This window comes from Amycolatopsis sp. NBC_00438, assembly GCF_036026695.1.
Lineage (GTDB): Bacteria > Actinomycetota > Actinomycetes > Mycobacteriales > Pseudonocardiaceae > Amycolatopsis.
On the sequence record NZ_CP107923.1, the window covers coordinates 171,745 to 395,006 of the forward strand.

Here is a 223,262-nt window from a genome sequence, read left to right on the forward strand (position 1 = left end):
GACTACGGCCCGGACGCCGGTGTCACCGACGCCAACCGCGGGCCGCAGGGCCAGGTCGAGTTCGACCGGATCACCAGCGCGGGCAACTTCGGCTGGCCGTACTGCACCGGCTCGAACACGACGACCGAGACGTACAACCACTTCACGTTCCCGAGCGGCCCGTCCGGGGCGAAGTACGACTGCGCCGGCGGCCCGACGAACTCGTCGTTCCGCAACACCGGGCTCGCCAAGCTGCCGGTGCCGAAGGCCGCGTGGATCAAGTACGCGGGTGACGAAGGCTCGCCACCGGAGTTCGGCAGCGGCTCGGAGTCGCCGATGGGCGGGCCGGTCTACCGCTACGACGCGGCGTCGACGTCCACGGTGAAATTCCCGCAGTCCCTCGACGGCAAGTTCTTCGCCGGCGAGTACGGGCGCAAGTGGATCAAGGCGGTCACCGTCAACGCCGACGGCAGCCGCGGCACGATCGACAACTTCCCGTGGACCGGCACGCAGGTCATGGACATGGCCTTCGGCCCGGACGGCGCGCTGTACGTCCTCGACTACGGCACCGGCAGCGACAACCAGGCGCTGTACCGGATCGAGTACCTCGCGGGCACCAACCGCAACCCGGTCGCGAAGGCCGCGGCCGACAAGACGTCCGGGTCGAACCCGCTGACCGTGAACTTCTCGTCCGCGGGCAGCAGCGATCCCGAAGGCGGGGCCCTGACCTATCGCTGGAACTTCGGCGACGGCCAGACGTCGACGGCGGCGAACCCGGCGCACACCTACACGACCAACGGGACGTACTCACCGAGCCTCACGGTGACCGACCCGGCCGGCCTCACCGGCACCGCGAGCCTGGTCGTCACGGTCGGGAACACCGCGCCGACGGTGAACCTGACCACGCCGGCCGACGGGCAGCTGTTCTCCTTCGGCGACACCGTGCCGTTCCAGGTGACCGGCAGCGACCCGGAGGACGGGCCGCTGGACTGCTCGAAGGTCAAGGTCACGTACTTGCTGGGCCACGACAGCCACCAGCACCAGATCACCCAGGCGACCGGGTGCAGCGGTTCGATCGCCGTCCCGGTGGACGGTGAGCACGACGCCGCGGCGAACATCTTCGGCGTCTTCGACGCGCAGTACACTGACAACGGCGGCCTGGTTTCGCACAGCGTCAGCAAGCTGCAGCCGCGGCACCGTCAGGGTGAGCACTTCTCGGCGCAGTCCGGGATCCAGCTCGCCGACCACGGTTCGGCGGAGGGCGGCCGCACGGTCGGGTACACCGACGACGGCGACTGGATCTCGTTCACGCCGTACGCGCTGGGCAACGCGACGTCGATCAGCGCGCGGGTGTCCTCGGGCGGTCCGGGGGGCACGCTGGAGGTGCGCGCCGGCTCACCGACCGGCACCCTGCTCGGGTCCGCCGCGGTCGCCAACACCGGTGACTGGGACACGTTCCAGAGCGTGACGGCGAACCTCGCAAACCGGCCTTCGGGGTCGACGACGCTGTACCTGGTGTTCAAGGGCGTCACCGGGCAGGGCAACCTGTTCGACCTGGACTCGTTCACCTTCGCCACCGCGGCCCAGTCCGGAGCGGTCGAAGGCGAGTCGTTCACGTCCGGGTCCGGCGTCCAGATCGCCCCGCACGCGGCGGCCAGCGGCGGGAACACCCTGGGCTACATCGAGAACGGCGACTGGGCCGGCTACGCGTCGGTCAGCACGTCGGGCGCGCGGACGTTCACCGCGAGGGTGTCGTCGGCCGGTGCCGGCGGCACGATCGAGATCCGGTCCGGCTCGGCGACGGGGACGCTGCTGGGCACGGTTTCGGTACCGTCGACCGGCGACTGGGAGTTCTTCCAGAACGTCACGACGTCGGTGACCGGCGGCTCCGGGCCGTTGTTCCTGGTTTTCCACGGTGGTTCCGGTTCCCTGTTCGACGTGGACTCGTTTAGCCTGAGCAGCATGCCGACCCAGGTGGATCCCGCGTACAACGTGCTGGTGTTCTCCAAGACCGCCGGGTTCCGGCACGATTCGATCCAGGCGGGGATCCAGGCGATCAAGGAACTGGGCACGGCCAACGGCTTCGGCGTCACGGCGACCGAAGACGCGTCGGTGTTCACCGCTTCCTCGCTCGCCGCATACAAGGCGGTCGTGTTCCTGTCGACCACCGGTGACGTCCTGGACGCGACGCAGCAGGCGGCGTTCGAGTCCTATGTGAACGGTGGCGGCGGCTACCTCGGCATCCACGCCGCGGCCGACACCGAGTACGACTGGCCGTGGTACGGGCAGCTCGTCGGCGCGTGGTTCAAGAGCCACCCGGCGATCCAGGCGGCGAACTTCGTCACCGAGGACCGCACGCACCCGGCGACCGCGCACCTGCCGGCCGTCTGGAACCGCACGGACGAGCTGTACAACTACCGCACGAACCCGCGCGGCCAGGTGCACGTCCTGCAGACACTCGACGAGTCGAGCTACACCGGCGGCGAGATGGGCGCCGACCACCCGATCACGTGGTGCCACCCGCAGGGCAGTGGCCGGGCGTTCTACACCGGCCTCGGCCACACGATCGAGTCCTATTCGGACAGTGCGTTCCGTGCCGAACTGGTCGGCGGGATCCGGTACGCCGCCGGGGTCGTCGCCGCGGACTGCGGTAGCGCTCCCTCGGGGTCCACAGTGGAGGGTGAGTCGTTCACGTCGGGCTCGGGCGTGCAGATCGCGTCCCACGCCCCGGCGAGCGGCGGCCAGACGCTGGGCTATATCGAGAACGGGGACTGGGCCGGGTTCGCTTCGGTGAGCACGGCCGGGATCACGCGGTTCAGCGCGGTCGTCTCGTCCGCGGGAGCAGGCGGCACGATCGAGATCCGCGCGGGCTCGGCGACCGGCACCCTGCTGGGCACGGTCGCGGTCCCGAACACGGGCAGCTGGGAGACGTTCCAGACCGTCTCGACGACGGTGTCCTCCGGCACCGGCCCGCTCCATCTGGTCTTCCGGGGCGGCGCGGGTTCCCTGTTCGACATCGACACCCTGACCGTGTCGTAGCAAGTCCGTGAAGGCCCCCTTGAGGGACTCTATGTCCCGCAAGGGGGCCTTCACGGCTTTTCACGGGAGCCAGCCGCCGGTGAAGCCGAAGAACTGGCCGGTCACCGGGGTGGACTTGCCGGAGGCGAGGAAGGCGATCAGGGCGCCCATCTCCTCCTGCTGGCCCAGACGTTGGAGCGGGACCTCCTTGGCGACGGTCGCGCGCAGGTCGGCGTCGGACTCCCAGAGGCCGGGCGGGAAGTAGGTCGGGTTCTCGAACCAGTTGGGGCCGATCGCGTTGAACTGGATGCCGAACTCGCCCAGCGCCTTGGCGGCCCCGGTCATCAGCGTGGTGGCCGCGGCGCGCGCCGCGCTGTAGAGGACCGCGGCGGCGAGCGGCCGGACGGCGGCCGCCGACGTCACCAGGATGATCCGGCCCGTGCGGGCCTCTTTCATCGCCGGGGTGGCGGCCTGGATCAGCTCGAACGGCCGGTACACCAGCTCCCGCATCAGGAACTCGAGGTCACCGAGCGGCGCGCCGTCGAAGGGCTTCTGGACGGCGGCCGGCGGCACGTAGTCGTTGCTCAGCACGACGTCGACCCGGCCGTGCTCCCGCGCGGCGGCGAGCATCGCCTCGGGCTCCTGCTCGGCGATCGGCGCCAGGTCCGGGTTCTCGGCGGCGAACTTCTCCCGCACCACGGAGTCGGTGAACGTCCGGTCGTGGCAGACGACGGCGAACCCGTCGGCGGCGAGCGCCGTCGTACCGGCGGGACCCGCGTACTGCGTCACATTGGTGACCAAGGCAACTGTCATGCGGAAACCCTAGTTAGCCACCCGGCCCCTCGGGTCCGCCGAACGGAGGTCCGTGAAGGACTCCTTGAGGGACTCAGAGTCCCTCAAGGAGTCCTTCACGGACTTTCAGCGGACGCCGAGGAGGTGCTCCAAGGCCAGCTGGTTGAGGTGGGTGAAGTGGTACCCGCGGACCGCGGCCGCGTCCAGGTCGAAGTCGTCCTTCTGCAGGTCGTCCAGGGACTCGCCCGGGGCCAGCGTCGGCGTCGACAGCTCCGGGACCCGGGACGCCGCGAGGGCCTCCACGACCTCCGGGTCGGCGCGGAACTTGCGGGACTTCTCCTTCAGGATCAGGTAGGTCCGCATGTTCGCGGCCGCGGAGACCCAGACGTCCGCGGGGTCCTCGGTGCGCAGCGGCTTGTAGTCGAAGTGGCGCGGGCCCTCGTAGCCGCCGTTCTCCAGCAGGTCGACCAGGAAGAACGCGCTCTTCACGTCGCCGTGGCCGAAGATCAGGTCCTGGTCGAACTTGGGGCCGTGCTGGCCGTTCAGGTCGATGTGGAACAGCTTGCCCTGCCACAGCGCCTGCGAGATGCCGTGCACGAAGTTCAGCCCGGCCATCTGCTCGTGCCCGACCTCCGGGTTGAGCCCGAACATCTCGGACCGCTCCAGCTGCGAGATGAAGCCGAGCGCGTGCCCGATCGTCGGCAGCAGGATGTCGCCGCGCGGCTCGTTGGGCTTCGGCTCCAGCGCGAACCGCAGCGAGTAGCCCTTCTCGACGACGTACTCGGCGAGCGCGTCGAGGCCCTCCTTGTACCGGTCCAGGGCCGCGCGGACGTCCTTCGCACCGTCGGACTCGGCGCCCTCGCGGCCGCCCCAGACGACGTAGGTCTCCGCGCCCAGCTCGGCCGCCAGGTCGATGTTGCGCCGCACCTTGCGCAGCGCGTAGCGGCGGACGTCACGGTCGTTGCTGGTCAGGCCGCCGTCCTTGAACACCGGGTGGGTGAACAGGTTCGTCGTCGCCATCGGCACCTTGAGGCCGGTCTCGGCGAGCGCCTTGCGGAACCGCTCGATCGCCTTGTCGCGGTCGGGCTCGGTGGCCAGCAGGTCGTCGTCGTGGAACGTCACCCCGTAGGCGCCCAGCTCCGCCAGCCGGTGCACGCTCTCCACCGGGTCCAGCGCCGGCCGCGTGGCGACCCCGAACGGGTCGTTCGCCGGCCAGCCCACGGTCCAGAGGCCGAAGGTGAACTTGTCGGCCGCCTGGGGGGCGTAGTCGTCCATGACTGTCCCTTCATTTAGTTCACGTTGTAGACTAAATAGTGCGCCGCGGGGTCCCGGGCGTCAAGAGCCCGGATAGAGTGCTCGGCAGGAGGGACACGATGACCCAGGCCGTGCGGCACGAGGAGATGCGCGCTCGCAACCTCGAGGTCGTGCTGGGCGAGGTCAGCCGCAACGGCCCGCTGACCAGGGCCGCCCTCGCCGAGCTCACCGGGCTCACCAAGTCCACGGTCTCCAAGCTCGTCGGCGATCTCGTGGACGCCGGCCTGCTGGCCGAGACCGGGCCCGCCCGTGTGGGCGAGCGCGGCCGGCCGGGGGTGGACGTCGTGCTCAGCGGCGCCCGGATCGCGTCCCTGGGCCTGGAGATCAACGTCGACTACCTCGCCGTCCGTGTGCTGGATCTCACCGGCGCGGTCCGGTTCGCCGCCCGTCGCGACCGCGACAACCGCGGCTCACGGCCGAAGAAGGTCCTGGCCGAACTGCAGGCCCTTGCCGATGAAGCCATCACCGACGCGCGCCGGCTCGGGCTCGACCTCGCGGGCGCCGTGCTCGCGGTGTCCGGCCCGGTCGGCGACGGTGTCCTGTTCAGTGCCCCCAACCTCGGCTGGCAGGACGTCCGCGCGGCCGACCTGCTGCGCCTGCCCGTCCCGGTCGAGCTGGACAACGAAGCGAACCTCGCCGCGCTCGGCGAGCTCTGGTACGGCGACGGCGAGCGCGACTTCCTCTACGTCTCCGGCGAGGTCGGCATCGGTGCCGGCCTGGTCGTCGACGGCGAGCTGTTCGCCGGGTCCCGGGGGCTGGCCGGCGAGCTGGGCCACGTCGTCGTGACGCCGGACGGCCCGGCGTGCCGCTGCGGCGGGAGCGGCTGCCTGGAGACCTACGCCGGCCAGGAAGCGTTGCTGGCGGCCGGAAAGACCCCGACGGTGGCCGCGCTCCTGGCCGCTCTCGTCGAGGGAGACCGGGAAGCGCTGGACGCCTGTGCCGCGGCCGGACGCGCTCTCGGTGTCGCGCTGGCGTCGGCGGTGAACCTGCTCGACCTCGACCGCATCGTGCTCGGCGGCGTCTTCACCCCGCTGTACCCGTGGCTGGCCGAGCCGGTCGCCGACGTCCTGGCCGCCCGGCTCGGCGGTCTCCGGGGCGCGCCGCCGGTGCTCACGGCGTCCCGGCTGGGTGGTGACGCCGCCACGCTCGGCGCGGCGGGCCGGGTCGTGCACCGCGTGCTCGCCGACCCGGCGCCGTTCCTGGTGCGGGCTCAGGAGGCGTAAGCCTCCACTTCGGACAGTTGCCCGGCGGGCCAGCCGGTGTTGCCGGTGAAGGTGAGCTTCAGGTACCGCTGCGCCGGGATCGTGAGCGTCACGCTGTTGCCGGTCGCCGGGTCGAACACGTACCCCGCCGGCGCGCCGTCGTTCACGGCGATCGTCTGCGTGCGACGACCCCACGCGGGCGGCAGCTTCAGCACCAGCCGCCCGGCCGTGGCCGCCGGGCCGAGGTCCACCGTCAGGGTCTGCGGGAACGCGTTGTTCGTGCTCTCCCAGTAGCTCGACGCGTTTCCGTCGACGGTGTTGCCTGGCGGGAACCCGCCCTGCGAGCCGCTCGCGGAGACGGCCTTGCCCTGAGCGAGGTTGACCGAAGCAGGTGGGGGACCGCCGAGCTGCGCGGCCCAGTAGCGCGTCCGGTCCAGGTAAGCGGTTTCCGACGCGGCACCCGACGTCCCGTAGGCACCGGAGAAAGTCTCATACGCCGAAGACGGCGGTGACGAGCGGGCCGGCTCGATGATCGAGCCCTCGTGCCACTCGTTGAACGACGTCACCGAAACCCAGTCGGCGTTCGAGGAAAGCGCGTTCTGCCATTCACGGTCGTAGGTGGCGCCGTTGTCGCGGCCCAGGGTCGGGGTCGTGTTGCCCGGCACCGCGCGGTCGTCGTTGTACCCCGGGCCGACCGACGGCGCCCACACCAGGCCGTTCGCGTCGCAGTAGGCGCTCGCCTCGCGCCACCCCGGTGCCGTCGCCCCGGCGATCGCGTCGTAGGTGTACATCCCGCCGAAGTGCGCGACCTTGCTCGTGTCCGTCGTCTGCGCCAGCACGATCGCCGACGACCGCACCTGGTCCAGCGCCGTCCAGTCGGTGATGCGCAGGCTCTCGAAGACGTAGAACGCGCCGCGGCCGCCCTCGCGGTAGAACGCCGGGCTCGCCCCGTACCGGCTGGTCAGGTACCCGATATCGGCCACGGTGGACGAAGCCGTCCGCCCGCTGTAGGGCTCCAGGTGCCAGGCGACCCCGATCCCGTGCCGGGCCGCGGCTTCGAGCACGCCGGCGGCCAGACCGTCCTCATAGGACCCCTGACCCCACCAGCTGTAGACGATCACCCCGGCGCCGGACTGCTCGATCCACCGCATGTGCTGCTCGACCGCGCCCGCGAAGTCGCCGGAATCGTACGGGCCGAGTGCCGGGTAGAAGTTCGCGCCGATGTCGGCGGGCGGCGTGTGGCCGCCTTGATCCCAGTGGCGGTAGGCGCCGCCGCTGTTGCCGTACCAGGGGTAGTAGAACAGGTGGGTCCGGGTGGAGAGCGCCGCGGCGTGCGCGACGCCCGGCAAGGTGGCCGCCAGCAGGAGAAGTGCGGCGAACAACGTCGAAATCCGTCGCATGGGGAACCTCTCGGGAGATTCGGGGTGTTCCAGACCATACGGACGCCACGCGAAATCCCGCAACACTTCCACGCACATACGCAAACGCGGGCAGCGGCTCGCCGGCCGAAACGGCGTACCGCACCGACGCGAACGAGTCGTCCGGGACGTCGCTGGCGAGCAATGCCGCGTAGAACGTCGGCACGGCGAAGAACAACGTCGGCTTTTCTTCTCGCAGGCGTCGGGCTTGCGTCGGAAAGCCACTAGGAGAGCCGCCCGGAACGCGAAAACCGCCCCGGGCGAACCCGGGGCGGTTTCCGTTCAGCGGGACGGAACTAGCTCACGGCGTTGATCTGCACCAGCGAGCTGCCGACCGTGACACCGGTGTCGGTCTGCACGGTCAGCTGACCGCGCAGGACGCGCCCGGCCGCCGGGGCGGCGGTGGCGGTGACCGTCGCCGGCACCGTCCACGTGCTGCCCGAGGCGTGCGCCGCGACCGGGTCGGTCAGGGCGACCGAGCCGAACGCCGGGTTGGTGAACACGTCGACGTAGTCGTACTGCGTGGTGCCGGCCGGCACCGCGTAGCCGTCGACCAGCGCGACCCAGGTGCCCGCCGCCGGGTTGGCGATGGTCACCGACTCCTCGGAGTCACCGTCCGCACTCTGGCCCGCCACCACGCAGGAGCCCGTGGTGCAGTTGTACAGCACCAGGTCCAGGTCGGCGCCGACGTCGGACGTCTTGCCGATCGTGGCCGTCAGCGACGTCGAGCCCGGCGTCACCGCGATCTGGTACTGCTGCTGCGCGCCTTCGGCGATCGTCGGCCGCGACACCTTCGCGCTGCCCAGCGTGGCGCCGAGCAGGTGCCCGGTGAACGCGCCGAGCGTGTTCGTCACGGTGTAGGACCGCGCGATCGGCGTGTTCAGCGTGGCGGAGGCGATCGTGTCGGGGTTCGGCGTGATCGTCGTACCGAGCACCGAAGCGCTCAGCTTGTACGCCGCACTGTCCACATCGGACGTCCGGCGCGCTTCGACGACGATCTCCCAGACACCCGGCTGCGGGTTGGCGAACGTCCGGCTGGCCGGCGTGCCGCCGGGGCAGCCCGCGCCCGCGTCGGGCAGGTAGCAGTACGTCGTGGACGTGCTCGCCTCGGCCGGCACGCCGGTCGGGTCGTAGCGCAGGAACCGGACCTGGCCCTTGCCCTTGGCACCGCCGCCGGCGTCCAGGTCCACCTTCAGCGCGCTGGCGCCCTGCGGCACCTTCACGAAGTAGCTGGTCGCCTGGTTGCGGGCGATCTTGCCGGACACGTCGACCTGGTAACCCTTGGCGGCGGTGAACTCCTGCGGCGCGAAGACCGTGTTGAGGGTCTGCACGTCGACGCCGATGGTCAGCGGGTTGTCCAGGTACAGCAGCGCCGAGTGCGCGCCGGCGTTCTTCGGGTTCACCTTGACCTGGAAGGTCACCGGCTTGTTCAGCGGCACCGCGACGGTACCCGCCGAGGAGAACGTGCCGTCGTTACCGACCCACCGCGCGAAGTAGAGCACCGGGTTCGCCGAGCCCGACGTCCGCGTGATCGTGTACGTGCGGGTGTAGGCCTGGCCGGTGGTCACGCCCTCGCGGTCGTGGATGCCGACGCCGGTGTTCGGCGTCGCCAGCAGGTTCGACTGCACCGTGTGGACCTCGACCGACGTCGAGACGGCGTCCGGCTTCGGGTTGAGCGACAGCGCGACGAACGCGGCGGGCACGTTGAACAGGCCCGCGCCCTGGGCGTAGGCGTCGATGCCCGGCACGAACCGCGCGGTCGACTTGATCGCCGAGCGCAGCTGCGCGACCGGCGGCCGCTGGCCGTTGTGCGTCGCCTTGTACGCGCTCACCAGCAGGGCGGCCGCACCGGTCGCCTGGGGCGAGGCCATCGACGTGCCCTGCAGCATCGCGTAACCGGCCGGCAGGCTGTAGGTGCCGGCCACCGGGCCCGGCGCTTCCCAGCGCGGGGTGGTCGAGATCGCCGCGCCGGGCGCGATGATGTCGGGCTTGAAGCCACCGTCTTCACGCGGGCCGCGCGAGGAGAACGGGTGCAGCGACTCGGCGTTCTGGGTCTTCGAACCGTAGTCCGCGAGCCAGGTCTGTTTGGTGATGTACGAACCGACCGAGATCGCGTCCGTGGCCACCGACGGGTCGCCGACGGTGTTCGCCCCGGCGCCGCTGTTGCCGGCCGAGATGAAGATCTGGACGTTGTACTCGGCGATCGTGCGGTTGTAGAGCTCCGCGCGGGCGTTGTTGCCGTCGTTGAGCGACGGCAGGCCGCCGATCGAGATGTTGATGACGTCCGCGCCGTGGCTGGCCGCGTAGACGACGCCGTCGATCAGGCCGCTGGAGGTGCAGGCCGCGCCGGTGAGGCAGACCTTGACCGCCAGGACCTTCGCGCCCGGGGCCGCGCCGTCCATCTTGCCGCCGAACAGGTCGTTGCCGGTGGCGATGCCCGCGACGTGCGAGCCGTGCTCGGCGCCGGCGATGCCGATGCCGACGAAGCCCGGCTTGTCGGTCTGGACGACGAAGGCCATCCGCTCGGCGATGTCGGTCGCCGGGTTGTCGGTGCCGAAGAAGCCGACGTCGTAGTTGGTCTTGTAGTCGGTCATCGGCTTCTCGTCGGTGAAGTCACCGTTGCCGTTGAGGTCGACGCGGACCTGCTTGGTCGCCGGGTCGAGCAGCACGCCCCAGGAGTCGGCGCGGTCGCCGTCGCGGTTGATGTCACCGCCGGTCTCGCTGTCCGCGGCACCGAGGTCGCCCGCGGTCTCGCTGAACGCGCCGAACGTGTACGGGCCGCCGGTGGCCGGCGCCGTCCAGGTCTTGCCGTTCGCGGTGAAGGTGCCGGTGTAGGTCTGGGTCGACTGCTTGACCCAGGTGCCGTCCCCGGAGTTGGTGGCGTTGGCGTTGTACCAGTCGACGATCTTGCGCTCGCCGTGGCTGGTCTTCGCCAGCGCGGGGGTGTCGAGGTCGACACCGGAGTCCAGGACCGCGACCGTGGTGTCCTTGCCGTCCCAGTTGGGCAGGACCTGGCCGAACTGCGCGGCGTAGGTGTCACCGGTCGGCAGGTAGGGGTTCACGCGCGGGGTGTTCTTGCCCGGCGCGGGCTGCGGGGCCGGGTCCTGCGCGCCGTCGGGCTTCGGGTCGTCACGCACGATGAGACCGTCGACGTCGACGGCGCTGACCGACTTGAGCTTCGCGGCCTTGCCGGCGTTCCCGGTCGGGACGCTCACCTTGACGTAGTCGAGCTTGGTGTCGGTCGACTGGACGACTCCGCCGAGCGCCTTGAGCTCGTTCACGGCGGCGCCGGTCTGGCCCTTCTCGGCCGCGACCAGCAGGGTCACGTCGGGCTTGCCGGCCTTCTCGGCTTCGGCGACGAGCGTGCGGTCGTGCTCGTCGAGGGCCTTGCTGCCGTCGGCGGCGCCGGCGACCGGCGGGGCCTGCTGGGCGGACGCCACCGGAACGGCGATGCCGAGGACGGAGGCGCCGAGAGCGGTGGCGAGGACGGTGATCCCGGCCCGCCGTCTCCAGCTGGATCTGAGCTGTGTCACTGCGTGAGCCCTTCGTGAAGAGATGCTTGCGAGCAGTACACATCGCGGGATGATCCGCAGCAATAAGACACTTAGCCCATTACCCGCAATTGGTTGCGGGCCGAATGGCCTAACGGGATCGCCGGTTGGGAGGCAACCGGATGCGACGCCGGAGCGTGATGTGCCCACCTTGCTATACGTGCGTATAGGGGGCTACATTCACGAGTAGCAAGCTGCGTCGACAGATAGGCCCGTTCCATGACCGAGAGTGGTCCCGCCTTCGAGGACCTCACCGCGCGCGCCCGCATCCGCGACGCCGCCATCAGGCTGTTCACCGAAAACGGGGTGGAGAAGACGTCGATCCTCGACATCGCCCAGGCCGCCGGCGTTTCCGGCGGCCTGATCCGGCACCACTTCGGGTCGAAGGACGGGTTGCGCAAAGCGTGCGACACCCACGTCTTCGCCGAGCTGATGCGGTTCAAGGAGGAGGCGCTGGAGAAGGGGCACGCGAACCCGGGGTTCATCCCGGCGTTCGACGCCCGTCAGCTGCTCTACCGCCGCTACATGGGCCGCGGCATGATCGACGGCTCCGACGCCGCGGCCGAGCAGTTCCACGAGATCGTCGACGGGACCGAGCGGTACTTCGCCGACTCCGGGCTCGACGTGCCCGATCCGCGGGCCGCCGCCGCCGCGCTCACCGCGATGACCGGCGGGCTGATGATCCTGCAGGACCACATCGCGCGGGCGCTCGGCGAGGAGCCCGGCACCCCCGAAGCGATGCTCCGCATGATGACCGCCGCCGGGTACCTCTTCACCCACCCGCTGGTCACCCCCGAACTGCTCGAAAAGGCCCGCGAAGCGCTGGCCAAGAACTCCCGGAAGGAATGACCATGGCCGAAGCGATCACCGCCGCCGGCCTCACCAAGGCGTTTGGCGCGGCGAAGGCCCTCGACGGGCTCGACCTGACCGTCCACACCGGCGAGGTGCACGGGTTCCTCGGACCCAACGGCGCCGGCAAGACCACCACGATCCGCGTCCTGCTGGGGCTGATGCGGGCCGACAGCGGCCGCGCCACCCTGCTCGGCGGCAACCCCTGGACCGACGCCACCGAGCTGCACCGGCGGCTCGCGTACGTGCCCGGCGACGTCACCCTCTGGCCCAACCTCACCGGCGGCGAGGTCATCGACCTGCTGGGCCGGCTGCGCGGCGGGCTCGACAAGACGCGGCGCGCGGAACTCGTCGAGCGCTTCGACCTCGACCCGCGCAAGAAGGGCCGGACGTACTCGAAGGGCAACCGGCAGAAGGTCGCGCTGGTCGCCGCGCTGGCCGCCGACGTGGAGCTGCTGGTGCTCGACGAGCCGACGTCCGGGCTCGACCCGCTCATGGAAGAGGTCTTCCGCCAGGTCGTCGAGGAAGAGCGCGACCGCGGCGACCGGACGGTGCTGCTGTCCTCGCACATCCTCTCGGAGGTCGAGGCGCTGTGCGACCGCGTCACGATCATCCGCGCCGGCCGGACCGTCGAGTCCGGCTCGCTCGACGAGCTGCGGCACCTGGGCCGGATCACCATCGACGCCTCGCTCGAGCACGTCCCCGCGGACCTGGCTTCGCTGCCCGGGATCCACGACCTCAGCACGTCCGGCTCGCAGGTCCGCCTCTCGGTCGACCAGTCCGCATTGGACGGTGTGATGCGGCACCTGGCCGCCGCCGGGCTGCGCACCCTCGTGAGCCGCCCGCCGACGCTGGAAGAGCTGTTCCTCCGCCACTACCGGCACGACGAGCCGGTCGGAGCGGCGCGATGACCGGCACCTGGTCGCTGCTGCGGCTGGTGCTGCGCCGCGACCGGTTCCTCATGCCGCTGTGGATCGTCGCCCTGACGGTCGCGCCGCTGGGGTACCTGTCGTCGATCAACGCCGCCTACCCGGACGCCGCGGCGCGGCAGCACTTCTACGACCTGAACGTCACCAGCGCGACGTTCGCCGTCCGCAACGGGCCGCTGTACGGCCCTTCCGCCGGGGAGTTGCTGGCCTGGCAGTGCGGGTTCGTCCCGGTCGTGGCCGGGCTGATCGCGCTGCTCACCGTCGTCCGGCACACCCGGACCGAGGAGGAAGCCGGCCGCCGCGAGCTGACCGGCGCGACCGTCGTCGGCCGGCACGCGGGGCTCGTCGCCGCCGTGCTCGCCGCCTGCGGTGCGTGCCTGGTGTACGGCCTGCTGGTCGCGCTCGGCGTGTCGGCGCAGGGGGTTCCGGCGGCCGGGGCGTTGGCCCTGGGGCTCGGCTTCACCATGACGGGCTGGGTGTTCGCCGCCGTCGGCGCGGTCACCGCGCAGCTCACGTGGGGGGCGAGCGGCGCCCGGGGCATCGGGATCGGCGTGCTGGTGCTGGCGTTCCTGCTGCGCGCCGCCGGGGACAGCAGCGAGACGACCGGCGGGTCGGCGGGCTGGCTCGCGTGGCTGTCGCCGATCGGCTGGGCGCACCGGCTGCGCCCGTTCGCGGGGGAGCGGTGGTGGGTGCTGCTGCTGGGCGTGGCCTTCACGGCCCTGTCGGTCGTGGCCGCAGTGGTGCTTTCGGCCCGGCGTGACCTCGGCGCGGCGCTGCTGCCCGCGCGGCTCGGCCGTCCCGCGGCGAAGGCGTCCCTGCGCTCGCCGCTGGCGCTGGCCTGGCGGCTGCAACGCGGGACGCTGCTGGTCTGGACCGTCTGCCTGGCGCTGGTCGGGCTGCTGCTGGGCGGGGTCGCGCAGAACGTCTCGGACCTGGTGCGGGACAACAAAGCCGTCGCCGACGTCTTCGAGCGGCTCGGCGGCGGGGGCGCGGTGACGGACGCGTACCTGGCCGGGACGATGACTTTGTTCGGCCTCGCGGCGGCGGGCTACGCGGTGCAGGCGACGCTGAAGCTGCGCGCCGAAGAGGCCGCCGGCCGGGCGGAACCCGTGCTGGCCACGGCCGTCGGCCGGGTCGGCTGGGCGGTCGCGCACCTGGTGTTCGCGCTGCTGGGCTCGGCGTTCGTGCTCGCGGTGACGGGGCTGGCGACCGGGCTGGCCTACGGCGACGGCGCGCGGCTCGTCCCCGCGGCCCTGGCGCAGCTGCCGGCGGTGTGGGTCCTGGCCGGGCTCGCGGCGGCGTTGATCGGCTTCCTGCCGCGTTTCGCCGCGGCGGCGTGGGGGCTGCTGGGCGCGTTCCTGCTGCTGTCGCTGGTCGGCTCGGCGTTGCAGTGGAACGACGTCGTGCTCGGCATCTCGCCGTTCGCACACCTGCCGCGCCTGCCGGGCGGCACGTTCTCGGTGACCCCGCTGCTCTGGCTGGTACTGATCGCCGCGGTGGCGGGCGTCGCCGGCCTGGCGGCTTTGCGCCGCCGCGACATACCGGTGGGCTGAAAGCCGTGAATGGCCCATCGAGGGACTCAGAGTCCCTCGATGGGCCATTCACGGACTTCGGCGGCAACCGAGGGAGTCGAACCCTGCGCGGCTTGTGAAGGCGGCGCCCATGGACCGGCCCTGACCCTTCGGCGGGCGACGGCTGCCAGTGCTTTCAACGGTAGGTGATACCCCGGCAATTCCCATCTCACGCTGTGCTTCACCCAGACGTGACCTGCCTGGCAAAGTGGGGCCATGGACGATCTTCTGCTGCGCCGCGTGCGGCCGGGACTCGGCGGCGAGCTCGCGGACGTGCGTGTCACCGACGGCCGCGTCACGTCGATCACCGAGCCCGGGTCGGCCGGTTTCGCGGCGCGGATCGTCGACGGGCACGGCGGCACGCTGCTGCCGGGCCTGGTCGACGCGCACGTCCACGTCGTGCAGTGGGCGACGTTCCGCCGCCGCATCCCGCTGGAAGCCGCGCGGTCGGCGGGGGAGGCGGTCGAGCTGCTGCTGGCGCACCTGCTGGCGACGCCGTCGCGGCCGTCGGAACTGGTCGTGGGCGCGGGCTTCCGCGACGCGCTCTGGCCGGACAAGCCGCACAAGGAGCTGCTGCAGCGCGCGCTGCCCGGGCGCGCGGTCGCGTTGTTCAGCGCGGACCTGCACACGCTGTGGCTGAGCCCGGCGGCGCTGAAGCTGATCGGGCGGGACCACCCGACCGGTGTGCTGCTGGAGAACGACTGCATGAGCGCGACGGCCCAGCTGCCCACGGCCGCCGTCGACGTCCAGGACCGGTGGGTCGCCGAAGCTGTGCGCGCGGCGGCGGCGCGCGGGGTGACCCGGATCGTCGACTACGAGTACGCCGACACCGTCACCGACTGGCTGCGCCGGCTGGAGCGCGGCACCCCGGCGACGCGGGTCTCCTGCGTCATCGCGCGGTACCTGCTGGACCAGGCCATCGAGCGCGGCCACCGCACCGACGACGTGCTGCCGGACTCCGGCGGGCTCCTCACGGTCGGCCCGTTCAAGCTCTTCGTCGACGGCTCGCTGAACACCCGCACGGCCTACTGCCACGACCCGTACCCGGGCGGCGATTCGCTGGGGCTGCTGGAACTCCCGCCTTCCGCGTTGGTGCCCCTGATGCGCCGCGCGTCCGACCACGGCCTGCTCCCGGCCGTCCACGCGATCGGCGACCGGGCCAACACGATCGCCCTGGACGCGTTCGAGGAGGTCGGCTGCCCGGGCCGGATCGAGCACGCCCAGCTGCTCTCGCCCGCGGACGTCCCGCGGTTCGCGGCCCTCGGCGTCGTGGCGGCGGTGCAGCCGGCCCACCAGCCGGACGACCGCGACGTCGCGGACCGCCACTGGCCCGGCCGGACGGCGCGCGCGTTCCCGTACCGGTCCCTGCTGGAGACGGGCGCCCGGCTGGAGCTGGGCTCGGACGCCCCGGTCGCGCCGCTGGACCCGTGGGACGGCATCGCGTCGGCGATCTCCCGCACCGACGACGACCGCCCGCCGTGGCACCCGGAGCAGTCGATCCCGTTCGCGGACGCCCTGGCGGCGGCCTCGGGCGGCCGTCGCGGCGTCGCGGTGGGCGACGTCGCGGACCTGATGGTGACGGCGGCCGACCCGGCTTCCCTGGCACCATCGGACCTCCGCCGCCTCCCGGTCACGGCGACCATCCTGGGCGGGCACGTCACGCACCAGATCTGACGTGCAACCCATGGGTTGCGTAGCGAGTGGTTGATGTGCAACTATCTGGTTGCACATCAACCACTTCGAAAGGTGCCTGACCATGGACACGACCGCGCTGCGCGCCGCCTACGAGAAGCTGTTCGACGCGGCGGCGACGCCGGGCCTCGGTGCCGCCGCCGACGGCGGCTGGAACGCCGACCAGGTGCTCGCCCACGTCCTCAGCGTCGATGCCGCCGTCGCCGCGGTCGCGCTGGGCGTGGTCTCGGGAGCGCGTCCCGCGTTCGACAACCGCGTCGCCCTCGACCCGGCGAACCTCGCCCGGATCATCGCCGGGCACGCCGGCCGGGCCGACCTCGCCCGGCACGTCCGGAGCCAGGCCGCCATCCTCTGCGACATCGCCGGCTCCCTCGACGAGCAGGCGGCTTCGGTCCAGGTGCCGGCGTTGCTCATGTCCGGCGACGCGCTGGTGCTGGACCAGCCGATCCCGCTGGCGGCCCTCATCGACGGGCTCGCCGCGGACCACGTCCCGGTCCACACCCGGCAGATCCTCGCCCTGAGGGGGTGAGCCGCCACCTCCTCGTCCGTGGGTCTTGACCTGTCCGGTGGACAACGTCAAAGATTCACCCACAGTCTGACAACGTTGTCACAGGAGGAACCGGATGAGAGCGCGCACGCGCGTCCTGGCCGTCACACTCGCCGGGGTGACCGCCGTCGCCCTCGCGACCCCCGCGCAGGCGGCGCACCAGCCCAGCTTCGCCGACGACCCGACCACGCTCGTCGACACCTCGATCGGCAACAACGGGGACGGCACCACCTTCCCGGGCGCCACCACGCCGTTCGGCATGGTCCAGCTCAGCCCGGACACCCAGCTCAAGAAGTACGCGTCCTACGACTACGCGCAGGACACCACCCTCGGCTTCAGCCACACCCACCTCTCCGGCGTCGGCTGCCAGACCATGGGCAACTTCCGCTTCATGCCGACCACCGGCGCCGTCACCAGCAGCGATCCCGCGCAGTACGGCGCGAATTTCGGCCACGCCGACGAAATCCGGCAGCCGGGTTACTACGGCGTCAAGCTCGGCAACGGCATCAACGCCGAGCTGTCCGCGACGCAGCGCACCGGTCAGCACCGCTACACCTACCCGGCCGGCGCGACGAGCGAGAACGTCCTCATCGAGGTCGGCGAGAGCAACGGCTACACCTACGCCGGGGACGTCCACGTCGTCGGCGACGACACCGTCGAGGGCTGGCTGCAGGGCGGCAACTTCTGCTGGGAGACGCAAAAGGAGCGCTACAAGGTCTTCTTCAGCGCCAAGTTCGACCGCAAGTTCACGAGCTTCGGCACCTGGACCGACAACAAGCTCACGCCGAACCAGCGTGACGCGAGCCTGGGCAGCCAGCGTGCCGGCGCGTGGCTGAGCTTCGGCACCGACCAGAACCAGGTCGGCGCGTCCGTCGGCCTCTCCTACACCTCGGTCGACGGCGCCCGGCTCAACCGCAGGACCGAGCAGCCCCGCTCGTTCGACAAGGCGCGCAAGACCGCGCACGACACCTGGGAAGACGAGCTGAACCGGCTGCGCGTCGCCGGCGGGACCACCGCCGACCAGCGCACGTACTACAGCGCGCTCTACCGCTCGCTGCTGCACCCGTCCGTCGGGTCCGATGTGGACGGTTCCTACCGCGGTTTCGACGACGCCGTGCACCGCAGCCGCGACACGTACTACCAGATGTTCTCGCTGTGGGACACCTACCGCTCGCAGAACCAGCTCGTCGCGCTGCTGCACCCGGACAAGGCCGCGGACATGACCAAGTCCGTCCTCAAGATCTACCAGGACGGCGGCTGGGTGCCGCGGTGGGCGCTCGCCGGCGGCGAGACGAACGTGATGAGCGGCGACCCGGTGACGCCGTGGGTGGTCGACAACTACCGCCGCGGCCTCCTCGACGACCGCACCGCCCGGCAGCTGTTCGACGCGTTGTGGCGCAACGCCACCGAGGTCCCCGCGGACCAGTCGATCTTCCGCGGCCGCGACGGCAACCCGAACTACGTCAAGAACGGCTGGATCGGCTACCAGGACGTTCCCGGCTACACCTTCGGCGACACCCGCCAGGCCGGGTCCGCGACGCTCGAGTACGCCCTCGCCGACTGCGCACTGTCCACAATGGCGTCCGGGCTGGGCTACCGCGACAAGGCCGAGACGCTGTCCGCGCGCTGCGGCAACTTCTCGAAACTCTGGGACACCGGCGTCGAGTCCCACGGTTTCACCGGCTTCCCGCGCACCCGCGCGGCGGACGGCACCGGCGTCGGCGATCCCGACCCGGCCCAGTCCACCGGCTTCCACGAGGGCACGCCGTGGCAGTACCAGTGGCTCGCCCAGCAGGACCCCGCGAAGCTGTTCGGCCTGATGGGCGGCGCGGGGCAGGCCGAGAAGCGGCTCGACACGTTCTTCGACACGCCGCTGCTGCTCACCGACCCGGCGAAGGCCGCCAAGGACTCCTGGGTCCACGGCGCGTACGACTACCACAACAACTTCGCCTTCAACCCCAACAACGAACCGGACCTGCACGCGCCCTGGATGTACAGCTGGACGGGCGCGCCGTGGAAGACGTCGGCCGTCCTGCGCGCGGCGCGGACGCTCTTCACCGACACGCCGTACGGCATGCCGGGCAACGACGACCTCGGCACCATCTCGTCGTGGCTCGTCTTCGGCATGGCGGGCATCTTCGAAGCCCAGCCCGGCTCCGGGACGTACCTGCTCAGCACGCCGATGTTCGAGAAGGTCGAGATCCACCCGGAGCACGGCCGCAAGATCGGGATCGAGGCGCCCGGCGCGAGCGCGTCGAAACTTCAGTACACCAAGGACGTCCGGATCGGACGCAGTGGCTATGACCGCAGCTGGATCTCGCACGAGGACCTGCTCCGCGCGGGCACGATCCGCTTCACCCTGAGCGACACCCCGACGGCGTGGGGCACGAAGTCGGTGCCTCCCGCGCTGTAACGCAAGTCCGTGAATGGCACATCGAGGGACTCAGAGTCCCTCGATGTGCCATTCACGGCTTTCGGGTCGTACGATGCCGCGCATGCCGACGCCGGACGCCCGGGAGCGCATCCTCGAGACCGCCACCCGGCTGTTCGACCGGCACGGCGTGCACGCCGTCGGGATGCAGGAGATCATCGACGAGTGCGGCTGCGGCAAGAACCTGCTCTACAGCCGGTTCGCCAGCAAGGATGACCTGGTCGTGGCCTACCTGCGCCGTCGCGTCGAGGACTGGGAGAAACTGGTCGCGGACGCGCTCGAGGCGGCCGGGACCCCGGCGGCGCAGCTCGTCGAGCTGGTGCGTGAGAACGGGGTGCGGGCGACCGCGCCGGGAGCGCGTGGCTGTCCGCTGCGGAACACGGTCGTCGAGTTCCCGGGGCGCGAGCACCCCGCGCACCGCGTGTCGGCGGACCACTTCGCGCGGGTCCGCACACAACTGCGCGAACTGGCCAGGGCGACGTCGGCCGCGGAGCCGGATCGGCTGGCGGACCGGATCCTGCTCATCATCGACGGGCTGTACGCGCACGGCCCGATCTTCGGCGAAGACGCGGCGAAGGCCGCGGTCGAGTTCGCGGAGGACGTCGTGCGGGCGGCGACGACGGGCTGACCCGGATCCCCCGGGACGGACCCGACCCGGGCGGACAGCCGGCACGAACGCCGCGAAAGGTGCCTGCACGTGCGCGGATCCGCCGTTCGTGCTGAGGTGGGGACATGGCGGAAACCAAGCCGACGGCGACCGAGCGGTTCTTCCGGATCGCGATCGCGATCAAGGGGCTCGACGGCGCCCTCCAGGTCGTCGGGGCGCTGATCCTCGCGTTCATCCCGGCGTCCACCGTCAGCGGGTTCACCCACGCGGTGATCACCCGCGACCTGCTCGGCGACCCGTCGGGCACGCTCGCGCGGCACCTCGAATCGGCGACCGAGAACTTCCTGCACGGCGACACCAAGACGTTCGCCGTCGCCTACCTGCTGGCCCACGGCCTGATCAAGCTCGGCTTGGTGTGGGCGCTGGCGCGCAAGATCGTCCCCGCGTACCCGATCGCCGCGGTCGTCCTCGCCGCGTTCGTCGTCTACGAGATCTGGCGGGCGATCCACACCCACTCGATCGCGCTGCCGTTCTTCGCCGCCCTGGACGTGCTCATCATCGTGCTCGTCCTGCGCGAATACCGGCAGCTGAAACGCGAACGCGGCTAGCCGGGCTCACGCTGCGACGGGAAATCGCACCGTCGTGCTGTCGGCCTCCACTGCCTCAACGTACAGGGCGGTCGCGTTGTCCGAACCGCCGCGGGCGATCGCGGCCTCGACGAGCTCGGCGGCCCCGTGCGCCGGGTCGGCCAGGATCGCGCGGATCGCGGTCCCGGCGAGGGGCTTGTGGACGCCGTCACTGGTCAGCAGCAGGCCGCCGCCGGTGACCTCGGCCGTCCCGATCTCGTGCGGCTTCGTCGTGCGGACGCTGGTGGTGACCACGTGCTCCATCCGCGGTGTCACCGGCTGGTGGCGGGCGCGGAAGTACTCGGCGAGCGTGTGGTCGGTGGTCAGCCGGCGCAGCGCGGTGCCGTCCCAGGCGTACGCGCGGGCGTCGCCGACCCAGGCGATGCGGTACCCGCCGGCGACCGGCACGGCGACGACGAGCACGGCGTCGCCGCGACCGCGTTCCCGGACGGCCCGCTGCGCGGCGAGCACGGCCTCGACCGGTCCTTTGTGGACCGGCGTGCGCGCGGCGGCCGCGGCGGCGACACGCGCGGCCTGGGCCGCGGCCGGGTCGTCACCGACGCCGTCGGCGAGGGCGAACACGACGCCGGGCGCGCCGGCCGCGGCGTAGGCGCCGACGGCGTCGGCGTTGTGCGAACGGGGGCCCTGCGCACTCGCGGTGTGCCAGCGCGGGTAGCCCGGACGGGTGGTGATCATCGCGGCCTCCTCATCCCTCTGACCTCCATGATCCGCGCCGTTCCTGTGGGCGGTCTGAGACTTTCCTGTGCCGGCGGTGTCAGTCCCGGTACCTTGGGAACGGGGTGGGGGAATGGAGTTCCGGATTCTGGGCCCGGTGGCGGTGTGCCGCGCCGACGGCCGCCCGGCCGTGCTCGGCGGGCGCAAGCCGCGGACGCTGCTGGCGGCGTTGCTGCTGGCCCGCGGCCGGGTGGTGCCCGACGCGCGGCTGATTTCCCTGCTGTGGGAGGGCGTCCGGCCCTCGACCGTGGACGCTCAGCTGTGCACGTACGCGTCCCGGCTGAGACGCGCGTTACCGGCCCGGCTCGTCCGTACGGGTGGTGGTTACCTCCTGGAGCCGGCCGGCACGGTCGACGCCGAGGAGTTCGAACGGCTCGCGGCGGCCGGTGACGCGGCGCTCCGGGTGGGCTCGGCGTCCCGTGCGGCGGGGTTGTTCCGCGCCGCGCTGGACCTGTGGCGCGGTCCGGTGCTCGCCGACGTCGCCGAACCGCTCCGCGCGGGCCCCGCGGCGCGGTTCGAGGAACTCCGGCTGGCCGCGCTGGAGGGCCGTATCGAAGCCGACCTCGCCCTGGGCGACCACCTGCGGGCGGTCCCGGACGCGGCGGACCTCGTCCTCGAACACCCGCTGCGCGAGCGCGCCCTGGCGTTGCTGATGGCCGCGCTGTGCGCGAGCGGGCGTTCGGCGGACGCGGTCGCGGTGTACCACCGGGGCCGGCGCGTCCTCGACGAAAAACTGGGGATCACGCCGGGCCCGGCGCTGCGGGCGGCCTACGAACGGGTCCTTCAGCCCAGTCCGGAAGGGTAAGGCGAGGACTGGAAGTCGTGGTCGAGCTGCGCGGGCTCGCGCGGCAGCCAGTACCGGGCGAAGGCGCGGATCTGCCCCGCGGGCAGCCCGGGGTTGACGTGCCGGTGATCGGGTTTCGCGACGGACTGCAGGGCCCAGGCGAAACCGAGCATCGGATCGATCCGCGACCACCGCGGGCGATCGATCCCGAGCAGCATCTGCGCGCGCTGGATCGCGTGCCAGAAGTGGTAGCTGGAGGGCGGGTTCCCGTCCATGGTGTGCACCTCGGACTCGACGGGTTCGCGTCGAGGATCGAAGAGCACCCCCTGCCCGAAGTCGGCGAACGCCTTGACCAGGCCGGCTTCGTCCCCGCGGTAGAAGCGGTCGAAGTTCCCGAGCTGGAGCTTCGAAAGCGTCCGCAGTGGCGCCTCGACGGGCTTGACGAACTCGAGGTAGTTCCGCGGATAGGCGGTCTCTTTGCTGAAGGCGAGCCACCTGCTGGCGATGCTCTCCTGCCCGAGGTACCCGAACAACGCGGTGTAGGCGGCGCTGGTCTCCGCGGACGGGTGGTAGAGCGCGATTTCGTCGAGCTGGTACCAGAGTTCGTTGGCCCGCCGGTCCCCGAGCATCCCCGGCACGGGCGACAGGCTGGTCGTTTCCGCATCGGCTGTTCCGCCGAGCAGTACGGACCCGGCCGCGGCGACGGCGGTCCCGGCGGTGATTTTGAGCAGGTTCCGGCGATCCATGGTTCCCCCCTGTGGGCGACCCCCGTCGCCCTCACCGCCACGGTACGGAGGGTTTCTATACTTTTTCTGTACGATCGCTGCGGTGGATGACACCCGGGAGATCGAAAACCTGATCCACAGGTACGCGTCCCTGGTGGACGCGGGAGACTTCACGGCGGTCGGCGAGCTGTTCGCCTCGGGCGCGTTCGCGGGCAGCGGCGGCGTGGCACGCGGCGCGGCCGCCGTGGAACAGATGCTGCGCTCGACGGTGATCCTGTACCCCGACGCGACCCCGCGCACAAAACACGTGACGACAAACGTGTCGATCTCGGTCACCGGAGACACAGCGGCGTCGCAGGCGTACTTCACGGTGCTGCAGGCGGTCGAGGGCTTCCCCCTGCAAACGATCGCGGCGGGCACCTACCGCGACACCTTCAGCCGGTCCGCGGGCGAGTGGCAGTTCACCGAACGCCAGGCCGCGGTCGACCTCGTCGGCGACTTCAGTCACCACCTGCGCGCAAAGGGGTCGTGAGTGGTAATCGGGGTTCTCACCCGCATTACCACTCACGACCCCTAGGTCGCGCTCACTTCTGCAGGTCGTAGACCGTGGACCCGTCCACCGTCGTGGCCGTGAAGGTGGCCGTCACCCACGCGCTGATCTCGCTCGACTCGCCGCCCGGGCCGCCGCCGCGGCCGCCGTCGATGAAGTACTTCACCTCACCCGCCGCGACGTACGCCTTGAACTCGTCCAGCGTCGGTGCCGGGTCCGAGCCGCTCCAGCCGCCGATGCCGATCACCGCCTTGCCGCTGGCCAGTTCCAGCGACGCCGCGGTCTGCGAACCGGTCGTCGCCGCCGCCCACTTCGTGGTGGTCGAAGCGAGAAGCTTGCCGACCGCGCCGGATGCGGACTCGTCGCCGCCGAAGCCGCCCATCGCGCTCGACGTCGGACCGGACGTCGGGATCGAGCCGCTGTGGGCCACCGAAGCCGTCTCCACGCCGTAGGCCGCCGAAGAGACGCCCAGCGTCAGCACCACCGCCGCGGCCACGACGGCGACCGCGCGGCGGACCGGCGGCACGCCCATCACCAGCACCGTGCCGACCAGCACACCGAGCACCGCGACGATCCAGCGCAGCGCCGGGAACCAGTCCGGCGCGCGGTCCAGCAGGATGAACGACCACACCGCCGTCACCACGATCATCGCGGCCAGCACCGCCCGCGGCGCCGGGTTCGCCCGGCCCTGCCACAGCGCGCGGCCCGAAATCGCGACCACCGCGGCGATCGCCGGCGCCAGCGCGACCGAGTAGTACGGGTGCACGATACCGCTCATGTAGCTGAACACCAGCGCCGTCACGACCAGCCAACCGCCCCACAGCACCAGCGCCAGGCGCGTCCGGTCCGTGCGCGGCGCGCGGCGGGTGAACCACAGCCCCGCGACCAGGCCGATCAACGCGGCCGGCAGCAGCCACGAGATCTCGACGCCGAAACTGGAGCCGAACATCCGGAACAGCCCGGCCGTGCCACCGAAGCCGGTGTTGCCACCCATACCGCCGCCACCGCCCGGGCCGCCACCCTCGCCGCCGCCGAAGATCCGCGACAAACCGTTGTAGCCCAAGGCGAGTTCGAGCAGACTGTCCCCTTCGGACCCGCCGATGTACGGCCGGGACGCCGTCGGCCACAGGTCGACCAGCGCGATGAACCAGCCCGCCGAGACGACCAGCGCGACGACCGCGCCGCCCAGGTGCAGCAAGCGCTTGCCCAGCGACGCCGGCGCCGCGATCAGGTACACCAGGCCGAACGCCGGCAGCACCAGGAACGCCTGCATCATCTTCGTCAGGAAGCCGAACCCGATCGCCGCGCCGGCCAGCGCGAGCCAGCCGGGGGACGCCTTTTCCGTGGCACGCACGACGAAGTAGGCGCCCGCGACCATCAGCAGCACGAGCAGCGCGTCCGGGTTGTTGAACTTGAACATCAGCGCCGCCACCGGCGTCACCGCGAGCAGCGCGCCCGCCAGGAGCCCGGCGACCGGGCCGGACGTCCGCTTCACCGCCAGGTAGAGGACGCCGACCGACGCGACACCCATCAGTGCTTGGGGCGCCAGCACGGTGAAGCTGGAGAAACCGAAGATCCGCGCGAACGCCGTCCCGACCCAGAGCGCGGCGGGCGGCTTGTCGACGGTCAGGACGTTGCCGGAGTCGAGCGAGCCGAACAGCCACGCTTTCCAGCTCTGCGTCCCGGACTGCACGGCGGCGGCGTAGAACGAGTTGCCGAAGCCGGACGCGGTCAGGTTCCAGAAGTACAGCACCGCGGTCGCGGCCAGCAGCCCGAACACCGACGGGCGCACCCAGCGCGGGGGCGCGTGCGCCGCGGAATCCTTGCGGTGACGCGGTTCCTGCGTCACGGGGTCGGACAGGACGGCGGTCATCAGTACTCCTTCTGAGTGGCGGCCTGGCGGCGCGGGTTGAACACCCAGCCGCGCAGGAGCAGGAACCGGAGGACCGTGGCGGCGAGGTTCGCCAGCACGAGCACGGTGATCTCCAGGACCAGCCCGGGGGTGGTGGATCCGTTGAGCAGGGCGAGCGCGCCGCTGGTCAGCGCCAGGCCGAGGCCGAACACGATCAGCCCTTCGAACTGGTGACGCCCGGCGCCGCCGTGGCCCCGGATGCCGAACGTGAGCCGCCGGTTGAGCGCGGTGTTCGCGATGGCCGTGACGAGCAGCGCGGTGAAGTTCGCGGGTTGCGCGCCGACGGCCGAGCGCAGCAGCAGGAACAGCACGAGGTAAGCGAGAGTGCTGCTGACGCCGATCGCGGCGAACCGCACGAGCTGCGTCACCAGCCGCGGCGGCACCCCGGGCGCCTCGACGCCGATCGGCTGCCGGCCGAGCTGCTCGCGCAGCCGGCTGATCGGGATCTCCCCGGTGAACGTCGCCCGGGTGACGCGGGCGATGCCCTTGAGGTCCGCGGTGGCCGTCTTGACGATGTTGACCGACGAGTGGGGGTCGTCGACCCAGTCGACGGGCACCTCGTGGATCCGCAGCCCGGCGCGTTGCGCGAGCACGAGCAGCTCGGTGTCGAAGAACCAGCCGGTGTCCTCGACGTGCGGCAGCAGTTCCCGCGCGACGTCGGCGCGGATGGCCTTGAACCCGCACTGCGCGTCGCTGAACTTCGCGGCGAGCGTCGAGCGGAGGATCAGGTTGTAACAGCGGGAAATGAACTCGCGCTTCGGCCCCCGCACCACTCGCGCTCCCCGGGCGAGCCTGCTGCCGATGGCGAGATCGGAGTGCCCGGACAGCAGCGGCGCGACGAGCGGCGCCAGCGCGGCCAGGTCGGTCGAGAGGTCGACGTCCATGTAGGCGAGGACAGCGGCGTCCGAGGCCCGCCAGACGGCGTTGAGCGCGCGGCCGCGACCCTTCTCGTCCAGGTGGTGGACCTCGACCTCGGGGAACTCCCGGGCCAGCCGTTCCGCGACCGGCAGCGTCGCATCGGTGCTCGCGTTGTCGGCGACGGTGATCCGGTAGGGGTAGGAGACGTGTTCGGCCAGGTGCGCGTGCAGCCGGCGGATGCACGGTTCGAGGTCGGCCTCTTCGTTGTAGACCGGGATGACGACGTCGAGAACCGGCTGCGGGCCGGCCAGGTCGACCGGGACGGTCCCGGGCCGTGAAGCGGAGGCGGTGGCTGTCATGACGACCACGGTCGCCGGTCCCGCTTTGGTGACCGTGTGATCGCCCTGTGCGGTTGCTGTGCGCCGCCCCCGGGCGGGTGGGCCCGGGGGCGGCGCGGCTCAGCTGTGCACCCGCAGCGGGACGATCTCCTGCGGGTTGCCGCGTTGGGCGGGCACCCACCGCGGCGGCTTCGTGCAGACGGCCACCGTCACCAGGCTCGCGAACCGCGGATGGCGGTCGACGTAGACCTCCGTCGCGAAGCACGCCGAAGCGATCAGCGCGCGAGCCTCGCGGATCCGCCGGAACTCCAGGCCGGCCGGGCAGAACACGGTGACCAGGATTTCGCCGTCCCGTTCCCGCGTCCACAGGATCGCCGGCCGGCGGCCGTCCAGGGTGCAGACGCGGGCCCGGGCGAACGTCGCCCGGAGGCGGTGCTGCACGACGATCGCGCGCAGCCGGCCGCGCAGGTAGCGACGGCCGGCGCGCCAGTAGAAGACCCAGTGGAACGCGCCGGCCAGGGCCACCGCGAACCAGAGCGGGCCGAGCCACTGGAAGAGCACCACGAGCGAGCAGGGCAGCAAGGTGACCGCCGCGAACTCGTAGCGCCAGTGGTAGGCCCACAGGAACGGGTTGGGCCGCTTCACCGGGGTGAGCTGCCGGGCCAGCTCGGTGACGTGCTCGGGAGTGTGCTTGCGGGTCATGACCGTGCTCCTCTCCAGCCGTCGGCGACCGGGACCGCGGTCTCGGGGGCCGAGCGAATGACTCCGGTACCGGCGCAGGCCGGGCAGGCGGCGCCGTCGGTGGGGCTGAGCCCGTGGCCGCCGCAGGATCGGCAGGCGCTGACGGTGTCCCAGCGGGGGTCGCGGTAGGTGCGGGTCCGGCCGTTCGCGGCGCGACGCACCTGCCAGCCGCGGGCCTCGGCCCGGGCGTCCTCGTCGGCGGCGAAGAGCCACTCCGCGAGGACAGCGAGTACTCGATCGAACCGGCCACGTCCGTGGGACGTAGGTAGGTTGTGGTCTTTCATCGGGACACCCCCAAACTGCGCGCGAACTCGGTAGGGCGAGCCCGGCCGGAACGGCGTGGGGCTGCCCGCGGGCGGCTCGGGGAGGCCGCCGGACACTTTCCGCGGTGCCTCGGGTGCGCGGGGTCGCGACCGATCCGCGGTCAGGAGGGGCGCGAGCTGCGGAATCACCCGGTCCGGCGGTTGTCGAGCGTGCCTTGACCCGGGGTGGCGGGCCCGGTGTTACGCTCCGCTGTGTGTCCATGTATTGTCACCCCCTACGGTCCGCCTACCTAAGTAGGTAAGGTCAGTGTCTAGTGCTTACCTACATGTTACGTCGGCGGCTCCTCCGCCGATAGGTACTGATGTGATAACGGTGACGGTCGAAGAAGTGGGCGCCGAGCTGCGTCGACTGCGCAAAGCGGCCCGGCAGACCCAGGCGGACGTGGCCGAGATCGTCCAGGTGAGCCGGCCGAACCTCGCGCAGTGGGAGGCCGGGCGCCACCTCCCGTCCCCGGAGAACGCCCGCCTGCTCGACGAGCACTTCCACGCGGCGAACGCCCTGGTCGAGATGGTGGAAGCGGCTCGATCGCCGAGCCCGGCGGAGTCCGTCGTGGCCACCACGGGCTCCCTGCTCGACGTCTTCCGGCGGGTCGGGCACGCGCTCGCCGGGCACCTGATCCGCGACGACGAAGGCCGCGCCGTCGGCTGGCGGCACAACCTCCAGCAGCGCAACGACCAGACCACCCTCGCCACCGCGTACGGGATCAGCGCGATGGTCGTGGTAGGCGAGCCCTACATCGACCTACACAACGTCGTGGCGGACCTCTACGAGAAGCGTTCCGCCGACTACGGCTGGCAAGGGCGATCGAGCGGCCGCCGGCCCGAGGTCACCGCCGCGGTCGTGGACGCCCTGTTCCACGCCAGCACCGTCCTGTCGGCCGACGCCGGGCTGGGCTACCTCGAACGCTCCCTCGATCCCTACAGCCGGACCCGGCCGTTCCTGCTCGCCACGGCGTTGCGCACCGCGGTCCGGCTCCGCCCCGACGCCCCGCTGACCCGCAGGCTCGCCGACGACCTGCTCGCCGCCCGGCTCGACGACTCCCCGCTGTGGGGCGAGAAGAAGGAACCGCGGCTGGTGGCCCCCGAGCCGTCGGCGGCACACACCGCGCGCGCGGTGGTCGCCCTGCGGGAACTGCTGCGCAACGGCGAGGACCGCGCCGACGTCCGGGAGGCCGTCGACGCCGGCACCCAGTGGCTGATCGACCGGACGCACGCCGACGACGGCGTCTCCGAAGAACTGGCCCTTCCCCAGCCCGCGGGCCAGCAGGCTGTGCGGGTGAACATCAAGCACTTCACGTCCGCTTGGGTCGTCCAGGCCCTGGCCGAGGCACCACAAGTGCCGATGGCCCGGCTGAGCCGCGCGCTCGGCGCTCTCTGGGACCGCTACGAAGCAAACCTCGGCCTCTGGGCCTGGGGCAGTGGCGACCTCCCGATCTGGATGACCCTCGACGCCGTCACGGCCCTGCGAACAGCAGCTCTGGCCTTCGCGGCAGCTCCGCTTCTCCCACCGAACGCCGCAGAATAGAGAACCCCTCGCACGATGAGCACCACGTCACAGAATTCCGCCGGGGATCACCGGTTTCCGCGCGGGCTCGCGGAAATCCTCGGTGGCGACGGCGCGCGGACCGGGTTGTCCCACCTCGAAAAAGCGGCGTGGGAGATCCGCGTCGAGCCGCGGCCGTTCGTCACCTGGCTGACCGCGCTCCTGGAGGACGACGCGAAGGTCGCCGAGATCGCCGGACGTTCGTACTGGCACCCCAACGGCTTCGCGAAGCTGGTCCTCCACACGGCGGCCGAGCCGGAGTTCCGGATCAGGCTGCACGTCTGGCCCGAGTCCGACGTCGTTTCGCCGGGGGAGTCGAACCCGCACAGCCACCGGTGGGAGTTCGCCTCCCACATCCTCGTGGGGACCGGGATGCACATGGTCGAGTTCACGGAGGTCACCGAAGGCGGCAAGCCGTTCCGGCGGTACCGCTACGGCGCCGATCCCGCGAACCCGGCCGCACTCGTCGCCGCCGGTGAGGTGCGGCTGAGGCGCACCCGGTCGCCGCACGTCGTGCGCGGCGAGGTCTACTCGTGCGACACCGACGTGGTGCACACGGTGCGCCCGATCGACGCGAGGTTGACCGCCACGGTGGTGATCCAGGGACCACGCCGCACGCCCACCACGGTGGTCTACTGCGAACCCGGCGAGAGTGACGACCAGCCGAACGGCGTGCTGTCCGAAGCCGACTTCCGCGAGCTCGTCACCGCCGTCCTAGCGGCTTCCGAGCCGGAGGCCGCATCATGATGCCGGTGCAGCTGGGATTCCGCGGGAAAAAGGGCCGGTCGCCCGTCCGGCGGGCGCGTCGCGGGGTCCTGACCGACAAGGCCATCAGGCGCGCCGTTGCGGCCGGCGAACTGACCGTGTCGCCGTTCGAGCCGAAGATGCTCCGGCCCGCCGCGCTCAGCCTGCGGCTCGGCCACGAGGCGTTCGGCCTCGTCACGACCGGCCCGGTCGACATCGCCGACCGGTCGACGTATCCGGAGCTGGTCCCCAAGAAACTCGACGCGAAGGGCCGGCTGGCCGTCGAACCCGGCGAAGTCGTGCTCGCGCCGACGCTGGAGAAGATCGGCCTCTCGGAAAACCTGGTCGGTCTCGTCGACGGCACCAGCGATTACGCGCGGCTCGGCATCGGCGTCGTGCTGTGCGGTCAGGTCAGTCCCGGCTTCGGCCGCGGCAAGCTCGCCGTGATCACCCTGGAGATCGTCAACCACCTGCGGCACCCCGTCTTGTTGTACCCGGAGACCCGGATCTGCAACTTGATGCTGTTCGCGTCGACCGGCAGCGAACAGCCCTACGACGTCATGCCCCACAACTACTCGAGCGACCACGTCGTCGCCGCGTCCCGATTGGCCGACCATGTCCGCACCAACTGATCGCAGCCTGGGTGAGCTCGGCGAGCGGGGCATCCAGGACCACGTCCTGCGGCCGCGATACGCCGGTACGGAAGGCTTCGGCGACGACAGCGCCCTGCTCGCGACGGTGACCTCGCCGAGCGAACTCGTCGCGACCACCGACAGCTGCCCGACGCCCGTGGTCAACCTCCTCGGCGAGCCCGATCTCTACCACTCGGGCTGGCTGCTGGCCACGATCAACCTGTCGGACCTGGCCGCCGCCGGCGCCGAGCCGCTCGGACTCGTCGTCAACTACACGCTGCCCAAAGCCACGACGGTGCGGGAGTTCGAGCGCCTGCTCGACGGCGTCGACGACTGCTGCGCCGCCCACGGCACCAAAGTCGCCGGCGGCGACATCCGGGACGGCGAGGTCGTCCAGCTGACGGCGACGGCCGTCGGCCGGTGCGCTCCGGGCAGCAGGCTCCGGCGCTCCGGTGCCCGTGCGGGGGACCGCCTGCTGCTGGTCGGCGCGCCCGGGTTCCTGTGGGCCGCCGCGCTGCTGAAGACGGGACAGGCGACGCTCCCGGCGTCCGACGCCGAGACGATCTGGCAGCGCGCCTGCCGTCCCGTGGCCCAGCTGAAGGCCGGCCAGGTGCTGGCCACGACGGGTCTCGCGCGGGCGGCGATGGACGTTTCCGACGGGCTGTTCGCGACGGTCCGCACACTCTGCGAGGCGAACGGCCTCGGCGCGGCGGTCAGCCCGGAATTCGAGCTGGACGCGCTGGTGGCGGCGGTGGCGGGGCAGACGGACCTGCGTCCCTTCGACCTCGCGCAGACCTGGGGCGACTGGGGACTCGTCGTCGTGGTCCGCGAAGAGGACGTCAGGCTGGCCCTCAAGACCTTGCGGGAAGAGGGTGTCGCGGCCCAGGAGATCGGGACGCTGACCGCGGGCAAGGAACTGACGCTGGGGCCCGAGACCGCTCCCTGGCGCGGGATCGCGCAGGAGCGGTTCTCGGCCAGCTCGTGGCACGGTGGCGAACCGTCCACTTTGATCACCGACATGTTCAGGACACGCTGAGCTCAGCTGTGCGCCCGCAGCGGAACCACGTTGCCGGGCAGCACGGCGCGTCCCGGCTCGCGGTGGACCTCGGTCGGGCTGATCGTCAGCGTCACCAGGCTCGCGAACCTCGGGTGCCGGTCGACGTACACCTCGGGGACGGCACAGGCCGCCGCGAGGACCGCGCGGTGCCGGTGGAGGTGCTCGAACGCCTCCCGGCCGTAGAGCGAGACCTCGATGTCGCCACCACGGGGGCGCGTCCACAGGATCGCCGGCCGGCGGCCGCCGGGCAGGCGCAGCGACGGGAACGCCGCGCGCAGCCGGTGCTGCACCACCACCGCGCGGATCCGGGTCCGCACGTGCCGGCGTCGCAGCAGGGCCAGCACCAGCACGGCGCCGAGCGTCCCCGACGCCCACGCCGGGCCCGCCCACAGCCCGAACATCACCAGGCCGTAGGGGAGGAGGGTGACGGCGAGCAGCTCCCACCGCCAGTGGTACACCCGCATTGGCAACGGGGAGGGTGCGCTCCGAGTGGTCATTTCCGTGCTCCTTCCGGTCGATCGGCGACGGAGGAGGCCGCCGAGGTGGCGCAAGAGACGTCCGGCGGCGACGACCAGCACGAGGGCCGAGACGATCACCGGCCCGGGGGTCATGTCGGAACCCGCGCTTTCGAGGCGGGCGGCAGGTCCCGGTCGCGGCCGAGCTGCCAGGTCCACCGCCAGCCGGCCCAGATCGCGGCGACGGAACCCAGCAGGATCAGCCAGAAAGCCTGTCCCACCAAGCCGTCGAGCGGTGCCAGCCGCAGCAGCACGAGAAGTGCCCAGATCTGCGAAGCGGTGAAGGGGATGACGAGACCGGCTGCTAGGACACCCCGGCGCCAGCGGCTGCGCGGGGCGGTGGTGTAGGGGTCCATGAAAGCCCTCCTCTGCTCGTGGATCCAGGAAACCTCCGGCTCGTCCCGGTCCGTGTGCCAGCTGACACACAAGGCGGGATTCGTTCGCGGAACAGCGAAGTTCGCCCGGACGGCGGAGTACTCACCGCTCTCGGACCAGGTCTTTCATTTAAGTTCAGTAAATTTGACTGTATGGGCTGGAATCAGCTGTAGCAACGGCGGAGAATGGGGTGTTATCGGTTCGTCGCACAGCAAAGTCTTGGCAGCTCCCTGCTCGATCGGGGCTGCGGCGGGTCGGCGGTAGGCGCTGGGCCATTCGTGGGTACAATTGTGCCCTTGCTCACGCCACTGAAATTTACTGAAGGGCGGCGGAGTCGTGTCCCCAGCCGAGTCGCGCCGGCCCGAGCTCGCTCGGCGGCTGCGCGCGCTGCGGGAAGAGCAGTGGCCCGAGCTGGGCATCACCCAGGCGCAGATCGCCCACGCGATCGGCGGGAGCCGGCCGCTCAGCATCTCGCTGATCTCCTCGTGGGAGAACGCCGAAAAGCCGATCGCCCCACCGGTCCGGCGGCTGGACGCCTACGCGACGTTGTTCGCGACGCCGCGGTCCGTGGACGGCGAGACCGTCCGAGTGCTCCCCCTCGACCAGCTGACGGACGAGGAGCGCGGGCTGCACGACGAGCTGCTCGAGGAACTGCTGTCGCTGCGCGACGGGCGTGACCGCGCCGCCGAACCGGCGCCCGACATCTGGCGTTTCCCGGAGAACGAGGACATCACCATCGTCTCCGCCCAGCTCCCGCCGGAGCTGCGGCAGCACCTGACCTACGCGGATCCCGAGAGCGCGGATTTCGTCTCGTTGTTCACCTACGCCGACCCCGACGCCCTGATCGAGCTGTTCGGGCACATCCGGTCGGTCAACCCGCAGCACCAGGTCAGCTTCCACACCACGGAGGAGCTGACCCCCGACGACTACACGACCCACCTGGTCCTGCTGGGCGGCGTCGACTGGAACACCGTGACCCGCGACGTCATCGAACGCGTCGACCTCCCGGTGGAACAGGTAGTCCGCGACGACGAGGCACCGACCAGAGAACCTGGCGGCTTCCGAGTGCAACGAGATGGCGGGTCGGAGCTCTTCCCGCCCCAGTTGGACAGCGAAGGTCACCTGTTGGAAGACGTGGCACATTTCTACCGGGGGGTGAGTCCGTTCAACCGGAAGCGCACCGTAACCGTGTGCAATGGTATGTACGGTCGTGGCACCCTGGGCGCGGTTCGCGCCCTCACCGACGTCAAGTTCCGTGATCGGAACAGCGGCTACCTGCGCGAACGGTTCGGTGGCGCCGAGTCGTTCAGCATCATCAGCCGGGTGCAGGTCATCGCCGGCAAGGGCCTGACCCCGGACTGGACGGTGGCGGACAACCGGCTGCACGAGTGGCCGGAAGCCGCGTGACCGCGCGGCAACACCAGTCGCACCAGAACCTGCTGGCTCACATCGACGCAGGAGTGGCTCCGCGAGCGGCGCTCGACGCGATCATCGTGCCCAACGGCCGGACGGCTCCCTATCTGCGGCAGGCCATCGCGGCGGCCAAAGAGCGCGATGTCTTCCTGCTCGTGTTGTGCAGCCTGCTGGGTGACGCCTCAAAAGCGGTCAAGGAAGCGAAACGCGCCGGCGTGCGGGCAGCGGCCATCAACATTCGCGAGGTGCCCCACCACCTCGTGCCCACGTTCCACGCCGACAATCTCCTTTACCACCGCGGGTTCGACCGGAAGGTCGACACCAGCCTCAAGCGAAACCTCGGTCTTCTCATCGCGGTCCTCGCGGGGTGGGAACGGATCCTCTTCCTCGACGACGACATCACCCTGCCCGATCCCGGGGACCTCTCCGTGGCGGCAAGGCTGCTGAGCGAGTACGCGGCCGTCGGTCTGGGGAACGCGGGCATGCCGGACAACTCCGTTGTGTGCCACGCGCTCCGCGACACCGGCGTCGCGCAGGCCACATTCATCGGCGGAGGTGCACTCGCGGTCGGTGAAGCGGCGTTCGGCTCATTCTTCCCCAACGTCTACAACGAAGACTGGTTCTTCTTGCTGGACGGCATGCGGCTACGCCCGTCAGCCGTGACCGGAACGGCGATCCAGCACCCCTACGACCCGTATCGGGACGCTCGGCGAGCACGCGGCGAGGAACTGGGCGATACCCTCGCCGAGGGCGTGTACGGCCTGCTGGACAACGGTCATGGTCCAGCGGATGCCGACGAGCGGTACTGGCGCGAGTTCCTGCTGAACCGGCAGGAGATCATCCGCACCACCATCGCCAATGCGCAGGCGTTGCCGATCGAACCGGCGCTGAAGGCCAGGATGGTCGCGTCGCTGAAGGCGGCGATCGGGCGCAGCTACCTGATCACACCCGAATTGTGTGTTCGTTACCTGCGCGCGTGGCGGCGAGATTGCGAGCGCTGGGGCAATCACGTCCAGGACCTTCGCAGTGATCATGAGAGCTGCGGCGTCGACGGCGCACTCGCCATGCTGGGGATCGGTCAGTTCGCCCAGCGAAGCCTTGGCAGCGCTGTCAATGCCGGCGTGAAGCGCCGATCGTCCGCATCTCCGTCCTCGGCGCGGGCGTGACCGGCGCGAGGTCTTTGACCAGTACGTAACACTGTTCCGGCTCATGCAGGACACGGCCGTCCGGCTGGGTCGTCCGCGCGTAGCAGACGACCTCGCCGTGGCCCCAATCCTCGTAGCCGAGGCGCCGGTACAACCGCGTCGCCGCCGGGTTGTCGGTGCGGACGGCCAAGGCCACCCGCTCGTGGCCGTTCTCCCTGAGGTGCCGCTCCGCCGCTCCCGCCAACGTCCGGCCCACGCCGCGGTTGCGCAGCTCGTCGTGCACCTGCAGGTGGGTGAGCAGCGCGACGCCCGGCAGGTGCTCGCGGATCGGGTGCTCTTCCGCCTCCTCCAGCCACAGGTAGACCTCGCCCGCCGGGCGGCAGCGGAGCCAGGCCACGAACAGCACTCCGAGGCCTTTTCGCTGCCGGTTCAGGCGGTCGATGAGGAATTCGCGGTCGCCGAGGGCCGCGGCGAAAGGTTCCAGGTCCGCGGAGCGAGCCGACCGCACGTAAAGCTCGGTCATCAGCACGGACTCCTCGTCGACGGGGCACCACCAGTGTGCCGGAGGCACCGGCGCCTTGACCAGGTTGCCCGACGCGGGCGCTCCGTCACACCCTGCTTTGGTCGGGTCACTCAGAGGGTCGTGGTCAGGTCGTACACCGTTACACCGTCCACAGTGGACGCCTGGTGGTGCGACGCCACCCAGTCGGCGATCTGCTGGGCCGCGTCCGAGCCGCTGCTGCCCTGCATCGTCATGCCCTCGCCCAGGAAGTAGTGGATGCGGCCGCTCGCGACGTACTGCCGGAACTGTTCCAGCGTCGGGTACGGGTCGGTTCCGTTGAAGCCGCCCACCGCCATCACGGGGGCGTCGCTCGCCAGCTGGTAGCCCGCGGCCGCGTTCGACAACACGGTGGCCGCCGTCCAGGTGTACTTCGAGGCGTCCTGCTTCAGCAACGCCGTGAGCTGGGCTCCCGGCAACGTCGTCGACAGCAGCGAGCCCGGGCCGCCGCCGCGACCGCCGCCACCGAAACCGCCCGGGCCGCCACCGAAGCCGCGACCGCCGAAGCCTGAGGAAGGGCCGGCCGACGGGATCGCGCCGCTGTGCGTGGTCGCCGCCGTCGCCAGGGTGTACGCGCCCGTGCCGGCCAGCAGGACCACCAGGGCCGACGCCGCGATCGAGGACGCCGCCCAGCGGGTCAGGTGGGCCGCGAAGAACAGCCCCACCGCCGCCAGGAGGCCGCCGATCAGGACCGCCGGGGCCAGCCACGGCTGCCACGTCGAGTCCGCGAGCAGGAGGTACGTCGTCACCGCCGTCAGCGCCACGCCGCCGCTGAGCAGGCCTGACGCCGAGGGGCCGGACCGCAGGCGCCACAGCTGGACCGCCGCCGTGCCGACCAGCGCGGCGATCGCCGGGGCCAGGGCGACCGTGTAGTACGGGTGGATGATGCCGCCCATGTAGCTGAACACCAGGGCCGTCACCAGGAACCAGCCGCCCCAGACGATCAGGGCCGCCCGGGAGCGGTCCGTGCGCGGGGCGCGGCGGGTGAACCACAGGCCCGCGCCCAGGGCCAGCAGCGCCGCGGGGATCAGCCAGGCGATGCCGCCCGCCATCTCGCTGCCGAAAAGGCGAGTCAGGCCCGTCGAGCCCCAGCCGCCACCGCCGCCCCCACCGACGCTGCCCACCTCGTCACCCGTGATGCGGCCGAAGCCGTTGTAGCCGAAGACCAGCTCCCACAGCGAGTTCGTCTGCGAGCCGCCGATGAACGGCCGGTCGGCCGCCGGCCACAGGGCGACGACCACCAGGTACCAGCCCGCCGCGACCACCGTCGCGCCCAGTGCGCCCAGCAGGTGCAGCAGCCGCTTGCCGAGCGACACCGGCGCGGCCACCAGGTACGCCACCGCGAACGCGGGCAGCACCAGGAACGCCTGCAGCATCTTCGCCAGGAAGCCGAAACCGACCGCGACGCCGGCCAGGGCCAGCCAGCCCGGGCCCGCCTTCTCGATCGCGCGGACGACGCAGTACGCGGCCGCGATGAGCAGCAGCACCAGCAGCGCGTCCGGGTTGTTGAACCGGAACATCAGCGCCGCCGCCGGGGTCAGCGCCAGCACCAGCCCGGCGACCAGGCCCGCGGCCGGGCCGGACGTCCGCTTCACGGTGGCGTACAGCAGCCAGACCGAGCCGACGCCCATCAGCGCCTGCGGCACCAGGACGCTCCACGCGCTCACGCCGAACACCCGCGTCGAGAGCCCCAGCACCCACAGCGCCGCCGGGGTCTTGTCGACGGTGATCGCGTTCGCCGCGTCGCTCGACCCGAAGAACAACGCTTTCCAGCTCTGTGATCCCGCCTGCGCAGCCGCCGAGTAGAAGGCGTTGGCCCAGCCGGACGCGCCGAGTCCCCATAGGTAGAGCACGGCCGTCGCCAGAAGCAGGACGGCCAGCGCGGGCCGGTGCCAGGTCCGGCGAGCGGGCGGCGAAGGGGTCACGGCGGCGGTTTCGCGCGACGCGACACCGGCTTCTTCTCGGGGGCTACGGGTGGCGGAGCCCCCGGACGTCACAGCGGTCATGGGATCAGCTTCCGGTGCCCAGCTGGGGCCGGGTTGTGCCGATGCTGTGCACGCGCTGTGCGGGGACGGCCACGGGCAGGCGCACCGCGAACTCCGTCCGGCCGGGGCGGCTGTGCACCTCGATCGAGCCGTGGTGGGCGAGCACGACGGCGGACGCGATCGCCAGCCCGAGCCCGGTGCTGCCGGCGTGGCGCGAGCGCGACGAGTCGCCGCGGGCGAACCGCTCGAAGACGTCCGGGAGCAGGTCCGGGTCGATGCCGGGGCCGTCGTCGGTCACCGTCACGACGGCGCTGTGGGTGTCCTTGGAGCGGGCGAGCGCGGTCGTCACCGTGGTGCCGGGCGGGGTGTGGGTGCGGGCGTTGGCCAGCAGGTTCGCCAGCACCTGGTGCAGGCGCTGGACGTCGCCGTGCACGAGCACCGGGTCGGGCGGCAGCGCGAGCTGCCACCGGTGGTCGCGCCCGGCGACCCGCGCGTCGCCGACGGCGTCCGCGACGAGCCGGGTGAGGTCGACCTCGCGCACGTCCAGCGGGCGGCCGGCGTCGAGGCGGGCGAGCAGCAGCAGGTCTTCGACGAGGGTCGTCATCCGGACGGCTTCGGACTGGATCCGGGTCATCGAGTGGGCGACGTCGGGCGGCACCAGCGAGCTGCCGCGGGCGGCCAGCTCGGCGTAGCCGCGGATCGCCGCCAGCGGGGTGCGCAGCTCGTGACTGGCGTCGGCGACGAACTGCCGGACGCGCAGCTCGCTGTCGTGCCGCGCTTCGAGCGCCTGCGCGACGTGCCCGAGCATCAGGTTCAGCGCCGAACCGACCTGGCCGACCTCGGTCCGCGGGTCGGTTTCGGACTCCGGGACGCGGATGGACAGCGCCACCTGGCCGCGGTCGAGCGGCAGCTCGCTGACGCGCCCGGCGGTGGCCGCGACGCGCTCGAGCGGCCGCAGCGTGCGGCGGACCGCGAACGCGCCGAGGAACGCCGCGCCCAGCACGCCCGCGGCGGCGACGCCGAAGAGGATGAGCCCGACGGTGAGCAGCGTGTCGGTGACCGGCTTCATCGGCAGGCCGGTGACGACGACCTCGGCCGACCCGGTGACCGGCAGGGCCATCAGCCGGTATTCGCCGAGGTCGTCGAAGGACACCGTGTGCGGCTTGCCGTCCGCGGGCACGGACAGCAGCACGGCCTGCTGGGCCGCGGACAGGTGCAACCGGTCCCCGTGCTCGGAAATGCTGTCGTCGTGCACCAGCGACGTCCCGGCGAAGGTGCCGCTGACCGTGCCGACGTTCTGCCCGAGCGGGTGCTCGCCGGTGCCCTGGTCCTGGGGCGGCGGCAGGCCGTTCTGCCTCCCGGCGTTGCTCGCGAAGACCTGCGAGCGGGTGGCCGCGGCCGTCAGCTGCTGGTCCACCTGGCGGGTGAGGAACACGTCGAGCGCGAACTCGCTGACGACCCCGACGATCAGGCACACGACGGTGAGCAGCACGACCATCGAGCCGGTCAGTTTCGCGCGCAGCGAAAGGCGCCCCGGCCGGCCGGACCGGTGGGGGCGGGGCGTGAGGGTACGCGCGGCCATGGCTTCAGCGTCCGCCGCGGCCGTGTGCGCGGGTTGTGTGCTGCCTGTGAGGCGGCTGTGCGGTGATCGCCCCGGGCCGGGATGTCCGGTTCCTCCGGTCACAGGAACGGCTGACGGTCAGCACAGTGCGCACACAGCGAGAGGCCGGACCGTGGGTCGCAGCAACGCATTCCGTGAAGGAGTAACACCATGACCGCACCGCAGGCCCCGCAGCAGACACCGTCCACATCGGACCCGGCGTGGGGTGCCGCGCCCACCCCGCCCGCCGGGCCGGACGCCGGCTGGGGCGGCGCGCCCGGCCCCGCGCGTCCCGCCTGGTCGACGGGCAAGAAGGTCGCCGCGGGCGCCGTCGCGCTGGTGATCGTGGCCGGCGGGGGAGCGGCGATCTGGGCCGCCTCGTCGTCCGCCGCGACCGGCGACACCGCCGGACCGGGCGGGATGCAGGGCGGCCCGGGTGGGACGCAGGGCGGCCCGGGTGGCGCCGGCGCGCTGGGTTCGGCGCTGCACGGCGAGTACGTCTCCTCCGACGGGAACGGTGGCTACGTCACGAAGATCATGCAGACCGGCAAGGTGACGGCCCTGAGCGCGACGTCGCTGACCGCCCGGAGCGACGACGGCTTCTCGAAGACGTACACGATCACCTCGGCCCAGGCGACGGGCGTGGCGTCCGGCGACACGGTCACGGTGGTGGCCACGGAGTCGGGCACCACGGCGACGGCGACGGCGGTGACCGAAGGCACGACCGGCACGGGACAAGGGCAGCAGGGCCAGGGACAACAGGGGCAGGGTCAACAGGGGCAACCGCCCACGGGCTGACGCGCGTCCCGGGGTCAGCGGTCGTAGTCGACCGCGACCTCCGGGGTCGTCGCGCGGGCGCGGCACGTCAGGATCCGGCCCGCCGCGACGTCGTCCTCGGTGAGGGCGTAGCGGACGTCCATCTCGACCTGGCCGTGCAGGAGCGTGGCCCGGCAGGTGCCGCACGCGCCGCCGGTGCACGAGTACGGCACCTCGAACCCGGCCCGCAGTGCCGCGTCGAGCACCGTTTCCCCGGCCCGCGCGGCGATCCGGGTCGTCGTGGCGCCCAGCTTCACCGCCACCTCGGCCGGGAAGCCGGCCGGGTCGCGCAGGGGTGCGGCGCCGCGGAAGAGTTCGAAGTGGACGTTCTCCTCCGGGACGTCCGCGTCGGCGAGCGTCCGCCGCGCGAGGTCGGTCAGCCCCCGTGGGCCGCACAGGAACCACTCGTCGACCTTCGCCGGGTGCAGCCGGTTCTGCAGCAGCGCGCGCAGCCGCGTGCCGTCGAGGCGCCCGCGCTGGTACCGCTCGTGGGAGATGGCCAGCGCCTCGCCGAGGGTGTCGAACGTCCGGGCCGGGCGGTGCGTGTGCAGGTCCGGGTCGCGCTCGTCGGTGCGGTAGTGGACGACGTGCAGCCGCCCGCCGAACCCGTCCGCGAGCGCCGTCAGCTCGTCGGCGAACAGCGTCGTCGCGCCGGAAGTGTTGACGTACAACAACGTCGCCCGGCTGTGCGGCTCCATCCGCAACGCGCTCACCAGGATGGACAGCACCGGCGTGATGCCGCTGCCCGCCGCCAGCGCGACGTAGTGCGCGGTGCGCGCCGGGTCCGGGACGAGCGTGAAACCGCCCGAAGGCGGGAGTACGTCGAGGAACTGACCGGCCGCCAGGGCCGTGGTCGCGAAGCCGGAGAACGCGCCGCCCGCGCGCTTCTTCACCACGATCCGCAGCTCGCCCGAATCGGCCGGCGCGCAGATCGAGTACGTCCGCCGCACCGGCTGCCCGTCGAGCACCGCACGCACGGCGACGTGCTGCCCGGGCGTGAAGCGGTACTCCGCGGCCAGGTCCGGCGGGACGTCGAAGCGCACCGCGACGGCGTCGGCGGTCAGCGGGCGCACGTCGGCGACGCGCAGCCGGTGGAACCGGCTCGGTCCCAGCGGCGGCGGGGCCGGCGCGGGCACGGCGTCGTCCGGCCCGCCGGTGAGGCCCTCCGCCGCCCGGTACTCCGCCGTCGTCAGGTCGCGGCCCCACGCCGTGCTGATCGGGACGTCGCGGGCCAGGTACGCCTCGCGGTTGTCGAGCCAGACCCGGCGGTAGCGGTGGAACGGGACGGCCGGGTGCAGGTGGTGCACCAGGTGCAGGTTCTGGGCCAGCAGCACCGGGGTCAGCAGCCGGTCGAGGCCGACGCGCACGCGGGTGGTGCCGAAGCGGCCGAGCGGCCCCGCGGCGGGCAGCCCGTGGTGCGGCAGCCAGCCGAACGCCCAGGCGAGCAGGCCCAGCCCGAGCCGTTGCGGCAGCAGGTACACCAGCAGCAGGTCCAGGCCGTGGCCGGAGGCGACCAGCGCGACCCCGGCGAACACCGCCACGGACAGCACCACCAGCGTCTCGGCCAGCTCGTGCGACGGCCGGGTCCGCAGCCGCGAGACGTAGCAGCGCGCGTACGAGACGTCGAGGGTCAGCCAGCGCAGCGGCAGCAGCCACGCCGGACCCCGCGACGTCCAGGCGTCGGGATCCGCGCGGAACGACGCGTTCGTGTGGCGGTGGTGTTCACCGTGGACGTACCGCAGCGACGGGAACGACGCGTACGCCGCGACGAACAGGACGGCCAGCCGGCCGAGCGTTTCGTTGACCCAGGTGAGTTTCCCGGCCGAGTGGTGCGCCGACTCGTGCACCACCGTGTACACCGCGAAGGTGACGGCGGTGTTCAGCACCACGGTCACGACCGCCGGGACCAGCCCGGCCAGCAACAGCCAGGTCGACGCCGCCCAGACCGCGAGGGTGCCGGCGAACAGCAGCACCGCGGGCACCGAGACGGCGGGCAGCGGGAGCCGGGGAACGGGGACCGCGCGGAGGGAGGGCTGTCCGGGTGCGGGCTCCAGAGAGCCCCGCGTCGGGGTGTCGACGACGGACATCGCGCGGTCTCCTCGGTCGAGAAGCTCCTGGTTAGGCGGGTGTCACCGTAGACAACCCGCCGGAGTTTGTAAACGTCGCCGCACGCTTCGAAAAAAGGCGTCGGCCAGGGAACCGGAACCGGTCGCTAAGATCGCCTTGTGAACGCCGTCACCCACACCGACCCGGCCAGTACCCGGGACCGGCTGCTGGCCGCGGCGGCCGGGCTCACCACCGCGGGCGGCTGGGCCGGGGTCACCATGGGCAAGCTGGCCGCGCACGCCGGCGTCAGCAGGCAGACCGTCTACAACGAACTCGGGTCCAAGGCCGAGCTCGCCGAGGCCCTGGTGCTGCGCGAGACCGACCGGTTCGCCGGCCACGTCACCGAGATCGTCGCCGCGTACCCCGGCCGGGCGGTCGACGGCGTCACCGCCGCGTTCCGCGAGACCCTCGAAGCCGCCCGCGGCAACCCGCTGCTGGAAATCGCGCTCGGCGGCCGGCAGGGCGGCCGCGACGACTTCCTCCCGCTGCTCACCTCGCGGCCCGAGGCGGTCCTCGGCCGGGCCGTCGACACCGTCGCGGAGCTGTTCTCGCGCTGTTACCCCGAGGCTCCGCTGACGGCGTCGGAGTGGACGGTCGCGGTCGAGGCGTTCGTGCGGTTGCTGCTTTCCCACCTGGTGCAGCCCAGCGGCTCGGCCGAGCACGCGAGCGGCCAGATGCGCTGGGTGATCGGCCGGATGCTGGGCGCGTGACGCCGCAGGTGGCCCCCGCCCCGGTGGCGTGGGCCACTGGCCTAGACTCGGACGTCCCGGTCTGACAGGTGACCGGGACCATTTCCGCTGGATTGTCCACACAATCGTTACCGCTCGAGGAGAAGACCTTGAAGAGCACCGTCGAGCAGCTCAGCCCGACGCGAGTCAAGATCAATGTCGAGGTGCCGTTCGACGAGCTCAAGCCGAACTTCGACCGCGCCTACCGCAAGATCGCCCAGCAGGTGCGCATCCCGGGCTTCCGGCCCGGCAAGGCGCCCGCTCGCGTCCTGGAAAGCCGGATCGGGCGTGGCCCGGTGCTCGACGAGGTCGTCAACGAGGCCATCCCGGCCAAGTACATCGAGGCGGTCCGCGAGAACGAAGTCCGCACGCTCGGGAACCCGGAGTTCGACGTCACGAAGCTCGAGGACCGCGACGTCCTCGAGTTCACCGCCGAGGTGGACGTGCGCCCGGAGATCGAGCTGCCGGACCTCGAAGGCTTCGTGGTCACGGTCGACGACGTCGAGCTGACCGACGCGGAGGTCGACGAGCAGCTCGACGAGCTGCGCGCCCGCTTCGGCACGCTGACCGGCGTCGAACGCCCGGCCGAGACCGGCGACTTCGTCTCGATCGATCTGGCCGCGACCGTCGACGGCGAGGCCGTCGAGGAGGCCGCCACCAGCGGCCTGTCCTACGAGATCGGCTCCGGCCAGCTCGTGGACGGCATCGACGAGGCGATCGTGGGCGCGAACGCCGGCGAGACCAAGTCGTTCACCACCGAGCTCGTCGCCGGCGACCACGCCGGCAAGGCGGCCGAGGTGACCGTGACGGTCCAGTCGGTCAAGCAGCGCGAGCTGCCGGAGGCCGACGACGAGTTCGCCCAGATGGCCAGCGAGTTCGACACGATCGACGAGCTGAAGAGCGACCTTCGCGAGCGGCTCGCCCGCGTCAAGAAGATGCAGCAGGGCGTCCAGGCGCGTGACAAGGTGCTCGAAGAGCTCCTCGAGCGCACCGAGGTGCCGATCCCGGAGAAGGTCCTCGACGCCGAGATCGAGAACCGCAAGCACGACGCGATCCACCCGTTCGACCACGACGAGGCCCAGTTCGCCCAGGCTCTCGAGGCCGAAGGCCGCACGCTCGAAGAGTTCGACACGGAGACCCGCACCGAGTCGGAGAAGGCCGTCCGCACGCAGCTGCTGCTGGACACCATCGCCGACAAGGAAGAGGTCTCGGTCAACGACGGCGAGCTGACCGAGCGGATCATCTACCAGGCCCAGCGCTTCGGGATCAGCCCGGACGAGTACGTCCAGCGGGCCCAGCAGTCCGGCCAGCTGACCGCGATCTACGCCGACGTCCGCCGCGGCAAGGCGCTCGCCTCCGTGGTCCGGAAGGCCGCGGTGACCGACGGCTCGGGTGCCGAGGTCGACCTTTCCGAGCTGTTCGGCGCCGAGGACGCGGCCGCCGATGCCGCAACCGAGGAGACGCCGGCCACCGACGAGGCGGCGAAGACTCCCGCGGAGTGAAGCTGTGAGCGAACTTGGGCGGTGTCAGGCATTCTGCACCGCCCAAGTTCGTTAGGGTCGGTTGCAAGATCTCAAGCATCTGAAACGACAGCGGCGGTCGTCAGCACGAGACCGCCGTCGGCGAAAAGGCAGGCAGACGTGACGCAGCACACGCCCGAGGCGCGGACCGGAACCGCAGGGCTCACCCTCACCGACTCGGTGTTCGAGCGGTTGCTCCAGGAGCGCATCGTCGTCCTCGGTTCCGAGGTGAACGACGAGATCGCCAACCGGATCACCGCGCAGCTGTTGCTGCTCGACGCGGACGACGCCGAGTCCGACATCCGCTTCTACATCAACTCGCCGGGTGGCTCGGTGACGGCCGGGTTCGCGATCTACGACACCATGCAGCTCATCCGCCCCGACGTCGCCACCTACGCGATGGGCATGGCGGCCTCGATGGGGCAGTTCCTGCTCTCCTCGGGCACGCCGGGCAAGCGGTACTCGCTGCCGCACGCGCGGATCCTGATGCACCAGCCGTCGGCCGGCGTCGGCGGCACGGCGTCGGACATCGCGATCCAGGCCGACCTGTTCAACAAGTGGAAGCAGGAGCTGGCCCGGATCACGGCGGACCAGACCGGCCAGACGGTCGAGCAGATCATCGCGGACGGCGACCGCGACCGCTGGTTCACCGCGCAGGAGGCGAAGGACTACGGGTTCGTGGACCACGTCCTCACCGCCGACATCGCCCGTCCGGGCTCGAACTGAGCCGAAGCACCAAGGAGACTTCACCATGAGCAACTTCAGGCTCCCGGGTGACTTCCGGGCACCTTCCGTCCCCCAGTCGCGGTACATCCTCCCGTCGTACGTCGAGCGCACCAGCTACGGCGTCAAGGAGTCGAACCCGTACAACAAGCTGTACGAAGAGCGCGTCATCTTCCTCGGCGTGCAGGTGGACGACGCGTCGGCCAACGACGTGATGGCCCAGCTGCTGCACCTCGAGCACGAGGACCCGGACCGCGACATCCTGATCTACATCAACTCGCCGGGTGGCTCCTTCACCTCGCTGATGGCGATCTACGACACCATGCAGTTCGTCCGCCCGGACATCCAGACCTACTGCCTCGGCCAGGCCGCCTCCGCGGCCGCCGTGCTGCTGGCGGCCGGCACCCCGGGCAAGCGCTACGCGCTGCCGAACTCGCGGGTGCTGATCCACCAGCCCGCCACCGAGGGCACGTACGGCCAGGTCTCCGACCTGGAGATCCAGGCGAACGAGATCCAGCGGGTGCGCCGCCAGATGGAGGTCATCCTGGGCAAGCACACCGGCAAGGACCCGGATCAGATCCGCACGGACATCGAGCGGGACAAGATCCTGACCGCCGACGAGGCCAAGTCGTACGGCATCATCGACGAGGTCCTGCCCTACCGCAAGGCGTCGGCTCTGTAGATCCGCCAGGCCGGTGTGTGTCGAGAAGACGACACACACCGGCACTCTGGTTTAGGGTCGTCCTTCTGACGTGCTCCCGGTGCTCGTGGGTGTTCCCGCCCACGGCATCGGACGGGTACCGTCAGTGGCAATGCGTGAGGCTCCGCTCGGTCGTTCTCGACCGGGGTCGCACCGTCGCAACACACGTCAGGCGCGGACAACCGCGCCGGAGGGGACGAGGTCAACGGCCATGGCACGGATCGGTGACGGCGGAGACCTGCTGAAGTGTTCTTTCTGCGGGAAGAGCCAAAAGCAGGTGAAGAAGCTCATTGCCGGCCCCGGGGTCTATATCTGCGATGAGTGCATCGACCTCTGCAATGAGATCATCGAGGAGGAGCTGGCCGAGGCCGGCGACGTCAAACTCGACGAGCTGCCCAAGCCCGCCGACATCCACGAGTTCCTCGAGCAGTACATCATCGGCCAGAACGATGCCAAGCGGACCCTCGCGGTAGCGGTCTACAACCACTACAAGCGGATCCAGGCGGACGACAAGGCCGGGCCCAAGGACTCCAAGGAGGAGTCCGTCGAGCTGGCCAAGTCGAACATCCTGATGCTCGGCCCCACCGGGTGCGGCAAGACCTACCTCGCCCAGACGCTGGCGAAGATGCTGAACGTCCCGTTCGCGATCGCGGACGCCACGGCGCTCACCGAAGCCGGCTACGTCGGCGAGGACGTCGAGAACATCCTGCTCAAGCTCATCCAGGCGGCGGACTACGACGTCAAGCGGGCCGAGACCGGGATCATCTACATCGACGAGGTCGACAAGATCGCCCGCAAGTCGGAGAACCCCTCGATCACGCGGGACGTCTCCGGCGAAGGGGTGCAGCAGGCGCTGCTGAAGATCCTCGAGGGCACCACCGCCTCGGTGCCGCCGCAGGGCGGCCGGAAGCACCCGCACCAGGAGTTCATCCAGATCGACACGACGAACGTGCTGTTCATCGTGGCCGGCGCGTTCGCCGGGCTGGAGAAGATCATCAACGAGCGGGTCGGCAAGCGTGGCCTCGGCTTCGGCGCGGAGATCCGCACCAAGTCCGAGATCGAGGAGAGCGACGTCTTCTCGGACACCATGCCCGAGGACCTGATCAAGTTCGGGCTGATCCCGGAGTTCATCGGCCGGCTCCCGGTCGTGGCGACGGTCAACCACCTGGACAAGGAATCGCTGGTCAGCATCCTCACCCAGCCGCGCAACGCCCTGGTGAAGCAGTACAAGAAGCTCTTCGAGATGGACAACGTCGAGCTCGAGTTCACCAAGACCGCGCTCGAAGCGATCGCCGACCAGGCGGTCCTGCGCGGGACCGGTGCCCGCGGGCTGCGCGCCATCATGGAAGAAGTGCTCCAGCCGGTGATGTACGACATCCCGAGCCGCGACGACGTGGCGAAGGTCGTCATCACCGAGCAGACCGTCCGGGAGAACGTGAACCCGACGATCGTCGCCCGGCAGCCGACGCGGCGTGCGCGCAGCGAGCGCGGCGAGAAGTCGGCCTGACCCGGGCGTCTCCGGGCACCCGGCCCGGAGACCCGACAGGAAAGCTGAATGACTGCTGACTCATTCCCGGGTACCGGGGCCACGGCCACCGGTGGGGGCGTGCAGGCACCGCCCCCACCGGAGCCGTCCCCGGCACCCGCCGGGGACGTCCCGGCCGGGACGCTGCTCGGGTTCCGCGAACTGAGCGAACGCGTGATCGCGTCCGCTTTCGAGCGCTACCGGTGGCTGAACCGCGTCCTGATGGGCGTGCTGGCCGTGTGCACCGGCACCTGCGTGGTCGCCGTCGTCGCGCGGCTCTCGCCGTTGCCGCTGATCCCGGTGCCGCTGTTCCTCGTCGCGGGCTACGGCCTCTGGCAGGCCCGCGGCGCCCGGGAACGACGTCAGCTGTTCAGCTGGGTCCTCCTGTTCGGCCTCGCGACGATCGTGGGGTTCTGGCTGATCGCCGTCGTCGGCCGCTGGGTGGAGTGACCGGGTTCCTCCGGCCGGTCCGTTTGAAGTTCACCGAACCGGGGTAGCACCCACCCGTGGTAGATGCCCTCAGTCCGTTCCGGCATCCGGCATTGCTCTACCACGGTGACGGGGAGTACTTGGACGGTGTCGTTCCGTTCCTCCTCGAAGGCCTCGACCGGGGCCACCCGGTCGCCGTCGCCGTTCCCGGCCGCAATCTCCTGCTCGTCGAAAAGGCCCTGGGCTCTCGCGTGGGCGAAGTCCGGCTGATCGACCTGCACCAGGCGGGCCGCAACCCCGGCGCGATCCTGCCGACGGTCCTGCTCTCCTTCGCGGGCGAGCACGTGGGCCCGGTGCGGATCGTGGTCGAGCCGGTCTGGCCCGGCCGGACCGCCGCCGAGTACTCGGCCTGCGTGCTGCACGAGGCCCTCATCAACACCGCCTTCGCCGGTCGCGCGGTCTCGGTCCTCTGCCCGTACGACACCGCGGCGCTGGCCCCGGACGTGCTGGCCGACGCCGGCCGCACGCACCCGGAGCTGTGGAACGCGGCGGGCCGGACAGCCAGCCCGCACTACGACCCCGACCGCGTCCGCGCCGACCTGACGCGGCCCCTCGAATCCCCGGCGGCCGCCGTCGAGCGCGAGTTCGACGTCGGGCAGCTGGCGACGCTGCGCGGCTTCACGGAGATCTGGGCGGCCCGCCACGGCCTGCGCCGGCCCCGCCGGGACGACTTCGCGCTGGCGATCGCCGAGCTGACCACGAACAGCGTGCTCTACGGCGGCGGCACCGGCGTCCTGCGGCTGTGGGCGGAGGACGCGCAGGTCGTCGGCGAGGTCACCGACGACGGCACGATCACCGAGCCGCTGGCCGGCCGTGTCCCGCCGGCGGCCGCGACGCTGGGCGGCCGCGGGCTGTTGCTGGTCAACCGCCTGGCCGACCTGGTGCGCACGTACTGGGTCCCGGGCCGCACGACGACCCGGGTCCACTTCCGCTGTTGACGCCCCCAGGCGGGCCGGTGGATCAGGCGCCGGTGCGCGGGACGTGCTTGCCGAGGAAGCTGATCAGGCTCGGCACCACGGTCTTGTTGAACGTGTCCCCGTGCTTGCCGTGGGCCGTGTGGGCGACCGCCGGGTGGGCCACGTCGATGTAGCGGCGGACGCCCGTGATGAACGAGTCCTCCGTGCCGCACCAGATGGCGTTCGGCACGCCCTCGGTCTCGTCGATGTGGCGCAGCGGGTCGAGGGACACCCAGTCCTCCATGCCCGTGAAGATGTGGCGCTTCGCCATCTCCGGCCAGTTCGTGATCAGGGCCGGCGCCAGCGTGGCGACCGCCGCGGGCGGCTGCCGGCGCTCGACCCGGCGGCGCGTGTACAGCAGCGCGCCGAAGCCGCCCATCGAGACGCCCGTGCAGGCGAACGGCTGGCCGGTGTCACCCGCGAAGCCGCGCGCGCGGAGCCACTGGGGGACCTCCTCCAGCAGCATCGCCATCGGGTCGTCGCCGGGGTGCACCTGGTGCCAGTAGTTGTCGCCGCCGTCGACGGCCACGAAGCCGTAGGCCGGGACGGCCTTGCGGGCGACGTCGCTGGAGAGCTGCTTGAGCGTGCCGGTGGGGACCGCGCTGCGGGCGTTGCCGTGCAGGCCGTGCAGCATGAGCGACATCGGCAGCCCGCGCGGCGGGGTCTTCGACGGCAGCAGGAACACCAGGTCGACCATCCGGCCGCGGGCCGCGGAGTAGACACGCTCGACGCGCGTGCTGCCCAGCTGGGTCGTCGGGTTCGAGGACGCCACGCCCAGCACTCGCTGCAGGGCCTGGCTGAAGGGCAGCTTGCCGGTGGCGGTGCCCACGGCGAGCCCGGCCACGGCCACCCCGGACGCGCCCGCGATCAGCACGGACCGCCGGCTCAGCCACCGCCGGGCGTCGCGGACCGCGGCGCTGCCCAGGGTCGGCGGCGCCTCGGGACCCTCCTCGGCCCCGGTGGCTCGTGCCGGCCCAGAAGACGTGCGGTCGCCGTCGTCGAGAGGCGCTTCGGAGCCCGCCCCGGCCACCCCTGCCGATGCGGCGGCCGCGTGGTCGCGGTGGCTGTCGCTGAGCGGAGCGGCAGAGCCTGCCCCGGCGCCAGCGGTGGCTGCCGGCCCAGCAGGCGTGCGGTCGCCGTTGTCGAGCGGAGCGGCAGAGCCTGCCCCGGCGCCAGCGGTGGCTGCCGGCCCAGCGGGCGTGCGGTCGCCGTTGTCGAGCGGCGCGGCAGAGCCCGCCCCGGCCACCCCTGCCGATGCGGCGGCCGCACTGTCGCCCTCGCCGTGCGGTGCCTCAGAGCCCTCCCCGGCTCCGGAAACCGCGCCGGATCGCGCCTCGGCCGCGGCCTGAGGCTCAGCCTCGGTCCGCTCCGCGTCGCCCCGATCCCCGTCTTCCTCGTTCACCTGTCTCCGTCCCCCGCTTGCCACTTCCTGGGACGCCGCGCACCCGCTCCGCGTTCCCCCGCGTCCAGTCCTCCGCCGGGTTGATCGTTCCCACCTTGCCCGGCGTTTCCGATCCGCGCGCGCCAAGCCGCTTTCGCGGCCTCGGACGAGCGTCCGGCCTGGTCCACAGTGTCTCCGAGCCCCACGGCGAGGGTGACGCCGAGGGGTACCAAGATGTGGTCTATACCCTGTTCGCCGGGCCCGAAGTGCCCGGACGCCTCCAACGTGACGAAACCGTGCAGTGCGCTCCACAATTGCGCTGCGGCCTGGTACTTGTCCGCCGGCCGGAAGCGGCCGGCCTCGATGGCCCGTTCGGTCGCCCGGACGATGTGCTCGAAGGCCTCCAAACCCTCCTGAGCGGCTTCGCGGCCTTCCTCGGTGGTGAGGTCGGACAGCGTTGCGCGCTTGCCGCCGGGCGCGCTCTGCCCGAACGTCACGGCGAACAGCTGCGGCTGCTCGGCGACCGCCTGCCGGTAGGTGCGGGCCAGGGAAAAGATGTCCGCCACCGGGTCGTCGGTCGCCGGGACCCCGCCCAGCCACGCGGACAGCCGCAGGAACCCCGCGCGCGCCACCTCGTCGACCAGGGCCGCCATGCCCCCGAAGTGCGTGTAGACGGCCATCGTCGAGACGCCGACCTCCGCGGCCAGTTTGCGGGCCTGCAGCGTCTCGGGGCCGCCGTCGTCGAGCAGCCGGATGGCGGCGTCGACGAGCCGTTCCTTGACGTCGGTCGCTCGAGGTTTCGGGCTCATGCTTGCCAGTATCCCATAACCCTGTTATAAAAGTATCTATAACCGAGTTATGGCACGTTCTGAGGGGTCAGCCATGGGCACCAAGTTCCTCGAAGGCAACTTCGCCCCGGTCAGCCGGGAGCACACGATCACCGAGCTGGCCGTCACGGGGGCGATCCCGGACTTCCTCGACGGCCGCTACCTGCGCAACGGCCCGAACCCGCTGTCCGAAGTGGACCCGGCGGCCTACCACTGGTTCATGGGTGACGGCATGGTCCACGGCGTCCGCCTGCGCGACGGCAAGGCGGAGTGGTACCGCAACCGCTGGGTGCGCAACCCGGCCGTGTCGGCGATGCTGGCCGGCGAGGACGCGAGCCGCTACTGCGGGCTGGACGCGCTCGGCGCCAACACCAACGTCATCGGCCACGCCGGCAAGACCCTCGCCCTGGTCGAGGCGGGCGCGCCGATCTACGAGCTGACCGACGAGCTCGACACCGCCGGCCGCTGCGACTTCGACGGCACGCTCCCCGGCGGCTACACCGCCCACCCGAAGCGCGATCCGCGCACCGGCGAGCTGCACGCCGTCTCGTACTTCTTCGGCATGGGCAACAAGGTCCAGTACTCGGTGATCGACGCCGCCGGCCGCGCCCGCCGCACGGTCGACGTCGAGGTCACCGGCTCGCCGATGATGCACGACTTCTCGCTGACCGAGCGGTACGTCGTGTTCTACGACCTGCCCGTGACGTTCAACGCCGAGATGGCCGTCGCCGCCAACGTGCCCAGCGCGTTGCGCACCCCCGCGAAACTGGTGCTCTCGGCGATGGTCGGCAAGGTGCGCGTGCCGGACCCGGTCACCGCGATGATGGCCCGCAAGATCGGCGCGAACGGCGGCCTGCCCTACCGCTGGGACCCGAAGTACCCGGCGCGGATCGGCGTGATGCCGCGTGAAGGCGGCAACGGCGACGTCCGCTGGTTCGACGTCGAGCCGTGTTACGTCTTCCACCCGCTCAACGCCTACGACGACGGTGACTCCATCGTCCTCGACGTCGTGCGCCACGCGCGGATGTTCGACCGCGAGCTGCACGGCCCGGACGAGGGCGGCCCGACGCTGGACCGCTGGACCGTCGACCTCAACGCCGGGAAGGTCCTCGAGGAGCGCCTCGACGACCGCGGCCAGGAGTTCCCGCGCGTCGACGAGCGGCTCGTCGGCCGCCGCCACCGCTACGGCTACGCGATGTCCGCCGACGGCGGCGCGACCCCTGCCGGTTCCCTGTTCAAGCACGACTTCCAGACAGGTTCGCGGCAGGAGCGCGCGTTCGGCGGGGGACGCCAGCCCGGCGAGTTCGTGTTCGTGCCGTGCCACGAAGACGCGGCCGAGGACGACGGTGTGCTGATCGGCTTCGTCTTCGACCCGGCGACGCAGCGCAGCGACCTGACCCTGCTCGACGCGGGAACGCTGGAGACCGTGGCCGCGATCCACCTGCCGGACCGCGTGCCCCACGGGTTCCACGGCAACTGGGTGCCGACTACGCCTTGAGGATGACGCCGCGGGCGAAATGCCTCCCGCGGCCGACGCGGCCCGCCGTCGCGCACTCCTAACGTCGGTGCCTCACCAGCACCGAGCAAGGGGGACGACATGCGATTCACGGCGGTTCTGGCCGTGCTGACGGGACTTCTGGCCCTGCCCGCACCGGCGTCGGCGAGTGAGACGCCGTACCTGCCGCGGCCGACCGGGGACCACCCGGTCGGCCTGACCACCCTCGACCTGACCGACACCTCGCGCCCCGACCCGTGGGTCCCGAGCGTCAGCGCGCGGGAGCTGATGGTGTCCGTCTGGTACCCGGCGGCCGCGCCGGGCCGGCACCGCGCCGAGTACATGACACCCGAGGAGTCCCGGCTCCTGCTCGCCGACGGCGGGATCACCACGGTTCCGGCGGACATCCTGAGCACGGTCCGCACCAACGCCTCCACCGACGTCCGGCCGGCCGGCCGCGAGCACAGCCTGCCGCTCGTCGTGCTTTCGCCCGGGTTCAAGCACGGGCGCGGCACGCTGACCGGCCTGGCCGAGGACCTGGCCAGCCACGGGTACGTGGTGGCCGCGGTCGACCACACCTACGAGAGCGTCGGCACGAGCTTCCCCGGCGGCCGGGTCACCACCTGTGCCGCCTGCGAGGTCCCGGAGCGCGACGAGGCCTACTGGCGGAAGGTCGACGACGTCCGGGCGCGGGACGTCTCCTTCGTGCTCGACGAGCTGACCGGGCCCCGGCCGAAGTGGTCGGGCGCGAGCCTGATCGACCGGTCGCGGATCGCCATGGCCGGGCACTCGGCGGGCGGCACGGCGGCCATCACCGCGCTGCTCACCGATTCCCGGATCAAGGCCGGGATCGACATCGACGGCTCCCCGAACCCGGTGCCGCGCGACGTGTCCCGGCCGTTCCTGCTGCTGGGTCGCGTCGAGCAGTACACCCCCGGGTCCGGCCCGGCCGCGTCGACCTGGGAAGCCGCTTGGCCGCGGCTGACCGGGTGGAAGCGCTGGATCCTGGTCGACGGCGCGGTGCACCAGTCGTTCTCCGACATCGTCCTGCTGACCGACGAGGTCGGCATCCCCAACGGGGCCACGTTGCCCGGCACGCGGGGCCTGGCACTCACGCGGGAGTACACCAGAGCGTTCCTCGACCTGCACCTGCGGCACCGGCCGCAACCGGTGCTGGACGGGCCGACGGCGACGAATCCCGAGGTCTCGTTCTGCGACCCGGGTGGCTGTTCCTAGGTGAGCACCCGGTGGTCGCCGGTGTAGAGGTTCATCGACTCGCCGCGCAGGAAACCGATGAGCGTCATGCCGTTCTCCTCGGCCAGTTCGACGGCCAGCGACGACGGCGCGGACACCGCGGCCAGCAAGCCGATCCCGGCCATCGCGGCCTTCTGCACCAGCTCGAACGACGCGCGCCCGGACACCAGCAGACCGTGTCCGGGCGCCGGGATCCGGTTTTCCATGACGGCCCAGCCGAGCACCTTGTCGACCGCGTTGTGCCGGCCGACGTCCTCGCGCACGACGTCGAGCCCGCCGTCCGGGGTGAACAGTGCCGCCGCGTGCAGGCCGCCGGTGCTGGCGAACACCTTCTGCTGCGCGCGCAACGCGTCCGGCAGCGTGGCGAGCGTCTCGCTCTTCACCGCGAAGGGCGCGTCGGCGGGGGAGAAGCGGGTCTTGAGCTTGACCGCGTCGAGCGCGGCCTTGCCGCAGACCCCGCACGAGGACGTCGTGTAGAAGTTGCGCTCGACACCGACGTCCGGCGGCGGCACGCCGTCCGCGAGCGCGATGTCGAGCACGTTGTAGGTGTTGCGGCCCTGGTCGTCGACGCCGTCGCAGTAGCGGGCGACCGCGATGTCCTCGCGGCCGCCGACGACGCCTTCGGACAGCAGGAAGCCGTGGGCCAGCTCGACGTCGTTCCCCGGCGTACGCATGGTGACGGCCAGCGCCTTGCCGCCGACGCGCAGTTCCAGGGGTTCTTCGGCGGCCAGCGCGTCAGGGCGGCGCCGGTCCCCGGTCGCGGAGATCCGCCGCACCGGCCTGCGCACGGTCACCCTGCCCATCGCCCACACCCTTCTCCGCCGGAAAGTTTGACACTCGCATGGTGCAACGCCGGGTATTTAGTAATACATTCCCTCCATCATCCCCACTCTACGGAGGGATCCGATGGCTCTCGGCTTCCTGGACCGTTCCCGGATCGTCGCACCCCCAGGCTGGACGCGCTGGCTGGTGCCCCCGGCGGCCCTCTCGGTGCACCTGTCGATCGGGCAGGCCTACGCGTGGAGCGTCTTCAAGACCCCGCTCGAAAAGACCATGCACCTCACCGGCACGCAGAGTTCGCTGCCGTTCCAGCTCGGCATCGTCATGCTCGGGCTGTCCGCGGCCTTCGGCGGCACGCTCGTCGAGAAGAACGGCCCTCGCTGGGCCATGTTCGTCTCGATGTGCTGCTTCGTCACCGGATTCCTGGTCTCGGCGCTCGGTGTCTCGACCGGGCAGTTCTGGCTCGTCGTCGTGGGATACGGCGCGATCGGCGGCGTCGGCCTCGGAATCGGCTACATTTCCCCGGTTTCGACGCTGATCAAGTGGTTCCCGGACCGGCCGGGTATGGCCACCGGCATCGCGATCATGGGCTTCGGCGGCGGCGCGCTGATCGCGTCGCCGTGGTCGTCGTCGATGATCGGCACCACACCGACCACGGGCAGCATCGCGACCGCGTTCCTCGTGCACGGCGTCGTCTACGCGGTGTTCATGTCGCTGGGCTGGCTGATCGTGCGGGTCCCGGCCGACGGCTGGAAGCCGGCGGGCTGGGAGCCGAAGACCGACCACGGCACGGCGATGATCTCCACCGCGAACGTCTCGGCGGCCAACGCCATCAAGACGCCGCAGTTCTGGCTGCTGTGGGTGGTCCTGTGCTTCAACGTGACCGCGGGCATCGGGATCCTGGAGAAGGCGTCCCCGATGATCGTGGACTTCTTCAAGGGCACCTCGACGCCGGTCGGCGCGGCCGCGGCGGCCGGGTTCGTCGCGCTGCTGTCGCTGTGCAACATGCTCGGCCGGTTCGTCTGGTCGTCCACATCGGACGCGATCGGGCGCAAGAACATCTACCGCACCTACCTCGGTGTCGGCGCCGTGCTGTACCTGGTGATCGCGCTGACGTCGAATTCGTCGAAGCTCGTGTTCATCCTGTGCGCCATGGTGATCCTGTCGTTCTACGGCGGCGGGTTCGCGACGATCCCGGCGTACCTGAAGGACCTCTTCGGCACCTACCAGGTCGGTGCGATCCACGGCCGGCTGCTCACCGCGTGGTCGGTGGCCGGTGTGCTCGGCCCGCTGATCGTCAACGCCATCGCCGACAGCGAGAAGTCGGCCGGCAAGTCCGGCCCGGACCTCTACGCGACGTCGTTCTACATCATGATCGGCCTGCTCGTGGTCGGCTTCGTGGCCAACGAGCTGGTGCGGCCGGTCAAGGCGAAGTACCACGAGCCCGCCGCGGCGGGCGAGACCGCGAAGAGCGAGGCGTGATGAGCGAGCAGAAAGCCGGGCCCAACCGCGTCCCGCTGATCGTGCTGGCCTGGGCGTGGGTCGTGCTGCCCTTCGCCTACGGCGTCTACCAGCTGTTCCTGAAACTGGTGCAGCTCTTCGGCTGACCGGCGTGCCCGGGACCGCTTCGCGTGGTCCCGGGCACTCTTTTGATGTCTCAATGTTGACATTAAGACATCAGGCCTTCAGGCTGGAACCAGCCGACCCTGTTGGAGGACCCCTGTGACCCGTCCCGCCTTCCACCTCGCCATCCCCGTCGACGACCTGGGCCGCGCCCGCGCCTTCTACGGCGAAGTGCTCGGCCTGAGCGAAGGCCGCTCCGCCGACAAGTGGGTCGACTGGGACTTCCACGGCCACCAGGTCGTCACCCACGTCGTCGCCGGTGCGCGGGCCGAGGCCGGGCGCAACCCCGTCGACGGCCACGACGTCCCGGTGCCGCACTTCGGCCTGGTGCTGACCGTCGAGGACTTCCACGTCCTGGCCGGGCGGCTGCGCGACGCGGGCACCGAGTTCGTCATCGAGCCCTACCGGCGCTTCGCCGGCGAGCCGGGGGAGCAGTGGACGATGTTCCTGCACGACCCGGCCGGGAACGCGCTGGAGTTCAAGGCGTTCCGCGACGAGTCGCAGTTGTTCGCGCTGTGAACGGCTCCGGGAGCGGGGTTCTCGTCACCGGTGCCTCTCGCGGCATCGGGCGCGCCGTGGCAAGCGCTTTCGCGGCGAACGGCCACCGCGTCGCCGTCCACTACGGCAGCCGGCGGGCGGACGCCGAGGCGACGCTCGCGGCCCTGCCCGGCGACGGGCACGTGCTCGTCACCGGCGACCTCGCCGACCCGGCCGCCGCCCAGCGGATCGCCGACACGGCCGAGGCGGGCCTCGGCGGCGTCGACATCCTGGTGAACAACGCGGGCGTCGCACCGACGCCGGAGACCGCCCACCCCGTCACCGGGGTGTCCTACGCGGACTGGCAGCGGATCTGGCGGCACACGGTCGACGTCAACCTGCTGGGCGCGGCCAACCTCAGCTACTGCGTCGCCCGGCACCTGATCACCCGCGGGGTGCCCGGCCGGATCGTCAACGTCGGCTCGCGCGGCGCGTTCCGCGGCGAACCCGACAACCCGGCCTACGGCGCGAGCAAGGCCGCGCTGCACGCGTTCGGCCAGTCCCTCGCGGTTTCGCTGGCGCCGCACGGGATCGCGGTGACGTCCGTGGCGCCCGGCTTCACCGCCACCGAGCGCCAGCTGGACCGCATCGACGACGCGTTGCGCGCGCAGAGCCCGTTCGGCCGGGTCGGGACGCCCGAGGAGGTCGCGGCGGCCGTGCTGTACCTGGCTTCCGCCGAGGCGACCTGGGCGTCCGGCGCGATCCTCGACCTCAACGGAGCGTCCCACCTGCGGATGTGACGTGACTCACCCGTGCAGCAGATCGGGCGGCGGCGGCGTCAGGAGGGCGTGCATGCACTGGGGAAGGTCGTCGTCGCCGGGGTCGCCCTGGTCGTGTTCTGCGGCACGGCCTACGGCTACGCGAACCTGCGCTCGCTCGACGAGGTCACCCGCGACGACGTGATCGGCGCCGCGGCGAAACCGGGCGAACAGCCGGCCGACGGCTCGCTCGACATCCTGCTGGTCGGCCGCGACTCGCGGGACGACCAGCAGGGCAACCCGATGCCGGCGGACCTGCTGCGCGAGCTGCGCGTGGGCCCGAACGGCGACGACCTCACCGACACCCTCATCGTGCTGCGGATCCCGAACGGCACCCAGGAGGTCAAGGCGTTCTCGATCCCCCGGGACAGCTACGTCTCGATGCCGGGCGGCAAGGGGAAGATCAACGCCGCGTTCGGCCGCGCCAAGGCCGGGGAGGCGCGCAACCGCCGGGAGGCGGGGGAGACGGACAAGAAGAAGATCGACCAGGAGGCGCTGACCGCGGGCCGCCGCGCGACGCGGCAGGCGGTCGAAGACCTCACCGGCGTCACGATCGACCACTTCGCCGAGGTCAACCTGCTGAGCTTCTACGAGATCAGCAAGGCGGTCGGCGGCGTCGACGTCTGCCTGAAGGCGGACACGAAGGACAAGAACTCGGGGGCCGACTTCAAGGCGGGCCCCCAGCGGATCGCGGGCGCGGACGCGCTGGCCTTCGTGCGCCAGCGCGACTACGTCAAGGGCGGCGACCTGGGCCGCGCCCGGCGGCAGCAGGTCTTCCTGGCGGGGCTGGCGAAGCAGGTGCTGTCGTCGGGCACGTTGAGCGATCCGGGCAAGCTGTCGGACCTCATCGACGCGGTGAAGCGCTCGGTGGTGCTCGACGGGTCCTGGAACCTGCTCGACTTCGTGGGCCAGCTGCGCGGGATTTCCGGCGGTGGCATCCGGTTCGCGACGATCCCGACGGTCAACGTGGACTACCGGTACGACCCGGCCAACCCGAAGGCCACCGCGGTGCAGGTGGATCCGGCTCAGGTCAAGGCGTTCGCGGCGGGCCTGATCGGCACCGCGGCCCCCGCGGCACCGGCGCCCGTGGTCGACGTGTCCAACGCGAGCGGCCGCTCGGGCCTGGCCGCACGAGTCGGTGATCTCCTGCGGGACAAGGGATTCGCGCCGGGCACGGCGGGCAACACGACCTCGCGCCGGACGTCGTTGGTCCGCTTCGGCCCGGACCTCGCGGACCGCGGCGCGGAGGTGGCGAAGCTCCTGGGCGGCTTGACGACCCAGCAGTCGCCGTCCGTCCCGGCGGGACACATCGAGATCCTCCTGGGAACGGTCTATTCGGGCCCGGGAGTAGTAGCCGCCGGCGGCGGCGCTCCCGGCGGCGCCCCCGGTGGGGACGAACCGATCACGTCGGGCGGCGTCGTCTGCGTGGACTGAGCCGCGCGGTGAAACGCGGACAGTCGCGATCGCGACTCCGGGGCCATGGGCGAAGAGAACAGGGACACCTTGGTCCTTCAGGCGCGATCGGCTCTGATCATGGCGGCGTTGCGCCGGTCGATCGTCACCTACAAGGAGCTCGGGTTCGCGATCGGGCTGAAAGAGATCCAGCTGCGCAACGAGATGCCGCGCGTGCTGGAGGCGTTGGCGAAGGCCTGTTACGACGCCACTGAGCCTCCCTTGACCGCACTGGTGGTGAACACCCAGACCGGCAAGCCCGGGTCGGGCCGGCACGGCGATGGTGAACCGTGGCACGCCGACGTACAACGGGTCTTCCGGTACCGGGCCGCACGTGGTTGACCAAACGCCGACCCGCGCGGGTCATTTTCCGGAAATGTGCGGAAGTCGTTTTCTCCTGTCGGTGACCGGACCACAGTGGACCACCGGGCACGGTGGTCCTTGACCTTGCTGCCCTGGTGAGGCAGTGTTCATCGGACCGTGAAACCCCGGGTGCCGAAACGGTTTCGGCGCCGCTCCACCGCACCTGATCACCGGATCGGCGATCATCAGGAAAACCGATTTCCACCATTTTCGTCCCAGGAAAAACGAATGCGCAGAAGCTCCGTCCGCCAATGGAGGTGGACAGTTCCGATGATCGCTTCAGCGGTTCTGCTCGCCGGGTGCCAGTCGATGTCCTCCTCGGTGCACTACCCCGACGCCGTGGACGCCTGCAAGCTGCCCGGGCCCAACGCCCCCGGCCAGCTCGCGCCCGGGACCGTCGAGATCCCGGCCGGCTCGATCAAGACCGCCGACGCCAAGGTCGTGCCCGAGGACCGCTCCAGCACCGACAACGAACTCACCAGCTGCAAGCGGCTGTTCGCCCGCGACCTCGGTCACGGGAAGCCGAACCTGCAGGACTACCGGCTCGTGACGATCGCGGTCGTGCGGTTCACCGGGCCGGACGACGACCAGGCGGCCGCCAAGGCCACTCAGCTGATGACCGACGCCCTCGGCGACCACTCGGGCGTCCGGCTCGCCACCGGCGTCGGCGACGAGGCCGGGTTCTCCGAGTCGTGGGCGGCGGTGCGCACCGGCAACGTCGTGCTCGGCATGAGCATCGCCGACGGCGGGACCGAGGCCGCGCTGATCCCGCCGGCCACGCTCGACAACGTCCAGGCCATGGTCACCGACATGACCGGCACGCTGCGACGCGACTACCAAGGCTGACGATCGGGCTGACGGTCAGGGCTGTGGCTCGAGCCGCACCACGATGGCCTTCGACACGGGCGTGTTCGACTTGTCGGCCACCGAACCGAGCGGCACGAGCGCGTTCGCCTCGGGGAAGTACGCCGCCGCGCACCCGCGCGCCGTCGGGTAGGAAACCACGCGGAACGCGGGGGCGCGGCGGTCGCCGTCGCGCCACTCCGAGACCAGGTCGACCATCGCGCCGTCGGCCAGGCCGAGGTCGCTCAGGTCGTCCGGGTTGACGAGCACGACGCGGCGGGCGTTCTCGATCCCGCGGTAGCGGTCGGACAGGCCGTAGATCGTGGTGTTGTACTGGTCGTGGCTGCGCATCGTCTGCAGCAGCAGGCGCCCTTCGGGCACCTTCGGGTACTCCAGTTCGGACACCGTGAAGTTGCCCTTGCCGTTGGCCGTGCCGGTGAACTCGCGGGAGTCGCGGGGCGCGTTCGGCAGCACGAAGCCGTCGGGCTCGCGGACGCGGCGGTTGTAGTCGTCGCAGCCGGTCACGACCCGCGCGATCCGGTCGCGGATCAGGTCGTAGTCGCCTTCGAACGTCCGCCACGGCACGGCGTGCCCCTCGCCGAACAGCTTCTCGGCGAGCCGGCAGACGATCGCGACCTCGGACAGCAGGTGCTCGCTCGCCGGCTTCAGCCGCCCGTGGGAGGCGTGCACCTGCGACATCGAGTCCTCGACCGTGACGAACTGCGCACCCGCGGCCTGGACGTCGCGTTCGGTGCGGCCGAGGGTCGGCAGGACCAGCGCGGTGCGGCCGTGGACGACGTGCGAGCGGTTCAGCTTCGTCGAGACGTGCACGGTCAGCGAGCACGACCGGAGCGCCTTCTCGGTCGTCTCCGTGTCCGGCGTCGCCGAGGCGAAGTTGCCGCCGACGGCGAAGAAGACCTTGCCGCGGCCGTCGCGCATCGCGCGGATCGAGTCGACGGTGTCGAGGCCGTGCTCACGCGGGACTTCGATGCCGAACTCGCCGGCCAGGGCGTCCATGAAGGACTGCGGCATCTTCTCCCAGATGCCCATCGTCCGGTCGCCCTGGACGTTCGAGTGCCCGCGCACCGGGCACAGGCCCGCGCCGGGCTTGCCGATCATCCCGCGCATCAGCGCCAGGTTCGCGATCTCCGAGATCGTCGGGACGGCGTGCTTGTGCTGCGTCAGGCCCATCGCCCAGCAGTAGATCGTGCGTTCCGACGACGCGATCATCCGCGCGACGCGCTCGATCTGCTCCCGCTCCAGGCCCGTCGCCCGCTCGACCTCGGCCCAGTCGATCTCGCGCAGGTGCCGGGCGTAGTCGTCGAAGTACTCGGTCGAGCGCCCGACGAACTCGCGGTCGACGATCGCGCCCGGCGCTTCTTCGTCCCAGGTCAGCAGCAGGTGCCCGACGGCCTGGAACAGCGCCAGGTCGCCACCGAGGCGGATCTGGGCGAACTCGTCGGCCAGCGGCGTGCCCTTGCCGACGACGCCGCGGACGTTCTGCGGGTTCTTGAACCGCATCAGCCCGGCCTCGGGCAGCGGGTTGACCGCGATGATCTGCGCGCCGTTGCCCTTGGCCTCCTCCAGCGCCGAGAGCATCCGCGGGTGGTTGGTGCCCGGGTTCTGCCCGACGACGACGATCAGGTCGGCCTTGTGGATGTCGGCCAGGCTCACCGAGCCCTTGCCGATGCCGGTGGTGGCCTGCAGTGCCGCGCCCGAGGACTCGTGGCACATGTTCGAGCAGTCCGGCAGGTTGTTGGTGCCGAAGGAGCGCACCATCAGCTGGTAGAGGAACGCGGCTTCGTTGCTGGTCCGGCCCGAGGTGTAGAAGAACGCCTCGTTCGGGTCGGTCAGCGCCTTGAGCTCGCCGGCGACCAGCGCGAAGGCGTCGTCCCAGGAGATCGGCTCGTAGTGCGACGCGCCTTCGCGCAGCACGAACGGTTCGGTGATCCGGCCCTGCTGGCCCAGCCAGTAGTCGGTCTTCCCGCGCAGCTCGGCGATCGGGTGCGCGGCGAAGAACTCCCGCCCGACCCGCCGTTTCGTCGCCTCCTCGGCGACGGCCTTCGCGCCGTTCTCGCAGAACTCGGCGAGCTTGCGGTGTTCGCCGTCGACCTCGCGGGGTTCGGGCCACGCGCAGCCCGGGCAGTCGAAGCCGTGGCGCTGGTTCAGCAGCCGCAGCGCCTTGACCGTCCGGCCGGTGCCCATCTGCTCGACGCTGCGCAGGAGCGACACGGCCACGCCGGGTATGCCGGCCGCCCAGCCCTTCGGCTTGCCCACCTCGAGCTGGGCTTCGTCCACGTCCTGCGACGGCGCTTCACGGGTCATGTGTTCATGGTGCGCCCCGATGACCGATGACGCGACCAGGGGGTCCGTCACACGACCGACACGTCACTTTCCCTAGGAAAGATGCGTCGCCACCCCCTGAGACGTCACTTTCCCTAGGAAAGATGCGTCGCCACCCCCTGAGACGTCACTTTCCCTAGGAAAGATGCGTTGCCTCACGCGGATTTAACGTCGGCGGCGGCGGCGGGGGTGGCGGTGGTGGTGGCGCGCAGTCCGCGGTCGACGACGGTGACCACGAGCAGGGCGGCGCTGATGACGATCAGCGCGATCGCCAGCCGGTGCAGCCCGGCCGAATCCGCGTGCGGGCCGTAACAAAGCGCGATGAGCGTCGAGGCGACGATCGCGCCGAGGTACTGGGCCGTGCGGAACAGGCCGCTCGCCGTGCCCATCTGCCCGGCCGGGGCCTCCTGGTACAGCGTCGTCTGGTTCGCGACGCTGGTCAGGCCCTGCGCCAGGCCGAACAGCGCGGCCAGCGCCAGCAACGCGCCGACCCAGGTGCCGTCGTGGACGAACAGCAGCAGGACCGAGCCGCCGGCCAGCGCGACGGCGACCGTGATCAGCCGGGCCTTGATCCCGGTGCCGCGGCCGGAGAAGGCGGCGGCGCACACCGCCGTGCCCGACATCGGCAGCAGCATCAGCCCGGCGGCCTCCGCGCTGAGGTGCCGCGCGGTTTCGAGCCACTGGACGTAGCCGAACATGATCGCGTAGATCGCCATGAAGCTCAGCGCCTGCCGCAGATAGGTGCGCAGGATCGCGCCGTTGGCCGCCAGCATCCGCAGGTCGAGGAACGGGGTGCCGCGGTGCAGCTCGACCAGCGCGAACGCGATGGCGAAGGCGGCGACGACGGCGAGCAGCCAGAGGTCGGCGCCGGGGTTCATCAGGAAGAACAGCAACGCCAGCAGCGTCGCGGAGAACAACACGATGCCCAGGACGTCGATCGGGGTCGCGGTGCGCGCGCCGCGGTCGTCCTTCGGCACCCACAGCAGCGCCAGCACCAGCGACAGCCCGGCGAGCGGGATGTTGACGGCGAAGATCGCCGGCCAGCCGAACAGGCCGATGAGCAGGCCGCCCAGCGTCGGGCCGATCACCATCACCGTCTGCGCGGACATCGACAGCAGCGACAGCACCCGCGCGGGCACACCCTGGCCGGACGCTTCGGCGTGGTGGCGCAGGACGGCCATCGCGGCCGGGAACCCGGCGCAGGTGCCCAGCCCCAGGACCACCCGGACGCCGGTCAGCCAGCCGACCGAGAGCGGGATCATGCCGGCGATCCCGGCGACGATCACCAGCACCGCCCCGCCGAGCAGGACCCGGCGGGCGCCGTAGCGGTCCACCAGCAGCCCGACCACCGGCTGCCCGACCGCGGTGGCCAGGTAGAGCGCCGAGATCAGCCAGGCCGTCCGGCCGGGGCCGGCGCCGAAGCTCTGCCCGATCGGCACGAGCGCGACGGCGATGAGGGTGGAGTTGATCGGGTTGAGCACCGCCCCGGCCACCAGCGGGGTGACCAGGCGGGCGCCGAACTTGGCGGGAGCGGTGAGGGTGGTCGTGAGGACTCCTTCGGTTCAGTGCTGGGCGACGCGCTGCAGCAGCGGCAACGCGCGGACGACGGTCTCGAGCTCGGCGGGGGACAGCTCGTCCACCAGCGCCTGGGCGAGCCACTCCTCGCGGTGCTGGAAGACGCCGCGCACGGTGTCGGTGCCGGCGTCGGACAGGCTGATCACCACGCGGCGCCGGTCGGCCGGGTCGGGGGTGCGGGCGAGGTAGCCCAGCTCGTCGAGGACGCCGAGGGTGGCGGCCATGGACTGCTGCCGCACGTGTTCGGCGGCGGCCAGTTCGCCCTGCGTGGCGGGGCCTTCGCGGTGCAGCCGGTTGAGCACGGCGGACTGCGACGGCGTCAGGATTCCGGCGTTGTCGACCTGGCGCAGCCGCCGGTGCAGCTGCCCGACGACCCCGCGGATCCAGCCGGCGTGCTCGGCGACGTGCGGTGGTACTTCACCCATACCCACAGTCTAGACTGCACAGCCCAGACTGTGCATCTGGCTGTGACGCACTCCTCGGCGGGAGTACGGGAGGGTCAGTCCTTGCAGCCGTGGACGTCGGGCATGGGGAGGCTCGGGTCGTAGGCGCCCGGCACGTCCTGGTCGTCGCCGGGCAGCCCGGGCTGGTCCGGGTTGGCGTAAGCGGGCGCGAGATAACCCTGCTTGAGCGCCTCGCAGCCGATCGAGTCGTAGAAGCTCCCCCCGCCGTCGCCGGGCCACAGCCCGCGGCTGCCCGCCGCGAAGTTCTTGCCCTGGCGGACGACGTAGCTCTCGTCCGACCGCACGAAACTCACGATCTCCCACGGGCCCTGCAGCCCGTCGGGGTGGACGTTGTCGAAGGCGTACGCGGTGACGTACTTGACGTCGACCACCAGCTCGCCCGGTTTCGCGCCGGCCTTCGCGGTCATCGAGCCGAACGTGCGCGGGCCCTGGTCGAGCAGGTGATAGCCGTCGGCCAGCTCGGTGACGTAGGCCGAGAAGTCGGGCTTGGTCCCCAGTTCCTTCGCGATGGCGCCCTGGGAGTCCTTCGCGAACAGCGCCAGGTAGGCCGCGGTGTCGTGCCGGTCGAGCACGGCGGGGTCGAGCCGGGACGCCGTGATCGCCTGCTTGACCTTCGCGTAGGCGTCACCGACCTGCGGGGCGGTGAACGACCCCACCGCGGCCGGCGCGGGGGCGGTGATCCCGTCGATGCCCTTCTTCCAGACGTCCGCCGGGGTCCGCGCGTACGCGTGCTTCAGGTCCACCGGCGCGTACTGGGCGACCGAGGTCGGGTTGACCGTCGTCGGCACGGGCGTGGCCGGCGTGTCCGCTTCGCTCGCGGGCGTGCGCCGGCCGAGAGCGACGATCACCGCCGTCGTCACCGCCAGGATCAGCACGAACGCGATCAGGCCCCACCGCCGGCCCCGGCCGGGCGACGGCGCGTTCCGCCGGGCGCGCTTCTGCTGCTTGCGGAACTTCTTCCGGTCGCTCTTCGCCCCCAGCCAGGCGTCGGTCTGGGCGTGCTTGCGCCACTCCGGGTCCATCAGATCCGGGTGCGTTTCGAGCAGGTTGTCCTCGTCCACGTGCTTCCCCCACAGTCGATGACTGATCATCGACGGAAGCGCGGGTTCGTTACGCGGAAGTGTGCAGTGAGGCGCCGAAGAACAGGAACGGGTCCTCGTTGACGCCGACGCCCTGGACCTGGTGCACGATGACGGCCGCCGCGACCAGCGCGACGACCAGCAGCAGGGCGAGCAGCCCGGGCCACCGGCTGCTGCCGGGCCGCTGGGTGCCGCCGGTCCGGCGGTCGCGCTTGCGGCGTTTCCTCAGGTCCTTCTTGGCGCCCAGCCAGGCGTCCCGCTCGGCGTAGCGCTGCCAGTCGGGGTTCATCAGGTCCGGGTGCGTCTCGAGGCGCCGGTCGTCCGGATCCTGCGGCTGGTGAGGCTGTGCCATCCCGAGTGCCTTCCCCCTGGGTGACCCGCCGTGACGGGTTCGTAGACTTGTCCATTGTGACCGAGAACGCTCCGCAGCAGACCACCGACCTTCCGGGTGCCTGGGACCCGGCCGCCGAGGAAGCACCGATGTACGACCGCTGGGTAGCGGCCGGGTACTTCACGGCCGACGCCTCGTCGGAGAAGCCGCCGTTCTCGATCGTACTGCCGCCGCCGAACGTGACCGGTTCCCTGCACATGGGCCACGCGCTCAACCACACCCTGATGGACGCGATGAGCCGCCGCCGTCGCATGCAGGGCTACGAGGTGCTGTGGCTGCCGGGCATGGACCACGCCGGCATCGCGACGCAGAACGTCGTCGAGCGCCAGCTCGCCGGGGAAGGGCTTTCGCGCCACGACCTGGGCCGCGAGAAGTTCGTCGAGCGCGTCTGGGAGTGGAAGGCCGAGTACGGCGGCCGGATCCTCGGCCAGATGAAGCGCCTCGGCGACGGCGTCGACTGGTCGCGTGAGCGCTTCACCATGGACGAGAACCTGTCGAAGGCCGTCCAGACCGTGTTCAAGAACTTCTTCGACGAGGGCCTGATCTACCGCGCCGAGCGGATCATCAACTGGTGCCCGCGCTGCCAGACCGCGCTGTCGGACATCGAGGTCGACCACAACGACGACGACGGCGAGCTCGTCTCGATCCGCTACGGCGACGGCGAAGACGCGATCGTGGTGGCCACCACCCGCGCCGAGACGATGCTGGGCGACACCGCGGTCGCCGTCCACCCGGACGACGAGCGCTACGCGCACCTGGTCGGCACCACGGTGGAGCTGCCGCTCACCGGCCGCCGCATCCCGATCGTGGCCGACAAGCACGTCGACCCCGAGTTCGGCACCGGCGCGGTCAAGGTGACCCCGGCGCACGACCCGAACGACTTCGAGATCGGCCGCCGGCACGACCTGCCGATGCTCACGGTGATGAACGAGCGCGCCGAGATCACGGTGAAGGGCCCGTTCGAGGGGCTCGACCGGTTCGAGGCGCGGCCCGCGGTCGTCGCGGCGCTGCGCGAGCTCGGCCGGATCGTCGCCGAGAAGCGGCCGTACGTGCACGCCGTCGGGCACTGCTCGCGCTGTGACACGGTCGTCGAGCCGCGGCTTTCGCTGCAGTGGTGGGTCAAGGTCGAGGAGCTGGCCAAGCTGGCCGGCGACGCGGTCCGCGACGGCCGCACCAAGATCCACCCGCCGGAGCTGGGCAAGCGGTACTTCGACTGGGTCGACAACATGCACGACTGGACGATCTCGCGCCAGCTGTGGTGGGGCCACCGGATCCCGGTCTTCTACGGCCCGGACGGCGAAGTCGTCTGCGTCGGCCCGGACGAGCAGCCGCCGTCGGGCGAGGGCTGGACGCAGGACCCGGACGTCCTGGACACCTGGTTCTCCTCGGGCCTGTGGCCGATGTCGACGCTGGGCTGGCCCTCCGAGTCCGAGGACCTGGCCAAGTTCTATCCGACCAGCGTGCTGTCGACCGGCTACGACATCCTGTTCTTCTGGGTCGTCCGGATGATGATGTTCGGCGTGCAGCAGATGGACGGCCAGCAGCCGTTCGACCACGTCTACCTGCACGGGCTCATCCGTGACGCGCAGGGCAAGAAGATGTCCAAGTCGCGCGGCAACGTGATCGACCCGCTGGAGTGGATGGACGCCTACGGCGCCGACGCCACCCGGTTCACCCTGGCCCGCGGCGCCAACCCGGGCGCGGACATGGCGCTGGCCGACGAGTGGGCCGCGGGTTCCCGCAACTTCTGCACGAAGCTGTGGAACGCCACGAAGTTCGCGATGATGAACGGCGCCTCGGTCGCCGCGCCGCTGCCGCCCGCTGCTGAGCTGACGGAGTCGGACCGCTGGATCCTCGGCCGTCTCGGCGCGCTGGTGTCCGAAGTGGACGGCCTGTTCGAGGACTTCCAGTTCGCCAAGGTGGCCGGCGCGCTCTACCAGTTCACCTGGAACGAGCTGTGCGACTGGTACCTGGAGCTGGCGAAGGTCCAGCTTTACCAAGGCGATGACGCGCGCGTTTCCGCTACTCGCGCGGTGCTGGGCCACGTGCTGGACACGGTGCTGCGCTTGCTGCACCCGTTCATCCCGTTCATCACCGAGAAGCTGTGGACGGCGTTGACCGGCGGCGAGTCCCTGGTGATCGCGGCGTGGCCCGCTCCCGCGGCCGGTTACGCGGACGCGGTCGCCGACGCGCACATCGCGGACGTCCAGAAGCTGACCACGGAGATCCGCCGCTTCCGCGCCGACCAGGGCCTCAAGCCGGGCCAGAAGGTCGCGGCCCGCTTGGGCGGCTACACGGGCGGTCACGAAGAGGCGATCCGGTCGCTGGTGCGCCTGACCGCGCCGTCGGACGAGTTCGCGGCGAGCGCGTCGCTGGAAGTGGCCCTGGCGGACGGCGTGGTCACGGTGGAGCTGGACCTCTCGGGCACGGTGGACGTCGAGGCGGAGCGCAAGCGCCTGCAGAAGGACCTGACGGCGGCCCAGAAGGAGCTGTCCCAGACGGAGGCCAAGCTCGGCAACGAGGCGTTCATCGCGAAGGCTCCCGCGCCGGTGATCGACAAGATCAAGGTCCGCAAGGAAACGGCGGTCGCGGACATCGACCGCATCACCGCCCGCCTGGCGTCCCTGCCGGCTTCCTGACGCCAACGGTGGAAAGGCGGCACTTTCGTAGGAAAAGTGCCGCCTCGCGAAACCCCCGGACGCCACTTTCCTAGAGAAAGATGCGCTTCCCGACGGGGGATTGTCGTACCCCTTCGGTAGCGTGGAAAACGGGGGCTGCTCAGCGCGATTCGGTCTCGCGCGCGGCTTCGATCAGCGCCACCAGTTCCGGCGTCACCCGCCGGTCCGCCGGGGTTGCCAGGTACGTCGGCATTCGCGGTGCCGGGTCGCGCAGGGGGCGGAACGTCACCCCGGGCACCGGGAGCAGGTTCGCGTGCGCGCGGTAGAAGACCGTCCAGTGTGGACGGCCGAAGCCGAGCGTACCCAGGGTGTCCTGTGCGGTGGTGAAGTCCTTGCCCAGTACCGGTTCGAAGCCCGCCTCGCGGCAGCAGGACAGCGCCAGGTCGTACAGCGGCTGGTTCCGTGAAGGCGGGCTCAGGCGCGCCGGCAGGGAAGCCAGTGAAGCGAAGGCCACCACCTCGCACGAAGCCAGCGGGTGCGACGCGGGCAGGGCGACCATCACCTCGTCCGTCCACAGGGGAGTGAAGTCCAGCCCGGAACCCGGCCAGGACCCGCGGACGATCGTCGCGTCCAGCGAACCGTCGCGGACGCGTTGCAGCCGTTGGGTTGTCGGTGCGTGGACCAGCTCCAACGCAGCCGAAGGCGCGAGACGGGCGAACGCGTTCAGCAAGAGATCCAGCCGGTCGCCGAGGCCTTCGCTCGTGCCCAGGCGGACCAGCGTGGCCGAGACGCGGAACTCCGCCACCGAATCGGCCGCGCGATCGGCCGCCGCCAGCACCGCCCGCGCGTGCGGCAGGAACCGCTGGCCCGCCTCGGTCAGCGACACGCTCCGCGTCGTCCGGCCGAACAGCGAAACGCCCAGCTCCCGTTCCAAGCGCCGCACCTGCTGGCTCACCGCGGGCTGGACGATGTGGAGCCGCTCCGCCGCCCGCCCGAAGTGCAGCTCCTCGGCGACCGCGAGGAAGTACCGCACCTGCCGCAGCTCCACCGTGCCCCCATTCATCAGCGTTCGTGATCAGTGTAGGAGCGGAGTGCCCATCGGAAAACCCGCGCCCGGGCGGTTGGCTGGAAGCCGGAAGAAAGGAACCGGACATGCCCTACCTGCACGTTCGCGGCACCCGTCTGCACTACGAAGACGCCGGAACCGGCCCCGCCCTGCTGCTCCTGCACGGCTGGGGGACCAGCGGCCGCGCCTGGCAGTCCTGCCTGCCCGACCTGGTGCGCGACCACCGCGTCGTCACCCTCGACTGGCGCGGGTGCGGCAAGTCCGATCACCCGCTCGAAGGCAACACGATCGACGGCCTGGCCGCCGACGTCGCCGCGGTGATCGAAGAGCTGGGGATCGAAGGCGCCGTGATCGTCGGCTCCTCGTTCGGCGCGGTCTTCGCCACCGAGGTCGCCCTGGCCCGCCCCGAGCTGGTCGGCGGTGTCGTCGCGGTCGACGGGCCGGCCTACTGGCCCGCGGCCGCGATGCTGGAAAAGGTCCTCGACCTGCGCGAACGGATGGCCGACGACCGGATCGGCACCCTTGCGGAGTGGGTGCCGAGCTGGTTCGCCCCGGGTGTCTCGCCGGGCGTGGTCGACTGGACCGTGCGGCAGCTGGCGGACTCGAGCGTCTACAGCGACGACCTGTTCACCGAGGTGACGACGTACGACCCGCGGCCGCGGCTGCCGCAGCTGACCGTCCCGATCGCCTACCTGCACGGTGAGCTCGACACCGAGATCCCCCTGGAGGTCCCGCGCAGCTGCGCGGCCGCCACGCCGGGGGCGCGGGTGCACGTCATCGCCGGCTGCGGGCACATCCCGCACCAGGAGAACCCCCGCGCGTTCACCGCGGCCCTGCGCGCCGCCCTCCCCGTCGCCGTCTGAGGAAGGAAAGCCATGCCCACCGTCCCCGTGACCCTCGCCGGCGGGGAAGCCGCCGTGCACTACGACGTCGACGGCCGCGGTCCCGCGCTGCTCCTGCTCCACGGCACGGCCGCGTCCCGCGAGCAGTGGGGGCCGCTGACGGCGCTCGCCCGCGACCGCTTCACCGTGCTCGCCCCGGACTTCTCCGGCTCCGGGCTGACCACCGATCACGGCGGGCCGGTCGACGTCGCCGATCTGGCCGCCGAGGTGCTGGCCGTGCTGGACGACGCCGGGGTCGCGGCCGCGCACGTCGTCGGGCACTCGCTCGGCGCCGTCGTGGCCGCGCACCTGGCCGGCACCCACCCGGACCGCGTGCGTTCCGCCGTGCTGCACGCGGCCTGGCCGGTCACCGACGTCCGCCAGGACGCCGAGTTCCGCTACTGGCTGGAGCTGCTGGCCGACGGCCCGGCGGCGTTCGCCCGGATGCTGCCGCTGATGGCGTTCGGCCCGCGCTACTGGTCGACGGCGACCGTGGCGGGCAACGAAGCGCTGGTCGCGGACCTCACGAAGATGATCCAGCCGGGCACCGATCGCCAGACCGAAGCCGACCGTCACGTCGACCTCCGGCCGGTGCTCGGCGCCATCACCGCGCCGACGCTGGTGCTCGGCAGCGCGCACGACCGGATCGTCACGGCCCACCAGCAGCGCGACCTGCTGGCGGCGATCCCCGGCGCCCGCGCCGCCACGATCGACGCCGGCCACGGCGCCCCGGCCGAGCTGCCCGACGAGTTCGCGCGGCTGGTCCTGGACTTCGTGTCCGCGACGGTCTCGGTCTGACCCAAAGCCGTGAGGGGCACCCTCAGGGACGCGGAGTCCCTCAGGGTGCCCCTCACGCGCGAATCAGCGGGCCTGCTTGAGCACCACCGCGGCCACGCCGGCCATGCCCGCCTTCAGCGGGTGGTAGGCCGCCGCGGCGAAGACGTTCTGGTTCTTGCCGTTGATCCACGCCGAGCCGCCGCGGGCGCAGGCGTCGTGCCCGCGGGACGGGCCGAACGTGTCCACGTAGGTGGCCTTGCCGTCCGCGTCGACGGCGTCCGACAGGGCCTGGTTCAGCTCCTGCTCGACCTCGTTCAGCCAGCCGTAGTCGCCGTCGGCGAACGGCAGGACGTCCGGGCAGTAGCCGCTCGGCGGCGCGATCCGCGGGTAGCCGACGACCAGCACCCGCGCGCCCGGCGAGCGCTGGTGGATGGCGGCGAGCACGGCCTCGACGCGCGGCTCGATGTTCCCGATGGCCGTCTTCACCGTGTTGACGCCGTTGGGCGTGAAGTGCTCTTCGCACGGGCTGCCGGTCGGGTCGCCGGCCCGCAGGCCCGGGCACGTCCCGACGATGCCGCCGAAGACGCCGAAGTCGTTGCCGCCGATGCCGAGGGTGACCAGGTCGGTGTCGATCCGCAGGGCGCCCAGCTGGGGCGGGTTGGTGCCGTTGAACGGCACCGACTGCGGCCGGGTCATGTTCGTGGTGTCGGCGCCGGCGCAGCTGACGTCGTCGAAGTCGCCGACGCGGAGCGCGTCCGCCAGCACCGACGGGTAGTTCGCCGTCGACCTCCCGCAGCCGAGCGGGTCGGTCCGCTGGACCGGGATGAACGGCCCCGAGGTGTAGGAGTCGCCGAGCGCGACGTAGTGGTGGATGCGAGAAACCGAGAGCGCCGCCGACGCCGCGGTGGCGGACGCGGGAAGCAGGATGGCTGCCGAGACGACGGCGACGAGCAGCCGGGTGATGCGCATGAAGACCCCGTTCTGTTCTGAGAAAAACTCCCTCCACATCTAGCGAGCACGGGGTGGTGCGGGGGCGGACTTCACCCGCCCGTGGTGTCACAACGGGTGATCGATTTCTGGCTCACGGTAAGTGATCAGCGTGCGCCAGAACAGCAAGGGCCGGACCGTGCTGCCGGGCAGCAGCCGGGCCGCGTCGCGCCGCACCTCGGCGACCGAGGGGAACCGGGCCTGCGTGGGGGCCCGTGGCCCGTCGTCCCCGCCGCCGTTGAGCCGCTCGCCGGCGTAGACGACCAGCCGGGCCAGCGCGTTCGCGGGCACCGCCGCCAGCTCCCGCAGCCAGTCCCGCGGGCCGCTCGGCCGGGCCGGGGTCAGCACCACGAGCACCCCGCCCGGCACCAGGGCGCGGCGCAGCTTGGTGACCGTGCCGAACGGCACGTGGTGCAGGGACGCGAGGCACGAGATGTAGTCGTAGTGCTGCTCCGGCAGGTCGTCGGTGGTGACGTCCGCCTGCCGGTAGACGATCTTGCCCGGGCCCGGCGACCCGAGGCCCGACGCCGCTTCCACCATGGCCGCCGACACGTCGAGGGCCTCCACCGCCATCCCGGTCGCGGCCAGCCGCCGCGCGAACCGGCCGGTGCCGCAGCCGACGTCCAGCGCGATCCCCGGCCCCGGCGGCAGCTGGTCCAGCAGCAGCGGGTGGTAGTGGTCGTTGTGGTTGAACGGCATGCGTCGAGAGTGCCACCAATCGCGCACGTAGACTCGACGGGCAAGTGCGAAAACCCCAGGCCGGAGGAGATTCAGTGCCGCAGGATGAGACAGGTCGCAGGCCGGACCTGTCGGATCTGGACAGCTTCGCGGGCGTCGACGAGCTGGGCGCCCAGGGGTACGAGGACGACGACGACACCGACCCCGAGCTGAACGCGCGGGACACCGCGTTCGACGCGGGCGGCGGCGCGCGCGGCGGGATCGGCGGGATCGGCCAGCTGGGCGACAACCTCGCCACCGGCCCGGTGCCCGACATGATCACCGCCGAGGACGCCGAACTGCACGAACTCGACGACCAGGGCGTACCCGAGGCGTACGGCCACCCGGACGGCCCCGAGGCCCGCCGTGAGCTGATGGCCGTCGAGGCCGAGCTGAACCAGCGCTGGCCGGAGACGAAGATCGAGCCGTCGCTGGCCCGCATCTCCGCGCTGGTCCAGCTGCTGGGCGAGCCGAACCGCGGCTACCCGGTGCTGCACGTGGCCGGCACGAACGGCAAGGGCTCCACCGCCCGGATGATCGACGCGCTGCTGACCCGGATGGGCCTGCGTGTCGGCCGCTACACCAGCCCGCACCTGCAGCTGGTCACCGAGCGGATCGCGCTCGACGGCCACCCGATCTCCGCCGCGCGCTACGCCGAGCTGTGGCACGACCTCGCGCCGTACGTGGCCATGGTGGACGGTGCCGCCGCGGACGGCGTGGCGATGAGCAAGTTCGAGATCCTCACCGGGATGGCCTTCGCCGCCTTCGCCGACGCGCCCGTCGAGGCCGCGGTGGTCGAAGCCGGCCTGGGCGGCGCCTGGGACGCGACGAACGTCGCGGACGCCGAGATCGCCGTCATCACGCCGATCGGCCTCGACCACATCGAGTACCTCGGCCCCGACATCCTCGGCGCGGCCAAGGAGAAGGCCGGGATCATCAAGCCCGGGTCCGTCGCGGTGATCGCCGAGCAGGACCCCGAGGTCCTGAAGGTGCTGCTGGACCGCGCCGTCGAGGTCGACGCCGCGGTGGCGCGCGCCGGCAGCGAGTTCGGCGTGCTCGAGCGCGAGATCGCCGTCGGCGGGCAGATGCTGAAGCTGCAGGGCCTCGGCGGCGTCTACGACGAGATCTTCCTGCCCCTGCACGGCGCCCACCAGGCCCAGAACGCCGCGCTCGCGCTGGCCGCGGTCGAGGCGTTCTTCGGTGCGGGCAAAGACAAGCAACTGGTCATGGAGGCCGTGCGCGAGGCGTTCGCGGAGGTCGAGAACCCGGGCCGGGTCGAGCGGGTCCGCGCGGCGCCGACCGTGCTGCTCGACGCCGCGCACAACCCGCACGGCGCTCGCGCGCTGGCCGCGACCGTGGCCGAGGAGTTCGCCTTCCGCCGCCTGGTCGGCGTCGTCGGCGTGATGGCCGAGAAGGACGCGCGCGGCATCCTCGACGCGCTGGAGCCGGTGCTGTCCGACGTCGTCGTCACACGCAACTCGTCCCCGCGGTCGATGCCGCTGGAAGAGCTCAACGACCTGGCGATCTCGATCTTCGGGGAAGACCGGGTCGTCGCCGAGACCGATCTGCAGACCGCCGTGGAGACGGCGATCGCGCTGGTGGAGAGCAGTGACGACCCCGAAGAGGCCCTCGCGGGCGGCGGCGTGCTGGTCACCGGCTCGGTCGTCACCGCGGGCGAGGCGCGCACGCTGTTCGGGAAGGAGCCGGCGTGAGTGAGACCCCGGAAACCACGGAAACCGCACCGAAGCCGAAGGACCCGATGAAGGGGTTCCGCGGCGTGATGTCGGGGATGCTGATCCTGGAGGGCATCACCGTCGCCCTCGCGCTGCCGGTGGTGAACAAGCTGGGCGGCGGGATCGGCACCGGTACCGGCTGGACCGTGCTGGGCGTCGCGCTCCTGCACGTCGTCCTCTGCGGGTTCGTCAAGCGGCCGTGGACGGTCCCGGTGCTCCTCGCGCTGCAGGTCGTGCTGATCGCGCTGGTGTTCTGGCTGCCCGCGATCGCCGTGCTGGGCGTGATCTTCCTGGCGGTCTGGCTGTGGCTGCTGTGGCTGCGCAAGGACGTCGCCCGCCGGCTGGCGGCCGGCACCCTCGCGAGCCAGCAGCAGCCCCAGCCCTGACTCACCGCAGGACGACGACCCGCAGCGCGGGGGAGCGCAGGATGTCGGCTTCGCAGAAGCGGTCCTTCACCCACTGACCCCGGCTGTAGAGCTTCGTCTGGTCACTGAAGTACGGCGACTTCGGGTTCGCCGACTGCGAGTAGGTCAGCACCGTCGAGGAGTCGGGGCACGCGTGCCCGCTGAACCCGACCACCTGGATGTAGCTGGACCCGTGCTGGATGTCGACGACCCCGCGCGACGGGTCCCACAGCGGCGTCATCACGTTGAGGATGCCGAGCTGCCCCGGTCCGCCGTGGATCGGGATCCGCTCACCATTGCGGGTGACGGCCTGGCCGTCCCGCAGCGGCGCGTCCGGCGCGAGCCCGGCCTTGCCGAGGTCGGCCAGCGCGTCCCCGAACGCCTTCTGCACGCCGGGATCCGCCGTGTTCAGCGTGTTCGGTGTGGTCACCGGGGCCTTCGGGTCGAACGGCACGGTGAACCGCGCCGCGCCGCCGAGCCGGACGGTGAACCGGTGGAACAGCAGCGAACCGCGGCTGTCGAGCGAGTACGTGTGATCCCACTTCGCCAGGGCCGCGCACGCGGGCCCGACCGGCTGCGGGCCGGTCGACGACGGGGCCTGCCCGCCGGGGAACGACGCGCACAGCTTCGCCAGGTCCGCCGCCGTCAGGTCGGCGAGCAGGCTGTGGTCGGCGAAGAGCAGCTGCTTCATCGAGTCCGTCGTGAACCCGCCCTTTTCGGCGCTCAGCAGCGCTTCCCGGGTCCGCGGTGAGCGTTCGGTGCCGATGTCGCCGGCGATCCGCGGGTAGCCGGTGATCGGGGTGGCCGCGTTCGCGAGCCACGCGCTGTCGTTCGTGTTCAGCTCGTAGTCCCGGCTTTGCTGCTGCGGCAGCCGCGACGGCGCGAAGATGCCCGGCTCCACCGCGCCGGGGTCGGAACCCCAGCCGCACGACGACTTCGAACCGTCCAAGATGGACAGTCCTTCGGCCGGGAACGTCTGCTGCCCCAGCGGAGTGCTGCACGTCTTCGCCTGCTCGTCCGTGACGTGCGGGACGACCTGGACGTCGGAGTACAGCGCGTGGCCCGCCCGGTCGGTGGCGATGGTGTTGACCCACGGCACCCCCTGGGTGCTGCTCAGCGCGCGGGTGATGTCCGCCGTGCTGCGCGCCTGGTCGAGCTCGAACCAGGTGTTGAGGCCGCGCAGGTTCGTCGCGTTGGCATCGCGCACCGCGTACGCCGACTTCGCCGTCCACGGCACCGGGATCCCGGCGACGTCGCCGATCACCGGCCCGTACCGCGTCGACCAGAACGTCTGCCGGACCGGCTTCAGCGAGCCGTCGGCCTGGCGCACCTGGACCGAGACGTCGCGCGAAGTCATCTTCTCGGCCTTGCCGTCGACCAGGTAGGTCGTCGGGTCGCCGGGCTTCAGCGGCACTTCGAACAGGCCGAAGGTGATCGGCGTGGACACCGTGTGCGTCCAGGCCGCGTCGGCGGTGTGCCCGATCTGGATGAACGGCATGCCGAGCAGGCTCGCGCCGGCCACGTCGAACCGGCCCGGGATGGTCAGCTGGCTCTGCCAGAACCGGCGCCCGGCGTGCCACGGGTAGTGCGGGTTGCCGAGCAGCACACTGCCCTTGCCGGCCGCGGTGCTGTCGGCGCCGATCGCGATCCCGTTGCTGCCGAGCCCGCCGCCGCCGAGCGTCTCCCGGACGCGCGTCGCGAGCTGATCCGCCGTGCCGGGGGCCGGTGTCGCGCTCGTGGTGGGTGGCGCGGTGAACAGGCCGTCGGTGATCGCGCCCTGTCCGCCGGTGATCGCGATGGCGTAGTAGTGCCGGTAGAAGTCCTGCTCGGTGATCGGCCGGACCCAGTCCGCGCCGCGGCAGGCCGGGTCGGAGATCCCGGCCCGGCCGGTGCGGGCGAGGTAGGCGTTGAACCCCCGGACGTAGCCGGAGACGATGTCGCGGACCTCGCGCCGCGGCCCGAGCGGCGCGGGCTGCGCGACCAGCCGGTCGACGACGTGGGAGTCGTTGATCCGCTGGAAGAACAGGTCGCTGTGCAGGTTGCTGCCCGCTTCGGACAGGGACGGGTACCCCTCGCCCTCCGGGCCGAAGTACTTCGAACGCTGCGCGGTCACCGTCAGGTAGATGTTCGCGAGCTCGCAGACGTTGTCGGTCGCCGCCGCGAAGCCGTACCCGTAACCGAGCCCGGCGAAGTCCTTCGCGACGATGTGCGGGACGCCGTGTTCGGTGTAGCGGAGGACGGCCTTGCCGCCGTCCTGGCCCGCGTCCGCGATCCCGGTGCCCAGCGTGGTGGCGGCGAGTGCCGCAGTCAGCACCGCCAGGGTTTTCCCGAATGGTCTCATCTGACCCCCTTGTCGTGCTCGCCACGCTACCGACGGCGAGCCCGCGCGACATGGGGGAAATCCCCCGGGATCCGGGCGGCGCGTCCAGAGCGGATCGCCCGCTCACCGGCGTCGGGGCGGCCTTTTGGGGGCTTTCCTTCGCAAGGCTAAGCGTTAGTCTGTGGGCATGATCAAGCGTACGGTGCTGGACGCCACCCGTGAACTCCTCCGCGACCTCGGCCTCACCACGGTGTTCGGCAATCCCGGCACGACCGAAGTCCCGTTCCTGACCGACTGGCCGGACGACTTCGACTACATCCTCGGCCTGCAGGAGTCCGCCGTCGTGGCGATGGCCGAGGCCTACTCCCAGGCCGCGCGCAAGGCCGTGCTCGTCAACCTGCACTCCGCGGGCGGGGTGGGGCACGGGCTCGGCAGCCTCTACACCGCGTACAAGAACCGGACGCCGTTGATCGTCGTCGCCGGCCAGCAGAGCCGCTCTCTGCTGCCGCACGATCCGTTCCTCGGCGCCATGGACGCACCCGAATTCCCGAAGCCGTACGTGAAGTGGTCGATCGAGCCCGCGACCGCCGAAGACGTCCCGGCCGCGCTCGCCCGCGCTTACCACATCGCGACGCAGGCGCCGTCCGGTCCGGTCTTCGTGTCCGTCCCGGCCGACGACTGGACCGCCACCACCGAACGCCCGATGATCAACCGGGCGCGGATCCGGGGCTTCGCACCGGATCCCGAGGCCGTCGCCGAACTCGCCGCCGCGCTGGAGGCCGCCGAACGGCCCGCCATCGTCGTCGGCGGGGCCGTCGACCAGGACGGCGCCGTCGAAGAGACGATCGCCCTCGCCGAGCGCGTCAACGCCGGCGTGTGGGTCGCGCCGATGTCGTCCCGGTGCTCGTTCCCCGAGAACCACCCGCTGTTCCAAGGCTTCCTCGACCCCGAGCGCGGCGCCGTCTCCGACCGGCTCGCGCAGCACGACCTCGTCGTCGTGCTCGGCGCGCCCGCCTTCACCTACCACGTCGACCGCGGCCGCGGGGAAGCTCCGCTGCCGCCGCTGTTCATCCTCAGCGACGACGAGCAGATCCTCGCGCGCGCGTTCGAAGGCACCGGGATCCGCGCCACGCTGAAGCTCGGCATCCGCGCGGTCGTCGACGCCGTGGGTGAGACGAGCCGGCCCGCGCCCGCGCCGCTGGAGCGTCCCGCGAAGCCGAGCGGCGAGACGCTGACCGGCGAGTTCGTCTACTCGACGCTCGCGGACCTGTTGCCGGACAACGCGATCGTCGTCGAGGAGGCGCCGAGCCACCGCGGTGTCCTGCACGACCACCTGCCGATCGCCTCGACCGACACGGGTTTCCTCACGGTCGCCAGCGGCACGCTCGGGTACGGCGTCCCGGGTGTGGTCGGCGCGGCGCTCGCCCGGCCGGACCGCAAGGTGATCGGCGTGGTCGGCGACGGCTCCAGCATGTACGGCATCCAGGCCCTCTGGACCGCCGCGCGCCAGGAACTCCCGGTGACGATCCTGATCCTGGACAACACGGAGTACGCCGCGGTCCGCATCTTCGGCGACTCGATCGGCGGCGGGAAGCTGCCGGGCACCGTGCTGGGCGGCATCGACTTCGCCGCGCTGGCCTCGAGCATGGGCTGCCAGGGCGTGACGATCACGGAGCCCTCCGGCCTGGTCCCCGGCCTGACGGCGGCGTTGGCCGACTCGCGTCCGACGCTGGTGCACATCCGCGTCACCTCGGCGGAGAAGTCGCCGTACTGACGCGGTAGTTCCCTCGGGTCCACCGAAAAAGGCCGGCCAGGCCGACGACCTCCCGAGCGGGAGGAAGTCGGCCGGGCCGGCCTTTTTCGCCGAGCGGTTCCGCTAGCTCAGCTGCCCGCTTGGGGGGCGATCATCGACGAGGCGTCCACCGCGGTCGTGATCGCGCCCATCTGGAGCATCAGGTCGGGCACGCGCTGGAGGCGCCGGGGGTCCAGCTTGGCGGTGAAGGCGGGCAGGTTGAGCAGCTTCGCGGTGCCTTCGTCGATCTTGGCGTACTTGACCAGGATCGGCTCGATCTTGGACCGGTCCGCGGCGGTGTCGCTGGTGGCCTTGGCCAGTGCGCGCTGGAAGGCGGCGAGCGTCTTCGGGTTGGCCTGCACCCACTTCTTGGTCGAGGCGTAGCCCGACAGCGGGAAGTCCTGCGTCGCGCCGGTGTTGACGTCGACGACCGGGATCGCGCCGGCGGTCTTGGCGGCCTGCGACAGGAACGGTTCGGGCAGCAGGGCCGCGTCGACCTGACCCGCCGCCAGGGCCGCCGCGACGTTCGGGAACGGGATCTGGGTCCAGTTCACCTTGTCGATGGGGACGCCGTGGTCCTTCATCAGGGACTTGGCCAGCAGGTCGCTCGCGGTGTTCTTGGCGGTCATCGCGATCCGCTTGCCGGCGAGGTCGTTGATCGTCTTCACCGGCGAGTTCGGCACGGTGACGATCGCGAAGGACTTCGGGCTGATCGACGTCGCGTCCGAGACGAACTGCAGGTCGGCCGCGCCGGTGCTCTTCGCGACGAAGAACGGCATGTAGCTCGAGATCGCGATGTCGGCCTCGCCGGAGATCGCCTTGGTCATGGACGCCTGGCCACTCGCGGCCGTGACGGCTTCCACTTCGAGGCCCTCGGCCTTGAAGTAGCCGCCGTCCTGGGCGAGCCACAGCGGGGCGGTGTCGATGGTGGGCAGGATCGCGACCTTGATCTTGGTCTTCTCCAGGCCGCCGCCCCCGGACGACGAGGTGTCCGAGCTGTCCGAGCCGAGCGCGCTGCAGCCGGTGAGGGCCGTGGCGGCCGCGACGACGAGGGCGAGCCCGAGCGTGGTGCGGCGAGTGCGAACCCGGCCTCTGCTCATGGCGTTTCCAAGCAAGGCCTGCTCCTTGAAGAATGTGGCGGTTGGTGTACCGAATCCGATGGGAGTGTGTGACTCATTCTCGGGAGCCACGCGGGCCACTGTAGAGAAGGCGACAGCTCGCTCACAACGGGTGTGATCAATACTTGACTAGGTGACACACGTCACTCTTTCGCCTTATGGCCTAGATCCGTTGGGCTACTTGCCGTAGCGGTCTTACCCACAGTAGGGCCAATGTCGTGAACAGGACACAGCGGAGCCTCGCGACTTCCGGTGGGCCGGCTCTCGGCGAGGGCCGCCTTTGCGACACCGGCGCGCTGTCTTCCGCGTCCCCGCCGAGGGCCGATGTTGCGCACGGTGAGTGGCCGGTGACCGGTTCGTTCTGGTGAAATCTGCTCTTCAGGGCGGCGAGCGGGCTCGCTTCGGGCGACGAACCGGGCCGTCCACTCCGGACGCGACGTCGTCCGCATCCGCCTCGCCCCACCGTGAACGAGCATCGGCCCGCCCGGCTCCGGTGCCGGGCAACGGGACTTTCCCTTGGCGCTGCGCGAATCGAAGCGACACAACGACTCCTCGGCGCTCGACAGCAGGAAACGCCTTCACGGCTTTTTCACACCGCCGTCCCGGCTGCCCGGTTTGTGACCACGACTACGGAGGCGGCCGAGGGGGTCGGCTAGGCTCCGCGCACCGACACGCAACCGCAACAAGGAGAAATTCCGTCGTGACTGAACGCACGCTGGTCCTGGTCAAGCCCGATGGCGTCGCGCGCGGCCTCGTCGGCGAGGTCATCTCGCGGATCGAGCGCAAGGGCCTCAAGCTCGTCGCCCTCGAGCTGCGCACCGTGCCCCAGGCCCTGGCCGAAGAGCACTACGCCGAGCACAAGGAGCGTTCGTTCTTCGGCGAGCTGCTGGAGTTCATCACGTCGGGCCCGCTGGTCGCGCTCGCCGTCGAGGGCCCGCGCGCCATCCCCGCGTTCCGCCAGCTGGCCGGCGGCACCGACCCGGTCGAGAAGGCCACCCCGGGCACCATCCGCGGCGACTTCGCCCTGGAGACCCAGTACAACCTGGTCCACGGCTCGGACTCGGCGGATTCGGCCGAGCGCGAGCTGAAGCTCTGGTTCCCCGACCTGTGATCGGCACCGGGGCCACCCCCGGGTGGCCCCGGCCCGCCCGGAGACCCGATGACGACGATGCCGTTCCCGGCCCGTGACTACCTGCCCGTGCTGCGGGAGCTGACCGGCGGGTTCGCCGAGGTACTGCGCGCCGCCGACCCGGCCGCGCCGGTGCCGGACTGCGCGGGCTGGACCGTCGCCGACCTCGCCACGCACCTGGGCAACGTGCACCGCTGGGCCGCTGCCGTCGTCACCACCGGTGAATCGCAACGGCAGAGCTTCGCCGACGACCCGGGTGCCGACCTCGTGTCCTGGTACGCCGCAAGCGCCCGGCAGCTGGTGGACGCGCTCGAAGCCGCCACCCCCGAGGACCCCTGCTGGCACTTCGCGGGCACCGGGAAGGTCAAGGCCTTCTGGTTCCGCCGTCAGGTCCACGAAACCGCCGTCCACCTGGCCGACGCGCACGCCGCGGCCGGCACCGCCGTCGCGCTCGACCCGGCGGTCGCCGCGGACGGCGTCGACGAGGTCCTCACCGCCTGGCTCCCGCGCGTCACCCGCTGGCACGCCCCGCCGCCGCTGGCCGCGCCCCTCGCGCTGCGCACCACCGACACCGGCGACGCCTGGACGCTGCACCCGGGTGAACCACCCGCGCTCGGTCCGGCCACCGGATCCGTCGCGACCGCCGAGGCCACGGCGCAGGACCTCCTGCTGCACCTGTGGAAGCGCACCGCCCCCTCGCCGCGTCTCACCGGCGACACCGCGACCGCCGAACAGTTCCTCCGGGCGCCGTTCACGGCCTGACGGGGTAGCTGTTCTAGACCATTCAGGCGGCGTTCACCGCGAAGCCTTCCCGTGGCCGCGTCGCTGCGCTGTGCTGGTCCGGCTCACTCTCACTCGATACTGGGGTACCCGGTGAAGAAGTCACGCATGGTGCTGTCCGGCGCGCTGATCTCGCTGTTCGCGTCGGTGCTCGTCGTCCCCGCCCACGCCGATCCGCTCGCGGCACCGCTGGGCACGCCGCCGATCGAGGCCGCGCCCGCCGCGTCGTCGGCCCACGAAGGCCCGGCGACCTTCGCCGCCGCGGACCCCGACGACGGCCTCGTCATCGGCAGCGCGACCACCGAGGTCGCGCCCGGCCTGGACCTCACCCAGTTCGACCGGTACGACCCGGCGGGCTGGATCCGCGGCGACACCCTCGCCGTCGACCTGAGCAGCAAGGTGCTCCGGCCGACGTACCTCAGCCCGGGCACGGTTTCCGCGCGCACGCCGCTCTCGCAGCAGGTCGCGCGCGCCGGCGCGGTCGCGGGGGTGAACGGCGACTTCTTCGACATCAACGCCACCGGCGCGCCGATCGGCGTCGGCGTCGACCACGGGCAGCTGCAGACCGCGCCCGCGTCGGGGCACAACCTCACGGCCTCGATCACCGACGAGGGCAAGGCCCGGCTGGCTTCGGTGTTCCTCGAAGCGACCGTGACGCTGCCCGGTGGTGCGGTCGAGGCGACGAACTTCAACAGTCCCGTCCTGGACCGCGACGCGATCGGCGTCTACACGCCGTTGTGGGGCGCGTCCGGCCGCGCGACGTCCGTGGCCGGAGCCACGCGGGTCCTCGAGGTGGAGCTGCGCGACGGCGTCGTCACGCAGGTGCGCACCGCGCCGGCGGACGGCCCGATCGCGGCGGGCACGACGGTGCTTTTGGCGCGCGAAGCCGGGGCGGACGCGCTCGCTGCGCTGAAGCCGGGCGACGCGGTCGGCGTCACGTACGCGCCGCGCACGGACGCGGGGAAGATCGCGGTCGCGGTGGGCGGCAACGAAGTCCTGCTGCGCGACGGTGTCGTGCAGCCCGTCGACAACGTCGCGATGCACCCGCGGACCGCGGTCGGGTTCTCCGCCGACGGCACGAAACTGTGGCTGGCCACTGTGGACGGACGGCAGGCCGACAGCCGCGGCATGACCGAGCTGGAACTGGCGCGGCACATGAAGGGCCTCGGCGCCGACGACGCGATCAACCTCGACGGCGGCGGCTCGTCGACCCTACTGGCCCGCAACGAAGGCGAGGCGGCGCCGAGCATCCGCAACTCGCCGTCCGATGGCGGGGAACGCCTGGTGCCCAACGGGATCGGCTTCGGCACGGCCCCCGGCAGCGGGCGGCTGACGGCGTTCGCGCCCGCGCCCGCCGTCGCGACGGCCGACGCGACCCGCGTCCTGACCGGCCTGACCCGGCACCTGGTCGCCGACGGCCACGACGAGACCGGCGCCGCTGTCGCCGCCGAACCGCGCTGGACGACGTCCGATCCCCGGCGCGCCACCGTGACGCACGGGGTCGTCACGGGCCACGGCCCCGGCGGGATCGACGTCGTCGCGAAGTCCGGCCGGGCGTCCGGGAAGACGGCGCTTTCGGTGCTGGGCAAGCCGGTCCGGCTCGGCACGAGCACCGAGCAGGTGGCGCTGTCGGCGGCCGGCGCGACCAGCACGTTCAAGGTGTACGGCTACGACGCCGACGGCTACGGCACCTGGCTGGAGGCCGACGACGTCAAGCTCGACTACGACCACTCGGTCGTTCGCGTGGCCCCGGCGGGCGACGGCTACTCCGTGACGGCGCTGACCGCGTCCGGCGCCTCCGCGATCACCGCGACGGCCGCGGGCCTGAGCACCCACCTCGCCGCGTCCGTGGGCACGGTCGCCCAGGTCGCGGCGCCACTGGACGGCCCGGCGGGCTGGACCGCGACGGTGTTCCCGGCGGTCGTCGGCGCGGCGCTGTCCGCGGCGCCCGGGCGGGACGGCGGCGCCGGTCTCGCGCTGGACTACCGGCTCACCGGCACGACCGCGACGCGAGCCGCCTACGTGACGCCGTCCGCGGCGCTGCCGGTGCCGAAGGGCACGCAGAAGATCGGCGTGTGGGTGAACGGAGACGGCCAGGGCGCCTGGCTGCGGGCGGAACTGCGCGACGGCGCGAACGTCGCGTCCATTGTGGACCTTGCGCTGAGCGTGGACTGGACGGGCTGGCGGTACGTCGCCGCCGCGGTGCCGGCCGGACTGCCCGACGGCCAGCGGCTGGCGCGGTTCTACGCCGTCGAAAACATGCCGGACCAGCAGTACGAGGGCCGGCTGGTGTTCGACGACCTGACGTTCGAGGTGGCGCCGTCGGCGACGGTGCCCGCGGACCCGGCGCCGCGCGACCCGGCCCTGGTCACCGACGGCGTCCTGACCGGCGGCCTGCGCGTCGCGGTCGTCAGCGACGCGCAGTTCACCGCCGACGACCCGGCGGGCCCGCTGGTCGCCCAAGTGCGGCGGGCGCTGCGCGAGGCCGTCGCCGCGAAGCCGGACCTGGTGCTGCTCAACGGCGACTTCGTCGACCGCGGCACCCCGCCCGACTTCACGCTCGCGCGGCGGGTGATTTCCGAGGAGCTGGACGGCAAGGCGCCCTGGTACTACGTGCCGGGCAACCACGAGGCGGAGGGCGGCAACGGGCTGGCCAACTTCCAGGCGGTCTTCGGCGACACCCACCGCGTCGTCGACCTGCGCGGGATCCGGCTGGTGCTGCTCGACTCCTCGCGCGGTTCGCTGCGGGCCGGCGGGTTCGACCAGGTCCGGCTGCTGCGCTCGGCGCTCGATTCGGCGGCGGCCGACCGGAACGTGCGCGGGGTCGTCGTCGCGATGCACCACCCGGTGAAGGATCCGAGCCCGACCGGGAACTCCCAGCTCGCCGACCCGAAGGAGGCCGCGCTGCTGACCGGCTGGCTGACCGGCTTCGAGCAGACGTCCGGAAAGCCCGCGGCGTCGATCGCCTCGCACGCGGGCGTGTTCTCACTGTCGCGTGTGGACGGTGTGCCCTACCTGGTCAACGGCAACTCGGGCAAGGCACCCGCGGCCGCGCCGGGCGACGGCGGGTTCGTCGGCTGGACGCTGCTGCGCGTCGACCCGGCCGACCGCGCGCAGCCGGTGCGGTTCGAGACCCGGCCGAACGTCGACTCGCTGGCTCTGGCGGGTCCGGCCGAGCTTTCCCGGGGTGCGCACGCCGACGTCCGCGCGACGCTGCGCCAAGGCACCCGCGACGTCCCGGTGTCGTACCCGGTCAGCGCGGACTGGACGGGGGCGTGGGGCACGCACATCGTGTCCGGGACCTGGCCGCCCGCGCCGTGGGACGTCGCGTCGTTCGACCCGTCGACCGGGGTGCTGACGGCGTTGCGCCCGGGCGTCGCCAAGCTGTCGGTGACGGTCAACGGGGTGACGAAAACGCTGGTTTCGACCGTTCGCGGCTAAACCGTTCGGTTTTTGTCGGTGGCGGGTCCTATCGTCGGGGTGTGGATCAGACGGAGGAGCGGGAACCGGCGCTGGTGCAGGCCAAGGCACTGGTGAAGCGGTTCGGCGGGTTCGAGGCCGTGCGCGGGATCGACGTCGAGGTCCGGCGCGGCGAGGCGTTCGGCTTCCTCGGCCCGAACGGCGCCGGGAAGTCGTCGACCATGCGGATGATCGCGTGCGTGTCCCCGAGGAGCGACGGCGACCTGCGGGTGCTGGGGCAGGATCCGGACGTCGCCGGTCCGCGGATCCGCGCGCGCCTGGGTGTGGTGCCGCAGCTGGACAACCTGGATGTGGAGCTGACGGTCCGGGAGAACCTGATCGTCTACGCCCGGTACTTCGGGCTGTCGCGGGCGGTGGCCAAGCGGAAAGCCGCCGAGCTGATGGAGTTCGCCCAGCTGACCGACCGGGCCGACGACAAGGTGGATCCCCTGTCGGGCGGCATGAAACGGCGCCTGACGATCGCGCGTTCGCTGGTCAACGACCCGGAGCTGCTGCTGCTCGACGAGCCGACGACGGGTCTCGACCCGCAGGCCCGCCACCTGTTGTGGGACCGCCTGTTCCGGCTCAAGGCCCAGGGCACGACGCTGATCGTCACGACGCACTACATGGACGAGGCGGAGCAGCTGTGCGACAGGCTGGTGGTGATGGACCACGGCCGCATCGCGGCGGAGGGCTCCCCGGCCGAACTGATCAGCCGCTACTCGACCCGCGAAGTCGTCGAGCTGCGGTTCGCGTCGGGGGAGCAGGAGTCGGCGGCATCGCGGGTGGAGGGCCTCGCGGAGCGGGTGGAGGTGCTGCCGGACCGCGTCCTGCTCTACAGCAACAACGGCGAGGCGGCCTTGGAAGGCACCCACGCCCGGGGCCTGCGGCCGCTGTCGAGCCTGGTGCGCCGGAGTTCCCTGGAGGACGTCTTCCTCAGGCTGACCGGCCGAACGCTGGTGGACTGATGAACTCGGCTTCTCTTGGCGCACACCACCGCCCCGCGCCTCTCCGTCCCCCCGGCGAGCCAGCCGCCCCAGTCGGCGAGTCGCCCGCCCCGGTCGGCGAGTTGGCCGCCCCGGTCGGCGAGTTGGCCGCCCCGGTCGGCGAGTTGGCCGCCCCGGTCGGCGAGTTGGCCGCCCCGGTCGGCGAGTTGGCCGCCCCGGTCGGCGAGTTGGCCGCCCCGGTCGGCGAGTTGGCCGCCCCGGTCGGCGAGTTGGCCGCCCCGGTCGGCGAGTCGCCCGCCCCGGTCGGCGAGTTGGCCGCCCCGGTCGGCGAGTCGGCTGCGGGCGTTGTGTTGGCCGTGCCGGGTGGCGAGTCGGCTGTACCGGTCGCGACGGTGGCCCTGGCCCGGCGGCCACGGCCACGGCTCCGCCGGGCTCCTGCCGATGCCCCTCGCCGGAGGGATCCGCGGGGGCGTAGCTCCCGCGCCCCACGCGCGCACCCCCGCCGGGTGACTCGGCGGTCGTGTGTCCGTCAGGAGATGCCGCGCGCGCACCCGTGCCGGGAGATTCGGCGGTCGTGTGTCCGTCAGGAGACCCCGCACGTGTGCCCGTGCCGGGAGATTCGGCGGTCGTGTGTCCGTCAGGAGACCCCGCACGTGTGCCCGTGCCGGGAGATGCGGCAGTCGTGTCTCCGGCAGGGGACCTCACGCGCGCACCCGTGCCGGGTGACTCGGCGGTCGTGTCTCCCCCAGGAGACCCCACGCGCGCACCCCCGCCGGGAGAGCCGGCGGTCGTGCCTCCGCGGGAAGGACCGGTCATGACCACCGTCGCATCCAGCGGCCGGGTCGTCGGCCGGTGGCACGGCGCCTGGCTGCGCGTCGAAGGCCACTGGACCTGGTACCGCCGGCACTGGCTGTCCACTTTGTACTCCACCGGCCTGCAGCCGGTGCTGTTCCTCGCCGCGATGGGTCTCGGCTTCGGGTCGCAGGTCCGGCCCGGCACCGTCACCGGCGGCCTCTCCTACCTGCAGTACATCGCACCCGCGCTGCTCGCCGCCGGTGCCGCGCAGCAGGCGGTCGGCGAGTCGAGCTACCCCGTCCTCTCCGGGTTCAAGTGGCAGAAGGACTACCTGGCCGTCACCGCCACGCCGGTCTCGCCCGGCCAGGTGCTCGGCGGTCACCTGATCTGGTCGGCGCTGCGGCTGACCCTGGCCGGCGCGATCTACGCGTTCGTCGCGGTGTTCTTCGGCGCCTGGACCGGGCCCGGCGTGCTGCTGGTGATCGTCGCCGGCACGGTCACCGGCCTCGCCTGCACGACACCGATGGCGGCGCTGGCGGCGAGCACCCACGACGAGGGCCAGCGCTTCGGGATGATCTTCCGCTTCGTCGTGATGCCGATGACGTTGTTCAGCGGCACGTTCTTCCCGATCTCGCAGCTGCCCGCCGCGATCCGCTGGCTGGCCTGGCTTTCCCCGCTGTGGCACGGCTCGCAGCTGGCCCGTGGCGTGAGCGTCGGCGGGGTCGGCGGCTGGGCGATGCTCGGCCACTTCGCCGTGCTCGCGGCGTTGTTCGCGGCCGGGTGGGCGCTGGCGCACCGGGCCTTCTACAAGAGGCTGGTGGTCTGATGGTGCGCGTCCAGGCCCCGCCGCGCCGCGTCGGTCTGCTGCTGCGGATCCTCCCGCCGGGGCTGTACGCCGGGCGGGCGAGCGCGCTGATCGAGCGCGCGACGATGGTCTACCGGAACAACTGGCTGATCTTCCTGTCCGGCGCGGCCGAGCCGTTCCTCTACCTGCTGGCGTTCCAGCTGGGGTTCGGCAGGCTCGTCAGCGAGGTGACGGGCCCCGACGGCCGCCCGATGAGCTACGTCGCGTTCGTCGCCCCGGCGCTGCTGGCGACGTCGGCGATGAACGGCGCCGTCTTCGAGTCGACGTTCAACCTGTTCTTCAAGCTGCGCTACGCGAAGCTGTACGACGCGATGCTGGCAACCCCGATCGGCCCGCTGGACGTCGCGCTGGGCGAGATCGGCTGGGCCGTCCTGCGCGGCGGCGTCTACGCGGTGGCGTTCCTCGGCATCGCGGCGGCGATGGGCCTGCTGGTGTCGTGGTGGGCGTTGCTGATGGTCCCGGCGGCCCTGCTCGTCGGCCTCGCCTTCTCCGCGATCGGCATGGCCCTGGTGACGTTCGTGAAGTCGACCGCCCAGTTCGACTACATCCAGCTGGTGCTGACCCCGATGTTCCTGTTCTCGACGACGTTCTTCCCGCTCTCGGTCTACCCGGAGCCCCTTCACTGGGTGGTCCGGTGCTTCCCGCTCTACCACGCGATCGAGCTCATGCGCGGCCTCGCGACGGGCATCCTGTCCGCCGGCATGCTGGGCAACCTCGCCTACCTGCTGGTCCTCGGCGGAGTGGGCCTGTGGGCCTCGACCCGCCGCATCGCGAAACTCCTGCTCACGTGACGCCGTGTCGTCCACCCGGGTACGCGTGTCGTCCACTGAGGCACGCGTGTCGTCCGCCGGATCACCCGAGTCGCGTCCCCGCTCACGCGAGAACCGGGCGGTGACGTCAGCGGGCCGGGTCCGGCCGTCCGGTCCGCGGCGCCACCGCCGCCATCGCGTCCACCATGCCGTGCCCGTAGAAGCCGTTGAACCCCTCGTACCCCGCGCAGTACGCGTCCTGGGTCCCGTCCCCGGTCAGGTCGTAGTCGGCCGGGCAGGCCATCGGCGTCGCCTGCCCGTCCAGGAGCCGCCGCAGCTGCCGCGGGCCCGCGCCGGGATGCGACGACGCCAGCAGCGCGAGCACGCCGGCGACGTGCGGGGCCGCCATCGACGTCCCGCACAGCGGCGCGTAGCCGCCCGGGACCGTCGAGAGCACGCACTCGCCGGTCTCGCCGCCGGGGGCGGTGACGTCGATCACGCCCAGGCCGTACGAGCTGTACCCCGCCTTCACCCGGTCCGCTCCCACGGCCGACACCGCCACGACGTCCCGCAGCCCGGCCGGCAGGGCCTCGCACCCCGTGCCCGCGCCGGGTGTGCCCGAACGCGCGGACGGCGTCAGGTCGACGGCCTCGTTGGTCGCCGCCGCGACGTTCAGCGTGCCCGCCGACGTGCTGTATTCCACAGCTCTGGCCAGGACCTCGTGCACGACGCCGCGGTCGTCGCCGCGGATGCACGACAGCGACCACGGGTTGACGAAGAAGCTGCTGTTCGTCAGCTGCATGTGCCGTGACGCCGCCCACATCAGCCCGCACACCGCGGCTTCGGGATCGGCGTACCCGCGGTCGTCGATCACCTTCACCGAGGCGACGCGCACGCCGGGCGCCACGCCGGTGACGCCGTGGCCGTCGTCGGCCGCCGCGATGATGCCCGCGACGTGTGTGCCGTGGACCGACGTCGTCGGCGCCCACGCGCTCTTGTCCTGGTCGGGGGCGCCGGTGAGGCAGCCGGCGGAGTCGTCGCGGTCCAGGGCCGTGGTGAGGTCCGGGTGGGCCGGGTCGATCCCCGAGTCGAGCACGCCGACCACGACGTCGCGGCGGCCTTCGGACACCTTGTGCGCCCAGCCCGCGTTGATCGCCTGCATGTCCCACTGCCGCTCGCTCAGGTCCGCCGTGGGCACCGCCGCGGGGTCGGTCGCCGGCAGCGTCGCCCGCGCGGGCTGCGGTTTCACCGGGTCGGTCGCGTGCTGTGCGGCCAGCCGCTCACCCTGGGCGCTGAACGTCCGGTCGAGGCCGATCCGCGCGCCGAACCCCGCGTCGCCGGACGTGGCCACGGCGACGGCGATCTGCGGGTAATACACGGTCGTGGCACCACAGGCGCCGGCGATCCGGGCGCGCGCGGTGGACTCGGCGGTGCCGCGGTCGAAGGTGACGACGTAGCGCAGGGGCCGGCCGTGGCCGCAGGAGAACTCGCCGGCCGTCGCCGGAGCGGCGGTGACGCATCCCGAAAACACCAGCATGATGCCCACGACCGCCCGCAGCGGCCGCGCCAGCAGGGACACTCGACCTCCCACCGGATGCCGGAACCGCGGGTGCCGGCGCGCGTGCGCCCGGCCACCCCGAGCCGCACGCTAGCCACCCCGCGCCCGGCGGACAAGCTCTTCGGCCAAGTTCGCCCGGCCGGTACCCCCGCGGCGCGCCCGGACGGCCTGCGGGAGGTACCGAGTACGACGGAGCGGTCACCGGGTGTGGGATACTCGGGGTGGCCGCTGGGCCGCGGGGCACACGTGAGAGGTGCTGCCTGCGGCGTTGCGGCCCGGTGAAGTGCATGAACCAGCACCACGCGCGTCGCCGCCCGCAGACCGGGCGGCTGGACGACGTGGCGGGCGGCCCGGGGGCCGTGAGGCCTGGGCAGGTACCCGCCGAGCAGACCTTTGACCGGGTTGCGCGCCATCGGGAGTCGATGGTGCGGCGCCCGGTCGTCGGGCAAGGATTCCCGCCGCTGGTGACCACCACGGCGGAACGAACAGAAAGGGGCCCCTGCGCGGCCGCGTCCCTGCCGGGTTGAACCGGCAGACGCGCCCGGGGGCGGAGGAGACACATGTCGAACGCGGAAACACCCGCCGAGCACACCGGCGGGAATCCCGCCACACCCACGACCGGCCCGCTGGCCGACCTGCCCGCCCGGATCCGGGTGCACGCGCTGGCCAAGCTGCTCGAGTCGCACAGCCGGGACGTCCTCGCGAAGCTGACCGAACTGGGCGAAAGCGTCCGCAGCGCGCAGTCGAGCGTGACCCGGGAAGTGGCCCTCAAGGTCGCCGAGGCGTTCTCGGGCGGTGACGTCGAGGCCGCGCCGGCCTCCGGCGGTGACGTCGAGGTCGCTCCGGTCTCGGGCGGCGATGTCGAGGTGGCCCCGGCTTCCGGCGGTGACGTCGAGGTCGCGCCCACCGGGCGGACCCGGCGCGAGCCGGAACCCGAACAGCCCGCCGCCGAGGCCGAGAAGCCGCGGCCGCGGCAGAAGAGCCGCGCGCACCTGCCGGTGTTCGCCGCGCCGTCGCCGGTCTTCCTGCCGCCGGAGCCCGCCGCGACCAAGCCGGCGCGCAAGCCGGCCGACCCGTTCGCGGAGCCGCCGGCCCCGGCGCCCGCGAAGCAGAAGCACCAGCGGCCCGAGCCCGAGCCCGAGATCGCCGAGGAAGAGGAGGCCGAAGACACTTCGCCGGCCACCGACTCCGACGACGACGGTGACGACGCCAACAGCCGCCGTCGCCGCCGCCGTGGCCGCCGCGGCCGTGGCCGGGGCAAGGGCGCCGACGGCAGCGACGAGAACGAGGGCGACGACGCCCAGGCCGAAGAGGAGCCGCAGCAGCAGCCCGCGCGCCGCCGCTCCCGCAACGGCAACGCGGACGAAAAGCCCGCGAAGGACGAGTCGGACGCCACCGAAGAGCCGGAAGGCGACGACGCCGACAACGACGACAACGACGGCGAAGGCGGCAGCAAGCGCCGTCGCCGTCGTCGCCGCCGCAAGGGCTCGGACGGTGACGACGCCGGGGACACCGGCACCGACGACCCGCCCAACACGGTCACCCACGTCCGCCAGGCCAAGGCCGAGCAGGCCGAACGCGCCGAGCGCGAGCGCCCGGCGCGCGACGAGGTGCGCAGCGTCCGCGGCTCGACCCGGCTCGAGGCCAAGCGTCAGCGCCGCCGTGACGGCCGCGAGGCCGGCCGCCGCCGTGCCCCGATCCTGTCCGAGGCCGAGTTCCTCGCCCGCCGCGAGGCGGTCGAGCGCACGATGGTCGTCCTCGAGAAGGGCGACGCGACACAGATCGCCGTGCTCGAGGACGGCGTGCTGGTCGAGCACTTCGTGACGCAGTCGGGCTCCGGTTCGATCGTCGGCAACGTCTACCTCGGCCGCGTCCAGAACGTGCTGCCGAGCATGGAGGCCGCGTTCATCGACATCGGCCGCGGCCGCAACGCCGTGCTCTACGCCGGTGAGGTCGACTGGGACGCCGCCGGCCTGGAGGGCAAGGCCCGCAAGATCGAGCAGGCGCTGTCCACCGGCGACTCCGTGCTGGTCCAGGTCACCAAGGACCCGGTCGGGCACAAGGGTGCCCGGCTGACCACGCAGATCTCGCTGCCCGGCCGCTTCCTGGTCTACGTCCCCGCGGGCGGCGCCACCGGCATCTCCCGCAAGCTGCCGGAGAACGAGCGCCGCCGGCTCAAGGACATCCTCAAGCGGATCGTCCCGGAGGACGCGGGTGTGATCATCCGCACCGCTTCCGAGGGGATCGGCGAGGAGGAGCTCGGCCGCGACGTCGACCGCCTGAAGGCCCAGTGGGACGTCATCAAGGAGAAGGCCGACGCCGGCTCCGGCCGCAAGGGCGGCGCGCCGACCATGCTCTACGAAGAGCCGGACCTGCTGGTCAAGGTCGTGCGTGACCTCTTCACCGAGGACTTCGCCAAGCTGGAGATCCAGGGCAACCGGTCGTGGGAGACCATCAACGACTACGTCAGCGGCGTCGCGCCGGAGCTGGCCGAGCGCCTCAGGCGCTACACCGGCACCGGTGACGCGTTCGCCGACCACCGGATCGACGAGCAGATCACCAAGGCCCTCGACCGCAAGGTCTGGCTGCCCTCGGGCGGCTACCTGGTGATCGACCGCACCGAGGCGATGACGGTCATCGACGTCAACACCGGCAAGTTCACCGGCTCGGGCGGCAACCTCGAGGAGACGGTGACCCGCAACAACCTGGAGTCGGCGGAGGAGATCGTCCGCCAGCTCCGGCTGCGGGACATCGGCGGCATCATCGTGATCGACTTCATCGACATGGTGCTCGAGTCCAACCGCGAGCTGGTGCTGCGCCGGCTCACCGAGTGCCTCGGCCGCGACCGCACCCGCCACCAGGTCGCCGAGGTCACCTCGCTCGGCCTGGTGCAGATGACCCGCAAGAAGATCGGCACCGGGCTGCTCGAGGCGTTCTCGACGCCGTGCGAGCACTGCAAGGGCCGCGGCGTCGTCGTCTCGACCGAGCCGCAGCGCACGGCCGGCGGCACCGCCCACTCCCACAGCGGGAACGGCGGCAACGGTGGCGGTGGCAACAGCGGCAACGGCGGCAACGGCGGTGGCGGCAACACCGGCGGCGGGGAGAAGAGCTCCCGCCGGTCGCGCGGCCGCGGTGGCAAGGGCGAGGAAGCCGCCAAGGAGCAGGCCGAAGCGGCCAAGGCCGAGGTGCACGCCGTTCCGCCGCCGGAGAAGCGCGAGTCGATCGCGTCCGCGGTGGCGGCGATGGCGAACGCGTCCAAGGTCGCCAAGGAACACCCGCACGAGCACGGTGCCCTCAACGGCAACGGGCCCGTCCCGGAGGTGACCGACACGGCGGAGGCCGGGCAGGCCACCGAGGTGCCGGACGAGGCCGTCGTGGCTCTCGGGCCCGCAGTGCCGGCCACCGAGGTCGCGGACGTCCCGGTGACCACCGAGGCGGACGAGACGCCGGTGCCGCACGAGGAGCCGGCCGTCGAGCGTTCGTCGGCTCCCGAGCCGGCGGAAGAGCCCGTCACACAGTCTTCGGAGGCCGCTGAGCCGGTCGCCGAACCCGAGGTCAGCGTGCCCGAACCGGCCGGACGCTCCACCCGGCGCCGTCCGCGCCGGGCCGCGTCACGCCCGGCCGGTCCGCCGGTCAAGGCCTCGGAGCAGAGCGCAAACTGAACGACTTGGGGACCCCGGTGGTAACGCACCGGGGCACCCCACGTAACCTGTAGTACGGCCTACCACCAGAGTAGGCCGCCTGCGTGAGAGCAGGACCGCCTTCCCGGAGGCGGGCCGATCGCGCGGGGCCCCCACCCATTGTCGAGTAATGCAGGAGACTTCCGTGTCGGCGTACGCGATCGTCAAGACCGGCGGCAAGCAGTACAAGGTTGCCGTCGGCGACGTGGTCGAGGTCGAGAAGCTCGAGGGCGAGCCGGGCACCGAGCACATTCTCCCCGCCGTTTTGTACGTCGACGGTGGCGATGTCACCACGGACGCTGACGCGCTGGCGAAGGTCTCGGTCACCGGCAAGGTCGTCGAGCAGACCAAGGGTCCGAAGATCCGGATCCACAAGTTCAAGAACAAGACGGGCTACCACAAGCGTCAGGGTCACCGGCAGAAGCTGACCCGCGTCGAGGTCACCGCCATCTCCCTGTAAGAACTTCTCCGGATCTGCTTTTCAGACCGAGTTTTTTAAAGAAGGGCTGAGCTATGGCTCACAAGAAGGGTGCGTCCAGCTCCCGCAACGGTCGTGACTCGAACGCGCAGCGCCTCGGCGTCAAGCGCTTCGGCGGCCAGGAAGTCAACGCCGGCGAGATCCTGATCCGCCAGCGTGGCACCAAGTTCCACCCGGGCGTGAACGTCGGCCGTGGCGGCGATGACACGCTGTTCGCGCTGGCCGCCGGCGCGGTCCAGTTCGGCGAGAAGCGTGGTCGCAAGACGATCAACATCGTCGTGCCCGTGGAAGCCTGAGTTTCGGCTTCGACGCTAGACCTCAAACGAGGGGTGGGGCCGGAATATCCGGTGCCGCCCCTCGTTTGTTTTGTGTAATCCCTGCTCGCGAGTGAAAGAGGCAAGTCATGGCGTCCCGTTTCGTGGACCGCGCGGTGATCCACCTGACCGCCGGTGACGGGGGCAACGGCTGCGCCTCGGTGCACCGCGAGAAGTTCAAGCCCCTCGGCGGCCCGGACGGCGGCAACGGCGGCAACGGCGGTGACGTCCTGCTGGTCGTCGACCCCAACGTGCACACCCTGCTCGACTTCCACTTCCGTCCGCACGCCAAGGCGGGCAACGGCAAGCTGGGCCAGGGCGGTGACCGCGCGGGTGCGGCGGGGGAGACCCTGGTGATGAAGGTGCCGTCCGGCACCGTCGTGTTCACCGAAGACGGCGAGATGGTCGCCGACCTGATCGGCCCGGGCACCACGTTCGTCGCGGCACAGGGCGGCCGCGGCGGCCTCGGCAACCGTGCGCTGTCGTCGAAGGCGCGCAAGGCGCCCGGCTTCGCGCTGCTGGGCGAGCCGGGGGAAGCCCGCAACCTCGTGCTGGAGCTGCGTTCGGTCGCCGACGTCGGCCTGCTCGGCTTCCCGTCCGCCGGCAAGTCGTCGCTGATCTCGGTGCTGTCCGCGGCCAAGCCGAAGATCGCCGACTACCCGTTCACCACACTCGTGCCGAACCTCGGCGTGATCACCGGCGGCGACACCGTCTTCACGATGGCCGACGTCCCCGGGCTGATCCCCGGCGCGTCCGAAGGCAAGGGCCTCGGGCTCGACTTCCTGCGCCACATCGAGCGCTGCGCGGTGCTGGTGCACGTCGTCGACTGCGCGACGCTGGAGCCCGGCCGCGACCCGGTGTCCGATGTGGACGCGCTGGAGCTGGAACTCTCGAAGTACACCCCGGGCCTCGGCGGGAAACTCGAAGAGCGCCCGCGCGTGGTCGTGCTCAACAAGATCGACGTCCCGGAAGCGGCCGAGCTCGCCGAGTTCGTCCGGCCGGAGTTCGAGGCCCGCGGTCTGCAGGTGTTCGAGATCTCCACGGCGTCGCGCAAGGGCCTGCGCGAGCTGACCTTCGCGCTCGCCAAGGTGGTCGAGGAGTACCGCGAGATGCAGCCGGTGCTGGAGCCGGAGACGATCGTGCTGCGGCCCCTCGCCGTCGACGACCAGGGGTTCACCGTCGAAGTCGACCCCGAGGAAGAGGGCGCCTACATCGTGCGCGGCACGCGCCCGGAGCGGTGGATCCGCCAGACGAGCTTCGGCAACGACGAAGCCGTCGGCTACCTCGCCGACCGCCTCAACCGCCTCGGCGTCGAGGACAAGCTGGCGAAACTCGGCGCGCGGCCGGGCAGCCCGGTCACGATCGGCGACGTCCAGTTCGAGTGGGAGCCGTCGACGCCGAGCGTCGCGATGCACCTGTCCGGCCGCGGCACCGACGTCCGGCTCGAGAACCACGACCGGATCGGCGCGGCCGAGCGCAAGGAAGCCCGCCGGATCCGCCGTGACGGCCCGGACGAGCCGGAAGGCGCCGACGGGGACCTGGACGCGTGAGCGGCACGCGGGAGGCCATCGCCGCCGCCCGGCGGCTGGTGGTCAAGGTCGGTTCTTCGGCGCTGACCACCGCGGGCAGCGGCCTCGACCCGGTCCGGCTGAACGCGCTGGTCGACGCAATCGCTTCGCGAGTCGCGGCCGGTACGCAGATCGTGCTCGTCTCCTCGGGTGCGATCGGCGCCGGCCTCGCTCCGCTGTCGCTGGGTAAGCGCCCGAAGGACCTGGCCACCCAGCAGGCGGCGGCGAGCGTCGGGCAGCTCGCGCTGGCGCACGCCTACGCCGAGTCGTTCGGGCGGTACTCGCTGACGGTCGGGCAGGTGCTGCTCACCTCCGACGACGTCGTGCGCCGTTCGCACTACCGCAACGCGCAGCGGACGTTCTCGCGGCTGCTGGCGCTCGGCGCGGTCCCGGTCGTCAACGAGAACGACACGGTGGCCACCGAGGAAATCCGCTTCGGCGACAACGACCGGCTCGCGGCTTTGGTGGCGCACCTGATCGGCGCCGATGCCCTGATCCTGCTGTCCGATGTGGACGGTCTGTACGACGGCGACCCCCGCGAAGGTGCCACCCGCAAGCTCACCGAGGTGCTCTCGGAGTCCGATGTGGACGGAATCTCGGTCGGGATGTCCAGCTCCGGGCTGGGTACCGGCGGCATGGTGTCCAAACTGGCGGCCGCCCGTACCGCGGCCGGCGCGGGCATCCCGGTGCTGCTCGCGGCGGCGTCGGAAGCGTCATCGGCCCTGACGACGGCCTCCCCGGGCACGGCGTTCGCCCCGGCTGACACCCGCCTGTCGGCCCGCCGCTTCTGGCTGGGCTACGCGGCCGACACGACGGGCAGGCTCCGCATCGATGACGGCGCGGTGACGGCGGTGGTCCGCCGCCGCCGCTCGCTGCTGGCGGCCGGAATCATCGGCGTCGAGGGCGACTTCCAAGCCGGCGACGTCGTCGACCTGATCGACACGAACGACCGCGCGGTGGCGCGCGGCGTGGTGGCGTTCGACGCGACGGAGCTGCCGGACCTGATCGGCCGCTCGACCCCGGAGCTGCCGCCGGAGCAGCGTCGCGAGGTTGTGCACGCGGACGACCTGGTCCCGCTGCGCCGCTGACCGAAGGCAGAGCGCAGCTTCTTCGCGGCAGGCCGTGGCGACGGAACTGCCGGACCTGATCGGCCTCGACCCCCGAGCTGCCCCGGAGCGGCGTCGCGAAGTAGCCCACGCCGACGAGCGGGTCCCGCTGAAGCCGTGTTCGGGGACCTGTCCCGAAGGCACTGTCCTAGGCTCCGCGCATGACCGGCCCCGCCGACATCCTCCGCACCGCCGCGCGGCGCCACCCCGGCCGGACCGCGCTCGTCACCGCGACGCGCACACTGACCTACGCCGAGCTCGACGCGGCCGCGGCGGCCGTCGCCGGCGGCCTGCGTGACCGGGGCATCGCGCCGGGCGACGTCGTGACGCTCTACGCGCCCAACCGCTGGGAATGGCTGGCCGCCTACCACGGTGTCCTGCGGGCCGGCGCGATCGTCACCCCGGTCAACGCCCTGCTCACCGCCGAAGAACTGAACTACGTCACCGGTGACTGCCGGGCCGCGGCCGTCATCACGACCGGCGCGCTCCGGGAGCGGGTCGACAACGTCGAGCTCGTCGTGGACCTCGACAACGGCGACGACGCCGTCCCGTTCGCGGACCTGCTCGGCGCCGCACCCCGGGACCCGATCGACGTGGCCGGCCCGTGCACCATCGCCTACACCTCCGGCACCACGGGTCACCCGAAAGGCGCCGTGCAGAGCCAGTACGGCGTCCTGGTCAACTGCGCGCTCACCGCCACCATGCACGCCCGCCGCGAAGACGACGTCGTCGTCACCGCGCTGCCGCTCCCGCACGTCTACGGGAACGTCGCCGTGCACAGCACGTTCTGCGCCGGCGGGACCGTCGTACTGCGGGAACGGTTCGCACCCGAAGACGTCTTCGCCGCGATCGAAACGCACCGCGCGACCATCTTCGAAGGCGTGCCCGCGATGTACGCGATGCTGCTCGCCGACCCGGCCCTCGCGACCGCGGACCTCTCGTCGCTGACGCGCAGCACCGTCGGCGGCCAGACGATCGCCGTCTCGACCATGCGGGCCTGGCAGGACCGCAGCGGGGCGCCGCTGCTGCAGGTCTGGGGGATGACCGAGCTGTCCGGGCACGCCACCACGCACAGCCCGCACGCGCCCGAGGTCCTCGGCTCCATCGGCGTCGCCTACCCCGGCGTGCAGATCCGCGTCGCCGACCTCGACGACCCGAGCCGTGACGCCCCGGACGGCGTCCGCGGCGAGCTGATGGTGCGCGGCCCGGTCGTGATGCTCGGCTACCACGACCGGCCCGGGGCCACGGCCGAGACGATCGACGCGGACGGCTGGCTGCGCACCGGCGACCTCGGCTACCGCGACCCCACCGGTCACCTGTTCGTCGTCGACCGCAAGAAGGACCTGATCATCACCGGCGGCTACAACGTCTACCCGGCCGAGATCGAGCGGGTGCTCGCCGGGCACCCGGCCGTCGCCATGGTCGCCGCCGGGCCGGTGCCGGACGCGGTCAAGGGCGAGCTCGCCTGCGCGTACGTCGTCCTGCGCCCCGGCGAGACCACCACGGCCGACGAGCTGATCGCGTTCACCACCCCGCACCTCGCCCCGTACAAACGGCCGCGGCTGGTCCGGTTCGTCGACCGGCTGCCCGCGACGCCGTCGGGGAAGATCAAGCGGCGCGAGCTGGCCGGGCTGTGAGACCGCGCTCAGCTCCGGCCGGCCAGCCGCGCGCCGAGCTGGCTGAAGAACACCCGCGTCCCGGCCTCCAGCGCCGCGAAGTGCTCGTCGGTCACCACGCCGGTCTGCCGGAACTCCTGCCGGGTGCCGCCGTCGACCTCCGTCAGCGTCACGGTCATCTCGGTGCGCATCGGCTCGTCCGGCGACGGCTCGTCGCTGAGCCCCAGCACCAGCCGCTCACCCGGGACGACGTCGACGTAGAACCCGGCGAAGGGCATGGTGAAGTCGCCCGCCTCGGACGACTGCTTCGCGGCGAACCGGCCGCGCGGCTCGACCTCCATGACCAGGTCGTGGGTGCGGAAGCCGGGGCCGACCCACCAGGTCGCGAACCGCGCGGGGTCGGTCCACGCCGCCCACACCTCGTCGCGGGACACCGGGAAGGTGTCGGTGAGCACCAGCTCGTGCGGCGTTTCCACAGTTTCCATTGTTTCCATTTCGGACATCCGGACCACTCCTCGGGTTCTTCGGTTACTGGAGCCACCTTCGCCGGACGCCCCATCCGGCCGCTATCGATCCGCTATGGACGACACTGGTGGTGATGACCGAGCACCCCGCCCCGCCGCGGCTCCGCCTGCTCGGGCCCGCCGAGCTCGGGTCCCCGGCCACGCCGGTGGGCAGCCCGCGCGAGTCGGTCGTGCTCGCCGTGCTCGCGCTCGACGCCAACCGCGAGGTCGCGGCCGAGAGGCTGGTCGACGCGCTCTGGGGTGAGCGGCCGCCGGCCACGGCCCGGTCGCAGGTCCAGATCTGCGTGTCCGCGCTGCGCCGCCGGCTGCGTGACGCCGGCGGGTTCGCGACGATCACCACCCGCGCCCCGGGCTACCGGCTCGACGTCGCCGCCGAAGACCTCGATCTGACGCGGTTCGCCGAACTGGCCGTGCGGGCCCGGACCGACGACGACGCCTGCGAAGCGGCGCTCGCGTTGTGGCGCGGGCCCGCGTTCGCCGGTCTGGACAGCGATGCCCTGACCCGCGCCGCCACCCGGCTCGCGGAACGCCGGCTGGACCTGGTCGAGCAGCGCGTCCGCGCCCGGCTCGAGAGCGGCGCCGACGTCCTGCCCGAGCTCACCGCCCTGGTCGACGAGCACCCGCTGCGGGAGAACCTGCACCTGCTGCTGATGCGGGCACTGCACCGCGGCGGCCGCCGGGCCGAGGCACTGACCGCGTTCCGGCGGGCCCGCGACGTCCTGGTCGACGAGCTCGGCGTCGAACCGGGTCCCGAGCTGCGTGAGCTGCAGGCCGCGATCCTGGCCGGGGAGCAGCCCGCCGCCCGGGCCGTTCAGGACGTCGTCGCGACGCCGGTGCCGCGTCAGCTGCCGGCGCCCGCCACGAACTTCACCGGTCGCGACGCCGCGTTGCGCGCCATCAGCGCGCGGCTGTGCGGGCCCGCCGACCCGCAGACGCCGTTCGCGGTCCGGGTCGTCGGGATCTCCGGCGCCGGCGGTGTGGGCAAGTCGGCGCTGGCGGTGCGGGCCGCGCACGAGCTCGCCGCGCGCTTCCCGGACGGCCAGCTCTACGCCGACCTGCACGACGACTCGGCCGAGGACAGCACGACCTGGTCCGCGCGGGTGCTCGGCGGTTTCCTGCGCGCCCTGGGCATGGCCGAGGAGCTGCTGCCCCGGGACCCGCGCGAACGCGCCGAGCTGTACCGCACGCGGCTGGCCGACCGGCGGGTCCTGGTCGTGCTCGACGGCGTCCGGCGGGAGGCGGACGTCCTGCCGCTGCTGCCCGGTTCGGCCGGCTGCGCGGTCCTGACGACGTCGCGGGCACGGCTCACCGGCCTGCCCGGCGCGGCCGGCGTCCAGCTCGACGTGCTCGAGGACGACGTCGCGCTGCGGCTGCTCGCGACGTTCGTCGGCGACGATCGGCTGACCGCCGAACCGGAGGCGGCCGAGGCCCTGGTCGCCGCGTGCGACCGGCTGCCGCTCGCGCTGAGCATCGCCGGGGCGAAGCTCGCGTCCCGCGACCACTGGGCCCTCGGCGATCTGCTGGACCGGCTGACCGACGAGAAGCGGCGGCTGGACGAGCTGTCCTTCCGCGGGGTCCAGCTGCGGTCGACGATCGCGTTGTCCTACCACGGCTTGAGCGGGCCGGCCCGGTCGCTGTTCCGCCGGATGGCCACGCCGCAGCACCCCGACCTGCCGCACTGGGCCCCGGGTGCGCTGCTCGACGTCCCGCACGTCACGGCCGAGGACGCGCTCGCGGAGCTGCTCGAAGCCAACCTGATCGCCGACGGCGCGCCGCCTTCGGCGTTGTCCCGGCGCTGGCGGTTCCACGACCTCGTGCGCGTCTTCGCGACCGAGTGCGCCGCCGCCGAGGACAGCGTCGCCGAGCACGCGGCGGCCCTGCGCCGGCTCGGCTCCGGCTGGCTCGGCCTCGCCGGACAGGCCCAGCGTCCCGAGTTCGGCGGCCGGCTCGACCTGCGGGGGACCGCGCCCCGCCGGGAGCCGCCGGCCTCGGCGACGGCCGCCGTCCGCCGGGCGCCGTTGCAGTGGGTCGACGAAGAACGCTTCGCGCTCGTCACGGCGGTGCGGGAGGCGGCGGCCGCGGAGTGGGACGACCTGTGCTGGGAGCTGGCCGTCACGGCCGCGGCGTTGTTCGAAATCCGCGGCTACTTCGACGACTGGCGGGAGATCGCCCAGCTCGCGGTCACGTCGGCGGACCGGGCAGGTGACGCGGTCGGCGCCGCCGCGGCCCGCCACTCCCTGGGCGCGTTGCTCGTCCACCAGGGCCGTCCGGACGACGCGGCCCGGTACCTCGAACCCGCGCTGGCCGGGTTCCGCGCCGCCGGGATCGGTCACGGCGTCGGCGCGACGCTGCGGCAGCTCGCCACGGTCCGGCGGCTGAACGGCGACCTCGCCGCGGCCCGCGCGTGCGCCACCGAGGCGTTGCCGCTCCTGCACGCGGCCGGCGACCGAAGCGGCGAAGCACACGCGCGGTCCGAACTCGCCCGGCTCGACCTCGACGCTCGCGCGCTCGGCGACGCCGCCGGCCAAGTGGCCGAAGCGCTGCGGCTCGCGCGGGACGCGGGCGCGTCGCGCACCGAAGCGCAGATCCTCTACCGCAGCGCCGACGTCGAGCTGGCCGCCGGGCACGTCGGCGCCGCCGGGGTGGCGGTGGACCGGGTCCTGGAGATCGCCTCCGGTCTGGGGGACCGGATCGGCGTCGGCTACGCGTTGTTCGGCCAGGGCCGCGTCGCCGTCGCGGCGGGAGACGCCGGCACGGCCACCGCCCGGTTCACCGAGGCGGTCACGGTGGCCGGGGTGACCGGCGACCGGCACCTGCAGGCCCGCGCCCACCGGCGGCTCGGCGAGCTGGCCGAAGACGCCGTGACGGCCGCGGAGCACGCCCACCGGGCCGAGCGGCTCCTCGCCGACGTCGCCCAGCACGCGAGCGGGAACCGATAGCGCGTCGATAGCCCACCGGAAGGGCCGCGGCCGAATCTCGGGGCACCACGAACGAACCCGGGAGCATCCGATGCGCAAGATCGTCAACTCGACCTACGTGACCCTCGACGGCGTCGTCTCCGACCCGCACCTGTGGTCGCTGGACTACTTCGACGAGGCCGCCGGCGCCTTCGCCCTCGACCAGCTGCGCGCGAGCGACGCCCTGCTGATGGGCCGCGGCACCTACGACGGTTTCGCCGAAGCCTGGCCGGCCCGCAGCGGCGACGAGTTCAGCGACACCATGAACAAGATGGCGAAGTACGTCGCTTCGACCACTCTGACCTCGCCGGCGTGGAACAACACGACCGTGCTGTCCGGCGACCTGCCCGGCGCCGTGCGGGAGCTGAAGCAGGCGCCGGGCGCGGACATCCTGATGTACGGCTACGGTCCGGTCGCCCGCACGCTCGTCGCGCACGGGCTGCTCGACGAGCTGCGGCTGTGGATCCACCCGGTGCTGCGCGGCGCCGGCGAGCAGCTCTTCGGCGAGGGCGTCACCGGGGTGTTCGGCAAGGTCGAGACCCGGACGTTCGCGAGCGGCACGGTGGTCCTCGTCCTGTCCGAGCCCCGGCGCTGACGGCCCTCGGCCCACCGACACCAGGTGGGCCCGGCCGCCGGCTTCCGGGACGCTGACGACCTGGTGGCGCCTACGTCCCGCTGATGCGGTCCGGCTTGATGGTCAGCAGCAGCCGCGTCTGGTCGCGCCCGCCCCACCACGGGTACGGGCCGCCCAGATACCGCTGCGCCAGCTTCTCGATGTGCTCGACGGCGCCGTCTTCGGTCATCCCGACGACCTGGCCGCGGATCGCGTAGTAGCGCGACGGCCGCTCGCGGTCGGCCACGTTGAGCGCCACCCGCGGGTCACGTTCGATGTTGCGCTGTTTCTGGTGGCCCAGCACGGTGTTCACCAGGACGTGCGTGCCGTCGGTGTCCACCCAGGTCTGGGTGAGCTGCGGCGAGCCGTCCGGCATCGACGTCGCCAGGAAGCAGAGGCTGGGCTCGCGCAGCAGGGCGAGCAGGTCGCCGGGCAGTTCCACAATGGTCTCCCGCTAGAGCTGGTCGGGCGCGTCGATGCCGAGCAGGGAAAGCCCGAGCGCGAGCGTGTGCGCCGTCAGCGTAGTCAAGCGCAGCCGGGACGCGCGCAGCTCGGGGGTCGGCGCCTTGAGCACCGGACAATCGTCGTAGAACCGGGAAAACGCGACGGCGGTCTCGTAGAGGTACGTACAGAGCTTGTGTGGCGCGTGGGCGCTTGTCGCCGCCTGAAGGGCTTCGCCGAACCGCAGCAGCTTGAGCGCGAGCGCCCGTTCCGCCGGTTCGTCCAGCAGGATCCGCGTCCCGTCGGGCTCGCCGCCCGCCCTGCGCAGGATCGACCGCGTCCGCGCGTGCGCGTACTGGAGGTACACCGAGGTGTTGCCCTCCTTGGCGAGCATGCGTTCCCAGGCGAAGACGTAGTCGCGCTCGCGGTCGCCGGAGAGATCGGCGTACTTGACCGCGCCGATGCCCACGGCCCGGGCGACTTCGGCCTGCCCGGCCGCGTCGAGCTCACTGCGTTCGGCGACGACCGCGGCGGCCTGCGTCACGGCTTCGGTGAGCAGGTCGACCAGCTTGATCGTCTCGCCGGCCCGCGTCCGCATCGTCTTGCCGTCCGCGCCCAGCACGGTGCCGAAGCCGACGTGCTCGGCGTGCCCGGTCAGCCAGCCCGCCGTGCGGCAGGCCGAGAACACCATCGCGAAGTGCTGCGCCTGTGGCGTTCCGACGACGTAGAGCAGGTCGGTCGCGCCGCGTTCGGTCGTCCAGTACCGGACGGTGGCCAGGTCCGTGGCCGCGTAGCCGTACCCGCCGTCGCGCTTGCGGACGATCAGCGGCAGCCGGTCGCCCTCCCGGTTGCGGAACCCTTCGGGGAAGACGCAGACGGCACCGTCGCTGAGTTCGGTCAGCCCGGCCGCTTCCAGGTCGTCGACGACCGCGGCGAGGTACGGGTTGTAGTAGCTCTCGCCGTAGATGTCCTTGTCCGTCAAGGAGATCCCGAGCAGGGCGTAGACCTCGTTGAAGTGCCGGGTCGACTCGTCGACGAGGGTCTGCCACACGGCGAGGGTCTCGTCGTCGCCGCTCTGCAGCAGCACGACGCGGGTGCGCGCCCGCGTCGCGAACGCTTCGTCGCTGTCGAACTTCCGGCGTGCTTCGCGGTAGAAGGCGTCGAGGTCGGCGATCGCGCGCTGCTCGGACGGGACGTCGAGCAGGTGCTCGATGAGCATGCCGAACGGCGTGCCCCAGTCGCCGAGGTGGTTGTGCGGCAACACTTCATGGCCCGCGAAGCGCAGCAGGCGCGCGAGGGCGTCGCCGATCACGGACGAGCGCAGGTGCCCGACGTGCATTTCCTTGGCGACGTTCGGGCTGCTGTAGTCGAGCGCGATCGTGCGTGGACCGGCCGTCTTCGGCACGCCGAGCCGCGGATCGCCGAGCACCGATTCGACGCGCGTTTCCAGCCAGTCCTTGCGCAGCGCGAAGTTGAGGAAGCCCGGCCCGGCGATTTCGGGCGGCTCGGCGATGCCGTCCAGCTCCAGGGCTTCGGCGATCAGCGTGGCGACCTCGCGCGGCGGCCGGCCGAGCTTCTTGCCGAGGCTCATCGCGAGGTTGGCCTGGTAGTCGACGCCGTCACGCGGCGACGCCTGGATCAGCGCCTGCTCCGAGGTCAATTCCACGTCCAGGGCCCGGCCGGCGGCGGCCACCACGCGGCGCGCCAGCTCCTCGGTAACGTCGGCGGTGTGCACGGTGTCCCTCCTTCGGCTCGGTCAACGGAGGCCTCAACCGCTTGAGGGGTCAGGGTGGCGAGGCCCCCGGCGCGGGGCGGAGCCCCGGATGTCACAGCCTAGCGAGCGTGACCGGCCGGCGACGAAGGGATTACCCCAGCTCGCTGCCCTTCGTCTCCGGCAGCGTCAGGATCACGGCGAACGCGATCGCGGCACCGGCGGCGACGTACCAGAAGTAGAGCGTCGGCGAGATCGCGCCGAACACCGTGATGAGCAGGGGAGCGGTCCCGCCGAAGATCGCGACGGTCAGGTTGTACCAGGCGCCGATCCCCAGCCCGCGCAGCTCGGTGGGGAACAGCTCGCTCATGATCGCCGGCGCGATCGACGTCATCGCCGTGTACAGCCCGAGCCCGACGCAGAACACGACGAGCAGGCCGCCGACGTCCGGGCCGATCAACGTGGACAGCGGCACGATGACGACGGCGGTCGCCCCGGACCACACGAGCAGCTGCGGTTTCCGACCGACCCGGTCGGCGAGCGCGCCCATCGGGTACTGCAGCGCGATGAACAGCACGGTGCCGACGGAGAGCGCGAGGAACACGGCGCCGGCGTCGGCGTGCCGGTTCTTCACCGCGAACGACGTCAGCGCGCTGAAGAACGTGTAGTAGCAGAGCGTCGAGAGCATGGAGAAGCCGACGAGCCGGCCGACGGCCTTCGGGTGGTGCGTCAGCGTGGTCAGCAGCGGCCGCTCGAGCTTGCGGGCCTTGGTCTTCGTCTGCTCGAACAGCTCGGTCTCGGCGAGGCTGCGGCGCAGCCACAGCCCGACCACGCCGAAGACGCCGCCCAGCAGGAACGGCAGCCGCCAGCCCCACGACGCGAGCTGCGCCTTGTCGAGGGTCCGCGACAGCACGAACCCGAGCACGGTCGCGACGAGCACCGCGGAGCCGGTCGAGATGTAGAAGAACGCCGAGTACCGCCCTCGCCGCTCCGCCGGCGCGATCTCGCCCAGGTAGGCCGACGCGTTCGACACCTCGCCGCCGAGCGAGAGCCCCTGCGCGATCCGGGCGAGCAGCAGCAGGAGCGGCGCGAGCCAGCCGACCTGCGCGAACGTCGGCAGCACACCGATCGCGACCGAGCCGCCCGCCATGAGCACGATCGTCAGGATCATGGCGGGCTTGCGGCCGCGGGTGTCGGCGAAGCGCCCGAGCAGAACTCCGCCGAGCGGACGGAAGAAGAACGCGAGCGCGTAGGTGGCGAACGTGTTGATCAGGGCGAGGGTGTCGTTGCCGGAAGGGAAGAACGCGCCGGCGAAGTAGATGCTGAACGTCGCGTAGATCGTCCAGTCGAACCACTCCAGCGCGTTGCCCGCGCTCGCCGCGAACAGCTTGCGCACCGGCAGCCGGTGCTGAACCTGCACGGTCATGGCAGCCTCCACGTCCCCCGAAGGTGGACGCGACTTTGCCACATTAGCCCGCAGTACGAAAGATCCCGACCATCCGGTCCGGCGGCCGGAACCCACCCCGCCCACGACTCCCAGCTCAACACCGTGTCGTCCACCCAGGTACGTGTGTCGTCCCTCCAATCACGCGAGTCGGCTGCCCAATCACGCGAGACCCGGGCTCGATCACTCGAGATCCGTCTCCGAACATGCGAGTCCCGCCGTCGTCCACGCGAGATCGGCTTTCAACCACGCGCGCCGGCCCGCCCGGCAGGAAGGACTTACCGAGCGGCTCCCGGATCAGGCCGTGCTGGCCAACGCGAACGGCAGCACCGCGGGCGCCCCGGCCCGCCGGAGCAGCCGCGTCGCCAGTGTCATCGTCCAGCCGGTGTCGATGACGTCGTCGACCAGCAGGATCGGCCCCGCGGGCAACGTCGCGGCCAGGTCGGCCGGCATGCTCAGCCGCCGCCACAGGTCGGCCAGCCGTTGCGCGCTGTTCGCCTGGCGCGGCGGCGGGCCGTCCGCGTCGAGCGCGCCGAGGAAGTCCAGCTTGCCGATGTCGGCCAGCCGCGTCGCCAGGCTGTAGACCAGCCGCGGCCGCGTCGACGACGGCACCGCGACCACCGCCACCGGCCGCTCCGACCACTGCCACCCGGCCAAGACCTGCACGCACGCCTTGAACACCGAGTCCGGCACGTCCGAGTCCTGGGCGGCCGGGCCGACGAGCTCCCGCAGCCGGTTGCCCCAGCCGACGTCCGTCAGCCGCCCGAGGACCTGCCCCGGCTCGGCCTGGTCGTCGGCGCCGATCCGGCCGGAGACCGGAACGTCCAAAGAGGACATCCCCGTCGGCCACTGCTTCCGCGGCGCGACCTCGACTCCCGGGCGCTGCAGGCGTTCCCGCGTCGCGTTGACGACCTCGTCGGTCACCGACGTGTCCCAGTGCTGCCCGGTGCAGTTGTCGCACCGCCCGCACGGCGCCGCGTCCGGGTCGTCGAGCTGACGGCGCAGGTACTCCATCCGGCAGTCGCCGGTCGCCAGGTAACCGAGCATCGCCTCCTGCTCCCGATCACGCGCTTCCGCGACGCGCTGGTAGCGGCTGCGGTCGTACTGCCAGTCCTCGCCCGTGCTCTCCCAGCCGCCCTTCACGCGCCGGACCGCGCCGTCGACGTCCAGCACCTTGAGCACCATCTCCAAGCGGGAGCGGGAAAGCTCCACCGACGGCTCGAGCGCGGCCGTCGAAAGGGGACGGTCGGCGTAGGCGAGCGAGTTCAGCACCTGGGTCACCCGCAGCTCGTCGGGGAACGCCAGCGACCCGAAGTACGCCCAGATCGCCCGGTCCTCTTCGCCGGGCAGCAGCACGACCTCCGCGCGCTCCACACCACGCCCGGCGCGACCGACCTGCTGGTAGTACGCGATCGGCGACGACGGCGCCCCGAGGTGGACGACGAACCCGAGGTCCGGCTTGTCGAACCCCATGCCCAGCGCGGACGTCGCGACCAGTGCCTTGACGCGGTTGCCGAGCAGGTCGTCCTCAGCTGCCTGCCGGTCGGCCGGGTCGGTCTTCCCGGTGTAGGCCGCCACCGGGTACCCGCGGTCCTTCAGCAGGGACGCGACGTCGTGCGCCGCCGCGACCGTCAGCGTGTAGATGATCCCCGACCCCGGCAGCTCGGCCAGGTGCTCCGCGAGCCACGCGAGCCGCGCCTGCGACGTCGGCAGCCGGCACACCGACAGCCGCAGGCTTTCCCGGTCGAGGCTGCCGCGCAGCACGAGCGTGTCGCCGCCGCTGCCCATGCCCAGCTGCTCGGCGACGTCGGTGACGACGCGGTCGTTCGCCGTCGCGGTGGTCGCCAGCACCGGCACGCCGTCGGGCAGGTCGCCCAGCAGTGTGCGCAGCCGCCGGTAGTCCGGCCGGAAGTCGTGGCCCCAGTCGGAGATGCAGTGCGCTTCGTCGACCACCAGCAGGCCGGTGCTCGCGGTCAGCTTCGGCAGCACGTTGTCGCGGAAGTCCGGGTTGTTCAGCCGTTCGGGGCTGACGAGCAGGACGTCGATCTCGCCGGCCGCCACCGACGCCTGGACGTGCTCCCACTCCTGCGGGTTCGCGGAGTTCATCGTCGCCGCGTGGATCCCGGCCTTCGCCGCCGCCGAGATCTGGTTGCGCATCAGGGCCAGCAGCGGCGAGACGATCACCGTCGGCCCGCTCCCTTGTTCCCGCAGCAGCGCCGTGGCGAGGAAGTAGACGGCCGACTTGCCCCACCCGGTGCGTTGCACGACGAGCGCGCGCCGCCGCTGCGCGACCAAGGCCTCGATGGCCGTCCACTGGTCTTCGCGCAGCTTCGCCGAGTCGCCGGCCAGCGCCCGGAGAAGGGTTTCGGCGCGGTCGCGGAGTGCTGGGGTGGTGCTGGTGGTGTCCACGTCCCCACGTCTACCCCATGGCACCGACGAACCGGGAATCGGCGGCGGCGCGAACGGACCGTTCGTGTCGAATACGGGTCGCAATGTGACCTGAATCACAAATCCTGCACGGTCGGGCGAGGTGTGCTGCTGGACCGGACGGCCCCCGGGTCCGGTGTATAGGCTCGGGACCCATGTCACCACGGCGGATCGGGGTCATGGGCGGCACTTTCGACCCCGTGCACCACGGCCACCTCGTCGCCGCGAGCGAGGTCCAGTCCCGGTTCGGGCTCGACGAAGTGATCTTCGTGCCCACCGGGCAGCCCTGGCAGAAGACCGACCGCAAGGTCACCAAGGCCGAGGACCGCTACCTGATGACGGTCATCGCGACCGCGTCCAACCCGGTCTTCTCGGTCAGCCGCGTGGACATCGACCGAGCGGGCCAGACCTACACCGTCGACACCCTGCGCGACCTCCACGCCGAGTACCCCGGAGATCAGCTCTACTTCATCACCGGCGCCGACGCGCTCGAGCAGATCCTCACCTGGCACAAGGCCGACGAGCTGTTCGACTTCGCGCACTTCATCGGTGTCACGCGGCCCGGCTACCGGCTCAATTCGCACCACCTGCCCAGCGGCAAGGTGAGTCTCGTCGAGGTCACCGCGATGGCGATTTCGTCCACCGGCTGCCGCGACCGCGTCGAGCGCGGGGAGCCGGTCTGGTACCTCGTTCCCGACGGCGTCGTCCGCTACATCACCAAGAAGGATCTCTACCGGAAGAGCGACTGAAGCGCCGCTGGTCGCGGCGGGTACCCTTCTCGGGCGAACCCGATCCGGAAAAGGAGCACCGTGACAGCCACGTCCGAGGCACGAGAGCTGGCCGTAGCGGCCGCACACGCGGCGGCGGACAAGAAGGCCAGCGACGTCGTCGTGCTGGACGTGTCCGAGCAGCTCGTCATCACCGACGCCTTCGTCATCGCCTCCGCGCCCAACGAGCGCCTGGTCGGCGCCATCGTCGACAACGTCGAGGAGCAGCTGCGGGTGGCCGGGCACAAGCCGGTCCGCCGCGAAGGCGCCCGCGAGGGCCGCTGGGTCCTGCTCGACTACGTCGACGTCGTCGTGCACGTCCAGCACGTCGAAGAACGCAGCTTCTACGGCCTCGAACGGCTGTGGAAGGACTGCCCGCGGATCGAGGTGGCCGGCCTCGAGGAGCCGCCCGCCGATGAGGACGCGGACGCCCGGTGAGCCCGCGGCGGCTGGTGCTCTGGCGCCACGGCGAGACGGACTACAACGCCGCCGGGCGGATGCAGGGTCACCTGGACTCGGCGCTGACCCCGGTCGGCTGGAACCAGGCTCGCTTCGCCGTCCCCGCGCTGGCCCGGTTTTCGCCGGACCTCGTGATCGCGTCCGACCTGCGCCGCGCGACCGACACGGCGACCGTGCTCACCGACGCCATCGGCGTCCCGCTGCGCATCGACAAGCGCCTGCGCGAGACGCACCTGGGCGAGTGGCAGGGGAAGACCGGAGCCGAAGTCGACGCCGAGTACCCCGGTGAACGCGCCCGCTGGCGCACCGACGCGACCTGGGCGCCGCCGGGCGGCGAGAACCGGCTCGACGTGGCCGAGCGCGCCGGCGAGGTCGTGTCCGACCTGCAGCAGGCCAACTCCGACGTGGGCGACACGGTGCTGCTCGCCGCGCACGGCGGGCTGATCATCGCGCTCACGGCGGGCCTGCTGAAGCTGCCGGTCGAGATCTGGCCCTCCCTCGGCGGGATCGCCAACTGCCACTGGGTCGAGCTCGGCCTGCGCGACGGCAAGTGGCGGCTGCACGCCTACAACGCGGGGATGACCGGCTAGCCGATGGGGCCACGCCTGGTGGTGTTCGGCGATTCGCTGAGCTTTCACGGCCCCGAGGGGCCCTGCGCCGCGGACGAGCCGCGACTCTGGCCGAACATCGCGGCGGCCGCCCTCGGCGGCACCGCCGACCTGGTCGCCGGGATCGGCTGGACCGCCCGCGACGTCTGGTGGTCGCTGACCGGCGATCCGCGGGTCTGGGCCGATCTGCACCACGTCGACGCCGTCGTGCTGGCGATCGGGAGCATGGACACGCTGCCTTCGCCGTTGCCGACCTACTTGCGCGGCGGGCTGAAGTACCTGCGGCCCGATCCGGTGCGGCGGGTGGTGCGCAAGGCTTATCTCGCCGCGCAGCCGCGGTTGTCGGTCGCGTTCCGCGGCCGGCCGCGGGTGCTGCCGGTGAAGCTGACCGTGCAGTACCTCGACACCGCCGTGGAAGCCTTGCGCGTCCTGCGTCCCGAGCTGCCGATCTTCGGGATGCTGCCGTCGGTGCACCGGGCCGCGGCCTACGGCGGCGTGCACACCGCGCGGCCGGCTGCCGAGGCCGCGATGAGGGCCTGGGGCGAGCGCGCCGGCGTACCGTTGCTGGACCTGAAAGAGGTCGTCGGCGAGCACGTGCTCAGCGGCGCGGGCAACCCGGACGGCATGCACTGGGGCTGGGCGGGACACGCCGCCGTGGGCGAGGCGATGTCCGTGTTGCTGGCACCGGTGGCGGCCCCCGGCCACGTAGGCTGACGGCGTGTCGGTCGCCGTAGTCACGGATTCCACTGCCCACCTGCCGGAGGGGTTCGCCGAACGGCACGAGGTCCGGGTGGTGCCGCTGCACGTCCTGGTCGACGGCGTGGTTTCCCTCGACGGCGTGGAAACCGGCCCGGCGGCGGTGGCCGAGGCGATGAGCCAGCGCAAGATCGTCACGACGTCCCGACCGACCCCGGCCGAGTTCGCGAAGGAGTTCCGCGCGGCGCTCGCCGACGGCGCGGACGCGGTCGTCTCCATCCACCTTTCCCGCGAACTGTCGGGCACCTGGGAAGCGGCGGTGCTGGCGGCGCAGGAGGTCGGGCCGGACCGGGTGCGCGTCGTCGATTCGCGCACGACCGCGATGGGCCTCGGGTTCGCCGCGCTGCACGCCGCGGACGCCGCCGCGGCCGGAGCGGATCCGAAGGCGGTCGAGGCGGCGGCGATGACCGCGGCCAAGTGCTCGTCGACGTTGTTCGTCGTGGAAACCCTGGAGTACCTGCGCCGCGGCGGCCGGATCGGCCCGGCGGCGGCGCTGCTCGGGACGGCGCTGGCGGTGAAGCCCGTGCTGCACATGTCCGACGGCCGGATCCTGCCGCTGGAGAAGGTCCGCACGATGAACCGGGCGATCGCGCGGCTGGTCGAGCTGGCGGCCCGGGCCGCGGACGACGACGACGTCGAGCTGGCCGTCCACCACCTCGCGTCGCCCGAGCGGGCGGTCGAGCTGGCGAACCGGCTGGAGGAGGCCGTGCCGCGGTCGGCGGGCTGCGTGGTCTCCGAGCTGGGTGCGGTGATCGGCGCGCACACCGGCCCCGGCGTGCTGGGCGTGGTCGTGCAGCGCACCGTGCCGGCCCGGCCGGACGCCTGACCCTCCAGCATCTCATCCGGGTACGACGAAAACGGCCGTTCCCGGACCGGTCCGGCGTGATCCGTCCACAACACCCCGGTTGTCCACAGGTCGCGACGGCACCCCTGTCGGACGCCTCCCCGCGGGCCCTAACGTCGATCGTGTGTTCGAGCAGCCCGCCCGGGATCCGGGCCTCCCCGTCAACGACCGGCTCGCCTGGCTGGCCGACCAGCTCTCGCCCGACGCGAGCACGGTCGGACCCGGCGGCCGGCTGGTCCGGCGCTGGCTCCCGGGCGGAGCGACCGGCGCGGGCCGGCGCCGCTGGGCGTTCGCCGGTGTCTTCCTAGCGGTCGTGGTGCTCGTCCTCGGCTCGGTCGCGCTGCTGGGCGGCCGTCCGGCGCCCGAGCCGCCACCACCGCTGCCCAGCGCGAAACCCGTGGGTGAGGCGCCGGCCGCGCCCAAGGCCGGTCTCGTCGTCAGCGTGGTCGGCCGCGTCCGGTCGCCCGGCCTGGTCACCGTGCCCCAGGGATCCCGGGTCGCCGACGTGCTGCGCGCCGCCGGGGGAGCCGACCCCGGCGCGGACCTCACGGCCGTGAACCTCGCCCGCAAGGTGACCGACGGCGAACAGCTCGCGGTCGGGATCCCGGCGCCCGTCGCGCCGCCCGGCGCCCCCGAAGGCGGCGGCGGGAAGGTCGATCTCAACGCGGCGTCCACGGACCAGCTGGACACCCTGCCCGGCGTCGGCGAGGTGATGGCCAAGCGGATCGTCCAGTGGCGCACCGAACACGGTGGCTTCACGAAAGTCGAGCAACTGCGCGACGTCGACGGCATCGGCGAAAGCAAGTTCGAAAAGCTGCGCGAGCAGGTGACGGTCGGATGAGCGCCCTTCCCGCGACCGACACCCGGCAGGACCTGCGCCTGGTCCCGGCGGCGCTCGCGTGCTGGCTCGCCGCCCTGGCCGGGCTGCTCTTCGGCTGGTGGACGGCGGTCGCCGTCGGTCTCACCGCGGCCGTGCTGGCCGGGGTACTGCTCTGGCGGGCCCGCAGCCGGTCGCGCGGGCTGGGCGCGGCGGCGGCGTTGCTGGTGCTCGGCCTGGTCGCCGCGGGTCCGATCGCCTGGCGGATCCACGACGCGGAGCGTGACGGCCTGCGCGCGGCCGCGGCCCAGGGCCTGCCCGCGAAGCTCGAGGTCGTCGTCGCGGAGCGGCCGAGGCCGGTGCGGAGCGCGGGGTACGCCGATCGGCAGGCGGGCGCCCGGTCCGTGGTGCTGACGGCCGACGTGCGCACGGCGTCCGTCGACGGGCAGCCGGTCGTCTCGTCCGGGCGGGTCCTGCTGCTCGCGCCGGTCACGGAGTGGGCGGGAATGGTACCGGGCCAGGAAGTTCTGGTGGCGGGCCTGCTGATGCCACCGCGTGGCTCGGATCTGACCGTGGCGGTGCTGTCCGTGTGTGGCCCGCCGGGCGAGGCGGGTCCGGCGCCGTGGTGGCAGGAGGCCGCGGCCGGGCTGCGGTCCGGCCTGCACGACCTGAGCCGGACCTTGCCGGAGGAACCCGCGGGGTTGCTCCCGGGGCTGGTACTGGGCGACACGAGCGCGTTGTCACCTCGGGTCGAGCAGGAGTTCGTCACGGCGGGCCTGGCTCACCTGACCGCGGTCAGCGGGGGAAACCTTGCCGTCGCCTGCGGTGCGGTCCTGCTCCTGCTGCGGGTGCTCCGGCTGGGCCCGCGGTTGTCGGCCGTGGCGGCGGGCCTGTGCCTGGCCGGGTTCCTGGTCCTGGTGGGCCCGGAACCGAGCGTGCTGCGCGCCGGGGTCATGGCGGCGGTCGCGTTGCTGGCCTTGGCGCTGGGACGGCGAGGTTCGGCGCTGCCCGCGCTGGCCTTCGCGGTGTGCCTGCTGGTCGTGGCGGATCCGGCGATGGCCACGGACTTCGGGTTCGCCTTGTCGGTCTTCGCCACCGCGGGGCTGGTTCTGCTGGCTCCGCGCTGGGCCGGCGTGCTGGTCCGCCGCGGCGTCCCGCCGGGCTTCGCCGAAGGGCTGGCGATCCCGCTCGCCGCCTTCGTGGTGACGGCGCCGGTGCTCGCCGGGATGGCGGGCACGGTGAGCCTGGTGTCGGTGCTGACCAACGTGCTCGCCGCGCCCGTCGTCGCCCCGGCGACGGTGCTCGGGGTACTGGCGACGGTCGCCGCGCCGTGGTGGCCGGGTGCCGGGACGTTCCTGGTGCGCCTGGCCGGCCCGGAGGCCGAGTGGCTGATCTTCGTGGCGCGGCACGGCGCGCGGGCCCCGGGCGCGGTCGTGGCCTGGCCGGCCGGCTGGGCGGGCGCGCTGCTCGCGGCGGCCGTGCTCGCGGTGCTCGTGTTCGCGGTGCGGTACCGGCGGGTCCGGCTGCTGCTGGCGGTGGTGATCGTCGGCGCGCTGCTGGTGTTCGTACCGGTGCGGGTGCTCGCGCCGGCGTGGCCTCCGCGGAACTGGGCGATGGTCGAATGCGACGTCGGCCAGGGCGACGCGGTCGTGCTGGCGACGGCCGAGCCGGGGCGGGCCGTGGTGGTGGACACCGGGCCCGAGCCGGGGCCGGTCGACGAGTGCCTGCACCGGCTCTCGGTCGACCGGATCCCGTTGCTGGTGCTGAGCCACCTGCACGCCGACCACATCGGCGGGCTCGCGTCGGTCTTCGACGGCCGGTCGGTCGGTGGCATCGCCGTCGGGCCGGGGCGGACGCCGGAGTGGGCGTGGCGGCAGGTCGCCGAGGAAGCGTTGAGCCGCCACGTGCCGCTGGTGGAACTGAGCCCGGGTGAGCGGGTCGACCTGCCCGGGCTGGCGCTCGACGTGCTCGGGCCGACCTACGTGCCGGAACGCCCGGCCGGTCGGCAGGACGGCACGACGATCAACAACAGCTCGGTCGTCCTGCGGGCCGAGACGGCGGCCGGGCGTGTGCTGCTGACCGGTGACGTCGAACTGGCGGCCCAGGCGGACCTCCTGGCCGACGTCGGAGATCTGAAAGCGGAGGTGCTCAAGGTGCCCCACCACGGTTCGCGGTACTCGCTGCCGGCGTTCCTCGCCGCGGTGGCCCCGCGGGCGGCGCTCATCAGCGTCGGCGCGGGCAACACCTACGGTCATCCCAGCAAGTCCACAGTGGACACGCTGTCGGCGCTCGGCGCCCTGGTGACCCGGACCGACACGGACGGCGACACGGCCGTCGTCCCGGACCCGTCAGGGCCCGCGATAGCCCGGCGGGGTGAGCCACGAGGGCCGCCTCGCCGCTGACTTGATTCCGTTGCCCGGCAACGCGTTCCCGCCGGGGGCAAGCCTGGGCTCGCCCCCGGCGGGGGAGACGTCAGTAGCCGAGGGCCTGGTTCACGGCCGCGGCCGACGCCGGCACGGTGGCCTTGGGGCCCACGTGGTTCTCGATGGCGTCGAGGGTCTTGAGGCCGTCGCCGGTGATGAGGAGCACCGTCTCGGCGTCCGGGTCCAGCTTGCCCGTCTCGACCAGCTTCTTCGCCGTGGCGACGGTGACCCCGCCGGCCGTCTCGGTGAAGATGCCCTCGGTGCGGGCCAGCAGCCGGATGCCTTCGACGACCTCTTCGTCGGTGACGTCCTCGATCGAGCCGCCGGTGCGGTTGACGATGTCGAGCACGTACGGGCCGTCGGCCGGGTTGCCGATCGCCAGCGAGCGGGCGATGGTGTCCGGCTTCACCGGCTGGACGACGTCGTGGCCGGCGCGGAACGCGGCCGAGACCGGCGAGCAGCCGGTGGCCTGGGCGCCGAACACCTTGTATGGGCTGGCGTCCACCAGGCCGAGCTGGCCCAGCTCGCGGAAACCCTTGTCCACCTTGGTGAGCTGCGAACCGGAGGCGATCGGCACGACGATCTGCGGCGGGATCCGCCAGCCGAGCTGCTCGGCGACCTCGAAGGCGAGTGTCTTCGAACCCTCGGAGTAGTACGGGCGGACGTTGACGTTCACGAAGGCCCAGCTCGGGTGCTCGCCGGCCAGTTCGGTGGCGAGGCGGTTGACGTCGTCGTAGTTGCCGTCGACGGCGATCAGGTCGCCGTCGTAGACCGCGGTGGTGAGGATCTTGGCGCGTTCGAGGGACTGGGGGATCAGGACGACCGACTTCCAGCCCGCGCGGGCCGCCGCGGCGGCGACGGCGTTGGCCAGGTTGCCGGTCGAGGGACAGGCGAGCACGTCGAAGCCGAACTCGCGGGCCGCGGCCAGCGCGACGGCGACGACGCGGTCCTTGAACGAGTGCGTCGGGTTGCCGGTGTCGTCCTTGACCCACACGCGCTTGAGGCCGAGTTCCTTGGCCAGGCGGTCGGCGCGGATCAGCCGCGTCGCGCCGGGCTCGGTGTTCGGGATCTCTTCGACGTTGGACGGAACCGGGAGGAGCTTCTTGTAGCGCCAGATGTTCTTGGGGCCGGCCTCGATGTCTTCGCGACGGACGCGGCCGAAGTCGTAGGCGACCTCGAGCGGCGAGAAGTCTTCGGCGGAGACGAACTCGGGGGCGAGCGGCTGCCGGTGGCCCTCTTCCTTCGACACCAGTTCGACGGCCGGTCCGAGATCCGGGGTCTTGGTGGTGGAGGTCGTGCCGAGGGTTGCGGTCATCGCGAGGTTCCTTCCTCATCTGCCCCGCCGAAGCGGGCCGGAATTGGCACCGTGGTCGTCAGCTATCCCGCGATCGCGGGATGACAGGCTGTACGCCGGTTGCCGGGGCTTCGTCGGGCCGTTCCCTCTGCCCCTCTGGATGAGCGGTATTCAGTTGTCGGTGCGCGCCAAAGAGCGCGCCGCCTCCAGGACACCGTACGACATGGTGCTCGAGGCGTGCCATGGTGCCCGCTCGACATCACCGGAGCGGGCGCACCGGGAAGCAAGTGAGAGGATTCCCGGGTGACCGCGCAAGCCACCGCCCCGGCCCCGCTCCACCTGGTCCTGGGTGAGGAAGAACTGCTGATCGAGCGGGCCGTCCGCGAGACGCTGGCCGCGTCCCGCGCGATCGACGCGACGGCGGAGCTGACGCGGGCCCGGGTGTCCGATCTCACAGCGCCCGAGCTGGCCGAACTCGTCAGCCCGTCGCTGTTCAGCGAGGGCCGGGTGATCGTCCTCGAGTCGGCGCAGGACATCTCGCAGGAGCTGGCCGACGCCGTGGCTTCGTACCTGAAAGACCCGGCGGACGGCATCGTGCTCGTCGTCGTGCACACCGGCGGTGGACGCAGCAAGGCGGGCAAGACGCTCCCGGCGGTGCTGAAGAAGGCCGGCGCCGAGGTGACGGAGTGCCCGAAGCTGACCAAGCCCGCCGAGCGGGAGCAGTTCGTCCGCCACGAGGTGCGCCGGGCGGGTGGCAAGATCGACCCGGCCGGGGTCGCGGCCCTCATCGACGCCGTGGGCTCCGACCTGCGGGAACTCTCCTCGGCGGCGATGCAGCTCGTGGCGGACGCCGGCGGGGTCGTCGACGCCGACGCGGTCCACCGCTACCACCGCGGCCGTGCCGACGTCACCGGGTTCGCGGTGGCGGAGAAGGCCGTGAGCGGCGACCGCGCGGCGGCCCTGGAGTCGCTGCGCTGGGCGATGCAGCTCGGCGTCCCGCACGTCCTGGTCGCCGACGCGCTGGCGGACGCGGTCCGCACGATCGCCCGCGTCTCCGGCGCGGGCCGCGGCAACCCGAACCAGCTGGCCGGGGAGCTGGGCATGCCGCCGTGGAAGGTCCGCAAGGCCCAAGGCCAGTCCCGCGGCTGGAACCAGGACGGCCTGGCCACCGCGATGCGGGTGGTCGCGCGGCTGAACGCCGAGGTCAAGGGCGTCGCGGCGGACCCGAACTACGCGCTGGAACGCGCGGTCCTGCAGGTGGCGGCGGCCAAGGGCGACCGCTGATCATGAAGAAAGCCCCGGCCGGGGCCGGGGCTTCTCCAGAGATCAGGCAGCTCAGAGCGAGTTGACGCGCTTCGCGAGCGCCGACTTCTTGTTGGCGGCCTGGTTGGCGTGGATGACGCCCTTCGAGACGGCCTTGTCCAGCTTCTGGGCGGCGTCGCGCTGCATCTCGACGGCCTTGGCCTTGTCACCGGAGTCAGCGGCTTCGCGGACCTTGCGGATCGCGGTCTTCACCGAGGACCGGATCGCCTGGTTGCGCTGACGCGCCTTCTCGTTCGTGGTGATGCGCTTGATCTGCGACTTGATGTTGGCCATGAGGCGCTCCTGCTTTCACTCGGTGAGCTTCGCCGCCGCGCTCGTGTGGCCCCGCGAAAGCGGGTTTCCTCCATGACGGAATGCCGCACGGCAACGAGCCACGACTTTAACAGCCCAGCTCCGGCCGCCCGCGACCGCGTCCTGCGAGGCCCGGATCACCGGGAGTACGGTGGACGGCGGTAGTGCCTAGGGTTCCGTCACCGGTCCGCCCGCAGTTCGAGTCACACCAGCGAGACAACCAGGAACCGGTGGGTCTGGTCCGAGCGGCACCATCGGCGGGTCCGGAAGGCCCGCCGTTCATCTGACGGGGCAAAAGCCTGGAGGACCCGGTTTTCGCGCGCGCGAAAACCCCTAAGGGGTCCTGTGAACACCACCGCTCTGTCCCTCGTCCTCGTCGCGGCCGTCGTGCACGCCGCGTGGAACCTGGCCGCCAAGCGGATCGAATCCGGCGGCACCCAGTTCGTCTGGCTCTACTACACGGTTTCCGCCGTCGCCCTGCTGCCGGTGACGGTCGTGCTGCTCGTCGTCGAGCCGCAACGTCCACAGTGGAGCTGGCTGCTGGCCGCGGCGGGCACGTCGGTGCTGCACGTCGGGTACGGCATCGTGCTGCAGCGCGGCTACCGCGTCGGCGACCTGTCCGTCGTCTACCCCGTCGCGCGGGGCACCGGGCCGCTGCTGTCGGTGCTGGCCGCCGTCCTGGTGCTCGGCGAACGGCCCGGCTGGCTCGGCCTGCTCGGCGCGTTCCTGGTGATCACCGGGGTGCTGGTGATCAGCACCGGCCGCCGCGGTGGCGCCGCGCACGACCCGGCCGCCGCGAAGGCACGCCGCGCCGGGATCTTCTACGGCGTGCTGACCGGCCTGACGATCGCCGGTTACACCCTGTGGGACGCGCACTCGGTGACCGGCATCGGCATGCCGCCGGTCGTGTACCTCGGCCTCGGCACGCTCATCCAGAGCGCCTTGCTCCTGCCCAGCGCGCGGGCCGGCCGCGCCGAGGTGACGCGGCTCTGGCGTGACCAGCGCCGCGAGGTGCTGATCGTCGGGCTGCTGTCGCCGATCGCCTACATCCTCGTGCTGTTCGCCCTGACGATGGCGCCGGTCAGCCTGGTGGCGCCCGCCCGGGAGCTGAGCATCGTGCTGGGCGGCCTCGCCGCGTGGCTGGTGCTGGGCGAGCGGGACGCCGTGCGGCGGCTGGCCGGGTCGGTGATCGTGCTGTCCGGCATCGCCGCGATTGCGGCGGCCTGAGGACCTCCGGTAGGGATGGTCGGATGGAAGTCCTGAAGAGCCGGCTGCTGATCCGCCCGCGGGACGTCGAGGCGACGACCGCGTTCTACCGCGACACGCTCGGCCTGGCCGTGGAGCGTGAGTTCCCCGGCGGCACGGTGTTCTTCCTGGGCCACGGCTCAGTGGAGGTGTCCGGCTCGGGCGAGACGGGCGCGTCGCCCGATCTGGTGCTCTGGCTGCAGGTGCGCGACCTGGCCGGCGAGCTGGCCGGGCTCAGGGCGAAGGGCCTGACGCCGGTGCGGGACGCCCAGCGTGAGCCCTGGGGCCTGGACGAGGCCTGGATCGCCGATCCCGACGGCACGCGCATCGTCCTGGTCGAGGTGCCGGAGGGGCACCCGATCCGCACGGACACCCGCTAGGCGGGTTTGACGGCCCGCAGCTGCGCGGCGAGCGCGGTGAAGCCGGGTGGTTCCCAGGTCCACGTCTGCAGGTCGGCGAAGCCCGCTTCGGCGGCTTCGTCGGCCAGCACGTGCCTGCTCACGGGCAGCCACTTCTCGTGCGCGGACAGCAGCAGCCGGCCACCCGGGCGCAGGACCCGGAACAGCTCGGCGAAGCCGGCCGCGCGGTCGTCCCAGAGCATGACGTTGTTCACGGTCAGGACGACGTCCACGGACTCGCCGGGCTCGCCGGTGTGCGCCGCCGACCCCTCCCGGAGTTCGGCCTGGTCACCGCAGCGTTCGTGGCACAGGGCCAGCATCTCGGGGGAGGGGTCGACGCCGATCGTGCGCCCGGCCAGCCGGGCGGCGGCGTGCAGGCCGACGCCGGGGCCGGGCCCGACGACCAGGACGGTCTCGTCCGGTTCGAGCTTCGCCAGGTCGACGACGCGGTGTTCGGTGGCGGAGTTGCCCCGGGCCATGAGCCGGCCGCCGAGGCGGCCGAGCACGCCCGAAGGGTGACCGAAGGCACGGTCGAGGACACGGCCGAAACCGTCCGGATCCGGCTGGGGAGGTGGTGCCGGCTGGTGCGAAGTGCTCATACTTCGAGGGCACCACGGTTCACGTGGGCTCGCATCGGGGATGACCCCCACCCGCACCCGGAGCGCCATGGGAGCATGGACGTGGCCATCCCCGACTTTCCGAGGACTCATTCGAGTGACAGCGCGCAACAAGTTCGCCGACACCACCTTCACGCCTCCGGAGCTCATCCGGAACTTCTGCATCATCGCGCACATCGACCACGGCAAGTCCACCCTGGCCGATCGCATGCTGCAGCTCACCGGCGTCGTGGAAGAGCGGGCCATGCGCGCGCAGTACCTCGACCGGATGGACATCGAGCGCGAGCGCGGGATCACCATCAAGGCCCAGAACGTCCGGCTGCCCTGGCAGGTCGACGGTCAGGACCACGTCCTGCACATGATCGACACCCCGGGCCACGTCGACTTCACCTACGAGGTCTCCCGGGCCCTGGAGGCCTGTGAAGGCGCGGTCCTGCTGGTCGACGCCGCGCAGGGGATCGAGGCCCAGACCCTGGCCAACCTGTACCTCGCGCTGGAGAACAACCTCCAGATCATCCCGGTGCTCAACAAGATCGACCTGCCCTCGGCCGACCCGGACAAGTACGCGGGTGAGCTGGCCCACATCATCGGCTGCGAGCCCGACGACGTGCTGCGGGTCTCGGCCAAGACCGGCATGGGTGTCGGCGCGCTGCTCGACGAGGTCGTGAAGATGGTCCCGGCGCCGCAGGGCGACGCGGACGCGCCGGCCCGCGCGATGATCTTCGACTCGGTGTACGACACCTACCGCGGCGTCGTCACCTACATCCGGGTGGTCGACGGCAAGATCACCCCGCGTGAGCGCATCAAGATGATGTCCACCGGCGCCACCCACGAGCTGCTGGAAGTCGGCATCATCTCGCCGGAGCCGAAGGCCAGCAAGGGGCTCGGCGTCGGCGAGGTCGGCTACCTGATCACCGGCGTGAAGGACGTCCGCCAGTCCAAGGTCGGCGACACCGTGACGTCCGAACGGCACGGCGCCAAGGACGCGCTCGCCGGGTACCGCGAGCCGAAGCCGATGGTCTACTCCGGGCTCTACCCGGTGGACGGCTCCGACTACCCCGAGCTGCGCGAGGCCCTCGACAAGCTCCAGCTGAACGACGCCGCGCTCGACTACGAGCCGGAGACGTCGGTGGCGCTGGGGTTCGGCTTCCGCTGCGGCTTCCTCGGCCTGCTGCACCTGGAGATCACGCGGGACCGGCTCGAGCGCGAGTTCGGCCTCGACCTGATCTCCACGGCGCCGAACGTCGTCTACGACGTGGTGCTGGACGACGGCAAGGAAATCCACGTCACCAACCCGTCGGACTGGCCGACCGGCAGCAAGATCGACAAGGTGCTCGAGCCGCTCAGCAAGGTCAGCATCCTGGCGCCGTCGGAGTTCATCGGCACGATCATGGAGCTGTGCCAGAACAAGCGCGGCCAGCTGCTCGGCATGGACTACCTGTCCGAGGACCGGGTCGAGCTGCGGTACAACCTGCCGCTGGGCGAGATCATCTTCGACTTCTTCGACACGCTGAAGTCGCGTACGCGCGGTTACGCGTCGCTGGACTACGAAGAGGCCGGCACGCAGGCGGCGGACCTGGTCAAGGTGGACATCCTGCTGCAGGGCGAAGGTGTGGACGCGTTCTCCGCGATCGTGCACAAGGACGACGCCTACGCCTACGGCAACCGGATGGTGAACCGGCTGCGCGAGCTGATTCCGCGGCAGAACTTCGAGGTGCCCATCCAGGCGGCCATCGGTGCCCGGATCATCGCGCGCGAAACGATCCGCGCGATCCGCAAGGACGTTCTGGCGAAGTGCTACGGCGGTGACATCTCGCGTAAGCGCAAGCTGCTGGAAAAGCAGAAGGAAGGCAAGAAGCGGATGAAGACCGTCGGCCGGGTCGAGGTCCCGCAAGAGGCTTTCGTCGCCGCACTGTCCACTGAGGACTCCGGCAAGAACAAGAAGTAACTGTTCCGCTGATGTGACGCCGGCGCCTGTATTCACGCTTCCGTGTGAATGCAGGCGCCGAACCCGTGTTCGACGCCGTTTCTGTCGGTGCCCTCTGGTGTGCTCTGGTGCGAAGAGCGAAAGGAGAGCACCATGACGGTCATGGCAGACATCGAGCATCCCGCCGATTCGGGCCCCCTGACGGTGCAGGACCTCGAGGGGATGCCGGACAATGGACGACGTTGCGAACTCATCGACGGGGTGCTTGTCGTGACGCCCGCACCGGGGAGACGGCACCAGGCGATCGTCGTGAGACTGTGGAGGGTCCTCGAAGTCGAATGCCCGCCTCAGTTCGACGTACTCGTCGCGCCGTTCGCGGTTCACTCGGGCGACAAGATCGAGCTGCAGCCTGACGTACTGGTCGGCCGGGACGAAGACTTCACCGAGAAGGATCTCCCGGCGCCGCCGGTGCTGGCGGTCGAGGTGTTGTCGCCGAGTACTGCGATCCACGATCTCAACACCAAGAAAGCGATCTACGAGCGGCTTGGCACGCACAGCTACTGGGTGATCGACCCGGCCGAGCCCGCCTTGACGGTGTTCGAGCTGGACGTGGACGGGAACTACCAGCAGGTGGCCAAGGCCGCGGGTGACGAGGTCTTCGAAGCCGAGCGGCCGTTCCCGGTGCGGATCGTGCCGCGGGAGCTACTGGGCCGGCTCGGCTGAGCCCGGCTGCTCCTGGGCCTGGCGCACCGCGTCGCGCAGCTCTTCGACCACGCCGGTGAACTCGGTGGGCCCGAGCTTGAGCCAGCGCCGGGTGCTCATCCGCTCGCCCTGCGGAGGGTGGTCGTAGCGCACCACCTGGGTCTGGATCCGCTCGTCGGCGGCGGTGACGATCCAGAGCGCGGTGTAGGAGGTGTCGGCGCCGAGGTGCTGCGCGGGCGCGGTCGTGACGTCGGCGACTTCGGACCACGGCAGCTCACGGACGGCGAAGAACTGCCGGAGGCGGAGTCCGTTCGGACCGGCCTGGATCCCCGAGAGAGCACTCAACGCCATCACCACGCCGGCGACGGCGATGAAGACGAGGAGAAAAATGGCCTGAGGTACGTGTCCGAGGGAGAGCGACACCCCGATCAGGGCGAGTCCGATGGCGCCGAGCACGACGGCGTTGCGCTTCGCGAGATGCCGGTGCGCCTCGGGAGGTGAGATGCGCTGCCATTCGCTCATGGCGGAAGTATGCCCGAGCGTCAACGGCGCCGGGGGCGGGGTTCGCCGCGGGTGTCGGCGTGCAGCCGGCGGTGGCCCAGTTCGCGGCGCAGGCGCTCGATCACGGCGTCGAACAGGGCCGGATCGAGGATCGCGGTCTGGTCGAACTGCCGTCTTCGGGCCGGCGCGGGTTCGAGACGTTTGCGCGGCGCGAAGCACTGCACCGAGCTCTCGACGCCTTCGCCGGTGACCAGGTCGAGCCAGATGGCGTCGCGCAGGTAGCCGTCGCCGAAGCGGGCCGAGCGGCGGGCGGTGACGTCGGCGATCTCGGCCCACAGCACGAGCCGGGTGCTCATCGTGCCCGCGGGCAGGCGGATGCCCTCGTCGCCGAGGGTGAGGTCGCGCAGGCCGTCGAACCCGCGCTTGAGCACGCGGGCGCGCGAGGCCCGGTAGACCAGCACGGCGACGAGTACGGACGCCGCGTAGGCGCCGGCGATCAGCCAGACGGAGAGGCCGCGCACCAGCCCCAGGGCGAGGGCCGCGCCGAAGCCCGCGTCGATGACGGCGAGCAGGCCGATGAGGACCTTCGCCGGGGTGGTGACGCGGGGCGGGGACTCGGACAACGGGACGACTCCTGGGGCCGGACGGGCTCAGCGGTTGCCGATTATCCGGTCCGCCGTCACGAACACGGCAACCCGCCGCTCTTCGGCCATCACGCGGTCGTACTCGGCCCAGTCGTCGTGGGTCCCGGTGGCGGCGATGAAGACGTCGCGAAGCAGCTTCGGCAACCCGGCGGCGTCGAAGGCCGGGTCGGGGTCGTCCGGCCCGATCAGGTGGGTGGCGCCGGTGACGGAGTGCCAGTTCCAGCCGCGCCGGAACGTCACGGTGGCGTGCCCGGCCAGCCGCAGCAGCGCGAGCTTGTGCGCCCGGCCGAGGGCGACGAAGGCGACACCCGGCGCCCCGGTCACCGGGTCCTCGAACACCCCGGCGTTGACGACGGAGGAGTGGACGGTGCCGTCGGCGCGCGTCGTGGAGATGGTGGCGAGGCCGTTTTCCTGCAGCGACAGGGTGCGAACCTGCTCGAGATCAGCGCTCATGCCTCAAGCTAACCCTGTCGCCGCGCCGGGTGTTCCGGTTTCACGGGGTGGAGTGCGGCCTTGACTGTCCGCAGCGGCGGGGGAAACCTCGTCCCATGCGGCTCGGCATCGCGCACCACTTCGGGTGGGCCGTGGCAGTGACGGCGTCGGCCGACCACCGGGTCGTGGACCGCCGGCGGATCGAGCTGGTCGAGCCCGGCGTGGCGGCGGCCCCGATCCACCACGACGGCAAGCACCTCGACGACACCGCCGCGGCCGACCTGGTGGCGAAGGTGCGCGCATCGGCGGCCCGGGCGGCATCGGCCGAGCTGGACCGGCTCGCCGCCGCACTGCCCGAACCGATCGTGTCGATGTCGCTCAGGGCGTGGCCGCCCGATTTCCCCGAGGACATCGAGGTCCGGCGCCGCGTGCCGTACGAGGCCCGCGCCGACTCGGTCATGTACCGCCAGGTCCTGGCCGAACTCGCCCACGCCCGCGGCTGGGAAGTGCACCTCTACGAGGCCAAGGACGTCGAGCGTCAGGCGGGCGCGGTCCTGGGGTCGCGAGCCGGCGAAGTGCTCAACGGCCCGCGGGCGGCACTCGGCCCGCCGTGGACCAAGGACCACCGAATGGCCTTGGCCGCGACGATCATGGCCGGCTGAAGCAGGCCCTCAGCCGGCCGCACAACCCGGCCGGGTCCCGGGCGGCGCGCCCGGCCGGTCGACGTCCGGCCGGCCGTTCCCGGCCGGCGTGCCGCGGTGCCGGCCGAAGACGTGCTGGTGGACGTGCGCCCGCGACGAAGGTGTGCACGGACTCCGGATCGAACTGGCGCGCAGTGCCCGCGCCGCCACCCAGACCGCCCGCGCGATCGCCTCGTCTTCGGCGAGCTCGTCGAGGCCCGCGACGTGCCGCCGAGGCTCGACGAAGAGACAGCCGAGCAGATCGGGCTCGGCCCGATGGGTGACGGCAACCTGGTCGTCGGACCGGACCTCCGGACTCGCGAGCGGCCCGCCACCCCGGTGCTTGGCACAGATCGGGCAGGGCCCGGCCGGCACCGCAGACCGGCGGCCGCGGCCGGGTCAGCAGGGGCCGTTGTCCGTCCACACTCCCCACTGGCCCGTGGTTCCCGGCTCTTCGCCCTGCGTCCACCACTTCGCCGTCCACTTGTGGCCGTTGTGGGACACCACGGTGCTGCCTGTGTACACCTGCGACGCGCTCCACGCCGGGTCCGTGCAGGTGCCCGGGGTCGTCGTACCGCCCGTGTCCCACGTGACCTGCGATGAGCGGTAGAAATTGATCGACTGGGCCACCCAGCGGGGCGCCTGGGCGCCCAGGCGGGTGCGGAACGCCGTCCAGTCGTGGGTCGCCCACGGGGACCAGCCCAGCTCCGCGTGGGCCGCCAAGCGGGGGAAGGCGAGGTAGTCGATGTCCGCCGAGGTGACCACCGTTTCCGCCCACAGCGGGGATTCCACGCCGCGGACCGCGGACTCGCCCACGCCCGACAGGTAGGCGCCCGGGTTCCAGTTGTAGGCGTCCTGGACCTCGATGTAGCCCGCCCACGACAGGCCGATCGGGGTTGCGCTGTTGTACTTCATGTCCAGGTAAGCCTTGTTCGCCGGCGACAGGATCACCTTGCTGCCACGGGAAACCGCCGCCGATACCCCCGCGTCCGACGTGGACGTCCCCCAGAACTGCGGGGAAGCCGACGCGGGCAGCGTCGCCTTCGCGATGTCGTGCCAGCCGATCGCGGACTTGCCCGTGGCCGCCACCAGGGGGAGGACCTTGTTCACGAACGTCAGGTAGTCCGCCGCCGACGTCGACGAGGCCTCGTCGCCGCCGATGTGCAGGTACGGGCCCGGGGTCAGGGCCGCCAGCTCGCGCAGGACGTCCGCGATGAACGTGTACGTGATGTCCTTCGAGATGCACAGCGAGCTGTAGCCGACCGCCGTGTCCGTCCGCAGCGCCGGCGCGACGCCGTTGCAGTTCAGCTCCGCGTACGACGCCTGCGCCGCGTTCACGTGCCCCGGCATGTCGATCTCCGGGATGACCGTGATGTGCCGCGAAAGCGCGTAGTTCACGATGTCCGTGTACTGCGCCTTCGTGTAGTAGCCGCCCGCGCCGCCGCCGACCTGGGTGCTGCCGCCGTACGTCGTCAGGCGCGGCCAGCTGTCGATCTGGATGCGCCAGCCCTGGTCGTCGGCCAGGTGCAGGTGCAGATTGTTGATCTTGTACTGGGCCAGCTGGTCGAGGTAGCGCTTGACCGTCGCCACCGGGTGGAAGTGCCGGGCGACGTCCAGCATCGCGCCGCGGTAGCCGAACCGCGGGTAGTCCACGATCGTCGCGCCCGGGACGCTCCACGGCCCTGGCTGCGCCGACGGGCTCTCGATGCTCCCGGGCAGCATCTGCCGCAACGTCTGGACGCCCGCGAAGAGACCATCCGCCGTCTGCGCCCGCACGGTGACCGACGACGCCGTCGACACGAGCTGGTAGCCCTGGGCCCCGACGCTGGACGGCGCGCCGCTGAGCAGCAGCGCGATGCTGTCGGCGGGCACGGACGCCGGGGCGTCGGACACCGGCAGCGCGTAGCCGGTCGAACGGCGCAGCACGCCGCCCAGGTAGTCGCCGACGTCCTTGGCCTGCGCCGATCCGGCTTCCGTGACGATCTTCGTCGTCGAAACCAGCGGGAAGGTGACCCCGGTCGCCGGGGTCACCGACACCGGCACCGGGACGATCGACTGCAACGCGGGCGTGGCCGCGGTGGCGACGGGAGTGAGCTGGGCGGCCGTCGTGGTGGCCCCGACCAGGGCCACTACGGCGAGAGCGCGGCCGAGACGCCGCGCGCGGGATGTCTTCACCGGGTCCTCCTGGCGGGAAGGGCGCGACATCACCGTCGTGCCTGCCCGGATCGTCGCATTTCTGCTGTCGATGGTCTAGACCAGAGCGGGTGGTTAAGCTCGCGCGGTGCCGCGGGACTTCGAGCCGGGATCGCCGTTCGCGCTGCTTTCCGGCGGCGAGACGGCCGTCTGGTACGCCTACATGAAGGTGCACCTCCGCCTCGAGTACGAGCTGAACCGGCAGCTGCGCGCCGACAGCGGCATCTCGCTCGCCGACTACCACGTGCTGGTCGCCCTGACGAGCGAGCCCGGCGGCCGGATGCGGATCACCGACCTCGCGATCCGCATCGGCTGGGAGCGCAGCCGGCTTTCGCACCACCTGAAGCGGATGCGCGAGCGCGATCTGGTGGAAACCGGTGTCAACCCCGAGGACCGCCGGGCCGTCGACGTGGTGCTCTCCGAGGCCGGCTGGGAGACGCTGCGCCAGGCCGCGCCGGGCCACGTCGAGTTCGTGCGCGAGGCTTTCCTGGATGCCCTCGAGCCCGGTGAGATGGCGCGGCTGGCGACCTCGCTCGAGCGGGTCTACGACGCTCTCGTCGAGCACGGCAGCCTGCCGCGGCCGAACGACCACCCCTGATCCAGATGCGTGATGTTTCACGTAATGTGGTGCTCGATCCGCTCGAGAAAAGGGTGTGCGATGACGACGGTGGCCGAGCTGATGGAAGCCAACCTGCTCCAGGTCTTCAACGAACGGGATGACGAGCGACGTGCGAAGGTGATCGCCGCGACTTACGCGACCGACGTCGCGTTCGCCGATCCCGAAGGGGTGGCGACCGGGCACGGCGAACTGGACGCCAAGGCCAAGGGCCTGCTGGACCGGTCGCCGGGGTTCGTGTTCTCCGCGGCCGGGCCGGTGCTGGTCAACGCCGACCTGGGCCACCTGGCCTGGGCTTTCGGCCCGGAAGGCGCGCAGCCGGTCGCGCGGGGGATCGACGTCGCCCTCGTCGAGGACGGGCGCATCAAGAAGCTCTACACCATGCTCCTGCCGGACTGAGCCGGATTAGGCTCGGAGACATGTTCGACGAGCTGACGTTCCCGGTGATCGCCGCGCCGATGGCCGGCGGCCCGACCACCCCGGAGCTGGTCGCGGCGGTGTCCGAGGCCGGGGCCTTCGGGTTCCTGGCCGCCGGCATGCTCACGCCCGCGGCCCTGGCGGCGCAGATCGACCGGACCGCCGAGCTGACCGCCCGGCCGTTCGGCGTCAACCTCTTCGTGCCGCAGCCGGACACCGGCGCCGACCTCACGGCCTACCGCGAGCGGCTGCTCGCCGTCGCCCGCGAATACGACGTCGAGCTGGGCGAAGCGAAGTGGGACGACGACGCGTATCCAGCGAAGCTGGACGTCGTGCTCGAGAAGCGCGTCCCGGTGGTGACGTTCACCTTCGGGTCGCCTTCGCCCTCGGACGTCGTCCGGCTGCACGAGGCCGGCAGCAAGGTGCTCGTCACCGTCACCACGCCGGAGGCCGCCGCGCGCGCGGCGGATCTCGGCGCCGACGCGCTGGTCCTGCAGGGGTTCGAGGCGGGCGGGCACCGCTCGCTGTTCACCGACGACGCCGACCTGCCCGGCGGCGGCGCCGAGTACGGCGCCCTCGCGCTGCTGCGGCTCGCCGCCGCCCGCGTGGACGTGCCGCTCGTCGCGGCCGGGGGCCTGGTGCACGGCGGTGACGTCGCGGCCGTGCTCGCCGCCGGCGCCGAAGCCGCCCAGCTGGGCACGGTCTTCCTGCGCGCGGACGAGGCAGGCACCTCCGAGGCGCACCGCAAGGCCCTGGTCGTCGCCGACCGCGAGACGGCGTTTACCCGCGCCTTCAGCGGCCGCCCCGCGCGCGGGCTGGTCAACCGGTTCATGGACGAGCTGTCCGCGGGCGCACCCGCCGCGTACCCGCAGATCAACCGCATGGCCGGGCCGGTGCGCAAGGCGTCGGCGAAAGCCGGTGACCCGGAGGCGATCTCGCTGTGGGCCGGCCAGACCTACCCGCTCGCCTACGACGCTTCGGCCGCCGTGATCGTCGAACGGCTGAAGGTCGAGGCGCGCGAAGCCGCCGCACGCCTCGACCGGATCCGCTAGTCCGTCTTCTCCACCTCGGCATCGGAGCGGTTCAGCACCGAGTGCCGCTTGCTGTAGAGGAAGTAGATGACCATGCCGATCAGGAACCAGACGGCGAACCGCAGCCAGGTCGCCGGCTGCAGGAACGTGATCAGCCAGATCGAGAACACGATGCCGACCGCGGGCACCACCGGCATGCCCGGCGTCCTGAACGTGCGCTTGAGGTCCGGCCGCTTGTAGTGCAGCACGATCACCGCGACGCAGACGACGACGAACGCGAGCAGGATGCCGATGTTCGTCAGCTCGGCGGCCTCGCCGATCGGCAGCACCCCGGCGATGACCGCGGCCGCGCCGCCGAGGATCCAGGTCATCCGGCTGGGCACCTGGCGCACCGCGTGCGTCTTGCCGAACCACGGCGGCAGCAGCCCGTCGCGGCTCATCGAGTAGCCGACGCGGGTGGCGCCCATCAGGAACGTGAACAGCACGGTGAGGATGCCGACGATGGCGCCGATCGCGATGACCGTGGCCAGCCCGTTCAGGCCGACCGACTTGAACGCCGTCGAGAAGCCGCTCTTCGGGTCGATCTCGGTGTACTTCTGCATGCCGGTCAGCACCAGGCAGGCCAGCACGTAGAGCACCATCGAGATGCCCAGCGAGTAGAGGATCGCCTTCGGCATGTGCCGCTGCGCGTCCTTCGACTCCTCGGCCGCGGTGGACATGGCGTCGTAACCGAAGACGGCGAAGAACACCGTCGCGGCGCCGGTGACCGCGCCGCCGAAGCCGGCCGGGGCGAAGGGCGTGTAGTTGCCGGTCTTGATGTAGAAGAAACCGACCAGCACCACGACGATCACGATCAGGACCTTGATCCCGACCATCACCGTCTCGAACCGGGCGGCGCTGCGGATGCCGCGGTTGAGCAGGTACGCGATCAGCAGGCACAGCAGCGCGGCGAACAGGTCGACCTTGTGCCCGGGGCCGGTGCCGGGCGCGCCCAGCATCCACGCGGGGAGATCGAGCCCGAGCTGGCCGAGCAGGAAGCTGAAGTAACCGGAGATGCCGATGGCCACCACCGCCACGATCGCGGTGTACTCCAGCAGCAGGTCCCAGCCGATGAACCAGCCGACGACCTCCCCGAGCACCGCGTAGCCGTAGGTGTAGGCCGAGCCGGCCTTCGGGATCAGGCCGGCGAACTCGGCGTAGGAGAACGCGGCCGCGGCGCTCGCGACGCCGGCGATGAGGAACGAGATCAGCACGGCCGGCCCGACGCCGGGGATGCCCGCCGCGTCGTCGCCGTGCGCGACACTGCCGGCGAGGGCGAAGATCCCGGCGCCGATGATGCCGCCGATGCCGATGGCCGTCAGCTGCCACAGGCCCAGGGTGCGTTTCAGGCCACCGGCTTCCGAAGTGTCGGGGATCTGGTCGATCGGCTTGCGCCGGAAGATGCCGGAGCTGCTGCCCAGGCCTCCTGGAGCGGACATCATCGTCTCCCGAACGTCGGTGAACGGCCCGGATCACGGACCCAGCGGGAACCTACCGGCAACCCCGCCGGGCTACCGCGCGAGCGTTCAGCCCGCCACGGTGTCCTCGCTCACGCCGTCGGCGGCCCTCGCCGCGGCGCGCTTCGCCTGGGTGGTCCGGACCGCGCTCGCGGCGAAGTAGGTGAGCAGCTCGGCGATCTCCGCCGGGTCGTCCAGCTGCGGGCAGTGGCCCCAGTCCTCGCGGACCAGCAGCCTGCTGTGCGGCACCAGCGTGTGCAGCTGACGTCCGGACGCGGCGGTGACGAGCTTGTCCTTGCCGCACGCGACGACCAGCAGCGGCACCGTGACGGAGTCGAGCCGGTAGGCGTCGGCCAGCTCGGCGACGAGCTGCCGGGCCTGCTCCAGGCGGCTCTTGGTCGCGCGGTAGTCGGGGAAGAGCGCGGTGAAGCGCTGCACCTGGGCGATGTCGGCCGCGTGCGCGTCGGCGTAGAGGAACCGCGGGACGAGCTGCTCGGCCACCTTGCGGACCAGGAAACCCGGCACCGGGACCGGCAGCGACGAGTACAGCCGCAGCGGCAGCGGGTAGCGCGCCATCGTGCGGATCAGCCACGAGTCCACAAAGCCCGGTGCGGCGATCGAGACGACGCCCGAGAGCGGGAGCCGGCTGTTCTGGGCGGCACGCAGGCTCATGGTGCCGCCGAGGGAGTTCCCGGCCAGCACGACCGAGCCGAGCACGGCCTGCTCGCGGACGACGGCGGTGGTGAACGCGTCGAGCTGCGGCAGCATCGGCCCGGGCCGCAACGGCTGGGCGTCCCCGAACCCGGGGAGGTCGACGGCGATGGCCGGGACGCCGGCGGCGGCGAGCTGCTCCAGGGCGGGGCGCCAGGTGTCGGCGCTGTCGCAGTAACCGTGCAGGAGCACCAGCCTCGGCGCGGTCGGCCGGACGTGCGGCACCGCGGATCGTCGGCGCGAGCGGCGCGGGGCGGACTGTTCCGGGTCCTGGACGGGGTCACCGACCTCGAGGACGCGGGTGCGGACTCCGGCGTAGCGCCGGAAGGAGACCCGGACGGGATCCGGGTCGCTGCTGGGCCGGCCGCCCGGTACAGCCGGAGCGGGCCGCTTCGTCGCGGTCATGACTACAGATTAGCTGGCCACAGTGGAGTTCCGGTGGAACTTCGGTGCTAACGACCAGATCTCGATAAGAGTCCGTTGACAATTCACGAACTAGCCGGTACAAGCGGTGACCTGAGCGGGTTCCGGGCGCATCCGCCCAGGTCACGGCGGTCAGCGAGTGAAGACGATCTTCCCGGCGGTGTCTCCGTCGAGCATCGCCTGGAACCCCTTGGCCGCGTCCGCGAACGGAAGTTCCGCGCCGATCTGCGGTCGCACGCCGGTCAGGTCGAGGTACGCGAGCAGATCGGCGAGCTCGTCACGGGTGCCCATGGTCGAGCCGGAGACGCGCAGCTGCAGGAAGAAGACGCGCTGCAGCTCCGCGTTCGCGTCGGGGCCGCTGGTCGAACCGGAGACCACGATGATCCCGCCCGGCTTGAGCGACTTCACCGAGTGCGACCAGGTCGCCTTGCCGACCGTCTCGAACACCGCGTCGACGCGCTCGGGCAGCCGCGCGCCGGACTCGAACGCCTGGTGCGCGCCGAGACTCGTGGCCAGCGCGCGCTTCTCCTCGGTGCGGCCGGTGACCCAGACCCGGAACCCGGCCGCGCGGCCGAGCTGCACCAGAGCCGTCGAGACGCCGCCGGACGCGCCCTGCACCAGCATCGTCTGCCCGGGCCGCAGCCCGGACTTCACGAACAGCATCCGGTAGGCGGTCAGCCAGGCCGTGCCCATGGTGGCGGCTTCGGCGAAGTTCAGGCCGGCCGGCTTCGGGACGACGTTGCGCGCCGGCACGACGACCTGGTCGGCGAAGGTGCCCTGGTGCTTCTCGGTGATGAGCGTGCGCTTCGGGTCGAGGGTGTCGTCACCCTGCCAGCCCGGCGCGTTGATCACCGAGTGGACGACGACCTCGGAGCCGTCGTCGAGGGTGCCGGCGCCGTCGCAGCCGAGGATCATCGGGAACTGGTCCGGCTTGATCCCGACGCCGCGCAGCGTCCAGAGGTCGTGCATGTTGAGGCTGGCCGCCTTGACGTGCACGCGGACCCAGCCGTCGGGCACTTCGGGTTCGGGGCGCTCGCCGACGACGAGCGAGTCCAAGGGGCTTTCGGCGTTGGGTTCCTGCGCGTAGACGGCGAACATGCTTCGGAACCTACCGCCCCTGAAGCGCGACGGCACGAGAGCGCGCGTAGGCTCACACCGTGTTCAACGGGCTTGCCGACTGGTGGGACGGGGTCGAGCTGTGGCTCGCCCAGGCGTGGTTCCCGGTCCAGTTCGTGCTGGTGATGGTGGTGGTCGTGCCGCTGTGCCTGGCCGCCGCCTGGGTCCTCGACAAGGTCGTCGGCCTCTTCGCCAGACGACTCACCCCGGGGCGTGACGACGACCGCTCCGACCGCTCGGCATAGGCTCGCGCACCATGTTCAACCGAAGGCGGATCACCGCCGCGCTGATCGGGCTCCTCGTGCTGGTGCTGGGGGGCTGGCTGGTCAAGGACAACCTCGGCGGCTCGTCGAACCCCTCGACGGCACCGACCACGAGCAGCACCGGTTCCGCCGCGCCCGCCCAGGGTGGCTCGGCGGTGCCGGGCGCCGACTCGGGCCTGCCGGTCAAGGCGTTGTCCACGCTGCCGGCGCAGGCCGCCGACACCTGGAAGCTGATCCGGGCGGGCGGCCCGTACCCCTATCCCCGCAACGACGACGTCGTGTTCGAGAACCGGGAGAAGCGCCTGCCCAGCAAGCAATCCGGCTACTACCGCGAATACACCGTGAAGACGCCGGGCAGCGCCGACCGCGGCGCGCGGCGGCTGATCTCCGGCCGGGCGCACGAGCTGTTCTACACCGGCGACCACTACTCGTCGTTCGTCGTCGTGGACCCGGCCCGATGAGCGCCGGGGAGCAGGCGAAGGCCGCCGCGGAAGACGCCTTCGGGCGCGGCGCGTACCCGCACCTGGTGAACTCGCAGCCGACCGTGGACAAGGCCAGCACGCTGAGCGCGTTCGCCGAAGCACTGTCCTTTCCGGATTACTTCGGTCACAACCTCGACGCGCTCTACGACTGCCTGACCGACCTGTCGTGGCTGCCGCCGGGCGAGCACGTGCTCATCTGGCCGGGCTCGGAAGGCTTGCGCAAGGCCGAACCCAAGACCTACCTGGCCATCCGCAGCGTGCTCTCGGACGCGCAGCGCGCGCTCGGGCCGAGCGGCCCGAGCGCCGGCTCGTGGCGGCTCACGGTCGTGCTGCCGGACGCCTGACAGCGCCCGACCGTGCCTGTCAGCGCGGTGACAGCGTCGTACCAGGGCCGGCTGCGAATACTTGCGCGTGACCGAATATCGCTCGATCGACTCGCTCGACGGCACCGCGATCAGCTACGCCCATCGCGGTGCCGGGCCGGGGCTCGTGATCGTCCCCGGCAACAACCGGATGGCGCACAACTACGACCGGCTGGCCGGCGAACTCGCCGATCGGTTCGCCGTCTCGGTGATCGACCGCCGGGGGCGCGGGGCCAGCGGTCCGCAGGGCCCGGACTACGCCCTCGAGCGTGAGATCGAGGATCTTCGTGCTGTCCAGCAGGCCGAAGACGCGCACCTCGTCTTCGGCCACAGCTACGGCGGCCTGGTGGCCCTGCAGTCGGCGCGCGCGGACCGGTCCCTCGACCGGCTGGTGGTGTACGAGCCGGCGGTGTCGTTGAACGGCTCGTTCGACCTGTCGTTCCTGCCCGGCTTCGAGCGGCTGCTCGCGGCCGGCCGGCGAACCAGGGCCATGGCCCTGTTCCTGCACCGGACGCGCCTGACTCCGCTGCCCGGCTCGACCCCGAGAGTCGTGTTCCTCGCGCTCGCCGCTCTCCTGGTGGGTGGCAGGAGCGGCGTCGAGATGCGGGATCTCATGCCCACGACGCCACCGGAGCTGACCGAGGTCGCGCGGTACGACTCCGATGGCGCGACGTACGCCGAGGTCATGGCGAGGACACTGCTGCTCGGCGGCACCAGGACCCCGGCCTATCTCCTCGGGGTGCTCGAGCCGCTGAGCCGCGTGATCCCGCGAGCGCGGGTCGAGCTGCTCGACGGGGCGGATCACAACGCTCCCGACGAGAGCGCTCCGCGGGCGGTGGCGGAGCACCTCGGCGCGTTCCTCGCCGGGTGACGGCTCGCGCGGCCGGCGTTCGGTGCGGTGGCCGCACCGAACGCCGCACCGGCTAGTCCTGCGGGACCCAGTTCGGCTTGCGCTTCTGGGCGAAGGCCAGGATGCCCTCCTGGCCTTCCTCGCTCGCGAAGAACTTCGCCGACAGGCCGAGCATGTCCTCGAAACCGTCCGACGGCGTCGCCGGGCGGGGCCGGCTCAGCAGGGCCTTTGTCGCGGCCAGCGCGTTCGGGCCGCCCTGGGCCAGCGCCTTGACGAACCGGGCGACCTCGCCGTCCAGCTCGCCGGCCGGGACGGCGGAGTTGAGCAGGCCGATCTCGACCGCGCGGCGCGCGTCGAACGTGTCCCCGGTGAGGAACAGCTCGTGCGCGGCGCGCGCGTTGAGGCGGGGGAGCACGGTCAGCGAGATGACCGCCGGGACGACGCCGATGCGCACCTCGGAAAAGGCGAACGTCGCCTCCGGCACCGCCACCGCGATGTCGCACGCGGCGACCATGCCGATGCCGCCGGCCCGGGCGGGCCCGGCCAGCCGCGCGACGACCGGCTTCGGGCTGCCCCACAGCTGCTCGAGGATCTTCGGGAACTCGTTGACGCCCTGGTCGCCCGCGCCGGCGCCGCGGGCCTCCTTCAGGTCCATCCCCGCGCAGAACACCGGCCCGGTGTGGGTCAGCACGATCACGCGCACGGCGTCGTCCTCGGCGGCTTTCGCGAGGGAATCCGACAGCTCGCGGCGCAGCTGCGCCGACAGCGCGTTGCGGTTGTGCGGGGAGTCCAAGGTGATCGTGGCGGTGCCGCCCACCACGTCGTAGTGCACCAGTTCGTCAGCCATGACCGACACCTTTACACACCCCGGGCCACGCGGCCGCTGTGACGCCGGGCACTTGCACGAAAATACGTGCACGAAAACTCGTGTAAGGCTACGGTGGCGGTATGCCCGAACCGCGGACCGCCGATCTCAAGGCGTTGAAGGCCCTCGCGAACCCGCTGCGCCAGCGGATCCTCGAACTGCTCACGGCCGGCGGCCCGGCGACGTCGACGACACTCGCCCAGCAGCTCGGCGTCACCAGCGGCGGCACGAGCTACAACCTGCGCGTGCTGGCGGAAAACGGCTTCGTGGCCGAGATCCCGGAGCGGGCGCGCGGCCGGGAACGCTGGTGGCGCGCGGTCGAGCACGACGTCCGCCTGCCGCCGCCCGGCGACCAGGACGACCCGGCGAAGGCCGCGATCGGCGAGCTGCACCGGCTCTGGCTCGCCGGGGACACCGACCTGTACGAACGCTTCGAGCGGGAACGGCCCCGGCTGGGCGAATGGGCCGACGCCGTGCCGTACTCCCGCGGCGCCATCCGCGTCAACCTCGAGGAGCTCGCCGACTTCTTCGAGGCCTACCTCGCGCTCCTGCGGCGCTACCAGCGCCCGGACGGCGAAACCCCGCCCGACGCGCGCCGGGTCGAGACGCGGCTGCTCGCGTTCCCCGCGCCGGCCGAGAAGGAGGCCGGCCTGGACTGAGGAGGAAAGGCCCTGGGTGCCGAGCGGCCACTCGGCACCCAGGAAACGGAAAACCACTCACGATCTCCCGAAGCAAGGAGAACACTTCATGCTGCCCTGGGGCAAATCGCGGCTCGCCGCCGCGATCCTCGTGCTGGGCGCGGTCACGCCGGGAACGGCGTCCGCCCAGCCACCGAACGACCTCACCTTCACCGGCGCCGGCGGGATCCCGTTGCACGCCACGGTGTTCCGCCCGGCCGGCCCGCCGAAGTCCGCGATCGTCCTGCAGGGCGGCTCGGACTGGCAGGTGCGCGACGACCTGCGCGTGCAGGCCGAGATGTTCACCCGCCTCGGCGTCACCACCCTGGTCTACGACCGCCGCACGGTCGGGTACTCGAAGACCAGCCGCGACTACGGCGTGCTGGCCGACGACCTCATCGCGGCCGTCGGCGCGCTGCGCACCCAGCCGGGGGTCGACCCGGCGGACGTCGGCGTCTGGGGCGTCAGCGAAGGCGGCTGGGTCGCGCCGCTGGCCGCCACGCGTTCGCCGGCCGTCTCGTACGTGATCACCGAGGGCTCGGCCGGGATGGGCGGCGGCCGCCAGACGTCGTGGTACTGGGGCAACGTGCTGCGGCACCAAGGGATCTCGGGTTCGCTGCTGTGGACGCTGCCGGTGCAGGGCACCCGCTTCGCCGTCGGCGCCGGGCTGTTCCCCGAGGCGTACTACGACCCGGTGCCGGTGCTCGAACGGCTGAAGCAGCCGATGCTGGCGTTGTGGGGCGACTTCGACGTCAGTCACGCGCCGGTGGAGAGTTCGCGGATCTTCGCCGACGCCCTGCGCGCGAACCCGGACCACACCATCCGGTTCGTCGCCGACGGCGGTCCCGACCTCTACGCGACCACCGACGCCGGGTTCGACCGGCTGCCGCGCGTCGTGCCCGGCTACCCTGCGGCCGTCGCGGCGTGGCTGGCCGATCGGCGCGGCGTGCACGTCGAGACGCCGTCGTTCACCCAGCGGCCGACCGAGCCGCTCGTTCCCCTGGCGTGGTGGGAATCGGTGTGGGCGCAGGGAATCGTGCTGCTCGTGCTGCTCGTCGGGTTCGTGGTCGCGCTGGTCCGCCGGGCTCGCTGGCTGGGCGGTCTCGGCCTGGTGACCGTCGCCGGGTTCCTCGCCCTGCTCGGCTGGGCGCAGGCGTCGGGGATGAAGGACTTCGGGCCGGTGCTGCTCGGCCGCCCGCTGCCGTGGCTGGCCCTGCAGGCCTTGGCCGTCGCGACGGTGGTGGCGTTCGGCTTCACGGTGGCGAAACCGGCCGGCCGCCGGGTGCTCCCGGTGGCCGCCGGTGTCGCTTTCCTGCCGTGGGCCCTCTACTGGGGGCTGCTGCTGCCCTGACTCAGGCCGGGCAGAGCCAGTCCGGGTCGCCTTCGCGGACCTCGACGACGGCCGCGTCCGGAGCGGGGAAGTGCTGCTTCATCGTGAACGCCTCGGGCGTCGGCCCGTGGACGCGCAGGTGCTTGATCTTCTCTTCGGCGTCGGCGGGTGTCGGCCGGTAGCCGGCCGGCACCCACCACAGCGCGGTCATCACGTCCTTGACGTGGTGAAACCACTCGCGGCGGCGCTTGAGGATCGCCAGGTGGCCGGGGGAATACGTGAAGGCGGCCAAGGTCTCCACCGACGTCCAGGAGGACATGTTGATCAGGAGACCGGACGTGCCGCGCACGTCCCATTCGAAGGCGCGGATCGAGATCGCGTTGTCGTCCTCGGTCTGCAGCCGCCAGACGAATCCCGGTGCGGCGTCGGCGAGGGCGTTGACGGGCTCGAGCGCGTCGACGAAATCCTTGTCAAGCAAGCACTGCGGCGCGAAGCGCCTCCGTTGAGGGCGGTGGTGGGGGCAAGGGAGGAGGGTCGTCGATCGGTGCTTTCATGCGGGCGATGTTGACTTCTGCGAGTTCGTACCCCATGAGGCCACCCTACGGACGGTTCGCCGTCCGCAGGGTGGCCTTTCACGCGGTGTCAGCCGATGGTCGTCGTCGTGAAGACCGGGCTGGGGTTGGGGAAGCAGGCGGTGGGCGCGGTGATGTCGCCGATGAAGGTGCCAGCCACCGCCTTGAAGGTCAGGCCGGGGTCGCTGTAGCTGGTGCCGGACAGCTTCGTCTCGATGGTGCCGGACGTGCCCGCGGTCAGGTGCGCGGTGATGGTCGGCAGTTCGAAGGTGGCGCCGCCGGCGATCGGGCCGGGGAAGCTCAGGGTCGCGACGCCGCCGGAGACGGCGATCGCCGGTGCGGTGGAACCGAGGCCGGAGCCGCCGGCGAGGTCGGCGCCGACGTAGGTGGAGTTGGCCGGGATCGGGAACTTCAGCGCGAAGGTGTTGATGTTCTTCACGGTGTTCCCGGCGACCTCGCCGGGCACCTCGTTCGGTGCCGGGTCGATGACGACGTCGAAGGCGGCGCCGGGCGCGACGGTGGCGGGCGCGGTGACGTCGGCGTCCTGGTTCAGCGAGACCTGCTGCGGCCCGATGATCGGGGCGTCGGCCTGGCAGTCGAAGGCGATGGTGGTGGCGGCTTGGGCCGGGGCGGCGAGGGCCAGCGGGAGAGCCGCGGCCGCGGTCAGAGCAGCCAGCCGGGAAAAGTGAAGCGCTTTCATCTGTATCCACCTACCTGCGGTTTTGGAGGGAGGAACGAGAGCTGCGCAGCGCTTAGATAGTTACCGGCAAGTTAACTAGGGCGTCAAGGATTTACCGTTCCCAGGCACGGTGGGTAACAAAAATGTGAATAAGACTCGCCTTTTGGCGGTGGTGATCTTCGCGGATGATCGTTCCGGCGCACTCAGCGTGGTCTAGACGCGCGCTCCGGCGCGCAGCAGCTCGGTGACGGCGGTGGCGTACCGGCCGATCACGACGTCCGCGACGCGCGGGTCGTCCGCCAGCGGTGCGGCGAGGAACGCGCCCGGGTCCGCCTCCCGGGCCAAACGGGCGATCCGGTCCGGCAGCAGGCCCGGCGCCAGGAACCACGACGCCACGATCAAGTGCTTCACGCCCCGGTCCCGCAGTCGGGCGGCGGCCGCCGGGATGTCCGGCTGGGTCGCGCTCGCGAACGCCTCGCTCACCGGGAGCCCGAGTCGAGACTCCCAGCGCGCGGCCAAACCGGTCACGACCGCGTTCGCCGAGGCGTTGGACGAGCCGACCGCGCTCAGCAGCACACCCGTCCCACGCCGTCGCGGAGCCGCCGAAAGCCGATCGAGGGCGACCGCCTCCAATGCCGGATCCGCGCCGAGGACGTCCGACACCTGGACGCGGAAGCCGGGGCACTCGGCGGTCACCGACGACACCAGTGCCGGCAGGTCGACGCGGGCGTGGAACGCGCTGCCCAGCAGCAACGGCACCACGACCGCCGTCCGGTGCCCGGCCGCGTACAGCTCCCGCAGGACATCGGTGACCCGTGGCTCCGACAGGTCCAAAAAGGACTCGTGCACCGGCAGCTCCGGCGCCCGCGCGCGCACGACGTCGACCAGGGCCCGCACGGTCGACGCCGAGCGGGAGTCGCGGCTGCCGTGCGCGACGGCGACCAGGGGCGGGGTCACGAGAACCGCTCACCCACCAGACCGGCGGCCAGGGTGTCGCCGTCCTTCGGGTCGATCACCAGGAACGCGCCGGTGCGCGGGCTGACGCCGTAGTCGTCGACGCTCAGCTCCTCGGCCAGCGTCAACGTGACCAGGCCGATGTCGTTCAGCTCCAGCGAAGCCGGCCCGGCCACGCTGGCCAGCTTCTGCTCGTCGAACCGCGCGTGCAGCTCGCCGACCAGCGCCTGGACCGTGCGCGCGCCGTGCTTGACCAGCACCCGCGCGCCCGGCTTGAGCGGCTTCGACGACAGCCAGCACAGCGTGCCGGTGATCTCGTCGGTCACCTCCGGCGGCGAGTCCGCGGCCGCGATCAGGTCGCCGCGGGAGATGTCGATGTCGTCGGCCAGCAGCAGCGTCACCGACGTCCCGGAGCCGGCCTCGTCGAGCGGGCCGTCGGCGGTGTCGATCCGCTCGACACGGCTGCGAATGCCTTGCGGCAGCACGACGATCTCGTCACCCGGACGCACCGTGCCCGCGGCGATCTGGCCGGCGTACCCGCGGTAGTCCGGGTACTCGGGCGTGCGCGGGCGGATGACGTACTGCACCGGGAACCGCAGCGCCGAGTCGTGCGGGTCGGGCGCGACCGGCACCTCTTCCAGGTGCTCCAGCAGGCTCGGGCCGGAGTACCACGGCGTCCGGTCCGACCGCGACGCGACGTTGTCGCCCTCCAGCGCCGACACCGGGACCGCGAGCACCGAACCCCGGGTGTAGCCCAGGGATTCGGCGTGCGTGGCGAACTCCTCGGCGATCACCGTGAACGTCGCTTCGTCGTAGCCGACGAGGTCGATCTTGTTCACCGCGAGCACCAGCTGCGGCACGCCGAGCAGCGCGAGCACGGCCGCGTGCCGCCGGGTCTGCTCGATGACGCCCTTGCGCGCGTCGACCAGCAGCACGGCCAGCTGCGCGGTCGACGCGCCGGTCACCGTGTTGCGCGTGTACTGCACGTGCCCCGGGGTGTCGGCCAGCACGAACGACCGCTTCGGTGTCGCGAAGTAGCGGTAGGCGACGTCGATGGTGATGCCCTGCTCGCGTTCCGAGCGCAGGCCGTCGACGAGCAGGGACAGGTCCGGTGTGGACAGTCCCTTGTCGACGGACGCGCGGGTGACGGCGTCCAGCTGGTCGGCCAGCACGGACTTCGTGTCGTAGAGCAGGCGCCCGACGAGCGTGGACTTGCCGTCGTCGACGCTGCCCGCCGTCGCGAGCCGCAATAGGCTGGACATCAGAAGTACCCCTCACGCTTGCGGTCTTCCATGGCCGCCTCGGACATCCGGTCGTCGGCGCGGGTGGCGCCGCGCTCGGTGAGCCGCGAGGCGGACACCTCGGCGATGACCTCGTCGACGGTGCTCGCGGTGGACTCGATCGCGCCGGTGCACGAGCCGTCGCCGACGGTCCGGTAGCGCACGGTCCGCTCGGTGACCTCTTCGCCCGGCCGCGGGCCGCCCCACGGGCCTTCGGCGAGCCACATGCCGTCGCGCAGGTACACCTCGCGCTGGTGCGCGTAGTAGATCGACGGCAGCTCGACCTTCTCGCGGGCGATGTAGTTCCAGACGTCCGCCTCGGTCCAGTTGGACAGCGGGAAGACGCGGACCTGCTCACCCGGGCGGTGCCGGCCGTTGTACAGGTTCCACAGCTCGGGCCGCTGGCGGCGCGGCTCCCACTGGCCGAAGGCGTTGCGGAGACTGAAGATCCGCTCCTTGGCCCGGGCGCGCTCCTCGTCCCGGCGGCCGCCGCCGAACACGGCGTCGAACTTGTTCTCCGAGATCGTGTCGAGCAACGGCGTGGTCTGCAACGGGTTCCGCATGCCGTCGGCGCGCTCTTCCAGGCGCCCGTCGTCGATCCAGTCCTGGACCTTCGCGACGACCAGGCGCAGCCCGTGCTGCTCGACGACGCGGTCGCGGAACTCGATGACCTCGTCGAAGTTGTGGCCGGTGTCGACGTGCAGCAGCGGGAACGGCACCGGCGCCGGCCAGAACGCCTTGATCGCCAGGTGCAGCAGCAGCGTCGAGTCCTTGCCGCCGGAGAACAGGATCACCGGGCGGTCGAACTCGCCGGCCACCTCCCGGAAGATGTGGATCGCTTCGGATTCCAGGGCGGCCAGGTTGTCCTGTGCTGCGTCGGCCGCGGGTTCCAGTGTCGTCATGCGTCCCTCGGTGGTTGACATCAGCCGTGCAGTCCGCACTCGGTCTTGCTCTGCCCCGCCCAGCGACCGCTGCGGGCGTCCTGGCCCGGCTCGACCCTGGCCGTGCAGGGCGCGCAGCCGATCGAGAGGTAGCCGATCGACACCAGCGGGTTCTCGAGGATCCCGTGCTCGGCGATGTAGCCGTTGAACTCCTCGTCGGTCCACGCCGCGATCGGGTTGATCTTCACCAGGCCGTTGCGGTCGTCCCAGGTGACGATCGGGGTGTTCGCGCGGGTCGGCGCGTCGACCCGCCGGACGCCGGTGATCCACGCCGAGTACCGGCCCAGGGTCTTGCGCAGCGGCACGACCTTGCGCAGGTTGCAGCACAGCGTCGGGTCCCGGTCGTGCAGCTTCTCGCCGTATTCGGCGTCCTGCTCGGCGACGCTCTGCTCGGCCTGCGCGTTGACGATGCGCACGTTCGGGTAGACGGCCTGCACCGCGTCGCGCGTGCCGATCGTCTCGGCGAAGTGGTACCCGGTCTCCAGGAACAGAACGTCCACATCGGACTTCGCCTTGGTGGCGAGGTCGATCAGCACGGCGTCCTGCATGTTGGACGCGACGATGAAGTCGTCGCCGAACGTCTCGACGGTCCAGCGGATCGCCTCGTCCGCGGTCGCGTCCGCGAGCTCCTTCGAAGCGCGTTCGGCGAGGGTCTTGTAGTCGGCTGTGGCGGTCATCGGGACACCTCCGGAAGGGACAGTCCGAGGAACTTCACCGAGAAAACCCGGCGACAGGCGGAACACAGCCAGCTGCCGTTCTCTTCCGGGCGCAGGTCCTCGTCGCCGCAGTACGGGCAGTAGTACGGCGCCGCTCGTTCAGTGCTCGTCACTGCAGGACGCTCTCTTCGGCACGCGCGGCCCACTGCGGGAACCGCTCGCCGGGCTCACGTCCGGCGATGTAGGCGCGCACGACGCGTTCGACGTACGCGGTCAGCTCCGACGCGGTCACCTTGTGGCCACGCAGCTTCCGCCCGAACCCGGCGTCGAGGCCGAGGCCGCCGCCGAGGTGCACCTGGAAGCCCTCGACCTGGTTGCCGTCGGCGTCGGTGACGATCTGGCCCTTGAGGCCGATGTCCGCGGTCTGGATCCGCGCGCAGGAGTTGGGGCAGCCGTTGAGGTGCACGCTGACCGGGGTGTCCAGCTGGGCCTGGATGTCGGCGAGCGACTTCTCCAGGTCGGCGACCAGCTGCTGCGCCCGTGCCTTCGTCTCGACGATGGCGAGCTTGCAGAACTCGAGCCCGGTGCAGGCCATCACCCCGCGCCGCCACGGCGACGGGTTGCTGTCGAGGCCCAGCTCGGCCAGCTCCGCCTGCAGCGCGGGCACCTGCGCCTCGGGGACGTCGAGCACGACGAGCTTCTGCTGCGGGGTGAGGCGCACCCGGTGCGACCCGGCCCGCTCGGCCGCCTCGGCGACGGCGACGAGCGTGCCGCCGGAGACGCGTCCGGCGATCGGCGCCGCGCCGACGTAGAACTTGCCGTCGACCTGCGGGTGCACGCCGACGTGGTCGATCGGGGCGGCGGGGGTCTCCGGCGCCGGGCCGTCGATCAGCTCGCGCTTGAGGTACTCCTCCTGCAGCACCTGGCGGAACTTCTCGGCGCCCCAGTCCTTGACCAGGAACTTGATCCGGGCGCGGGCCCGCAGCCGCCGGTAGCCGTAGTCGCGGAAGATCGAGATGACGCCTTCCCAGACGTCCGGGACCTCGTCGCGCGGGATCCAGGCACCCAGGCGCCGGCCGATCATCGGGTTGGTGGACAGGCCGCCGCCGACCCAGAGGTCGAAGCCGGGGCCGTGCTCGGGGTGGTTGACGCCGACGAACGCGATGTCGTGGATCTCGTGCGCGACGTCGGACTGGCCGGAGATGGCGGTCTTGAACTTGCGCGGCAGGTTCGAGTACGCCGGGTCGCCGATGTAGCGGCGCTTGATCTCGTCGATCGCCGGCGTGCCGTCGATCACCTCGTCGGCGGCGATGCCCGCGACCGGCGAGCCGAGGATGACGCGCGGGCTGTCGCCGCAGGCCTCCATCGTGGTCATGCCGGACTTCTCGAGCTTGTCCCAGATCGTCGGGACGTCCTCGATCCGGATCCAGTGGTACTGGATGTTCTGCCGGTCGGTGATGTCGGCGGTGTCGCGCGCGTGGGTCTGGGAGATCTCGCCGAGCACGGTGAGCTGCTCGGTGGTCAGCGCGCCGCCGTCGAGCCGGACGCGCAGCATGAAGTAGCGGTCGTCCAGCTCTTCCGGCTCCAGCGTCGCGGTGCGGCCGCCGTCGATGCCGGGCTTGCGCTGGGTGTAGAGGCCGAACCAGCGGAACCGGCCGCGCAGGTCGCCGTGGTCGATGGCGTCGAACCCGCGGTGCGCGTAGATGTTCTCGATCCGCGCCCGCACGTTCAGCGGGTTGTCGTCCTTCTTGGACCGCTCGTTCGGGTTCAGCGGCTCCCGGTAACCGAGTGCCCACTGCCCTTCGCCGCGCTTCTGCTTGGCGCGCGCGGGGCGGGCGGGGGTATCACGCGTGGGCGAGGCCATGGGGGCGTCCTCCGAGAGGCTTTTCGTGGCACCGGAGGACGCGAAGACACATTCCCTCCGACGCCGCTGTCCAGGTTCGTGGCAGGTGGTGGTGATCGGGCGTCAGCGAACGGGCACGCAGAGGGCACTGGCGACCCGCAGGAGGTCGACGTGGCGGCGCGCCACGAGGAGAACACCGGCAGAAGTCACCCGCTCAGCGTGCCACGCGTCCACAATGTGGTCCAGGCCCGTCCGGATCGTGGGAGAAGGGTCACTAACCAGGGAGAATGCGCCGCCCGGCGGCCCTGCGACCTGCGCATCGGCCGCCGCGGCCGGTGTCAACCGCCCGACGGCCGGGCCGGGTGGGGGCCGGACAGCGCAGCCGCTCTCGTCTCGCCCCCGGCCCGGCGGCCCGGTGAACGGCGTTGACCCGAACGGGCCCTCGGCGGGGGTCCGGCCGTGGCGGGGTGGAGAATCGGAGGGTGCCCGACCTGCGTCCCGACCCCGCCACACCGATCGACCCGGCCTTGCCGGAAAGCGCGCTGAAGGGTCTCGGCAGCAGAGCGTTCGGCGTCTACGTGCACGTCCCCTTCTGCGCGACCCGCTGCGGCTACTGCGACTTCAACACCTACACCGCGGGCGAACTGGACTCCGGCTCGTCGCCGCAGTCGTGGCTGGAAGGGCTGCGCCGGGAGCTGGAGCTGGCCGCGAAGGTGCTGGTCGTGCCGCCCGCCGCGGAGACGGTCTTCGTCGGGGGCGGAACGCCGTCCCTGCTCGGCGCCGACGGGCTCCGGTCGGTGCTCGACGCCGTACGCGACGTCTTCGGCCTCGCGCCCGGCGCCGAGGTCACCACCGAGTCGAACCCGGAGTCGACGTCGCCGGAGTTCTTCGCGGGCATCCGGGAGGCGGGCTACACGCGGGTGTCGCTGGGCATGCAGTCCGCGGCGCAGCACGTGCTCAAGATCCTCGACCGCGTGCACACGCCCGGCCGGCCGGGGAAGGCCGCCGCCGAAGCGCGCGCGGCCGGGTTCGAGCACGTGAACCTGGACGTGATCTACGGCACGCCCGGCGAGCGTCGCGAAGACCTGCAGGCGACCTTGGAGGCCGTGCTGGCCGCCGGGGTCGACCACGTTTCGGCGTACGCGCTGATCGTCGAGGAGGGCACCGCGCTGGCCCGCCGGGTGCGCCGCGGCGAGCTGCCAGCGCCGGACGACGACGTGCTGGCCGCGGACTACGAGATGATCGACGCGACCCTGTCGGCGGCCGGCCTGCGCTGGTACGAGGTGTCGAACTGGGCGGCGACCGACGCCGCCCGCTGCCGCCACAACCTCGCCTACTGGCGCGGCGACGACTGGTGGGGCGCCGGCCCGGGCGCGCACAGCCACGTCGGCGGGGTGCGCTGGTGGAACGTCAAGCACCCGGCGCGCTACGCCGCCCTGCTCGCCGACGGCGACTCGCCCGCGGGCGGCCGCGAGGTGCTCACCGACGACGACCAGCACCTCGAGCGGATCATGCTCGAACTGCGCGTCGCCGAAGGACTGCCGCTGGACGTCCTGGACGAGCCGGGCCTGGCGGAAGCCCGCGCGGCGGCGGCCGAGGGCCTGCTCGATCCGTCCGCATTGGACTCCCGCGGCCGCGCGGTCCTGACCGATCGCGGCCGCCTGCTGGCCGACGGCGTGGTCCGCCGGCTCGCGGGCTGAGCCGGTGGCGTTGCTCGGCCGGTGGCGGATCGTGGAAATGAGCGCCTGGGACCGCGACGCGGTCGACCTGGCCGGTCCGGGTTTCATCGAATTCGCCGAGGACGGGACCGGACAGCTCGGGTTCGTCGCCGTCGAGGGCAACCTGGACTGCCGTCCGGCCGACCGGGATGGCCGGCCGGGTCTCGAATTCACCTGGGAAGGCGTCGACGAGGGTGACCAGGTCAGTGGACGCGGGTGGGCGGTCCTGGCCGACGACGAGACGATCGAGGGGTGGCTGTTCATCCACCTGGGCGACGAGTCGGATTTCCGGGCGCGGCCGTTCACCGTCACGGAGGAAACGGACAGGTAGTGAGCGATTACCAGTACTACGAGTTCCTGGCGATCGACCGCCCCCTGAGCCGCGCGGAACAGGCTGAGGTCCGGTCGCTGTCCACGCGGGCGACGATCACCGCCACCAGCTTCGCCAACGAGTACCACTGGGGAGATTTCAAGGGCGATCCGCGCCTCTTGGTCGAGCGCTACTACGACGCGCACCTGTACCTGGCCGACTGGTGTACCCGCCGCGTGATGCTCCGCCTGCCGGGCGACCTGCTCGATCCCGGCGTCGTCGAGGATCACCACGTGGATGGCTATCTCGACATCGCGTGTGCGGGCGAGTTCGTCGTGGCCGACTTCATCAGCGAGGACGACACCTATGACATCGACTACGACCCCGAGACCTTGCTGCCGGAGATCGCCGGAGTCCGCGCCGAGCTCGCCGGCGGAGATCTCCGCCCGCTCTACCTCGCCTGGCTGGCCGCCTACGGCAACTGGGAACGCGACGAGGACGCCTTCGGCCGGGACGCCGACGGCGATCTCGAACCCCCGGTTCCGCGCGGGCTCGGCTCGCTGACCGCGGCGCAGCGGGCTTTGGCCGACTTCCTCCGCCTCGACGACGACCTGCTCGCGATCGCCGCTCCGGCCTCGGCCGACAGCGCCCCGGCCCGCCGGACCGTGGGCGAACTGCTCGACGGCGCGGCCCGCCTGCGAACCGGCCGCTGATCTTCCCGGGCATAAATCTCCGGCCCACGTCGTTACTTGCATCAAGCAACAACGTTGGAGGAGGGCCCATGGCGCGCGCGATCAGGTTCGGCGAGTACGGCGATGTGGACGTCCTGCGGGTGGAAGACGTTCCGCGCCCGGCGCCCGGACCGGGCCAGGTGCTCGTCGAGGTCCGCGCGGCCGGGATCAACCCCGGAGAGATCTCGATCAGACGCGGCCTGCTGCACGACCGCTGGCCGGCGACCTTCCCGTCGGGCCAGGGCAGCGACTTCGCCGGCGTGGTCGCCGAACTCGGTGAGGGCGTCGAGGAGATCGAGCTCGGCGACGAGGTCATCGGTTTCGTCCACGACCGGTCCAGCCAGGCGGAGTTCGTCGTGGCGCCGGCGGAGAACCTGACGCCGCGCCCCGACGGCGTTTCGTGGGAGGCGGCCGGTTCGCTGTACGTCGCCGGCGCCACCGCGTACGCCGCGGTGCGCGCGGTCTACCCGCGCGAAGGCGAGACGGTTGTCGTCTCGGGGGCCGCGGGCGGCGTCGGCTCGCTGGCCGTCCAGCTGGCGAAGCTGTCCGGTGCCACCGTGATCGGCCTCGCGAGCGAAGCCAACCACGCGTGGCTGCGCGAGCTCGACGTCGTGCCGGTCGAGTACGGCGAGGGCGTCGAGGAGCGGATCGAGAAGGCCGCGCCGGACGGCGTTCACGCGTTCATCGACACCTACGGCGACGGTTACGTCGACCTGGCCCTGCGGCTCGGCGTGTACGCGGGCCGGATCAACACGATCATCGACTTCGCCGCGGCGGAGAAGTACAACGTCAAGGCCGAGGGCAGCATGGCCGCGTCGACGTCGGACGTCCTGCGCGAGCTGGCGACGCTGATCGCCAAGGGCCTGCTGGAGGTGCCCATCGCGAGCGTCTACCCGCTCGCCGAGGTGCAGGACGCCTACCTCGAGCTGGAGCAGCGCCACACGCGCGGCAAGATCGTCCTGGTCCCCTGACGCTCACGTGTTCCTGGCCGCGACCACCTTCAGGCCGGCCAGGAACACGTCGAGCGCGAAGTCCAGCCGCTCGGCGGCGGTCTCGGCGCTGAAGAACTCGCCCATCCGCAGCATGTTCGGGAACGCGTCGGCCGGCAGCGATTGCATGTAGGCCAGCATCTGCTTCCCGCGCTCGGAGACGTCGTCGGCGTCGATCTCCCCCCACGTCCAGCCGCTCGCCTCGTACGCATATGCCTTGGCGTAGAGCGAAAGCGCGTCCCCGGCGAACGTCGCCTGCTTGAGATCGAGACCGCCCGCGCGCAGCAGCGCGAGCATCGCCTCGCCCTGGTGCAGTGCGCTGGGGTTGACCGGCACGGCGATGTTCCAGGCCACCCGCGCGATGCCCGGGTGCGCGACCATCGCGTGGATCTGCGCCCGCACGAGGTCTTTCACCTGCTCGTCCCAGCGCGCCGGATCGGGTGCCGGCAGCGGCAGGTCGCCCAGGACGGCGTCGAGCATCAGCTCCGCCAGCTCGTCCTTGTTCGACACGTGCGCGTAGAGCGACGCGGGTCCCGTCTCCAGCTCCTGCGCGACCCGGCGCATCGTCACCGCGTCGAAGCCCTCCTCCGCCAGGATCTCGAGCGCCGTCTTGACGACGAGCTCCTGCGAGAGCGCGGGTTTCGCGGCGCGGCGGCGCGGGGCGCGGCGCCACGGCGGCGGGGGAACGGTCAACGAGCACCTCCGGGGTTCTGTTCACGAACACTGTACTTGACGCGAACGGCGTTCGTATGTAGAACGGTGTTCGTAAGACGAACAGCGTTCGCAAAGGGGATCTCATGACCACGACCACCGCCGAAGCCGACGTCCGCGCCGTGCTCGACCGGCTCACGCAGGCCTGGAACGACGGCGACGCCGCCGCGTACGGCCGGCTCTTCACCGAAGACGCGGACTACATCACGTTCTTCGGGCTGAACATGCCTGGTCGCGCCGCGATCGAGAGCGGGCATCGCGCGCTCTTCGAAGGGCCGTTGAAGGGCTCGAAGCTGACCGGGAACCTCGGCGCCGAGACCAAGGTGCGGTTCGTCCGCCCGGACGTCGCCATCGCCGTGGTCGGCGGTGGCTCCTCGCTCGGTGGTGGCGACACCACCGACGCGGGCCGTGCGTCCACCGTCGGTTTCGCGCTGGTCCAGGAGGACGGCGAGTGGTTGGTCACGGCGTTCCAGAACACCCGCGTCTCGGATCCGCGCGGGTGAAAACGCTTGCGGAGGCTTCGGGGGTCGTCGCGCGACCCCCGGCGGAGGTGTTCGAGCAGGTGCTGCGCCGGGTGACCGGCGGCGGCTACCCGATGCGGACGGAGGTCGATCGCGACCGGGGGTTCCTCGCGGTCCAGGGTGGCTGGTGGTACCGCGGCGAGTACCGCGTCACGGCCGATCCGGCCGGCGCCCGCGTCGAGCACCGGGTGGTCGACGCGGCGACCCGGGGACGCTGGGGCGTGCCGCTCGCCAACCGGTTCTTCCTCGGGTTCCGGGCGCGCACGGCGGTCGCGTTCGCCCGGATGCTGGAAGAACTCGACCCGCCGGATGGCCCGGAGGCGCGTCTGGCGAGTAGGGTGAGTTAGGTAAGCCTTAGTACCTGAACGAGGAGATGGCCGATGGCCGAAGCACCCCGGCGGTCCGGACGGCCCGCGGTGAAGCTGCGCGTGCTGCGCACCGAGCGCCTCACCCCGCACATGATCCGGATCGTCGCGGGCGGTGAGGGCATCGCGGACTTCACGCCCAACGCCTGCACCGACGCCTACGTCAAGGTGCTCTTCAAGGTCCCCGGCGTCGAGTACCCGGAGCCGTTCGACGTCCAGGAGATCCGGGCCACCCTCCCGCGCGAGCAGTGGCCGCGGATGCGGTCCTACACGGTGCGGGCGTTCGACCCGCAGGCCGGCGAGCTGGTCTTGGACTTCGTCCACCACGGGGACGAAGGCATCGCCGGCCCGTGGGCGGCCGCGGCGAAGCCGGGTGACGAGCTGCTGCTGTCCGGCCCGGGTGGCGGGTACGCGCCGGGCGCCGACGCCGGCTGGCACCTGCTGGCCGGCGACGAGAGCGCGTTGCCGGCCATCGCGGCGTCGCTCGAGGCGCTCCCGGCCGGCGTCTCGGCGCACGCCGTGATCCTGGTCGAGGACGAGAGCGAAGAGCAGGCGCTGGTCACGAAGGCGGACGCGCAGATCACCTGGCTGCACCGCGCGTCGGGCGGCGACGTCGCCGCGGCGGTGCGGGCCCTGCCGTGGCGCGAGGGCGTCGTGCAGGCGTTCGTGCACGGCGAGGCGGGCTTCGTCCGCGAGCTGCGCCGCTACCTGCTCGACGAGCGGGGCGTGCGGCGCGAGCTGCTGTCGATCTCCGGTTACTGGCGCGTCGGCAAGAACGACGAAGCCTGGCGCGAAGAGAAAGCGGCCGAGCGCGCGCGGGAGAAGTAACCTCGCTGCATGGGTGAGCTGAAGGTAGACGTCGACCCGGCCGAGGCCGGGTTCGACGCGGCGCGGCTGAAGCGGATCGACGACCACTTCGCCCGGTATGTCGACAATGGACGGTTGCCCGGCTGGCTCGCGGTGGTGAGCAGGCACGGCAAGATCGTGCACGTCGGCAGCGGCGGCCATCGCGACGTCGAGGCCGGGCTGCCGGTCGAGCCGGACACGCTGTGGCGGATCTTCTCGATGACCAAGCCGATCACGTCGGTCGCCGCGATGATCCTCGCCGAAGAGGGCCTGCTGGAGCTGGACGACCCGATCTCGCAGTGGCTGCCGGAGTTCGCGTCGCCGCGGGTGTACGTCAAGGGGTCGGCGCTCAAGCCGCTGACCGAACCCGCGACCGGCCCGATCCGGGTGTGGCACCTGCTGACGCACACGGCGGGCCTGACGTACGGCTTCCACCACGGCCACCCGGTGGACGCGATCTACCGGTCGGCGGGCTTCGAGTGGGGCACCCCGCCGGGCCTGGATCTGGCCGCGTGTTCCGAGCAGTGGGCGAAGCTGCCGCTGCTGTTCCAGCCGGGCGCGGAGTGGAACTACTCGATCGCGACGGACGTCCTCGGCCGCGTCGTCGAGGTGGTGTCGGGGCAGTCGCTGGACGAGTTCTTCCAGTCGCGCATCTTCGGCCCGCTGGGCATGACGGACACGGGCTTCTTCACGTCCGCGACCGAACGCCTGGCGGCGATGTACCTGCCGGACCCCTCCGGCGGCATCGCCCGCAACGACGCGTTCGGGGCGCTGGGCACGACCCGCCCGTCATGCCTCTCGGGCGGCGGCGGTTTGGTGTCGTCGGCTTCGGACTACCGGCGTTTCTCGGAGATGTTGCTGCGCGGGGGAGTTCTCGACGACGTCCGGCTGCTGTCGCCGCGCACGGTGTCGCTGATGGCGAGCAACCACTTGCCGGGCCACGTGGACCTGGAGGCGTACGGGCGCCCGTTGTTCGCGGAGATGCCCTTCGACGGGCACGGTTTCGGCCTCGGGTTCTCGGTGCTGGAGGACCCGGTGAAGGCCCGGACGATCTCGTCGGCCGGCGAGTTCGCCTGGGGCGGCGCGGCTTCCACCGCCTTCTGGGTGGACCCGGCCGCGGACATCACGGTGGGCTTCTACACACAGCTGCTGCCGTCGAGCACCTACCGGCTGCGGCCCCAGCTGCGGCAGCTGGTCTATCAAGCACTCGTGGACTGAGGTTCCTCGACGACGTCGGCGGCGATCGGGGGTGCGGCCATGTATCGCGCCACCGTGCGCCGCAGGTGGTCGGCGTGGGTGTAGATCTCCTCCACGCTCGTGATGGGGATGCGGGTCTCGGCCTTGTTCTCGTCGAAGACGCCGAGGTACTTCTTCGAGCGGTTGAACCACAGCCGCGCGATGGGCTTGCGGTTGTTGTCGTCCAGCAGCACGCCGAAGTAGGTTTTGGTATCGCGGGCGGCGATCCTCGCGGCCGGTACCTCGCCGCAGACGATGGCGCGGACCACCCGGTAGCCCTCCAGCTCTTCCTCGGTGGTGACGAGTTCGTCTTCGCGCTCGGGGCTCTCGGCGACCGGCGGCTCGGCCTGCGGCGCGGTGTCGGTGCCGGCTCCGGTGGAGACGCTGACGTAGGCGTCAGGCCCGCCGAGGGCGTTCTTCAGCCGGTCGTTGACCTGCTCGTTCAGGAACTGGCGGGTCGCCTTGCCTACCAGCGGGCCGAACTGCTCGCGCACGCGCTGGGTGAACGCGCCTTCGTAGACCCGCGTGGTCAGGAACTTCACCCACTCGTCCTCCGGCTCCTTGAACTGCGCCGCGAGGATGCGCTTGAGCTGCCCGATGTACTTCAGCTCGCCGGCCGCGCTGATGACTGAGTCGAGGTCGAAGTCCTCCTTCGTGAGCTTCGCCAGTTCGGGCAGCAAGGTCTCGTCGATGTCCGCGAAGTCCATTACCAGGAACGGCTTGGCGTCCATCCGGTTCGGCGCGTCGAGGTCGGTGTAGAACTGGTAGACCTGCCCGTTCGTCAGGACGGCGATCCGCGCGTTGGTGACGGCGAAGTAGCGGAAGAGCTGCGAGGCGTGCTCGATCCGGAGCGGGTCGTTGATCTTCTTCGCCTCGACGAGGACCTGCACCTGCCCGTTGTGCACGATGGCGTAGTCGATCTTCTCGCCCCGCTTGGTGCCCACGTCGGCGGTGAACTCGGGGATCACCTCGGCCGGGTTGAACACGTCGTAACCGAGCACGGTGCTGATGAACGGCATCACGAAGGCGTTCTTGGTCGCCTCTTCGGTCTCGATGCCGTCCTTGTGCTTGCGGATCTTCAGGGCGAGTGCTTGCGCGCGCTCCGCGATGTCCATGCCGGTGCCGATCTCTGCGGGAACTGATCAATCGCCGGAGTCGCCGCGGCCGCCCGGTCTGTTACGGACCGGACGGCCAGGCGTTCCGGATCAGCCGAACGGGCCCTTGTCCGGGGCGCAGATCGTGCCCCGGGCCGGGACCGCGCCCGTCAGGAAGTACGTGTCCAGCGACTTGTCGACACACGCGCTCTTGCCGCGGGAACCGTGGCCGTACGTGTCGAGACTCAAGAGCCGCGCGTTCGCCAGCAGTTTCTCCGTCCGCTGGGCCCCGTCGTACGGCGTTTCCAGGTCGCCCTGGCGGTTCGCCAGCAGGAGGATCGGGGCCGTCGGGCGGTTCCACGGGCCGGTGTAGCGGCCCGGGTCGCTGACGTCCCAGCTCGCGCACGGCAACGTCTTGTAGACGTCGTAGGGGCCGAAGCCGCGGCCGATGCGGTCCGCCGCGCGGGCGTAGCCCGCCCAGACCGCCGGGTCACGCGGGTTCGCCGCGTCCGAACACAGGGTTGCGCCGCCGCCCAGCATCGAGTCGATGTCCGGGGGACCGCCGGCAGCAGCAGGAGCGAGCTTCGAAGGATCCGCCAGGGCCTGGAGGTACGCCGCCAGTTGCGGGGCCGCCTGGGCGTCCGTCAGGTAGTTGTGGATCTGGGCGATCGCGCTCTGGTACGTGACGGCGATCTGGCGACCGTTGGTGTCGGTTACCGTGATCGGGCCGGTCGCCAAGCGGTCGAGGATGGCGGAATAGTCGAAGGTGCAGCGCGCGGCACAGGCGTCCAAAAAGGACTGGAGCGCCCGCGGGCCGTCGACGTAGCCCGCCAGCCGGTAGCTCATCGGGCCCGTGCCGGTCGCCCAGCGCGACGGGTCGTCGACGGCGTCCAAGGCCAGCGTGCCGACGCGACCGGGGAACAGGTTCGCGTACGTCTCGCCGATGTACGTGCCGTACGACTTCCCGTAGTAGCGCAGCTTCGGCTCGCCGAACGCGGCGCGCAGGCGGTCCAGGTCGCGGGCGATCGTGCCGGTGGACAGGTGGTTCGCCAGCGGCCCGGCGTTCTGCTCGCACAGGTCGGTCACGGTCCGGGTGTCCGCGATCTGCTGCTGCTCGGCTTCCGGGGTCAGCGGGAACGTCCCGAGCGCCCGCTGCAGCACTTCCAGCTGCGACGGATCGGTGAAGCAGTGGATCTTCGAGCTCGCCCCGACGCCGCGCGGGTCGATCCCGACGATGTCGTAGCGAGTGTGCAGGAAAGGCGTCAACGCCGGCGCGAAGCGGCCGGACGAGCCCGGGCCGCCCGGGTTGTAGAAGATCGTGCCCAGCTTGTGGGCCTGGTCGGTGGCGGGCAGGCGGCCGATCGCCACCGAGACCGTCCCGGCCGAAGGGTCCTGATAGGACAGGGGGACGTCGAGCCGGCCGCAGTCGTACCCGGCCGGCGAGCCGGTGGGGCAGGGTTCCCAGACGATTCCGGCGGGGCTCGCCACTGCCGCGGGCGCGAGTGCGCCCACCGCGAGCGTGGCGGCCCCCAGAGCCAGCACAGCGCGGAGTTTCGGAGATCTCATGGGCCCGATCGTCCCGCCGCCGGGACCGGGGGCGCGCTGGTGCGCGCCCCCGGAACCGAGGTAGGGCGAGCCCTACGCACACCGAAAGCCGTGAAGGCCTCCTTCCCGGCCGTAAGAGCCGGTAAGGAGGCCTTCACGGCTTTCAGGCGGTGAGCTTCGGGATGATCTGCGAGCCGTACGAGGAGAGGGTCGCCTCGCGGTCGTCGTGCATCAGGTACAGCGAGAACTGGTCCACGCCCAGCTCCGCCAGCTCCTGCAGCCGGGAGACGTGCGCCGAAGGCGGGCCCAGCAGGCAGAAGCGGTCGACGATCTCGTCCGGGACGAACTCCGTCGACGGGTTGCCCGCCTTGCCGTGGTGGCTGTAGTCGTACCCCTCCCGCTCGCGGATGTAGTCGGTCAGTTCCTTCGGCACCGCTCCGGAAGATCCGTAGCGCGCGACCAGGTCCGCGACGTGGTTGCCGACCATCCCGCCGAACCAGCGCAGCTGCTCGCGCTGGTGCGCCAGGTCGTCGCCGACGTACGCCGGGGCCGCGACGCAGATCGTGATGCCGCCCGGATCGCGCCCGGCCGCCCGCGCCGCGTCCCGCACCGCGCCGATCGTCCAGCGCGCGATCGCCGGGTCCGCGCACTGCAGGATGAAGCCGTCGGCGTGTTCGCCGACCGTCTTCAGCGCCTTCGGCCCGTACCCGGCCATCCACATTTCCAGCCGGCCGTTGCGGATCCACGGGATCTGCACGGTCGTCTCGTTCATCTCGACCGCCCGCCCTTCGGCGAGCTCCTTGACCACGTGCATGCAGTCGCGCACGGTGGCCAAAGTGGACGGTGGCTTCCCGACGACCCGGTGCGCGGAGTCGCCGCGGCCGATGCCGCAGACCGTCCGGTTGCCGTACATGTCGTTGAGCGTGGCGAACGTCGACGCCATCACCGACCAGTCGCGGGTGCCCGGGCTGGTCACCATCGGCCCGACCACCAGCGACGACGTCGCGGCCAGGATCGCCGAGTAGATGACGAACGGCTCCTGCCACAGCACACAGGAGTCGAACGTCCAGCCGTAGCGGAACCCGGCGTCCTCGGCGTCCTTCATCAGCCGCACGACGTCCCGCGCGGGCGGGTCCGTCTGCAGCACGATCCCGAAGTCCATGCCCACCTCAGTTCAGGTACTGGTTCAGCGAGCGGGACAGGAACTTCCCGTGCGACGTGCTTCCCGAGAAACCGGAAGGCGACACCACAACCCGCCCACGGGACAAGACCGTGTGCACGCGACCGGTCAGCTCGAACCCTTCGTACGCCGAGTAGTCCACGTTCATGTGGTGCGTCTCGGCCGACAGGGTCTGGGTCGCCGCCGGGTCGTAGACGACGATGTCGGCGTCCGAACCCGCGGCGATCACACCCTTGCGCGGGTACAGCCCGAACATCCGCGCCGGCGTCGCCGAGCACGTCTCGACCCAGCGCCCGAGCGTCAGCTCACCCGCGACGACGCCCTGGTGCAGCAGGTCCATCCGGTGCTCGACCCCCGGGATCCCGTTCGGGATCGCCCGGAAGTCGCCGCGGCCCAGCTCCTTCTGGTCCTTGAAGCAGAACGGGCAGTGGTCGGTCGACACCACGGACAGGTCGTTCGTCCGCAGCCCGCGCCACAGGTCGGCCTGGTGCGACTTCTCCCGCAGTGGCGGCGACGCGACGTACTTCGCGCCCTCGAAGTCCGGCTTGGCCAGGTCCTCGATGGACAGGTAGAGGTACTGCGGGCACGTCTCGGCGAAGACGTTCTGGCCGTCGTTGCGCGCCTCGGCGACCGCCGCAAGCGCTTGCGACGCCGAGAGGTGCACGATGTAGAGCGGCGAGCCGGTGACCTTCGCGAGCTGGATCGCCCGTGAGGTCGCCTCGCCCTCCAGCTCCGGCGGCCGGGTCAGGCCGTGCTGCACCGGGTCGGTGTTGCCGGCGGCCACCGCCTGCGCGGCCAGCTGGTCGATCGCGATGCCGTTCTCCGCGTGCATCATGATCGTGGCGCCGATCTCGCGCGCCTTCTGCATGGCCAGCAGGATTTCGCCGTCGGTCGAGTAGAACACGCCCGGGTAGGCCATGAACATCTTGAAGCTGCCGACCCCGGCGTCGACGCAGGCCTCCATCTCCTTCAGCGACTGGTCGTTGACGTCGGAGACGATCATGTGGAAGCCGTAGTCGATCGCGCAGTTGCCGTCCGCTTTGGAGTGCCACTTGTCCATCGTGGACAGCAGCGACGTGCCCTTGGCCTGCACGGCGAAGTCGATGATCGTCGTCGTGCCGCCCCAGGCCGCGGCCGTGGTGCCGGTCGAGAACGTGTCGACCGAATGCGTGCCGCCGAACGGCATCTCCATGTGCGTGTGCGCGTCGATCCCGCCGGGCAGCACGTACTTGCCGGTCGCGTCGATCGTCTCGTCGCCGCTCAGTGTGCCGGGCGCGCCGACGGCGGCGATGGTCTCGCCGTCCACCAGCACGTCCGCCAGCAGAGCGCCCGACGGCGAGACGACCTGGCCACCCTTGATGAGCGTGGTCATCAGGCCTCCGTGAGGGGGCCGTAGGTGTCCGGCCGGCGGTCGCGGTAGAACGCCCACAGGTCCCGGACCTCGTCGAGCAGCGTCATGTCGAGGTCGCGGATGACGACCTCGTCGTCGGTGTCGGACGCGGCGTCGCCGATCAGCTGGCCGCGCGGGTCGGCGAAGTACGTCTGGCCGTAGAAGTCGTTCTCGCCCAACGGTTCCACGCCGACGCGGTTGATCGCGCCGACGAAGTACTCGTTCGCCACCGCGGCCGCCGGCTGCTCCAGCTTCCACAGGTACTGCGACAGGCCCCGGCTGGTCGCCGACGGGTTGAACACGATCTTCGCGCCCGCCAGGCCCAGCGCGCGCCAGCCCTCCGGGAAGTGCCGCTCGTAGCAGATGTAGACGCCGATGCGGCCCACGGCGGTGTCGAACACCGGGTAGCCCAGGTTCCCGGGCCGGAAGTAGAACTTCTCCCAGAACCCCTTGACCTGCGGGATGTGGTTCTTGCGGTGCTTGCCGAGGTACGTGCCGTCGGCGTCGATCACCGCGGCGGTGTTGTAGTAGACGCCGGGCTGCTCGACCTCGTACATCGGCACGATCAGCACCACGCCGTGGCGCTCGGCGACCTCCTGCATGAGCTTGGTCGTCGGCCCGTCCGGGATACCCTCGGTGTAGGAGTAGAACTCGGTGTCCTGCACCTGGCAGAAGTAGGGGCCGTAGAACAGTTCCTGCAGGCAGACGACCTGGGCGCCCTGCGAGGCGGCGGAGGCGATGTGGTCGACCGCCGCCTTGATCATGGACTCCTTGTCACCCGTCCACCGCTGCTGGATCAATGCGGCTCGGACCACGCTCACTGGCTTCCTCCTTGTTAGCGGACAGAGAGAGGGCGGCGAAGACGGCGAACGCCGCGACGAAGCCGACCACCCAGTTGTAGTCGTAAAGCGGCTTGAGGAACGGGATCAGCCCGCCGTCGGGGAACGGCCCGCCATAGGCGCCACCGACCGAGAGAAGGGCTCCCACCAGCGTGGCGACCAGCGCGCGCCAGTTCCAGCCGCCACTGAACCAATACACCCCATCGGGTGTGTAGAGGTCCTTCAGCTTGAGCTTCGTGCGGGCGATCACCCAGTACCCGGCGACGAGCACGCCGGCGACCGCGCCGAGCAGGCCGCCGTAGAAGCCGAGCCACGCGAAGATGTAGATGTTCGGGTCGGAGTAGAGGCGCCACGGCTGGATCAGGACGCCGATGACGCCGGTGATCCCGCCGCCGACCGCGAAGGTGATCTTCTTCGGGAAGGCGTTGGAGAAGTCGTAGGACGGGCTGACGACGTTGGCCGCGAGGTTCGCCGAGATCGTCGCGAGCACCAGCGCGACCAGTGCGACGACGACCACGACCGGGCTGGTGAACTTGTCGGCCAGCTGCGCCGGGTCCCAGATGTCCTCGCCGTAGAGCACGTGCCCGCCCGACGTGGTCAGGATGGCCACGATCGCGATGAACGTCATCGTCGTCGGCAGGCCGAGGATCTGGCCGCGGACCTGCTTGCGCTGGCTGCCGCCGAAACGCGTGAAGTCCGGCATGTTCAGCGAGAGCGTCGACCAGAACGCGATCATCGCCATCAGCGACGGCGCGAACACCTTCCAGAAGTCCGGGCCCCAGCCGAGCTTGCCGCCGTCGGCCAGGATCGGGCCGAGCCCGCCCGCCTTGACCAGCACGTAGCCGAGCATGATCAGGAAGCCGACCGACACCAGGGGCGCCGTCCAGTTTTCGAACCGGCGGACCGCCTCCATGCCGCGCCAGATGATCAGCATCTGGCCGATCCAGAAGACCACGAAGGACAGCCAGAGCGTCCAGTGCTGCCCGGCGATCTCCGGGGCGTCGCGCCACCACGCACCGAGCAAGCGGCCGAGGATGACGTAGATGGCCTCGCCGCCGACCCAGGTCTGGATGCCGAACCAGCCGCAGGCGATGAACGCCCGCAGCAACGCGGCCAGGTTGGCGCCGCGCATGCCGTAGAAGGCGCGGGCGAACACCGGGAACGGGATGCCGTACTTCGTGCCGGCGTGGCTGTTGAGCAGCATCGGCGCCAGCACGACCAGGTTGCCGATGGTGATGGTGATCAGCGCCTGGACCCAGTTCATGCCGAGCGCGATCAGCGACGCGGCCAGGGCGTAGCTGGGGATGTTGTGCGCCATCCCCATCCAGAGCGCGAAGTAGTTGTAGGTGGTCCAGGTCCGTTTCTCGACGGGGACGGGGGCCAGTTCGTCGTTGAAGAACCGGCTGCCTTCGAGAGAACGGACGTCACCGGGTTCGAGCTCGACCCGGCCGTCCTCGTGCACGCGCTGGTCTGCGGGTGTCGGCGCCATTGCGGAATCCTGCTCGCCGGGGTGCGCGCGGTGGCATTGGCAGACTGTTCACTCTTCGCCGCGTCGGAACGCAGACTGTCGATTGCGTTCACGCCGTCGCAATGCATGACGTACGTCACACATCACGCCGTAGTCCCCACGCAACCTCTTCGCAACACGCGGCGTCCGTGACCTGCCGGTTCACGGTCTCCACAAGATCTCCACAGTTCGCGCGGACCGTCTCCACCTCCGGTGCTTAAAGTCGCCCCCATGGAACCGGTAGGGCGGCGCGTGCTCGTCGTCGAGGACGACGTCACCATCGCCGCGTCGATCGCGGCCCGGCTGCGGGCCGAAGGGTTCACCGTGGACGTCGCCCACGACGGGCCGGCCGCCGTCGAGGCCGAGGCGTCCTGGGAACCGGACCTGGTGGTGCTGGACGTGATGCTCCCGGGGTTCGACGGCCTGGAGGTCTGCCGCCGGATCCAGGGGCGGCGGCCGGTGCCCGTGCTGATGCTGACCGCGCGCGCCGACGAGACGGACATGCTGGTCGGGCTCGGCGTCGGCGCCGACGACTACCTGACGAAGCCGTTCTCGATGCGCGTGCTGACGGCCCGCGTGCACGCGCTGCTGCGGCGGGTCGAGCGGTCTTCGTCCGGGCACGGCGCGCGGATCGTGCTCGGCGACCTCGAGATCGACGTCGACCAGCGGCGCGTCGCCCGGGCCGGGGTGGCGGCGCAGCTGACGCCGATCGAGTTCGACCTGCTGGTGCACTTCGCGCGCCGGCCGCGGGTGGTGCAGCCGCGGGAACGGCTGCTCTCGGAGGTGTGGGACTGGGACGTCCACGGCACGTCCGCGGCGACGCGGGCGGTGGACAGCCACATCAAGGCGTTGCGCCGGAAGCTCGGGGCGGACCTGATCCGCACCGTGCACGGCGTCGGCTACGTGCTGGAGGCGGGATCGTGAAGCGGGTCGTCGTGAAGGTGGCGGAGCTGCTGCCGCGGCCGCTGGACCGCGTCCGGTCGATCAAGCTGAAGCTGGCGATCCTGATGCTCGGGTCCGGCGGCGTCGCGTTCGCGTTCTTCAACTGGCAGATCGGCTGGCTGCCGCCGAAGACGACGATCACGGCGATGGTGCTCGCCTTGGTGCTGTCGCAGGTGCTGGCGCACGGGATGACCCGGCCGCTGCGCGAGATGACCGGCGCGGTGCGGGCGATGGCGAAGGGCGACTACACGCGTCGCGTCCGCGCCACCACGCGCGACGAGGTGGGCGAGCTCGCGCAGGCGTTCAACCTGATGGCGGGGGACCTCGGCGACGCCGACCGGCAGCGGCGCGAGCTGATCGCGAACGTCTCGCACGAGCTGCGGACGCCGATCACGGCGTTGAGCGGAGTGCTGGAGAACCTCGTGGACGGCGTCGAGGACCCGGACCCGGCGACGTTGAAGACGGCGTTGCAGCAGACCGAACGGCTGGCGACGCTGGTCGACGAGCTGCTGGACCTCTCGCGCCTGGACGCGGGGGCGATCCCGCTGCACAAGACGTCGTTCCCCCTGTCTTCGTTGTTGTCCGAGGCGGTCTCCGAGGCCGCGTTGGTGCGCGGGGTGCGCTTCGAGGTGTCGGTGTCCCCGCCGGACGCGGTGGTGACGGCGGACCGCGGACGGCTGTTCCAGGTGGTGGCGAACCTCCTGGAGAACGCGGCCCGGCACGGGCCCGCGGGCGGCGTGGTGCGGATTCTCGCGGAGCTGCGGGCAGGTGAGGTGCGCATCGAGGTGTGCGACGAGGGCCCGGGCATCGCGCCGGCGGACCGGACGCGGGTCTTCGAGCGCTTCACGCGCGGCGAGCGGCCGACCGGCGGCGGGACGGGGCTGGGGCTGGCCATCGCGCGGTGGGCCGTGGAGCTGCACGGCGGGTCGATCGGCGTGGTGGAGCCGTCGGCGGGGACCGGTGGCCGGATCCGGGTGACGCTGCCGACGAGCTGAGTTGCCGGTGCCGTGAGGGGTAATGCGGGGTGGAACCCTCCTCGCCACTCACGACCCCGGGGGAGCGCTCCGGCGATGGACATTTGCAAAAGTGAACGCGGAAACTCGAGAAGGCAGGCGAAATGCCGAAGTCCAGTGTCGGTGGGAGCGGCGGGGTGCCGCGGGGTAAGCGGACCGCCGCGTCCCGGGTGCCGGGGAACGCGGATCCGGCCGCGGCGGGAGGTGGCGTGGCCGGGCGGGGGACCGGTGCGGCGTGGTCCGGAGAGGACACCGCGGATGTGGGGGCAACGGTGCGGGAGCCCGGGGTGGTGGGGCGTGGTGTGCTCGGGCGGGGGTCCGGTGCGGCGCGGGTCGGGGCCGGCGAGGGTGGCGCGGGGCCCGGGGTGGCGGGGCGCCGTGCGGTCGGGCGGGCCCGTGGCGCGGCGCGGTTCGAAGGGGACGTCGCTACCGGGGAAGGCGGTGGTGGTGCGGGTGGTCGGGGGACCGGCCCGACCCGGGAATCCGGGGTCGCCGCGCCGGGGCTCGCGGGTGGTGGGGTGGCCGTGGCCGCGCCGCCCGTGTTGATGCGGCCGCTGCCGCCGCCCAAGTCCGCCGTCGTCCCGCTTCCGTCAGCCGTGCTGCCCGCCGCCGGGATCGCCGGGGTGGCCGGTGCGCTCCTGCTGCCCGTCGACCGGCCCGGCATCGGGTGGCTGCTCACCGGGGTCGCCGTCGTCGGCGCCGTCGCGGTCGCCGACCGGCGGGCGCGGGAAGGGCACAAGGGCGCTCTCACCTGGGGGAACGCCGGGTGGGCCGCGCTCTCCCTCGGGCTGCTGAGCATGGGGGCCATCCGGGCGTCCGGGTGGCTGTTCGTCCTCTGCGTGCTGGCCGCCGTCTTCACCGGGTCGCTCGCGGTCGTGGGCAACCGGACCGTCCACACCGTGCTCTACGACATGTTCGCCGTCCCGCTCGAAGCCCTGCGGGCGATTCCGTGGGCCGGCCGGGGGATCGGGAAGTTCACCGCGCGGCGGGACGGCGTCGCGCGGCGGATCGCGCTCGCCGTGCTGGCCGCCGCCGCGCTCGTCGCCGTCTTCGTGCCGCTGCTGGCCAGTGCCGATCCCGACTTCGCCGCGCTTGTCGAGGCGATGATCCCCGAGCTGAGTTTCGGGACCGTCGTGCGGTGGTGTCTCGTCTTCGCCGTCGCCGCGCTGCTCGTGGCCGGGGCGTGCTACTTCCTCGCCGCGCCACCGGCCCGGGCGACGGCCGACCGTCCACAGCAGAGCAAATACGGTCTGGAGTGGACGGTCCCGCTCGTGGTTCTCGTGCTGATCTTCAGCGTCTGGGTCGGGGTCCGGCTGGTCGTGCTGTTCGGCGGCACCGCCTACGTCCTGCGCACCAACGGCCTGACCGCGGCCGAGTACGCCCGCGGCGGCTTCTGGCAGCTCTGCGCGGTCACCGTGCTGACCCTGGCCATCGTCGCCGCCGCGCTGCGCTGGGCTCCGGACGCCGCGTCGGCCGATCGCCTCCGCCAGCGTGTCCTGCTGGGGGCGCTCAGCGTGCTCAGCCTGGTGCTCGTCGGGTCCGCGTTGAGTCGCATGTGGACTTACCAGCAGGCCTACGGCTTCACCGTGCTCCGCCTGCTGGTCGAGGTCTGCGAATTCTGGTTCGGCGCGGTCTTCGTGCTGGTGGGGGCGTCGCTGGTCAAGCTGCGCTCGACGTGGCTGCCGCGCGCCGCGATCGGGACGGCCGCCGCCGCGCTGCTGGTCCTCGCGATCCTCGATCCGGAACGTCTCATCGCCGACGCCAACCTCGACCGCGCCGACGCCGGGAAGCCCCTGGACCGCGGGTACCTGTACGGGTTTTCCGCCGACGCCATCCCGGTCGTCGCGGCGCGGCTGCCCGAGCCGGAGCGTTCGTGCGGGCTGCGCCAGATGCTCGGCCACGACACCCCGGACGGCTGGCCCGCCTGGAACCTCAGCCGCGCCACCGCCCGTGACGTTCCCCTCGGCCGCTGCGGCTGAACCGAACGGCCCGCTCGCGCGTGGTCTCTACGTCGAGCGGGAGCCACCGGGCCGTCGTGGGGGCGGCCCGGCGGCTCCCGCGCGCGAAACCCCTCAGAAGCCGAAGACGCCGTCCGAGTCGCGGTCGGCTTCGCAGCGGTTGGCGTAGGTCGTGCGGTACGACGCCGGCTTGCCGCGCCAGGTGCCGACGGCCGTGACGTCCACCGGGGCGTAGATCAGCGTGCAAGCCTGGTGCCGGCCGGTGATCCGGGCGAAGTCGCCGTTCACGCCTTCGAGGACTTCGCACGCCTTCTCGCGCTTCGGGTGCGTGCCGCCGGTCGGGTTACAGGTCAGCACGACCGAGCCGAGCCGGCCGGCGGTGTCGTGGCTGGTCAGCTGCAGGGTCGACGCCGGCGGCTGCGCGGGCGCGAGGCAGCTCAGGCTCAGCAGGCAGGCAGCGAACGGGAGGAGGGCCATATCGGTCTCATCGGCAGGCCGGAGCCGATCACTGTGCTGCACGTCCGGGTGAGTCTTCTTCGCTCGGCCGGGTGAGGTCCAGCGCCAGCAGCGCGACGTAGAGCGAGAGCATCGACTCCGGCTCCTCCAGCCGGACGCCGAGGACCTGCTCGATCCGGGCGAGCTGCTGGTAGTACGCCGTCCGCGAGGTGTGCGCGGCCGCGGCCGCCGCCGACTTGTTGCCGCCCTGCTCGCAGTAGTGCCGCAGCGCCGGCACGAGCCGGCTGCCGGACGCGGCGTCGCGCTGCAGCAGCGGCCCCAGTTCGCGGGTCGCGAACGCCGTCACCCGCTCGTCCCCGGCGAGCAGGTGCAGCAGGCCGCGCAGGCGGACGTCGGACAGCCGGTGCAGCACCCGCTCCTCACCCGCGCCCAGCGCGGCGGCCGCGACCTGCCCGGCTTCCAGCAGCGTCCGGCTCGCCCCGGCGGGCGAGAGCACCGTGGTGCCGACCGCGAGCACCCCCGGCGCGCTCGAACGGGCCTCGTGGACGTCCGTGGCGAGCCGCTGCAGGACCGCGTCTGCGTTCGCCTCCGGGGACAGCGCGATCAGCGCGCGCACCCCGATGTCGTCGGTCGCCACCAGCGCCGACACCTTCGCGCGGCGCGCCGCCAGCGCCGTCGCCTCGGCCAGCTCGCGCAGCACCGGCGGGGTCGACAGCGCGGGCCGCCCGATGCCGGTGAACCGTGGCCGCACCGCGAGCCCGACCAGCTGCCGCCCGGTCAGCGGCACGGCCAGCGCGGACGCCCGGGCCAGCAGTTCCGCCGACGGCGCGGGCGAGGTCAGCAGCTCGGCGAGCACCGCGCGGTGGGCGTGGCGCTCGAGGCCGTCGGAGTCCTTGGCGACCAGGCGGTGCACGGCGAGCGCGGACGCGGCGCGCTCGGCGACGACGCGGTGGCGGTGCGGCGGCTGGTCGGCGCACACGACGATCAGCCGCGCCCAGTCGTGGCCGCGCGCGCCGACGACGGTGACCAGCCAGCCCGCGCCCGGGTGGTAGCCGGTGCGCTCGCCGACCTGGACCACCCGCGATCGCGCGGGCCAGCCGGTGAGCAGCTCGGCCGGGTCGGTGCCGGCCGCGTCGTAGGCCAGCACCTCGTGCGAGAGCGTCTCCAGCACCACCGGCTGCTCGGTGAGCCGCGCGACCTCGCCCAGCACGACGCCGGGTTCGGCGCCCGCGACCGTCAGCGCGGTGAACGTCTCGTGCACGCGTTCGGCGGCGCGCAGCTCGGCGACCTGGGCGTCGACGATCTGGCCGTTGACCGCCTCGGTGACGCTCACGAACCGCGTCTCGCGCGAGAGCGTGACCAGCGGGAACCCGTGCCGGTCGGCGGCGTCGACCAGGGCCGCGGGCAGCTTGTCGCTCCAGTGCCGGACCAGCTCGATCACGACACCCGCGGCGCCGACCCCGGCCAGGTCGGCGACGTAGCGGGCCAGCGACGGGCCGTCGTCGGGCAGCGCGACGCCGGTCGTCAGCACCAGCTCGCCGCCGCGCAGCAGGTGCGCGATGTCGGCGACCTCGGCGACGTGCGCCCAGCGCACGGGCGCGTCCAGCCCGGCCGCGCCCGCGACGACGTGCGGGCGGCCCTGGCGCAGCACCGGCAGGGCGAGCACCTCGGCGACGGTCGGGTACAACGGCGCCTCGCTGGGGGATGACGGTGAAGATCGGCAGGGACAGACTGTACGGCCGGAGCGGCGAGTCCGTACACGTTGCCGATGGCGTCCGCGTGGCGCCCGCCCGGACACTCGCAGGGACGTCCCCGAGCGAAGGAGTGCCCGTCGTGACCGACCGCATCAGCCACTGGATCGACGGCAAGCCGTTCGCCGGGACCCCGGCGCGCTCCGGCGACGTGTTCGACCCCGCCACCGGGCAGGTCCGCGCGCAGGTCGACTTCGCCGGGCCGGCCGAGGTCGACCAGTCCGTCGCGGCCGCGACGGCGGCGCTGCCGGGCTGGCGCGGGACGTCGCTGGCCGGCCGGACGCGGGTGCTGTTCGCCTTCCGCGAGCTGCTCTCGGCGCGCAAGCACGAGCTGGCGAAGATCGTCACGAGCGAGCACGGCAAGGTCGAGTCGGACGCGGCCGGCGAGATCGCCCGCGCGATCGAGAACGTCGAGTACGCCTGCGGCGCCGCGCAGCTGCTCAAGGGCGGCTTCAGCGAGAACGCCTCCACCGGCGTCGACGTCTATTCGATCGCCCAGCCGCTCGGGGTGGTCGGCGTGATCTCGCCGTTCAACTTCCCGGCGATGGTACCGCTGTGGTTCGTGCCGAACGCGCTGGCCTGCGGCAACACCGTCGTGCTCAAGCCCAGTGAGAAGGACCCGTCGGCGGCGGTGTTCCTCGCGGAGCTCTTCGCCGAGGCCGGGCTGCCCGCGGGGGTGCTGAACGTGCTGCACGGCGACAAGGTCGCGGTCGACGGGCTGCTGGAACACCGGGACGTCAAGGCGATCTCGTTCGTCGGGTCGACGCCGATCGCGCGGTACGTCTACGAGACCGGCACCCGTCACGGCAAGCGCGTCCAGGCTCTCGGCGGTGCGAAGAACCACATGATCGTGCTCCCCGACGCCGACCTCGACCTGGCCGCCGACGCCGCGGTGTCCGCCGGGTTCGGCTCGGCGGGGGAGCGCTGCATGGCCGTGTCGGTCGTGGTCGCCGTCGACCCGGTCGGCGACGAACTGGTCGCGAAGATCGCCGAGCGGATCGGGAACCTGAAGGTCGGCGACGGCCGGGACCCGGAGTCCGAGATGGGCCCGCTGGTCACCCGCGCCCACCACGAGCGCGTCGAGTCCTATGTGGACGCCGGGGTCGAAGCGGGCGCGTCGCTGGTCGTCGACGGCCGGGGTGTCGAGGTGCCCGGCGACGGCTTCTGGCTCGGCCCGACGCTGTTCGACCACGTGCGCCCGGAGATGTCGATCTACACCGACGAAATCTTCGGCCCGGTGCTGTCGGTGGCGCGCGCGGCGTCCTACGACGACGCGCTGGACCTGATCAACGCCAACCCGTACGGCAACGGCACGGCCATCTTCACCGGCGACGGCGCGGCCGCGCGGCGGTTCCAGAACGAGGTCGAGGTCGGCATGGTCGGCGTCAACGTGCCGATCCCGGTGCCGGTCGGCTATTACTCCTTCGGCGGCTGGAAGGACTCGCTGTTCGGCGACAGCCACGCGTACGGGCCGGAAGGGTTCCACTTCTTCACGCGCACCAAGGTCGTCACGTCGCGCTGGCCCGACCGGTCGCACGCCGGGGTGAACCTGGGGTTCCCGCGCAATTCGTGAGGTGATCCGGGATTGCCGGGCGTGCTCGGGTGGTTGTACTCACCGGAGCACGCCCGACAACGATGGAGACGCGCAATGAGCGACCAGCCCGCCAAGAACTCCGGCTCGTTCACGATCGGTGGCGACCTGCCGGTGACCCGGCTGGGGTACGGCACGATGCAGCTCACCGGTCCCGGCGTCTGGGGCGACCCGAAGGACCCGGACGAGGCCGTCCGCGTGCTGCGGCGTGCCGTCGAACTGGGCGTCACTCTGATCGACACGGCCGACGTCTACGGCCCGTTCGTCGCCGACCTGCTGCTCAAGAAGGCCTTGCACCCGTACGCCGACGACCTCGTCATCGCGACGAAGGCCGGCTTCACCCGGCAGGGTCCGAACGAGTGGATCCCGGTCGGCCGCCCCGAGTACCTGCGCCAGCAGGTCGAGCTGAGCCTGCGCCACCTCGGCCTGGAGCGGATCGACCTGCTGCAGCTGCACCGCATCGACCCGAAGGTGCCGGTCGCCGAGCAGGTCGGGGAACTGAAGAAGCTGCAGGACGAGGGCAAGATCCGGCACATCGGCCTGTCCGAGGTCGGCGTCGCGGACCTGCAGGAGGCGCAGAAGACCGCGGAGATCGTGTCCGTGCAGAACATGTTCAACCTGGCCAAGCGCGACGCCGAGCCACTGCTGGAGCACGCCACCGAGCACGGCATCGCGTTCATCCCGTGGTTCCCGCTGGCCACCGGCGCCCTCGCCGGCCCGGACAGCCCGCTGGGCACCCTGGCCAAGGAGCACGACGCGTCGCCGTCGCAGCTCGCGCTGGCCTGGCTGCTCAAGCGCTCGCCGGTGGTGCTGCCGATCCCGGGCACGTCCTCGGTCGCGCACGTCGAGGACAACATCGCGGCGGCGGACATCGAGCTGACGGACGCCGAGTTCGACGCCCTGTCCGCGGCGGCCGCCTAGCGCTCGGCTGGGGTCGTGAGTGTTCAGGGCGGTTCTAACCGCCCTGAACACTCACGACCGGCTGTGTCAGGCGGGGAGCACGTTGATCAGCAGCTTGCTGCGCGGCGTGGTGTAGACGGTGTTGGCGCGGTCCGGCTGGATCCGCTCGCGGAGCTTCCGCTCCAGCGGCCGGACCCGGCCGCCCGCCTTCAGGTAGTAGTGCTCGTTGTAGCCCTGGCTGAGCCGGGTGGAGAGCGCGATCGGGTAGTCGCCGGCGGGCCGTCGCGTGCCGAAGTCGTGGGTCCAGCCCGTGGTCGCGACCAGCTGCCCGCTCCGCACGTCCGCCAGCCGGCGCCAGCAGACGAACGCGAACCAGGCGGTGATCGCCAGGATCGGGACGATGGTGCCGAGGCCTTCGGCGGCGGTCTCCGCCACGGCGGCGAGCAGCACCGCCACCACGAGACCGGCGACGACCAGGACGGCCGCCACCCAGAAGTTGAGGTCGAGCAGCTTCCCCCGTTGCGAGGGGTGGAGCCGGCCGTGGCGGTTGGCCAGCTCCACCTCGGCCTGCTCGATCACTCGGCCTCGCTTTCGGGGTGTTCCTTCTCGTAGGCCTCCTGGCCCTCGTGGTAGCGGTCGATCTGTTCGTTCTCCTGACGGCGGCCCTCGGTCACGACCCCGACGGTGTCGGCGGTGCTCCACCCCGGATAGCCGCCGGCCTTCTGCCACTCCGCCGGCTTGAGCGCGCTGCGGCCGTCCTCCGAGTACTTGTCGCCGGCACCTTCGACCTTCTCGCGGCCGGGGACATGCGACTCGGCGGCGTCACTCCAGCCCTTCGCCGTCTCCTCGGCGGACTTCGCTTCCTTGCCGGCCTGCTTCAGCTCGTTCGCCTTGCGCTCGATGCCCGCGGCCGTGTCGACGCTCTTGTCCACCAGCTTGTCGACGCCCTTGCCCACCTTCTTCAGCGCGTTCGCCGCGCCCTCCAGAGCCGCCTTCGACTTGCCGGCGCCCTTCGCGAGGCTCTCCAGCTTCTCGACGATCTTCGTGATGCGCGTGCTGATCTTCTCCGCCAGGACCCCGCCCTCGACGACGGTGTCGGCGATGAACGCCGCGATCGTCCCGCCGAAGGTGCACCACGACGCGGCCAGCGCGGCCAGCGCCTTGACGATCAGCTCGCCGACGAACGACGAGATCATGTCGCGGATTAGCCCGCGCTCGGTGCCGACCAGCGCGGCGCCGACGTTCATCGCCGTCGACGCGCTGTCGGCGTGCGAAGCCGCTCCGCGCAGGACGCCGACGTAGCTCTCCGCCGTCCGCTGGTAGGCCTCCGCGGAGCCGCAGTCGCTGAACGACTGCCCGACCTTCGCCGCCGTCCGCTCGTACTGCTCGGCCGTCTCGGTGAGCTGCTTCGAGATGTTCGACCAGGTCACGGCCTTGGCCGTGACGGCTTCGGGCTTGCCGGCGAGCTTGTCGAGACCGTCCTTGAGGAAGCTGATGTGCTCGATCAGCCAGCCGACCCCCGCGCCGGCCAGCGTGCCGAGCGGGTCCATCGCCGCGCCGAGCAGGTCGAGGGCGTCGGTGCCGACGTCCATGGCGAGGTTGCCCCAGTCGCCGTTGCGCGCGTCGGTCAGCGTCGAGGCGGCGTCGCTGAAGATGCCGGCGCCGCCGGTCTGGGCGTTGACGTTGTCCAGCTCGCCCTTCGAGCCGTCACCCATCCCGCTCCAGAAACCGCCCGGGGACTCGCTCGTCGCGACCAGCGGGTTCTCCTGCGTCTCGGTCATGCCGGCAGCTCCTTGCCGATGCCTTCGATCAGGTTCCTGGTGTGCTGCTCGTGCTCGCTGAACGCCGTGTGCGCGGTCTTCACCCGGTCCGCGACGTCGTGCCCGGCGTCGACGGCGGCCTGGAGGAAGCCGTCGGCCTGGTCGATCCACCCCTGGATCGGGACGGCGAAGACCTGCCCGACGATGCCGAACGCGTCGAAGTCGAGCGCCTGGGCGGTGCCCGCGGCGTCGAGCGCCTGCTGCACCTTGACGGCGACCTCGCGGATCTCGTCCTCGTGGCCGCCGAGGACGTCGAAGTCGACCTTCATGGCGGTCATCACAGCCCCCGGCGCAGGATCGGGCCGCCGAAGTCCTCGTCCTCACCCGGCCGCGGCGGCGGTTTCCGGGCGAATTCGCGAGGTGATTCCTCTTCGGGCAATTCCGGCTCGGGAATCTGTTCCCGGAGGAATTTCATCGCGTCGCTGTCCGCGCCGATCACTGGGGCCATCACGCTCGTCAGCTGCTGGGCCGCCTGCACCTGGGCGCGTTTCGCGGTGGCCACCACGGCCGCCGCGAGGCGGGCGCGCGGCAGCTCGTCGGCACGCGGCCCGAAGGTGAGTTCCTGCAGCGCACCGCTGGTGTTGACGGTCACCGTGACGGCGCCGTCGGCGCTCGTGGCCGTCGCCGAGATGTGCTGGAGGCGGACCTTGGCCTCCGCGGCGCGCCGGGCGATTTCGGGCATTCCGGCCGAAGCGGGTTCAGTGGTGTTCACGGCGACCTCGAAAGTCGGGGGAGGGCATGCGGATCAGAGGCAGCAAACCCCGTTTCGGTTCCGCCGACAACCCGGAAAATCTTTCCGAGAACAACGCATGGGAATTAATTTGTCCGTTCTTTACCCGGGGTGAGACGGGCGGTGTTGAGCGCGACCGGCTCAGGCTTCCGTAAACTCGGCATGAGCAGCGAGCGAAGTGGGTGAGGAACCGGTGGCCAACGCGGACGAACGCCGCTTCGACGTGCTGCGCGCGATCGTCGCCGACTACGTCTCCAACCAGGAGCCGGTCGGCTCGAAGACGATCGTCGAACGGCACAACCTGGGCGTGTCGAGCGCCACCGTGCGCAACGACATGGCCACCCTCGAAGAAGAGGGGTACATCACCCAGCCGCACACCAGCGCCGGGCGGATCCCGACCGACAAGGGCTACCGGCTCTTCGTCGACCGGCTCTCCGAGATCAAGCCGCTGAGCGCGGCCGAGCGCCGCGCGATCACGACGTTCCTCGACAGCGGCACCGACCTCGACGACGTCCTGCGCCGATCGGTCCGGCTGCTCGCGCAGCTGACCCGGCAGGTCGCCGTCGTCCAGTACCCGATGCTGACCAACGCCGCGGTGCGCCACCTCGAAGTGGTGCCGCTCACCCCGGCGCGGCTGATGCTGGTGCTGATCACCGACTCCGGCCGCGTCGACCAGCGGACCGTCGACCTCGGCGACGTCATCACCGAGGACGGCGTCGCGCGGTTGCGCACCGTGCTCAACGCCGCGATGGCCGGCCGGCGGCTCAACGAGGCCGCCGCGCGCGTCGCCGAACTGCCCGACAAGTCGCCCGGCGAGCTGCGCGACGCGCTCATCCGCGTCTGCACGGTCCTGGTCGAATCACTGGCCGAACACCCGGAAGAACGCCTGGTCCTGGGCGGTACGGCGAACCTCACCCGCAACGTCGCGGACTTCCCCGGCTCGCTGCGCCAGGTCCTCGAAGCGCTCGAGGAGCAGGTCGTCGTCCTCAAGCTCCTCGCCGCCACCCGCAACCCCGGTGCGATCACCGTGCGCATCGGTGAGGAAAATGAGGACGAGCAGATGCGCAGCACCTCGGTCGTCTCCATCGGATACGGCCAGGACATGGTGCTCGGCGGCATGGGGGTGGTCGGCCCGACCCGGATGGACTACCCCGGCACGATCGCCGCGGTGCGCGCGGTCGCCAACTACGTGGGTCAGATCCTGTCCGGCCGCTGAGCCGGGCAGAGCAGAAGGAGAAGCAGAGACGGTGGCGAGGGACTACTACGGCATCCTCGGGGTGGCGAAGAACGCGAGCGACCAGGACATCAAGCGCGCGTACCGGAAGCTGGCCCGAGAGCTGCACCCCGACGTCAACCCGTCGGAGGACGCGCAGCACAAGTTCGGCGAGGTGACGACCGCCTACGAGGTGCTGTCCGACCCGCAGAAGCGCAAGGTCGTCGACCTCGGCGGCGACCCGATGGACGGCGGCGGCCGCGGCGGCGCGGGCGGCGGTGACCCGTTCGCGGGCTTCGGCGGCCTCGGCGACATCATGGACGCGTTCTTCGGCGCGGCCGGCGGCGGTGGCGGGCGCGGGCGAGGCCCGCGCAGCCGGGTCCAGCCCGGTTCCGACGCGCTGATCCGGCTCGGCCTGTCCCTCGAGGACTGCGCGACCGGCGTGGACAAGGAGATCGCGGTCGACACCGCGATCGTCTGCGACCTCTGCCGCGGCGCGGGCACCACCGAGGGCACCGGCGTCAAGACCTGCGACACCTGCGGCGGCGCCGGCGAGGTCCAGTCCGTCCAGCGGTCCTTCCTCGGCCAGGTCGTCACGGCCCGCCCCTGCCCGGTCTGCCGCGGCTTCGGCGAGGTCATCTCCGACCCCTGCCGCCAGTGCGGCGGCGACGGCCGCATCCGCGCGCGCCGCAATGTCACCGCGAAGATCCCGCCGGGCGTCGGCGACGGCATGCGCATCCGCCTCTCCGGCCAGGGCGAAGTCGGCCCCGGCGGCGGCCCGGCCGGCGACCTGTACGTCGAGATCGACGAGACCCCCCACGAGGTCTTCGTCCGCCAGGGCCACGACCTGCACTGCAACTTCCGCATCCCGATGACCACGGCCGCGCTCGGCGCCACGGTGCCCATCGCCACCCTGGTCGACGGCGACTACGAGCTCGACGTCGAACCGGGCACCCAGCCCAACGCCGAACTGGTGCTCACCGGCAAGGGCATGCCGCGGCTGCGGTCCTCGGGCCGCGTCGACGGCCGCGGCGACCTCCACGTCCACATCGACGTCGTCGTCCCGACCAAGCTCGACGAAGCCCAGCGCGAGCTGCTCATGGACCTCGCCACGCAGCGCGGCGAAGAAGTCCCGACGCTGGCGTCCAACGGCAACAAGCACGGCGGCCTGTTCTCCAAGCTGCGCGCCAAGAACCACCGCTGAGCCACGCCGTGCCCGACACCACCCTGCCGGTCTTCCTCGCTTCGGCGGTGCCCGCCGGCGGCACCGCGGTCCTCGACGGCGAGGAAGCCCGGCACGCGGCGACCGTCCGCCGCCTGCGCGCGGGGGAGCGGCTGATCCTCTCCGACGGCGCCGGCGGCATGGCCCGCTGCGTCGTCGAGGCCGTCCAGCCGGGCCGCGACGCACAGCTGACCCTCACCGTCGAGGAAAGCTGGACCGAGGAGCCACCCGCCCTGCGCGTCGTGGTGGCGCAGGCGCTCGCCAAAGGCGACCGCGGCGAACTCGCCGTCGAACTCGCCACCGAAGCCGGCGCCGACGCCATCGTCCCCTGGCGCGCCGCCCGCAGCGTCGCCAAATGGGACGACGGCGGCCGCGGCGGCAAAGCACTCGCCCGCTGGCGCGCCACCGCCCGCTCCGCCGCCAAGCAAGCCCGCCGCGCCCACGTCCCCGACGTCACCGAACCCGTCGGCACCCGCGAACTCGCCGGCCTCGCCGATGCAATGACACTGTCGCTCGTCCTCGAGTCCGACGTCCCGGACCGGCTCACCGACCTGACGCTGCCCGACACCGGCGACATCCTCCTCGTCGTCGGCCCCGAGGGCGGCATCACCGACGACGAACTCCACGCCCTCCGCGAAGCCGGCGCCCGGGCCGTCCGCCTCGGCACCACCGTCCTGCGCACCTCCACCGCCGCGGCCGTCGCCCTCGGCGCGCTCGGCGCCCTCACCACCCGCTGGCACTGAAAAGATCACCCCGAAAAAAGGGGCCGGATTTTGCGCCCAGTTATGGCGCGATCACACTCCGACCCGTTACTCTCGTTTACTAACGCGCCACCCAGCGTTTCGGCGCGCCACTGGGAAACACAGACCCCGCCGGGCACCTCCCCCCTCGGTCCGGCGGAGCCGCGGACGCGGTAGATCGACCCCCAGGATCTACCGCGCCGCGGCGTTTTCTCTCGCTTCGCTCGCTCCAACGCCGCTTCTGCGTTCGTTGTGTCTTCTGGGGGTCAAACCCCCAGACCCCCAGCCGGGGCAAGCCCCGGACCCCCGCGGGTTTTGTGTGGCTGTCGTTCAAAAGGCGCGTTCCTTGCTCGGGCCTTCGGCCCTTCGCTCGTGTGGTCGCCTGGCTCGCTCGCTTCACTCGCCTTGCCTCGTGTGGTCGGCTTGCCTTGTGTGGTCGGCTTGTGGGGGTCGCTAGGGTTTGTTGCATGAGTGAGGACGCGACTCTCTTCGAGCGGATCATTGCTGGTGAGGTTCCTGCCGATGTCGTCTATGAGGACGAGACGACCTTTGCGTTCCGGGATATCTCGCCTCAGGCTCGGGTTCACGTGCTTGTGGTGCCCAAGAAGCGGTATCGGAACCTGGGGGAGCTTGCCGCCGCTGATCCGGGGTTGCTGAGCGAGGTTGTTGCCGCTGCCCGGAAGGTCGCTGAGCTCGAGGGCATCGTCACCAGCGGGTACCGGGTCGTCTTCAACACCGATGGGGATGCCGGGCAGACCGTGTTCCACGTTCACGCCCACGTGCTCGGTGGGGAGCCCTTGGGGTTCTTCGGGGCTCATGCGGGCTGATTAGCGGAAACCCGTCTGCGTTCTGTCGGTGGGTGCCAGTAGCATCGGGAGGGTCAGTAGTCCCTCACCGAGAAAGCAGGGCCGAGGCCACGTGGCCGGAACCGCACCGGGTGGAGCCGCCCGACCCGACGTCCCCGGAGACGTCGCCAAGACCGAGGACAACGCCGCCCAGGCGACACAGGCAGCACAGTCCCGGTTCCCGATCCCCGACGCCGCCGCCCTCAGCCTGCTCGGCTCCCGCGACGAGAACCTGCGTGTCGCCGAGGAACTCCTCGCCGCCGACGTGCACGTGCGCGGCAACGAGGTCACCCTGACCGGCACCCCCGCCGACGTCGCGTTCGGCGAACGCGTCTTCGCCGAGCTCCTGCAGCTCGCCACCGGCGGCCAGCAGGTCGGCCCCGACACCGTCCGCCGCACCATCGGCATGCTCTCCACCGGCGACGCCTCGCCGGCCGAGGTCCTCAGCCTCAACATCGTCTCCCGCCGCGGCAAGACCATCCGGCCCAAGACGCTCAACCAGAAGCGCTACGTCGACGCCATCGACAAGCACACCGTCGTCTTCGGCATCGGCCCGGCCGGCACCGGCAAGACCTACCTCGCCATGGCGAAGGCCGTCCAGGCCCTCCAGGCCAAGCAGGTCACCCGCATCGTGCTGACCCGCCCCGCCGTCGAAGCCGGCGAGCGCCTCGGCTACCTGCCCGGCACGCTGAACGAGAAGATCGACCCCTACCTGCGGCCGCTCTACGACGCGCTGCACGACATGGTCGAGCCCGAGTCGATCCCCCGGCTCATGCAGGCGGGCACCATCGAGATCGCGCCGCTGGCCTACATGCGTGGCCGCACCCTGAACGACGCCTTCATCATCCTCGACGAGGCCCAGAACACCACGCCCGAGCAGATGAAGATGTTCCTCACCCGCCTCGGGCAGGGCTCCAAGATCGTCGTCACCGGTGACATCACCCAGGTCGACCTGCCCAACGGGCAGCGCAGCGGCCTCCGCGTCGTCCGCGACATCCTCGCCGGCGTCGAGGGGCTGCACTTTTCCGAACTGACCAGCCAGGACGTCGTCCGGCACAAGCTCGTCGGCGACATCGTCGACGCCTACGAGAAGTGGCAAGCCGTGCAGGACGCCCAGGACCAGCAGAGCAACGGCTGGAAGGGCAACCGGCGTTGAGCATCGAAATCGCCAACGAGTCCGGCGTCGACGTCGACGAGACGTCCATCGTCTCCGCGGCCCGCTACGCCCTCGAGAAGATGGAGGTCAGCCCGCTCGCCGAGCTGTCCATCCTCCTGGTCACCCTCGAAGTCATGGAAGACCTCCACGAACGCTGGATGGACCTGCCCGGGCCCACCGACGTGATGGCCTTCCCGATGGACGAGCTCGACTCCTCCCGCCGCCCCGACGCGCCCGACGCGTCCCCGGCGCTGCTCGGGGACATCGTGCTCTGCCCGGCGTTCGCCAAGGACCAGGCCAAGACCGCGGGCCACCGCCTGATCGACGAGCTGCACCTGCTCACCGTGCACGGCTGCCTCCACCTCCTCGGCTACGACCACGCCGAGCCCGCCGAGGAACGCGAGATGTTCGCGCTCCAGAAGCGCATCCTCGGCGAGTACCAGGACGCCGTCGCCGCGCTGGAGAAGCGGGACGCCCAGCGCAACACCGACGATCGTGTCCTCGGCATCGCCGGACTCGACGCGGACGCCGAGCCGGTCGCCGACGCCGGGCCACCCGCCGGGGAAACGCCCTAGGCGCCAGCCATGGTCCAGCTCCTCTTCGCGATCGCGCTCGTGCTGCTCGCGGGCGTGTTCGCGGCGGCCGACGCCGCCGTCAGCACCGTGTCGCAGGCCCGTGCGGACGGCCTCGCCCGGATGGGCCTGGCCGGCGCCGGCCACCTCGCCGCGGTCGTCGCCGAACGGCGCCGGCACATCAACCTGCTGCTCCTGCTGCGCCTCGGCTGCGAGCTCACGGCCACCGTGCTGGTCACCGTCTTCGTCGGCACCCGCGTGGCGCCGCTCGGCCTCGCCGTGCTGGTCACCGCGGTCGTGATGATCGTCGTGAGCTACGTCCTCATCGGCGTCGGCCCGCGCACCCTCGGCCGGCAGCACCCCTACCGCATCGGCCGCTACGTCGCCGGGCCCGTGCGCGTCCTCGGCTCCGTCCTCGGCCCGCTGTCGCGGCTGCTGATCCTCGTCGGCAACGCCATCACGCCCGGCCGGGGCTTCCGCGAAGGCCCGTTCACCTCCGAGGTCGAGCTGCGCGAGCTCGTCGACCTCGCCCAGGAACGCGGCGTCGTCGAGGACTCCGAGCGCGAGATGATCCACTCGGTGTTCGAGCTCGGCGACACCGTCGCCCGCGAGGTGATGGTGCCGCGCACCGAGATCGTCTGGATCGAACGCACCAAGACCGTCCGCCAGGCCCTCGCGCTGGCCCTGCGCACCGGCTTCACCCGGCTGCCGGTGATCGACGAGTCCGTCGACGACATCGTCGGCGTCGTCAACATCAAGGACCTCATGGCCGGGTACATGGACCCGGACGGCCCGAGCACCGTGGTCGACACGCTGATGAACGAGGCCGGCTTCGTCCCCGACTCCAAGCGGCTCGACGAGCTGCTCAAGGAGATGCAGCGCTCGCACAACCACATGGCCATCGCCGTCGACGAGTACGGCGGCACCGCCGGGCTGCTCACCATCGAGGACGTCCTCGAGGAGATCGTCGGCGAGATCACCGACGAGTCCGACGCCGACGAACGTCCCGAGGTCGAAGAGCTCGACGACGGCGCGGTCCGCGTCTCGTCGCGGATGGGCATCGACGACCTCGGCGAGCTGTTCGGCATCGACCTCGAAGACCACGACGTGGAGACCGTGGGCGGGCTGCTCGCGGAACGACTGGGTAGGGTCCCGCTACCGGGGGCCGAAGCCGAGGTCGCCGGCCTCCGGCTGTTCGCCGAAGGCGGCAAGGATCGGCGCGGCCGCATGCGCATCACCTCGGTGGTCGTGCACCCGGCCGACGCCGACGCGATGACCGACCCGGCCGACCGGACCACCCGGCGCCGCACGCGCCTGCCCCACCCCGACGAACGCGACAGGAGCGTCGAACATGCCTGACCTCGAGGCGGAGGACCAGAAGCTGGTCACCCTCGCCCGGTCCTCGCGCGCCCGGATCCAGGCCTCGGAAGGCGCGGCCGTCCGCGACACCGACGGCCGCACGTACACCGCGGGCACCGTCGACCAGCCGTCCTTCAAGCTCACCGCGCTGCAGGCCGCCGTGGCCGCCGCGCTCTCCAGCGGCGCCGAAGGCATCGAAGCCGCCGCTGTCGTCACCGGGGAGGGCCTGCTCAAGGAGGCGTCCCGGCACGCGATCCGCGACATCGCGAAGTACGCGCCGATCATCCTCGCCGACCCGGCGGGCGACGTCATCGAGGTGCTGAAGCGATGAGCGAACACCGTTCCGGCTTCGCCTGCTTCGTCGGCCGGCCCAACGCCGGCAAGTCGACGCTGACCAACGCGCTCGTGGGCAGCAAGGTCGCCATCACGTCGAGCAAACCGCAGACGACCCGCCACGCGATCCGCGGCATCGTGCACCGCGAGGACGCCCAGCTCGTCCTCATCGACACCCCCGGTCTGCACCGCCCGCGCACCCTGCTCGGCGAGCGGCTCAACGACATCGTGCACACGACGTGGTCCGAAGTGGACGTCGTCGGCCTGTGCGTGCCGGCCAACGAGAAGATCGGGCCCGGCGACAAGTTCATCGCCGCCGAGCTGCAGAAGATCGCCAAGCGGACCCCGGTCATCGGCATCGTCACCAAAACCGACCTGGTCCAGCCGCAGCAGGTCGCCGAGCAGCTGCTCGCGCTGCAGGGCGTGATGGACTTCGCCGAGCTGATCCCGGTGTCCGCGGTGGACGGTTTCCAGGTCGGCGCCCTCGCGGACCTGCTCGTCACGAGGCTCCCCGAAGGCCCGCAGCTCTACCCGGGCGGCGAGCTCACCGACGAACCCGAGCAGACGCTGGTCGCCGAGCTCATCCGCGAGTCGGCGCTGGAAGGCGTCCGCGACGAGCTGCCGCACTCGATCGCCGTCACGGTCGAGGAGATGCTGCCGCGCGAAGGCCGCGACGACCTCATCGACGTGCACGCGTTCCTGTACGTGGAGCGGCCCAGCCAGAAGGGCATCATCCTCGGGCACAAGGGCGAGCGGCTGCGCGAGGTCGGCGCGACCGCCCGCAAGAACATCGAGGCGCTGCTCGGCTCGAAGGTCTACCTCGACCTGCACGTCAAGGTGGCCAAAGAGTGGCAGCGCGACCCCCGCCAGCTGCGCCGGCTCGGGTTCTGACGTGACCGAGCGCCCGCGCCCGCCCGCCGACTACAACCCCGGGCCCCCGCCGTCGAGCAATCTCGCCTGGGGCATCGTCGCCGCGATCCTCTGCCTGCCCTTCGGCATCGTCTCGATCTTCCAGTCGGCCAAGGTGGAGCGGCTCTGGGCCCAGGGCGAGCCGGACGCCGCCCGGGGCGCGGCCGGGGCCGCGCGACGCTGGGCGATCATCGGCGGCGTGGTCGGGGTGGTGTTCTGGGTGGCCCTGGTCGTCGGCGGTGTGCTGCTGCTGGGAACGCTGCTCGACGACGCCGCGTCCCACTGACGACCGTCGGCAGCAGGAGGCGATACCGGTGACCCAGCCGTACCCGCAGCAACCCCCGTACGGCTGGCAGCCGAACTACGGGCCGCCCCCGGAGAACAACCTGGTCTGGGCGATCCTGGCGACGGTGATGTGCTGCCTGCCGTTGGGTATCGTCGCCATCGTGAAGGCGAACCAGGTCAACACCCTGTGGTTCCAGGGGTTCCACGCCGAGGCGCACCGGGCCGCCGACGACGCCCGCAAGTGGGCGATGTGGTCGGCGATCTCGGTCGGCATCCTGATCGCGCTCTACCTGATCTTCGTCGTCGTGATGTTCGCGGTCGTCGGCGTCTCGTTCTGGGGGCTGGCGTCGTGACGACCGTCTACACGGGATTCCCGGCCCTGGGGACCAAGGCCAAACTGCGCGCCCTGAGCGCCCCGATGGCCGTCGTGGGCGGGCTCGGCGCGTGCTGCGTGGCCGTCTGGATCGGCGACCCCACCACCCCCGGCGGCTGGCTCCCGGTCTGCCCGACCAAGGCCCTGCTCGGCATCGACTGCCCCGGCTGCGGCGGCATGCGGATGGCCTACAGCCTGATGCACGGCGATCTTCCCGCGGCCCTGCACTACAACGCCGTCTCGCTCGTGTTCGTGCTGCTCTTCGTCTGGAGCACGGCCGCCTGGACCCTCGGGCGGCTGCGCGGCCGCTGGGTGAACAGCTGGCTGCACTGGCGCTGGACGCCACTCGCCGTCGGCGTCGTGTTCGCCGTCTGGTTCGTCGTCCGCAACCTGCCGTTCGCCCCGTTCACCGGTTTGCGCGTCTGAATCGCGACGGAGCGGAACCGGCGCGCCGTGTAACGCGTCGGACCTCCACGACGTTCACTCGGACAGCGGACGCCTGACACACGCGGGCGAACGCGAACCGAGTACGCTCCCGCGGACCGTGCCGTACATTCGGGCCGGTTCCGCATGAGGAGTGCGGGTGGAGTGACCAGCGAGGGGGAGACCCACATGACCGATCCCTACGGTCAGCAGCCGTTCGGGCAACAGCCCGGCGGCCAGCAGCCGTTCGGACAGCCGCAGCCGGGACAGGCGCCGCCGCCGTACGGGCAGCAGGCGCCGTACGGTCAGCAGGCCCCGTTCGGGCAGCCCGCGCCGTTCGGCCAGCAGGGCACGCCGTTCGGGCCGCCCCAGAACTACGCGCCCTGGGGGCTTCGCGCCGGCGCTCTGCTGATCGACATCGCCCCGATCATCGTCATCGACCTGCTCGGGTTCTTCGTGACGATCGCCGGCAGCTACACCCTCGGCACCATCCTGTACCTGATCGGCGGGCTCGCCGGCATCGGCTGGTCGATCTACAACCGGTGGATCACGCAGGGCAGCACCGGCCAGTCGCTCGGCAAGCGGATCACGAAGATCAAGCTCGTCGGCGAGTCCACCGGCCAGCCGATCGGCGCCGGCATGGCGTTCCTGCGCGACCTCGCCCACTTCGTGGACGGCGTCATCTGCTACGTCGGTTATCTGTGGCCGCTGTGGGACGACAAGTCCCAGACCCTCTCCGACAAGATCATCGGCACCGTCGTCATCAACGCCGACGACGCCGCGCCGCACGGTCAGCCCGGCATGGGCCAGCCCGGCGCGCAGCCCTTCGGCGGCGGTTACCCGCCGGCGGGGCAGCAGTTCGGCCAGCCTCAGCAGGGCGGTTTCCCGCAGCAGCCGCAGTCCGGCGGGTTCGACCAGCCGCAGTCCGGTGGTTTCCCGCAGCAGCCCGCGCCGGGCGGCTTCGGTCAGCAGCCCCAGTCCGGTGGTTTCCCGCAGCAGCCCCAGTCCGGCGGCTTCGGCCAGCCGCAGGGCCAGCCGCTGGCGCCGCCCCCGGGGCAGGGCGCCTTCGACGAAGGCGCCGAGCGGACCCAGATGCTCCGTCCGGGCTCCGACAGCGGCGCGTCGCCGTTCGACGAAGGTGCCGAGCGCACCCAGATGCTGCGTCCCGAGGCCCAAGGCGAGGCCGAGGCGACCCAGAAGATCCAGCCGGGCCAGTTCGGGCAGCAGCCGCCGCAGCAGCCCGGCCAGCCGCCGCAGCAGTAGCCGCGGCACCTGACTTTCCGCACCACCGCCGGGATGTGCCGGTGGAAGTTCACGAGTAATTGGGGTAGACGTTCATGACCAATCCCTACGGCCAGCAGCAGCCGCCTTACGGTCAGCAGCCGCCGTCCGGCGGTTTCCCGCAGCAGCAGCCGGGTTACGGCCCGCCGTCCGGGGGCATGCCCGCGCCGTACGGCCAGCCCGCGCCCTACGGCCAGCCGCCCACCGGCGGTTTCGGCGCCCCGGGTTACGGCATGCCCGGCGGTGGTGGCGACATCAACGCCATCAAGGACTACAAGGGCTGGGCCATCGCGTCGCTCTTCCTCGGCGGCCTCATCCTCGGCATCTTCGCGATCATGAAGTCGAACGAGGTCGGCACGTACAAGATGCAGGGCAACTACATGATGGCGGAGCAGGCGTCGCGCACCACCAAGACGCTCTGCCTGATCTCCACCATCCTGGGCAGCATCGGCTGCGTCCTGGCCATCGTGCTGATCATCATCTCGATCGCCACCGCCGCGACCGTCAGCACCTACTGCTACGGCTCGTACTGCTGAAACCGGGTCGGTCCACCCCGGCGTCGTCCGATAGTGGGACGATGTCGGGGTGGTGAACCTCTACCGCGACACCGGGGTGGTGTTGCGCACGCACAAGCTGGGTGAGGCCGACCGGATCGTCACCCTGCTGACCCGGCGGCACGGCAAGGTCCGCGCCGTCGCGAAGGGTGTGCGGCGGACGTCCTCCCGCTTCGGGGCGCGGCTGGAGCCGTTCGGCCACGTGGACGTCCAGTTCTACACCGGCCGCACGCTCGACGTGATCACCCAGGTCGAGACCGTGGACGCGTTCGCAATCCCGCTGGTCGCCGACTACCAGCGCTACACCGCGGCCAGCGCGATCGCCGAAACCGCGGACCGGCTCTCGGCCGAAGAGGGCGAGCCGGTGCTCAAGCTCTACCTCCTCGTCTGCGGCGCGCTGCGCTCGCTCGCCGCCGGAGAGCGGGACGCCTCCCTCGTGCTCGACGCGTTCTTCCTCCGCGCGATGTCCTACGCCGGCTGGGCGCCCGCGCTCACCGAGTGCGCCCGCTGCGGCCTGCCCGGCCCGCACGTCGCCTTCAGCGTCGCCGCCGGCGGCTCGATGTGCCAGGACTGCCGCGTCCCCGGCTCCGTGCACCCCGCGCCCGAGGTCCTGGACCTGCTCACCGCCCTGCTCCACGGCGAATGGCCGATGGCCGAGTCGACCCTGCCCGGCACCCGCCGCGACGCGAGCGGCCTGGTCGCGGCACACCTGCAGTGGCATCTGGAGCGTCAGCTCCGCTCCCTTCCGCTGGTCGAGCGACGCGCACGGGAGACCACGGTGACATCCGGGGCTTCGCCCCGGGCCGGGGGCTCTGCCACCCGGATCCCTGAAGGGCAGGCGGTGACATCCGGGGCTTCGCCCCGGGCCGGGGGCTTCGCCACCCGGACCCCCGAAGGATAGGCGGTGACATCCGGGGCTTCGCCCCAGGCCGGGGGCTCCGCCACCCGGACCCCCGAAGAACATGCAGTGCGCGGGCAGTAGGGTCGGGCCTGATCGATTTTCACCCATCCAGGGAGGCCCGCCGTGTTGCGCAGGGGACGCGAGAACAAGGCGTCGCGATCCGAGCTGCGGGCCCCGGATCCACACCCGTCCGGCGCGGTGCCCCCGGAAATCCCGCGTGAGCTGGTCCCGAAGCACGTCGCGCTGGTCATGGACGGCAACGGCCGCTGGGCCAACCAGCGCGGCCTGCCGCGGATCGAAGGCCACAAGCGCGGGGAGGCGGTGATGATCGACGTCGCCGCCGGCGCGGTCGAGATCGGCGTCAAGTGGCTCTCGGTGTACGCGTTCTCGACGGAGAACTGGAAGCGCAGCCCCGAAGAGGTGCGGTTCCTGATGGGCTTCAACCGCGACACGATCCGCCGCCAGGTCGACTACCTCGGCTCGATCGGCGTCCGCATCCGCTGGGCCGGACGCCGGCCGAAGCTGTGGGCGTCGGTGATCAACGAGCTGCAGGCGGCCGAGGAGAAGACCAAGCACAACACGGCGCTGAACATGACGATGTGCGTCAACTACGGCGGCCGCGCCGAGCTGGGCGACGCCATGCAGCGGATCGCGCGGGACGTCGCCGACGGCAAGCTGAACCCGGACAAGGTCACCGAGAAGACCATCGGCAAGTACCTGTACCAGCCGGACATGCCGGACGTGGACCTGTTCCTGCGGCCTTCGGGCGAGCAGCGGACGTCGAACTTCCTGCTGTGGCAGTCGGCCTACGCCGAGATGGTCTACCAGGACACGCTGTTCCCGGACTTCGACCGGACCCACCTGTGGCGGGCCTGCCTCGAGTTCGCCAAGCGGGACCGCCGGTTCGGTGCGGCCGTGGACCAGGCTGCTGTCGAGCAGGCCGCGGTGGACCAGGCTGCGGTGGACCAGGCTGCGGTGGACCAGGCGTCGGGGGCCACGTCGTGAGCTCGACCGAAGCGGCCGAGACCGCGGAACTGCTGACCAGCGCCAAGGACGCCCTCGAGCGTTACCTCGAGGTCCACGTCGACGACGACGGCGCGCTGACGTTCGCCCACGGCGACGTCCCGTGCGTCATCCAGGCGACCCGCCTCGGCGAGGGCCTCACCGTGCTGACCCTGACCTGCGTGGTCGGCTGGGACCTGGCGGACGCGCCGGAGCTGTCGATCGCCGTCGCCGAGCGGGCCGGCCAGGGACTGTTCGGCACCCTCGGCGTCGGGCACTCCGACAACGGTGTCGACGTCACGCTGCGGTACGCCTTCCCGGCCGCGGGCCTCGACGCCGCAGCGCTGGGGACGCTGCTGATGCTCGTGGTGTCGACGGCGTCGCAGCTGCGGACCGACCTGCCGGGGATCCTGCCGGCGGAATAGCGATTTTCGCCGCGAACGGTGGTTTCCGGTCCGAAACGGACGGTATCCGGCCGTTCGCGGCCTGTGCGGATCATCTGATGTCCCGGCGTCCTGGCATCATCGCCGTCGTGGACACCCTTTCCGAAACTTCCACCGAGCCCGGCCGGCGCACCCGCCGGTTCCGGGTCAGCTCGGTCGAAGTGCTGTGCGCGGTCCTGCTGGTCGCGATCCTCGGCCAGGGCTGGCTGCAGCGGCTGTTCGACGTGCCCGCGCTGCGCACCGGCTCGACCGTGTTCGTCGCGGTGTGCGTGCAGGCGCTGCCGTTCCTCGTGCTGGGCGTGCTGATCAGCGGCGCGATCGCCGCGTTCGTCCCCGCCCGCGTGCTGGAGAAGGTGCTGCCGCGGCGGGCCGGGGCGGCGGTCGGCGTCGCCGGGCTCGCCGGGGTCGCGCTGCCGGGCTGCGAGTGCGCGTCCGTGCCGGTGGCGCGGAGGTTGATGGGCCAAGGCGTGGCCCCGGCCGCGGCGCTGACCTTCCTGCTGGCCGCGCCGGCGGTGAACCCGGTGGTGCTGGTGGCCACCGCGGTCGCGTTCCCCGGCAAGCCGGAGATGGTGCTGGCCCGGTTCGCCGGCTCACTGGCCACGGCGATGGTGATGGGCTGGCTGTGGGCCCGCTGGGGCAAACTCGAGTGGATCACCGAGCGCGCGTTGCGCCGCCTCCCGGACGTCGCGGGCGGGCAACGGTGGCGCGTGTTCGCCGAGACCGCGCGCACGGACCTGGTCGAGGCCGGCGGGTTCCTGGTGCTGGGCGCGCTGATCTCGTCGGCGCTGAACGTGCTGGTCCCGGCGAAGTGGTTCGGCGTGCTGGGGGACCAGCTGGTGCTGGGCATCGTGGTGATGGCGGTGCTCGCGGTGGTCCTGGCGCTGTGCAGCGAGGCGGACGCGTTCGTGGCGGCCTCCCTGACGGCGTTGCCGATGCTGCCGAAGCTGGTGTTCCTGGTCGTCGGCCCGGCGGTCGACGTCAAGCTGTTCGCGTTGCAGGCGGGCACGTTCGGCAGGTCGTTCGCGGTGCGCTTCGCCCCGGTGACGTTCGTGGTGGCCGCGGCCTGCGCGGTGGTGGCCGGACTGGTGGTGGGGCTGGCGTGAAACGGGAGACCCAGAACATCCTGCTGATCCTGCTCGGCGGCGCGCTCGTCAAGATCGCCGTCAACGGCGACTACCTGCGCTACGTCAAGCCCGCGCAGCAGCCGTGGATCATCGCCGGTGGGGCCGTCATGGTGCTGCTCGGCGTGGTCGCCGTCGTGCGGGATCTGCTGGCCGCGCGGGCGAAAGCGCCCGAAACGGCCGGTCACGACGACGGCCATGACCACGACCACGACCACGAGGACGGGCACGCGCACTCGGCCCGGCCCGCCTGGCTGCTGCTGGTCCCCGTGCTGGCCGTCTTCCTGGTCGCGCCACCCGCACTGGGCGCCGACTCGGTGATCCGGACCGAAGCGCGGGCCCCGGCGAGCGCGGCCGCGGCCAACGCGGCGGCCTTCCCGCCGTTGCCGGCGGGGAACGTCGTTCCCTTGCCGGTCAACGAGTTCGTCAGCCGCGCGGGGTGGGACAAGGCGGGCACCCTCGACGGCCGCACCGTTTCGCTGACCGGGTTCGTGGTGCACGCCGAGGGCCGGGTCCTGCTGGCCCGCTTGGTGATCAGCTGCTGCGCGGCGGACGCCTTCCCGGTGACGGTCCACCTCACCGGCACCGACGCGGCCCGGTACGCCAGCGACGCGTGGATCCAGGTGACGGGCCAGGTCGTCCCGGGCACCGCGACCCAGGCCAACAGTTACACACCGGACTTCACCGCGGCCTCGGTCGCGACCGTCCCGACCCCGAAGGATCCCTATGAGTACTAGGGCGTGTCCTATACGTGGTTGACCTGGTGATCGGGTGCGGTGGTTGGCCGAGGAGAACCGACAGACCTGGCGTGGGCAGTGATCGAACCGCCGCTGCCCCGCAGCGGTGGGTGGCGGTGGCGTGATCACCGTCAGGTGATCAACGCGATCCTCTGGAAACTCCGCACCGGCGCTCCCCGGCGTGACCTGCCGAACGTGTCGGCCCTGGAAAACTGCGCACGAACGACTGCGGTTGTGGACCGCCTCAAAACAGTTCCGTGACCGGGCCACCCGCTATGCCAGACGGGCTGCCTACTACCAGGCCGAACTCACCATCGCCGCGATCGTCCTCGGGCTCCGATGGCTTACAGGACACCGCCTGGGCACTGCCGGAGCAAGCCTCGCCCGCGGTCTTCGCGCCCAGGCGGCTCCTGACGGCCCGGGCGGCTAGTGCTGCCCGCAGGTGCCGGTGATCTCGACCGTGTGGGAGATCTCCGAGAAGCCGTGCTCCGCCGCGATCTTCTCGGCCCAGCGCTCGACCGCCGGGCCCTCGACCTCCACCGTGCGGCCGCACAGGCGGCAGACCAGGTGATGGTGGTGGTGCGCCGAACAGCGGCGGTAGATCGCCTCGCCCGAGTCGGTGCGCAGGACGTCGATCTCGCCGGCCTCGGACAGGGACTGCAGGGTGCGGTACACCGTCGTCAGGCCGATGCCGTCGCCGCGTTTGCGCAGCTCGTCGTGCAGGTCCTGGGCGGAGCGGAAGTCGTCGACGGCGCTCAGCAGCTCGACGACCGCGGCCCGCTGCCTGGTCGATCGGCGCCCGGGCACCGGGGCCTGGCCGCGTGGCGCGACGGGAGTCATCACTTTCCTTCCTGCACGTGGGCGACGGCGTCGACGACGATGTGGGCCAGGTGGTCGTCGGCGAGCCGGTAGACCACTTCGCGGCCGCGACGCTCGCCCTGCACCACGCCGGCGGTCTTCAGCACCCGCAGGTGCTGGCTGATCAGCGGCTGCGCGACGTCGAGGGCGTCCACCAGCTCGTGCACGCACCGGTCGGCCTCGCGCAGCTGCAGCACGATCGCGATCCGGACCGGTGCGGCCAGGGCACGCAGCAGGTCGCCGGCGTCGGCCAGGACCGCCGTCGACGGGTGCCTGGACGGCGCCACCCGGTCCCGTTCGGGCTCGTGGGTGTGCGATCCGGCCTCGTCCGCGACGCCACTGCCCGTCACCGTCGCCATCAGAGCCTCCACGTCGTCGCCGTCCGGACCATGATTTCCGTAGTCATTGCCGATAACGGCCCGGCCCATCCTAGTGTTCCCCCGGACGGGCCCCGTCTTGTCACCACGCCCTGCGGGGTACGGCAGGACGCATTACCCCATTCGGGTGAGTTCGTGGGATATTGGCTCTTCGGCTTCGCATGTCGTGGCCGACGGTGCAAGGTTGTCGCGGAGCGTTTCGTCGCTTCTCGTACGCTGACGACCCGCCCGAGCAGACGCAGTGGGGAGACATGGCCCGATTCGCAACGAAGGCAGCCGCCGTGACGGCCGTCCTGTTTCCGCTGGTCGGAGTGGGTGTGGCCGGGGCGCAGAACCAGGCGGTCGACGAGAAGACCGGCCCGGTCTCGTTCGCGAACGTGGCTTCGGTCCGGATCGGCGGCGAAGGCCAGCACGGCGGCGCGCTGATCACCGAGACCCAGCGCTCGCCCCTGCTGCCCGGTCAGTCGAAGCTCGGCACGGACCGGGTCACCGTGCCCAAGGACGACGGCGAGCGCGCCACGTTCGGCGGGCACTACGCGATCGACCTCGGCCGCTACAGCGGGTCGCAGGACCCGTACCCCGCCGGGGTCGCCAGCCGGGACCACAACGTCGTCGCCGCGCTGCAGGCGACCACCGTGCCCACCGCCGTCGCCGAGACCAACTACGCGCTGCGCGACACCTGGCAGGGCGGCGCCAAGCCGGTCGACGACACCGTGCTCGTCCTGGAAGGCGCCAAGACCGCCGTCGACTGCGCCGCCCCGGCGAAGCTCACCGGCACCTCCTCGGTGGCCCGGCTGTGGGTGCGCCAGGCGGGCGGCTCGCTCGGCATCGTCCCGATGCCCGGCGGCAACGCCGGCCTGCAGCTGCAGAACCTGCGCCTGGGCCCGCCCGGCGACATCACGAACGCGAGCAAGGACACCACGCTCTCGGACCTCAAGCTGACCCGCGTCGCCGCGTTCGACCAGCTGATCCGCCAGGACGGCTGGCGCGGGGGCGATTACACCGCCGTCGCCGGCTGGCGCGTCGAGATCACCACCCACGTCAAGGACGCGGCGGGCGCCGCGCTGCAGGACGTCCAGACGAACGTCGTGCTCGGCGGGGTCAGCTGCTCGGTCCCGAAGGGCTTCGTGGCGAAGGCCTCCGGCACCACGGGCGGCGGGACGAGCGCGACGCAGCCCGCCGTGCCGACGCAGGTCCCGGCCGGCTACCTCGGCGCGGCCGCGCCGGACACCGGCAGCGACCTCTCGCGCATCCCGCTCGGCATCGGCCTGCTCTTCGGCGGCGTGTTCTTCGGGAGCGTCGCCCTGCTGCTGGGCAGGCGGCGCAAGTCCGGGACGGACTAGGTGCTGCGCACCGGGCTGGCCGCCGTCTCGGGGGCGCTGGCCGTCGCCGCCTTCGCGGCCGGGGTCGTCGTGCTGACCTGGCTGCCGCCCGAGCCGACGTCGATCGCCGCGCCCGCGCCCGGCTCGCTGCCGGGGGAGAACGCGGCCCCGGCCGTGCTGCCCGCCGACAGCTCGTCGGCCGAGCAGCAGCGTCCGGGCACGGTCCGGCTGCCCGACGGCGCCACCGCCCGGCTGGTCCGCACCGAGCTCACCGACACCGGCGTGCTGCCGATCCCGCGTGGCCTCGGCGACGCCGCCTGGTGGGGCGCGAAGCTGGGCGCCGACCACGGCGCGGCGCTGCTGTCCGGGCACGTGAACTGGGAAGGGCGGCGCGGCCCGTTCGACGAGCTCTGGCGGATGCGGGACGGCGAGAACGTCAGCGTCGTCGACGCGCGCGGCGGCCGGTGGGTCTACCGCGTCGACGACGTCGTCACGCTGCCCAAGGAGACGCTGCCCGCGCAGGCCGCCCGCTGGTTCGGCCAGGACGGCCCGCACCGGCTGGTGCTGGTGACCTGCGGCGGCGACTACGTCGGCGGCACCGAGGGCTACGACGAGAACCGCCTGGTGACCGCGACCCTGGTGACCCGCCCCACCGGCTGACCGAGATCGGTGCAACCTCCTCCGCCCGCCGCGGCATGTGTGTCTGTGCACTGGCCACGGAGCGAAGGAGCACAGGCGCATGCAGGAGCAGAACCCGGCGACCGGAGAGCGGAAGAAGGGCCCCGGCCGCTGGTGGATCGTCGGCGTGGCCGGCGCGTTCGTGATCGCGGCGATCGTCGCGTCCCTGCTCGTGTTCACCGGAAAGGATGAACCTGCCAGCGCGAACGGCGCGAACCCGCCCGTTCCGACGGCGCCCGCCACGGCCGCGCAGGACACCCCGCAGGACACCGGACAGGCGCCCGCGCAGCTGTCGCTGCCCGGCGGCGGTGCCGCGAAGCTCGTCCAGGAGGACCTGGACGCGAACGGCGCGCTCAAGATCCCCGAAGGCCTCGGCGAAGCCGCGTGGTGGGGCGCGAAGCTGGGCGCCGACCACGGCGTCGCGCTGCTGTCCGGGCACGTGAACTGGAAGGGGAAGAAGGGCCCGTTCGACGAGCTCTGGCAGGTCAAGCAGGGTCAGGACGTCAAGCTGACCGACGCCGCCGGCGGTGCCTGGGTGTACCGGGTCGACGCGACCGAGACCGTCCACAAGTCCGAGCTGGCCGGGCGGTCGGAGCAGCTGTTCTCCCCGGACGGGCCGCACAAGCTGCTCCTGGTGACCTGCGGCGGCGAGTACGTCGGCGGCACCGAGGGCTACGAGGACAACCGGGTGGTGACGGCGTCACTGGTCTCCCGGCCCTGACGAGGCTCACCTGCGCGGAAACCCGGTGGGCCCGGCGGATACCCTTGACGTTCTAGTCCGATAACCGTCCCCGCATGCTTCCGGAGCGTGGAGTGCCCACGAACACCATTGAGACCGTAGTCAGCCTGTGCAAACGCCGTGGTTTCGTCTTCCCCAGCGGAGAGATCTACGGCGGTACCCGCTCGGCGTGGGACTACGGGCCGCTCGGGGTCGAGCTCAAGGACAACATCAAGCGCCAGTGGTGGAAGACCGTGGTCCAGGGCCGCGACGACGTCGTCGGCCTCGACTCCTCGGTGATCCTGCCGCGTCAGGTGTGGGTCGCGTCGGGGCACGTCAACGTGTTCACCGACCCGCTGATCGAGTGCCTCTCGTGCCACAAGCGGTTCCGCGCCGACCAGCTCGCCGAGGAGTACTCGGCGCGCACCGGCAAGGAGACGTCGGAGGACGACCTGTCCGACGTGCCGTGCCCGAACTGCGGCACGCGCGGGAAGTACACCGAGCCGCGCGACTTCAACATGATGCTGAAGACGCACCTGGGCCCGGTGGAGTCCGAAGAAGGCCTGCACTACCTCCGCCCGGAGACGGCGCAGGGCATCTTCGTCAACTTCCTCAACGTGCAGACGACGTCGCGGAAGAAGCCGCCGTTCGGCATCGGCCAGATCGGCAAGTCGTTCCGCAACGAGATCACGCCGGGCAACTTCATCTTCCGGACGCGTGAGTTCGAGCAGATGGAGATGGAGTTCTTCGTCGAGCCGGGCGAGGACGAGACCTGGCACCAGTACTGGATCGACCAGCGCACGGAGTGGTACAAGGACCTCGGCATCAAGCCCGAGAACCTGCGCCACTTCGAGCACCCGAAGGAAAAGCTCTCGCACTACGCGAAGCGCACGGTCGACATCGAGTACCGGTTCGCGTTCAACGCCGGGCAGGAGTGGGGCGAGCTCGAGGGCATCGCCAACCGCACCGACTTCGACCTGACCACGCACTCGAACCACTCGGGTGTGGACCTGTCGTTCTTCGACCAGGCGTCCGGCCAGCGCTACCGGCCGTTCGTGATCGAGCCGGCGGCGGGTGTCGGCCGCTCGATGATGGCGTTCCTGGTCGACGCGTACCACGAGGAAGAGGCGCCGACCGCCAAGGGCGGCGTCGAGAAGCGGATCGTGCTCAAGCTCGACCCGCGGCTCTCGCCGTTCAAGGTCGCGGTGCTGCCGCTGTCGCGCAACGCCGACCTGACCCCGAAGGCGAAGGACGTCGCCGCCCGGCTGCGCAAGCACTGGAACGTCGACTTCGACGACGCCCAGGCGATCGGCCGCCGCTACCGGCGCCAGGACGAGATCGGCACGCCGTACTGCGTCACGGTCGACTTCGACTCGCTGGAAGACCAGGCCGTCACCGTGCGCGAGCGCGACACCATGGCCCAGGAGCGCGTCGCGATCGACAAGCTCGAGTCCTACCTGGCCGGCCGCCTGCTCGGCTGCTGACCCGCTTCGCGAAGTACGTGAGGGGCACCTTCATGGCCGTAAAAGCCATGAAGGTGCCCCTCACGGCTTTCCGGGGGACCGCGCACCCCTGACACCTGTCACCCCCAGGTCGTGACGCACGATCCGGGGACGGCGCCCCGCGAGGCGGCAGCCTGGGGGCATGCGAGAAACAGACATCCAGGCGGTGGCGGCGGGGGCCGCGATCCACCTCACCGGCCTGCGGAAGCACTACGGTGACGTCCACGCGGTCGACGGCGTCGACCTGACCATCGCCCCGGGCGAGGTCGTCGCCCTGCTCGGCCCCAACGGCGCGGGCAAGTCCACCACCGTCGACATGATCCTCGGCCTCAGCACTCCGGACAGCGGCGAAGTGCGCGTCTTCGGCCGGAAGCCGATCGACGCCGTCCGGGCCGGTCTGATCGGCGCGATGCTGCAGGGCGGCGCGCTGATGGACGACCTGACCGTCGCCGAGACCGTCGGCATGGTCGCGGCGCTGCACCGCAAGCCGATGCCGGTCGCCGAGGCGCTGCGCGCCGCGGGCGTCGAAGAGCTGGCCGGCCGCCGCGCGAACAAGCTTTCGGGCGGGCAGAAGCAGCGCGTGCGCTTCGCCGTCGCCCTGGTCAGCAACCCCGACCTGCTGATCCTCGACGAGCCGACCGCGGCGATGGACGTCGGCACGCGCCGGGAGTTCTGGCAGTCGATGTACTCGTTCACCGAGTCCGGCCGCACGGTCGTGTTCGCCACGCACTACCTCGAAGAGGCCGAGGAGTTCGCCGACCGGGTGGTGCTGATGCGCCGCGGCCGGATCGTCGCCGACGGTTCGGTCGCCGAGGTCCGCGCGCTGGCCGGCGGTCGCAGCCTGCGCGCCGCCGTCCCGGGCGCCACCGAAGCCGCGATCGCGGCCCTGCCCGGCGTCAAGGAGTTCGAGCTGCGCGGCGACCGCGTCGCCATCTCCACCGGCGACTCCGACGCGACGCTCTGGGCCCTGAAGGCCGCGGTGCCTTCGGTGTACGACATCGAGATCAGCGCCGTCGGCCTCGAAGGCGCCTTCCTCTCCCTGACCGCCGACGAAACCGCGGAGTCTGTCCGATGAACGCCACCTACCTGGTCACCGAGATCCGCCGGAACTTCCGGGCGCCGCGGTTCCTGATCTTCGTCGTCGCGTTCCCGGTGCTGATGTTCCTGTTGCAGGCCAACGTCTTCACCAAGTCCTCCGATCCGGACCACGTGCAGATCGCCGCCGTGATCATGATCAACATGATGACGTTCGGCGCGTTCGCCGCCGCGACCAACAGCGGCGCCCGGCTCGCGCTGGAGCGGGCCGCGGGCTGGCAGCGGCAGCTGCGCCTGACCCCGCTGACCGGCACCGGTTACCTGGCCGGCAAAGGCATCTCCGGCCTGCTCGTCGGGCTGCCCGCATTGATCCTCGTGCCGGTGCTCGCCGTGGCCGTCGAGGGCGTGCACCTCGACGCGGCGGGCTGGGTGCGAATCTTCGCCGGCGTCTGGCTCGGCACGATCCCGCTGGTGCTGCTCGGGCTGCTGCTCGGCCAGTTCGGCACGCCCGACTCGATGCAGCCGGTCAACATGATCGTCACGCTGGGCATGGGCTTCCTCGGCGGGCTGTGGATCCCGATCGAGAGCATGCCGGGCTGGATGCACGACGTCGCCCAGCTCATGCCGACGTACTGGGTGCTGCAGCTGGCGCGGCCCGCCGTGACCACCGACATGGTGGTGTCGTTCCCGCAGGCCGTGGGCGTGCTCGCGGGGTGGACGGTCGTGCTGGGAGCCCTGGTGATCAGGCGTTACCGTAAGGACAGCGCCCGGGTCTGAGGGCCGGGGACGGGAGAAGGAACGGCGATGGCGAACGACGACACGAACCGCCGGTTCGGGCTCAACACCCGGGAAGGGTGGTGGGACGACCCGCTGCCCGACCCGAAGAACCAGGGGCCCGACAGCGTGCGCTGGCCGATCATGGGCGCGGTCTTCCTGCTGCCGTTCCTCATCCCGATCACGAAGTCGCTGCTGGCCGAGACCGTCGTGACCGTGGAGCTCGTGCTCATCTGGATCCTGGTCTACGCCTACGCCGCCTGCTACCTGCTGTTCCCGTACTTCTTCCGCCAGGCGCGCCCGCTGAAGCTGGGCTTCGGGATCGTGATGGTCGCGCTGGGGCTCGGCGTGGTGGCGGCGATCGAGGCGAGCCCGTTCATCCTGCTCTACGGCACGGCGGTGATGGTGTTCCTCGCCCCGGCCGCGTGGTCGGTGATCGTGGACGTCGTCGCGCTGCTGCTCGGCGCTCTGATCCTGCTGGCGAGCGGCCGGTTCCAGGACGGCTACGGCGACCTGATCACGGTCGGCTCGGTGACGCTGGCGATGTTCTTCATGGCCAACCTCATCCGCGCCATCCGGCGCCTGGAGCTGGCCAACAAGGAGATCGCCACGCTCGCCGTGACGAACGAACGCCAGCGCGTCGCCCGCGACCTGCACGACCTGCTCGGCCACAGCCTCACCACGATCACCGTGAAGGCGGGGCTGGCCCGGCGGGTGCTGGAGAGCGCGGGCGACATCCCGCGCGCGGTCGAGGAGATCCGCGAGGTCGAGAGCCTCACCCGCAGCGCGCTGTCGGACGTGCGCGCGACCGTGTCGGAGTACCGCGAGGTGTCGCTGTCGGCGGAGCTCGTCGGGGCCCGCGCGGCGCTGCGGGCCGCGGAGATCGACGCCGACCTGCCGCACGCGGTGGACAACGTCCGCCCCGAGTTCCAGAACACCTTCGGGTACGTGCTGCGCGAGGCCGTGACGAACGTGCTGCGCCACTCCGGCGCCAAGCAGGTGAAGGTGAAGCTGGGCGGCAACTGGCTGGAGATCGAGGACGACGGCACGGCCGCCGAGGTCGTCCCGGGCAACGGCCTGCGCGGGCTGACCGAGCGGCTCGCCGCGGTGGGGGGCACCGTGCGCGCGTCGGTCCGCTCCGGGGGAGGATTGACGGTGCGGGCGGAGATCCCGCAGCCCGAACCGCGCGCGGCCGCCCCGGCGGTGCGCGCCGAACCCGCGGGAGGACTCGCTTGATCCGGGTGCTGCTGGCCGACGACCAGGCCATGGTGCGCGGGGCGCTGGCCACCGTGCTGGGCCTCGAATCCGACATCGAGGTGGTCGGGCAGGTCGGCTCCGGCGACGAGGTGGTCGCCGCCGCTCGCGAACTGAAGCCCGACGTCGCGCTGCTGGACGTCCAGATGCCGGGCAAGGACGGCCTGGAGGCGGCGGCCGACCTGCGGGCCGCGCTGCCGTCGTGCCGGGTGATCATCTGCACCACGTTCGGCCGGCCCGGGTACCTGGCCCGCGCGATGGCCGCGGGCGCGGCCGGGTTCGTCGTCAAGGACGCGCCGCCCGAGCAGCTCGTCGAAGCCGTCCGGCGAGTCCACAATGGACTCCGGGTGGTGGACCCGGCGCTCGCCGCGGAGTCCCTGGCCACCGGCGCCAGCCCGCTGACCGGGCGCGAGCGGGACGTGCTGCGGGAGGCCAAGGACGGCAGCACGGTCGCCGACGTCGCCCGCGCGCTGCACCTGTCGGAAGGGACCGTCCGCAACCACCTCTCCGCCGCGATCGGCAAGACCGGCGCCCGGACCCGCGCGGAAGCGGTCCGCGTCGCCGAGGAGCGCGGCTGGCTGTGAGCGGCCGGTGACCTTCTGACAAGATGGGCGGGGTGGGTACCGCTGAACGCACCAAACCGTCGCGCGCGAGCTGGGCACGCCGGATCGCGTTCGGCACGGTCCTGATGCTGCTCGCCCTCGTCGGCGGCACCGCGTTCCGGATCTGGGAGGTCGCCCGCGAGAACGACCGGACGCAGGCCGACGTCATCGTGGTGCTGGGCGCGGCCCAGTACAACGGCAAGCCGTCGGACATCTACGCCGCGCGGCTGATCAAGGCGAAGCAGCTCTACGACGCGGGTGTCGCGAAGACGATCGTCACGGCGGGCGGCAAGAAGGCCGAGGACAACTTCACCGAGGCCCGGGCCGGTCAGCTGTGGCTGACCCGCCGCGGCGTGCCGGCGGCGGCGACGCTGGCCGTCGGGGAGGGCAGCGATACCCTGCGCAGCCTGCGCGCGGTCGCCGAGCAGGTCGAGGCGCGCGACTGGCACACGGCCGTGCTGGTGAGCGACCCGTGGCACTCCTTCCGCGCCCGCACCATGGCCGACGACCTGGGCCTGGACGCCTGGACCGCGCCGACGCACAGCGGGCCGATCGTCCAGGAGCGCGTCACGCAGGTCCGCTACATCGTCCGCGAGACCGGCGCGCTGCTGTACTACCGGCTGACGAAGACCCCGGCCGACGATCTCTTCGCCACCTTCCTGGGCTGATTTCACGGGCTGAGCGTTTTGTCGGACCCCGCGCTTAAGCTGGCCGGGTGGACCACGGTTACAGCGAGCACGACACGGCCCGCCTCCGGCCGGAGGCGGCGAAGGGCGCGGCCCTGGCCGGGGCGCGCGCGGACGGGCGCAGCGCGTTCTCCCGCGACCGCGCCCGCGTGCTGCACTCGGCGGCCCTGCGGCGGCTCGCCGGCAAGACCCAGGTGGTCGGGCCGGGGGAGGGCGCCGAGGTCACCGGCGTGCCGCGCACCCGGCTGACACACTCCCTGGAGGTCGCCCAGATCGGCCGCGGCATCGCCGAGGAGCTGGGCGCCGACCCGGACCTGGTGGACACCGCCGGGCTGGCGCACGACATCGGGCACCCGCCGTTCGGGCACAACGGCGAACGCGCGCTCGACGAGGTGGCCGCCGCGTGCGGCGGGTTCGAGGGCAACGCGCAGACGTTGCGCATCCTGACCCGGCTGGAACCGAAGCTGGTCGACGAGCACGGCGCCACGGCCGGGCTCAACCTGACCCGCGCCTGCCTCGACGCGACCACGAAGTACCCCTGGCCGCGCAAGCCCGGCCGGCGGAAGTACGGCGTGTACGCCGACGACGCCGAGGTCTTCGCCTGGTTCCGTGACGGCGCGCCGGTGGGGGAGACCTGCCTGGAGGCCCAGATCATGGACTGGGCCGACGACGTCGCGTACTCGGTCCACGACGTCGAGGACGGCGTGCTGGCCGGCCGGATCCGGCTGCGGGTGCTGGCGTACCCGGACGAGCGCGCCGCCGTCGCCGAGGCCGCGGCCAAGCACTTCTCCGGCCAGTCGGTGTCCACATTGGAGTCCGCGGCCGAAGAACTGCTGGCGCTGCCGGTGGTCGCGGCCCTGGCCGAGGCGGCGCCGGACGGCTCACCCGGCACCCAGGTCGCGCTGAAGCGGCTGACCAGCGAGCTCGTCGGCCGATTCGCGACAGCGGCGGTCACCGGCACCCGGGCGAAGTTCGGCGAAGGCCCGCTCGGCCGCTACCGGGCCCGGCTCGCCGTGCCCGAGCAGGTCGCCGCCGAGGTGGCCTTGCTCAAGGCGCTGGCCCTGCGCTACGTGATGAGCGACCGGCGCCGGCTGGCGATGCAGGAGGGCCAGCGCGAGCTGCTGGGCGAGCTGGTCCACGCCCTGGCGCGGCGGGCCCCGGAGTCGCTGGACCCCCTGTTCGTCCCGGCGTGGAAGGCGGCGAAGGACGACGCGGCCCTGCTGCGCGTGGTCGTCGACCAGGTGGCGTCGCTGACCGACGCGCAGGCGCACGTTTGGCACTCCTGGCACGTGACCCGGCACCACTAGCCCGGATCTGGCGCGATGGAAGCGCCAGCACCTGTGATTGCCGCGCCGACACTCGTGATTGAAGGGTCGACACGGCGCGGGGGCCTGCTCCTCACCGTGTCGACCCTCGAATCACGCGTGTCGACCTCCCCATCAGGCGTGTCGACCCTTTGATCACGCGGGCCGGCTTCGAACAGGGGTGGCCGCTGCCGGATTCGTCACCGGTGGGCGGAGTTGCGCGTGGCCGCCCGGGCGGGTGACGGGTTCCGGTAGTCTCGCCCGCATGGCCACGGACAGCCACCTCCGGTTCGCCCTCGCCGTCCATGGGGCCCTCGGCGCCGAGGGCGGGAACTCCTGTTTCTCGCCGTATTCGGTGGCCAGCGCGCTGACGTTGGCCGCGTTCGCCGCCCGGGGTGCCACCCGCGAGGAGCTGGTCGCGCTGCTCGGCGATCCGGCGGCGCAGAGCGTGCTGCTGCGGGACGCCACCGAGCTCGTCGAAGAGGGGCGGGGCGCCGAACCACCCGAGATCGCCGTCGCCAACACGCTGTGGGCCGCGGACAGCCTCCCGCTCGAAGACGGCTTCAAGACCGAGCTGGCCGGGTGGCCCGGGGCGAACGTCGAGAGCGCGCCGTTCGAAGAAGATCCCGAACGCGCCCGCGCGCTGATCAACGAGGACGTCGGCCGCACCACGCACGGCCTGATCCCGCAGCTGCTGCCGCCGGGTTCGATCGACACCGGGATCGCGGCCGTGCTGGTCAACGCGCTGTACCTGAAGTCCGCGTGGAAGCTGCCGTTCCGCGAGGCCAACACCGGCGACGCGCCCTTCCACGCGCCGTCGGGCACCCGGGACGTGCCGACGATGTGGCTCGGGGAGAACGTCGGCTACGCGCACACCGGCGGCTGGCAGGCCGTGCAGCTGGTCGCGGCGGGCGGGCTGCAGGCCGTGGTGCTGCTGCCCGACGGCGACCTCGCCGAGGCGGAGGCGTCGCTCGACGAAGCGGCGCTGACCGGCCTGCTCGGCAAAATCCGCTCGACACGCGTCGAGCTGGCGCTCCCCAAGATCTCGCTCGACGTGCCCAGCACGCTGACCGGCGTGCTGCGCGGCCTGGGCGTGCGCACGATGTTCACCGACGCCGCCGACCTGAGCGGGCTCTCCCCGGACCCGCGGCTCACCGTGTCCGAGGTGCTGCACCAGGCCGTGCTGCGGGTCGACGAACAAGGCTTCGAAGGGGCCGCGGCGACGGCACTGACCATGCGCCTCACCTCGATGATCACGTCCGACCCGGTCGCCGTGACGGTGGACCGGCCGTTCCTGCTGCTGGTCCGGCACGCCGGCACCGGCGCCCTCTACTTCTTCGCCAGGGTGGTCGAGCCGTGAGCTTGAAGTCCGAAGCCATTCCCGAGCTCGTTCCGCCCGCTTCCGAAGCCCCACCCGAAAGCCCGAAACGCTGGGCGTGGCAGGACTCCGCGATCATGGGCGGGTTCCTGCTGTTCACGATCCTGCTCTACAACGGGCTGTGGTTCGACCTCAAGCGCGGCTACCTGTGGAACGGCGCGTCGGACCAGAGCCAGTGGGAGTGGTACTCGACGGTCGTCGCGAAGTCCGTCCTGCACTTCCAGAACCCGTTCACCACGGATCTGCAGAACTACCCGTACGGCGTCAACATGGCGGCGAACGCGGCGATGTTCGGCCTGAACATCCCGCTCGCCCCGATCACGCTGACCTTCGGCGCCACGCTGACCTGGGCGATCGTGCTGACCGCCGGGCTGGCCGGCACCGCGATCGGCTGGTACTGGGTGTTCTCCCGGCACCTGGTGCCCAACCGCGCGGCGGCCGCGATCGGCGCGGCGTTCTGCGGGTTCGCCCCGCCGATGATCTCGCACGGCAACGCGCACCCCAACTTCGTCGTGCTGTTCGTGCTGCCGTTCATCGCTTTGAAGGCGATCCAGATCGCGCACAACGAACGCCCGGTGCGCAACGGCGTCGTGCTCGGCCTGCTCGTCGCGTGGCAGATCCTGCTCGGCGAGGAGCCGCTGGCGATCTTCGGGCTGACCTTCCTGGTGTTCGTGATCGCCTACCTGATCCCGCACCGCGCCGAAATCCGCGGCATGCTGGCGCCGCTGGCCAAGGGCGTCGGCATCGGCGCCGTCGTGGCGCTGCTGATCGCGGGTTTCCCGTTGTACTGGCAGTTCTTCGGGCCGCAGAGCTTCCATTCGCTGCTGCACGGCCCGGCGGGTAACGACACCGCGGCGTTCACCCGGTTCGCGACGCAGTCGATCGCCGGCTGGCCGGAGTCGGCCGCGGACGTCTCGATGAACCGCACCGAGGAGAACGCGTTCTTCGGCTGGCCGCTGATCGTGCTCATGGTGGTGCTGACGATCTGGCTGTGGCGCGACGTCGTGGCGCGCGCGCTCGCGATCACCATGTATGTGATGGCGTTCCTGTCCCTGGGTGTCGAGATCACGGTGGCACACCAGGACACCGGCATCCCCGGGCTGTGGAAGTGGCTGGGACAGCTGCCCTTGCTGGACTCGCTGCTCGAATCCCGGCTCGCGATGGGCTGCATCCCGGTGGTCGGCGGGCTCCTGGCGATCGCGACGCACCGCGTGTGGACGGCCGCGGCCGAGCACTCTCCCGCCGCGGACGGCGAGCAGCGCTTCCCGTTCCGCCTCGTGTGGGTCGGCGCGGTGGTGGCGGTGCTGCTGCCGATCGCGCCGACGGAGCTGGTGACGCACGAGCGCCCGCTGTCCCCGCCGTTCTTCGCCGACGGAATCTGGCGCCAGTACATCGCCCCCGGCGGCTCGCTCGTGCCGGTGCCGCTGCCGAGCACCGGGGAGGCGGAACCGTTGCACTGGCAGGTGGACGCGGGCCTCGGCTACCCGATGCCCGAGGGCTACTTCGTCGGCCCGACGTCCGCGGAGGACCGCAGCGGCCGCTACGGCGCCGTCCCGCTCCCGACATCGGACCTGTTCGCCGAAGTCGAGCGCACGGGCCAGACGGCGGACGTCACCGAGGCCGACCGCACCCAGGCCCTGGCCGACCTGCGCAAGTGGAACGCCGACGTCCTGGTGGTCGGCCCGCGCCAGAACCAGGAAGCGCTCAAGTCCACTGTGGAGCTGCTGCTCCGCAAGCCGGCGGAGTTCGTCGGCGGGGTGTGGATCTGGGACGTCCGCGCGCTGACGGCATAGCCTTCCGAGCCGAGCCGAGCCGAGCCGAGCCGAGCCGAGCCGAGCCGAGCCGAGCCGAGCCGAGCCGAGCCGAGCCGAGCCGAGCCGAGCCGAGCCGAGCCGAGCCGAGCCGAGCCGAGCCGAGCCGAGCCGAGCCGAGCCGAGCCGAGCCGAGCCGAGCCGAGCCGAGCCGAGCCGAGCCGAGCCGAGCCGAGCCGAGCCGAGCCGAGCCGAGCCGAGCCGCCGGTCGTCCGGTGCCGCTCGCATGTCAGGCGGCAGCGCCGCTCCTCGCCCGCCGGTTGGCCGGCGGTGAGACCGCTTACGGGTCGCGTCGCCACGAGGACTTCTTGCCCGTGGCCAAAGTTGCCCGTCGGTCGACAGCGCGACTCGTCCGGCCTAGGATCGACCACCCGTCGGCGGCCAGGGCCGATCGCCGGCCGAAGGTGCGACTGCTCTGGCCCGGGATCGAGCGCTCGCCGGCGGCGAGAGTCCCACCGCCGGCCGGCAGCGCGACTGCAGTGGTGGTCCAAGGCCGAGCTCCGCGGCCGACCAGAGCTGCCCCTGGCGTCCGCGGCCGCACTGGCTCAAGGTCGCGCCCGCCCGCAGCCAGGACGTCACTGGCCTACAGCGCGAGCTCAACCCGAGGTCGGAGGCGCCCCCGCCGGCCGCACCACCAGCGCCGGCTTCCCGCTGCGCGCCGGCGAAAACCCGTTCCAGCGGAACGTAAAGCCGGATCATCCGCCGGCGCCCTGATCGCTCACGCCGCCTCCAGCAGGATCGTCGCGAGTTCCTTTGGTTGCGAGAACATCGGCCAGTGGCCGGTGTTCAGCTCCACCAGGTTCCAGCGGTCGCTCTTGAGCAACTCGGCGACGTCCGGGCTCGGGGTGTCGCCGTCGAGCAGGCACTTGACGTAGGTCGCCCGGAGCTCGCCCAGGGGGCGGGTGAGGACGGCCGGTTCGGTGAGGGACGCGGCCGGGTGCGGGGTCGAGCCGCCGACTATGCGGGCGATCTCGTCGTCGGAAAGTCCTTGGTCCGCATAGTCTTCCGCGGTCAGCGGGGGCCAGAAGCCACGCTCGGTGAGCGCCGCCACCCGGGCTTCGGACCAGACGGACGTGAACGACTCGCCGTCGGCCGGCACGTTCGAGTCCACGAACACCACGCGCGCCAGCCGGTCGCCGATCCGCTCGGCGGCCTGGCCCACCGGGATGCCCGAGTAGCTGTGCCCCACCACCACGACGTCGCGCAGGTCCGCGCCCTCCACGACGTCGACGATGTCCTGCACGTGCGTCTGCTGCCCGGCGGGCAGCGCGCGCTTCTCGGCGACGCCGGACAACGTCACGGCGTGGGCGCCGTGCCCCGCCGCGGTGAGTTCCGGGACCACCTCGCCCCACGCCCACGAACCGAGCCAAGCGCCTGCCACGAGTACGAATTCAGCCATGCCCGGAAACCTACTGGAGCCCACCGACAAAATCGGTAGAGTGCCCGCTCATGACCATCGTGGACGAACAGGGCCGGCCCGAACCGCCGGTCGACGCCGACGAAGCCGGGACCCTGCTGGGGTTCCTGGAGTACCACCGCGCGACCTTGGCGTGGAAATGCGCGGGCCTGGACGCGGCGGGCCTGCGCGCGACCGTCGGCTCGTCCACGATGACCCTCGGCGGGATGCTCAAGCACCTAGCGTACGTGGAGGACCACTGGTTCTCCCGCGTCCTGTTCGGCAACGAGCGGGCGGAGCCGTGGAACTCGGTCGATTGGACGGCGACCCCGGACTGGGACTGGGATTCCGCCGCCGAGGACAGCCCTGAGCAGCTGCGCGAGCTGTGGGAGGGGGCCGTCGCGCGCTCACGCGAGTTGTTCGCGAAGGCCATGGAGGGCGGCGACCTTTCCCAGCCGGCCGACCGGGCCTGGCCGGACGGGCTCAGGCCGAACCTGCGCTGGATCCTGGTCCACATGGTCGAGGAGTACAGCCGCCACAACGGCCACGCCGACCTCATCCGCGAATCGGTGGACGGCAGCACCGGGGAGTAGCCCGGGCGGGATCAAGCCACGAAGACGCAGAACGGGTGGCCCGCCGGGTCCGCGTAGACCCGCAGGGGCTCCTCCGGATCCTCCGCGTGGTCCGCCAGCAACCGGGCCCCCAGAGCCAAAGCCCGCGCGTGCTGTTCGTCCAGGTCCGCGCGCGTCTGCACCGTCAGGTCCAGGTGCAGCATCTGCGGGCGCGGCCCGGCCGGCCACGTCGGGGGTGGCAGCTCGTCGACCCGCTGGAACGCCAGGCGCGGGACACCCTCCGCGTCGCGGAGCACCAGCCAGTCCTGATCGTCGCCCGGGCGGTAGGTGAATCCCAGCAACCGCCGGTAGAACTCCGCCAGCCCGCGGGGATCGGTGGTGTCGAGGACGACCTGGTGGAGGCGGGGGAACCGCTCAGCCACGGGCGTGGGCGATCTGGAAGATGTTGCCGAACGGGTCGCGGACCATCGCGCGGCGGTCGCCGTACGGGGTGTTCGCCGGTTCCTCCAGGCTCGTCACGCCGCAGTCGAGGGCGCGGCGGTACGTCGCGTCCGCGTCGGCCACGTGGATGTAGCGGAACGCGGGGAACAGCTCCCGCTCACCCTCGGCGGAGACCAGCACGCGCGAGCCGCCGATGCGGAGGTCGCGCACCACCATCCGCGGGGTCACCGCCGGGAGGTCCTGGCTCATACCGGTCCACCCAAGACCGTCTCGTCACCGAACACAAGCCAGGCCGACGAGCTTCGTGAGGAACCGGTCGATCTGCTCGACCGCGGGCGGCCACGGCAGGTCGGGCTCGTTGATCCGTTGCGCCAGCATGCCGTTGACGGCGGTGCGCAGGTCGATGGCGACGATCGCCGGGTCGTCCGCGGGCGCCAGGCCGGCCTCCATGCAGCGGCGGATCGCGTCGGTCGTGCGGGCGACCATGACGCCCTTGAACGGCATCCCGAGCCGCCGGTGGACCTTGCTCTCGTGCAGCACCTTGTAGAGCCCGGGGTGCGCCTGCGCCCACCCGGCCTGCGCCAGGATCCGCGCGCGCAACCCGGCCGCCGGGTCCGGGGCCGCCGCGTAGGCGTCGTCGCCGGTCCGCACGAGTTCTTCGTGGCAGCGCTGCATGGCGGCCAGGACCAGCGCGTCGCGGTCCGGGAAGTGCAGGTACACCGACGTCGCCGCGATCGACACCTCACGTGCGACGGCCCGTAGCGAGAGCGCCTCGTCGTCGGCCAGCTCGTCGAGCATCCCGACGGCGGCCGTCACGATCTCTTCGCGGAGCAGTTCGCCCTGGCCGCGGACGTTGGGACGGCGGCGGGAAGTCTCGTTCATGGTGGTCCCAGTGTAGCTGGACACCTATTGCGCTACAGGTGTAGCGTCATTCGCACTACAGCTGTAGCGCTACGATCGTCCAGCTACTGAGGGAGCAGCACCTTGACCACCGCCACCACCACCCCGGCGAGCCTCGACCGGCTGGCCGCGCTCGACCCCGCCTTCGCGCAGCTGGTCGGCGCCTCCGCGCGGTTCCTCCGGGCGGTCCCGGAGCTGACCGACCGCGAGAAGACCTTCCTGGCCGTCACGGCCGACGTCTGCCAGGGCAGTCTCGGCCTGGCGTTCACCGCGCACGTGCGGGCCGGGATCGCCGCCGGAGTGTCCACTTCGGACCTTCGCGAGCTGCTGCGGTTCGTCTCGTACGACTGCGGTTACCACGCGGCGTCCGCGGGTGTCGAACGGATCGCCGAGCTCGAAACCGAGCTGGGCATCCCGCGTCCGGAGGTCGACCTCCTGGCCGACGAGCTGGTCTCGACCGGTCCGGACGCCGCGCCGAGCCCGCTCCCGGACGCCGTGCGCGCCCGGCTGGGGGGGGCTGGACCCGCACTTCGCGGAGTACTTCGACCTGCAGTCACGGATGCGGACGGGGCACGGCCCGGGCACGCTCACCGAACGCGAGCGCGGCCTGGTCAGCTTGAGTGTCGACGTCCACTACCAGACCCTCGCCGAGACGTTCCGCATCCACGTCGGGCGCGCGCGGCGGGGCGGCGCGACGCCGGAAGACGTCCGCGCCGCGGTGCGGTTCCTCGCGCAGTTCGGCGTCACGAGGGCTTGGTGCGCTTGGGAAGCGCTCAACGCGATGGGCTAACCGAGGACCTCGCCCGCGAGCCGGCCCAGGTAGCCGGCGAAGCGTTCGCGATCCTCCTGCGGCCAGTGGCCTACCAGCGCCTCGAACGCCTGACGCTGGTAGGCCCGCGACGTCTCGAGGAACGCCGTCGCGGTGTCGGTGAGGGTCAGGACGGCGCGTCGCGCGTCGCGGGTCGACGTCGCGCGCGCCACGAAGCCGTCTCGCGCGGCTTCGCCGACCATCCGGCTGGCCACCGAGCGGTCGACGCCCAGCTGGCGGGCCACGTCCGCGACCGTCACCTCGCCGCTCGCGGCGCCGTCGATCGCCTGGATGACGAAGAGGTTCGACGCCGTCCAGGTCGGCGGCGCGTCGGCGGCGAAGCGCTGGACGACGTCCGGTGCCTGCTGGCGGGCCCAGTGCCGGACCAGCCGGAACAGGGCGGGGCCACCGTCACCCGGACTTGATGTGTGCATAACGCACGTTATAACGTGTGCTTTATGCACGCAATCGCGCCTCGCGACCTCGCCTTCGCCGGCCTCCTGCTCGGCATGGCGATGGCCCAGCTGGACGGCCTGATCGTCACCGCCGCGTTGCCCTCGATCGGCGCCGACCTGCACGCCCGCACCGGGCTCGTCGCCGTGACCGCGGCCGGGCTGCTGACCCTCACCGTCGCGACGCCGCTGCACGGCAGGCTCGGCGACCTCTACGGCCGCCGCGTCTGCTTCGTGGTCTCGATCCTGCTGTTCGCGGCGGGCTCGGCCTGGTGCGCCGCCGCGCCGGACGTCGGTGCGCTGGTCGCCGCCCGGGCCCTGCAAGGGCTGGGCGGGAGCGGCCTGATCGTCTCGGCGATGAGCGCGCTGGGAGAGCTGTTCGACCGCGACGAACTGCTGCGCCGCCAGGGCTGGCAGACGGCCGTGTTCGCGGCCGCCACCCTCGGCGGGCCGCCGCTGGGCGGGCTGCTCGCGGCCGGACCGGGCTGGCGGTGGATCTTCCTGGTCAACCTGCCGCTCTGCGTCCCGGCGCTGCTGCTCGGCCTGCGTGGGTTGACGTCGAAACCGCGTCGGGAAAGGAAAAGCTTCGACTTCGCGAGCAGCGGGCTGCTGACCGTCGCGGGCGCCGCGGTGGTCGCGCTCGGTACCGTCGACGCGCTCGCCCGGAGTCCACTGTGGACGCCGGTGCTCGTCGTGGCCGCGGTGGTGACGGGGTTCCTGTTCGTGCGGCGGCAGAAGCGCGCGCCGAGCCCGCTGATCCCGCCGAAGGTGTTCGCGGACGCCGTCCTGGCGCGCGCGGTCGTCGTCAACGGCCTCGCGGGCGCCGCGCTCTACGGCACGTTCACCTACGTCGCGCTCGTCGCCGCCCTCGGCGCCGGCGCGGCCGGGACCGGCCTGCTGCTCATCGCGATGACCGCCGGGCAGCTCGCGCTTTCGGTGTCGTTCTCGGCCCTGGCCCGGAAACGACCCGACATGACGGCGTGGGGGCGGTCCGGCTGCCTGCTCGGGGCCGGGGGACTGGCCGCGATCGCCGTGGCCGCCGGCGGGATCCGCGGGCCGCTCGTGCCGGGACTGTTCGCCATCGGCGCCGCGTTCACCGTCTGCACGTCCGCGTTCACCGTGCTCGGCCAGACGCGGGCGGCGCGGGACCTGATGGGCGTCACGATGGGGTCCCTGACCTTCGCGCGGCAGGCCGGCGGGCTCGCCGGGGCCGCGGTGTTCGGCTGGCTCGCCCTGGCCACGACCGGCGGGCTGGCGGCGCCGGGCCTGGCCGTCGTGTTCGGCGCGGCGGCCGTGACGATGCTGGTGGCGTGGCTCACCTCGCCGCGTGTCACATCCGGCGACGCCGTCTCGTTCCCCACCTGACCGAGACGATCGAGACGGATGGAGCCGGACATGCCCCGCATCGCCGCGAAGAAGACCACCGAAGCCGGAACGTTCCTCAAGCTCCTCTACCGCGTCGCCGGCAGGAAGTACGGCGCGGTGCCCGAACCGATGGCGGTGACCGCGCACCACCCCGGCCTGCTGCGCGCGAACGCGGTGCACGAGCTGATGGTGCTGCGCGCGTCGAAGAAGCTCCCGGCGAACGTGCGCGAGCTCGCCGTCTACCGCGTCGCCACCCGGATCGGCTGCTCGTGGTGCGTCGACTTCGGCACGATGCTGCAGAAGCACGACGGCCTGGACATCGAGCGGCTGAAGAAGATCGACGACTACGCGACGTCGCCCGCGTTCAGCCCGCGGGAACGGCTGGCGATCGCCTACGCCGACGCGATGTCGGCCGAGACGGTCACGGTGACCGACGAGCAGGTCGCCGAGCTGGAACGCGAGTTCGGCCGCGCCGGCGTCATCGAGCTGACCTACCAGATCGGCCTGGAGAACTCCCGCGCCCGGATGAACAGCGCGCTCGGCATCGTGGACCAGGGCTTCACCTCCGGTGACGCCTGCCGGGTCCCGCTCCCGTAGGACCCCGGGAACCAGACCACGGTGGGACGCGCCGGAGACGCCGGTCGCGGGACCGTTCCGGCATGCACCTCGTCGCCAGTGAACGGATCAAGCTCTTCAGCATCGCCACCCCTTGGGTGTGCGGCCTCTTCGCGGTCGCCGCCCTGGTCGCGCCGGCCGTGCTCACCGCGTCGGCGGCCACCGAGTCCCGGCTGCCGCCCACCGTCGCGAGCACCCAGTTCGGCTACCAGCTCGGCCTGGTCGCCGTCCTGCTGCTGGCCGCCCTTTCGGTGACGAGCGAGTACCACTCCGGCACGATCCACGGCACCTTCCAGGCCACGCCGGCCCGGACACCGGCGCTGGTCGCGAAGGCCGTGGTCGTCGCCGGGTACGCGTTCCTCATCGGCGAAACCGCCGCGTTCCTCGCCTGGCTGGCGGCGCGGATCCTCGCCCCGGACGCCGACCTGGCGCTCGACAGCGTCGCGGACTGGACGATCGTCGCCGGCAACGGCCCGGTGTACGCGCTGGCCGCGGTGTGCGGGGTCGGCGTCGGCCTGCTGGTGCGCCACACGGCCGGCGCGGTCGCGCTGCTCGTCGCGTACCCGCTCATGGCGGAGAACGTCATCCAGCTGATCCCGCAGGCCGGGCCGGCGATCCACCGCTGGCTGCCGCTGAACGCCGTCACGAAGTTCCTCAGCGGCACCGGCGCGGCGAACGCCGGCCGGGACGGCGGCAACGCGGCCGTGCTGTCGGACTCGCCGTTGGGCCCGGGCTGGGCACTCGCCTACTTCGGCGGCTTCGCGCTGCTCCTGCTGGTCGCCGGGATCACGAAGGTGCGGCACCGGGACGCGTGATCCGGGTCAGCTTGTCCGGGTTGACGACGTCGTAGATCGCCACGATCTTCCCGTCGCGGACGCTCATGGCCTGGACGTGCTCGTCGAGCGCCAGGAAGCCCTCGCGCCCCGGCAGCGGCGGCAGGTAGAACCCGAGGTCGCCGTTGACCAGCACCGGCGCGCCGCGGGTGACGCTCTCCGGCGCGTACTTGCGCATGAGGCCGATGAAGAAGCGGGCGAGCTTGTCCGCGCCGACCATGAGCTGGCGCGTGGTGCGGCCCTTGCCGTTCGAGTCGCCGATCAGCACCGCGTCCGGGTGCAGCAGCTCGACGACCGCGCCGATGTCGCCGGCGAGCAGCGCCGTGACGAACTTCTCGAGGATCTTCGCCTGGTCGTCCAGCGGCGCGCGGGGCGCCGGATCGGCGTCCGCCAGCGCGCGGCGGCCGCGGGAGCCGTGCTGGCGCGCGGCGTCCACCGAGCAGCCGAGGATGTCCGCGATCTCGGCGAAGGGCAGCGAGAACGCGTCGTGCAGCACGAACGCGACGCGCTGCTCCGGGGTCAGCCTGTCGAGCACGACCAGCGCGGCCATCCGCAGCCCGTCGTCGCGGACGGCGACCTCGAGCGGGTCCTCGCTGACCGGCTGCCCGAACGGCGTCACCACCGGCTCCGGCAGCCACTGGCCGACGTAGCGCTCCCGCTGCGCCGCGGCCGACTTCAGCCGGTCGAGGCAGATCCGGCCGACGACCGTGGTCAGCCAGCCGCGCAGGTCCCGGATCGCGTCCCGGCCGGCCTCGTCGAGCCCGGCCAGCCGCAGCCAGGACTCCTGGACGGCGTCCTCGGCGTCGGCGCGGGTGCCGGTGAGCCGGTAGGCCACCCCGATCAGGTGACCGCGGTGCTCGGCGAACCGCGCGGCGAGGGCGTCTTGGACGGTCGGTGTGGCCACACCCCCAGTGTGCCGGATGAGGTGCCATCTATGGTGGTACACGTGGCAGGACGGATTCGGGAGAGCGACATCGCGGAAGTGCGCGAACGGAACCGGATCGACGAGGTCGTCGGGGAGTACGTGGCGCTGCGCCGCGCCGGTGGGGGCAGCCTGAAGGGCCTCTGCCCGTTCCACAACGAGAAGACCCCGTCGTTCAACGTCCGCCCGACGCACGGCACCTTCCACTGCTTCGGCTGTGGCGAGGGCGGTGACGTGATCAAGTTCGTCCAGAAGATCGACCTGATCACCTTCGTCGAGGCCGTCGAGCGGCTGGCCGACCGGGTCGGCATCCGGCTCGTCTACGAAGGCGGCGGCGCGACGATCCAGCGCGACCGCGGCAGCCGCAGCCGGCTGATCGAGGCGCACCGCGCGGCCCAGGAGTTCTACGCCGAGCAGCTGGTCACCGACGAGGCGCGCACCGCGCGGGACTTCCTGTCCGAGCGCGGGTTCGACGCGGCCGCGGCGAAGACGTTCGGCTGCGGTTACGCCCCCGGCGGCTGGGACAAGCTGACCAAGCACCTGCTCACGCGCGGTTTCGAGGTCAAGGAGCTGCTGACGGCGGGATTGTCCAAGGAGGGCCAGCGCGGCCCGATGGACCGCTTCCACCGGCGTCTGGTCTGGCCGATCCGCGACGTCGGCAACGAGGTCGTCGGCTTCGGCGCGCGGCGGCTGTTCGACGACGACCGGATCTCGGCCAAGTACCTCAACACCGCCGAGTCGCCGATCTACAAGAAGTCCCAGGTCATGTTCGGTCTCGACCTGGCCAAGCGCGAGATCGCGAAGCGGCACCAGGTCGTCGTGGTCGAGGGCTACACCGACGTGATGGCGATGCACGCGTCCGGCGTGCCGACGGCCGTGGCGTCCTCGGGCACGGCGTTCGGCGAAGACCACATGAAGGTGCTTCGCCGGCTGATGATGGACGACGACGCCTTCCGCGGCGAAGTGATCTTCACCTTCGACGGTGACGAAGCGGGCCAGAAGGCCGCGCTCAAGGCGTTCGAAGGCGACCAGACGTTCGCCGGCCAGACCTACATCGCGGTCGCGCCGGACGGCATGGACCCGTGCGAGCTGCGCCTGGCCAAGGGTGACAGCGCGGTCAAGGACCTGGTCGCGCGGCGGATCCCGCTGTTCGAGTTCGCCATCCGCAGCACGCTGAAGAACTTCGACCTCGACGCCGTCGACGGCCAGGTCTCGGCGCTGCAGAAGACCGTGCCGATGGTCGCCGCGATCAAGGACCGCGCGGCCCGCGACGGCTACGCGTCCAAGCTCGCCTGGTGGGTGGGCTGGCAGGACGTCGCCCAGGTCGTCAACCGCGTGCGCGGCAGCGCGGGCGCGACCGACAAGCGCGGCGGCGCGCCGTTGAAGCAGCCGGCCCGCGTCGGCGCGCCCGAGGTGAAGGCCCCGGAATCCGACCTCGCCCGGCCCGCGCCGAAGGACCCGCGGTTCGCGATCCAGCGCGAGGCGCTGAAGGCCGCGCTGCAGCAGCCCGCGATCGCCGGGCCCGAGTACGACTCGCTGCCGCTGGAGGCGTTCACGCACCCGGTGTACATCGCGGTGCACGAAGCCGTGCTGAAGGCCGGCGGCGCCGGTTCGGGCCTGACCGGCCCGTCGCTGCTGGACGCCGCGGCCCCGCACTGTCCGGAAGGGACGGTCAAGCGGGTGCTCTCGGAGCTGGCCGTGGAACCGTTGCAGGCCAAGGACGAAGTCGACTCCCGCTACATCTCCTCGATCCTCGCCCGGCTGCAGGAGAGCCTCGTCGGGCGGCAGATCGCGGAGATCAAGGGGAAGCTGCAGCGGCTGTCGCCGGTCGAGGCGCCGGACGACTACCGCGCGCTCTTCGGCGACCTCGTCGCGCTGGAGCAGTACAAGAAGTCGCTGGGCGAGCAGGCCTCCGCCAGCTCGTGGAGCTGACGTGGGTTTCCTGCGCCGGTTGCTCGGCGACCGCACCCCCGAGGGCTTCGCCGGCTCGCTGGACGCCGGCGAGGACGTCGTGGACAGCGCACCCGTCGAGGGCGGCGGGCACCTGCTCGTCACGCCGCTCGGGCTGTGGATCCCGGACGGCCCCGGCGGCGCGCGGCGCGTCGGCTGGCACCTGATCGGCAAGGCGGCCTGGAAGGGCGGCGTTTTCACGCTGACCGAGTCGGAAGAGACCGGTACCGCGGGGTCGGCGGTCGTGCTGGCCGACCTCGCGCCGGCGCGGTTCAGTCTGCCGGAGCCCGGCAAGGTGCCGCACCACGTCCGGCTGCGCGTCGACGGGTCGGTGCGTTCGCGGCACCGCCAGGAGATCGGCCCCGGTGGCGGCGCGTGGTTCGTCCAGCGCAAGGTCCCCGGCCGCGACGGCAGCGTCCTGCAGGTCCGCCCGGACCCGGGCACCGACGTCTCGCTGGTGGCGGCCATCGCCGAGCAGGTCGCGGCGACGCTGGCTACCGCCGCCGAATAGCAGTACGCTCGTACTCAGTACAGGCGTACTGTTTGTTCGGGAGGCGACCGTGTGGGATCCGGAGAAGTACCTCGACTACGCCGACCTGCGGGCCCGGCCGTTCTACGACCTGACGTCCCGGATCGGCGCGACGTCGCCCCGGCGTGTGGCCGATCTCGGCTGCGGGCCCGGGAACCTCACGGTCGACCTGGGGAAACGCTGGCCTGGTGCCGCCTTGGAGTGCAGTGATAGTTCACCCGAAATGGTGGCAGCCGCCCGCACCCGCGGCCTGGACGCTTCGCTGCTCGACGTGAACGACTGGACGCCGGCGCCGGACACCGACGTCGTCGTGTCGAACGCCGTCCTGCAGTGGGTGCCCGAGCACCGCGACCTGCTCCGCCGCTGGGCCGGGCAGCTGCCGTCCGGCGCGTGGCTGGCGGTCCAGGTGCCGGGCAACTTCGACGCGCCGTCGCACGCGCTGACCCGCGAGCTGGCGGCGTCCCCGGCCTGGTCGTCCCAGCTGGCCGACGTCGTCCTGCGCGAGGACGACGCGGTCTCGAGCCCGCTCGAGTACGCGAACCTCCTGGCCGACGCCGGCTGCGGCGTCGACGCCTGGGAGACGACGTACGTCCAGCCGCTGCGCGGATCGCGCGCGGTGCTGGAGTGGATCACCGGGACGGCGCTGCGCCCGATCCGCGCGGCCCTCCCGGACGAGGCGTGGGACCGGTTCCGCGCCGAACTGGCCCCCCGGCTCGACCAGGCGTACCCGACACGCGCCGACGGCACGACGTGGTTCGAGTTCCGCCGCGTGTTCGTCGTCGCGCAGGTCTAACGCCGGCGCCCCGCCTTTTCGCTGATCTTGGCCCGCGCCACCCCGGCGGCACCCTGGACCATCGGATGGTCGACGACCCGGCGGTAGGTGCGCACGAGCTGCTCGTACCGCCCCCGGCCTGCCTTGGCGCCCAGTACGTAGCCCAGGCCCGCGCCCAGCAGGAACTTCTTCATCCGTGTCCACGCCTCTCGTCGATAGGTCGTCCGAGGTGTCCATTGTCCAGGAAAACGGCCCGCAGGGGGCGGTTGCGCTAAGTGGGGGGTGGTGCGAACCCGGTTGCGGGGATGGTCTAAAGTTCTTCTGGTCGGGCGAGAGCGCGGCACCGGAAAGAGCGACATTCCCCTGTAGCTCAACTGGCAGAGCATTCGGCTGTTAACCGGAGGGTTCTTGGTTCGAGTCCAAGCGGGGGAGCAAAGCCCAGGTCAATGACCTGGGCTTTTTTGCTACCCAGAAGCAGGCGATCTAGTGTCGATCTTGACGATCGTCCAGATCGTGGTCTGCCCGGCTGCCGCTGCTGTCGGCCGGCTCTGATGGTCGCCGGCGGGGCTGCACGGGCGCGGCTTCGCGGTGCGGTAGTACCGCCGGTGCGCACTGTGTCGCCCGCGTCGATCACTGACTCATGGCCGGGCGCGACGCCGGCGCCTGACGGCGGTCTGCCGTGCTTCCTGTCGCCGGTGTGGAGGCGGCTTCTCTGCGGGCTACCGGCTTCGGCGAGATCAGCGCGGCGATCATGCAGCGATCTGCGCGCCCGGTCGCGTTCGGATGAGGCGGAGGGGTGAACTTGATTGATCGCTGTGCGGGAGCGCGCGATCGTCGGGCGCCGTGAAGGGTTGCTGATGTGCGGGGACCGGGCCGCCGGGCTTGTGCAGAAGGCGCTGCTGCGGCTGTACGCGCGCTGGTACCGCATCGACCCGGTCGGTGTCAGCGCTACGCCTACGCGCGCCGGCGCGTCTCTCGCCGCGTTCGCTGGTGGCCGACCCGACCAGCCGGGCTTCTGCGACCGGGAACGAGCCGAGGCAAGACACAAGGCCGCGCTCCCTTTGACCGGCCGCCGCCGCTGCGACGTCCTCTACGCGATGCTCTGTAACAGCACCTGGTATCTCGAACCAGCTTCAGCCGCGGCTGGACAATTGTGAGATTGCGCGGGCTGCCCAGTGGCCACAGGGACACGCCGGCCATGGCGACGGGATCTTGGTTCCGCCGTGCGGGCAGCTGTTCGTCCGCGCTGTTGCCGGACCAGGCTGCCTCTAGCGGTGGGCGAGTCCCGGATGTCGGCCGGGCGTGGGATTGCTCCGTGACCTAGAGCGCAACGGCCGCTGAACCAGGCCATGCCGCAGGCGTCCCCGAGGCGCCGGCGACCGAAGGCGCAGCCATGCTCGCGAACCTCTGTCCCGGGGGTGGCCGCCGGTCAGTGGGTTCTCCTGACGGCGACCACCCGCACGGACGGTGGAAGCCCGTTCGTCCCCGCCGACATGCGACGACCCGGCGATGGTTACTGCGTGGCGAGTGGCGAACCGCTGTTGGCCGACGCTCTGGGACGAGGCCTGGCTCATCCCTGCGGTTGCTTCGTCTTCTCCGCCTTTTTCGACTCTTTCGCAGCCTGCTTCGACTCTTTCGCAGCCTGTTTTGCCGACTGCTTTGCCGCATGTTTGTCCGTCGCGGCCGTCTCACTGGCGCTGGTGGTCTCGGCCTGTTGTTCTGCCGCCGCGTCGCCCGCGGACGACGACTCCGGCGTGGGCGGCGCCGAGGTGAGCTGCGCCTCCGACGAGGGCCGCTGTTCGCTGCCGGCCGGGACGTTCGCCGCGGGCCGCGTTCCCACCGGTTGCGAGGTCGAGCCGTCGGCACCGGCCGCCGGGGGCGTGGGCGCGATGTCGGACGTGCTCGCGCCGATCGCGACCGTCGTGACGAGTGCCGCACTCGCGGCGGCCACCTTCGTCGCCATGGCCCACGAAAGAGCGGAGGCGCCGGTGCTCGCGGCCGCTCCGGACGTGGCGACGGAGCCGGAAGCGGTCAGCCAGTGCGTCACGACCGGGAGACCCAGGATGAGGGGGGCGACGGCGGCGGGCAGTTCCTGATTGAGCTCCCGGAGGCCGGTGGCCAGCTTCCGGCAGTCCGGGCAGCGATCCAGGTGGGTCGTGATCCGGTACGCCTTGCGGTCGCCGACGCCGTCGCGCACCCAGCGAGCGAGCTGGCCGGAGACGACCCGGCAGGTGCGCCGCCGCACCTCGGGGACGTGCTGGTCCAGGTACGCCTGCCGCAGCCCCTCCCGGGCGCGGTAGGCCAGCGCGGCGACGCCGTTGGGTGTCATCCCGAAGTCTTCGGCGATCTTGGCCGGCGACTCGCCCTCGATCTCGGTCCGCCACAGCACCGCCCGCCACCGCTCGGGCAAGGTCGCGAACGCCCCCGCGGCGACGGTGCCGTGCATCCGACTGTCCACCGGCTCGTCACAGCCTTCGCTCGGCAGAACGTCCGGCACCTCGGCGACCAACGAGAGCGCGGAGTCGCGCCTCCGCCAGCTGATCAGCGTGTTCCGGATGGTCGTGAGCAGATACGACCGGAATTCCTCGTCCGGGCCCTCACCCGACCGCAAGATCCGTAGCACGCGGGTGAATCCTTCGGCGACGAGGTCGTCCCGCTCCGCGTCGCCTGACGCGATCATGGCCGCCACCCGGCGGGCCGCGACCAGGTGCCGGTCGTAGAGCCGGCCGTACGCGGCGTTGTCCCCGCCGCGCACCGCCCGGATCAAATCCGCGTCACTCGGGACATCCACTGTCCCGGCCGCCACCGGTGCCACCTCGGTCAACCCCCAGCCTCGCTCGTGCGCTTGCACGTGCACAACGATCCGTGATCGTGGTCCAACGAGAGCCCCGGCGCAAGGTCTCGGCGATGAAAGCCCCGTTTCTTCCGCGTTGAGTGTCCCTGACCCGTGTCTTGTCAGGCGACCGAGCGCTCCGGCGCGGTTTCCGCCCGTGTCTTCGGCCCGTCGTTGCCCGGCGCGAAGGGCCGCAGTCGTCATTACGCCTACGACTAGCGATACCTCGATTAAAACAAAGTGGTCGGCAGTGGTTGCGTGTGACGCGGCCAGACATAACCAGTCGGCCACATACCCTTGACCGGTCAGCCGCCATAGCGTGTCCGCGATCCCCGGCGGATGGATCCCGAACGGCGTCCTACCCGGTCCCCGGCTTCGAAGGTGTGCGATGGCTTGAGATCCCCGAGCCGAGTCACGGTCGCAGTGTTTCCGTCGTGATCGCCGGCGACAGCGCGGTCAGCCGCGTTGGCGGGTGTCGGGCGTTCAGTATCCGGACGGATGGTCCGAGAGCCAGTCGGTGTGGGAGTGCCTGATGGTCTCGCGTTCGCTGGTCGTCGGCAGCAGGAGGTCTGCGCCTCCGTCGTAGGGATGATGGATCCGGTCGAAGGACAAGCTGGTGATCATCACTCCGACGGTGGCTTCATCGGCCGCGGCGCGGAGCAGGTCGTCCACGAGACCGGGTCGCCAAGTCCTGCGGCTGACGTACAGATGGGTGTAGGTGATGAAGTCCGGGTCGGTTTCTTCTTCATCGGTGCGGACGGACATCCAGTGCCGGGCGCCCGGGTTCCAGAGCACGTGGTGCGCGGACAGCGCCGGGGGTTCGGACGCGTCCGACCAGTCGGTGGTGACGATCCGGACGTCCTGTCCGTGAAACAGCTCGTCCAAAACCGTGTTGTAGCGGTGGAGCACGATGTCGTAGTCGGAGTCGGTGTCGGGATATCTTTTGGATCCGGGCAGGCTGTGGAAACGCACCCATCGGTCGTGGCAGGCCTGTTTCAGGCTATCGGCCAGCGGGGAGCACCCCGGCCACTGACGCCTCCACAGGGTTGACAGGTCGTCATCCGGCACGTGATCACCTTTTCCTGTCGGCAGCCGACCGGCTCTCCGCCTCCCACCGGTCGGCTGAGCCCGTCGAACCTATGTGCTGAGTCATCCGCACGCCGCCTGTCAGGCGCCACTGCGCTGGATGTTTTGCCGACGAGTTCTTCGAGGCACGAGAGGGCAGTTACGACCGCAGAAATGTGCCCTTCAAGCTGAGAGTCGGGCGCGTCTGGACGCGGGTCCGGCCGCCGCAGTCGCCGGCGTGGTACTCCAGCACGACGACGGGCCCGGTTTCGTGGTCCCCGACCGTGCGAAGGGTTGCCCCTTCGCGGTAGAGGTCGACGACGACCTCTGCGTTCCGTGCGCACCGGAGGCAGACGCTCCGGTGGATCGCGTCCCAGCGGCCTGGCCGGCACGGCTGCTCCGCAACTAACTTCCCGGCGATGTGCATCCCGTTCCGCGCGCACTTTCTCGAAATGCTCTTCCCGCTTGCCCGCTACGCCAGTGTCACACGACCGTGGGTGCGTTCTCTGCCCGGCAGGGCCGTCCGCTCGCCGGCATGAGCGTGTGTCAGTCGGAAGGGTCACGATCGCCGACAGAGCGTCGGTCACTACGCAACCGGCCAGAACTCACCTCAGTGGTGTTGGGGCACCGACAGAAGCGAGTACAGCGCGGTTACGCAGTCAGGTTGGCGACGGTGAGGGCGGCGATCTTCTGTGCGGCGCCGCAGGGGTCGTGCTGCCACGGTCCGGCTTCGGGCTGGTCGGCGGTGGCGGCGCTGATGTAGACGAGGGTGCTGTTGTCGGCGGCGAGTGCGAGGGTGCAGCCGCGCGGCCCGTCGGCCTGTTTGCTGGGGATGTTCTCGTCGATGGAGACGATGACCGCCGGGTAGATGGTCTCGACGGTGATCGGTTCCCAGTGGTTGCCGGTGTCGTGGCCCAGGGCGTGCTCTTGATACAGGATCTGCAGGCTGTCGCCCAGGTTCGAGGTGTTGACCTTGGCGACGGCGCCGAACGTGGTGACACACCGGTTGCCGTCACGGCTGCGTTCACCGCCGGTGAAACCGAGGGCGGTGAGCTGCTCGACGGTGACTGCGGCGCACGGATCGGCGCGGAACCGGCCGGCCCCGCTCATCCCGATCCCGGGGATCGGCGGGACCGAGACCGACGGCTCGGCCGGAACCGGTGGGCGACCGGACGAACAGCCGGCACTCAGCCCCGAAACCAGCAGCGCGACGAAGACACCGCAGAGGGTACGGCGACGGGTCATGAGTGGGTCGCTCCCGGCTTGACCTGCCAGCGGGCCGGGTCGTCGATGACGCCCCGGCTGTCGCCGACGTCGGGCAACGTGGCGAAGTTGGCTTCGATCACGGTCAGCTGAAGGCGGTCGCCGATCTGCTTGCCGATGTCGGTCATCAACCCGCCGAGCAGGGTCAGGCAGTCGGTCCAGAAGGTCGCGAACGCGGAGTTGATCGCGTCGGCGACATCCTTGAACTGGTGGTCGCGGGGTTGGTGACCCACGCGGGTCAGCGTAGCTGATCGAGACACGTGTCGATGGCACCTTGCCCGGGCCTCCGCCGTGAAGGTGACATGCAGCACCGGCGCCGTGATCGCCCTCGCTCACGAACCCCGTATGCCGCTCACGGCTCCTACGCACGAGCACCCACCCGCGTAACGCGGGAGTGCGGTCGCCGACTGACTGACGTCCAGGTCACGTGTGCCGCGAAGGAGCCGTTGTGTCGCAGCAGCGCGAGTCCCCGGTCGTTCTGCGCGCCGTCGTAGCCGTCGTCAAGAGCCGGCTGGAGCGGCAGAAACGCGGCTCGGTCACCCATCGGGCCGGGGACGACAGCATCGAGCTCACCGCCGCCACCCGTGGAGAGCAGGACGCTCTCGTGCAGACCTTCCTGCACCGCCACGCCGGCAGCTGACATGGCCCGCCGCTGCCCGCGCAGTGACGATTGTCGTGACTGCTCGGCGCTGTCGGCACCGGAACCGCTTACCATGCCCCATGAGTTCGCCGCAGCAGGCGGAGCGGTCTTCGCATCGAGGGGGTGGCCGTGGGTGTCGAGCAGATGAGCCCGTACGAGCGTGCGGCGTGGCAGGACATCGAGCGCTGGCGTGAGGAGCGGTTGACGGTCAACGAGCGCCGTCTGCTGCCGCAGGGCGTTCGTGATCGCCTGGTCAAGGGTGGCCAGGTCGCCAAGGGACGGCTCGAGCAAGTGCCCGGCGCGGAGCAGCTGACCTCGGTCGTCCACAACTCGATCGACGGATTGCTGACGTTGGTGAACAAGGCCAGCGAAGCGACGCTGCGACGCAAGGCGGTCGTCGCGGCCTACGCCAAGCGCGGACACGCGGTCAGCGAGCTGAGCGACATCCACAAACTGGACCTGGGCGATGTCGACAAGGCCAAGCCTCGTCTGGGGCTGCGCTACACGGCTTTCAGCGCGGTCGAGGGTGCGGGCGCCGGCCTGGCGGTTTCCGGCGGTGAACTGCTCACCACAGCCGGTGGTGTCGTCGGGGTGGGTGCCGGTGCGGCGCCCGGCGTGGGCACGGTCGCCGCGGCGATCGCGGCTGACGCCGTGTTGGTGCTGGGTGCGATGACGAGGGCGATCGCCCACACCGCCGCGTACTACGGCTACGACACCGAGTTGCCGCAGGAGCGGGTATTCGCGCTCGGTGTCCTCAGCTTCGGGATGGCCCAGCAGACCAGCAAGAGCGTCGCGTACGTCCAGTTGAACAAGCTCGTGAATGACCTTGCCCGAAGGGCGACGTGGGAGCAGCTGAACAGGAACGGTGTCACGCGGATCGTCAAGGCGTTCTACGAGCGGTTCGCGGTGCGGCTGACGAGGCAGAAGCTCGGACAGGCGGTGCCGGTCCTGGGCATCGCGATTGGCGCCGGGCTCAACGCGCGGATGCTGCACAACCTCACCGAGGATGCCGAGCATCTTTACCGCGAGCGGTTCCTGCGCGAGAAACACCACCTGGAGACGGTCGATGTCACCGTGACCACGAAGGATGCCGACCTCGATCCGGACGACGACACGATCCACATCGCGGAGATCGTCGAGGAAGCGACCGCCGACGAGCAGGACACCGACGGGCCGACTGTCGGCTGACCCGGGTGCGATTCCCCGGAGGGAGGTGTTCTGGTCGAGCACGCGGCGCGCGTTTCAGTCGTGTAGGTGTTGTGGCTGTCAGTGGCAAGGTCGAACCTACGGCTGCTGCGAGCGCTTCGGGTTGTCCGTGGATACCGCCCATCGCTCCTTCGCATGGTCTGGCAGCCGGTCCGCGCGGGACGTGATCACCTCGGGCAGTTCTCGAACCGAAGTGCTGTCGACGCCATCGCCGAACCGGTCTGGAACGGTCTCGATGCCGAGGCTGGTGCCGGGCAGTGGCTCGCCGCAGGCTCGGCCTTCCGGATCGCCGACGACGCCCCGAACATCTGCCAGACCGTCGGCCGCAAGTCGACCTGCGGGCCCACGCCCTGTTCGACGGCTGCGGCCTTGATCCGGGCTCCCGCTGAGGCGGTGTGCGGGGAGTATCACCTGAGTCGTCGGTGACGGTGCTCGGCCGGAAGCCGTTCGTGCCGGCCGAAAGCCTGCCGCGGTCACGGCTTTGACTCGACGGTATCTACGCCGGGCCGGCTGAGGGCTTGCTCCGCGAGTGACCCACCGTTTCCGGGCGGGGATGCGCTGACTTCAAGGTAGGTGGTGCCGTCGCGTTGAGATTCCCGGATGGTGCCGCCGTATTTGCGGAGGTGGTCGATGAGATAGAGCTTGTCGCTGTCGGAGATGGGGGCGGCGCAACGGTCCGGATTGGCGGGCGGAGTGGCAAGCGCCGGAGCCAGTCTTCCGGCCACCGGGAGAGTCACGGCGGCGACAAGGACGACTACCAGCGTCGGTTCGGCGCCGCGGAGATCGAGTAGGTGCGGCAGAGGGGCGGAGGATGTCGTGGACTCGATGATCTGCAGGTCGATCCGGGAAGCCGGTAAGGGTGCCAACACCACCGTCAGCAGCGCCGCCTCGACTGCCGCGAGGATGGGGACGGAAGCCCTGGACGATGCCCAGGACCACTGGCGGGCCGTCACGTCCACTATCAGCGACCACAGCCAGCACACAACCACCAACACTCCGCACCAAGCGACGCTCCACGAGAACGGCACCTTCACCGGGAACAGGCCGAGGCTGGACCCGGTGAAAGTCAGGTGCACAGCGCCGATCACGCCAGCGGCGAACACCACGCTCAATAGGCTGTTGCCACTCGTGCGCGGCGCGCAACCGCTGCCCGGCACGGTGGGCGGGAACGTGCAGGGTGCCTTACGTCGCCGTCCCGTCGATGGTGAAGGCGACCTCGCGGTCGGCGGCGGGCACGAGGCGGGGCGTCGCCTCGACCGGGGTGGCGGTCACGACGGCCCGCGCCATCACGACCGTGGCGAGGTGGGAGAACATCGGCCCACCTTCGTTCAGCGCAGGGCGTTCTCGACCAGCGTGACGGTCTCGCGCGGGTTCTCGACCTGGAGGACCAGGCGGGCGAAGCGTTCGTCGGCGAGTTCGATCACGACGGCCTTCGACGCGTCCTTCACGTCCCAGAAGACCTTCTCGCCGTCGAGGTGGAACGTGCCCGCCGTGATCACGCCGGGTACGTGGGCACCCGGCGCGCGGATCCCCTTGGGGACGGCGGCGATGCCGGGGTCCGCGGTCGCGCCGCGGACGTTGGCCAGCGGGATGGTCAGGCTGCTCTTGAAGGCCCAGAGCTTGTCGAGACCTTCGATGACGACAACGAGGTCGGCGCCGTCGATGTGGACCTGTGCCATGGCTGTTTCCTTGTCAGTCGGGAGGATCGAAGCGTTGGGTGAGCGCGGCGCCGACACCGTCGGGGTTGCCGCGCAGGAGGATGCCCAGTGCGGCGGCCGTGAGGGCGGCGGCCAGGTCTGCGGAAATGCCGAGTGCGTCGGCGATCGCCTGGTCGATGGCGGCCAGCGCCGCGGCCACCTCGGTGGCCACCTCCTCGTCGGCCGGTGCCCGTTCGACCACCGCCAGCAGCAGCAGACCGAGATCGGCCGACGTGACGAGCCGCAGCGCGGTCGCGGCATCCGGTGCCGCGGCGAGCGCGTCGACCACGGGACGGACGTCGTCGGCGAGGTGGCGGCGCAGCGCGACCAGGTAAAGGCCGCGCTTGCTGCCGAACGTCTTGTACAGGCTGTTGCGGTGCAGGCCGAGGTGGGCGACGAGGTCGTCGATCGACACCCCGTCGTACGCGCGGCCACCGAACAACCCCACGGCGGCGCGCACCACCTCGTCCTCGTCGAACGCCCTCCGTCTGCCCATGCCACGACGATAGACTTTTGAGGAACGATCAGTCAAGAACGATCGTTCCTCAAAACTGCGGAGGCCGGGGAGTGCACCGCGTCGCCCACGATCCCGGTCCGCGCCGGTGACCGGCGCACGTGTCCGATGCCTGCCCGCACAAACCTCAGGTGGCCGTCAGGAAGTGAATGGCGTTGTCGATCTCCAGGTCGATCAACCGCTGGGCCTCGATGGTGCGGTTGTCGAAGATCCCGGTGAGCTCGAGGCTGACAATCCCGTGGACCCGGGTCCAGATCACGATGGCGGCGGTCGCCGCGCGGGGTGCGGTGGCCGGCCGCGCCTGGGCCTGTGCCCATTGCCGCAGCTGCCCGTCGAGGGTGCGGTCGCCGGTGGTGCCGCCGGCCGGTGCGGTGTCCTGGATGGCCACCAGCAGGTCGACGAGCAAGCCCATCGCCTGGTCCAGTGGGGTTTGTGCGGGTGCCTGCCCGGGCCCGTCGCCGGCGCGCTCGGCGAAGAGCATTCCGTAGCGCCGCCGGTGGCGCAGTGCCCAGTCGCGGTAGGCGGCGACCAGGAGCCGTACTCGCGTGCGCGGTGCTCGCCTGGCGCCCTCGGAGGCTTGGCTCATCGCGGTGGCGAGCTGCTGGTAGGACAGGGTGACCAGGTGCGCGATCAGCGCGTCCCGAGAAGGGAAGTAGCGGTAGACCGCCGGTGCGGACATCGCCATGCTGCGGGCGAGGGCCGCGATGGACAGCGCGTGCACGCCCTCGGCG

At 71.5% G+C, this 223,262-nt stretch carries 221 protein-coding genes, 1 tRNA gene, 3 pseudogenes and 1 riboswitch (2 of these 226 only partly in view); of the genes and pseudogenes, 136 read left to right on the forward strand and 89 right to left on the reverse strand.

Features of this window, described 5'->3' with window-relative positions:
- On the forward strand, positions 1-3,018 hold the 3' portion of the coding sequence (locus OG494_RS00750; protein ID WP_328450886.1) for a carbohydrate-binding protein. It extends 876 nt beyond the left edge of the window; the window shows 3,018 of its 3,894 coding nt (coding positions 877-3,894); the start codon falls outside the window, past its left edge; it ends in the stop codon at positions 3,016-3,018.
- 60 nt (positions 3,019-3,078) lie between these two features.
- On the opposite strand, the gene OG494_RS00755 is transcribed toward OG494_RS00750, so the two are convergent.
- Together OG494_RS00755 and xylA are read right to left on the reverse strand one after the other, a co-directional pair.
- Positions 3,079-3,810, reverse strand: coding sequence for an SDR family oxidoreductase (locus OG494_RS00755; protein WP_328450888.1), 732 nt, complete (start codon positions 3,808-3,810; stop codon positions 3,079-3,081).
- A gap of 105 nt (positions 3,811-3,915) precedes the next feature.
- Positions 3,916-5,064: a xylose isomerase gene (gene xylA / locus OG494_RS00760; protein WP_328450890.1), complete on the reverse strand. Its 1,149-nt coding sequence runs from the start codon at positions 5,062-5,064 to the stop codon at positions 3,916-3,918.
- A 98-nt stretch (positions 5,065-5,162) separates the two neighbouring features.
- Here xylA and OG494_RS00765 point away from each other — a divergent pair, with 98 nt between their 5' ends.
- On the forward strand, positions 5,163-6,326 hold the full coding sequence (locus OG494_RS00765; RefSeq protein ID WP_328450892.1) for an ROK family transcriptional regulator: 1,164 nt from the start codon (positions 5,163-5,165) through the stop codon (positions 6,324-6,326).
- On the opposite strand, the gene OG494_RS00770 is transcribed toward OG494_RS00765, so the two are convergent.
- The 3 genes and pseudogenes from OG494_RS00770 to OG494_RS00775 all read right to left on the reverse strand — a co-directional run bounded on the left by OG494_RS00770 (position 6,314) and on the right by OG494_RS00775 (position 11,256).
- A complete protein-coding gene (locus OG494_RS00770) occupies positions 6,314-7,705 on the reverse strand; it encodes a galactose-binding domain-containing protein (RefSeq protein ID WP_328450894.1) in 1,392 nt (463 codons plus the stop codon). The two genes, OG494_RS00765 and OG494_RS00770, sit on opposite strands and share 13 nt — an antisense overlap.
- 70 nt (positions 7,706-7,775) lie before the next feature.
- Positions 7,776-7,931: pseudogene (locus OG494_RS48275) on the reverse strand (benzoate-CoA ligase family protein); the annotation flags it as partial.
- 88 nt (positions 7,932-8,019) lie between these two features.
- Entirely contained in the window at positions 8,020-11,256 is a 3,237-nt protein-coding gene (locus tag OG494_RS00775; protein ID WP_328450896.1) for a S8 family serine peptidase, read from the reverse strand.
- A 237-nt stretch (positions 11,257-11,493) separates the two neighbouring features.
- On the opposite strand from OG494_RS00775, the gene OG494_RS00780 reads away from it, so the two are divergent.
- The 8 genes from OG494_RS00780 (at position 11,494) to OG494_RS00815 (ending at position 20,508) form a co-directional block, all read left to right on the forward strand.
- Positions 11,494-12,123 (forward strand): TetR/AcrR family transcriptional regulator, encoded by a 630-nt coding sequence (locus OG494_RS00780; RefSeq protein ID WP_328450898.1) that lies wholly within the window; start codon positions 11,494-11,496, stop codon positions 12,121-12,123.
- A 2-nt stretch (positions 12,124-12,125) separates the two neighbouring features.
- On the forward strand, positions 12,126-13,034 hold the full coding sequence (locus OG494_RS00785) for an ABC transporter ATP-binding protein (RefSeq protein WP_328450900.1): 909 nt from the start codon (positions 12,126-12,128) through the stop codon (positions 13,032-13,034).
- Positions 13,031-14,605, forward strand: coding sequence for an ABC transporter permease (locus OG494_RS00790; RefSeq protein WP_328450901.1), 1,575 nt, complete (start codon positions 13,031-13,033; stop codon positions 14,603-14,605). The genes OG494_RS00785 and OG494_RS00790 overlap by 4 nt, the downstream gene beginning before the upstream one ends.
- 234 nt (positions 14,606-14,839) lie before the next feature.
- Positions 14,840-16,297: an amidohydrolase gene (locus OG494_RS00795; RefSeq protein WP_328450903.1), complete on the forward strand. Its 1,458-nt coding sequence runs from the start codon at positions 14,840-14,842 to the stop codon at positions 16,295-16,297.
- A gap of 82 nt (positions 16,298-16,379) precedes the next feature.
- A complete protein-coding gene (locus tag OG494_RS00800; RefSeq protein WP_328450905.1) occupies positions 16,380-16,844 on the forward strand; it encodes a hypothetical protein in 465 nt (154 codons plus the stop codon).
- A 94-nt stretch (positions 16,845-16,938) separates the two neighbouring features.
- Positions 16,939-19,275, forward strand: coding sequence for a GH92 family glycosyl hydrolase (locus OG494_RS00805; protein ID WP_328450907.1), 2,337 nt, complete (start codon positions 16,939-16,941; stop codon positions 19,273-19,275).
- 82 nt (positions 19,276-19,357) lie between these two features.
- Complete coding sequence (locus tag OG494_RS00810) at positions 19,358-19,921, forward strand: TetR/AcrR family transcriptional regulator (protein ID WP_328450909.1); 564 nt, start codon at positions 19,358-19,360, stop codon at positions 19,919-19,921.
- Between the two features lie 104 nt (positions 19,922-20,025).
- A complete protein-coding gene (locus OG494_RS00815) occupies positions 20,026-20,508 on the forward strand; it encodes a DUF2127 domain-containing protein (protein ID WP_328450911.1) in 483 nt (160 codons plus the stop codon).
- A 6-nt stretch (positions 20,509-20,514) separates the two neighbouring features.
- Here OG494_RS00815 and OG494_RS00820 read toward each other — a convergent pair whose 3' ends face one another.
- Complete coding sequence (locus OG494_RS00820) at positions 20,515-21,222, reverse strand: PP2C family protein-serine/threonine phosphatase (protein ID WP_328450913.1); 708 nt, start codon at positions 21,220-21,222, stop codon at positions 20,515-20,517.
- A 112-nt stretch (positions 21,223-21,334) separates the two neighbouring features.
- Here OG494_RS00820 and OG494_RS00825 point away from each other — a divergent pair, with 112 nt between their 5' ends.
- Positions 21,335-22,066 carry an AfsR/SARP family transcriptional regulator gene (locus OG494_RS00825; protein ID WP_328450915.1) on the forward strand — a complete coding sequence of 244 codons (732 nt, stop codon included), beginning with the start codon at positions 21,335-21,337 and terminating at the stop codon, positions 22,064-22,066.
- Here OG494_RS00825 and OG494_RS00830 read toward each other — a convergent pair.
- Complete coding sequence (locus tag OG494_RS00830; RefSeq protein WP_328450917.1) at positions 22,045-22,791, reverse strand: hypothetical protein; 747 nt, start codon at positions 22,789-22,791, stop codon at positions 22,045-22,047. The genes OG494_RS00825 and OG494_RS00830 overlap by 22 nt on opposite strands.
- Positions 22,792-22,873: 82 nt before the next feature.
- Between OG494_RS00830 and OG494_RS00835 the strand changes: the two genes are divergently transcribed.
- Positions 22,874-23,302, forward strand: coding sequence for a nuclear transport factor 2 family protein (locus OG494_RS00835; RefSeq protein ID WP_328450919.1), 429 nt, complete (start codon positions 22,874-22,876; stop codon positions 23,300-23,302).
- A gap of 52 nt (positions 23,303-23,354) precedes the next feature.
- On the opposite strand, the gene OG494_RS00840 is transcribed toward OG494_RS00835, so the two are convergent.
- The 4 genes from OG494_RS00840 to OG494_RS00855 form a co-directional block, all read right to left on the reverse strand.
- Positions 23,355-25,193, reverse strand: a complete 1,839-nt coding sequence (locus OG494_RS00840; RefSeq protein WP_328450920.1) for an ArnT family glycosyltransferase — start codon at positions 25,191-25,193, stop codon at positions 23,355-23,357.
- Positions 25,193-26,449 carry a bifunctional glycosyltransferase family 2/GtrA family protein gene (locus OG494_RS00845; protein WP_328450922.1) on the reverse strand — a complete coding sequence of 419 codons (1,257 nt, stop codon included), beginning with the start codon at positions 26,447-26,449 and terminating at the stop codon, positions 25,193-25,195. Before OG494_RS00845 ends, OG494_RS00840 begins: the two co-directional genes overlap by 1 nt.
- A 99-nt stretch (positions 26,450-26,548) precedes the next feature.
- Positions 26,549-27,130 (reverse strand): hypothetical protein, encoded by a 582-nt coding sequence (locus OG494_RS00850; protein WP_328450923.1) that lies wholly within the window; start codon positions 27,128-27,130, stop codon positions 26,549-26,551.
- Positions 27,127-27,453, reverse strand: a complete 327-nt coding sequence (locus OG494_RS00855; protein ID WP_328450925.1) for a hypothetical protein — start codon at positions 27,451-27,453, stop codon at positions 27,127-27,129. Before OG494_RS00855 ends, OG494_RS00850 begins: the two co-directional genes overlap by 4 nt.
- Before the next feature lie 352 nt (positions 27,454-27,805).
- On the opposite strand from OG494_RS00855, the gene OG494_RS00860 reads away from it, so the two are divergent.
- From OG494_RS00860 to OG494_RS00875, 4 genes are read left to right on the forward strand one after another with little or no spacing between them, the layout of a single operon-like run.
- Positions 27,806-29,017 (forward strand): helix-turn-helix transcriptional regulator, encoded by a 1,212-nt coding sequence (locus OG494_RS00860; protein ID WP_328450927.1) that lies wholly within the window; start codon positions 27,806-27,808, stop codon positions 29,015-29,017.
- A gap of 15 nt (positions 29,018-29,032) precedes the next feature.
- On the forward strand, positions 29,033-29,782 hold the full coding sequence (locus OG494_RS00865; RefSeq protein WP_328450928.1) for a hypothetical protein: 750 nt from the start codon (positions 29,033-29,035) through the stop codon (positions 29,780-29,782).
- Positions 29,782-30,411 carry a dCTP deaminase gene (dcd, locus tag OG494_RS00870; protein ID WP_442874455.1) on the forward strand — a complete coding sequence of 210 codons (630 nt, stop codon included), beginning with the start codon at positions 29,782-29,784 and terminating at the stop codon, positions 30,409-30,411. The genes OG494_RS00865 and dcd overlap by 1 nt, the downstream gene beginning before the upstream one ends.
- On the forward strand, positions 30,395-31,447 hold the full coding sequence (locus OG494_RS00875) for a thiamine-phosphate kinase (protein WP_328450931.1): 1,053 nt from the start codon (positions 30,395-30,397) through the stop codon (positions 31,445-31,447). The genes dcd and OG494_RS00875 overlap by 17 nt, the downstream gene beginning before the upstream one ends.
- Positions 31,448-31,449: 2 nt before the next feature.
- On the opposite strand, the gene OG494_RS00880 is transcribed toward OG494_RS00875, so the two are convergent.
- Both OG494_RS00880 and OG494_RS00885 read right to left on the reverse strand, forming a co-directional pair.
- Positions 31,450-32,079, reverse strand: a complete 630-nt coding sequence (locus OG494_RS00880) for a hypothetical protein (RefSeq protein ID WP_442874369.1) — start codon at positions 32,077-32,079, stop codon at positions 31,450-31,452.
- Positions 32,076-32,339 (reverse strand): hypothetical protein, encoded by a 264-nt coding sequence (locus OG494_RS00885; RefSeq protein WP_328450935.1) that lies wholly within the window; start codon positions 32,337-32,339, stop codon positions 32,076-32,078. The genes OG494_RS00880 and OG494_RS00885 overlap by 4 nt, the downstream gene beginning before the upstream one ends.
- 355 nt (positions 32,340-32,694) lie before the next feature.
- On the opposite strand from OG494_RS00885, the gene OG494_RS00890 reads away from it, so the two are divergent.
- A complete protein-coding gene (locus OG494_RS00890) occupies positions 32,695-33,765 on the forward strand; it encodes a helix-turn-helix transcriptional regulator (RefSeq protein WP_328450937.1) in 1,071 nt (356 codons plus the stop codon).
- On the forward strand, positions 33,762-34,937 hold the full coding sequence (locus tag OG494_RS00895; protein WP_328450939.1) for a hypothetical protein: 1,176 nt from the start codon (positions 33,762-33,764) through the stop codon (positions 34,935-34,937). Before OG494_RS00890 ends, OG494_RS00895 begins: the two co-directional genes overlap by 4 nt.
- Here OG494_RS00895 and OG494_RS00900 read toward each other — a convergent pair.
- The 3 genes from OG494_RS00900 to OG494_RS00910 form a co-directional block, all read right to left on the reverse strand.
- The gene (locus OG494_RS00900; protein WP_328450941.1) at positions 34,882-35,439 is read right to left on the reverse strand and encodes a GNAT family N-acetyltransferase; all 558 of its coding nucleotides are present in this window, start codon (positions 35,437-35,439) and stop codon (positions 34,882-34,884) included. The genes OG494_RS00895 and OG494_RS00900 overlap by 56 nt on opposite strands.
- A 110-nt stretch (positions 35,440-35,549) precedes the next feature.
- Positions 35,550-37,400, reverse strand: a complete 1,851-nt coding sequence (locus OG494_RS00905; protein ID WP_328458841.1) for a glycosyltransferase family 39 protein — start codon at positions 37,398-37,400, stop codon at positions 35,550-35,552.
- Between the two features lie 85 nt (positions 37,401-37,485).
- On the reverse strand, positions 37,486-39,042 hold the full coding sequence (locus OG494_RS00910; RefSeq protein ID WP_328450943.1) for a sensor histidine kinase: 1,557 nt from the start codon (positions 39,040-39,042) through the stop codon (positions 37,486-37,488).
- Positions 39,043-39,231: 189 nt separating this feature from the next.
- Between OG494_RS00910 and OG494_RS00915 the strand changes: the two genes are divergently transcribed.
- The gene (locus OG494_RS00915; RefSeq protein WP_328450945.1) at positions 39,232-39,858 is read left to right on the forward strand and encodes a hypothetical protein; all 627 of its coding nucleotides are present in this window, start codon (positions 39,232-39,234) and stop codon (positions 39,856-39,858) included.
- 14 nt (positions 39,859-39,872) lie between these two features.
- Here OG494_RS00915 and OG494_RS00920 read toward each other — a convergent pair whose 3' ends face one another.
- Positions 39,873-41,963, reverse strand: a complete 2,091-nt coding sequence (locus tag OG494_RS00920) for a fatty acid desaturase (RefSeq protein WP_328450947.1) — start codon at positions 41,961-41,963, stop codon at positions 39,873-39,875.
- A 138-nt stretch (positions 41,964-42,101) separates the two neighbouring features.
- Between OG494_RS00920 and OG494_RS00925 the strand changes: the two genes are divergently transcribed.
- From OG494_RS00925 to OG494_RS00955, 7 genes are all read left to right on the forward strand, one after another.
- A complete protein-coding gene (locus OG494_RS00925; RefSeq protein WP_328450949.1) occupies positions 42,102-42,692 on the forward strand; it encodes a TetR family transcriptional regulator in 591 nt (196 codons plus the stop codon).
- Positions 42,693-42,820: 128 nt separating this feature from the next.
- Positions 42,821-44,212, forward strand: coding sequence for a trigger factor (gene tig / locus OG494_RS00930; RefSeq protein WP_328450951.1), 1,392 nt, complete (start codon positions 42,821-42,823; stop codon positions 44,210-44,212).
- Positions 44,213-44,350: 138 nt separating this feature from the next.
- The gene (locus OG494_RS00935; protein ID WP_328450953.1) at positions 44,351-44,956 is read left to right on the forward strand and encodes a ClpP family protease; all 606 of its coding nucleotides are present in this window, start codon (positions 44,351-44,353) and stop codon (positions 44,954-44,956) included.
- A gap of 25 nt (positions 44,957-44,981) precedes the next feature.
- Positions 44,982-45,635, forward strand: coding sequence for an ATP-dependent Clp protease proteolytic subunit (locus OG494_RS00940; protein WP_328450955.1), 654 nt, complete (start codon positions 44,982-44,984; stop codon positions 45,633-45,635).
- A 229-nt stretch (positions 45,636-45,864) separates the two neighbouring features.
- Positions 45,865-47,160 (forward strand): ATP-dependent Clp protease ATP-binding subunit ClpX, encoded by a 1,296-nt coding sequence (gene clpX, locus OG494_RS00945; RefSeq protein WP_328450957.1) that lies wholly within the window; start codon positions 45,865-45,867, stop codon positions 47,158-47,160.
- A 48-nt stretch (positions 47,161-47,208) separates the two neighbouring features.
- A complete protein-coding gene (locus OG494_RS00950; protein ID WP_328450959.1) occupies positions 47,209-47,628 on the forward strand; it encodes a hypothetical protein in 420 nt (139 codons plus the stop codon).
- Positions 47,629-47,684: 56 nt separating this feature from the next.
- Entirely contained in the window at positions 47,685-48,605 is a 921-nt protein-coding gene (locus OG494_RS00955) for an anti-sigma factor RsbA family regulatory protein (RefSeq protein WP_328450961.1), read from the forward strand.
- Positions 48,606-48,627: 22 nt separating this feature from the next.
- Here OG494_RS00955 and OG494_RS00960 read toward each other — a convergent pair whose 3' ends face one another.
- Both OG494_RS00960 and OG494_RS00965 read right to left on the reverse strand, forming a co-directional pair.
- Positions 48,628-49,548 carry an alpha/beta hydrolase gene (locus tag OG494_RS00960; RefSeq protein ID WP_328458842.1) on the reverse strand — a complete coding sequence of 307 codons (921 nt, stop codon included), beginning with the start codon at positions 49,546-49,548 and terminating at the stop codon, positions 48,628-48,630.
- 473 nt (positions 49,549-50,021) lie between these two features.
- Positions 50,022-50,813 carry a TetR/AcrR family transcriptional regulator gene (locus tag OG494_RS00965; protein ID WP_328450963.1) on the reverse strand — a complete coding sequence of 264 codons (792 nt, stop codon included), beginning with the start codon at positions 50,811-50,813 and terminating at the stop codon, positions 50,022-50,024.
- Positions 50,814-50,886: 73 nt separating this feature from the next.
- Between OG494_RS00965 and OG494_RS00970 the strand changes: the two genes are divergently transcribed.
- Both OG494_RS00970 and OG494_RS00975 read left to right on the forward strand, forming a co-directional pair.
- Entirely contained in the window at positions 50,887-52,329 is a 1,443-nt protein-coding gene (locus OG494_RS00970) for a carotenoid oxygenase family protein (RefSeq protein ID WP_328450965.1), read from the forward strand.
- Between the two features lie 99 nt (positions 52,330-52,428).
- Entirely contained in the window at positions 52,429-53,562 is a 1,134-nt protein-coding gene (locus OG494_RS00975) for an alpha/beta hydrolase family protein (protein ID WP_328450967.1), read from the forward strand.
- Here OG494_RS00975 and fdhD read toward each other — a convergent pair.
- Positions 53,559-54,383, reverse strand: coding sequence for a formate dehydrogenase accessory sulfurtransferase FdhD (gene fdhD / locus OG494_RS00980; RefSeq protein WP_328450969.1), 825 nt, complete (start codon positions 54,381-54,383; stop codon positions 53,559-53,561). The two genes, OG494_RS00975 and fdhD, sit on opposite strands and share 4 nt — an antisense overlap.
- Positions 54,384-54,486: 103 nt before the next feature.
- Between fdhD and OG494_RS00985 the strand changes: the two genes are divergently transcribed.
- The 7 genes from OG494_RS00985 to OG494_RS01015 all read left to right on the forward strand — a co-directional run bounded on the left by OG494_RS00985 (position 54,487) and on the right by OG494_RS01015 (position 59,939).
- On the forward strand, positions 54,487-55,842 hold the full coding sequence (locus tag OG494_RS00985) for an L-lactate MFS transporter (protein WP_328450971.1): 1,356 nt from the start codon (positions 54,487-54,489) through the stop codon (positions 55,840-55,842).
- On the forward strand, positions 55,842-55,967 hold the full coding sequence (locus OG494_RS00990) for an MFS transporter small subunit (protein WP_328450973.1): 126 nt from the start codon (positions 55,842-55,844) through the stop codon (positions 55,965-55,967). Before OG494_RS00985 ends, OG494_RS00990 begins: the two co-directional genes overlap by 1 nt.
- Positions 55,968-56,082: 115 nt before the next feature.
- Complete coding sequence (locus tag OG494_RS00995) at positions 56,083-56,502, forward strand: VOC family protein (RefSeq protein WP_328450975.1); 420 nt, start codon at positions 56,083-56,085, stop codon at positions 56,500-56,502.
- The gene (locus tag OG494_RS01000) at positions 56,499-57,260 is read left to right on the forward strand and encodes an SDR family NAD(P)-dependent oxidoreductase (protein WP_328450977.1); all 762 of its coding nucleotides are present in this window, start codon (positions 56,499-56,501) and stop codon (positions 57,258-57,260) included. The genes OG494_RS00995 and OG494_RS01000 overlap by 4 nt, the downstream gene beginning before the upstream one ends.
- A 48-nt stretch (positions 57,261-57,308) precedes the next feature.
- Positions 57,309-58,712: an LCP family protein gene (locus OG494_RS01005; protein ID WP_328450979.1), complete on the forward strand. Its 1,404-nt coding sequence runs from the start codon at positions 57,309-57,311 to the stop codon at positions 58,710-58,712.
- A gap of 45 nt (positions 58,713-58,757) precedes the next feature.
- A complete protein-coding gene (locus tag OG494_RS01010) occupies positions 58,758-59,072 on the forward strand; it encodes a hypothetical protein (RefSeq protein ID WP_328450980.1) in 315 nt (104 codons plus the stop codon).
- A gap of 291 nt (positions 59,073-59,363) precedes the next feature.
- Complete coding sequence (locus OG494_RS01015) at positions 59,364-59,939, forward strand: hypothetical protein (RefSeq protein ID WP_328450982.1); 576 nt, start codon at positions 59,364-59,366, stop codon at positions 59,937-59,939.
- A gap of 15 nt (positions 59,940-59,954) precedes the next feature.
- Here OG494_RS01015 and OG494_RS01020 read toward each other — a convergent pair whose 3' ends face one another.
- The 5 genes from OG494_RS01020 to OG494_RS01040 form a co-directional block, all read right to left on the reverse strand.
- Entirely contained in the window at positions 59,955-62,261 is a 2,307-nt protein-coding gene (locus OG494_RS01020) for an FdhF/YdeP family oxidoreductase (RefSeq protein WP_328450984.1), read from the reverse strand.
- Between the two features lie 173 nt (positions 62,262-62,434).
- Positions 62,435-63,772 (reverse strand): MFS transporter, encoded by a 1,338-nt coding sequence (locus OG494_RS01025; RefSeq protein ID WP_328450986.1) that lies wholly within the window; start codon positions 63,770-63,772, stop codon positions 62,435-62,437.
- Between the two features lie 69 nt (positions 63,773-63,841).
- Positions 63,842-64,279 carry a MarR family winged helix-turn-helix transcriptional regulator gene (locus tag OG494_RS01030; RefSeq protein ID WP_328450988.1) on the reverse strand — a complete coding sequence of 146 codons (438 nt, stop codon included), beginning with the start codon at positions 64,277-64,279 and terminating at the stop codon, positions 63,842-63,844.
- 74 nt (positions 64,280-64,353) lie between these two features.
- Positions 64,354-65,409 (reverse strand): hypothetical protein, encoded by a 1,056-nt coding sequence (locus OG494_RS01035; protein ID WP_328450990.1) that lies wholly within the window; start codon positions 65,407-65,409, stop codon positions 64,354-64,356.
- Positions 65,410-65,428: 19 nt separating this feature from the next.
- Complete coding sequence (locus OG494_RS01040; protein ID WP_328450992.1) at positions 65,429-65,749, reverse strand: hypothetical protein; 321 nt, start codon at positions 65,747-65,749, stop codon at positions 65,429-65,431.
- 56 nt (positions 65,750-65,805) lie between these two features.
- Here OG494_RS01040 and OG494_RS01045 point away from each other — a divergent pair, with 56 nt between their 5' ends.
- Entirely contained in the window at positions 65,806-68,427 is a 2,622-nt protein-coding gene (locus tag OG494_RS01045) for a valine--tRNA ligase (protein ID WP_328450994.1), read from the forward strand.
- A 139-nt stretch (positions 68,428-68,566) separates the two neighbouring features.
- Here OG494_RS01045 and OG494_RS01050 read toward each other — a convergent pair whose 3' ends face one another.
- Entirely contained in the window at positions 68,567-69,469 is a 903-nt protein-coding gene (locus OG494_RS01050) for a LysR family transcriptional regulator (RefSeq protein WP_328450996.1), read from the reverse strand.
- An 89-nt stretch (positions 69,470-69,558) separates the two neighbouring features.
- Between OG494_RS01050 and OG494_RS01055 the strand changes: the two genes are divergently transcribed.
- Both OG494_RS01055 and OG494_RS01060 read left to right on the forward strand, forming a co-directional pair.
- Complete coding sequence (locus OG494_RS01055) at positions 69,559-70,335, forward strand: alpha/beta fold hydrolase (RefSeq protein WP_328450997.1); 777 nt, start codon at positions 69,559-69,561, stop codon at positions 70,333-70,335.
- A gap of 12 nt (positions 70,336-70,347) precedes the next feature.
- Positions 70,348-71,151, forward strand: coding sequence for an alpha/beta fold hydrolase (locus OG494_RS01060; RefSeq protein ID WP_328450999.1), 804 nt, complete (start codon positions 70,348-70,350; stop codon positions 71,149-71,151).
- A gap of 63 nt (positions 71,152-71,214) precedes the next feature.
- Here the strand turns inward: OG494_RS01060 and OG494_RS01065 are convergent, their stop codons facing one another.
- Together OG494_RS01065 and OG494_RS01070 are read right to left on the reverse strand one after the other, a co-directional pair.
- The gene (locus tag OG494_RS01065) at positions 71,215-72,099 is read right to left on the reverse strand and encodes an SGNH/GDSL hydrolase family protein (protein ID WP_328451001.1); all 885 of its coding nucleotides are present in this window, start codon (positions 72,097-72,099) and stop codon (positions 71,215-71,217) included.
- 87 nt (positions 72,100-72,186) lie between these two features.
- Complete coding sequence (locus tag OG494_RS01070; RefSeq protein WP_328451003.1) at positions 72,187-72,816, reverse strand: class I SAM-dependent methyltransferase; 630 nt, start codon at positions 72,814-72,816, stop codon at positions 72,187-72,189.
- Between the two features lie 74 nt (positions 72,817-72,890).
- Here OG494_RS01070 and folC point away from each other — a divergent pair, with 74 nt between their 5' ends.
- Both folC and OG494_RS01080 read left to right on the forward strand, forming a co-directional pair.
- The gene (gene folC / locus OG494_RS01075; protein ID WP_328451005.1) at positions 72,891-74,546 is read left to right on the forward strand and encodes a bifunctional tetrahydrofolate synthase/dihydrofolate synthase; all 1,656 of its coding nucleotides are present in this window, start codon (positions 72,891-72,893) and stop codon (positions 74,544-74,546) included.
- Between the two features lie 47 nt (positions 74,547-74,593).
- Entirely contained in the window at positions 74,594-74,953 is a 360-nt protein-coding gene (locus tag OG494_RS01080) for a DUF4233 domain-containing protein (protein ID WP_328458843.1), read from the forward strand.
- Position 74,954: 1 nt separating this feature from the next.
- On the opposite strand, the gene OG494_RS01085 is transcribed toward OG494_RS01080, so the two are convergent.
- Entirely contained in the window at positions 74,955-77,312 is a 2,358-nt protein-coding gene (locus OG494_RS01085) for a penicillin acylase family protein (RefSeq protein WP_328451007.1), read from the reverse strand.
- 166 nt (positions 77,313-77,478) lie between these two features.
- On the opposite strand from OG494_RS01085, the gene mdlC reads away from it, so the two are divergent.
- A complete protein-coding gene (gene mdlC / locus OG494_RS01090; protein WP_328451009.1) occupies positions 77,479-79,065 on the forward strand; it encodes a benzoylformate decarboxylase in 1,587 nt (528 codons plus the stop codon).
- A 107-nt stretch (positions 79,066-79,172) separates the two neighbouring features.
- On the opposite strand, the gene OG494_RS01095 is transcribed toward mdlC, so the two are convergent.
- Entirely contained in the window at positions 79,173-80,183 is a 1,011-nt protein-coding gene (locus OG494_RS01095) for an ABC transporter substrate-binding protein (protein WP_328451011.1), read from the reverse strand.
- Between the two features lie 718 nt (positions 80,184-80,901).
- On the opposite strand from OG494_RS01095, the gene ndk reads away from it, so the two are divergent.
- From ndk to OG494_RS01115, 4 genes are all read left to right on the forward strand, one after another.
- On the forward strand, positions 80,902-81,312 hold the full coding sequence (gene ndk / locus OG494_RS01100) for a nucleoside-diphosphate kinase (protein WP_328451012.1): 411 nt from the start codon (positions 80,902-80,904) through the stop codon (positions 81,310-81,312).
- 48 nt (positions 81,313-81,360) lie between these two features.
- Positions 81,361-82,092, forward strand: coding sequence for a maleylpyruvate isomerase family mycothiol-dependent enzyme (locus OG494_RS01105; protein ID WP_328451013.1), 732 nt, complete (start codon positions 81,361-81,363; stop codon positions 82,090-82,092).
- Positions 82,093-82,218: 126 nt separating this feature from the next.
- Complete coding sequence (locus OG494_RS01110) at positions 82,219-85,551, forward strand: phosphodiester glycosidase family protein (protein WP_328458844.1); 3,333 nt, start codon at positions 82,219-82,221, stop codon at positions 85,549-85,551.
- Positions 85,552-85,592: 41 nt separating this feature from the next.
- Positions 85,593-86,537 carry an ABC transporter ATP-binding protein gene (locus OG494_RS01115; RefSeq protein WP_328451015.1) on the forward strand — a complete coding sequence of 315 codons (945 nt, stop codon included), beginning with the start codon at positions 85,593-85,595 and terminating at the stop codon, positions 86,535-86,537.
- On the opposite strand, the pseudogene OG494_RS48280 reads toward OG494_RS01115, so the two are convergent.
- Positions 86,506-86,877 (reverse strand): annotated as a pseudogene (locus OG494_RS48280) (hypothetical protein); the annotation flags it as partial. The gene OG494_RS01115 and the pseudogene OG494_RS48280 overlap by 32 nt on opposite strands.
- Positions 86,878-87,330: 453 nt before the next feature.
- Here OG494_RS48280 and OG494_RS01120 point away from each other — a divergent pair.
- A complete protein-coding gene (locus tag OG494_RS01120) occupies positions 87,331-88,137 on the forward strand; it encodes an ABC transporter permease (RefSeq protein ID WP_328451017.1) in 807 nt (268 codons plus the stop codon).
- Positions 88,137-88,967: an ABC transporter permease gene (locus OG494_RS01125; protein ID WP_328451019.1), complete on the forward strand. Its 831-nt coding sequence runs from the start codon at positions 88,137-88,139 to the stop codon at positions 88,965-88,967. The genes OG494_RS01120 and OG494_RS01125 overlap by 1 nt, the downstream gene beginning before the upstream one ends.
- Before the next feature lie 106 nt (positions 88,968-89,073).
- On the opposite strand, the gene OG494_RS01130 is transcribed toward OG494_RS01125, so the two are convergent.
- Positions 89,074-90,504 carry a S8 family peptidase gene (locus tag OG494_RS01130; protein ID WP_328451021.1) on the reverse strand — a complete coding sequence of 477 codons (1,431 nt, stop codon included), beginning with the start codon at positions 90,502-90,504 and terminating at the stop codon, positions 89,074-89,076.
- Between the two features lie 539 nt (positions 90,505-91,043).
- Here OG494_RS01130 and OG494_RS01135 point away from each other — a divergent pair.
- From OG494_RS01135 to OG494_RS01160, 6 genes are all read left to right on the forward strand, one after another.
- On the forward strand, positions 91,044-94,145 hold the full coding sequence (locus OG494_RS01135) for a translation initiation factor IF-2 N-terminal domain-containing protein (RefSeq protein ID WP_328451023.1): 3,102 nt from the start codon (positions 91,044-91,046) through the stop codon (positions 94,143-94,145).
- Between the two features lie 163 nt (positions 94,146-94,308).
- On the forward strand, positions 94,309-94,623 hold the full coding sequence (gene rplU, locus OG494_RS01140; protein WP_003067132.1) for a 50S ribosomal protein L21: 315 nt from the start codon (positions 94,309-94,311) through the stop codon (positions 94,621-94,623).
- Positions 94,624-94,676: 53 nt separating this feature from the next.
- Positions 94,677-94,937, forward strand: coding sequence for a 50S ribosomal protein L27 (rpmA, locus tag OG494_RS01145; protein WP_155545674.1), 261 nt, complete (start codon positions 94,677-94,679; stop codon positions 94,935-94,937).
- Positions 94,938-95,044: 107 nt separating this feature from the next.
- Positions 95,045-96,505, forward strand: coding sequence for a GTPase ObgE (obgE, locus tag OG494_RS01150; protein ID WP_328451025.1), 1,461 nt, complete (start codon positions 95,045-95,047; stop codon positions 96,503-96,505).
- Positions 96,502-97,611, forward strand: coding sequence for a glutamate 5-kinase (proB, locus tag OG494_RS01155; protein ID WP_328451026.1), 1,110 nt, complete (start codon positions 96,502-96,504; stop codon positions 97,609-97,611). Before obgE ends, proB begins: the two co-directional genes overlap by 4 nt.
- Before the next feature lie 179 nt (positions 97,612-97,790).
- A complete protein-coding gene (locus OG494_RS01160) occupies positions 97,791-99,266 on the forward strand; it encodes a class I adenylate-forming enzyme family protein (protein WP_328451028.1) in 1,476 nt (491 codons plus the stop codon).
- Between the two features lie 8 nt (positions 99,267-99,274).
- Here OG494_RS01160 and OG494_RS01165 read toward each other — a convergent pair whose 3' ends face one another.
- Positions 99,275-99,748: an SRPBCC family protein gene (locus tag OG494_RS01165; protein WP_328451030.1), complete on the reverse strand. Its 474-nt coding sequence runs from the start codon at positions 99,746-99,748 to the stop codon at positions 99,275-99,277.
- Positions 99,749-99,843: 95 nt separating this feature from the next.
- On the opposite strand from OG494_RS01165, the gene OG494_RS01170 reads away from it, so the two are divergent.
- Complete coding sequence (locus OG494_RS01170; RefSeq protein ID WP_328451032.1) at positions 99,844-102,708, forward strand: AfsR/SARP family transcriptional regulator; 2,865 nt, start codon at positions 99,844-99,846, stop codon at positions 102,706-102,708.
- A 70-nt stretch (positions 102,709-102,778) separates the two neighbouring features.
- Positions 102,779-103,321 carry a dihydrofolate reductase family protein gene (locus OG494_RS01175; RefSeq protein ID WP_328451034.1) on the forward strand — a complete coding sequence of 181 codons (543 nt, stop codon included), beginning with the start codon at positions 102,779-102,781 and terminating at the stop codon, positions 103,319-103,321.
- A gap of 70 nt (positions 103,322-103,391) precedes the next feature.
- On the opposite strand, the gene OG494_RS01180 is transcribed toward OG494_RS01175, so the two are convergent.
- From OG494_RS01180 to OG494_RS01195, 4 genes are all read right to left on the reverse strand, one after another.
- Positions 103,392-103,781 carry a PPOX class F420-dependent oxidoreductase gene (locus OG494_RS01180; protein ID WP_328451036.1) on the reverse strand — a complete coding sequence of 130 codons (390 nt, stop codon included), beginning with the start codon at positions 103,779-103,781 and terminating at the stop codon, positions 103,392-103,394.
- A 12-nt stretch (positions 103,782-103,793) separates the two neighbouring features.
- Positions 103,794-105,515, reverse strand: coding sequence for an arginine--tRNA ligase (gene argS / locus OG494_RS01185; RefSeq protein WP_328451038.1), 1,722 nt, complete (start codon positions 105,513-105,515; stop codon positions 103,794-103,796).
- Positions 105,516-105,645: 130 nt separating this feature from the next.
- A complete protein-coding gene (locus OG494_RS01190) occupies positions 105,646-106,917 on the reverse strand; it encodes an MFS transporter (protein ID WP_328451040.1) in 1,272 nt (423 codons plus the stop codon).
- A gap of 315 nt (positions 106,918-107,232) precedes the next feature.
- A complete protein-coding gene (locus OG494_RS01195; protein WP_328451042.1) occupies positions 107,233-109,344 on the reverse strand; it encodes a RecQ family ATP-dependent DNA helicase in 2,112 nt (703 codons plus the stop codon).
- 197 nt (positions 109,345-109,541) lie between these two features.
- On the opposite strand from OG494_RS01195, the gene nadD reads away from it, so the two are divergent.
- The 7 genes from nadD to OG494_RS01230 all read left to right on the forward strand — a co-directional run bounded on the left by nadD (position 109,542) and on the right by OG494_RS01230 (position 116,015).
- Positions 109,542-110,111 (forward strand): nicotinate-nucleotide adenylyltransferase, encoded by a 570-nt coding sequence (nadD, locus tag OG494_RS01200; RefSeq protein ID WP_247064488.1) that lies wholly within the window; start codon positions 109,542-109,544, stop codon positions 110,109-110,111.
- 60 nt (positions 110,112-110,171) lie between these two features.
- Positions 110,172-110,567: a ribosome silencing factor gene (gene rsfS / locus OG494_RS01205; RefSeq protein ID WP_247055190.1), complete on the forward strand. Its 396-nt coding sequence runs from the start codon at positions 110,172-110,174 to the stop codon at positions 110,565-110,567.
- Complete coding sequence (locus OG494_RS01210) at positions 110,564-111,178, forward strand: histidine phosphatase family protein (protein WP_247055188.1); 615 nt, start codon at positions 110,564-110,566, stop codon at positions 111,176-111,178. Before rsfS ends, OG494_RS01210 begins: the two co-directional genes overlap by 4 nt.
- A 3-nt stretch (positions 111,179-111,181) precedes the next feature.
- Positions 111,182-111,910, forward strand: coding sequence for a diglucosylglycerate octanoyltransferase (gene octT, locus OG494_RS01215; protein ID WP_328451046.1), 729 nt, complete (start codon positions 111,182-111,184; stop codon positions 111,908-111,910).
- 4 nt (positions 111,911-111,914) lie between these two features.
- Positions 111,915-112,778 carry a DegV family protein gene (locus tag OG494_RS01220; protein ID WP_328451048.1) on the forward strand — a complete coding sequence of 288 codons (864 nt, stop codon included), beginning with the start codon at positions 111,915-111,917 and terminating at the stop codon, positions 112,776-112,778.
- A 142-nt stretch (positions 112,779-112,920) separates the two neighbouring features.
- Positions 112,921-113,637, forward strand: a complete 717-nt coding sequence (locus OG494_RS01225) for a ComEA family DNA-binding protein (protein ID WP_328451050.1) — start codon at positions 112,921-112,923, stop codon at positions 113,635-113,637.
- A complete protein-coding gene (locus tag OG494_RS01230) occupies positions 113,634-116,015 on the forward strand; it encodes a ComEC/Rec2 family competence protein (protein ID WP_328451052.1) in 2,382 nt (793 codons plus the stop codon). Before OG494_RS01225 ends, OG494_RS01230 begins: the two co-directional genes overlap by 4 nt.
- Before the next feature lie 70 nt (positions 116,016-116,085).
- On the opposite strand, the gene thrC is transcribed toward OG494_RS01230, so the two are convergent.
- Positions 116,086-117,351, reverse strand: a complete 1,266-nt coding sequence (gene thrC, locus OG494_RS01235) for a threonine synthase (protein WP_328451054.1) — start codon at positions 117,349-117,351, stop codon at positions 116,086-116,088.
- A gap of 12 nt (positions 117,352-117,363) precedes the next feature.
- Positions 117,364-117,497, reverse strand: a riboswitch (SAM riboswitch).
- A gap of 136 nt (positions 117,498-117,633) precedes the next feature.
- Here thrC and holA point away from each other — a divergent pair.
- Positions 117,634-118,614, forward strand: a complete 981-nt coding sequence (gene holA, locus OG494_RS01240) for a DNA polymerase III subunit delta (protein WP_328451056.1) — start codon at positions 117,634-117,636, stop codon at positions 118,612-118,614.
- 51 nt (positions 118,615-118,665) lie between these two features.
- Here holA and rpsT read toward each other — a convergent pair whose 3' ends face one another.
- Positions 118,666-118,926, reverse strand: coding sequence for a 30S ribosomal protein S20 (gene rpsT, locus OG494_RS01245; RefSeq protein ID WP_328451058.1), 261 nt, complete (start codon positions 118,924-118,926; stop codon positions 118,666-118,668).
- A gap of 363 nt (positions 118,927-119,289) precedes the next feature.
- On the opposite strand from rpsT, the gene OG494_RS01250 reads away from it, so the two are divergent.
- Together OG494_RS01250 and OG494_RS01255 are read left to right on the forward strand one after the other, a co-directional pair.
- On the forward strand, positions 119,290-120,171 hold the full coding sequence (locus tag OG494_RS01250; protein WP_328451060.1) for a DMT family transporter: 882 nt from the start codon (positions 119,290-119,292) through the stop codon (positions 120,169-120,171).
- A gap of 23 nt (positions 120,172-120,194) precedes the next feature.
- On the forward strand, positions 120,195-120,569 hold the full coding sequence (locus tag OG494_RS01255; RefSeq protein WP_328451062.1) for a VOC family protein: 375 nt from the start codon (positions 120,195-120,197) through the stop codon (positions 120,567-120,569).
- On the opposite strand, the gene OG494_RS01260 is transcribed toward OG494_RS01255, so the two are convergent.
- Entirely contained in the window at positions 120,566-121,186 is a 621-nt protein-coding gene (locus OG494_RS01260) for a class I SAM-dependent methyltransferase (protein WP_328451064.1), read from the reverse strand. The genes OG494_RS01255 and OG494_RS01260 overlap by 4 nt on opposite strands.
- A 115-nt stretch (positions 121,187-121,301) precedes the next feature.
- Between OG494_RS01260 and lepA the strand changes: the two genes are divergently transcribed.
- Together lepA and OG494_RS01270 are read left to right on the forward strand one after the other, a co-directional pair.
- The gene (lepA, locus tag OG494_RS01265; RefSeq protein WP_328451066.1) at positions 121,302-123,152 is read left to right on the forward strand and encodes a translation elongation factor 4; all 1,851 of its coding nucleotides are present in this window, start codon (positions 121,302-121,304) and stop codon (positions 123,150-123,152) included.
- Between the two features lie 132 nt (positions 123,153-123,284).
- Positions 123,285-123,854 carry a Uma2 family endonuclease gene (locus OG494_RS01270; RefSeq protein ID WP_328458845.1) on the forward strand — a complete coding sequence of 190 codons (570 nt, stop codon included), beginning with the start codon at positions 123,285-123,287 and terminating at the stop codon, positions 123,852-123,854.
- On the opposite strand, the gene OG494_RS01275 is transcribed toward OG494_RS01270, so the two are convergent.
- The 3 genes from OG494_RS01275 to OG494_RS01285 are packed head-to-tail and all read right to left on the reverse strand — an operon-like array spanning position 123,834 to position 125,431.
- Positions 123,834-124,355 (reverse strand): PH domain-containing protein, encoded by a 522-nt coding sequence (locus OG494_RS01275; protein ID WP_328451068.1) that lies wholly within the window; start codon positions 124,353-124,355, stop codon positions 123,834-123,836. The genes OG494_RS01270 and OG494_RS01275 overlap by 21 nt on opposite strands.
- Before the next feature lie 20 nt (positions 124,356-124,375).
- Positions 124,376-124,957, reverse strand: coding sequence for a hypothetical protein (locus OG494_RS01280; RefSeq protein ID WP_328451070.1), 582 nt, complete (start codon positions 124,955-124,957; stop codon positions 124,376-124,378).
- Between the two features lie 27 nt (positions 124,958-124,984).
- Positions 124,985-125,431: a pyridoxamine 5'-phosphate oxidase gene (locus OG494_RS01285; protein WP_328451072.1), complete on the reverse strand. Its 447-nt coding sequence runs from the start codon at positions 125,429-125,431 to the stop codon at positions 124,985-124,987.
- Between the two features lie 95 nt (positions 125,432-125,526).
- Here OG494_RS01285 and OG494_RS01290 point away from each other — a divergent pair, with 95 nt between their 5' ends.
- Entirely contained in the window at positions 125,527-126,072 is a 546-nt protein-coding gene (locus OG494_RS01290) for a hypothetical protein (RefSeq protein WP_328451074.1), read from the forward strand.
- A gap of 9 nt (positions 126,073-126,081) precedes the next feature.
- Here OG494_RS01290 and OG494_RS01295 read toward each other — a convergent pair whose 3' ends face one another.
- Positions 126,082-126,465: a histidine triad (HIT) protein gene (locus OG494_RS01295; RefSeq protein ID WP_328451076.1), complete on the reverse strand. Its 384-nt coding sequence runs from the start codon at positions 126,463-126,465 to the stop codon at positions 126,082-126,084.
- A gap of 24 nt (positions 126,466-126,489) precedes the next feature.
- A complete protein-coding gene (locus OG494_RS01300; protein WP_328451078.1) occupies positions 126,490-128,265 on the reverse strand; it encodes a family 20 glycosylhydrolase in 1,776 nt (591 codons plus the stop codon).
- Positions 128,266-128,371: 106 nt separating this feature from the next.
- Between OG494_RS01300 and OG494_RS01305 the strand changes: the two genes are divergently transcribed.
- Genes OG494_RS01305 through OG494_RS01315 form a run of 3 tightly spaced genes read left to right on the forward strand, consistent with a single transcriptional unit; the run spans position 128,372 to position 130,368 of the window.
- Positions 128,372-128,881 carry a MarR family winged helix-turn-helix transcriptional regulator gene (locus OG494_RS01305; protein ID WP_328451080.1) on the forward strand — a complete coding sequence of 170 codons (510 nt, stop codon included), beginning with the start codon at positions 128,372-128,374 and terminating at the stop codon, positions 128,879-128,881.
- A 60-nt stretch (positions 128,882-128,941) separates the two neighbouring features.
- On the forward strand, positions 128,942-129,298 hold the full coding sequence (locus tag OG494_RS01310) for a nuclear transport factor 2 family protein (RefSeq protein ID WP_328451082.1): 357 nt from the start codon (positions 128,942-128,944) through the stop codon (positions 129,296-129,298).
- A gap of 20 nt (positions 129,299-129,318) precedes the next feature.
- Positions 129,319-130,368 (forward strand): nitronate monooxygenase, encoded by a 1,050-nt coding sequence (locus OG494_RS01315; RefSeq protein ID WP_328451084.1) that lies wholly within the window; start codon positions 129,319-129,321, stop codon positions 130,366-130,368.
- Here the strand turns inward: OG494_RS01315 and OG494_RS01320 are convergent.
- The 3 genes from OG494_RS01320 to OG494_RS01330 form a co-directional block, all read right to left on the reverse strand.
- A complete protein-coding gene (locus tag OG494_RS01320; RefSeq protein ID WP_328451086.1) occupies positions 130,365-131,825 on the reverse strand; it encodes an amino acid permease in 1,461 nt (486 codons plus the stop codon). The two genes, OG494_RS01315 and OG494_RS01320, sit on opposite strands and share 4 nt — an antisense overlap.
- Before the next feature lie 87 nt (positions 131,826-131,912).
- Positions 131,913-132,959, reverse strand: a complete 1,047-nt coding sequence (locus tag OG494_RS01325) for an alpha/beta fold hydrolase (RefSeq protein WP_328451088.1) — start codon at positions 132,957-132,959, stop codon at positions 131,913-131,915.
- A 150-nt stretch (positions 132,960-133,109) separates the two neighbouring features.
- Positions 133,110-134,075 carry a quinone oxidoreductase family protein gene (locus OG494_RS01330; RefSeq protein ID WP_328451090.1) on the reverse strand — a complete coding sequence of 322 codons (966 nt, stop codon included), beginning with the start codon at positions 134,073-134,075 and terminating at the stop codon, positions 133,110-133,112.
- A gap of 59 nt (positions 134,076-134,134) precedes the next feature.
- On the opposite strand from OG494_RS01330, the gene OG494_RS01335 reads away from it, so the two are divergent.
- The 4 genes from OG494_RS01335 (at position 134,135) to OG494_RS01350 (ending at position 136,071) form a co-directional block, all read left to right on the forward strand.
- Positions 134,135-134,338 carry a hypothetical protein gene (locus OG494_RS01335; protein ID WP_328451092.1) on the forward strand — a complete coding sequence of 68 codons (204 nt, stop codon included), beginning with the start codon at positions 134,135-134,137 and terminating at the stop codon, positions 134,336-134,338.
- Between the two features lie 11 nt (positions 134,339-134,349).
- On the forward strand, positions 134,350-134,817 hold the full coding sequence (locus OG494_RS01340; RefSeq protein WP_328451094.1) for a ribonuclease domain-containing protein: 468 nt from the start codon (positions 134,350-134,352) through the stop codon (positions 134,815-134,817).
- Positions 134,814-135,182: a barstar family protein gene (locus tag OG494_RS01345; protein ID WP_328451096.1), complete on the forward strand. Its 369-nt coding sequence runs from the start codon at positions 134,814-134,816 to the stop codon at positions 135,180-135,182. The genes OG494_RS01340 and OG494_RS01345 overlap by 4 nt, the downstream gene beginning before the upstream one ends.
- A gap of 67 nt (positions 135,183-135,249) precedes the next feature.
- Positions 135,250-136,071 carry an alpha/beta fold hydrolase gene (locus OG494_RS01350; protein ID WP_328451098.1) on the forward strand — a complete coding sequence of 274 codons (822 nt, stop codon included), beginning with the start codon at positions 135,250-135,252 and terminating at the stop codon, positions 136,069-136,071.
- A gap of 52 nt (positions 136,072-136,123) precedes the next feature.
- On the opposite strand, the gene OG494_RS01355 is transcribed toward OG494_RS01350, so the two are convergent.
- Positions 136,124-136,897: an enoyl-CoA hydratase family protein gene (locus OG494_RS01355; RefSeq protein ID WP_328451100.1), complete on the reverse strand. Its 774-nt coding sequence runs from the start codon at positions 136,895-136,897 to the stop codon at positions 136,124-136,126.
- Between the two features lie 101 nt (positions 136,898-136,998).
- On the opposite strand from OG494_RS01355, the gene OG494_RS01360 reads away from it, so the two are divergent.
- Positions 136,999-137,574 (forward strand): ArsR/SmtB family transcription factor, encoded by a 576-nt coding sequence (locus OG494_RS01360; protein WP_328451102.1) that lies wholly within the window; start codon positions 136,999-137,001, stop codon positions 137,572-137,574.
- 88 nt (positions 137,575-137,662) lie between these two features.
- Positions 137,663-138,943 carry an alpha/beta hydrolase family protein gene (locus tag OG494_RS01365; RefSeq protein WP_328451104.1) on the forward strand — a complete coding sequence of 427 codons (1,281 nt, stop codon included), beginning with the start codon at positions 137,663-137,665 and terminating at the stop codon, positions 138,941-138,943.
- A gap of 1 nt (position 138,944) precedes the next feature.
- On the opposite strand, the gene OG494_RS01370 is transcribed toward OG494_RS01365, so the two are convergent.
- The 9 genes from OG494_RS01370 to OG494_RS48285 all read right to left on the reverse strand — a co-directional run bounded on the left by OG494_RS01370 (position 138,945) and on the right by OG494_RS48285 (position 146,360).
- Positions 138,945-139,400 (reverse strand): DUF3291 domain-containing protein, encoded by a 456-nt coding sequence (locus OG494_RS01370; protein ID WP_328451106.1) that lies wholly within the window; start codon positions 139,398-139,400, stop codon positions 138,945-138,947.
- A gap of 164 nt (positions 139,401-139,564) precedes the next feature.
- Positions 139,565-140,194 carry a cyclase gene (locus OG494_RS01375; protein WP_328451108.1) on the reverse strand — a complete coding sequence of 210 codons (630 nt, stop codon included), beginning with the start codon at positions 140,192-140,194 and terminating at the stop codon, positions 139,565-139,567.
- A 192-nt stretch (positions 140,195-140,386) separates the two neighbouring features.
- Positions 140,387-141,130: a sirohydrochlorin chelatase gene (locus OG494_RS01380; RefSeq protein WP_328451110.1), complete on the reverse strand. Its 744-nt coding sequence runs from the start codon at positions 141,128-141,130 to the stop codon at positions 140,387-140,389.
- Positions 141,127-142,389, reverse strand: coding sequence for a sulfate adenylyltransferase subunit 1 (locus tag OG494_RS01385; protein ID WP_328451112.1), 1,263 nt, complete (start codon positions 142,387-142,389; stop codon positions 141,127-141,129). The genes OG494_RS01380 and OG494_RS01385 overlap by 4 nt, the downstream gene beginning before the upstream one ends.
- Positions 142,389-143,309 (reverse strand): sulfate adenylyltransferase subunit CysD, encoded by a 921-nt coding sequence (gene cysD, locus OG494_RS01390; protein ID WP_328451114.1) that lies wholly within the window; start codon positions 143,307-143,309, stop codon positions 142,389-142,391. Before cysD ends, OG494_RS01385 begins: the two co-directional genes overlap by 1 nt.
- A 20-nt stretch (positions 143,310-143,329) precedes the next feature.
- Positions 143,330-144,025 carry a phosphoadenylyl-sulfate reductase gene (locus OG494_RS01395; RefSeq protein ID WP_328451116.1) on the reverse strand — a complete coding sequence of 232 codons (696 nt, stop codon included), beginning with the start codon at positions 144,023-144,025 and terminating at the stop codon, positions 143,330-143,332.
- A complete protein-coding gene (locus tag OG494_RS01400) occupies positions 144,022-144,177 on the reverse strand; it encodes an Insertion element protein (protein ID WP_328451118.1) in 156 nt (51 codons plus the stop codon). Before OG494_RS01400 ends, OG494_RS01395 begins: the two co-directional genes overlap by 4 nt.
- Complete coding sequence (locus OG494_RS01405) at positions 144,174-145,868, reverse strand: nitrite/sulfite reductase (protein ID WP_328451120.1); 1,695 nt, start codon at positions 145,866-145,868, stop codon at positions 144,174-144,176. Before OG494_RS01405 ends, OG494_RS01400 begins: the two co-directional genes overlap by 4 nt.
- Positions 145,869-145,970: 102 nt before the next feature.
- Positions 145,971-146,360: a putative leader peptide gene (locus OG494_RS48285; protein ID WP_442874370.1), complete on the reverse strand. Its 390-nt coding sequence runs from the start codon at positions 146,358-146,360 to the stop codon at positions 145,971-145,973.
- On the opposite strand from OG494_RS48285, the gene hemW reads away from it, so the two are divergent.
- The 4 genes from hemW (at position 146,330) to OG494_RS01425 (ending at position 149,577) form a co-directional block, all read left to right on the forward strand.
- Complete coding sequence (gene hemW, locus OG494_RS01410) at positions 146,330-147,547, forward strand: radical SAM family heme chaperone HemW (RefSeq protein WP_328451122.1); 1,218 nt, start codon at positions 146,330-146,332, stop codon at positions 147,545-147,547. The two genes, OG494_RS48285 and hemW, sit on opposite strands and share 31 nt — an antisense overlap.
- Before the next feature lie 37 nt (positions 147,548-147,584).
- The gene (locus OG494_RS01415; protein ID WP_328451124.1) at positions 147,585-147,896 is read left to right on the forward strand and encodes a hypothetical protein; all 312 of its coding nucleotides are present in this window, start codon (positions 147,585-147,587) and stop codon (positions 147,894-147,896) included.
- Positions 147,896-148,588, forward strand: coding sequence for a hypothetical protein (locus OG494_RS01420; protein WP_328451126.1), 693 nt, complete (start codon positions 147,896-147,898; stop codon positions 148,586-148,588). The genes OG494_RS01415 and OG494_RS01420 overlap by 1 nt, the downstream gene beginning before the upstream one ends.
- 68 nt (positions 148,589-148,656) lie before the next feature.
- A complete protein-coding gene (locus OG494_RS01425; RefSeq protein WP_328451128.1) occupies positions 148,657-149,577 on the forward strand; it encodes an NADP-dependent oxidoreductase in 921 nt (306 codons plus the stop codon).
- A 3-nt stretch (positions 149,578-149,580) separates the two neighbouring features.
- Here OG494_RS01425 and OG494_RS01430 read toward each other — a convergent pair whose 3' ends face one another.
- Positions 149,581-150,288, reverse strand: coding sequence for a TetR/AcrR family transcriptional regulator (locus OG494_RS01430; protein WP_328451130.1), 708 nt, complete (start codon positions 150,286-150,288; stop codon positions 149,581-149,583).
- A gap of 104 nt (positions 150,289-150,392) precedes the next feature.
- Here OG494_RS01430 and OG494_RS01435 point away from each other — a divergent pair, with 104 nt between their 5' ends.
- The 4 genes from OG494_RS01435 to OG494_RS01450 are packed head-to-tail and all read left to right on the forward strand — an operon-like array spanning position 150,393 to position 153,256.
- Complete coding sequence (locus OG494_RS01435; RefSeq protein ID WP_328451132.1) at positions 150,393-150,809, forward strand: SgcJ/EcaC family oxidoreductase; 417 nt, start codon at positions 150,393-150,395, stop codon at positions 150,807-150,809.
- A complete protein-coding gene (locus tag OG494_RS01440; RefSeq protein WP_328451134.1) occupies positions 150,806-151,174 on the forward strand; it encodes a hypothetical protein in 369 nt (122 codons plus the stop codon). The genes OG494_RS01435 and OG494_RS01440 overlap by 4 nt, the downstream gene beginning before the upstream one ends.
- Before the next feature lie 33 nt (positions 151,175-151,207).
- Entirely contained in the window at positions 151,208-152,020 is an 813-nt protein-coding gene (locus OG494_RS01445; protein WP_328451136.1) for a siderophore-interacting protein, read from the forward strand.
- A 9-nt stretch (positions 152,021-152,029) separates the two neighbouring features.
- A complete protein-coding gene (locus tag OG494_RS01450) occupies positions 152,030-153,256 on the forward strand; it encodes a serine hydrolase domain-containing protein (protein WP_328451138.1) in 1,227 nt (408 codons plus the stop codon).
- Here OG494_RS01450 and OG494_RS01455 read toward each other — a convergent pair.
- The 6 genes from OG494_RS01455 to OG494_RS01480 form a co-directional block, all read right to left on the reverse strand.
- The gene (locus OG494_RS01455) at positions 153,238-154,389 is read right to left on the reverse strand and encodes a type I restriction endonuclease (protein WP_328451140.1); all 1,152 of its coding nucleotides are present in this window, start codon (positions 154,387-154,389) and stop codon (positions 153,238-153,240) included. The two genes, OG494_RS01450 and OG494_RS01455, sit on opposite strands and share 19 nt — an antisense overlap.
- 90 nt (positions 154,390-154,479) lie before the next feature.
- On the reverse strand, positions 154,480-155,934 hold the full coding sequence (locus OG494_RS01460; RefSeq protein WP_442874371.1) for an alpha/beta hydrolase: 1,455 nt from the start codon (positions 155,932-155,934) through the stop codon (positions 154,480-154,482).
- Positions 155,935-156,076: 142 nt separating this feature from the next.
- The gene (locus OG494_RS01465; protein WP_328451143.1) at positions 156,077-157,075 is read right to left on the reverse strand and encodes a TIGR03842 family LLM class F420-dependent oxidoreductase; all 999 of its coding nucleotides are present in this window, start codon (positions 157,073-157,075) and stop codon (positions 156,077-156,079) included.
- Positions 157,076-157,082: 7 nt separating this feature from the next.
- The gene (gene hydA / locus OG494_RS01470; protein WP_328451144.1) at positions 157,083-158,465 is read right to left on the reverse strand and encodes a dihydropyrimidinase; all 1,383 of its coding nucleotides are present in this window, start codon (positions 158,463-158,465) and stop codon (positions 157,083-157,085) included.
- On the reverse strand, positions 158,465-159,247 hold the full coding sequence (locus OG494_RS01475; RefSeq protein ID WP_328458846.1) for a nitrilase-related carbon-nitrogen hydrolase: 783 nt from the start codon (positions 159,245-159,247) through the stop codon (positions 158,465-158,467). Before OG494_RS01475 ends, hydA begins: the two co-directional genes overlap by 1 nt.
- Before the next feature lie 10 nt (positions 159,248-159,257).
- Entirely contained in the window at positions 159,258-160,811 is a 1,554-nt protein-coding gene (locus OG494_RS01480) for an NCS1 family nucleobase:cation symporter-1 (RefSeq protein WP_328451146.1), read from the reverse strand.
- A 270-nt stretch (positions 160,812-161,081) separates the two neighbouring features.
- On the opposite strand from OG494_RS01480, the gene OG494_RS01485 reads away from it, so the two are divergent.
- The 3 genes from OG494_RS01485 to OG494_RS01495 all read left to right on the forward strand — a co-directional run bounded on the left by OG494_RS01485 (position 161,082) and on the right by OG494_RS01495 (position 164,763).
- Complete coding sequence (locus tag OG494_RS01485; protein WP_328458847.1) at positions 161,082-161,753, forward strand: response regulator transcription factor; 672 nt, start codon at positions 161,082-161,084, stop codon at positions 161,751-161,753.
- Positions 161,750-162,766: a HAMP domain-containing sensor histidine kinase gene (locus OG494_RS01490; RefSeq protein WP_328451148.1), complete on the forward strand. Its 1,017-nt coding sequence runs from the start codon at positions 161,750-161,752 to the stop codon at positions 162,764-162,766. The genes OG494_RS01485 and OG494_RS01490 overlap by 4 nt, the downstream gene beginning before the upstream one ends.
- 563 nt (positions 162,767-163,329) lie before the next feature.
- Positions 163,330-164,763, forward strand: a complete 1,434-nt coding sequence (locus OG494_RS01495) for a DUF4153 domain-containing protein (protein ID WP_442874456.1) — start codon at positions 163,330-163,332, stop codon at positions 164,761-164,763.
- A 93-nt stretch (positions 164,764-164,856) separates the two neighbouring features.
- Here OG494_RS01495 and OG494_RS01500 read toward each other — a convergent pair whose 3' ends face one another.
- Together OG494_RS01500 and OG494_RS01505 are read right to left on the reverse strand one after the other, a co-directional pair.
- Positions 164,857-165,219 carry an SSI family serine proteinase inhibitor gene (locus tag OG494_RS01500; protein ID WP_328451152.1) on the reverse strand — a complete coding sequence of 121 codons (363 nt, stop codon included), beginning with the start codon at positions 165,217-165,219 and terminating at the stop codon, positions 164,857-164,859.
- 28 nt (positions 165,220-165,247) lie between these two features.
- Complete coding sequence (locus OG494_RS01505) at positions 165,248-166,885, reverse strand: PucR family transcriptional regulator (RefSeq protein ID WP_328451154.1); 1,638 nt, start codon at positions 166,883-166,885, stop codon at positions 165,248-165,250.
- Between the two features lie 146 nt (positions 166,886-167,031).
- Between OG494_RS01505 and OG494_RS01510 the strand changes: the two genes are divergently transcribed.
- Positions 167,032-168,522: a CoA-acylating methylmalonate-semialdehyde dehydrogenase gene (locus tag OG494_RS01510; RefSeq protein WP_328451156.1), complete on the forward strand. Its 1,491-nt coding sequence runs from the start codon at positions 167,032-167,034 to the stop codon at positions 168,520-168,522.
- A gap of 75 nt (positions 168,523-168,597) precedes the next feature.
- Positions 168,598-169,461 carry an aldo/keto reductase gene (locus OG494_RS01515; protein ID WP_328451158.1) on the forward strand — a complete coding sequence of 288 codons (864 nt, stop codon included), beginning with the start codon at positions 168,598-168,600 and terminating at the stop codon, positions 169,459-169,461.
- Between the two features lie 66 nt (positions 169,462-169,527).
- Here OG494_RS01515 and OG494_RS01520 read toward each other — a convergent pair whose 3' ends face one another.
- The 4 genes from OG494_RS01520 to OG494_RS01535 are packed head-to-tail and all read right to left on the reverse strand — an operon-like array spanning position 169,528 to position 171,972.
- The gene (locus OG494_RS01520; RefSeq protein ID WP_328451160.1) at positions 169,528-170,019 is read right to left on the reverse strand and encodes a hypothetical protein; all 492 of its coding nucleotides are present in this window, start codon (positions 170,017-170,019) and stop codon (positions 169,528-169,530) included.
- Complete coding sequence (locus tag OG494_RS01525) at positions 170,016-171,221, reverse strand: hypothetical protein (protein WP_328451162.1); 1,206 nt, start codon at positions 171,219-171,221, stop codon at positions 170,016-170,018. Before OG494_RS01525 ends, OG494_RS01520 begins: the two co-directional genes overlap by 4 nt.
- Positions 171,218-171,538: a type VII secretion target gene (locus OG494_RS01530; RefSeq protein WP_328451164.1), complete on the reverse strand. Its 321-nt coding sequence runs from the start codon at positions 171,536-171,538 to the stop codon at positions 171,218-171,220. Before OG494_RS01530 ends, OG494_RS01525 begins: the two co-directional genes overlap by 4 nt.
- Complete coding sequence (locus OG494_RS01535; protein WP_328451166.1) at positions 171,538-171,972, reverse strand: YbaB/EbfC family nucleoid-associated protein; 435 nt, start codon at positions 171,970-171,972, stop codon at positions 171,538-171,540. Before OG494_RS01535 ends, OG494_RS01530 begins: the two co-directional genes overlap by 1 nt.
- Positions 171,973-172,183: 211 nt before the next feature.
- Between OG494_RS01535 and hrcA the strand changes: the two genes are divergently transcribed.
- From hrcA to OG494_RS01635, 20 genes are all read left to right on the forward strand, one after another.
- Positions 172,184-173,206: a heat-inducible transcriptional repressor HrcA gene (hrcA, locus tag OG494_RS01540; protein WP_247064483.1), complete on the forward strand. Its 1,023-nt coding sequence runs from the start codon at positions 172,184-172,186 to the stop codon at positions 173,204-173,206.
- Positions 173,207-173,237: 31 nt separating this feature from the next.
- Positions 173,238-174,407 (forward strand): molecular chaperone DnaJ, encoded by a 1,170-nt coding sequence (gene dnaJ / locus OG494_RS01545; RefSeq protein WP_328451168.1) that lies wholly within the window; start codon positions 173,238-173,240, stop codon positions 174,405-174,407.
- An 8-nt stretch (positions 174,408-174,415) separates the two neighbouring features.
- A complete protein-coding gene (locus tag OG494_RS01550) occupies positions 174,416-175,168 on the forward strand; it encodes a 16S rRNA (uracil(1498)-N(3))-methyltransferase (RefSeq protein ID WP_328451170.1) in 753 nt (250 codons plus the stop codon).
- Positions 175,169-175,632: 464 nt separating this feature from the next.
- Positions 175,633-175,992 (forward strand): histidine triad nucleotide-binding protein, encoded by a 360-nt coding sequence (locus tag OG494_RS01555; protein ID WP_328451172.1) that lies wholly within the window; start codon positions 175,633-175,635, stop codon positions 175,990-175,992.
- 91 nt (positions 175,993-176,083) lie between these two features.
- Positions 176,084-177,166, forward strand: coding sequence for a PhoH family protein (locus OG494_RS01560; RefSeq protein ID WP_328451173.1), 1,083 nt, complete (start codon positions 176,084-176,086; stop codon positions 177,164-177,166).
- Positions 177,163-177,741 carry an rRNA maturation RNase YbeY gene (gene ybeY, locus OG494_RS01565; protein WP_328451175.1) on the forward strand — a complete coding sequence of 193 codons (579 nt, stop codon included), beginning with the start codon at positions 177,163-177,165 and terminating at the stop codon, positions 177,739-177,741. Before OG494_RS01560 ends, ybeY begins: the two co-directional genes overlap by 4 nt.
- A 9-nt stretch (positions 177,742-177,750) precedes the next feature.
- Complete coding sequence (locus OG494_RS01570) at positions 177,751-179,097, forward strand: hemolysin family protein (RefSeq protein WP_328451177.1); 1,347 nt, start codon at positions 177,751-177,753, stop codon at positions 179,095-179,097.
- Entirely contained in the window at positions 179,090-179,428 is a 339-nt protein-coding gene (locus tag OG494_RS01575) for a cytidine deaminase (protein ID WP_247055064.1), read from the forward strand. Before OG494_RS01570 ends, OG494_RS01575 begins: the two co-directional genes overlap by 8 nt.
- Positions 179,425-180,321: a GTPase Era gene (era, locus tag OG494_RS01580; protein WP_328451181.1), complete on the forward strand. Its 897-nt coding sequence runs from the start codon at positions 179,425-179,427 to the stop codon at positions 180,319-180,321. Before OG494_RS01575 ends, era begins: the two co-directional genes overlap by 4 nt.
- A gap of 1 nt (position 180,322) precedes the next feature.
- Positions 180,323-180,625 (forward strand): CD225/dispanin family protein, encoded by a 303-nt coding sequence (locus OG494_RS01585; protein WP_328451183.1) that lies wholly within the window; start codon positions 180,323-180,325, stop codon positions 180,623-180,625.
- Positions 180,626-180,653: 28 nt separating this feature from the next.
- Positions 180,654-180,977, forward strand: a complete 324-nt coding sequence (locus OG494_RS01590; protein WP_328451185.1) for a CD225/dispanin family protein — start codon at positions 180,654-180,656, stop codon at positions 180,975-180,977.
- Positions 180,974-181,423, forward strand: a complete 450-nt coding sequence (locus OG494_RS01595) for a DUF2752 domain-containing protein (RefSeq protein ID WP_328451187.1) — start codon at positions 180,974-180,976, stop codon at positions 181,421-181,423. The genes OG494_RS01590 and OG494_RS01595 overlap by 4 nt, the downstream gene beginning before the upstream one ends.
- 186 nt (positions 181,424-181,609) lie before the next feature.
- Positions 181,610-182,683, forward strand: a complete 1,074-nt coding sequence (locus OG494_RS01600; protein ID WP_328451189.1) for an RDD family protein — start codon at positions 181,610-181,612, stop codon at positions 182,681-182,683.
- 74 nt (positions 182,684-182,757) lie between these two features.
- Positions 182,758-183,237 (forward strand): CD225/dispanin family protein, encoded by a 480-nt coding sequence (locus tag OG494_RS01605; protein ID WP_328451191.1) that lies wholly within the window; start codon positions 182,758-182,760, stop codon positions 183,235-183,237.
- 49 nt (positions 183,238-183,286) lie between these two features.
- The gene (gene recO / locus OG494_RS01610) at positions 183,287-184,156 is read left to right on the forward strand and encodes a DNA repair protein RecO (RefSeq protein ID WP_328451193.1); all 870 of its coding nucleotides are present in this window, start codon (positions 183,287-183,289) and stop codon (positions 184,154-184,156) included.
- A gap of 123 nt (positions 184,157-184,279) precedes the next feature.
- Positions 184,280-185,161: an isoprenyl transferase gene (locus OG494_RS01615; RefSeq protein WP_328451195.1), complete on the forward strand. Its 882-nt coding sequence runs from the start codon at positions 184,280-184,282 to the stop codon at positions 185,159-185,161.
- Entirely contained in the window at positions 185,158-185,583 is a 426-nt protein-coding gene (locus OG494_RS01620; RefSeq protein ID WP_328451197.1) for a YbjN domain-containing protein, read from the forward strand. The genes OG494_RS01615 and OG494_RS01620 overlap by 4 nt, the downstream gene beginning before the upstream one ends.
- Before the next feature lie 77 nt (positions 185,584-185,660).
- Complete coding sequence (locus tag OG494_RS01625; protein ID WP_328451199.1) at positions 185,661-186,704, forward strand: permease; 1,044 nt, start codon at positions 185,661-185,663, stop codon at positions 186,702-186,704.
- The gene (locus OG494_RS01630) at positions 186,701-187,459 is read left to right on the forward strand and encodes a TIGR03943 family putative permease subunit (protein ID WP_328451201.1); all 759 of its coding nucleotides are present in this window, start codon (positions 186,701-186,703) and stop codon (positions 187,457-187,459) included. Before OG494_RS01625 ends, OG494_RS01630 begins: the two co-directional genes overlap by 4 nt.
- Before the next feature lie 39 nt (positions 187,460-187,498).
- A complete protein-coding gene (locus tag OG494_RS01635; protein ID WP_442874372.1) occupies positions 187,499-187,720 on the forward strand; it encodes a transposase in 222 nt (73 codons plus the stop codon).
- 165 nt (positions 187,721-187,885) lie between these two features.
- Here the strand turns inward: OG494_RS01635 and OG494_RS01640 are convergent, their stop codons facing one another.
- A complete protein-coding gene (locus OG494_RS01640; RefSeq protein WP_328451203.1) occupies positions 187,886-188,299 on the reverse strand; it encodes a Fur family transcriptional regulator in 414 nt (137 codons plus the stop codon).
- Positions 188,299-188,676: an ArsR/SmtB family transcription factor gene (locus OG494_RS01645; protein ID WP_328451205.1), complete on the reverse strand. Its 378-nt coding sequence runs from the start codon at positions 188,674-188,676 to the stop codon at positions 188,299-188,301. Before OG494_RS01645 ends, OG494_RS01640 begins: the two co-directional genes overlap by 1 nt.
- 269 nt (positions 188,677-188,945) lie before the next feature.
- On the opposite strand from OG494_RS01645, the gene OG494_RS01650 reads away from it, so the two are divergent.
- The 12 genes from OG494_RS01650 to OG494_RS01705 all read left to right on the forward strand — a co-directional run bounded on the left by OG494_RS01650 (position 188,946) and on the right by OG494_RS01705 (position 201,740).
- On the forward strand, positions 188,946-190,037 hold the full coding sequence (locus OG494_RS01650) for a hypothetical protein (protein ID WP_328451207.1): 1,092 nt from the start codon (positions 188,946-188,948) through the stop codon (positions 190,035-190,037).
- Positions 190,038-190,676 carry a class F sortase gene (locus OG494_RS01655; protein ID WP_328451209.1) on the forward strand — a complete coding sequence of 213 codons (639 nt, stop codon included), beginning with the start codon at positions 190,038-190,040 and terminating at the stop codon, positions 190,674-190,676.
- A gap of 79 nt (positions 190,677-190,755) precedes the next feature.
- Entirely contained in the window at positions 190,756-191,415 is a 660-nt protein-coding gene (locus OG494_RS01660) for a class F sortase (RefSeq protein WP_328451211.1), read from the forward strand.
- A 92-nt stretch (positions 191,416-191,507) separates the two neighbouring features.
- Entirely contained in the window at positions 191,508-192,896 is a 1,389-nt protein-coding gene (locus tag OG494_RS01665) for a glycine--tRNA ligase (RefSeq protein WP_328451213.1), read from the forward strand.
- Between the two features lie 160 nt (positions 192,897-193,056).
- Positions 193,057-193,989 carry an ABC transporter ATP-binding protein gene (locus OG494_RS01670; RefSeq protein ID WP_328451215.1) on the forward strand — a complete coding sequence of 311 codons (933 nt, stop codon included), beginning with the start codon at positions 193,057-193,059 and terminating at the stop codon, positions 193,987-193,989.
- The gene (locus OG494_RS01675; RefSeq protein WP_326943261.1) at positions 193,986-194,726 is read left to right on the forward strand and encodes an ABC transporter permease; all 741 of its coding nucleotides are present in this window, start codon (positions 193,986-193,988) and stop codon (positions 194,724-194,726) included. The genes OG494_RS01670 and OG494_RS01675 overlap by 4 nt, the downstream gene beginning before the upstream one ends.
- Before the next feature lie 27 nt (positions 194,727-194,753).
- The gene (locus tag OG494_RS01680; protein WP_328451220.1) at positions 194,754-195,959 is read left to right on the forward strand and encodes a sensor histidine kinase; all 1,206 of its coding nucleotides are present in this window, start codon (positions 194,754-194,756) and stop codon (positions 195,957-195,959) included.
- A complete protein-coding gene (locus OG494_RS01685) occupies positions 195,956-196,561 on the forward strand; it encodes a response regulator transcription factor (protein WP_328451222.1) in 606 nt (201 codons plus the stop codon). Before OG494_RS01680 ends, OG494_RS01685 begins: the two co-directional genes overlap by 4 nt.
- Positions 196,562-196,593: 32 nt before the next feature.
- Positions 196,594-197,247, forward strand: a complete 654-nt coding sequence (locus tag OG494_RS01690) for a YdcF family protein (protein WP_328451224.1) — start codon at positions 196,594-196,596, stop codon at positions 197,245-197,247.
- 47 nt (positions 197,248-197,294) lie between these two features.
- Positions 197,295-198,572, forward strand: coding sequence for a deoxyguanosinetriphosphate triphosphohydrolase (locus tag OG494_RS01695; protein ID WP_328451226.1), 1,278 nt, complete (start codon positions 197,295-197,297; stop codon positions 198,570-198,572).
- A 262-nt stretch (positions 198,573-198,834) separates the two neighbouring features.
- The gene (locus tag OG494_RS01700) at positions 198,835-199,929 is read left to right on the forward strand and encodes a serpin family protein (protein WP_328451228.1); all 1,095 of its coding nucleotides are present in this window, start codon (positions 198,835-198,837) and stop codon (positions 199,927-199,929) included.
- Between the two features lie 95 nt (positions 199,930-200,024).
- Positions 200,025-201,740 (forward strand): glycosyl transferase, encoded by a 1,716-nt coding sequence (locus tag OG494_RS01705; protein ID WP_442874457.1) that lies wholly within the window; start codon positions 200,025-200,027, stop codon positions 201,738-201,740.
- Between the two features lie 736 nt (positions 201,741-202,476).
- Here OG494_RS01705 and OG494_RS01710 read toward each other — a convergent pair.
- On the reverse strand, positions 202,477-203,157 hold the full coding sequence (locus OG494_RS01710) for an alpha/beta fold hydrolase (RefSeq protein ID WP_328451232.1): 681 nt from the start codon (positions 203,155-203,157) through the stop codon (positions 202,477-202,479).
- 50 nt (positions 203,158-203,207) lie between these two features.
- Here OG494_RS01710 and OG494_RS01715 point away from each other — a divergent pair, with 50 nt between their 5' ends.
- The gene (locus OG494_RS01715) at positions 203,208-203,747 is read left to right on the forward strand and encodes a DinB family protein (RefSeq protein WP_328451234.1); all 540 of its coding nucleotides are present in this window, start codon (positions 203,208-203,210) and stop codon (positions 203,745-203,747) included.
- 11 nt (positions 203,748-203,758) lie between these two features.
- On the opposite strand, the gene OG494_RS01720 is transcribed toward OG494_RS01715, so the two are convergent.
- The 3 genes from OG494_RS01720 to OG494_RS01730 are packed head-to-tail and all read right to left on the reverse strand — an operon-like array spanning position 203,759 to position 205,049.
- Complete coding sequence (locus OG494_RS01720) at positions 203,759-204,148, reverse strand: VOC family protein (RefSeq protein WP_328451236.1); 390 nt, start codon at positions 204,146-204,148, stop codon at positions 203,759-203,761.
- Positions 204,141-204,416 carry a VOC family protein gene (locus tag OG494_RS01725; protein WP_328451238.1) on the reverse strand — a complete coding sequence of 92 codons (276 nt, stop codon included), beginning with the start codon at positions 204,414-204,416 and terminating at the stop codon, positions 204,141-204,143. Before OG494_RS01725 ends, OG494_RS01720 begins: the two co-directional genes overlap by 8 nt.
- Before the next feature lie 24 nt (positions 204,417-204,440).
- Positions 204,441-205,049, reverse strand: coding sequence for a TetR/AcrR family transcriptional regulator (locus OG494_RS01730; RefSeq protein ID WP_328451239.1), 609 nt, complete (start codon positions 205,047-205,049; stop codon positions 204,441-204,443).
- A 102-nt stretch (positions 205,050-205,151) separates the two neighbouring features.
- On the opposite strand from OG494_RS01730, the pseudogene OG494_RS01735 reads away from it, so the two are divergent.
- Positions 205,152-205,385: pseudogene (locus OG494_RS01735) on the forward strand (carboxymuconolactone decarboxylase family protein); the annotation flags it as partial.
- Positions 205,386-205,626: 241 nt separating this feature from the next.
- Positions 205,627-205,857: a carboxymuconolactone decarboxylase family protein gene (locus OG494_RS01740; protein ID WP_328451241.1), complete on the forward strand. Its 231-nt coding sequence runs from the start codon at positions 205,627-205,629 to the stop codon at positions 205,855-205,857.
- Here OG494_RS01740 and OG494_RS01745 read toward each other — a convergent pair.
- Entirely contained in the window at positions 205,854-206,309 is a 456-nt protein-coding gene (locus OG494_RS01745; protein WP_328451243.1) for a MarR family winged helix-turn-helix transcriptional regulator, read from the reverse strand. The two genes, OG494_RS01740 and OG494_RS01745, sit on opposite strands and share 4 nt — an antisense overlap.
- Before the next feature lie 24 nt (positions 206,310-206,333).
- On the opposite strand from OG494_RS01745, the gene OG494_RS01750 reads away from it, so the two are divergent.
- From OG494_RS01750 to OG494_RS01760, 3 genes are all read left to right on the forward strand, one after another.
- Positions 206,334-207,692 (forward strand): MFS transporter, encoded by a 1,359-nt coding sequence (locus OG494_RS01750; protein WP_328451245.1) that lies wholly within the window; start codon positions 206,334-206,336, stop codon positions 207,690-207,692.
- A gap of 30 nt (positions 207,693-207,722) precedes the next feature.
- The gene (locus OG494_RS01755; RefSeq protein WP_328451247.1) at positions 207,723-208,289 is read left to right on the forward strand and encodes a carboxymuconolactone decarboxylase family protein; all 567 of its coding nucleotides are present in this window, start codon (positions 207,723-207,725) and stop codon (positions 208,287-208,289) included.
- Positions 208,290-208,351: 62 nt separating this feature from the next.
- Positions 208,352-209,122 carry a hypothetical protein gene (locus tag OG494_RS01760; RefSeq protein ID WP_328451249.1) on the forward strand — a complete coding sequence of 257 codons (771 nt, stop codon included), beginning with the start codon at positions 208,352-208,354 and terminating at the stop codon, positions 209,120-209,122.
- On the opposite strand, the gene OG494_RS01765 is transcribed toward OG494_RS01760, so the two are convergent.
- On the reverse strand, positions 209,094-210,044 hold the full coding sequence (locus OG494_RS01765; protein WP_328451251.1) for a sigma-70 family RNA polymerase sigma factor: 951 nt from the start codon (positions 210,042-210,044) through the stop codon (positions 209,094-209,096). The two genes, OG494_RS01760 and OG494_RS01765, sit on opposite strands and share 29 nt — an antisense overlap.
- Positions 210,045-210,074: 30 nt before the next feature.
- Between OG494_RS01765 and dnaG the strand changes: the two genes are divergently transcribed.
- The 3 genes from dnaG to OG494_RS01780 are packed head-to-tail and all read left to right on the forward strand — an operon-like array spanning position 210,075 to position 213,334.
- Positions 210,075-211,994 (forward strand): DNA primase, encoded by a 1,920-nt coding sequence (gene dnaG, locus OG494_RS01770; RefSeq protein WP_328451253.1) that lies wholly within the window; start codon positions 210,075-210,077, stop codon positions 211,992-211,994.
- Between the two features lies 1 nt (position 211,995).
- A complete protein-coding gene (locus OG494_RS01775; protein WP_328451254.1) occupies positions 211,996-212,523 on the forward strand; it encodes a hypothetical protein in 528 nt (175 codons plus the stop codon).
- A 49-nt stretch (positions 212,524-212,572) separates the two neighbouring features.
- Positions 212,573-213,334 (forward strand): trans-aconitate 2-methyltransferase, encoded by a 762-nt coding sequence (locus OG494_RS01780; protein WP_328451255.1) that lies wholly within the window; start codon positions 212,573-212,575, stop codon positions 213,332-213,334.
- Here the strand turns inward: OG494_RS01780 and OG494_RS01785 are convergent.
- Positions 213,331-213,507: a hypothetical protein gene (locus OG494_RS01785; RefSeq protein ID WP_247054991.1), complete on the reverse strand. Its 177-nt coding sequence runs from the start codon at positions 213,505-213,507 to the stop codon at positions 213,331-213,333. The two genes, OG494_RS01780 and OG494_RS01785, sit on opposite strands and share 4 nt — an antisense overlap.
- 165 nt (positions 213,508-213,672) lie before the next feature.
- Between OG494_RS01785 and OG494_RS01790 the strand changes: the two genes are divergently transcribed.
- Both OG494_RS01790 and OG494_RS48290 read left to right on the forward strand, forming a co-directional pair.
- Positions 213,673-213,745, forward strand: a tRNA-Asn gene (locus tag OG494_RS01790).
- Between the two features lie 374 nt (positions 213,746-214,119).
- Entirely contained in the window at positions 214,120-214,470 is a 351-nt protein-coding gene (locus OG494_RS48290) for a hypothetical protein (protein ID WP_442874373.1), read from the forward strand.
- A gap of 413 nt (positions 214,471-214,883) precedes the next feature.
- Here OG494_RS48290 and OG494_RS01800 read toward each other — a convergent pair whose 3' ends face one another.
- The 4 genes from OG494_RS01800 to OG494_RS01815 all read right to left on the reverse strand — a co-directional run bounded on the left by OG494_RS01800 (position 214,884) and on the right by OG494_RS01815 (position 218,707).
- The gene (locus OG494_RS01800; RefSeq protein WP_328451256.1) at positions 214,884-216,068 is read right to left on the reverse strand and encodes an RNA polymerase sigma factor; all 1,185 of its coding nucleotides are present in this window, start codon (positions 216,066-216,068) and stop codon (positions 214,884-214,886) included.
- 561 nt (positions 216,069-216,629) lie between these two features.
- Complete coding sequence (locus tag OG494_RS01805; protein ID WP_328451257.1) at positions 216,630-217,214, reverse strand: DUF3885 domain-containing protein; 585 nt, start codon at positions 217,212-217,214, stop codon at positions 216,630-216,632.
- A gap of 648 nt (positions 217,215-217,862) precedes the next feature.
- A complete protein-coding gene (locus tag OG494_RS01810; RefSeq protein ID WP_328451259.1) occupies positions 217,863-218,456 on the reverse strand; it encodes a DUF3558 family protein in 594 nt (197 codons plus the stop codon).
- Positions 218,453-218,707, reverse strand: a complete 255-nt coding sequence (locus OG494_RS01815) for a hypothetical protein (protein ID WP_328451261.1) — start codon at positions 218,705-218,707, stop codon at positions 218,453-218,455. The genes OG494_RS01810 and OG494_RS01815 overlap by 4 nt, the downstream gene beginning before the upstream one ends.
- Positions 218,708-218,922: 215 nt before the next feature.
- Between OG494_RS01815 and OG494_RS01820 the strand changes: the two genes are divergently transcribed.
- The 3 genes from OG494_RS01820 to OG494_RS01830 all read left to right on the forward strand — a co-directional run bounded on the left by OG494_RS01820 (position 218,923) and on the right by OG494_RS01830 (position 220,746).
- Positions 218,923-219,114: a hypothetical protein gene (locus tag OG494_RS01820; protein WP_328451263.1), complete on the forward strand. Its 192-nt coding sequence runs from the start codon at positions 218,923-218,925 to the stop codon at positions 219,112-219,114.
- Positions 219,115-219,243: 129 nt separating this feature from the next.
- Complete coding sequence (locus OG494_RS01825; protein WP_328451265.1) at positions 219,244-220,302, forward strand: EcsC family protein; 1,059 nt, start codon at positions 219,244-219,246, stop codon at positions 220,300-220,302.
- A gap of 153 nt (positions 220,303-220,455) precedes the next feature.
- Positions 220,456-220,746 (forward strand): hypothetical protein, encoded by a 291-nt coding sequence (locus tag OG494_RS01830; protein ID WP_328451267.1) that lies wholly within the window; start codon positions 220,456-220,458, stop codon positions 220,744-220,746.
- Between the two features lie 47 nt (positions 220,747-220,793).
- Here the strand turns inward: OG494_RS01830 and OG494_RS01835 are convergent, their stop codons facing one another.
- From OG494_RS01835 to OG494_RS01855, 5 genes are all read right to left on the reverse strand, one after another.
- Entirely contained in the window at positions 220,794-221,426 is a 633-nt protein-coding gene (locus OG494_RS01835; RefSeq protein WP_328451269.1) for a hypothetical protein, read from the reverse strand.
- Between the two features lie 76 nt (positions 221,427-221,502).
- A complete protein-coding gene (locus tag OG494_RS01840; protein WP_328451271.1) occupies positions 221,503-221,634 on the reverse strand; it encodes a hypothetical protein in 132 nt (43 codons plus the stop codon).
- Between the two features lie 14 nt (positions 221,635-221,648).
- Complete coding sequence (locus OG494_RS01845) at positions 221,649-221,999, reverse strand: hypothetical protein (protein ID WP_328451273.1); 351 nt, start codon at positions 221,997-221,999, stop codon at positions 221,649-221,651.
- A gap of 13 nt (positions 222,000-222,012) precedes the next feature.
- On the reverse strand, positions 222,013-222,513 hold the full coding sequence (locus OG494_RS01850; RefSeq protein ID WP_328451275.1) for a TetR/AcrR family transcriptional regulator: 501 nt from the start codon (positions 222,511-222,513) through the stop codon (positions 222,013-222,015).
- A 145-nt stretch (positions 222,514-222,658) separates the two neighbouring features.
- Positions 222,659-223,262, reverse strand: partial view of a TetR/AcrR family transcriptional regulator gene (locus tag OG494_RS01855; protein WP_328451277.1) — the 3' portion only. It continues 92 nt past the right edge of the window; only the last 604 of its 696 coding nucleotides appear in the window; the start codon falls outside the window, past its right edge; it ends in the stop codon at positions 222,659-222,661.

Excerpts from the sequence above, each read along its gene's own strand:
- OG494_RS00755 (WP_328450888.1), bottom strand. The coding sequence starts at position 3,810 with ATGACAGTTGCCTTGGTCACCAATGTGACGCAGTACGCGGGTCCCGCC.
- xylA (WP_328450890.1), bottom strand. The coding sequence starts at position 5,064 with ATGGACGACTACGCCCCCCAGGCGGCCGACAAGTTCACCTTCGGCCTC.
- OG494_RS00765 (WP_328450892.1), top strand. The coding sequence starts at position 5,163 with ATGACCCAGGCCGTGCGGCACGAGGAGATGCGCGCTCGCAACCTCGAG.
- OG494_RS00770 (WP_328450894.1), bottom strand. The coding sequence starts at position 7,705 with ATGCGACGGATTTCGACGTTGTTCGCCGCACTTCTCCTGCTGGCGGCC.
- OG494_RS00780 (WP_328450898.1), top strand. The coding sequence starts at position 11,494 with ATGACCGAGAGTGGTCCCGCCTTCGAGGACCTCACCGCGCGCGCCCGC.
- OG494_RS00785 (WP_328450900.1), top strand. The coding sequence starts at position 12,126 with ATGGCCGAAGCGATCACCGCCGCCGGCCTCACCAAGGCGTTTGGCGCG.
- OG494_RS00790 (WP_328450901.1), top strand. The coding sequence starts at position 13,031 with ATGACCGGCACCTGGTCGCTGCTGCGGCTGGTGCTGCGCCGCGACCGG.
- OG494_RS00795 (WP_328450903.1), top strand. The coding sequence starts at position 14,840 with ATGGACGATCTTCTGCTGCGCCGCGTGCGGCCGGGACTCGGCGGCGAG.
- OG494_RS00800 (WP_328450905.1), top strand. The coding sequence starts at position 16,380 with ATGGACACGACCGCGCTGCGCGCCGCCTACGAGAAGCTGTTCGACGCG.
- OG494_RS00805 (WP_328450907.1), top strand. The coding sequence starts at position 16,939 with ATGAGAGCGCGCACGCGCGTCCTGGCCGTCACACTCGCCGGGGTGACC.
- OG494_RS00810 (WP_328450909.1), top strand. The coding sequence starts at position 19,358 with ATGCCGACGCCGGACGCCCGGGAGCGCATCCTCGAGACCGCCACCCGG.
- OG494_RS00815 (WP_328450911.1), top strand. The coding sequence starts at position 20,026 with ATGGCGGAAACCAAGCCGACGGCGACCGAGCGGTTCTTCCGGATCGCG.
- OG494_RS00820 (WP_328450913.1), bottom strand. The coding sequence starts at position 21,222 with ATGATCACCACCCGTCCGGGCTACCCGCGCTGGCACACCGCGAGTGCG.
- OG494_RS00825 (WP_328450915.1), top strand. The coding sequence starts at position 21,335 with ATGGAGTTCCGGATTCTGGGCCCGGTGGCGGTGTGCCGCGCCGACGGC.
- OG494_RS00830 (WP_328450917.1), bottom strand. The coding sequence starts at position 22,791 with ATGGATCGCCGGAACCTGCTCAAAATCACCGCCGGGACCGCCGTCGCC.
- OG494_RS00840 (WP_328450920.1), bottom strand. The coding sequence starts at position 25,193 with ATGACCGCCGTCCTGTCCGACCCCGTGACGCAGGAACCGCGTCACCGC.
- OG494_RS00845 (WP_328450922.1), bottom strand. The coding sequence starts at position 26,449 with ATGACAGCCACCGCCTCCGCTTCACGGCCCGGGACCGTCCCGGTCGAC.
- OG494_RS00850 (WP_328450923.1), bottom strand. The coding sequence starts at position 27,130 with ATGACCCGCAAGCACACTCCCGAGCACGTCACCGAGCTGGCCCGGCAG.
- OG494_RS00855 (WP_328450925.1), bottom strand. The coding sequence starts at position 27,453 with ATGAAAGACCACAACCTACCTACGTCCCACGGACGTGGCCGGTTCGAT.
- OG494_RS00865 (WP_328450928.1), top strand. The coding sequence starts at position 29,033 with ATGAGCACCACGTCACAGAATTCCGCCGGGGATCACCGGTTTCCGCGC.
- dcd (WP_442874455.1), top strand. The coding sequence starts at position 29,782 with ATGCCGGTGCAGCTGGGATTCCGCGGGAAAAAGGGCCGGTCGCCCGTC.
- OG494_RS00875 (WP_328450931.1), top strand. The coding sequence starts at position 30,395 with ATGTCCGCACCAACTGATCGCAGCCTGGGTGAGCTCGGCGAGCGGGGC.
- OG494_RS00880 (WP_442874369.1), bottom strand. The coding sequence starts at position 32,079 with ATGACCCCCGGGCCGGTGATCGTCTCGGCCCTCGTGCTGGTCGTCGCC.
- OG494_RS00885 (WP_328450935.1), bottom strand. The coding sequence starts at position 32,339 with ATGGACCCCTACACCACCGCCCCGCGCAGCCGCTGGCGCCGGGGTGTC.
- OG494_RS00900 (WP_328450941.1), bottom strand. The coding sequence starts at position 35,439 with ATGACCGAGCTTTACGTGCGGTCGGCTCGCTCCGCGGACCTGGAACCT.
- OG494_RS00910 (WP_328450943.1), bottom strand. The coding sequence starts at position 39,042 with ATGGCCGCGCGTACCCTCACGCCCCGCCCCCACCGGTCCGGCCGGCCG.
- OG494_RS00915 (WP_328450945.1), top strand. The coding sequence starts at position 39,232 with ATGACCGCACCGCAGGCCCCGCAGCAGACACCGTCCACATCGGACCCG.
- OG494_RS00920 (WP_328450947.1), bottom strand. The coding sequence starts at position 41,963 with ATGTCCGTCGTCGACACCCCGACGCGGGGCTCTCTGGAGCCCGCACCC.
- OG494_RS00940 (WP_328450955.1), top strand. The coding sequence starts at position 44,982 with ATGAGCAACTTCAGGCTCCCGGGTGACTTCCGGGCACCTTCCGTCCCC.
- clpX (WP_328450957.1), top strand. The coding sequence starts at position 45,865 with ATGGCACGGATCGGTGACGGCGGAGACCTGCTGAAGTGTTCTTTCTGC.
- OG494_RS00950 (WP_328450959.1), top strand. The coding sequence starts at position 47,209 with ATGACTGCTGACTCATTCCCGGGTACCGGGGCCACGGCCACCGGTGGG.
- OG494_RS00965 (WP_328450963.1), bottom strand. The coding sequence starts at position 50,813 with ATGAGCCCGAAACCTCGAGCGACCGACGTCAAGGAACGGCTCGTCGAC.
- OG494_RS00970 (WP_328450965.1), top strand. The coding sequence starts at position 50,887 with ATGGGCACCAAGTTCCTCGAAGGCAACTTCGCCCCGGTCAGCCGGGAG.
- OG494_RS00975 (WP_328450967.1), top strand. The coding sequence starts at position 52,429 with ATGCGATTCACGGCGGTTCTGGCCGTGCTGACGGGACTTCTGGCCCTG.
- fdhD (WP_328450969.1), bottom strand. The coding sequence starts at position 54,383 with ATGGGCAGGGTGACCGTGCGCAGGCCGGTGCGGCGGATCTCCGCGACC.
- OG494_RS00985 (WP_328450971.1), top strand. The coding sequence starts at position 54,487 with ATGGCTCTCGGCTTCCTGGACCGTTCCCGGATCGTCGCACCCCCAGGC.
- OG494_RS00990 (WP_328450973.1), top strand. The coding sequence starts at position 55,842 with ATGAGCGAGCAGAAAGCCGGGCCCAACCGCGTCCCGCTGATCGTGCTG.
- OG494_RS01010 (WP_328450980.1), top strand. The coding sequence starts at position 58,758 with ATGGGCGAAGAGAACAGGGACACCTTGGTCCTTCAGGCGCGATCGGCT.
- OG494_RS01015 (WP_328450982.1), top strand. The coding sequence starts at position 59,364 with ATGATCGCTTCAGCGGTTCTGCTCGCCGGGTGCCAGTCGATGTCCTCC.
- OG494_RS01020 (WP_328450984.1), bottom strand. The coding sequence starts at position 62,261 with ATGACCCGTGAAGCGCCGTCGCAGGACGTGGACGAAGCCCAGCTCGAG.
- OG494_RS01030 (WP_328450988.1), bottom strand. The coding sequence starts at position 64,279 with ATGGGTGAAGTACCACCGCACGTCGCCGAGCACGCCGGCTGGATCCGC.
- OG494_RS01035 (WP_328450990.1), bottom strand. The coding sequence starts at position 65,409 with ATGATCAGTCATCGACTGTGGGGGAAGCACGTGGACGAGGACAACCTG.
- OG494_RS01040 (WP_328450992.1), bottom strand. The coding sequence starts at position 65,749 with ATGGCACAGCCTCACCAGCCGCAGGATCCGGACGACCGGCGCCTCGAG.
- OG494_RS01050 (WP_328450996.1), bottom strand. The coding sequence starts at position 69,469 with ATGAATGGGGGCACGGTGGAGCTGCGGCAGGTGCGGTACTTCCTCGCG.
- OG494_RS01055 (WP_328450997.1), top strand. The coding sequence starts at position 69,559 with ATGCCCTACCTGCACGTTCGCGGCACCCGTCTGCACTACGAAGACGCC.
- OG494_RS01060 (WP_328450999.1), top strand. The coding sequence starts at position 70,348 with ATGCCCACCGTCCCCGTGACCCTCGCCGGCGGGGAAGCCGCCGTGCAC.
- OG494_RS01065 (WP_328451001.1), bottom strand. The coding sequence starts at position 72,099 with ATGCGCATCACCCGGCTGCTCGTCGCCGTCGTCTCGGCAGCCATCCTG.
- OG494_RS01070 (WP_328451003.1), bottom strand. The coding sequence starts at position 72,816 with ATGCCGTTCAACCACAACGACCACTACCACCCGCTGCTGCTGGACCAG.
- OG494_RS01080 (WP_328458843.1), top strand. The coding sequence starts at position 74,594 with ATGAAGGGGTTCCGCGGCGTGATGTCGGGGATGCTGATCCTGGAGGGC.
- OG494_RS01085 (WP_328451007.1), bottom strand. The coding sequence starts at position 77,312 with ATGAGACCATTCGGGAAAACCCTGGCGGTGCTGACTGCGGCACTCGCC.
- mdlC (WP_328451009.1), top strand. The coding sequence starts at position 77,479 with ATGATCAAGCGTACGGTGCTGGACGCCACCCGTGAACTCCTCCGCGAC.
- OG494_RS01095 (WP_328451011.1), bottom strand. The coding sequence starts at position 80,183 with ATGAGCAGAGGCCGGGTTCGCACTCGCCGCACCACGCTCGGGCTCGCC.
- OG494_RS01105 (WP_328451013.1), top strand. The coding sequence starts at position 81,361 with ATGACGACGATGCCGTTCCCGGCCCGTGACTACCTGCCCGTGCTGCGG.
- OG494_RS01110 (WP_328458844.1), top strand. The coding sequence starts at position 82,219 with ATGGTGCTGTCCGGCGCGCTGATCTCGCTGTTCGCGTCGGTGCTCGTC.
- OG494_RS01120 (WP_328451017.1), top strand. The coding sequence starts at position 87,331 with ATGACCACCGTCGCATCCAGCGGCCGGGTCGTCGGCCGGTGGCACGGC.
- OG494_RS01125 (WP_328451019.1), top strand. The coding sequence starts at position 88,137 with ATGGTGCGCGTCCAGGCCCCGCCGCGCCGCGTCGGTCTGCTGCTGCGG.
- OG494_RS01135 (WP_328451023.1), top strand. The coding sequence starts at position 91,044 with ATGTCGAACGCGGAAACACCCGCCGAGCACACCGGCGGGAATCCCGCC.
- rpmA (WP_155545674.1), top strand. The coding sequence starts at position 94,677 with ATGGCTCACAAGAAGGGTGCGTCCAGCTCCCGCAACGGTCGTGACTCG.
- obgE (WP_328451025.1), top strand. The coding sequence starts at position 95,045 with ATGGCGTCCCGTTTCGTGGACCGCGCGGTGATCCACCTGACCGCCGGT.
- OG494_RS01160 (WP_328451028.1), top strand. The coding sequence starts at position 97,791 with ATGACCGGCCCCGCCGACATCCTCCGCACCGCCGCGCGGCGCCACCCC.
- OG494_RS01165 (WP_328451030.1), bottom strand. The coding sequence starts at position 99,748 with ATGTCCGAAATGGAAACAATGGAAACTGTGGAAACGCCGCACGAGCTG.
- OG494_RS01170 (WP_328451032.1), top strand. The coding sequence starts at position 99,844 with ATGACCGAGCACCCCGCCCCGCCGCGGCTCCGCCTGCTCGGGCCCGCC.
- OG494_RS01175 (WP_328451034.1), top strand. The coding sequence starts at position 102,779 with ATGCGCAAGATCGTCAACTCGACCTACGTGACCCTCGACGGCGTCGTC.
- OG494_RS01190 (WP_328451040.1), bottom strand. The coding sequence starts at position 106,917 with ATGACCGTGCAGGTTCAGCACCGGCTGCCGGTGCGCAAGCTGTTCGCG.
- nadD (WP_247064488.1), top strand. The coding sequence starts at position 109,542 with ATGGGCGGCACTTTCGACCCCGTGCACCACGGCCACCTCGTCGCCGCG.
- octT (WP_328451046.1), top strand. The coding sequence starts at position 111,182 with ATGGGGCCACGCCTGGTGGTGTTCGGCGATTCGCTGAGCTTTCACGGC.
- OG494_RS01230 (WP_328451052.1), top strand. The coding sequence starts at position 113,634 with ATGAGCGCCCTTCCCGCGACCGACACCCGGCAGGACCTGCGCCTGGTC.
- thrC (WP_328451054.1), bottom strand. The coding sequence starts at position 117,351 with ATGACCGCAACCCTCGGCACGACCTCCACCACCAAGACCCCGGATCTC.
- rpsT (WP_328451058.1), bottom strand. The coding sequence starts at position 118,926 with ATGGCCAACATCAAGTCGCAGATCAAGCGCATCACCACGAACGAGAAG.
- OG494_RS01255 (WP_328451062.1), top strand. The coding sequence starts at position 120,195 with ATGGAAGTCCTGAAGAGCCGGCTGCTGATCCGCCCGCGGGACGTCGAG.
- OG494_RS01260 (WP_328451064.1), bottom strand. The coding sequence starts at position 121,186 with ATGAGCACTTCGCACCAGCCGGCACCACCTCCCCAGCCGGATCCGGAC.
- OG494_RS01270 (WP_328458845.1), top strand. The coding sequence starts at position 123,285 with ATGACGGTCATGGCAGACATCGAGCATCCCGCCGATTCGGGCCCCCTG.
- OG494_RS01275 (WP_328451068.1), bottom strand. The coding sequence starts at position 124,355 with ATGAGCGAATGGCAGCGCATCTCACCTCCCGAGGCGCACCGGCATCTC.
- OG494_RS01285 (WP_328451072.1), bottom strand. The coding sequence starts at position 125,431 with ATGAGCGCTGATCTCGAGCAGGTTCGCACCCTGTCGCTGCAGGAAAAC.
- OG494_RS01290 (WP_328451074.1), top strand. The coding sequence starts at position 125,527 with ATGCGGCTCGGCATCGCGCACCACTTCGGGTGGGCCGTGGCAGTGACG.
- OG494_RS01310 (WP_328451082.1), top strand. The coding sequence starts at position 128,942 with ATGACGACGGTGGCCGAGCTGATGGAAGCCAACCTGCTCCAGGTCTTC.
- OG494_RS01315 (WP_328451084.1), top strand. The coding sequence starts at position 129,319 with ATGTTCGACGAGCTGACGTTCCCGGTGATCGCCGCGCCGATGGCCGGC.
- OG494_RS01320 (WP_328451086.1), bottom strand. The coding sequence starts at position 131,825 with ATGTCCGCTCCAGGAGGCCTGGGCAGCAGCTCCGGCATCTTCCGGCGC.
- OG494_RS01325 (WP_328451088.1), bottom strand. The coding sequence starts at position 132,959 with ATGACCGCGACGAAGCGGCCCGCTCCGGCTGTACCGGGCGGCCGGCCC.
- OG494_RS01330 (WP_328451090.1), bottom strand. The coding sequence starts at position 134,075 with ATGTTCGCCGTCTACGCGCAGGAACCCAACGCCGAAAGCCCCTTGGAC.
- OG494_RS01340 (WP_328451094.1), top strand. The coding sequence starts at position 134,350 with ATGTTCAACCGAAGGCGGATCACCGCCGCGCTGATCGGGCTCCTCGTG.
- OG494_RS01345 (WP_328451096.1), top strand. The coding sequence starts at position 134,814 with ATGAGCGCCGGGGAGCAGGCGAAGGCCGCCGCGGAAGACGCCTTCGGG.
- OG494_RS01355 (WP_328451100.1), bottom strand. The coding sequence starts at position 136,897 with ATGGCTGACGAACTGGTGCACTACGACGTGGTGGGCGGCACCGCCACG.
- OG494_RS01360 (WP_328451102.1), top strand. The coding sequence starts at position 136,999 with ATGCCCGAACCGCGGACCGCCGATCTCAAGGCGTTGAAGGCCCTCGCG.
- OG494_RS01365 (WP_328451104.1), top strand. The coding sequence starts at position 137,663 with ATGCTGCCCTGGGGCAAATCGCGGCTCGCCGCCGCGATCCTCGTGCTG.
- OG494_RS01375 (WP_328451108.1), bottom strand. The coding sequence starts at position 140,194 with ATGAAAGCGCTTCACTTTTCCCGGCTGGCTGCTCTGACCGCGGCCGCG.
- OG494_RS01385 (WP_328451112.1), bottom strand. The coding sequence starts at position 142,389 with ATGTCCAGCCTATTGCGGCTCGCGACGGCGGGCAGCGTCGACGACGGC.
- cysD (WP_328451114.1), bottom strand. The coding sequence starts at position 143,309 with ATGACGACACTGGAACCCGCGGCCGACGCAGCACAGGACAACCTGGCC.
- OG494_RS01395 (WP_328451116.1), bottom strand. The coding sequence starts at position 144,025 with ATGACCGCCACAGCCGACTACAAGACCCTCGCCGAACGCGCTTCGAAG.
- OG494_RS01405 (WP_328451120.1), bottom strand. The coding sequence starts at position 145,868 with ATGGCCTCGCCCACGCGTGATACCCCCGCCCGCCCCGCGCGCGCCAAG.
- OG494_RS01415 (WP_328451124.1), top strand. The coding sequence starts at position 147,585 with ATGAGCGCCTGGGACCGCGACGCGGTCGACCTGGCCGGTCCGGGTTTC.
- OG494_RS01425 (WP_328451128.1), top strand. The coding sequence starts at position 148,657 with ATGGCGCGCGCGATCAGGTTCGGCGAGTACGGCGATGTGGACGTCCTG.
- OG494_RS01435 (WP_328451132.1), top strand. The coding sequence starts at position 150,393 with ATGACCACGACCACCGCCGAAGCCGACGTCCGCGCCGTGCTCGACCGG.
- OG494_RS01445 (WP_328451136.1), top strand. The coding sequence starts at position 151,208 with ATGGCCGAAGCACCCCGGCGGTCCGGACGGCCCGCGGTGAAGCTGCGC.
- OG494_RS01450 (WP_328451138.1), top strand. The coding sequence starts at position 152,030 with ATGGGTGAGCTGAAGGTAGACGTCGACCCGGCCGAGGCCGGGTTCGAC.
- OG494_RS01455 (WP_328451140.1), bottom strand. The coding sequence starts at position 154,389 with ATGGACATCGCGGAGCGCGCGCAAGCACTCGCCCTGAAGATCCGCAAG.
- OG494_RS01460 (WP_442874371.1), bottom strand. The coding sequence starts at position 155,934 with ATGAGATCTCCGAAACTCCGCGCTGTGCTGGCTCTGGGGGCCGCCACG.
- OG494_RS01465 (WP_328451143.1), bottom strand. The coding sequence starts at position 157,075 with ATGGACTTCGGGATCGTGCTGCAGACGGACCCGCCCGCGCGGGACGTC.
- hydA (WP_328451144.1), bottom strand. The coding sequence starts at position 158,465 with ATGACCACGCTCATCAAGGGTGGCCAGGTCGTCTCGCCGTCGGGCGCT.
- OG494_RS01475 (WP_328458846.1), bottom strand. The coding sequence starts at position 159,247 with ATGATCAAGGCGGCGGTCGACCACATCGCCTCCGCCGCCTCGCAGGGC.
- OG494_RS01480 (WP_328451146.1), bottom strand. The coding sequence starts at position 160,811 with ATGGCGCCGACACCCGCAGACCAGCGCGTGCACGAGGACGGCCGGGTC.
- OG494_RS01495 (WP_442874456.1), top strand. The coding sequence starts at position 163,330 with ATGCGGCCGCTGCCGCCGCCCAAGTCCGCCGTCGTCCCGCTTCCGTCA.
- OG494_RS01500 (WP_328451152.1), bottom strand. The coding sequence starts at position 165,219 with ATGGCCCTCCTCCCGTTCGCTGCCTGCCTGCTGAGCCTGAGCTGCCTC.
- OG494_RS01515 (WP_328451158.1), top strand. The coding sequence starts at position 168,598 with ATGAGCGACCAGCCCGCCAAGAACTCCGGCTCGTTCACGATCGGTGGC.
- OG494_RS01525 (WP_328451162.1), bottom strand. The coding sequence starts at position 171,221 with ATGACCGAGACGCAGGAGAACCCGCTGGTCGCGACGAGCGAGTCCCCG.
- OG494_RS01530 (WP_328451164.1), bottom strand. The coding sequence starts at position 171,538 with ATGACCGCCATGAAGGTCGACTTCGACGTCCTCGGCGGCCACGAGGAC.
- OG494_RS01555 (WP_328451172.1), top strand. The coding sequence starts at position 175,633 with ATGAGTGAGGACGCGACTCTCTTCGAGCGGATCATTGCTGGTGAGGTT.
- OG494_RS01570 (WP_328451177.1), top strand. The coding sequence starts at position 177,751 with ATGGTCCAGCTCCTCTTCGCGATCGCGCTCGTGCTGCTCGCGGGCGTG.
- OG494_RS01575 (WP_247055064.1), top strand. The coding sequence starts at position 179,090 with ATGCCTGACCTCGAGGCGGAGGACCAGAAGCTGGTCACCCTCGCCCGG.
- era (WP_328451181.1), top strand. The coding sequence starts at position 179,425 with ATGAGCGAACACCGTTCCGGCTTCGCCTGCTTCGTCGGCCGGCCCAAC.
- OG494_RS01600 (WP_328451189.1), top strand. The coding sequence starts at position 181,610 with ATGACCGATCCCTACGGTCAGCAGCCGTTCGGGCAACAGCCCGGCGGC.
- OG494_RS01605 (WP_328451191.1), top strand. The coding sequence starts at position 182,758 with ATGACCAATCCCTACGGCCAGCAGCAGCCGCCTTACGGTCAGCAGCCG.
- OG494_RS01625 (WP_328451199.1), top strand. The coding sequence starts at position 185,661 with ATGTCCCGGCGTCCTGGCATCATCGCCGTCGTGGACACCCTTTCCGAA.
- OG494_RS01640 (WP_328451203.1), bottom strand. The coding sequence starts at position 188,299 with ATGACTCCCGTCGCGCCACGCGGCCAGGCCCCGGTGCCCGGGCGCCGA.
- OG494_RS01645 (WP_328451205.1), bottom strand. The coding sequence starts at position 188,676 with ATGGCGACGGTGACGGGCAGTGGCGTCGCGGACGAGGCCGGATCGCAC.
- OG494_RS01650 (WP_328451207.1), top strand. The coding sequence starts at position 188,946 with ATGGCCCGATTCGCAACGAAGGCAGCCGCCGTGACGGCCGTCCTGTTT.
- OG494_RS01660 (WP_328451211.1), top strand. The coding sequence starts at position 190,756 with ATGCAGGAGCAGAACCCGGCGACCGGAGAGCGGAAGAAGGGCCCCGGC.
- OG494_RS01670 (WP_328451215.1), top strand. The coding sequence starts at position 193,057 with ATGCGAGAAACAGACATCCAGGCGGTGGCGGCGGGGGCCGCGATCCAC.
- OG494_RS01675 (WP_326943261.1), top strand. The coding sequence starts at position 193,986 with ATGAACGCCACCTACCTGGTCACCGAGATCCGCCGGAACTTCCGGGCG.
- OG494_RS01680 (WP_328451220.1), top strand. The coding sequence starts at position 194,754 with ATGGCGAACGACGACACGAACCGCCGGTTCGGGCTCAACACCCGGGAA.
- OG494_RS01700 (WP_328451228.1), top strand. The coding sequence starts at position 198,835 with ATGGCCACGGACAGCCACCTCCGGTTCGCCCTCGCCGTCCATGGGGCC.
- OG494_RS01705 (WP_442874457.1), top strand. The coding sequence starts at position 200,025 with ATGGGCGGGTTCCTGCTGTTCACGATCCTGCTCTACAACGGGCTGTGG.
- OG494_RS01710 (WP_328451232.1), bottom strand. The coding sequence starts at position 203,157 with ATGGCTGAATTCGTACTCGTGGCAGGCGCTTGGCTCGGTTCGTGGGCG.
- OG494_RS01715 (WP_328451234.1), top strand. The coding sequence starts at position 203,208 with ATGACCATCGTGGACGAACAGGGCCGGCCCGAACCGCCGGTCGACGCC.
- OG494_RS01725 (WP_328451238.1), bottom strand. The coding sequence starts at position 204,416 with ATGAGCCAGGACCTCCCGGCGGTGACCCCGCGGATGGTGGTGCGCGAC.
- OG494_RS01730 (WP_328451239.1), bottom strand. The coding sequence starts at position 205,049 with ATGAACGAGACTTCCCGCCGCCGTCCCAACGTCCGCGGCCAGGGCGAA.
- OG494_RS01740 (WP_328451241.1), top strand. The coding sequence starts at position 205,627 with ATGCGGACGGGGCACGGCCCGGGCACGCTCACCGAACGCGAGCGCGGC.
- OG494_RS01745 (WP_328451243.1), bottom strand. The coding sequence starts at position 206,309 with ATGCACACATCAAGTCCGGGTGACGGTGGCCCCGCCCTGTTCCGGCTG.
- OG494_RS01750 (WP_328451245.1), top strand. The coding sequence starts at position 206,334 with ATGCACGCAATCGCGCCTCGCGACCTCGCCTTCGCCGGCCTCCTGCTC.
- OG494_RS01755 (WP_328451247.1), top strand. The coding sequence starts at position 207,723 with ATGCCCCGCATCGCCGCGAAGAAGACCACCGAAGCCGGAACGTTCCTC.
- OG494_RS01760 (WP_328451249.1), top strand. The coding sequence starts at position 208,352 with ATGCACCTCGTCGCCAGTGAACGGATCAAGCTCTTCAGCATCGCCACC.
- dnaG (WP_328451253.1), top strand. The coding sequence starts at position 210,075 with ATGGTGGTACACGTGGCAGGACGGATTCGGGAGAGCGACATCGCGGAA.
- OG494_RS01785 (WP_247054991.1), bottom strand. The coding sequence starts at position 213,507 with ATGAAGAAGTTCCTGCTGGGCGCGGGCCTGGGCTACGTACTGGGCGCC.
- OG494_RS01810 (WP_328451259.1), bottom strand. The coding sequence starts at position 218,456 with ATGACCCGTCGCCGTACCCTCTGCGGTGTCTTCGTCGCGCTGCTGGTT.
- OG494_RS01830 (WP_328451267.1), top strand. The coding sequence starts at position 220,456 with ATGGTCTGGCAGCCGGTCCGCGCGGGACGTGATCACCTCGGGCAGTTC.
- OG494_RS01840 (WP_328451271.1), bottom strand. The coding sequence starts at position 221,634 with ATGTTCTCCCACCTCGCCACGGTCGTGATGGCGCGGGCCGTCGTGACC.
- OG494_RS01845 (WP_328451273.1), bottom strand. The coding sequence starts at position 221,999 with ATGGCACAGGTCCACATCGACGGCGCCGACCTCGTTGTCGTCATCGAA.
- OG494_RS01850 (WP_328451275.1), bottom strand. The coding sequence starts at position 222,513 with ATGGGCAGACGGAGGGCGTTCGACGAGGACGAGGTGGTGCGCGCCGCC.